This is a genomic window from Thalassospira sp. CH_XMU1448-2 (assembly GCF_037027285.1).
GTDB lineage: Bacteria > Pseudomonadota > Alphaproteobacteria > Rhodospirillales > Thalassospiraceae > Thalassospira > Thalassospira profundimaris_C.
Genome location: NZ_JAYMEA010000001.1, coordinates 1,036,593 through 1,267,278, shown reverse-complemented (window position 1 = coordinate 1,267,278; position 230,686 = coordinate 1,036,593). Strand labels below are relative to the sequence as shown.

General features: G+C 53.7%; 203 protein-coding genes and 3 tRNA genes (2 of these 206 only partly in view). 85 read left to right on the top strand and 121 right to left on the bottom strand.

The features are described from left to right. Positions 1–771: the 3' portion of an ABC transporter ATP-binding protein gene (locus WA318_RS05720; RefSeq protein WP_336080439.1), read on the top strand. The gene continues 33 nt to the left of window position 1, outside the view; the window shows 771 of its 804 coding nt (coding positions 34–804); the start codon falls outside the window, past its left edge; the stop codon is at positions 769–771. 19 nt (positions 772–790) lie between these two features. Here the strand turns inward: WA318_RS05720 and WA318_RS05715 are convergent, their stop codons facing one another. The 4 genes from WA318_RS05715 to WA318_RS05700 form a co-directional block, all read right to left on the bottom strand. After that, positions 791–1,873, bottom strand: a complete 1,083-nt coding sequence (locus tag WA318_RS05715; protein WP_336080249.1) for an isocitrate/isopropylmalate dehydrogenase family protein — start codon at positions 1,871–1,873, stop codon at positions 791–793. Further along, the gene (locus WA318_RS05710) at positions 1,873–2,991 is read right to left on the bottom strand and encodes a 4-oxalomesaconate tautomerase (protein WP_336080248.1); all 1,119 of its coding nucleotides are present in this window, start codon (positions 2,989–2,991) and stop codon (positions 1,873–1,875) included. The genes WA318_RS05715 and WA318_RS05710 overlap by 1 nt, the downstream gene beginning before the upstream one ends. Before the next feature lie 5 nt (positions 2,992–2,996). Continuing rightward, complete coding sequence (locus WA318_RS05705; RefSeq protein WP_336080247.1) at positions 2,997–4,976, bottom strand: tripartite tricarboxylate transporter permease; 1,980 nt, start codon at positions 4,974–4,976, stop codon at positions 2,997–2,999. Positions 4,977–5,100: 124 nt separating this feature from the next. After that, positions 5,101–6,201 carry a Bug family tripartite tricarboxylate transporter substrate binding protein gene (locus tag WA318_RS05700; RefSeq protein WP_336080246.1) on the bottom strand — a complete coding sequence of 367 codons (1,101 nt, stop codon included), beginning with the start codon at positions 6,199–6,201 and terminating at the stop codon, positions 5,101–5,103. A 242-nt stretch (positions 6,202–6,443) separates the two neighbouring features. Here WA318_RS05700 and WA318_RS05695 point away from each other — a divergent pair, with 242 nt between their 5' ends. Together WA318_RS05695 and WA318_RS05690 are read left to right on the top strand one after the other, a co-directional pair. Next, positions 6,444–7,106 (top strand): response regulator, encoded by a 663-nt coding sequence (locus WA318_RS05695; RefSeq protein ID WP_336080245.1) that lies wholly within the window; start codon positions 6,444–6,446, stop codon positions 7,104–7,106. Beyond that, positions 7,103–8,512: a sensor histidine kinase gene (locus WA318_RS05690; RefSeq protein ID WP_336080244.1), complete on the top strand. Its 1,410-nt coding sequence runs from the start codon at positions 7,103–7,105 to the stop codon at positions 8,510–8,512. Before WA318_RS05695 ends, WA318_RS05690 begins: the two co-directional genes overlap by 4 nt. A gap of 80 nt (positions 8,513–8,592) precedes the next feature. Here WA318_RS05690 and tcuB read toward each other — a convergent pair whose 3' ends face one another. Then, a complete protein-coding gene (gene tcuB / locus WA318_RS05685) occupies positions 8,593–9,723 on the bottom strand; it encodes a tricarballylate utilization 4Fe-4S protein TcuB (RefSeq protein ID WP_336080243.1) in 1,131 nt (376 codons plus the stop codon). Beyond that, positions 9,707–11,095: an FAD-dependent tricarballylate dehydrogenase TcuA gene (tcuA, locus tag WA318_RS05680; RefSeq protein ID WP_336080242.1), complete on the bottom strand. Its 1,389-nt coding sequence runs from the start codon at positions 11,093–11,095 to the stop codon at positions 9,707–9,709. Before tcuA ends, tcuB begins: the two co-directional genes overlap by 17 nt. Before the next feature lie 121 nt (positions 11,096–11,216). On the opposite strand from tcuA, the gene WA318_RS05675 reads away from it, so the two are divergent. Further along, positions 11,217–11,867, top strand: coding sequence for a GntR family transcriptional regulator (locus tag WA318_RS05675; protein ID WP_336080241.1), 651 nt, complete (start codon positions 11,217–11,219; stop codon positions 11,865–11,867). Positions 11,868–12,019: 152 nt separating this feature from the next. Here WA318_RS05675 and iolB read toward each other — a convergent pair whose 3' ends face one another. The 9 genes from iolB to WA318_RS05630 form a co-directional block, all read right to left on the bottom strand. After that, the gene (iolB, locus tag WA318_RS05670) at positions 12,020–12,823 is read right to left on the bottom strand and encodes a 5-deoxy-glucuronate isomerase (RefSeq protein ID WP_336080240.1); all 804 of its coding nucleotides are present in this window, start codon (positions 12,821–12,823) and stop codon (positions 12,020–12,022) included. Beyond that, a complete protein-coding gene (gene iolE / locus WA318_RS05665; RefSeq protein ID WP_336080239.1) occupies positions 12,823–13,728 on the bottom strand; it encodes a myo-inosose-2 dehydratase in 906 nt (301 codons plus the stop codon). The genes iolB and iolE overlap by 1 nt, the downstream gene beginning before the upstream one ends. Positions 13,729–13,732: 4 nt before the next feature. Continuing rightward, positions 13,733–15,562, bottom strand: coding sequence for a 3D-(3,5/4)-trihydroxycyclohexane-1,2-dione acylhydrolase (decyclizing) (gene iolD / locus WA318_RS05660; protein ID WP_336080238.1), 1,830 nt, complete (start codon positions 15,560–15,562; stop codon positions 13,733–13,735). Then, positions 15,559–17,472: a bifunctional 5-dehydro-2-deoxygluconokinase/5-dehydro-2-deoxyphosphogluconate aldolase gene (locus WA318_RS05655; protein ID WP_336080237.1), complete on the bottom strand. Its 1,914-nt coding sequence runs from the start codon at positions 17,470–17,472 to the stop codon at positions 15,559–15,561. The genes iolD and WA318_RS05655 overlap by 4 nt, the downstream gene beginning before the upstream one ends. After that, positions 17,472–18,251 (bottom strand): ATP-binding cassette domain-containing protein, encoded by a 780-nt coding sequence (locus tag WA318_RS05650; protein ID WP_114100095.1) that lies wholly within the window; start codon positions 18,249–18,251, stop codon positions 17,472–17,474. The genes WA318_RS05655 and WA318_RS05650 overlap by 1 nt, the downstream gene beginning before the upstream one ends. Beyond that, positions 18,251–19,348, bottom strand: coding sequence for an ABC transporter permease (locus WA318_RS05645; protein ID WP_114100096.1), 1,098 nt, complete (start codon positions 19,346–19,348; stop codon positions 18,251–18,253). The genes WA318_RS05650 and WA318_RS05645 overlap by 1 nt, the downstream gene beginning before the upstream one ends. A gap of 73 nt (positions 19,349–19,421) precedes the next feature. Further along, entirely contained in the window at positions 19,422–20,363 is a 942-nt protein-coding gene (locus tag WA318_RS05640) for a sugar ABC transporter substrate-binding protein (protein ID WP_114100097.1), read from the bottom strand. A gap of 436 nt (positions 20,364–20,799) precedes the next feature. Continuing rightward, positions 20,800–21,804 carry an inositol 2-dehydrogenase gene (gene iolG, locus WA318_RS05635; RefSeq protein WP_114100098.1) on the bottom strand — a complete coding sequence of 335 codons (1,005 nt, stop codon included), beginning with the start codon at positions 21,802–21,804 and terminating at the stop codon, positions 20,800–20,802. 216 nt (positions 21,805–22,020) lie between these two features. Further along, positions 22,021–22,851: a MurR/RpiR family transcriptional regulator gene (locus tag WA318_RS05630; RefSeq protein WP_336080236.1), complete on the bottom strand. Its 831-nt coding sequence runs from the start codon at positions 22,849–22,851 to the stop codon at positions 22,021–22,023. Positions 22,852–22,959: 108 nt separating this feature from the next. Here WA318_RS05630 and WA318_RS05625 point away from each other — a divergent pair, with 108 nt between their 5' ends. Further along, on the top strand, positions 22,960–24,087 hold the full coding sequence (locus tag WA318_RS05625; RefSeq protein WP_336080235.1) for a Gfo/Idh/MocA family protein: 1,128 nt from the start codon (positions 22,960–22,962) through the stop codon (positions 24,085–24,087). 137 nt (positions 24,088–24,224) lie between these two features. Here the strand turns inward: WA318_RS05625 and WA318_RS05620 are convergent, their stop codons facing one another. Then, positions 24,225–25,028, bottom strand: coding sequence for an IclR family transcriptional regulator domain-containing protein (locus WA318_RS05620; RefSeq protein ID WP_114100100.1), 804 nt, complete (start codon positions 25,026–25,028; stop codon positions 24,225–24,227). A gap of 216 nt (positions 25,029–25,244) precedes the next feature. Between WA318_RS05620 and WA318_RS05615 the strand changes: the two genes are divergently transcribed. From WA318_RS05615 to WA318_RS05575, 9 genes are all read left to right on the top strand, one after another. After that, entirely contained in the window at positions 25,245–26,054 is an 810-nt protein-coding gene (locus WA318_RS05615) for a citryl-CoA lyase (protein WP_336080234.1), read from the top strand. 1 nt (position 26,055) lies between these two features. Further along, complete coding sequence (locus tag WA318_RS05610; protein WP_336080233.1) at positions 26,056–27,192, top strand: CaiB/BaiF CoA transferase family protein; 1,137 nt, start codon at positions 26,056–26,058, stop codon at positions 27,190–27,192. Between the two features lie 56 nt (positions 27,193–27,248). Beyond that, positions 27,249–27,653, top strand: a complete 405-nt coding sequence (locus WA318_RS05605; protein WP_336080232.1) for a YciI family protein — start codon at positions 27,249–27,251, stop codon at positions 27,651–27,653. A gap of 81 nt (positions 27,654–27,734) precedes the next feature. After that, complete coding sequence (locus WA318_RS05600) at positions 27,735–28,829, top strand: C4-dicarboxylate TRAP transporter substrate-binding protein (protein WP_114100104.1); 1,095 nt, start codon at positions 27,735–27,737, stop codon at positions 28,827–28,829. A 75-nt stretch (positions 28,830–28,904) separates the two neighbouring features. Beyond that, complete coding sequence (locus WA318_RS05595; RefSeq protein ID WP_114100105.1) at positions 28,905–29,432, top strand: TRAP transporter small permease subunit; 528 nt, start codon at positions 28,905–28,907, stop codon at positions 29,430–29,432. Then, positions 29,429–30,751, top strand: a complete 1,323-nt coding sequence (locus tag WA318_RS05590) for a TRAP transporter large permease (RefSeq protein WP_336080231.1) — start codon at positions 29,429–29,431, stop codon at positions 30,749–30,751. The genes WA318_RS05595 and WA318_RS05590 overlap by 4 nt, the downstream gene beginning before the upstream one ends. 47 nt (positions 30,752–30,798) lie before the next feature. Further along, positions 30,799–31,338, top strand: a complete 540-nt coding sequence (locus WA318_RS05585) for an NADPH-dependent FMN reductase (RefSeq protein ID WP_114100107.1) — start codon at positions 30,799–30,801, stop codon at positions 31,336–31,338. Between the two features lie 207 nt (positions 31,339–31,545). Further along, entirely contained in the window at positions 31,546–32,415 is an 870-nt protein-coding gene (locus WA318_RS05580; protein ID WP_336080230.1) for a dioxygenase family protein, read from the top strand. Positions 32,416–32,532: 117 nt separating this feature from the next. Beyond that, positions 32,533–33,954, top strand: a complete 1,422-nt coding sequence (locus WA318_RS05575) for an amidohydrolase family protein (protein ID WP_336080229.1) — start codon at positions 32,533–32,535, stop codon at positions 33,952–33,954. Between the two features lie 485 nt (positions 33,955–34,439). On the opposite strand, the gene WA318_RS05570 is transcribed toward WA318_RS05575, so the two are convergent. The 7 genes from WA318_RS05570 to WA318_RS05540 all read right to left on the bottom strand — a co-directional run bounded on the left by WA318_RS05570 (position 34,440) and on the right by WA318_RS05540 (position 51,560). Further along, positions 34,440–41,729, bottom strand: a complete 7,290-nt coding sequence (locus WA318_RS05570) for a cadherin-like domain-containing protein (protein WP_336080228.1) — start codon at positions 41,727–41,729, stop codon at positions 34,440–34,442. A 1,124-nt stretch (positions 41,730–42,853) separates the two neighbouring features. Then, positions 42,854–44,176 carry an HlyD family type I secretion periplasmic adaptor subunit gene (locus tag WA318_RS05565; protein ID WP_336080227.1) on the bottom strand — a complete coding sequence of 441 codons (1,323 nt, stop codon included), beginning with the start codon at positions 44,174–44,176 and terminating at the stop codon, positions 42,854–42,856. Continuing rightward, complete coding sequence (locus WA318_RS05560) at positions 44,173–46,398, bottom strand: peptidase domain-containing ABC transporter (RefSeq protein ID WP_336080226.1); 2,226 nt, start codon at positions 46,396–46,398, stop codon at positions 44,173–44,175. The genes WA318_RS05565 and WA318_RS05560 overlap by 4 nt, the downstream gene beginning before the upstream one ends. A 270-nt stretch (positions 46,399–46,668) precedes the next feature. After that, positions 46,669–46,742: transfer RNA gene (locus WA318_RS05555), tRNA-Ile, on the bottom strand. Positions 46,743–46,848: 106 nt separating this feature from the next. Next, a complete protein-coding gene (gene rpoD / locus WA318_RS05550) occupies positions 46,849–48,921 on the bottom strand; it encodes an RNA polymerase sigma factor RpoD (RefSeq protein WP_114098035.1) in 2,073 nt (690 codons plus the stop codon). 114 nt (positions 48,922–49,035) lie between these two features. Next, a complete protein-coding gene (dnaG, locus tag WA318_RS05545; protein WP_336080225.1) occupies positions 49,036–50,925 on the bottom strand; it encodes a DNA primase in 1,890 nt (629 codons plus the stop codon). A 179-nt stretch (positions 50,926–51,104) separates the two neighbouring features. Further along, a complete protein-coding gene (locus WA318_RS05540; protein ID WP_114098033.1) occupies positions 51,105–51,560 on the bottom strand; it encodes a GatB/YqeY domain-containing protein in 456 nt (151 codons plus the stop codon). 366 nt (positions 51,561–51,926) lie between these two features. Between WA318_RS05540 and carA the strand changes: the two genes are divergently transcribed. From carA to greA, 3 genes are all read left to right on the top strand, one after another. Beyond that, positions 51,927–53,093, top strand: coding sequence for a glutamine-hydrolyzing carbamoyl-phosphate synthase small subunit (gene carA / locus WA318_RS05535; protein ID WP_336080224.1), 1,167 nt, complete (start codon positions 51,927–51,929; stop codon positions 53,091–53,093). Positions 53,094–53,189: 96 nt separating this feature from the next. After that, positions 53,190–56,432, top strand: a complete 3,243-nt coding sequence (gene carB, locus WA318_RS05530; RefSeq protein ID WP_336080223.1) for a carbamoyl-phosphate synthase large subunit — start codon at positions 53,190–53,192, stop codon at positions 56,430–56,432. Between the two features lie 105 nt (positions 56,433–56,537). Next, positions 56,538–57,011, top strand: coding sequence for a transcription elongation factor GreA (gene greA / locus WA318_RS05525; RefSeq protein ID WP_114098030.1), 474 nt, complete (start codon positions 56,538–56,540; stop codon positions 57,009–57,011). Positions 57,012–57,157: 146 nt separating this feature from the next. Here greA and WA318_RS05520 read toward each other — a convergent pair whose 3' ends face one another. The 3 genes from WA318_RS05520 to WA318_RS05510 form a co-directional block, all read right to left on the bottom strand. Beyond that, entirely contained in the window at positions 57,158–58,621 is a 1,464-nt protein-coding gene (locus WA318_RS05520) for a methyl-accepting chemotaxis protein (RefSeq protein WP_114098029.1), read from the bottom strand. 17 nt (positions 58,622–58,638) lie between these two features. Then, positions 58,639–58,935, bottom strand: a complete 297-nt coding sequence (locus WA318_RS05515) for a hypothetical protein (RefSeq protein WP_114098028.1) — start codon at positions 58,933–58,935, stop codon at positions 58,639–58,641. A 456-nt stretch (positions 58,936–59,391) separates the two neighbouring features. After that, positions 59,392–59,877 (bottom strand): Lrp/AsnC family transcriptional regulator, encoded by a 486-nt coding sequence (locus WA318_RS05510; protein WP_114098027.1) that lies wholly within the window; start codon positions 59,875–59,877, stop codon positions 59,392–59,394. Between the two features lie 345 nt (positions 59,878–60,222). Between WA318_RS05510 and trxB the strand changes: the two genes are divergently transcribed. The 5 genes from trxB to WA318_RS05485 all read left to right on the top strand — a co-directional run bounded on the left by trxB (position 60,223) and on the right by WA318_RS05485 (position 68,623). Beyond that, positions 60,223–61,173: a thioredoxin-disulfide reductase gene (gene trxB, locus WA318_RS05505; RefSeq protein WP_336080222.1), complete on the top strand. Its 951-nt coding sequence runs from the start codon at positions 60,223–60,225 to the stop codon at positions 61,171–61,173. Between the two features lie 355 nt (positions 61,174–61,528). Next, complete coding sequence (locus WA318_RS05500) at positions 61,529–62,458, top strand: LysR family transcriptional regulator (protein ID WP_114098026.1); 930 nt, start codon at positions 61,529–61,531, stop codon at positions 62,456–62,458. Between the two features lie 1,175 nt (positions 62,459–63,633). Beyond that, entirely contained in the window at positions 63,634–65,031 is a 1,398-nt protein-coding gene (locus tag WA318_RS05495; RefSeq protein ID WP_336080221.1) for an adenylate/guanylate cyclase domain-containing protein, read from the top strand. Positions 65,032–65,920: 889 nt separating this feature from the next. Continuing rightward, positions 65,921–67,981, top strand: coding sequence for an elongation factor G (locus WA318_RS05490; protein WP_336080220.1), 2,061 nt, complete (start codon positions 65,921–65,923; stop codon positions 67,979–67,981). 171 nt (positions 67,982–68,152) lie between these two features. Then, positions 68,153–68,623: a Dps family protein gene (locus tag WA318_RS05485; protein WP_336080219.1), complete on the top strand. Its 471-nt coding sequence runs from the start codon at positions 68,153–68,155 to the stop codon at positions 68,621–68,623. Between the two features lie 136 nt (positions 68,624–68,759). Here WA318_RS05485 and WA318_RS05480 read toward each other — a convergent pair whose 3' ends face one another. Together WA318_RS05480 and WA318_RS05475 are read right to left on the bottom strand one after the other, a co-directional pair. Further along, positions 68,760–69,800, bottom strand: a complete 1,041-nt coding sequence (locus tag WA318_RS05480; protein ID WP_114098060.1) for a TRAP transporter substrate-binding protein — start codon at positions 69,798–69,800, stop codon at positions 68,760–68,762. 141 nt (positions 69,801–69,941) lie between these two features. Continuing rightward, on the bottom strand, positions 69,942–70,955 hold the full coding sequence (locus WA318_RS05475; RefSeq protein ID WP_114098024.1) for an aromatic ring-hydroxylating dioxygenase subunit alpha: 1,014 nt from the start codon (positions 70,953–70,955) through the stop codon (positions 69,942–69,944). A gap of 173 nt (positions 70,956–71,128) precedes the next feature. On the opposite strand from WA318_RS05475, the gene WA318_RS05470 reads away from it, so the two are divergent. Continuing rightward, positions 71,129–71,845, top strand: a complete 717-nt coding sequence (locus WA318_RS05470; RefSeq protein WP_220150299.1) for a GntR family transcriptional regulator — start codon at positions 71,129–71,131, stop codon at positions 71,843–71,845. 140 nt (positions 71,846–71,985) lie between these two features. Beyond that, on the top strand, positions 71,986–72,954 hold the full coding sequence (locus tag WA318_RS05465) for a PDR/VanB family oxidoreductase (RefSeq protein WP_336080218.1): 969 nt from the start codon (positions 71,986–71,988) through the stop codon (positions 72,952–72,954). Between the two features lie 66 nt (positions 72,955–73,020). On the opposite strand, the gene WA318_RS05460 is transcribed toward WA318_RS05465, so the two are convergent. The 7 genes from WA318_RS05460 to WA318_RS05430 form a co-directional block, all read right to left on the bottom strand. Next, positions 73,021–74,289: an amidase gene (locus tag WA318_RS05460; protein ID WP_336080217.1), complete on the bottom strand. Its 1,269-nt coding sequence runs from the start codon at positions 74,287–74,289 to the stop codon at positions 73,021–73,023. Between the two features lie 49 nt (positions 74,290–74,338). Continuing rightward, a complete protein-coding gene (locus tag WA318_RS05455) occupies positions 74,339–75,022 on the bottom strand; it encodes a DUF2848 domain-containing protein (RefSeq protein WP_336080216.1) in 684 nt (227 codons plus the stop codon). Positions 75,023–75,159: 137 nt separating this feature from the next. Next, on the bottom strand, positions 75,160–76,440 hold the full coding sequence (locus WA318_RS05450) for a TRAP transporter large permease (RefSeq protein WP_336080215.1): 1,281 nt from the start codon (positions 76,438–76,440) through the stop codon (positions 75,160–75,162). Next, on the bottom strand, positions 76,437–76,985 hold the full coding sequence (locus WA318_RS05445; RefSeq protein WP_336080214.1) for a TRAP transporter small permease subunit: 549 nt from the start codon (positions 76,983–76,985) through the stop codon (positions 76,437–76,439). The genes WA318_RS05450 and WA318_RS05445 overlap by 4 nt, the downstream gene beginning before the upstream one ends. 28 nt (positions 76,986–77,013) lie before the next feature. Next, positions 77,014–78,066, bottom strand: a complete 1,053-nt coding sequence (locus WA318_RS05440) for a TRAP transporter substrate-binding protein (protein WP_336080213.1) — start codon at positions 78,064–78,066, stop codon at positions 77,014–77,016. Between the two features lie 24 nt (positions 78,067–78,090). Beyond that, positions 78,091–78,954, bottom strand: coding sequence for a putative hydro-lyase (locus WA318_RS05435; protein ID WP_336080212.1), 864 nt, complete (start codon positions 78,952–78,954; stop codon positions 78,091–78,093). An 89-nt stretch (positions 78,955–79,043) separates the two neighbouring features. Further along, on the bottom strand, positions 79,044–79,937 hold the full coding sequence (locus tag WA318_RS05430) for a LysR family transcriptional regulator (RefSeq protein ID WP_336080211.1): 894 nt from the start codon (positions 79,935–79,937) through the stop codon (positions 79,044–79,046). Between the two features lie 224 nt (positions 79,938–80,161). Between WA318_RS05430 and msrP the strand changes: the two genes are divergently transcribed. Continuing rightward, entirely contained in the window at positions 80,162–81,130 is a 969-nt protein-coding gene (msrP, locus tag WA318_RS05425) for a protein-methionine-sulfoxide reductase catalytic subunit MsrP (RefSeq protein WP_336080210.1), read from the top strand. A 133-nt stretch (positions 81,131–81,263) separates the two neighbouring features. Here msrP and WA318_RS05420 read toward each other — a convergent pair whose 3' ends face one another. Next, entirely contained in the window at positions 81,264–81,959 is a 696-nt protein-coding gene (locus WA318_RS05420; protein WP_181850222.1) for a substrate-binding periplasmic protein, read from the bottom strand. A gap of 232 nt (positions 81,960–82,191) precedes the next feature. Beyond that, complete coding sequence (uvrB, locus tag WA318_RS05415; protein WP_114098013.1) at positions 82,192–84,327, bottom strand: excinuclease ABC subunit UvrB; 2,136 nt, start codon at positions 84,325–84,327, stop codon at positions 82,192–82,194. A 319-nt stretch (positions 84,328–84,646) separates the two neighbouring features. Between uvrB and WA318_RS05410 the strand changes: the two genes are divergently transcribed. Then, complete coding sequence (locus WA318_RS05410; RefSeq protein ID WP_114098011.1) at positions 84,647–85,849, top strand: aspartate transaminase; 1,203 nt, start codon at positions 84,647–84,649, stop codon at positions 85,847–85,849. 127 nt (positions 85,850–85,976) lie between these two features. Continuing rightward, complete coding sequence (locus WA318_RS05405; RefSeq protein WP_114098010.1) at positions 85,977–86,783, top strand: alpha/beta fold hydrolase; 807 nt, start codon at positions 85,977–85,979, stop codon at positions 86,781–86,783. 85 nt (positions 86,784–86,868) lie between these two features. On the opposite strand, the gene WA318_RS05400 is transcribed toward WA318_RS05405, so the two are convergent. Together WA318_RS05400 and WA318_RS05395 are read right to left on the bottom strand one after the other, a co-directional pair. After that, positions 86,869–87,405 carry a carboxymuconolactone decarboxylase family protein gene (locus tag WA318_RS05400; protein ID WP_114098009.1) on the bottom strand — a complete coding sequence of 179 codons (537 nt, stop codon included), beginning with the start codon at positions 87,403–87,405 and terminating at the stop codon, positions 86,869–86,871. 161 nt (positions 87,406–87,566) lie between these two features. Next, a complete protein-coding gene (locus WA318_RS05395) occupies positions 87,567–88,094 on the bottom strand; it encodes a peroxiredoxin (RefSeq protein ID WP_114098008.1) in 528 nt (175 codons plus the stop codon). A 166-nt stretch (positions 88,095–88,260) separates the two neighbouring features. On the opposite strand from WA318_RS05395, the gene WA318_RS05390 reads away from it, so the two are divergent. From WA318_RS05390 to WA318_RS05345, 10 genes are all read left to right on the top strand, one after another. Continuing rightward, a complete protein-coding gene (locus WA318_RS05390) occupies positions 88,261–89,184 on the top strand; it encodes a LysR substrate-binding domain-containing protein (RefSeq protein ID WP_336080209.1) in 924 nt (307 codons plus the stop codon). 58 nt (positions 89,185–89,242) lie between these two features. Beyond that, entirely contained in the window at positions 89,243–90,214 is a 972-nt protein-coding gene (locus tag WA318_RS05385; RefSeq protein ID WP_336080208.1) for a rhomboid family intramembrane serine protease, read from the top strand. Positions 90,215–90,258: 44 nt separating this feature from the next. Beyond that, positions 90,259–91,299 carry a zinc-dependent alcohol dehydrogenase family protein gene (locus WA318_RS05380; protein WP_336080207.1) on the top strand — a complete coding sequence of 347 codons (1,041 nt, stop codon included), beginning with the start codon at positions 90,259–90,261 and terminating at the stop codon, positions 91,297–91,299. A gap of 240 nt (positions 91,300–91,539) precedes the next feature. After that, complete coding sequence (gene napE, locus WA318_RS05375) at positions 91,540–91,713, top strand: periplasmic nitrate reductase, NapE protein (protein ID WP_114098004.1); 174 nt, start codon at positions 91,540–91,542, stop codon at positions 91,711–91,713. A 16-nt stretch (positions 91,714–91,729) separates the two neighbouring features. After that, positions 91,730–92,254 (top strand): ferredoxin-type protein NapF, encoded by a 525-nt coding sequence (gene napF, locus WA318_RS05370; RefSeq protein WP_336080206.1) that lies wholly within the window; start codon positions 91,730–91,732, stop codon positions 92,252–92,254. Continuing rightward, on the top strand, positions 92,247–92,498 hold the full coding sequence (locus WA318_RS05365; protein ID WP_114098002.1) for a chaperone NapD: 252 nt from the start codon (positions 92,247–92,249) through the stop codon (positions 92,496–92,498). Before napF ends, WA318_RS05365 begins: the two co-directional genes overlap by 8 nt. 44 nt (positions 92,499–92,542) lie before the next feature. Next, entirely contained in the window at positions 92,543–95,047 is a 2,505-nt protein-coding gene (napA, locus tag WA318_RS05360; protein WP_336080205.1) for a periplasmic nitrate reductase subunit alpha, read from the top strand. A gap of 11 nt (positions 95,048–95,058) precedes the next feature. Next, the gene (locus WA318_RS05355; protein WP_443082633.1) at positions 95,059–95,523 is read left to right on the top strand and encodes a nitrate reductase cytochrome c-type subunit; all 465 of its coding nucleotides are present in this window, start codon (positions 95,059–95,061) and stop codon (positions 95,521–95,523) included. A gap of 12 nt (positions 95,524–95,535) precedes the next feature. After that, the gene (locus WA318_RS05350) at positions 95,536–96,126 is read left to right on the top strand and encodes a cytochrome c3 family protein (protein ID WP_114097999.1); all 591 of its coding nucleotides are present in this window, start codon (positions 95,536–95,538) and stop codon (positions 96,124–96,126) included. Between the two features lie 21 nt (positions 96,127–96,147). After that, entirely contained in the window at positions 96,148–96,675 is a 528-nt protein-coding gene (locus WA318_RS05345; protein ID WP_114097998.1) for a DUF2478 domain-containing protein, read from the top strand. 23 nt (positions 96,676–96,698) lie between these two features. Here WA318_RS05345 and WA318_RS05340 read toward each other — a convergent pair whose 3' ends face one another. The 10 genes from WA318_RS05340 to rfaD all read right to left on the bottom strand — a co-directional run bounded on the left by WA318_RS05340 (position 96,699) and on the right by rfaD (position 106,587). Beyond that, positions 96,699–97,436 (bottom strand): glutamine amidotransferase-related protein, encoded by a 738-nt coding sequence (locus tag WA318_RS05340; protein WP_336080204.1) that lies wholly within the window; start codon positions 97,434–97,436, stop codon positions 96,699–96,701. 144 nt (positions 97,437–97,580) lie between these two features. Continuing rightward, positions 97,581–98,684 carry a redox-regulated ATPase YchF gene (ychF, locus tag WA318_RS05335; RefSeq protein WP_336080203.1) on the bottom strand — a complete coding sequence of 368 codons (1,104 nt, stop codon included), beginning with the start codon at positions 98,682–98,684 and terminating at the stop codon, positions 97,581–97,583. A 67-nt stretch (positions 98,685–98,751) separates the two neighbouring features. Beyond that, a complete protein-coding gene (gene pth / locus WA318_RS05330) occupies positions 98,752–99,537 on the bottom strand; it encodes an aminoacyl-tRNA hydrolase (protein WP_336080202.1) in 786 nt (261 codons plus the stop codon). A gap of 15 nt (positions 99,538–99,552) precedes the next feature. Then, the gene (locus tag WA318_RS05325; RefSeq protein ID WP_114097994.1) at positions 99,553–100,173 is read right to left on the bottom strand and encodes a 50S ribosomal protein L25/general stress protein Ctc; all 621 of its coding nucleotides are present in this window, start codon (positions 100,171–100,173) and stop codon (positions 99,553–99,555) included. 123 nt (positions 100,174–100,296) lie between these two features. After that, positions 100,297–101,229, bottom strand: a complete 933-nt coding sequence (locus WA318_RS05320; protein ID WP_114097993.1) for a ribose-phosphate pyrophosphokinase — start codon at positions 101,227–101,229, stop codon at positions 100,297–100,299. 299 nt (positions 101,230–101,528) lie between these two features. Beyond that, entirely contained in the window at positions 101,529–102,542 is a 1,014-nt protein-coding gene (locus WA318_RS05315; RefSeq protein ID WP_336080201.1) for a hypothetical protein, read from the bottom strand. A 113-nt stretch (positions 102,543–102,655) separates the two neighbouring features. Next, positions 102,656–103,477 carry a peptidoglycan editing factor PgeF gene (gene pgeF, locus WA318_RS05310; protein WP_336080200.1) on the bottom strand — a complete coding sequence of 274 codons (822 nt, stop codon included), beginning with the start codon at positions 103,475–103,477 and terminating at the stop codon, positions 102,656–102,658. 35 nt (positions 103,478–103,512) lie between these two features. Beyond that, on the bottom strand, positions 103,513–104,646 hold the full coding sequence (locus WA318_RS05305) for a class I SAM-dependent methyltransferase (RefSeq protein ID WP_309471217.1): 1,134 nt from the start codon (positions 104,644–104,646) through the stop codon (positions 103,513–103,515). After that, positions 104,643–105,476 (bottom strand): prolipoprotein diacylglyceryl transferase, encoded by an 834-nt coding sequence (gene lgt, locus WA318_RS05300; protein ID WP_336080199.1) that lies wholly within the window; start codon positions 105,474–105,476, stop codon positions 104,643–104,645. The genes WA318_RS05305 and lgt overlap by 4 nt, the downstream gene beginning before the upstream one ends. Before the next feature lie 124 nt (positions 105,477–105,600). Continuing rightward, entirely contained in the window at positions 105,601–106,587 is a 987-nt protein-coding gene (gene rfaD / locus WA318_RS05295; RefSeq protein ID WP_336080198.1) for an ADP-glyceromanno-heptose 6-epimerase, read from the bottom strand. 209 nt (positions 106,588–106,796) lie between these two features. Between rfaD and WA318_RS05290 the strand changes: the two genes are divergently transcribed. Further along, positions 106,797–107,111, top strand: a complete 315-nt coding sequence (locus WA318_RS05290) for an accessory factor UbiK family protein (RefSeq protein WP_114097989.1) — start codon at positions 106,797–106,799, stop codon at positions 107,109–107,111. 201 nt (positions 107,112–107,312) lie between these two features. Then, positions 107,313–107,819, top strand: a complete 507-nt coding sequence (locus WA318_RS05285; protein WP_114097988.1) for a YbjN domain-containing protein — start codon at positions 107,313–107,315, stop codon at positions 107,817–107,819. Here WA318_RS05285 and WA318_RS05280 read toward each other — a convergent pair. Beyond that, the gene (locus tag WA318_RS05280) at positions 107,816–108,118 is read right to left on the bottom strand and encodes a hypothetical protein (RefSeq protein ID WP_336080197.1); all 303 of its coding nucleotides are present in this window, start codon (positions 108,116–108,118) and stop codon (positions 107,816–107,818) included. The genes WA318_RS05285 and WA318_RS05280 overlap by 4 nt on opposite strands. 86 nt (positions 108,119–108,204) lie before the next feature. On the opposite strand from WA318_RS05280, the gene proC reads away from it, so the two are divergent. From proC to WA318_RS05260, 4 genes are all read left to right on the top strand, one after another. After that, positions 108,205–109,020 (top strand): pyrroline-5-carboxylate reductase, encoded by an 816-nt coding sequence (proC, locus tag WA318_RS05275; protein WP_336080196.1) that lies wholly within the window; start codon positions 108,205–108,207, stop codon positions 109,018–109,020. A gap of 36 nt (positions 109,021–109,056) precedes the next feature. Continuing rightward, a complete protein-coding gene (locus tag WA318_RS05270) occupies positions 109,057–109,743 on the top strand; it encodes a TetR family transcriptional regulator (protein ID WP_336080195.1) in 687 nt (228 codons plus the stop codon). Positions 109,744–109,971: 228 nt separating this feature from the next. Next, positions 109,972–110,424, top strand: a complete 453-nt coding sequence (locus tag WA318_RS05265) for a phasin family protein (protein ID WP_114098056.1) — start codon at positions 109,972–109,974, stop codon at positions 110,422–110,424. A gap of 184 nt (positions 110,425–110,608) precedes the next feature. Continuing rightward, entirely contained in the window at positions 110,609–110,953 is a 345-nt protein-coding gene (locus WA318_RS05260) for a tRNA-binding protein (RefSeq protein WP_114097984.1), read from the top strand. Positions 110,954–111,039: 86 nt separating this feature from the next. On the opposite strand, the gene WA318_RS05255 is transcribed toward WA318_RS05260, so the two are convergent. Together WA318_RS05255 and WA318_RS05250 are read right to left on the bottom strand one after the other, a co-directional pair. Continuing rightward, on the bottom strand, positions 111,040–112,395 hold the full coding sequence (locus tag WA318_RS05255; protein WP_336080194.1) for a PAS domain-containing protein: 1,356 nt from the start codon (positions 112,393–112,395) through the stop codon (positions 111,040–111,042). A gap of 201 nt (positions 112,396–112,596) precedes the next feature. Continuing rightward, positions 112,597–113,373, bottom strand: a complete 777-nt coding sequence (locus tag WA318_RS05250; protein WP_114097981.1) for a ferredoxin--NADP reductase — start codon at positions 113,371–113,373, stop codon at positions 112,597–112,599. Positions 113,374–113,679: 306 nt separating this feature from the next. Between WA318_RS05250 and WA318_RS05245 the strand changes: the two genes are divergently transcribed. Both WA318_RS05245 and WA318_RS05240 read left to right on the top strand, forming a co-directional pair. After that, positions 113,680–114,363 (top strand): GntR family transcriptional regulator, encoded by a 684-nt coding sequence (locus WA318_RS05245; protein WP_336080193.1) that lies wholly within the window; start codon positions 113,680–113,682, stop codon positions 114,361–114,363. Between the two features lie 242 nt (positions 114,364–114,605). Next, positions 114,606–115,301, top strand: a complete 696-nt coding sequence (locus tag WA318_RS05240; protein ID WP_114097979.1) for a nitroreductase family protein — start codon at positions 114,606–114,608, stop codon at positions 115,299–115,301. Positions 115,302–115,398: 97 nt separating this feature from the next. On the opposite strand, the gene WA318_RS05235 is transcribed toward WA318_RS05240, so the two are convergent. From WA318_RS05235 to WA318_RS05225, 3 genes are all read right to left on the bottom strand, one after another. Then, a complete protein-coding gene (locus WA318_RS05235; protein WP_258548683.1) occupies positions 115,399–116,733 on the bottom strand; it encodes an ATP-binding protein in 1,335 nt (444 codons plus the stop codon). A gap of 50 nt (positions 116,734–116,783) precedes the next feature. Beyond that, entirely contained in the window at positions 116,784–117,512 is a 729-nt protein-coding gene (locus WA318_RS05230) for a response regulator (RefSeq protein WP_336080192.1), read from the bottom strand. 220 nt (positions 117,513–117,732) lie between these two features. Next, entirely contained in the window at positions 117,733–118,248 is a 516-nt protein-coding gene (locus tag WA318_RS05225) for a MarR family winged helix-turn-helix transcriptional regulator (protein WP_114097976.1), read from the bottom strand. 113 nt (positions 118,249–118,361) lie between these two features. On the opposite strand from WA318_RS05225, the gene WA318_RS05220 reads away from it, so the two are divergent. The 3 genes from WA318_RS05220 (at position 118,362) to WA318_RS05210 (ending at position 121,259) form a co-directional block, all read left to right on the top strand. Beyond that, positions 118,362–119,258 carry a branched-chain amino acid aminotransferase gene (locus WA318_RS05220; RefSeq protein WP_114097975.1) on the top strand — a complete coding sequence of 299 codons (897 nt, stop codon included), beginning with the start codon at positions 118,362–118,364 and terminating at the stop codon, positions 119,256–119,258. Positions 119,259–119,401: 143 nt separating this feature from the next. Further along, a complete protein-coding gene (locus WA318_RS05215) occupies positions 119,402–120,052 on the top strand; it encodes a glutathione S-transferase (RefSeq protein WP_336080191.1) in 651 nt (216 codons plus the stop codon). 286 nt (positions 120,053–120,338) lie between these two features. After that, entirely contained in the window at positions 120,339–121,259 is a 921-nt protein-coding gene (locus tag WA318_RS05210; protein ID WP_336080190.1) for a hypothetical protein, read from the top strand. 46 nt (positions 121,260–121,305) lie between these two features. Here WA318_RS05210 and hemF read toward each other — a convergent pair whose 3' ends face one another. Both hemF and WA318_RS05200 read right to left on the bottom strand, forming a co-directional pair. After that, positions 121,306–122,169: an oxygen-dependent coproporphyrinogen oxidase gene (hemF, locus tag WA318_RS05205; protein WP_336080189.1), complete on the bottom strand. Its 864-nt coding sequence runs from the start codon at positions 122,167–122,169 to the stop codon at positions 121,306–121,308. Beyond that, complete coding sequence (locus tag WA318_RS05200) at positions 122,166–122,639, bottom strand: tRNA (cytidine(34)-2'-O)-methyltransferase (protein WP_114097971.1); 474 nt, start codon at positions 122,637–122,639, stop codon at positions 122,166–122,168. Before WA318_RS05200 ends, hemF begins: the two co-directional genes overlap by 4 nt. A 335-nt stretch (positions 122,640–122,974) precedes the next feature. Here WA318_RS05200 and WA318_RS05195 point away from each other — a divergent pair, with 335 nt between their 5' ends. Continuing rightward, complete coding sequence (locus WA318_RS05195) at positions 122,975–123,877, top strand: LysR family transcriptional regulator (protein WP_181850220.1); 903 nt, start codon at positions 122,975–122,977, stop codon at positions 123,875–123,877. A 56-nt stretch (positions 123,878–123,933) separates the two neighbouring features. On the opposite strand, the gene WA318_RS05190 is transcribed toward WA318_RS05195, so the two are convergent. From WA318_RS05190 to WA318_RS05175, 4 genes are all read right to left on the bottom strand, one after another. After that, the gene (locus WA318_RS05190; protein WP_114097969.1) at positions 123,934–125,214 is read right to left on the bottom strand and encodes a TRAP transporter large permease; all 1,281 of its coding nucleotides are present in this window, start codon (positions 125,212–125,214) and stop codon (positions 123,934–123,936) included. Positions 125,215–125,264: 50 nt separating this feature from the next. Next, entirely contained in the window at positions 125,265–125,774 is a 510-nt protein-coding gene (locus WA318_RS05185; protein WP_114097968.1) for a TRAP transporter small permease, read from the bottom strand. A gap of 77 nt (positions 125,775–125,851) precedes the next feature. Then, positions 125,852–126,850, bottom strand: coding sequence for a TRAP transporter substrate-binding protein (locus WA318_RS05180; protein ID WP_336080188.1), 999 nt, complete (start codon positions 126,848–126,850; stop codon positions 125,852–125,854). Between the two features lie 20 nt (positions 126,851–126,870). Then, positions 126,871–127,758, bottom strand: a complete 888-nt coding sequence (locus tag WA318_RS05175; RefSeq protein ID WP_336080187.1) for a carbon-nitrogen hydrolase family protein — start codon at positions 127,756–127,758, stop codon at positions 126,871–126,873. 638 nt (positions 127,759–128,396) lie between these two features. Between WA318_RS05175 and petA the strand changes: the two genes are divergently transcribed. From petA to WA318_RS05155, 4 genes are all read left to right on the top strand, one after another. Beyond that, positions 128,397–128,948 carry a ubiquinol-cytochrome c reductase iron-sulfur subunit gene (gene petA, locus WA318_RS05170; RefSeq protein WP_114097965.1) on the top strand — a complete coding sequence of 184 codons (552 nt, stop codon included), beginning with the start codon at positions 128,397–128,399 and terminating at the stop codon, positions 128,946–128,948. Positions 128,949–128,956: 8 nt separating this feature from the next. After that, on the top strand, positions 128,957–130,228 hold the full coding sequence (locus tag WA318_RS05165; protein ID WP_181850219.1) for a cytochrome b: 1,272 nt from the start codon (positions 128,957–128,959) through the stop codon (positions 130,226–130,228). Next, a complete protein-coding gene (locus WA318_RS05160) occupies positions 130,221–130,997 on the top strand; it encodes a cytochrome c1 (RefSeq protein ID WP_114097963.1) in 777 nt (258 codons plus the stop codon). The genes WA318_RS05165 and WA318_RS05160 overlap by 8 nt, the downstream gene beginning before the upstream one ends. Positions 130,998–131,165: 168 nt before the next feature. Next, positions 131,166–131,795 (top strand): LysE family translocator, encoded by a 630-nt coding sequence (locus tag WA318_RS05155; protein ID WP_114097962.1) that lies wholly within the window; start codon positions 131,166–131,168, stop codon positions 131,793–131,795. A gap of 68 nt (positions 131,796–131,863) precedes the next feature. On the opposite strand, the gene WA318_RS05150 is transcribed toward WA318_RS05155, so the two are convergent. The 3 genes from WA318_RS05150 to WA318_RS05140 all read right to left on the bottom strand — a co-directional run bounded on the left by WA318_RS05150 (position 131,864) and on the right by WA318_RS05140 (position 134,623). Then, complete coding sequence (locus WA318_RS05150) at positions 131,864–132,715, bottom strand: substrate-binding periplasmic protein (protein WP_336080186.1); 852 nt, start codon at positions 132,713–132,715, stop codon at positions 131,864–131,866. A gap of 136 nt (positions 132,716–132,851) precedes the next feature. After that, on the bottom strand, positions 132,852–133,739 hold the full coding sequence (locus WA318_RS05145; protein WP_258548682.1) for a methyltransferase domain-containing protein: 888 nt from the start codon (positions 133,737–133,739) through the stop codon (positions 132,852–132,854). Positions 133,740–133,915: 176 nt separating this feature from the next. After that, a complete protein-coding gene (locus WA318_RS05140; RefSeq protein ID WP_114097960.1) occupies positions 133,916–134,623 on the bottom strand; it encodes a glutathione S-transferase N-terminal domain-containing protein in 708 nt (235 codons plus the stop codon). A gap of 125 nt (positions 134,624–134,748) precedes the next feature. On the opposite strand from WA318_RS05140, the gene WA318_RS05135 reads away from it, so the two are divergent. Further along, positions 134,749–135,669: a LysR substrate-binding domain-containing protein gene (locus WA318_RS05135; RefSeq protein WP_114097959.1), complete on the top strand. Its 921-nt coding sequence runs from the start codon at positions 134,749–134,751 to the stop codon at positions 135,667–135,669. A 162-nt stretch (positions 135,670–135,831) separates the two neighbouring features. After that, a complete protein-coding gene (gene gloB, locus WA318_RS05130) occupies positions 135,832–136,602 on the top strand; it encodes a hydroxyacylglutathione hydrolase (RefSeq protein ID WP_336080185.1) in 771 nt (256 codons plus the stop codon). Positions 136,603–136,612: 10 nt separating this feature from the next. Here the strand turns inward: gloB and WA318_RS05125 are convergent, their stop codons facing one another. Continuing rightward, positions 136,613–137,860 carry an ROK family transcriptional regulator gene (locus tag WA318_RS05125; RefSeq protein WP_336080184.1) on the bottom strand — a complete coding sequence of 416 codons (1,248 nt, stop codon included), beginning with the start codon at positions 137,858–137,860 and terminating at the stop codon, positions 136,613–136,615. A gap of 226 nt (positions 137,861–138,086) precedes the next feature. On the opposite strand from WA318_RS05125, the gene WA318_RS05120 reads away from it, so the two are divergent. The 4 genes from WA318_RS05120 (at position 138,087) to WA318_RS05105 (ending at position 141,846) form a co-directional block, all read left to right on the top strand. Continuing rightward, complete coding sequence (locus tag WA318_RS05120; RefSeq protein WP_336080183.1) at positions 138,087–139,115, top strand: sugar ABC transporter substrate-binding protein; 1,029 nt, start codon at positions 138,087–138,089, stop codon at positions 139,113–139,115. A gap of 173 nt (positions 139,116–139,288) precedes the next feature. Further along, the gene (locus WA318_RS05115) at positions 139,289–140,371 is read left to right on the top strand and encodes an ABC transporter permease (protein ID WP_114097955.1); all 1,083 of its coding nucleotides are present in this window, start codon (positions 139,289–139,291) and stop codon (positions 140,369–140,371) included. After that, positions 140,368–141,162 (top strand): ATP-binding cassette domain-containing protein, encoded by a 795-nt coding sequence (locus tag WA318_RS05110; RefSeq protein WP_181850215.1) that lies wholly within the window; start codon positions 140,368–140,370, stop codon positions 141,160–141,162. The genes WA318_RS05115 and WA318_RS05110 overlap by 4 nt, the downstream gene beginning before the upstream one ends. 54 nt (positions 141,163–141,216) lie before the next feature. Further along, entirely contained in the window at positions 141,217–141,846 is a 630-nt protein-coding gene (locus WA318_RS05105) for a nucleoside triphosphate hydrolase (protein WP_336080182.1), read from the top strand. On the opposite strand, the gene WA318_RS05100 is transcribed toward WA318_RS05105, so the two are convergent. Then, entirely contained in the window at positions 141,833–142,717 is an 885-nt protein-coding gene (locus WA318_RS05100) for a LysR family transcriptional regulator (RefSeq protein WP_114097953.1), read from the bottom strand. The two genes, WA318_RS05105 and WA318_RS05100, sit on opposite strands and share 14 nt — an antisense overlap. 125 nt (positions 142,718–142,842) lie before the next feature. Between WA318_RS05100 and WA318_RS05095 the strand changes: the two genes are divergently transcribed. Next, entirely contained in the window at positions 142,843–143,436 is a 594-nt protein-coding gene (locus WA318_RS05095; RefSeq protein ID WP_336080181.1) for a cysteine hydrolase family protein, read from the top strand. Between the two features lie 90 nt (positions 143,437–143,526). Here the strand turns inward: WA318_RS05095 and phbB are convergent, their stop codons facing one another. The 6 genes from phbB to WA318_RS05065 form a co-directional block, all read right to left on the bottom strand. Beyond that, positions 143,527–144,249: an acetoacetyl-CoA reductase gene (phbB, locus tag WA318_RS05090; protein WP_114097951.1), complete on the bottom strand. Its 723-nt coding sequence runs from the start codon at positions 144,247–144,249 to the stop codon at positions 143,527–143,529. Positions 144,250–144,500: 251 nt separating this feature from the next. After that, positions 144,501–145,673: an acetyl-CoA C-acetyltransferase gene (locus tag WA318_RS05085; RefSeq protein ID WP_336080180.1), complete on the bottom strand. Its 1,173-nt coding sequence runs from the start codon at positions 145,671–145,673 to the stop codon at positions 144,501–144,503. 305 nt (positions 145,674–145,978) lie between these two features. After that, a complete protein-coding gene (locus WA318_RS05080; protein ID WP_114097949.1) occupies positions 145,979–146,446 on the bottom strand; it encodes a DUF411 domain-containing protein in 468 nt (155 codons plus the stop codon). A 21-nt stretch (positions 146,447–146,467) separates the two neighbouring features. Beyond that, positions 146,468–148,015 (bottom strand): multicopper oxidase family protein, encoded by a 1,548-nt coding sequence (locus tag WA318_RS05075; RefSeq protein ID WP_336080179.1) that lies wholly within the window; start codon positions 148,013–148,015, stop codon positions 146,468–146,470. A gap of 108 nt (positions 148,016–148,123) precedes the next feature. Continuing rightward, complete coding sequence (locus WA318_RS05070) at positions 148,124–148,525, bottom strand: hypothetical protein (protein WP_336080178.1); 402 nt, start codon at positions 148,523–148,525, stop codon at positions 148,124–148,126. 47 nt (positions 148,526–148,572) lie between these two features. After that, a complete protein-coding gene (locus WA318_RS05065; RefSeq protein ID WP_336080177.1) occupies positions 148,573–149,034 on the bottom strand; it encodes an Lrp/AsnC family transcriptional regulator in 462 nt (153 codons plus the stop codon). Positions 149,035–149,316: 282 nt separating this feature from the next. Between WA318_RS05065 and WA318_RS05060 the strand changes: the two genes are divergently transcribed. Beyond that, the gene (locus WA318_RS05060; RefSeq protein WP_336080176.1) at positions 149,317–150,288 is read left to right on the top strand and encodes a nucleoside recognition domain-containing protein; all 972 of its coding nucleotides are present in this window, start codon (positions 149,317–149,319) and stop codon (positions 150,286–150,288) included. Positions 150,289–150,313: 25 nt separating this feature from the next. On the opposite strand, the gene WA318_RS05055 is transcribed toward WA318_RS05060, so the two are convergent. Both WA318_RS05055 and WA318_RS05050 read right to left on the bottom strand, forming a co-directional pair. After that, entirely contained in the window at positions 150,314–151,504 is a 1,191-nt protein-coding gene (locus WA318_RS05055) for an alpha/beta fold hydrolase (RefSeq protein WP_258548680.1), read from the bottom strand. Continuing rightward, positions 151,395–152,252, bottom strand: a complete 858-nt coding sequence (locus WA318_RS05050) for a hypothetical protein (protein ID WP_336080175.1) — start codon at positions 152,250–152,252, stop codon at positions 151,395–151,397. The genes WA318_RS05055 and WA318_RS05050 overlap by 110 nt, the downstream gene beginning before the upstream one ends. A 314-nt stretch (positions 152,253–152,566) precedes the next feature. Between WA318_RS05050 and phaR the strand changes: the two genes are divergently transcribed. Next, positions 152,567–153,187, top strand: a complete 621-nt coding sequence (gene phaR / locus WA318_RS05045; protein ID WP_114097939.1) for a polyhydroxyalkanoate synthesis repressor PhaR — start codon at positions 152,567–152,569, stop codon at positions 153,185–153,187. Positions 153,188–154,036: 849 nt separating this feature from the next. Continuing rightward, positions 154,037–154,432 (top strand): helix-turn-helix domain-containing protein, encoded by a 396-nt coding sequence (locus WA318_RS05040; RefSeq protein ID WP_114097937.1) that lies wholly within the window; start codon positions 154,037–154,039, stop codon positions 154,430–154,432. A 150-nt stretch (positions 154,433–154,582) separates the two neighbouring features. Here the strand turns inward: WA318_RS05040 and proB are convergent, their stop codons facing one another. The 4 genes from proB to rplU all read right to left on the bottom strand — a co-directional run bounded on the left by proB (position 154,583) and on the right by rplU (position 157,521). After that, positions 154,583–155,713 (bottom strand): glutamate 5-kinase, encoded by a 1,131-nt coding sequence (proB, locus tag WA318_RS05035; RefSeq protein WP_336080174.1) that lies wholly within the window; start codon positions 155,711–155,713, stop codon positions 154,583–154,585. Further along, positions 155,710–156,747: a GTPase ObgE gene (gene obgE / locus WA318_RS05030; RefSeq protein WP_114097935.1), complete on the bottom strand. Its 1,038-nt coding sequence runs from the start codon at positions 156,745–156,747 to the stop codon at positions 155,710–155,712. The genes proB and obgE overlap by 4 nt, the downstream gene beginning before the upstream one ends. A 166-nt stretch (positions 156,748–156,913) precedes the next feature. Then, positions 156,914–157,174, bottom strand: coding sequence for a 50S ribosomal protein L27 (rpmA, locus tag WA318_RS05025; protein ID WP_008889409.1), 261 nt, complete (start codon positions 157,172–157,174; stop codon positions 156,914–156,916). Between the two features lie 35 nt (positions 157,175–157,209). Beyond that, complete coding sequence (gene rplU / locus WA318_RS05020) at positions 157,210–157,521, bottom strand: 50S ribosomal protein L21 (protein WP_114097934.1); 312 nt, start codon at positions 157,519–157,521, stop codon at positions 157,210–157,212. A 459-nt stretch (positions 157,522–157,980) separates the two neighbouring features. On the opposite strand from rplU, the gene WA318_RS05015 reads away from it, so the two are divergent. Further along, positions 157,981–158,070 (top strand) — tRNA-Ser (locus WA318_RS05015). A 535-nt stretch (positions 158,071–158,605) separates the two neighbouring features. Here the strand turns inward: WA318_RS05015 and WA318_RS05010 are convergent. The 15 genes from WA318_RS05010 to mntR form a co-directional block, all read right to left on the bottom strand. Then, positions 158,606–159,751, bottom strand: coding sequence for a hypothetical protein (locus WA318_RS05010; protein ID WP_336080173.1), 1,146 nt, complete (start codon positions 159,749–159,751; stop codon positions 158,606–158,608). Continuing rightward, positions 159,738–161,576 (bottom strand): carbamoyltransferase family protein, encoded by a 1,839-nt coding sequence (locus tag WA318_RS05005; RefSeq protein ID WP_336080172.1) that lies wholly within the window; start codon positions 161,574–161,576, stop codon positions 159,738–159,740. The genes WA318_RS05010 and WA318_RS05005 overlap by 14 nt, the downstream gene beginning before the upstream one ends. A 13-nt stretch (positions 161,577–161,589) precedes the next feature. Beyond that, positions 161,590–161,727: a DUF5989 family protein gene (locus WA318_RS05000; protein ID WP_336080171.1), complete on the bottom strand. Its 138-nt coding sequence runs from the start codon at positions 161,725–161,727 to the stop codon at positions 161,590–161,592. 29 nt (positions 161,728–161,756) lie between these two features. Continuing rightward, the gene (locus tag WA318_RS04995; RefSeq protein WP_336080170.1) at positions 161,757–162,158 is read right to left on the bottom strand and encodes an SxtJ family membrane protein; all 402 of its coding nucleotides are present in this window, start codon (positions 162,156–162,158) and stop codon (positions 161,757–161,759) included. 333 nt (positions 162,159–162,491) lie between these two features. Continuing rightward, complete coding sequence (gene asnB, locus WA318_RS04990) at positions 162,492–164,426, bottom strand: asparagine synthase (glutamine-hydrolyzing) (protein ID WP_336080169.1); 1,935 nt, start codon at positions 164,424–164,426, stop codon at positions 162,492–162,494. 18 nt (positions 164,427–164,444) lie between these two features. Further along, complete coding sequence (locus tag WA318_RS04985; protein WP_336080168.1) at positions 164,445–166,361, bottom strand: class I SAM-dependent methyltransferase; 1,917 nt, start codon at positions 166,359–166,361, stop codon at positions 164,445–164,447. Positions 166,362–166,450: 89 nt separating this feature from the next. Beyond that, positions 166,451–167,239 carry an ABC transporter permease gene (locus WA318_RS04980; RefSeq protein WP_336080167.1) on the bottom strand — a complete coding sequence of 263 codons (789 nt, stop codon included), beginning with the start codon at positions 167,237–167,239 and terminating at the stop codon, positions 166,451–166,453. Then, positions 167,239–168,672, bottom strand: coding sequence for an ABC transporter ATP-binding protein (locus WA318_RS04975; RefSeq protein ID WP_336080166.1), 1,434 nt, complete (start codon positions 168,670–168,672; stop codon positions 167,239–167,241). The genes WA318_RS04980 and WA318_RS04975 overlap by 1 nt, the downstream gene beginning before the upstream one ends. A gap of 9 nt (positions 168,673–168,681) precedes the next feature. Beyond that, the gene (locus WA318_RS04970; protein ID WP_336080165.1) at positions 168,682–168,864 is read right to left on the bottom strand and encodes a hypothetical protein; all 183 of its coding nucleotides are present in this window, start codon (positions 168,862–168,864) and stop codon (positions 168,682–168,684) included. Continuing rightward, entirely contained in the window at positions 168,857–170,164 is a 1,308-nt protein-coding gene (locus WA318_RS04965) for an SGNH/GDSL hydrolase family protein (RefSeq protein ID WP_336080164.1), read from the bottom strand. Before WA318_RS04965 ends, WA318_RS04970 begins: the two co-directional genes overlap by 8 nt. A gap of 1 nt (position 170,165) precedes the next feature. Next, positions 170,166–171,980 carry a carbamoyltransferase family protein gene (locus WA318_RS04960; RefSeq protein WP_336080163.1) on the bottom strand — a complete coding sequence of 605 codons (1,815 nt, stop codon included), beginning with the start codon at positions 171,978–171,980 and terminating at the stop codon, positions 170,166–170,168. Continuing rightward, a complete protein-coding gene (locus WA318_RS04955; protein WP_336080162.1) occupies positions 171,977–173,809 on the bottom strand; it encodes a glycosyltransferase in 1,833 nt (610 codons plus the stop codon). Before WA318_RS04955 ends, WA318_RS04960 begins: the two co-directional genes overlap by 4 nt. A 3-nt stretch (positions 173,810–173,812) precedes the next feature. Beyond that, positions 173,813–175,324: an O-methyltransferase gene (locus WA318_RS04950; RefSeq protein WP_336080161.1), complete on the bottom strand. Its 1,512-nt coding sequence runs from the start codon at positions 175,322–175,324 to the stop codon at positions 173,813–173,815. Between the two features lie 12 nt (positions 175,325–175,336). Then, positions 175,337–176,464, bottom strand: coding sequence for a class I SAM-dependent methyltransferase (locus WA318_RS04945; protein WP_336080160.1), 1,128 nt, complete (start codon positions 176,462–176,464; stop codon positions 175,337–175,339). Between the two features lie 375 nt (positions 176,465–176,839). Beyond that, on the bottom strand, positions 176,840–177,262 hold the full coding sequence (gene mntR / locus WA318_RS04940; RefSeq protein WP_336080159.1) for a manganese-binding transcriptional regulator MntR: 423 nt from the start codon (positions 177,260–177,262) through the stop codon (positions 176,840–176,842). Positions 177,263–177,403: 141 nt separating this feature from the next. Between mntR and WA318_RS04935 the strand changes: the two genes are divergently transcribed. The 5 genes from WA318_RS04935 to WA318_RS04915 all read left to right on the top strand — a co-directional run bounded on the left by WA318_RS04935 (position 177,404) and on the right by WA318_RS04915 (position 182,498). Further along, on the top strand, positions 177,404–178,378 hold the full coding sequence (locus tag WA318_RS04935) for a metal ABC transporter solute-binding protein, Zn/Mn family (RefSeq protein ID WP_336080158.1): 975 nt from the start codon (positions 177,404–177,406) through the stop codon (positions 178,376–178,378). Between the two features lie 59 nt (positions 178,379–178,437). Beyond that, positions 178,438–179,238, top strand: a complete 801-nt coding sequence (locus tag WA318_RS04930; protein WP_114097931.1) for a metal ABC transporter ATP-binding protein — start codon at positions 178,438–178,440, stop codon at positions 179,236–179,238. A 49-nt stretch (positions 179,239–179,287) separates the two neighbouring features. Further along, positions 179,288–180,508, top strand: a complete 1,221-nt coding sequence (locus tag WA318_RS04925) for a metal ABC transporter permease (RefSeq protein ID WP_336080157.1) — start codon at positions 179,288–179,290, stop codon at positions 180,506–180,508. Then, positions 180,505–181,455, top strand: coding sequence for a metal ABC transporter permease (locus WA318_RS04920; protein ID WP_336080156.1), 951 nt, complete (start codon positions 180,505–180,507; stop codon positions 181,453–181,455). Before WA318_RS04925 ends, WA318_RS04920 begins: the two co-directional genes overlap by 4 nt. Positions 181,456–181,547: 92 nt before the next feature. Then, positions 181,548–182,498: a hypothetical protein gene (locus WA318_RS04915; protein ID WP_336080155.1), complete on the top strand. Its 951-nt coding sequence runs from the start codon at positions 181,548–181,550 to the stop codon at positions 182,496–182,498. Between the two features lie 4 nt (positions 182,499–182,502). On the opposite strand, the gene WA318_RS04910 is transcribed toward WA318_RS04915, so the two are convergent. Next, positions 182,503–183,570: a siderophore-interacting protein gene (locus WA318_RS04910; protein WP_336080154.1), complete on the bottom strand. Its 1,068-nt coding sequence runs from the start codon at positions 183,568–183,570 to the stop codon at positions 182,503–182,505. Positions 183,571–183,771: 201 nt separating this feature from the next. On the opposite strand from WA318_RS04910, the gene WA318_RS04905 reads away from it, so the two are divergent. The 4 genes from WA318_RS04905 (at position 183,772) to WA318_RS04890 (ending at position 188,372) form a co-directional block, all read left to right on the top strand. Beyond that, positions 183,772–184,626: a GNAT family N-acetyltransferase gene (locus WA318_RS04905; protein WP_114097926.1), complete on the top strand. Its 855-nt coding sequence runs from the start codon at positions 183,772–183,774 to the stop codon at positions 184,624–184,626. 487 nt (positions 184,627–185,113) lie between these two features. Further along, positions 185,114–185,881, top strand: a complete 768-nt coding sequence (locus WA318_RS04900; protein ID WP_114097925.1) for a motility protein A — start codon at positions 185,114–185,116, stop codon at positions 185,879–185,881. A gap of 39 nt (positions 185,882–185,920) precedes the next feature. Then, entirely contained in the window at positions 185,921–186,826 is a 906-nt protein-coding gene (locus tag WA318_RS04895; RefSeq protein ID WP_336080153.1) for an OmpA family protein, read from the top strand. A gap of 55 nt (positions 186,827–186,881) precedes the next feature. After that, positions 186,882–188,372, top strand: coding sequence for a pentapeptide repeat-containing protein (locus tag WA318_RS04890; RefSeq protein WP_336080152.1), 1,491 nt, complete (start codon positions 186,882–186,884; stop codon positions 188,370–188,372). On the opposite strand, the gene WA318_RS04885 is transcribed toward WA318_RS04890, so the two are convergent. The 9 genes from WA318_RS04885 to WA318_RS04845 form a co-directional block, all read right to left on the bottom strand. Continuing rightward, on the bottom strand, positions 188,369–188,884 hold the full coding sequence (locus WA318_RS04885; RefSeq protein WP_336080151.1) for a GNAT family N-acetyltransferase: 516 nt from the start codon (positions 188,882–188,884) through the stop codon (positions 188,369–188,371). The genes WA318_RS04890 and WA318_RS04885 overlap by 4 nt on opposite strands. Positions 188,885–188,892: 8 nt before the next feature. Then, a complete protein-coding gene (mutL, locus tag WA318_RS04880) occupies positions 188,893–190,854 on the bottom strand; it encodes a DNA mismatch repair endonuclease MutL (protein ID WP_336080150.1) in 1,962 nt (653 codons plus the stop codon). 119 nt (positions 190,855–190,973) lie between these two features. Then, positions 190,974–192,305: a M16 family metallopeptidase gene (locus WA318_RS04875; protein ID WP_114097921.1), complete on the bottom strand. Its 1,332-nt coding sequence runs from the start codon at positions 192,303–192,305 to the stop codon at positions 190,974–190,976. Position 192,306: 1 nt separating this feature from the next. Further along, a complete protein-coding gene (locus WA318_RS04870; protein ID WP_336080149.1) occupies positions 192,307–193,731 on the bottom strand; it encodes a M16 family metallopeptidase in 1,425 nt (474 codons plus the stop codon). Positions 193,732–193,869: 138 nt separating this feature from the next. Next, positions 193,870–194,451 (bottom strand): DUF3035 domain-containing protein, encoded by a 582-nt coding sequence (locus WA318_RS04865; protein ID WP_114097920.1) that lies wholly within the window; start codon positions 194,449–194,451, stop codon positions 193,870–193,872. Between the two features lie 51 nt (positions 194,452–194,502). Then, positions 194,503–194,976, bottom strand: coding sequence for a signal peptidase II (lspA, locus tag WA318_RS04860; RefSeq protein ID WP_114097919.1), 474 nt, complete (start codon positions 194,974–194,976; stop codon positions 194,503–194,505). Positions 194,977–195,044: 68 nt separating this feature from the next. After that, complete coding sequence (gene ileS / locus WA318_RS04855; RefSeq protein WP_336080148.1) at positions 195,045–197,885, bottom strand: isoleucine--tRNA ligase; 2,841 nt, start codon at positions 197,883–197,885, stop codon at positions 195,045–195,047. Between the two features lie 94 nt (positions 197,886–197,979). After that, a complete protein-coding gene (locus WA318_RS04850; RefSeq protein WP_336080147.1) occupies positions 197,980–198,936 on the bottom strand; it encodes a bifunctional riboflavin kinase/FAD synthetase in 957 nt (318 codons plus the stop codon). A gap of 230 nt (positions 198,937–199,166) precedes the next feature. Next, a complete protein-coding gene (locus WA318_RS04845; RefSeq protein WP_336080146.1) occupies positions 199,167–199,595 on the bottom strand; it encodes a MaoC family dehydratase in 429 nt (142 codons plus the stop codon). A gap of 265 nt (positions 199,596–199,860) precedes the next feature. On the opposite strand from WA318_RS04845, the gene WA318_RS04840 reads away from it, so the two are divergent. After that, a complete protein-coding gene (locus tag WA318_RS04840; RefSeq protein ID WP_336080145.1) occupies positions 199,861–200,652 on the top strand; it encodes a class I SAM-dependent methyltransferase in 792 nt (263 codons plus the stop codon). Here WA318_RS04840 and WA318_RS04835 read toward each other — a convergent pair whose 3' ends face one another. Continuing rightward, entirely contained in the window at positions 200,653–201,444 is a 792-nt protein-coding gene (locus WA318_RS04835) for a sterol desaturase family protein (protein WP_336080144.1), read from the bottom strand. Between the two features lie 186 nt (positions 201,445–201,630). Between WA318_RS04835 and WA318_RS04830 the strand changes: the two genes are divergently transcribed. The 5 genes from WA318_RS04830 (at position 201,631) to WA318_RS04810 (ending at position 207,177) form a co-directional block, all read left to right on the top strand. Beyond that, positions 201,631–202,659, top strand: a complete 1,029-nt coding sequence (locus WA318_RS04830; RefSeq protein ID WP_336080143.1) for a M23 family metallopeptidase — start codon at positions 201,631–201,633, stop codon at positions 202,657–202,659. Between the two features lie 273 nt (positions 202,660–202,932). Next, positions 202,933–205,383, top strand: coding sequence for an EAL domain-containing protein (locus WA318_RS04825; protein ID WP_336080142.1), 2,451 nt, complete (start codon positions 202,933–202,935; stop codon positions 205,381–205,383). Positions 205,384–205,603: 220 nt separating this feature from the next. Beyond that, entirely contained in the window at positions 205,604–205,726 is a 123-nt protein-coding gene (locus WA318_RS04820) for a hypothetical protein (RefSeq protein WP_336080141.1), read from the top strand. Positions 205,727–205,922: 196 nt separating this feature from the next. Further along, the gene (locus tag WA318_RS04815; protein ID WP_114097911.1) at positions 205,923–206,249 is read left to right on the top strand and encodes a hypothetical protein; all 327 of its coding nucleotides are present in this window, start codon (positions 205,923–205,925) and stop codon (positions 206,247–206,249) included. Between the two features lie 64 nt (positions 206,250–206,313). Beyond that, positions 206,314–207,177, top strand: a complete 864-nt coding sequence (locus WA318_RS04810; RefSeq protein WP_114097910.1) for an NUDIX hydrolase — start codon at positions 206,314–206,316, stop codon at positions 207,175–207,177. Between the two features lie 100 nt (positions 207,178–207,277). On the opposite strand, the gene WA318_RS04805 is transcribed toward WA318_RS04810, so the two are convergent. The 3 genes from WA318_RS04805 to WA318_RS04795 all read right to left on the bottom strand — a co-directional run bounded on the left by WA318_RS04805 (position 207,278) and on the right by WA318_RS04795 (position 209,117). After that, complete coding sequence (locus tag WA318_RS04805) at positions 207,278–207,757, bottom strand: hypothetical protein (RefSeq protein WP_336080140.1); 480 nt, start codon at positions 207,755–207,757, stop codon at positions 207,278–207,280. 104 nt (positions 207,758–207,861) lie between these two features. Then, positions 207,862–208,323 (bottom strand): methylmalonyl-CoA mutase, encoded by a 462-nt coding sequence (locus tag WA318_RS04800; protein WP_114098047.1) that lies wholly within the window; start codon positions 208,321–208,323, stop codon positions 207,862–207,864. A 131-nt stretch (positions 208,324–208,454) separates the two neighbouring features. Then, positions 208,455–209,117 carry an NnrU family protein gene (locus WA318_RS04795; protein ID WP_336080139.1) on the bottom strand — a complete coding sequence of 221 codons (663 nt, stop codon included), beginning with the start codon at positions 209,115–209,117 and terminating at the stop codon, positions 208,455–208,457. 202 nt (positions 209,118–209,319) lie between these two features. Between WA318_RS04795 and WA318_RS04790 the strand changes: the two genes are divergently transcribed. Further along, positions 209,320–209,757 (top strand): GcrA family cell cycle regulator, encoded by a 438-nt coding sequence (locus WA318_RS04790; protein WP_114097907.1) that lies wholly within the window; start codon positions 209,320–209,322, stop codon positions 209,755–209,757. A 95-nt stretch (positions 209,758–209,852) separates the two neighbouring features. On the opposite strand, the gene WA318_RS04785 is transcribed toward WA318_RS04790, so the two are convergent. Then, entirely contained in the window at positions 209,853–211,823 is a 1,971-nt protein-coding gene (locus tag WA318_RS04785; RefSeq protein WP_114097906.1) for a bifunctional 2',3'-cyclic-nucleotide 2'-phosphodiesterase/3'-nucleotidase, read from the bottom strand. A gap of 162 nt (positions 211,824–211,985) precedes the next feature. Beyond that, positions 211,986–213,263: an MFS transporter gene (locus tag WA318_RS04780; protein WP_336080138.1), complete on the bottom strand. Its 1,278-nt coding sequence runs from the start codon at positions 213,261–213,263 to the stop codon at positions 211,986–211,988. Positions 213,264–213,415: 152 nt separating this feature from the next. Here WA318_RS04780 and WA318_RS04775 point away from each other — a divergent pair, with 152 nt between their 5' ends. Next, the gene (locus tag WA318_RS04775; protein ID WP_114097904.1) at positions 213,416–214,204 is read left to right on the top strand and encodes an AraC family transcriptional regulator; all 789 of its coding nucleotides are present in this window, start codon (positions 213,416–213,418) and stop codon (positions 214,202–214,204) included. A gap of 22 nt (positions 214,205–214,226) precedes the next feature. On the opposite strand, the gene WA318_RS04770 is transcribed toward WA318_RS04775, so the two are convergent. Continuing rightward, positions 214,227–214,811, bottom strand: coding sequence for a hypothetical protein (locus tag WA318_RS04770; RefSeq protein WP_114097903.1), 585 nt, complete (start codon positions 214,809–214,811; stop codon positions 214,227–214,229). Between the two features lie 836 nt (positions 214,812–215,647). Here WA318_RS04770 and WA318_RS04765 point away from each other — a divergent pair. After that, complete coding sequence (locus tag WA318_RS04765) at positions 215,648–216,700, top strand: helix-turn-helix domain-containing protein (RefSeq protein WP_336080137.1); 1,053 nt, start codon at positions 215,648–215,650, stop codon at positions 216,698–216,700. A gap of 72 nt (positions 216,701–216,772) precedes the next feature. Here WA318_RS04765 and WA318_RS04760 read toward each other — a convergent pair whose 3' ends face one another. Then, positions 216,773–217,057 carry a hypothetical protein gene (locus tag WA318_RS04760; protein ID WP_114097900.1) on the bottom strand — a complete coding sequence of 95 codons (285 nt, stop codon included), beginning with the start codon at positions 217,055–217,057 and terminating at the stop codon, positions 216,773–216,775. Positions 217,058–217,357: 300 nt separating this feature from the next. Between WA318_RS04760 and WA318_RS04755 the strand changes: the two genes are divergently transcribed. After that, positions 217,358–218,296 (top strand): DMT family transporter, encoded by a 939-nt coding sequence (locus WA318_RS04755; protein WP_336080136.1) that lies wholly within the window; start codon positions 217,358–217,360, stop codon positions 218,294–218,296. Positions 218,297–218,323: 27 nt separating this feature from the next. On the opposite strand, the gene WA318_RS04750 is transcribed toward WA318_RS04755, so the two are convergent. The 3 genes from WA318_RS04750 to WA318_RS04740 form a co-directional block, all read right to left on the bottom strand. Next, positions 218,324–219,217 (bottom strand): ketopantoate reductase family protein, encoded by an 894-nt coding sequence (locus WA318_RS04750; RefSeq protein ID WP_336080135.1) that lies wholly within the window; start codon positions 219,215–219,217, stop codon positions 218,324–218,326. An 80-nt stretch (positions 219,218–219,297) separates the two neighbouring features. Beyond that, positions 219,298–220,521, bottom strand: a complete 1,224-nt coding sequence (locus WA318_RS04745; protein WP_336080134.1) for a CaiB/BaiF CoA transferase family protein — start codon at positions 220,519–220,521, stop codon at positions 219,298–219,300. An 86-nt stretch (positions 220,522–220,607) separates the two neighbouring features. Continuing rightward, on the bottom strand, positions 220,608–221,798 hold the full coding sequence (locus WA318_RS04740; protein WP_114097896.1) for an acyl-CoA dehydrogenase: 1,191 nt from the start codon (positions 221,796–221,798) through the stop codon (positions 220,608–220,610). Between the two features lie 199 nt (positions 221,799–221,997). On the opposite strand from WA318_RS04740, the gene gcvA reads away from it, so the two are divergent. Then, positions 221,998–222,924 (top strand): transcriptional regulator GcvA, encoded by a 927-nt coding sequence (gene gcvA / locus WA318_RS04735; protein ID WP_114097895.1) that lies wholly within the window; start codon positions 221,998–222,000, stop codon positions 222,922–222,924. A gap of 27 nt (positions 222,925–222,951) precedes the next feature. Here the strand turns inward: gcvA and WA318_RS04730 are convergent, their stop codons facing one another. The 7 genes from WA318_RS04730 to WA318_RS04700 form a co-directional block, all read right to left on the bottom strand. Then, positions 222,952–224,400, bottom strand: coding sequence for a hypothetical protein (locus tag WA318_RS04730; RefSeq protein ID WP_114097894.1), 1,449 nt, complete (start codon positions 224,398–224,400; stop codon positions 222,952–222,954). Further along, positions 224,397–225,563 (bottom strand): hypothetical protein, encoded by a 1,167-nt coding sequence (locus tag WA318_RS04725; RefSeq protein ID WP_336080133.1) that lies wholly within the window; start codon positions 225,561–225,563, stop codon positions 224,397–224,399. Before WA318_RS04725 ends, WA318_RS04730 begins: the two co-directional genes overlap by 4 nt. 243 nt (positions 225,564–225,806) lie before the next feature. Continuing rightward, positions 225,807–226,946, bottom strand: coding sequence for a homogentisate 1,2-dioxygenase (locus WA318_RS04720; protein ID WP_114098045.1), 1,140 nt, complete (start codon positions 226,944–226,946; stop codon positions 225,807–225,809). A 149-nt stretch (positions 226,947–227,095) separates the two neighbouring features. Further along, positions 227,096–227,172 (bottom strand) — tRNA-Arg (locus WA318_RS04715). 223 nt (positions 227,173–227,395) lie between these two features. After that, on the bottom strand, positions 227,396–227,920 hold the full coding sequence (locus WA318_RS04710; protein ID WP_114097893.1) for an acyloxyacyl hydrolase: 525 nt from the start codon (positions 227,918–227,920) through the stop codon (positions 227,396–227,398). An 89-nt stretch (positions 227,921–228,009) separates the two neighbouring features. Beyond that, a complete protein-coding gene (gene pip, locus WA318_RS04705) occupies positions 228,010–228,966 on the bottom strand; it encodes a prolyl aminopeptidase (RefSeq protein WP_336080132.1) in 957 nt (318 codons plus the stop codon). Between the two features lie 96 nt (positions 228,967–229,062). After that, the gene (locus tag WA318_RS04700; protein ID WP_181850211.1) at positions 229,063–229,833 is read right to left on the bottom strand and encodes a thermonuclease family protein; all 771 of its coding nucleotides are present in this window, start codon (positions 229,831–229,833) and stop codon (positions 229,063–229,065) included. Between the two features lie 273 nt (positions 229,834–230,106). Between WA318_RS04700 and WA318_RS04695 the strand changes: the two genes are divergently transcribed. Further along, on the top strand, positions 230,107–230,686 hold the 5' portion of the coding sequence (locus WA318_RS04695; RefSeq protein WP_336080131.1) for a M48 family metalloprotease. The gene runs 899 nt beyond the window's last position; 580 of the gene's 1,479 nt are visible here — the first part of the coding sequence; its start codon is at positions 230,107–230,109; the stop codon falls past the right edge of the window.

The window sequence follows — 230,686 nt, the reverse complement described above, 5'->3', positions numbered from 1 at the left end:
GTCATTAAAGGCATCGATCTGACCATCGAAGACGGCGAGTTCTGCGTTTTTGTTGGTCCTTCGGGCTGCGGAAAATCGACCTTGCTGCGCATGATTGCCGGGCTCGAGGACATTACCGACGGAACGTTTGCGATTGACGGCGCAATTGTTGGCCAACCTGAAACCTTCCTTTTCGATGAGCCATTATCGAACCTCGATGCCGAACTTCGGGTCCATATGCGCACCCAGATTTCGGAACTTCACAGTCGCCTGAAACGCACGATGATCTATGTCACCCATGATCAGGTCGAAGCCATGACATTGGCCGATAAAATTGTCCTGTTGCGGGGCGGAAAGATTGAACAAATCGGATCCCCGCGTGACCTTTATGAACGGCCACAGAACCTTTTTGCAGCACAGTTCATTGGTGCGCCGAAGATGAATATCTTCGAACTTGAGGGTGATTTTTCATCCTTGCGAGAACGCCTGCGTCTTCCGGCTGACGCACATTATTGCGGCATTCGGCCCGACAGCTTCGACATCGTTGCAGATGGTGACGGTATTCTGTCGGTCACCGTGCGACTGGTCGAATATCTGGGCAATGCATGCCTAGTTCATGCAGAGATCAAAGGGCATGACACGATCATTATCGAACAACCCGTTGGCACACACCTTAGCCCCGGCAACCGTATCTCGCTGTCATCGGGCCCCGACGCGGTTCACGTATTTTCAAAAGATGGATGCCGTATTGGCTATTCAATCGCGGGATCGAGCCTGACGCAAACACAATAGCAGCATGGGTTTCATGCTACTATTGTTTGATTGCCGCGGACGATGCCAAAAGCTTTTCGACCAAAATCGAACCAAAATCACTACATGACAGCGTCCCGGAAATGTCCGTTGTTCGCGTCTCCGGATTTTTCAGCATTTCCGCAATCGCCTTATCGAGACGGTTCGCAGCCTGCTGCAAATCGTTGCGGCCGGTTGCAACGCCTTTCCAATCCAGAAGCAAAGCGGTCGACAGCAAAAGCGATACGGGGTTGGCGATATTCTTGCCTGCAATATCCGGCGCGGAACCATGCGACGCCTGCGCAATCGCATTCTCATCCCCGACATTAAGCGACCCGGAAAGCCCAAGCCCGCCTGCCAGTTCGGCCGCCTCATTTGAAAGAATGTCACCAAACATGTTGGTGGTAACAATCACATCAAACGCACCAGGCGTTCTGACCAGAAGTGACGCCATGGCATCAATATGTTCTTCACGAACCTGAAGCCCGCCTTGCTCAGCGGCGGCTTTCTCTGCTTCGGATAGAAACAGACCGTCGCTGAGCTTTAAAACATTGGCCTTGTGCACAATCGTCAGGTGACCGCGACGCTCGGCAGCCAATTGCGCAGCATATGCCGCGACCCTGTAACTGCCCTGACGTGTCACCTTGCGCGTGGCAAGTGCAAGATCAGGGGTCGGCATAACTTCGCCCGTGCCAGCATACATTGTGCGATCTGCATAAAAACCTTCTGTGTTTTCACGCACAATCACCAAATCCATATTCCCGACTGCCGAAGGAAGGCCCTCAAACACCTTTGAAGGCCTTACATTTGCGTACAAATCCAGATTGATGCGCAGTGCCGCCGATGGGTTGATACCGCCCTGATCCGCCGGTGGGTAATGCGCGGTATCAACCGGTCCGAGAATAGCCAAATCGGCTTTCCGCACACGTTCGATTAGTTCTGGCGTAATGGTGGCGCCATGCTTTTCAAGCGACGTAAATCCGACGTCTTCACTGCTAAACTCAAGTCCCAGGGAAAACGAACGGTCCAAGGCCTCAAGCACATTGCGGGTAACAGCGGTAATTTCCGGTCCGATACCGTCACCCGGCAACAAGACAACATCCATCAATCCGGAACCTCCGTCAGAATGTTTTCGGGAACAAGAACCCGACCCTCAAACAACCGGCGTGCCGTGCGGATCACCCCGCCCGATATCACCGAGAGATTGGGCCCTGATCCTTCAATCGTCAGTTCCACAGCTATCATGCCACTTGGGTGCTCGATCTGGATCCATTGCTGCGGCTGAGCCTTAAGATTGATCATACCATCAACAATACTTCCGGAAAGGGACGCGCAACTGGCAACACAGATCGCACCCGTCACCGCATGGGTCGCATGGCAATTATGCGGAACAAAATAACGCGAGGTAATATCACCACCTTTTGTTGGTTCGGACAGAATAGCCATTTTGGGCACAACCTTGCCAGCACAGTCGCCCAGCCCCATAAGTTCCGATGCCTTGCGACGAACAGCTTCCATCCGCGCGATCAAATCTGCATTGCCGTCAAGCTGTGCCTTTGTTTCGTTACCCTTGAGCCCAAGATCGCGGGCACGAAACATCACCATCGGCACCGCCACATCAATACAGGTCACTTCAAGCCCGTCGATATAGTTGATCGGCTTGCCTGTGGGCAGGAGCCGGCCGGTTTTACTGCCCATGATATCCTTGAACCGCAATATCAGGGGAGATGCCGTACCAGGTACGCCATCAATCGCCGCATCACCACTATAGGTCACCTTCCCACCGGGCGTTGCGACCAATACATCAACCAATGCACCAACGTTTTTATTGTAAATCCGGACCAAAGTTTCATCGCCTGTAACAGGCACCAAACCGGCCTCGATCGCGAATGGTGCAACGGCGGCGGTCATGTTTCCGCAATTCGGATTAACATCGACCTCTGCCCTGTCGATGGCGACCTGGGCAAACAGGAATTCGACATCTGCATCCGGTCGACTGGATGGTGCAACAATGCATGATTTGCTGGTTAACGTATCGGCACCGCCAATACCGTCAATCTGACGTTTGTCCGGTGACCCCATCGCCGCAAGCAAAAGGCGATCACGTGTAGCGACATCTTCGGGCAAATCACTGGCCAGAAAGATCGGCCCCTTGGAAGTCCCGCCACGCATCATCACGCAGGGAACCGCATGTTGGTCATTAACAATCACAATGTTTTTCATGTCGATCACCCCAGCGGCCAAGGAAGTTCAATCAGGTTCTGAAGCATCCCTGCCGGGAAATCGAGAACCAGCGACCATGCGAGAATGCAAAGCCCAATTACTGCAAACCCGGTCAAAAGCAGCGTCCTGAGCCAAGATGCGTTGGCCTTGATCCGAAGGAAGGCAATAAAGAAGCCGGTAATTGCAATCAGGAACCCGAACACAGCGGTTCCAGCCACCAGCCCGGCGACCCACAACACGTAGTGCCAAAGCCCTGCAGTCGGTTTCAGGTCCTGATGATCAAGATCATATTCATGATCGAAATTGGCGGCGTGTGAGGCGGGTGATGACACCAACTGCCAAATCAGGATAGCCGAGGCGATCAACATCACAACCGACACAGCACCGGTAAAGACGCTGCCAAGGAAGGAATGCTGGGTTGCATCCCAAATACCAAAAGCAAAGAAAGCAAAAAGTCCGCCAGCAAACATGATTTGCGGCCAGCGTTTCGGATTATGGGAATGACTGCTTTCTTCTTCTTCAACCGGATTTGCCGGGTGCTTGCGCATGCCCATAAGAACGGAAATTATGGTCAGAGCCGCGATGATCAGTACACCTGGACGTGTCAAGAATTCCCAGTTGTAGAATTGCAGTGCTTGATAAAGATAAGTCTCGGTATTGGATGCCAGCACAAACCCGATCAGAAACGCCGGGCGCGGCCAACCAAAACGTTTCATGAGCACGCCAAGAACACCAAGCGCCAACAAGGCGATCATGTCCGAGAGGGAACGCGTTGCCTGAAAAGCTGCGAAACAGATTACCGTAATCATGAAGGGCGCAAGATAGCCGTACTTGATTGTCGTCAGACGTGAAACGAACGGCGAGATCAGCAGCGCACCACCGGCACCGACCACGTTGGCAATCGCAAGCGACCAGATAATCGTGTAGGTAATGTCAAGATCACGCCCCACCATTGCGGGACCGGCTTCAAGGCCAATCAGCACCATCCCGCCAAGGAAAACGGCCATGCTGCCAGATCCGGGAATGCCGAACAGCAAGGTTGGCACAAGCCCACCGCCCTCTTTGGCGTTGTTCGCACTTTCCGGTGCCAGAACACCGCGAATATCGCCCTTGCCAAACTGGGATTTGTCTTTTGCAGTCTGGACGACATGACCATAGGCGATCCAGTCGACGACGCTTCCGCCGAGACCAGGCAAAGCACCAACGATACTGCCAAGACCAGCACACCGCAGACACAGCCATTTGTGACGGATCATATCCCGAACGCCATCACGCCAGCCCGAACCAAGGGTACCCTTGTCCGAAATAGAGCGATTTTGACGGCAAAGATCGATGATTTCAGGAAAAGCAAACATGCCCAACCCGACAATCACGAGCGGCAAGCCATCCATCAGATAAACAGAGTCAAAGCTCATGCGGAGTTCGCCAGTGGCTGGTGCTGCACCAAGTGCCCCCAGCAACAGACCAAGACCTGCCGCGACAACACCCTTGGGCAAGCTTTTACCGGCCAGAACGCCAACCATCGACAAGCCCAGAACTGCCAGCATGAAGAGTTCGGCCGAACCAAATGCCAAAATCAGAGGCCGGGCAATCACGACGAAGCCGGTCAGAATAATGGCACCCACCAACCCACCAACCAAAGAGGCCGAAAATGCAGCTCCCAGCGCACGGGCACCATGGCCCTTTTTTGCCAGCGGGAACCCGTCAAGAACTGTTGCTTGTGATGCACTTGACCCCGGTATCCCCATCAGAACCGATGTAAAGGTGTCCGATGTTGGGATAACCGCAACAAGCCCGATCAACATGGCAAGGGCAGAAATCTGGTCCATGCCGTAAATGAAAGGCAAAAGAAGAGATAACCCGACAATTCCACCCAGACCGGGCAGAATGCCAACAACCATGCCCATTCCAACGCCCAGCAAAAGATAGATCAGATGGGTTGGCTGCGCGAAATGAGACAGTGCCGTCATCATTGCATCTAGCATTTGGAAACTCCGTCAAAAGACAAAGTTCGCCCGTTCCCTTAAAACGACCAGACAGTCGAAGGGTGAAAAAAGCGGGGTGGATAAAACCACCCCGATCAGGAAACGGGAGACTTCAGATTTTCAGTTAGAACTGAACCGAATATTTATCGGTCAGCCATTTTTGTACCCACTCACGGGCTTCATCAGGAACGTTCACGGCCTGACGGAAAATGCGTTCGGCAGGTTCGCCAACGATCTGTTTGTACTCGCCAAGAGTTGCCTGTCGATCTGCGACGAAGCTCTCGTCCTCAGTCGCAACCTGAGCGGCATGACGATAGGCCTGCACGATTTCTTCAGGCGTATCTTTGGGCAAGAAGACCATCTTCTGTGCCGGGAAACCGGCAATGAAAAATGCTTTGTAAGCTTCCCACGCAGGTCCTGAAGGCTTTTCACCCTTCATGATCTCGTATGCTTCAGGGAAGCTCGGAAGGTCAGGGAAGGAAGGATCGCGCACGATATTGCCATCGTCATCAATCGCCCCCCACGAGAACAGCGGAACAGCACTACCAATATCGACAAGCGGCGTGACGTTGTTGATAAACGCAGACGACGTCTGGTAGTCAATGTTGACTTCACCACGCTCAAAGGCAAGACGACCAGCCCCGCGACCTTTCATGCCAAACACCGCATCGACATCAAGTCCCAGCAGTTCGAATGCAAGCAAAGGAACAAGATCAAGGGATGTCGCGCCCTGACTGCCGTAACGCAACTTGACGTTTGCAAGTGCTTTCATGTCAGCGGCCGACTTGAGCCCAAGATCAGAATTCACGTAGACAACACCGCCGGTCGGCGAAGCCAGAACGACACGCCAGTCCCGCATTTCGTATTGCACGCGCTTGTCACGCAACAGATACGGAAACTGGGTTGAGCCAGACGTGCCAATTGCGGTTAAGCCGTCGGGCTCGGCCCGGGCCTGAAACTGATTGGCACCAGAGGTAGAGCCGCCACCGGGAATATTTTTGACGACAACAGTCGGATTTCCCGGCAGAAAGACACTGAAATACGGCGCCCAGAAACGCCCCCAGGTATCAGTACCACCGCCTTCGCCAAACGGAATGATCAGCTCGACGCGGTCTCCCTCGAAGTTGGCATCCTGTGCGGTTGCTGTGCCGGCAAAGCCAAAGACAATTGCCGCAGCCGCACATGCGCCTTTGAATGACAGATTAAAGTTTTTTCCCCATGACATGGGCGTTCCCTCCGTAACGGTTGTTTTCTCTCGAATGGAAGGAAAGGAACCTGTGACGCACATAGCGACATCAATTGTCTGTTTCCTCCCGTTCAGGCTTTCGGCTGTTGTTGTTTTGTGACCGGTCGTTGCCGGAAGTACCGTTTGCCTATGACGGAAAAACTAAACGAAAAAGCTGTCAGTTTGCTGTCGATGGGCAACTTTTTAATTTTCGAAGCTGTTTTCAATGTTATTTAAGGTAAATGCGCATTCTGATCGTAGAAGATAACCGTGTTCTGGCTGATAAAATCGCTGCCGCTCTTCGGCAGACCGATCATGCTGTCGATCTGGTTCACGACGGCGAAGACGCTCTGAACCTTGTTCTGCAAGAGACGTTCGATCTTCTGATTCTCGATTTATCGCTTCCGGGACTCGACGGAATTGAAATTCTGAAAGCCGTACGCGCCCGCCAAATCAATTTGCCGGTCATGATCCTGACCGCGCGCGGCAATCTGGATGAACGCGTTGCCGGTCTGGATGCCGGGGCCGATGACTATATGGTCAAACCGTTCGAGTTGTCGGAACTCGAAGCCCGGGCACGGGCCCTTTTGCGACGGAATATTGGAAAGCGTAATCCCTTCATCACAATTGGAAAGCTGACATTCAATTCGGTCGACAGATCCGTGATGATTGATGGACAACCTGTTTCGCTAACACCGCGCGAACGCGGAGTTCTTGAAATACTGCTTCTCAATATCAGCCAGGTGATCAGCAAGGAAAAAATCGCCCTGCATCTTTTTGGCTTTGACGATGAAGCCAGTGTAAAATCAATCGAACTTTACATCAGTAGACTACGCAAAAAAATTGCATCAGGTGATGTCGAAGTCCGGACTATTCGCGGACTTGGTTACATGATTGACGAATGACCGAAAACGCTACAGTTATATCGACATCTTTACGCGCAAGGCTTTTGCGCTGGCTTTTGCTGCCTGGCCTCATGCTGACATTCGGACTGCTGGCGAAAAACTACCTGACCGTCAGTGAAATGGCCAATCGCATTCAGGACAGGCTTCTGGTTGCACTGGCGGTAACGATATCCGAACACGCCATTAATTCCGGAGGCGACCTTTTATCACGTGATATCGAGTTGCTGCTGGAGCAATTCACACGCGAGAACACCTATTACCGGGTACAGGGTCCTGACGGGGCATTCGTAACAGGTGATTTCGGCCTGCCACGACTGCCTGAAGGTGTTACGCTGGAACCCGGAGTACCCCATTTTTACAATGCACATTACCGCAACGAGGACGTGCGTGCGGTGACCATGAAGTATCTGGTCGCAAATCCATCCTCGAACATTTACGGCTGGGTTACCATCGACGTCAGCCAAACGCGTCGCGAACGCGATAATCTGATTTATGACGAACTGCTGGGGTCGACCACCGATTTTATGGTTTTGATGTTTCTCGGTGGCGTTTTCGCATGGATCGGCGTGTCACGCGGCCTTGCCCCACTCAGACGGCTTCAACAGGCAATTCGGCGCAGATCAACTGACGATTTGCGTCCAATCCGCCACGCCATGCCCAAGGAAGTCACCGAAGTCGTCAAGTCTCTCAATGCCCTTCTGGCACGTCTGGAAAGCTCCATAACTGCTAATCAGCGTTTCATCGCCGACGCATCACACCAGCTACGCACCCCTCTTGCGACGGTGCAGGCCGAAGCCGAATGGGCTTTACGGAATGCCCGCAACCCGGAAGATCGAGAGGCGCTTGAACGTATCGTTGATCAAACCCGGCAAACGGCCCGGCTTGCCAGCCAGCTTCTCAATCTGGCGCGAGTATCGCCCGAAGGTCGAAAGGCCGTTCGCTACGAGAAGATCAATCTGTTGGCGCTTGCCGCCTCTGTTACATCTGGCATGGTTCGTCAGGCAATCCGCCACGATATTGATCTGGGCTTCGACGACCAGAGTGAAGGCATGAACTGTGAAATCGAAACCGGCAACGAGGTTCTGCTTCAGGAAATGCTGAGCAACCTGATCGACAATGCCATTGTATATGGCACACCCGGTACGATTGTGACGGTTCGTTTGATTGGTGCCGGTGTTGCTGTGGGGCCTGTTCTCGAAGTTGAAGACAACGGGCCGGGAATACCGGAAAAAGACCGAAATGCAGTTCTGGAACGTTTTGTCCGGCTTGATGAGCAAAATGGTCAAGGCTGCGGCCTTGGACTTGCTATTGTAAGGGAAGTCGCTGACGCACATCGGGCAACATTGACACTGGAAGACGGTAAGGACGGTGTCGGTCTGAAGGTCCGGATTGCGTTCCCGCTTTAACCGGTTTTATCTTTCTCCGCCCCAAAACTGCATGACAATGCGGCTGGCACACCATGCGCCAGCCTTTGAGAATGTGAAATTCAGGCAGCTTTACTATCCTGGCAAACACCAACCACCTGTTTGTGATCATTCTTCTCCACTGCAAATACAATCAGCGCAATCAGCCGGTAAAATCCGTGAATAAATTTGCCATATGGCATGGACAAAAACAGGGTCATCACAACACCAAGATGAAGACTTAGCATCACCCCGACATAGTGCGTATCGCGCAGAAACATCAGACAAAGTCCGGTAAAACTTGTCAAAAACAGCAAAACCAGAAAACTGACATCCATACCTTTGTTCATTTTTCCCATGGGCGCCGCATCTGCCTTGGTCTTGAGCATCAACAGACCCGCTGGTCCGACAATAAGACCAATCCCGCCAAGGATGCCCAAAAGCTTTGGCAGGCTCAAATATCCATAAGGTGCGGGAAGATCGAAGCCATAATGTAATATCGTGGCAGATGATGTTGCAGCGAAGCACAACATAAAGCCCCAGAACGTCATTTGATGGAACCAGCGTCTTGCCATCGATGGCGTTTCACCCGGATATGAACACCCCTGACCATTACCGCCATCAAGGTATTTAAGTGAAAGCGCATCCTTTATCCCTTGCATGATACGGGGATAGTCAAGCCGATGCGGACTTGGCAAGTTCATTGTCCGCCAGAACTTGACAACAGACCCCGCCAGCGCGAGCAATACCAACCCGCCAACGGTGCCAAACATTGTCGCCAGGACATTGTGTGAAATGACACCATAAAATGCATTCTCATGCGCTGCGAAGAAATCGGCCCCTGTCAAAATGGCGGTCGCGCCAAAAAACAGCGAGATTACGAAGACGGACAGAAGACTGACCCAAAGACCGTTATTGGCAAACAACTTGCCCATAAAGCCCGGCCAAGCATAAACCCCGTAATTCTCCTGCCGCAGTTCCGCCATCGCAGCCGGGACATTAAGCTGAAATTCGTGCGGCGGCGCATATTGGCAATTGTGGTAGCAGGCCCCACAGTTATGACAAAGGTTTGCAAGATAATCGAGTGTATCCGAATTGAATTCCAACCGCAGTTCCATGGCCTGGAAAACAGCGCAATGTCCCTCGCAATAGCGACAGGCATTGCAGATCGACATCACGCGGGCGGCTTCGGTTGTTTTATCGGTTGAGCGCATAATCGGCAGCCTCGCTTCCTGCAATTCGTCCAAATACATTTCCAATCGTCATGCCGATCCCGGCAAGGTACCCTTGGCCCAGAACATTTCCGGCCATGATTTCTCCCGCAGCAAAGATGTTTGGACTTTGGGTCCCGTCCGCCATCTGCATCTGTGCCTTTTCGCTGACCTCAACACCGAGATAAGTGAATGTGATGCCGGGTCGGAGTGAATAAGCGCTGTAAGGGGGATGATCGAGTGTGCGGGCCCAGTTGGTCTTGTTCACAGAAAGCCCGGTGGTGTGAACCCCATCCAGTTCGGTGTGATCAAATTCTCCCGGTTGAACCGCCGCGTTATAGTCAGCAACGGTTTTCTCCAGCGTTGAGGCATCCAGACCGATCTTTTGCGCCAATTCGCCAATCGTGTCGGCAATTACGGCCGGGAACACGGGGGGCATAAAGGCACCACGTGCCTTTTGGTCAATAATGACATGGGCGACCTGGTCAGGCTGATCGGCGACAAGGCGCCCCCAGATCGCGTATCGTTTTGGCCAGAAATCCTCGCCTTCATCGTAAAATCGCTCGGCATTCTTGTTCACCACAATGCCAAGCGACACGCAGTCAACCCGCGTGCAGATTCCGCCGTCAAACTTTGGCGCACGGCCATCAATTGCAACCGCATGGCACTGATTGGGCTCGCCGATTTGCCGGGCTCCGGCATCCAGCAGCATGCGCAACAGATCACCTCGATTATAGGGTGTTCCGCGGATCAGGAAGTTTTCGGCAATGTCCCCCCATGCCTCTTTCAACCACTCGATATTCGCTTCAAACCCACCAGCTGCAGCAACAAACGCGGTGGCCGAGATCGCATGTCCACCAACCTTGAGGCCTTTGAATTTTCCATCTGCAATATCGACAGACGAGACCATCGCATCGTAGTGGACTTCAATACCGAGCTTTTCGGCGTAGCGGTAAAGGGCATTCAACAGCTGCTTTCCCCCGCCCATAAAGAAGGCGTTGGTTCTGCCCAGATGCAGAGTCCCGCCAAGTGGCGGCTGAAACTGAACACCGCGCTGTTCAAGCCAGGCAACGGCCTCTGTCGAATTTCGCAAAGTCATACGCGCCAGCGTTTCGTTGGTCTTCCCCTTGGTCACGCGCATCAGGTCATCCCAGTATTCCGCCTCGTCATAGGTCCCGCTCAAAACCGACAGGGGGCCGACATGCATCGGACGCAAATTGCGGGTATGCCGAGTGTTCCCCCCGCGATGCGTTCTGGGCGCACCTTCCAGCAAGCACACATGAGCGCCCTTCTCCGCTGCGACAATTGCGGCAATAAGTCCTGCCTGCCCGCCACCCGCGACAAGAACATCGTAATGGTCAAATTCAGTTTTCACGACGTCTCCATCTTTCTTCGCATTTAAGTGGATACTCTTGTATACAATTGTCCGCAAACTTGAGATTTCTGAAAGCGTGTGTCAAGTTAAAACCCAAACCACACAAAACAGGTGCCTATCCATGAGCCCAGATTCCGCCAATCAGCAGCCGCGAGGCGAAGTTGCCTACCAAAAGCTTTTGGCGGCCATCCAGCATGGCGAACTCAAACCGGGAACCCGAATCCGTGAAGTGGAAGTTGCCGAAAGGTTCGGTATCAGCCGCACCCCGGTCCGTGATGCCATTCGCCGTCTGGAAAGTGATGGACTGCTAATCCACATGCCAAGACACGGGGCCGTGATCAAAGAACTCGATCATCGGGAAGTAATAGAGCTATACGAGATTCGAGAAGTCCTGGAGGGAACCGCAGCCCGCTACGCTGCGCGTCATGCGTCAGAGCTCGAAATTGCCGAACTTGAAGACCTTAACGAAATGATGCTGAAGAACGGGAAAGACCCGATAAAAGTCGCAGAGGCAAATCGACTGTTTCATCACGCGCTCTATAGAACAGCGAACAATCGCTATCTTATTGACGCACTTAATTCCTTATCGAACTCCATGGCGCTTTTGGGCGGCACAACACTCCAATATGAGGGCCGTCCCGAAAGCGCCTACGAAGAACATAAGGACATAATCGACAACATACGAATGGGCAACGCCGATCAGGCAGATGCTGCAGCACGCCATCATATCCGAAGCGCACAGAGACTAAGAATCAAACTGCTGCGTGAATAATAATACGCCCGGTTGCGCACGAAGAAGCCGGATAACTGGAAACGCTGGCAAGCATGCAAGGGAAGCCGCGACCATATGCATCGCAAGCCGTGTCGTGACACTTTTTGCATGTGCACTGTGCGACCTCTTTAGTCCGAACTTGAATAAGTTCCTTACTTGCTGTCGCGCTGGAATATCCAGTCATGATCCGGGTGGTTCTGGAAACGCCATTTGCGCATCGGACCTGCCATGACATTAAGGTAATACATCTCATATCCATACGGACTGCCACATGGGTGGTGGCCTTTGGGCACGAGGACGACATCCCCATCCGAAACCGCCATGGTTTCATCAAGTTCACCATCTTCGGTAAAGACCCGCTGGAAACCAAAACCCTGACTGGGATTCAGGCGATGGTAATAGGTTTCCTCAAGATAGGTCATGTCGGGATAATTATCCTCGTCATGGCGATGCGGCGGATAGCTTGACCAGTTACCTTGCGGGGTAAAGACCTCGGTCACCAGAAGGCTGTCGGCGATGTCTTTTTCTTCCATCGCAATCGGATGGATGTAACGGGTATTCGCCCCCTTTCCGCGTTCCACCAGCTCGATATTCTCGATCACACGTGCCGGGTAATTGCCCTTGCCCGGTGCGGTACAGACCCCGATTGTGCAATCGGTGGTCGCCACGGCTTTCCAGTTACTTTCATTCGGCGCGTAAACACAGGCTGGCGGTATGCGCTCAAACACGCTCATCCGTTTGCCAAGTTCACCGAAATCCTGATCATCGACCGAAATCTTTGCCTTGCCTTCAACCAGAACCAGAATGACTTCGCGATCACCGGTTACCTCGGCTGCGGTTTCCCCTGCCTTAAGGTGATACAGGCCAAATCCGACATAGTGCCAATTGGCACTTTCGGCTGTGATATCGTGGACCTTGCCCGTGGTGCCGTTGGGTTTTCTGAGCAGATCAGCCATCAGGCGTCTCCTTTATCCAGTCCGGTTTTCCGCGCCATATCCCGAAGCGATTTCAGACCCAATGACTGATATTCAAACGGATTGCGTATTTTGGGGTCCTGCTCAGCCTCGATCACCAGCCAACCGGAATATCCATGCTCGGCTGCGATTTTCAGGACCGGCTCAAACGCAACACCGCCCTCGGCATCGCCGGGCACGGTAAAGACACCACGACGCACGCCTTCAAGGAAACTAAGCCCCTGTTCGCGGACCTGTTTGCTAATCGCCGGACGCACGTTTTTGCAATGGATGTGACCAACGCGATCCATGTAACGCACAGCAAGTTCTTCGGGATCCGCCCCACCAAACCAGGCATGACCGGTATCGAGCAACAGCCTAGTTTTCGGACCGGTATTATTCATGAAGGCATGAATTTCATCAGCCGTTTCTACAATCGTGCCCATGTGGTGGTGATAGACCAGATCAATGCCCTGATCCGCACAATAAGCGGCGATTTCTTCGACATCGGCTCCAAATTTCGCCCACTGGTCATCGGCCAGAACCGGGCTGTCATTCAATGGCGCTTCGTCATTGCCATGAATGGCGTTTGACGTTTCGCAAACAATACAAACCTTGCAGCCCATGGCCTTAAGCAAATCCAGATGCGGCTGGATGGCTTTTTTCTCATCCTCGACCGAATGGGCCAGAAGATTAAGCGAATGCCAACCAGAAACAAATTTCAAACCATGAGGATCAAGGGCCGCTTTAAGAGCCGTCGGCTCGGTCGGCATTTTGTGGCCCTTTTCGATGCCATCAAAACCGATTTTGCCCGCTTCGGACAGGCAGGTTTCAAGGCTGATTTCTGCACCAAGGGTCTGGTCATCATCATTGGACCAAGCAATCGGGTTGGTACCGTAAAGGATCATATTCTTAATCTCCGGGGCGCTGGTTCTTCAGCGCAGCTTCGTAATTTTTGCGGGCTTCGTTCACAGACGGGCGAACCGATACTTCCGGCACCGCAACATCCCACCAATGGCCACCGGCCTCGGTACTTGGCAATGGATCGGTATCAATCACGATGGCGTATGACCGGTCTGCCTTGCGCGCACGCACCATGGCTTCTTCAAGTTCGGTAATTGAAGACACCTTTTCGGCAATCGCCCCCATCGCACCGGCATGTGCGGTGAAATCGATGGCCGACGGTACGGCGTGGCGTGCGGTATCCAGCAGGTTGTTAAAGCTTTCCCCACCGGTTGCCATCTGCAAACGGTTGATACAGCCAAAGCCGCGATTATCAAGGATCACAGTGATGATCTTGTGGCCGAGCATCACGCTGGTCGCCAGTTCGGAATTCATCATCATGTAGGACCCGTCGCCCACCATAACGACGACTTCGCGATCCGGGCACGCCATCTTGACGCCAAGACCACCGGCAATTTCGTAGCCCATGCAGGAAAAGCCGTATTCCACGTGATAGCCGTTCGGCCGGGCAGCTTTCCAAAGTTTGTGCAACTCGCCAGGAAGACCACCAGCAGCACAAACAATAATCGTATCCTCATCGCTGCTACGCTGGACGGCACCGATAACCTGCGCATCGGTTGGCAGGGCATTTCCTGTCGGCATGGCGGTCACGCCATCAACCGTATCTACCCAGCTTTGCTTAAGGGTGGGGTCAACGGCATCTGCGCGATGCTCACCCAGCGCCCCGGTCAATTCCGCCAAGGTTACCTTGGCATCACCAACGACCGAGATCGCACCGTGTTTACGCGCATCATATGCCGCGACGTTAATTGAAAGAATGCGACAGTTCGGTCTTTTAAACAGAGCCCAACTTCCGGTTGTGAAATCCTGAAGACGTGTACCAACCGCAATAATCAGATCGGCATTTTCGGCAATGGCATTGGCGCTGCTTGCCCCGGTCACACCGATCGACCCCAGATTAAGCTCATCATCCCACGGCAGGGCCGATTTCCCGGCCTGGGTTTCTGCCACCGGGATATTGTGACGATGGGCAAAATCACGCAGATCATCACACGCATCGGCATAATGCACACCACCGCCTGCAATGATCAGCGGATTTTTCGCCGATTTGATCGCCGCAATGGCATCTTCAATCTGATCAAGATCTGCGCGCGGACGTGACTGTTTCCAGGTTTTCGGCGCAAAGAAGCTTTCAGGCCAGTCATAGGCTTCTGCCTGCACATCCTGACAGAAGGCCAGCGTCACCGGACCGCATTCAGCCGGATCGGTCAGAACCGCCATTGCGCGGGGCAAGGCTGTCAAAAGGTGTTCCGGGCGGGTAATGCGATCAAAATACCGGCTGACCGGTTTGAAACAGTCATTGGCCGAAATCGAGCCATCCCCGAAGTCCTCAACCTGTTGCAAAACCGGATCCGGCGCACGATTGGCAAAAACGTCGCCCGGTATCAGAAGAACCGGTAACCGGTTGACATGGGCCAGTGCCGCAGCTGTCACCATATTGGTCGCACCCGGCCCGATAGAGGTCGTGACCGCCATGGCGCGTTTGCGATTTGATGCCTTGGCATAGGCAATCGCGGCAAGGGCCATGCCCTGTTCATTATGGCCTCGCCATGTCGGGAAGCTATCCCCCGCCCCATGCAGGGCCTCACCAATTCCGGCGACATTACCATGACCAAATATGGCCCAGCAGCCCCCGAAAAAGCCTTCGCCGTCATGATTGAGCTGTACGCTCAGATACCGCACCATGGCTTGGGCGGCGGTTAAACGAACAGTTTTCATGCCGCTCCTCCCGATTTCTTGCGCGCCGCGTCCCACGTTTCACAAAGGGCGCGATATTTTTGGACCATCGATGCAATGGCCTGATCATCATCGATCGTACCTTTAAACCAGTCGCGCGCAACATCGACAAAGATGGTCCGCCCGACGGCAAAGCCTTTGACCATGTTAAAGCGTGCTGCGACTTCGAAACTTTCCACAAGCTCTGCCTCGGGTGCGTCAAGACCCAGCACCACAATGCCCCGACAATAAGGATCATTTTGGGCAATGGCGTCACAGGCATTGCGCCATGCTACATCCGACTTCATCGGCTCAAGCTTCCACCAGTCGGGATAGACACCGATCTCATAGAAACGTTTGATTACCTTTGCCGTTGTCTGATCGTCACAGTCGCGTACTTTTGACGGAATAACTTCAAGCAGGAATTCCAGCCCGTTGCCACGTGCTGCATCGGCAAGACGGGTGATGGTTGCTTCCTGACTGGCCTTGGTCACATCGTCATCATCAGGATGATAGAAGCACAGAACCTTGACCACATGTTCGACCGGCCATTCTGCAAGCTTGCTGCCAAGATCCGGACCAATTTCAAGTTCAAGCGGGCGCGACCCCGGAAGTTCAACCGGTCGCCCGATCCAAAGCCCGGTGCCCGCCGCGGCATAAAGGGCATCCCGCCCCAATCTGCGATCACACAAAATGCCGTAACCTTCGCGCCCACCCGAAACGTCACGGGCCGCGCGCAGGCAAAGCTCCTTGAACGATCCGATACGGTCACGCGAAACGCTGAGCTCATCGGCAAGGTCTTCAAGCTGCATCCGGTGGTCAAAGGCAAAAACGCGCATTTCCGGCCAATGGCCTGTCCGGTTTGTCGACCAATGAATTTGTTCCAGTTCTGCATCGTTGCGCAGTTCCGGTGTTTTCATCCCGCGATCAAAGAAGAATTGCAGTTCTTCCCAGCTGGGATAAGCCGGAGTGCAGCCATGGCGTGACACCGCAAACGCCCCGCATGCATTGGCGTATTTAAGCGACGTTTCCCAATCCTCGTCACTCAGCCAGCCTTTCAACAGGCCTGACATGAAACCGTCACCAGCACCAAGCACGTTAAACACATCAACCGCAAATCCCGGACCGGAGATTCCGTCATCAAGGTTCGCGCCAATCCTGTCGGTAAATGCCACCGCCCCCATCGGACCACGCTTGCAAACAAGCGTCGCATCCGAGATCACCCGAACATTTTCCAATGCCTCGAGGGTATCGGTTGTCCCCCCGGCAATGTGGAATTCTTCCTCGGTGCCGACGATCAGATCAAACAGATGCAAGGTCGCCTGCAATTCCCTGGTCACCGCATCCGAGGCAATGAAACGGTTTTCACCATCCCCGTGCCCGGACAACCCCCAAAGATTAGGACGGTAATCAATATCAAGTGCGGTTTTGGCACCATGATCACGTGCCAGTCTCACCGCTTTAAGGACCGCAGCACGGGTTTTCGGATGCGACAGATGCGTACCAGTCACCGTCACACAGCGTGTACTTGCGATGAAATCGGGATCGATATCCTCCTCGCATAGCGCCATGTCAGCACAGTTTTCGCGATAGAAAATCAACGGAAACTGTTCCTGATCACGAACGCCCAGCAAGACAAGCGCGGTCAGACGTTCAGGGTCGGTAATGACGCCCTGCACATCAACGCCTTCGGCAACAAGCTTTTCACGGATAAAACGCCCCATATGCTCGTCACCGACCCGGGTGATCAGGGCTGATTTAAGCCCCAGCCGCGCTGTCCCGCAGGCCATATTGGTCGGGGACCCGCCGATATATTTATTGAACGACGCCATGTCCTCGAGGCGCCCGCCAATCTGCGCGCCATAAAGGTCAACCGACGATCGTCCGATCGTTATGACATCCAGCCGCTTCATTAAATCGTCCCCCCGAGAGACCCTTCTAGCTCGGCCAGTTCCTGACCACCTGCCATCAGGTCTTGCAACTCTTCCGGTTTGATTTCACCGCGCTTCGCCGTGCCGTGGGTCTGCCCACGGTTCAGGACCGTGAACCTGTCACCCACGGCCATCGCATGACGCACATTATGGGTAATAAAGATGACGCCAATCCCGGCCTTGCGTACCCGGTCGATGGTCGCCAGCACATTCGATGTCTGACGCACACCAAGGGCCGAGGTCGGTTCATCAAGGATCAGGACCTTGGCTCCGAAATAAACCGCACGCGCAATTGCCACCGTTTGGCGTTCACCGCCCGACAACGTACCCACCGCCTGTTCGGGTTCGCGCAGGTTAATCCCCATCGATGACATTTCATCCATGGTCACCTGATTGGCATGTTTGAAATCAATCCATTTGAACGGACCGAAACTTTTGCGCGGTTCACGTCCCATCCAGAAATTGCGGGTAACCGACATCAGCGGGATCATCGCCAGATCCTGATACACCGTTGCAATTCCGGCTTCCATCGCATCACGCGGACTGTCAAAAACGACATCCTGACCGCTTATCCGCATCACACCCTTGGTTGGTTTGTGAACCCCGGACATGGTTTTGATGAAGGTTGACTTACCCGCACCGTTGTCGCCCAGAAGACAGTGACATTCCCCTTCCATAACACTGAAGGAAACACCGCCAAGCGCGATGACAGGACCGAAATGCTTTTCGATATTGTCCATTTCAATCAGAGGCGTGCTCATCACCGTTCTCCCGTAATCATGCGGCGGATATATGTGTTCATGATGACAGCAAAGATCAGAATCCCGCCAAGGAAGACGCGGAAGAGCGAGCTTTCCGCACCGGCAAAGAACAGGCCCTGCTGAACCACACCAAAGATCAGCGCCCCAAGAGCAGCACCAATCACAGATCCATACCCACCGGTCAGCAATGCGCCACCAATGACCACGCAAATGATTGCTTCAAATTCTTTAAGCAATCCACGGTCTGCCGCCGCCGAACCAAATTCCATCACCTGACAGGTGGCAAACACGGTCGCGCAAAATGCGGTAAACATGAACATCAATATTTTAACGCGATTGACCGGAACACCGACATAACGTGCGGCCTGCGCATCACCACCGGATGCAAAAATCCAGTTTCCGAACCGCGTCTTGGTCAAAAGCCAGTGACCAAAAATAATCAGCGCGAACGCCCAGAGAACCAGCATCGGTACGCCTTCGACCACCGGCTGCCCCATGCGCGATCCACGGGTGAATGTATCAATGACGCCAATGTCACCCAACCACTGGAACAGATCTTTCAGGATCACGCCACCAAACAACCAGGCCAGCGGATCTCCTTGGGCCACTTCCTTGACGCCACCGATAATGGTCTGGCGCGTCGTCAGGATCGACAGCCAGATGGTCAGGCCGCGCAAAATGTAAAGAAATGCCAGGGTAACGATAAAACTCGGCAGACCGGTCTTGATAACAAGGAACCCGTTCAGCGCGCCAAGGGCGACACATATAATGAAGGCCGAAATGATCGAAAGCCAGACCGGCAAGCCCCACTGGACAGACAGGATGGCAATCACCACCCCGGCAAAACCGATCATGGAACCGACGGAAAGATCAAACTCGCCTGCAATCATCAACAGACAGGCCCCCACGGCAATGATTGCAAACTGGGCGGAAACCACCCCCCAGTTCTGAATCCCTTCCGGGGAAAACATGCCGCTGTCGCCAGCAATCATGAAGAAGAAAACAAAGACCAGGATCGTACCGCAGATCGCACCGAGTTCGGGCCTGATCATGGCACGGCGAATGGCTGAGACTTGCTTGAGCCGCTCGTCCGACATGGCATCACTCTTTTAGCTGATAGTTTGGGGTGCCAAGGGCGGCCGAGTTGCGCGCCCTTGGCAGGGAGGAAGATTAACGGTATTCGCCAGCGTATTTTTCGACCTGGGCGATATTCTCTTTGGTGATAAAGCCAGGACCTGAATTGATATGACCGGACGGCAGAACGCTGTAACGGGCATAGTTGGTCAGGATGACAACCGGCAGATACCCTTGAAGGTAAGGCTGCTGATCAATCGCGAAATTGATTTCACCGGCCTTGATTGCTTCGGCAATTTCTGACGACAGATCAAACGTGCCAAACATCATTTCACCGGCAAGACCGGCGTCACGAAGGGCAGCAAGGGTCGGATGGGCCGAGTTCGGACCAAGGGTCAGGATCGCATCAACATCCTGATGGGAGTTCAGATACGCACTGACCTTGTTTTTGACTTCCGACGGGTCCTGTCCGCTATCGATCATCTGGCTGCCCAGTTCGACACCAAGGGCGTCAGCAAAGCCACGGCAACGCTCAACAGATGCCGGGTTGGTGATGTAGTGGTTTACACAGACAAAGCTTTTTGCGCCTGCTGCTGCAGCACGTTTACCAGCACCGAAACCGGCATCATATTCCGGCTGCCCAACATGCATCAGCGCACCAAGTTCTTCGGACTGTTCCTGCGTACCGGAGTTAATCGTGATCACCGGGATGCCCTTGTCCACCGCATCGGTAATCGGACCTTTAAGAACGTTAAAGTCCGCGATAGTGACAATGATGCCATCCGGATTTGTTGCAGCGGCCTGTTCAACAATACGGGCCATATCGGCGAGATCGCCGGTCGGCGGGTTACGGTATTCGACTTCTGCACCCATCTGGCCACCCGCGACCTTGATCGCATTCTTGATCACGTTCCACCAGCTATCGGAATCCGGTGCATGGCTGATCAGAACGAATTTTTCATTTTCCGCAGATGCCACACCGGTCATGCCGGTCAATGCAAATGCTGCTGCCGCAATGGCAGTAAGCGCCTTTTTCATCAGTTGCCTCCCTAGTCGGCTGAGAATGTTGGGGTTGTCCCATTCGGATTATGTGATTTCCGGGCAATCGGTCGTCTTCATGCGGCCTTCTTGCCAAGTATGAGGGAACGTAGAACCGTCCCTTTGAAATCCTTGAATAGAATTTTTGTTCTATTTTCTGACAAAATCAACATTTTTTTTCTATTGCACTGCGAGATAGCCCTTTCTGGTACATCACTGAATCATCAGGACTCCCGTAAAACGGGCCCAGACAGCCTGCGAGACGCAAGGAAGCATCCTCTTGCAAAGCTCCCTTTAAAACCCGCAAAAAATCCGGTTTCATCAATCATGTGCACGACTCGCACAATCCCCTGACAGACCAACATTCCAAAACAAAACCGGCGCAGCCTTTTGACTGCGCCGGCGCAAACTCAACCCGCAAAGGTCGCTGATCCCGTCAGGACTTGATTTCCCTTGCGACATCCACTGTCCGCCCCTCGCGTGCGGACAGTGCTGCGGCCTCGGCAACCACAAGGGCATTGATCCCGTCTTTCAGGGGCACAGGAAGATCCCCTTTCCCTTGAACACCCTGAACAAAACTGTCCCATTCGATCTGATAGGCCTTGGCATAGCGTTCAAGGAAGAAATGTTCCGGCTTGGCTTTGGTTGCGCCTGCGCTCGTGATTTTCTCAACGGTATTTTCCAGAACGTTATGGGCAACAAGCAATCCTTCTGCGCCCAGAAACTCGATCCGCTGATCATAACCATAAGCCGCACGGCGGCTGTTCTTGATGACAGCCATGCGCCCGCCCGAAAATTCAAGCGTGGTGATCGCCGTATCAAAGTCACCGGCCTCGCCAATCGCCGGATCAACGATGCTTGATCCGATTGCCGTCACCTTTTCCGGCACAGAACCATAAATCCAGCACGCCATATCAAAATCATGGATCGCCATATCGCGGAAAATTCCACCCGATACCTTGACGTAGCTGACCGGTGGCGGGGCCGGATCGAAGGATGTGATCGACAGCAATTCACCCTTGCCGATTTCACCTTGATCAAATGCGGTCTTCAGGCTGGCAAAGTTCGGATCAAACCGACGGTTAAAGCCAACCATTACCGGCCTGCCATGCGGCTCGCATCTGGCAAGACAATCCACCGCGCGTTTAAGATCAAGATCAACCGGCTTTTCACAAAGAACCGCTTTGCCTGCTGCTGTTGCCGCCTCCATCAGGTCGGCATGGGTATCGGTCGAGGTTGCAATCAGGACCGCATCAATCGCAGGGTCAGCAATGATTTCCTCGGTCGTACGCGCGGCTGCACCATGAGCCTGCGCAAGACTCCGGGCTGCTTCCGGAAACTTGTCCGATACAGCAACCAGTTCACTTTGCGGATGAGCAACAATGTTGACCGCATGGACCTGGCCGATACGCCCTGCCCCCAGCAGACCAATTTTAAGCATTCCGATATTCCTTCCCTTTGGCTTTTTCGCCGTCCTTGCGACAACCATCCCTCACCATCATGCCATGCGCCAGCAAGGTGCCTGCAACCATTGAACATTTTTGGCGATTTCGGGCTGGTCCTGCGGATGTCTTGTGCATCCATTTGTGGTGACACGTGCGCCGTCCACAGACCGCACGAATAGAATATTTATTCCATTAATGTTATTTTTCAATAATTATTTTCCATTCCCCAGCTTGTCGCGCTTGGCCCCGACCGAAACGGCAAGCGCAATAGCCAGTGAAATGGTGGCAGACAATGCCCTGAAGGCTCCGACATCAACCTCGGAAACAGACAACATCAAGGCATCCGTCTTGCGCATCGGCCCGCTTGGTGCATCACTGATTGCGATCACCTTGTTGCCATTTGCATGGGCATAAGCAGCCAGATCGATCGTTTCCTGCGAATAGGGAGCAAAGGTAATCGCGATAACCACGTCCCCGTTGCGGATCGCATGACGGGGATTAAGATTTCCCACACCGTCATGCAGCACAGCGGCGATGTCCATTTTCTCAAAGGCATAGGACAGATAGCTTGCCACCGGGAAGGCACGACGAAATCCGACGACATGGATCATCGGGGCTGCGGCAAGAACATTTACCGCAGTTTCAAGCGTTTCAAGATCAACGGTTGTCGCCAAATTCTCAAGTGACAGGCGCCCGGCCTCGACAAACTCTGCCAGAAGGGCACTTGGGCTGTCGTCGCCAGTTGCCCGCAAATTTTCAAGGCGCGTCGCGTAGTCAGGCCATTTTTGCGCATAGGTTTCCCGAAACATTCTTTGCATGTCAGAGAAACCGGCAAACCCCATCAGCTGACAAAACCGCATAAACGCAGATGGTTGCACACCGGCCCCGGCAGAAAGCTCGGCCACGGTCGATACCGCAATCCGGTCAGTATTTTGCGCGACAAATTCGGCACATTGCCGCAGCCGTTTGGGCATGGTTTCCGATATTTCGGCCAAGCGATGATTGAATTCCTCAAGCGAAACAGGTGCGGTCTGATCACTCATGGCGTTTGTTCTTCCTTTTTTGTTTCTGCTTGACGCAATGTTCGTTCCATGATCATCCATATGAATAGAACAAAAATTCTATTTTGACTAGGCGAGGAGTTCCAATAAATGAAATCTCTTGGGATTGGCCTGATTGGTACGGGCTTCATGGGCAAGGCACACGCGCTGGCATTTGGCGCTGCCCGGGCGGTTATGGGCGATGTTCCGGAGTCTCACCTTGCGGTTTTATGCGACACTCCGAAAGAGAAAGCCAAACAGATGGCTGACCAGTTTGGTTTTGCCAAATGCACAGACGACTGGACGGCTTTGGTTTCAGACCCCGACGTTGATATCGTTTCGATTACCACACCAAACACGCTTCACTTCGACATGGCAATTGCTGCGATCAAGGCCGGCAAGCATGTCTATTGCGAGAAACCACTCGCTTTGACGCTTGATCAGGCGCGCGAGATGCGTGACACCGCCCGCAAAGCAGGCGTAAAGACCATGGTGGGCTATAACTATATTAAAAACCCTGCCTTCTCACATGCGTGTCGACTTGTCCAAAATGGCGAGATCGGTGATATCGTCCATTTCCGTGGTTGGGTAGACGAGGATTATCAGGCCGATCCGGCGTTACCTTGGACCTGGCGCGCCAAACTCGCCGATGCCGGGCTCGGGGCCCTGGGTGACATGGGATGTCATCTTGTTTCAATGGCATACGGCCTCGCCGGACCAATCGACAGCTTGATTGCCGATATGCAAACCATTCACACCACACGCCTGCTTGCAGATGGAACAGGCCGCGCAAAGGTTGAGAACGAGGATACCGCATCAGCATTGGTCAGGTTTACCAATGGCGCTCACGGCAGCCTCTCTACATCGCGTTCCGCTTGGGGACGCAAGAATCGGTTGGCTTGGGAAGTTCACGGCACCAAAGGCATGCTCTGTTTCGATCAGGAGCGCATGAACGAATTGCATCTCTATCGCAACTCCGGTGACAAGGCTCAGCAAGGCTTCACGACCATCCTGACCGGCCCCGCTCACCCGCCTTATGGAGAATTCTGTCCGGCACCAGGCCATCAGCTGGGCTTTAACGATCTTAAAGTGATCGAGGCCTCTGCATTGCTTCGTTCTATCCGGGATGACAGCACACCATACCCAGATTTTGAACATGCTTACGAATTTGAAAAAGCAATTCACGCAATCGCCATCTCTGCGAAAAGCGGCACCAGAGTCTCGCTCTCCGAGGGATGACCCAATATTACTTTAAACGTGTTTTGCTACTCGGGAATGAAAGGATATCGACACGTGCACCGGGCATGCTGGCGCATAACCGCACAATCGCAGTGCGGCCAAGCCGGGAAGCTTTGCCGATCCCTTCCCCTAAGTGCTCAAGCGCCAATAATTGCTTCGAAAATCGGGTTCTTGTACAGAGACTGCGAAATGCGCGATGCCGCCAGGCGCAATTCTTGAAGTCGCTCTTCGACAAGCTGGTCGGCAGTCACCATGCCAGAATATCCCGATGAATTAAGAGCCGCGATAGTACGCCCACTACTGCCCCGGATTGGAACTGACAAGGCAGTGATGCCGTAATCAAGCTGGTCTACAGTTGTCGACCAGGCTTGTTCGCGGACCTTCTCTATTGCATCGCGCAGCGCTTCCTTGTCGATAACTGTCTTGCTGGTCAAAGCCACGGGGGTCATTTCCGCAAGCCACGTCTCGAACTTGTCTGGCTCCATACCAGCCAGCAGCACCCTGCCCATTGAAGTTGCATGTGCCGGGTATCGTGCACCGACAACCGCAGAAGCCCGTCGCGCCCGCTGTGTCGAGAAATGAGCGATATAAATCACATCAAATCCATCAAGCGTGGCTACCGATGACGCATCGCCAAATGTCTCGACAATATGGCGCAATTCATGCTGCAGCATTTCGTCGATATGCGCCGAGAAATAGAAAGCGGAACCCAGGCTCATGACCTTGGGGCGCAGATGGAAGCGCTTGTTTGTCTGACCGACATAGCCAAGATGCGACAACGTGATCAGACTGCGCCGTGCTGCTGCCGGAGACAGGTCAACGCGTCGCGCGATTTCGCTGAGTGTCATCTCATTGTGGTTGGCATCAAAGCTCTCGAGAACAGCAAGTCCCTTTGCAAGAGCCTCGACAAACTCTGATGGCCGTTCGACTTCGTCAGTCATACAATTCTCCTGTTCCAACCTGAGCATATGTTGCCATCATTTCGGCGGGCCTGGCCTCTTGCGGGCCATGTCAGCGCACTCACGTATCTATCAAATTTTTCGGCTAGCGAAAACACATTGCAGTTGGTCTTGAGCTCTCGCTCTTGACTCTGAATTGTTTACCACGTTATCTTCGCTCTGAGAAATAATTTTCGCTATACGAAAAAGGCTACCAAAATGAGAATAGGTAAGCAAGACCAGCCATTCACAGCGATTGCCACCTCAGATGCAGACAGCATCACTGTTCGTGGCTTCGATCTGTGTGATGAGCTGATCGGGAACGTCGACCTCACAGAATATTTCTGGCTGCTGGTGACCGGTGAACAACCAAATCAGTTTCAAAAGGCGATGATGAATGCCTGCCTCATCGCGATCGCCGAACACGGACTGGTCCCGAGCGTTCAGGCGGCAAGAATGACATTGGCCGCTGCCCCGGAAGCATGGCAGGGCGCAATGGCCGCCGGAATTCTTGGTATGGGCAGTGTGGTTGCCGGAAGCTCCGAGATCGCGGGCAACTATATCGTTTCCGTTCTTGCAGACAGCAAAGAGCCGGGTCAGACAATCGAAACTGCTGCGACCTCGAGCCTGAATGAACTAAAGAGTGCACGCAAAAAAGTACCGGGCCTTGGCCATCCGCAGCACAGTTCTGGCGATCCACGCGCAAACAAATTGCTGGCACTTGCAGAAGAGTACGGTTTGGTTGGCGATCACATCAAAACACTCAGAACAATTGCAGCAATCGCGCCCGATGTGATGGGCCGTCCACTGCCGATCAACGTGTCCGGGGCCATTCCGGCCTGCATGCTTGACGCAGGCTGGCCAGCCGAGGCGATGAAGGCCGTGCCGTTGCTGGCGCGCACAGCAGGCCTCGCGGCTCATCTGTTTGAAGAATCCGCCCGGTCAATCGGCTTTGTAATGTCGCATCACGCCGACCTTGCCATTTCTTATGACGGCCCATCATCGGCAGCCAAGCAGGAGACAAAATAGCATGGCAAAGATGCTGGAACACATCCGTGTCGTCGAAATGGGAACCTATATCACCGGTCCGGCAGCAAGCATGCATCTTGCAGACCTAGGGGCTGATGTCATCAAGGTCGAAAGGCCGGAAACCGGCGATCCGTTCCGTGCCTTCAAGGGCGGGCTGTATTCACCACATTTCCAGACCTATAACCGCAACAAACGCTCAATCGCACTTGATACCAGAACACCAGATGATCTGGAGACATTCTATAAACTGATCGAAAGCGCGGATGTTTTCATTCAGAACTTCCGCCCGGGCGTTGCTGAAAAACTTGGTGCCGGTGAAGACGCTTTGCGCAAACGCAACCCGGGCCTGATCTATTGTGCGATTTCGGGGTTTGGGCAAGATGGCCCGGCACGCGACCGCCCTGCATTCGATACTGTTGCACAGGCTGCCAGTGGCTTTTTGCGTCTGGTAACACCGCCCAAAAACCCGCGCGTCATTGGTCCGGCGATTGCCGATGCCATCACGGGGCAATACGCGTCCCTGGGTATTCTCGCGGCACTTTTGGCCCGCAAGCCCGGTGTAGATGGTGCGCGCCTTGATATCTCGATGCTCGAAGCAATGAGCCATTTCAACCTTGATAGCTTCACCCACTACTTCAGTGAAGGCGAGGTTATGGGACCGCTGTCACGCCCGGTCGTCTCACAGTCCTACACCTTTGAATGTGCCGACGGGAAATGGGTTGCGATCCACCTGTCATCGCCAACCAAGTTCTGGGACGGGTTGCTTGCTGCAACCGGAATGGAACAGCTCAATGACGATCCACGCTTCAGCGAGCGAATGGCGCGCATTGCTCATCAGGATGACCTGATCGACGTCTTCACACCTGTATTCAGAGGCCGGGAACGTGATTTCTGGTGCGATCAGCTGCGTGACAATGAAGTTCCGCATTCACCAGCCTATGACGCAGACGAAGCCCTTGATGACCCGCAGGCCATTCATCTAAATCTGTCGGTCTCAGCCACCCATCCGACAATGGGCAACTTCACGACTGTCCGCGCGCCCTACAACTTCAATCGAACACCCGATCTTGATGTTCTGCCGCCCCCCGTCCTTGACGAGCACGGGGACGCAATTCGCGCTGAACTGAAAAACAGCTAATCCCGCACAGAACGGGAAAACGCAATAACAGAACGCCCAATCAGAGGAGGCAACACATGACTGAAGCAGCAGAGCAGGATGCCCTCCTGCGCGCAGATGTCGAGGCCGCAAGCAGCGCCATGCTGCAAAAACAGCTTTTTGTTGTTTTTACCGAACCGGTCAATGGCATGGGTCCGGTGATGGAAAATCTCGAAGACCATCTTGCATTTCAGATGTCCCTGGAAAATGAGGGCATCCTTTGGTCCGCGGGTCCGCTTTGGACGGATGATGAAACCAGGTGGGCCGGGGAAGGCATGGTCGTAATCCGCGCAGAGAACCTTAAACACGCAACCGAGATTGCAAAGCGTGATCCGATGCATCAGCGCGGCGCAAGACGTTTTCGCATTCGCCCCTGGATGATCAATGAAGGTCGCCTCACGGTGAAGCTGGACATGTCCAGCCAGACTTTTTCCCTCGTTTAATCGGGGGATGGGCAAACCTGTCATCTGTGACCGGCCTGCCGGAACTACATTGCCAGACATAACCATAAAGGGAGGAAAACTATGAAAGGCATGTTTAACGCACTGAAAGTGGCCGGGGCGATGACGCTCTCGTCCATCGTATTTACGACTGTCTCGAATGCGCAGGAAACCGTTCCGCTTACGGTGGCATCCAGTCACCCGACCGTAATCCCGTGGATTGGCATGATCCAGACCCATTTCATGAAGGAAACCGACCGTATCCTTGCTGAAAGCGGGAACTACAAAATCGACTGGAACGAAGCATTTGGCGGCCAGCTTTACAAAGCCAATGCGACGCTAACGTCGGTTGAACAGGGTATTACCGATATCGGCTGGGTATTTTCATACCTTGAAGGCGCGAAAATGCCGCTTAGTCAGGTGACCGGATATACGCCCTTCTCCACCAACAATGTCCCCGCCCAGCTCAATACGATGACCGACCTTTTTGACAAGGTTCCGGCATTCCGTGAAGAGTGGGAACAATACAATCTTGTATTCCTCGGTGCGACCGGTGCGGACAGCTATGACCTCTACACCAAAGAGCCGATCAATGATCTTGCGACCCTTGACGGGATGAAGATCTCTGCACCTGGCGTCCTTGGGACGTGGTTGCGCGGCGTCAATGCCAACGCAGTTGATGGCGCTCTCACCACGTTCTACACCGATATTCAGACCGGTGTATCAGACGGCGTTCTGTCCCTCGCACTCGGTGTTCTGCCGACAAAAATCTATGAAGTCGCGCCCTATATCACGCGTGTAAATGCAGGTGTGGTTTTCTCGGGTGGATTGGCAATTAACCGGGACAGCTGGGACGGACTGCCTGAGGAAGTTCAGAATGCCCTGCTTGCTGCCGGAGACTTCTATTCGAAAGCACATGCCCAGGACCTGATGGAACGTCACGAGCTTGCGCTCAACAAAATCATTGAATTGGGTGCAAACCAGACCCCGCCCGTCACGCTTACGGTCATGCCGGAAGACCAGCGCCAACAGTGGGTCGACAACCTTCCCGATATTGCCGGTGAATGGGTCGAAGCAGGTAAGGCGCGCGGATTGCCCGCCCGAGAAATGCTGTCCGCATACATGCAGGGCTTGCGCGATCGTGGCGAAGAACCGGCACGCGACTGGGACGCCCAATAAAAACAGAGAGACCGAATAATCCACAATGTCAGGGGCTGTTAAGACGCGGTCCCTGCATTGCTGGAGGAGGAAAATATGACAAACACGATAGCACGCCTCTGGACCCTTGTGGTGGATGGCATTGCCGTTCTGGGGACGATTATGATTGGTGTGCTGATGCTCATCATTTGTAGCGACGTTGTTGCGCGCAATCTGCTGGGGTCTTCACTGCCACTGGTATCAGAGCTCGGCGCTCTTACTCTGGTGATGATTGTGTTCCTGCAGCTTGGCACGACGGTGCGTCATGCGCGCCTTTCGCGTACAGAATTCATTGATCACATACTCAATATATTTCATCCGGGTGGAGCTGCATTGCTGATTGCGCTGTTCGACATCGTCGCAGGTGTAATGTGCTCTATCATGGCGATGTCAACATGGGACATCTTCATCAAGGATCTGTCCAAAGCCGAATTTATCGGCATTGTCGGTGTCGCAACCCTGCCGACCTGGCCGTTTCGCCTGCTGATCCTTGTCGGCATCTCTGTTGCTGCACTCCAGTTCTTTATTCAATCAGTAACAAATGTCCGAAACGGCCTTCAGGCCGGCAAAGGAGAAGCGTCATGACAGGCGTCGAGATCGGTCTTATTTCCATTGCTGCACTCATTTTTCTCATTTGCCTGGGCATGCCGATTGGCGTGGGAATGCTGCTTGTCTCCTTTGTCGGAGTCAGCTTTATCCGTAACGACATTGTCGCCTATCGAATGATAGGCTCCGTCGCCAATGACAGTTTGCGCGAATACCTGTTTGCGGTTGTACCGCTGTTTGTGCTGATGGGGTTACTGGTCACAGTTTCTGGTATCGGCAAAGATACATTCGACGTGTTTGAGAGGATGCTTAAAAGGGTTCTTGGCGGACTGGGAATTGCGACTGTATTTGCCAATGCGGTCTTTGCCTCTATCACGGGGGTATCTATCGCCTCGGCATCTGTTTTCTCCCGGGTTGCGGTGCCTGAAATGGCCCGTCACGGGTATACACGAAAGTTTGCAACTGGCGTGGTCGCCGGCAGCTCCGTTCTTGGCATGCTGATCCCGCCATCCCTGTTGTTGATCGTCTATGCGGTCCTTGCAGAAGAATCTGTCGGAAGGATGTTCCTTGCGGGCATCGGGCCGGGGCTTCTGCTGGCGGTTATGTTCTCCCTGACCATTCTGATCCTGGCTTTCACAAAGAAGTCGTTTGTCTTTGAGAATGCCGAAGGTTCCAGTTTCTCGGCGCAGGACACAGCCTGGGGTGCCAGCGGCATGGCAAAACGCATTTTGCCGATCCTGTGCCTGATGGTTCTTGTCCTTGGCGGATTATATGGCGGCTTCCTTAATCCGACCGAAGCCGGCGCTGTCGGGGCATGCGGCGCACTTGTCATTGCACTGCTGCGTCGTACCCTTTCGGGAAAAATCTTTTGGGATCTTCTGGTCGAGGCCGGGCAGATCACCGTCTCGGTTCTGTTCCTGATCATGGCAGCAACCTTCTTTAGCCGAATGCTGGCCATGTCGGGTCTGCCATCCCTGCTGGCAGACTGGATGTTGTCTGGGCCAATTGGTCCTTACGGCTTCCTTGCCCTGTTCCTTTTTCTGGTCATTCTGCTCGGCTGCCTGATTGATTCGATTTCGATCATGTTGATCGTTCTGCCAATCGCAATCCCGGTTGCAACCGAGGCAGGCTTTGACCTGATCTGGTTTGGCATTCTGACGGTTGTCGCCGTCGAGATCGGTTTGCTGACGCCACCATTTGGACTTTCGGTCTACACGATCAAAACCGCCCTGGGACAAAACGATTTGAAAGTTGGCGAGATATTCCGGGGCTCGACCCCGTTCTTTCTGGCGATGGTGGTATCACTGTTTGTACTTGCTGCCATTCCGGAAATCTCGACCTGGCTTGCACGCCTCTGACACCGGTTTGCTTTCGAGCAACTTCAACGACCACAGGATTACACACAATGACCCAACTGCTTTTTATTTCCGGAAGCTTGAGACAGGATTCCTCCTCTACTGCTTTGCTTCGCGCACTTGAGCAGAGGATAAAATCTGTCCCCGCTGTGACGGATGTGACCTATGCAGACATTGGGGCACTCCCACACTACAACGCCGACCGGGCAATGAACGAGGAGATCCGGAACCTTGTCGATGCAATTGCAACGGCCGATGGTGTGGTGATCGCAACACCGGAATATAATTTCAGTATCCCCGGGGTTTTAAAGAATGCCATCGACTGGGCTTCACGACCTGCCTACCAGTCCGTGTTCAAGGGTAAACCGGTTTTCGTTCTTTCCGTTTCCGGCGGCGCACTTGGCGGGGTACGGGCGCAAGGCCACCTGAAATACATCCTCAACGGGATGCTTGCGGAAGTATTTCCCTGGCAGGAAATTGTTGTGCCTGCGGCACCAAAGAAACTGATCGAGGGAACGTTTGAAGATCAGGCCGTCCTTGATTTTGCGACGGAAGGCCTGGTGGCCTTCCTTTCCCGGCTGAATTCGTAAACCAGTCACCCCTGTGCCTGTCAAAACACAGGCGGACTTTATCGTAAGAAATACCACCCGAAACAAATGGCAGCTTTTCGTAATGCGAAATTATTTTCCCTTGACGAAGAATTTGGGTGCCATATCGTTTCAGCAGAAACTCTGTAGAACAAATTATCGAAGGCCTTTGCATTCACAAGCAATGAGACGGCTTTCAGGGAGAGAAAAATGTCAGATGTGAACCAGTTCAATATCACCGAGGCCGTAAAGGACTCATTCAAGACCGAGCCGGGCAGTCGCTTTGAGCAATTGCTTCATGGTTTGATCGAACACCTGCATGACTACACACGCGAAATGAACATCACCCACGATGAGTGGATGAAAGTTCTTACGTTCCTGTATGACTGCGGGAAAATCTCAACGCCAGAACGCCAGGAATTCATTCTTCTGTCCGACGTGCTTGGCTTCTCGGCTTTGGTCGATATGCTCAATACCCGTGGCGGCGCAACCGAGGGCTCCAACCTTGGCCCGTTCTATCTTGATGATGCTGCAAACATGCCGCTTGGTTGTGATATTGCAGGCGATCGCAGCGGCGCCATCGTTCTGGTCCATGGCAAGGTCACTGACATTCTCCATCACCCCTTATCAGGGGCAGTCATCGACACCTGGCAGGCGGATGCATCCGGAACCTATCCGATTCAGGAGCAAGAACACGGTCAGGACAAATACGACCTGCGGGCCAAGCTGAAAACAGACTCAGAGGGCCGCTATTACTACACGACGGTTTTGCCAAAACCCTACACAGTTCCTTATGACGGTCCGGTTGGCGAGTTGCTCCGTGCGGGAAATCGTCACGCATGGCGCGCGGCACATCTCCACTACATTATCCGCCATCCGGGCATGCACACCGTGACCACCGAGGTCTTCTTCGAAAACACCGAATATCTTGGAAACGACGCGGTCTTCGGTGTCCGCAAATCCCTGATCGGCAAAGTGGTTCCGGCATCAAAGGTTGACCTTTCCAGTTTCGATCTTGCGCGCAAACCCGATGCCGTCATCGAGTATGACTTCGTAATGGCGCCAGACAATAACGCGTAACCAGGATGCTGCGCGCCAGCAGATCAGCCGGGGAAACTTCGACCAATACAAAAATATCGGGAAGGAAATGTTATGTGCAGACTGTGTGTGAATAAACCAGCCGCTGAACCATGCCCCTTGAATTTCGACTTTGACCGAAGTACGCCCCTGCTTGATCCGCTGCCACGCGGTGCCGGAGAAAAAGAACGTCAGGTTCTGATCAGGAACGCTGTTATCCTTAGTATGGATGAAGAGACCGGCAACTTTGTCTCCGGTTCGATTTTGATCGAAGGCTCCAAAATCATTGCCGTTGACAACGAGATTGATGCACCGGATGCAGAAGTCATTGATGCATCCGGAAAAATTGTCATGCCGGGATTTGTCGATACGCATCACCATCAATTTGAAACGGCTTTGCGCGGGCAGCTGGCCCACGCCGTACTGATGAATGACGGGCGGCCGGTCAACAAATCCAACTACTACGAAACCATTCTTCAAAACTTCTCGATGCATTACCAACCGGAAGATGTTTTCATCAATGAGTTGTTTGGTGGCCTCGCACAGCTTGATGCCGGTGTGACCACTGTAATGGATGTTAGCCAGATCCATCACAGCCCCGAACATTCCGATGCAGCAATCGAGGGCCTTCAGGCCGCGGGTCGACGGGGTGTTTTCGGATATTTCGAGGGGTGGGGTGATCGTGCACAATATCCCCGGGATGCCAAACGTATCAGGGATCAGTACTTCAATTCTGACGACCAGTTGACCACCATGGTGATGGGCGGCGAAATCTATCTGCCCGGTTACGAGGAAGCCTGGAAAATCGGCCGTGATCTTGGCCTTCCGATTGCCTTGCATGTTGTGGGCACTTTCGGCATGCAGGAAACCTTCGACACCCTTGCCAAAGATGGATGGTTCGGACCTGACAACATCTTCATTCATATGACAGGGATGTCCGATTATGCATGGAAGGTTGCTGCAGATGCCGGATCGCACGTCTCGTTGTCAGTGCCCATTGAAATGCATATGCGCCATGGAACGCCACCAATTCAGCAGGCGCTTGACCTTGGCATGGACATCTCGTTGTCGACCGATGTTGAATGCACCATGACAGCCGACTTCTTCACCCAGATGCGCTCGATGATTACGTTGCAGCGGATGTTTGCCAACGACATGGCGCTGTCTGGCAAAGAATATCCGGACCTTCTTCAGTGTATGGACACGCTCTATCACGCAACAATGGGCGGGGCAAAAGGGCTCAAACTTGATCACCGCATTGGCAGCCTGAAACCTGGCAAAGAGGCTGACATCATCATGCTTGATGCCAATGCCCTCAACGTTGCGCCACTGAACAACGCAGCCGGCGCCGTTGTTACATTGATGGAGCGCAGCAACGTCGACACCGTCATGGTTGCAGGCAAGATCCGGAAGTGGCAAGGCAAACTGGTTGGCGCTGATCTGGCAAGCCTTCGTAAAAACCTCGAAGCAAGCCGGGACAGATTGTTCTCCGCCGCAGGCATTGAGAAAAACATACTCGCAATCCAGGATTACGTTCAGTGATCGGAGTGAGACGTTTTAGCTGGCAAGAAGCAAAAGGCGAAGCCTGAAGCAGCATTGCTTCTCCAAAGAATTTGGTAATACACCCGCAAAACTGCGATCTGATCTTCACATCAGGTCGCAGTTTTTCTGCTCCGGCTCCGGCTTGATCAACCCAAAACACATTCGGACGAAATTGCACGCCCCAACCCCGAATTATGACAATGCGGGTAGCTGGTCCGTCAGGTTAATTTCGTGTGGGAAGAATGAGAGGCAATGGAGCAGTGAATACGCTCTGTAAACACTGCTCCATTGTCACGTGCCACAAAAGATGACATCCGACATACAGCGAAATCAACAACTTGACAGTTCCGATTGCCAGATAAATTGACATGGATTGACACATAAGCTGACAAAAATCTGCAGAATTGACAGAAAAGGGGACAATTTCCTCAAAGCGATGAAACGATCAGCTAATTCGCTATCGCTGAGGGGCTCATAGAAAGGCTTTATGCCGACCAGAGTTGCTCAACTTCATTTTCAAGCACATCCTGAGCAAGAATATCACTTACGAGTTCCTCATCACCTGAGCGGTCCAAACCAGCCATAATTGAGACAAGCTGATCCACTTCGTGCGCAACCAGTTCTTTCCCATCCGCAAAACTGATCTGGTCTATCTTGGCTGCTGCGCCATCACCATACCAGTCACGAACGCTGATAGATTGTTCACCGCTCAGAACTTCAATCAAAAGGTCGTTTCCTGATCTGGAGAACCAAAGTTTCTCAGCAGAGATGTCTGCTCCGAAGACAATCTTGTCATGATCAAAGGTTCCAGCAGATGTGTTATCAATCACATCGTCACCGAAACTTCCTGAATAGCTGTAGGTATCGTCGCCGGTCATCCCGACTAAAAGCTCTTCTTCCGCTGCGGAGACAAGGATGTCACCGCCAAGCGCACCTATACGAACAACAGCATCCTCATTCAAGAATACCGACTTGGGTAGTTGAACAATACCAGCGTCGCCCTGCAATCCAATTTCCGACAGACCATCTCCATCAAGGTCGCCCATATCAATGATATCAGTATAACCCTCAGCCAATTCGATCCTTGGCGCATTGTCGACGTCTTCTTGTGAGATATCTGGCGAGGGGGAAAGGCGTACGATTGTGCTAAGGCCAGTTTCATCCCCCAACGCCACAAGGATCATTTCACCTTTAATATCGTGAACCTTTGACAGCGATACAGATTTTAATGTCGCACCAAACTGAACACTTGGCTGTTCTGAGAGGATCAGATCAACACCTATTTCTGGCGGAGAGACGATATAAAGTTTATCACCGGCGGCAACGTAGGAAGCATGCTCGGAGGCATCCATCGAATTTCCGATGATCCCAGTTACATTCTCGCCAGTATCGTTAGAGAGATTGAATGCGTTTGACGTTGCAGCACCGAGTTCTGCATGTTCAAAAATGTATTTCCCTTGATTATAGTCATAGTAAGCAACATCAGAACGGCCATCACCGTTCAGATCACCGACACGATATACGTTGTTTGAAACGGTTAATCCCGTGTGCATCGTGCCTATGTCCATGAAACCACCGCCAAGCTGATAGCTACCGCGTCCGCTTACGCCGTCATGATAGTAATCAACACGAACTTCAACTGTCGCATCCATTGGCAGGACTGAGCCGAAGTTCATATGGTAGTTCCCCACAAAGTTGATCGTCTGCCATGCCCCTCCGTAGCTTCTAATAACGCCGCTGTAGTTCCAATTCGTCCAATCCCCGCTATCGTCCGACTGGTAACGGTAGTAGGCATGGAAACGCCCGCTAGTCCAATGGTAGCTATTGTAGATGTTGAAATGGTAATTGAAATCTATTGAAGCCGCACCGCCAGCTTCAATCTCACCGGACACCGATCCAACAACACGGTATAGCCCCACGGGATTATCGGTATCGACATACCCCGAATAGATTACACCAATTGATGTATTCTCACCATCTGCGTAGGTCTCTTTCAACTGTGTTTCACCCAGACCGTAGACGGACTGTTCCACCTGATTGTCAGTATTGCCCTGATCGACCAGATAGACAGTTGATGTCACGTCACTTAGCTCTATGGCAGGTTGCGATGTGGACGAAACCTGATTGACCGAAACGCCAAAGCTTTCTGTTCCTTCAATCAAGTTGTCTATGTCGGTTCCAATATTGACAGAACCTTTTGTTGTGCCTGCAGTTACGGTGATACTGCCGCCAGACGCCAAAAGATCACCGGCAACGCCCCCACTGCCATCAGTCAGCGAGAAATCAAAGACAACGTCTTCATCAACCGGCTTGGAAAGCTCGACGGCAACCATCATCTGACCGGTCTGCTCATCACTGATGGTCTCGGATGCAACGACGACCGGCGCATCAAGCATCTCGGCCGTAAGTGGCTCCCCCAGACCTTCAAAAATGACTTCTCTACCATTATCAAAGACAACCGATACATTGCCATCGGCATCCATTGTCTGATTTGCCAGCGCATTGGTCGCCGCAGCAATCAATGCGGCCCCACTTACACCCGACAGAGCAAATACATCCCCTCTGGACGGCGTAAAATCGCGAACGCGAACGGTTCCCGTTGCAGAAGCACCAATATTGACATCAAAGGTATCTGCGCCAGCACCGCCTGTAAGATCATCATTTCCCGACGAACTATAGAGGGAGTTGTCTTTGCTATCCCCAACGATGACATCATCGAACGCTGTGTCATTTACATTTTCGAAGCCGGAAATTGTATCTCCCTCTGCCGTTCCCCCTGAAACCGTGTTGGTTTCCAGATTAACATTCACGGCACTCATGGACTGACTATAGTCAAGCGTATCAGAACCATCACCGCCATTTAGTATGTCTGCACCAGCCCCGGCGACAACAGTATCATCACCACGACCCAATGAGACATTGCTGCCGCCTGCGGCAAGATCGGTAACCGTTTCCGATCCGCTGCCACCAACAACATTCTCAATATTGATGCCGGTCATATCAATGGTCATGTCAACACCATCAGATACAGTCAGGGTATCATTGCCCGATCCGCCGTCGATGTCGGCAAGGTTATCACCAAGGCCAACTTCTATGACGTCGTCACCGGCACCACCTTCGATCCGGTCCTTGCCTGCGCCACCAATCAGGGTGTCATTCCCCTCACCGCCCTGAAGAACATCATCCCCCGCGCCTGCATCGATATAGAGATCAATATCGGCAGATGAATAAAGGTAATCATTCCCAGAACCGGCAACGATTTCTTCAAGTTCGTAATCAGCAAGGTTAAGGGTCAGATCATTGAGGTTATGAATGATCAGGCGATCCCGGCCGGAACCGGCAAACAACCTGTCAAGATCACCAACATTAACAAGCTCAAGCGTGTCATCGCCATCACCGGCGAACAGGGTATTGTCACCTGAACCGCCAATCAGCGTGTCATCGCCATCACCGCCGTAAAGCGTGTCGTTACCATCGCCTCCATCAAGCGTGTCATTCCCCGCGCGACCAAGCAGAAGGTCATTTGCCATACCTCCCGTCAGGGTGTCATTCCCTTCGAACCCGTCAAGAATATCCCCAAGTCCTCCGGCAATCAGAACATCATCGCCGTCACTGCCAAGTTTTGTATTGTCAGCAGTAATCTCAAACGTTGCCCAATCGGAATAGAGTTCTCCGTCAAACGTCCGGGCAAACAGCGTTTCTGATGTATTAAGGTTCTGGGAAGGAACATAACGCACGCGATCAAGCTCGGTTGCCAGCACCCGGACCGTCGTTTCATCGGCGACCGGAACGCCATCAAGCTCGAAATACCCAAGACCCGATGCATCACGCAGATCGACATAGATGGCATCGCCATCCCGGTCACTGGCTGCAATCAAATCGGTCAGATCTATAACACTGGCGTAATGGGCCCGTGTATCCTGAACCGTAATTTCGGGTTGGTCATTCACCGCTGACAAATGGATATTAAGAACAGATTCAACACGGTTCCCAAACCCGTCATGGACGCGATAACGCACTGATGCCATCCCGTTATAATCAGCATCCGGGGTATAGATCATAAAACCGTCGCGGACCTGAACCGATCCATGGGAGCTTGAGATTATCCCATCCAGAATAAGCTGGTTACCCTCACGATCAAGATCATTACCAAGCAGGTCGGCAATTGAAATACGGATCACCTGATCCTCAAGGCCAAACACATAATCCGGAACCGTGACCGGTGCCGCATTGAAGAACTCAACGGCGTTATCAGCTGGCTCCAGACCGTCACCATCTGATCGGTCAACTTCCGGCTCGGAAACATCAGCATCAGAGTTATCCGCGTCTGCCTGAACCCCGTCTTCAGCGCTATCTCCTTGCGAAACATCAACGGCATCACCGCCCTGAGCGGCTTCAGCAGCCAACATTGCTTGAATTTGTTCCTCTGTCAGAACAGAGGCAACCGGTAAATCACCGTCATTTACCTCGCCTGAGACAAGGTTTGCCAAAAGCGCTTCACCCTCGGAAGTTTGAGCAAAGGCATCCGCAACATCTTGCGCGACAGCACCCTCTGTGCTCAGAACATCATCACCAGCCCCACCAGATACCGCATCCGAACTGTCCGCTTCGTTATCCTCCACAATTGGCGGCACCCACCAGACATCATCGGCATTGGCAGCATCCTCGTCTGCTGCTGCCTGCAAGAGTTCAGCAGCCTGTGCTGTATTGTCATAGCTGCTTGCCAGTCCTCCAAGGGCGGCCGCAGCGGCGACTGATGCAGCAAGGGATGTCTGATACATCTCATCGCGCCGCTGGCGAGAACTATCCGTCACGCTCGGCAAATCTTCGTCATCAAGCAAATCCTCGACGGCAAAGTCACCATCATCGAACCGGATGGTTTCAACATCTTCGACACGTGTTGTGCCGTCCTCCCCGGTGACAATAAGGGTGTCGCCATCCCGCGACAGCAGGTAATCATCGCGATCACCGGCAAACACGACCGTATCGTGACCTTCGCCGCCAAAGACAAGATCATCCCCGTGTCCGCCAAGCAGAATATCATCACCGCTACCACCACTCAGGATGTCATTCCCGCCCCCGCCCAGAAGCGTATCATTGCCCTGCTGGCCAAGGATCGTGTCATCGCCGGCATCACCCGACAAGGTATCGTTGCCCATGCGTCCGCTCAGGAGGTCATCACCCGATCCACCGGAAACGTCATCATTTTCACCACTTGCCGCCAGATCATCGTCTGCGCCGGAGCCGATAACATGCTCAACATTCTGCGCCCGATCTTCGGTGAAACCGGCCTGATATCCCGTTGTGTCGGACATATCGAGACGAACGCCATCTGCCGCACCATAGTCAAGCGTGTCATGACCCTCGCCACCGTCAATCACATCGCCATCGCCGGTCGCATTGATCAGATCATCCCCGCCTCCAGAATTGATCGTATCGCGCCCGTCGCCACCAATCAGGGTGTCGTCACCAAACCCGCCTTCAAGCGTATCGGCACCCGTACCACCATCAAGGACATCATCACCTTCACCGCCCAGCAACAGGTCATCGCCGCCTTCACTCGAAAGGCTGTCATTACCCGCCCCGGCATCCAGGGTATTGGCGGCGTCATCCCCGGCAATCACATCGTCATGGCTCGTTCCAACAACATTCTCGACACCATCAAAGCTGTCGCCAGACGCATCACCGCTGATGCCGCCGGTTTCAAGCGACAATTCAACACCTTCGTCACTGGCCGAATAATCAACAACATCCTCGCCCTCACCGCCGATCAGGTGGTCTGCCCCGGCATTCCCGACAAAGGTATCATTACCGGAACCACCGTCGAGAACATCGTCACCAGCACCACCATCAAGCACATCGTCGCCTGAACCGCCCAGCAAACTGTCGTTGCCGGTCCCGGACGTGATGGTGTCGCTGCCGGCACCACCATTGATGTAAATGGCATCTTCCAGACCAAGCGCGCTCAACTCATCATCGCCAAGCGAGCCCAGAACGTTCTCGACCTCGGCATCACTCAGATCAAACTGAACACCATCATCATTGAAGAATTTGACTGTATCGGTCCCGGTACCACCGCGCAGGGTGTCATCACCGTCCGACAACAGAACGTCATCACCCGCGCCACCATCAAGAAGGTCAGAACCCTCGCCGCCGTGGATGATATCGTTGCCATCTTGCCCATAAAGCTGATCATCACCATCACCACCGGTAACAAGGTCGTCCCCGCCACCTGCAGCAATAACGTCGTCACCATCGCCACCAGACAGGACTTCATCGACAGAAGCCCCGGCAAGTCCAATCCCGTCCTCGCCAACAGCGTCAGCCAAATCCCCCAGTTTCGCCGCCATCGCGGCCCCAACATCAAGAACTGTTCCGTCTGCGGCAAATCCCAAATTGCCAAGCATCGCATTCAGGTCAAGCGCGGTGCCGTTGGAAAATTCGATCCCTTCGATCCGATCACGGGCATCTTGCCAGTTCACAAGCCGCAACTGATCACCTAATTCATCAAAGGATGCATCGGGATTGTCAGGGTCTTTGAGTGCAATGATAATGTCCTGACCATCCGCCTTGATCATCAGATCATCGGGGTTGATATCCGCCCCAAACAGGATTGTGTCGTTGCCGGCATCTTCGTGAATATCGACCGTGCGGTAACGGACATTTCTTTTTGAACCGTCCGAGTAAAGATCATAGATGGTATCTGTTCGGGTGTTATGGGAAAAATCCCGGATGGTGTCCGCCCCATCGCCACGACCGAACAGATAGGTATCATCCCCATACCCACCCAAAAGACTGTCAGTGCCGTGCCCGCCACTTAACCAGTCATCGCCCCAGCCACCAAAGATGGTATCATTACCTTCGCCCCCATCAATGGCTGCTTCGTGGGTTTGGTCGGTACGAATGATGTCATCACCGCCCCCGGAATTGAAAATCTCAACTTCATAGTCGGTGATGTTGATATCAAGATCCGCATCGCCCATGAAAATGACGCGGTCTTCACCCGCACCGCCATTAAAATCGTCATTTTCATCGACAACAAGTGTGTCATTCCCGGCACCACCACGAAGGGTATCTGCCCCTTCACCGCCCGATAGCAAATCATTACCGGTGCCACCTATGACCTGATCATCACCGGCACCACCATCAATCGTTACATATTGGGCATTTCCGGCACGCAGATCATCATTACCTTTCGCACCATAAACGGCCTCGGTATTGGTCGCACCAAGATCAATGGAAAGATCATCTTCCCCTTGCCCCAGAACAACATCGAACCCGGCACCACCATCAATACTGTCGTCGGCATCAACAAACAGGATATCGTGCCCTGCACCAGCATTTATGGTGTCCGCGCCATCGCCGCCAGACAACCATTCGTCACCATCACCACCAAGCAGGGTATCATTCCCGGCACCAGATGACAGATAACCATCTTCGCCCGAACTGTTGGCAAGTGTATCGTCACCGGCACCCGTGATCAGGCCATCATAGTCGCTATCGGCAAGGTTCAGATTCTGGCTGCTACTGCTCTCGGCGAAGTAGGCATCGCCATAACCAAAAACAACTTCACCATCTTCAGAGACACGGGACCCATATTTTGAAGCCTTTAGTGCAACATCACCGACTTCACCGGTGCTGCCATCCTCCTTCTTGAATGTAGACCGTCCGTGGATGATGTTTCCCTCGATCTCTTCTTCGATATTGTCAGAAACCAGCCCGACCTCTAGTATATTGAGCTCTTCAAGGGTGCTAACTTCGCCTTCTTGAGACAAACCGTCGCCATTCCAATCCTGCCAAACACGAAATTGTCCCCATTGCTCATCCGACGCATCCAGTACTCCGTCATTGTTCGTGTCATACAGCTTTGCAAGCGCCTCAATATCTGTATCGTCTTCTAAAGTTTGATCGGCGAAAACAAACTCTTCTCCACCGTCGATGGCATTATTAGCATTCCCATCAAAACAAAGAATCCCATCGCCTTCATTGATCCAGCCCGAATTGAATCGAAAACCATTCGAATCAAATTCAACAAACGCACCGCTCTCCGATAAGCCTGTAAGGTCAAGCCCATCTTGATCCAAGTCGAGTACAACAGGTCTCCGAAAGATGTGAGGGTTTAAACCGAGATTTTCTAAAGCTTCATAAATTCCTTGCTCCGTGTACTTTTCTGTGTCGGAGCCAAACGGGGACCAACGATCCGGCACGCCATTTTTGCCCATATCGTTCCATCTATCGAAATTTCTTTCGACAGATAGCTGATCCCTCCAAGTATTGTTGTCATTGACGTCGATGACCCTCTCTTTGATCGTTTGTAAATCGGTGTATGTTCTCGTTACTTGTTGGCCGTACTCTATTCCAACACGAGTAAATGTTGTTTGATGGGTCGCCGATCCTTCAGAGCCTTTATCTCCACCACTTGAGCGACTGTCACGGGAAGCATGAGCTCCCTCGTTGCCTTTTTCGTCGCCAGCACCAGGCCCTCCGTAGCCACCGGTATGGAAAACTGCTCTGTCACCTAAAAATACTTGCGGCTTAAACCACATAGTCATTTCTCCTCAATCAAGTTGAAATTTTAGGCGATTGAATATCAGCCGAAAAACTACCGAAGAGAAAATTTGAACAAAAATCGCGAGCAACAAGAATTTTAAAATATGCCACGAAATGATGAACCCAAAAGCTGCAAAAACCATAACCACAAGAACAAGATCTATTGCAACAATAGCCATTAAGCTTTCTGCAAAAATCCTGAATAGAATCAAGTAGTAAAATAAAGATATTACAACAAAAATCCCTCCAAAAAACAGACCTCCCAGAAGACTTTCAAATCCAATGTAAAAGTAAAAAAACACCAGCAAGCTCAAAGGTATCGACTTCACAATATGGAAAATATAAATCTTCATCTTTCCCTCAAACTCTCATCCCGGTACCGCAACATCGGACCGAGGACATATTCCAATAATCGACGCTCACCAGTCTGAATATCGGCCGTAACCGTCATACCAGGCTGCAAAGGCGCTTTACGCCCGCGTACCGTCAGGTATTGCTGCGCCAACTCGACCTTGGCAAGGTATACCGGCCCTAGCTTCTCATCCACAACCGCATCCGGCGACACATCGATCACGGTACCGTCAATAGCGCCGAACTTGGTGAACTCGAAGGTTTCCACCTTGATCCGGGTCTTCTGACCGATATCGACGAAACCGGCATCCCGGTTGGCAAGCTTGACCTCGGCCACCAGTTTGCTGTCATCAGGGACGATCTTCATCAGGGTTTGGGCCGCTTCAACCACCCCACCGACAGTATTGACTGCGAGTTCCTGCACTACACCATCAATCGGTGCGCGCAGGACCTGCTGATCGCGGCGACGTTCTGCCTTGATGCGTTCCTGCACCAGTGATCCGAATTCCTGGTCCAACCGCGCACGTTCGTCAAACAGGCTTTCTTCAAAATCGGCCACCGTACTTTGCAGCCGTTCCTGCGCCATGGCGATATCAGCATTGGCCTTTTGCAGATCAAACTGCAGTTGACGGCGTTCCTGCTGGCGTTCGACAAATTCCTGCTCAAGCTCAAGCAGCGACGTTCGGGTTGCGTAGCCATCGGATGCCAGTGACCGACGACCTTCGACACGTTCTGTGATCAACGGCAGGATGGCATTAACCCGGTCAATCGACACAGCAATGCCGTCACGTACGGCGCGGAGTTGCAGGACTTCCTGATTGATCGTTTCAACGCGCTGCTGTTGTGCACGGGCTTGTCCAATCATGGCATCGAATTCGGCGATAGCCTGACGCTCCGATGCCTCCGCCGGAGGCAGAAAATGGCTGGCCGGATCGTTGAAGTCGTTTACAAGCGCATTAAGACGGGCAAGCTTAAGCCCGGTGCTTGCAAGGTCTTGCTCGATCCTTGTCAGATCCGCCGTGCTATCGGTGCCATCAAGTACAATCAGCTGATCGCCCGCCTTGACTTGTTGCCCGTCACGGACATTGATTTCACGCACGACGCCGATCTCAAACGGCTGGATAACCTTGACCTTGCCGGTCGGGACCAGTGTTCCTTGGGTCGGGCTGACAATGGCGACTTCCGACATCCATGCCCACAACCCCGCAACCAGAAACAGCACCATCAGAACAATGGGCAAAATCCAGGCCACCGGGTTGGGGGCACGCTCGGTCACCTCGAGGATGCCGGGCATGAAGGCGCTATGATCCTGCTTCATCATTCTGCGGCCTCCTGCGATTTCTTGGTTGTTGATTTGGCTGGTGTCGCACTTTGATCGGTATTGCCACTTAGACCGGCCTGAATCGTATGCAAACGCGCATAAGCCCCGCCAAGCTTCAGAAGATCCGAATGCGTTCCACTTTCAACAAGACGACCGTTATCAAGCACAAGAATACGGTCCGCGTGATGCAGGGTCGAAAGGCGGTGTGCGGCAACAAATACCGTCCGCCCCTTGGTGATGGTCTGCATCTGGCTCTGGATTGCGCGTTCCGATGCGCTATCGAGCGAACTGGTCGCCTCGTCAAGGAGCAGGATTGCGGGATTGGTCACAAGCGCGCGCGCCACTGCAATCCGCTGCTTTTGCCCGCCCGACAGAATACCACCCCGTTCACCAATCACCGTGTCATAGGCTTGTGGCAATTGAGTGATGAATTCATGGGCATTGGCAAGTTTGGCGGCGGCGATTACGCGCTCCATCGGCATACCGGGCATGGCTATGGCGATGTTCTCACGCACGGTGCGGTTAAACAGGAAATTGTCCTGCAGTACCGCCCCGATCTGCCGACGCAGCCAGGCTGGATCAGTTGCCGCGATATCCATCCCGTCAATCAGGATACGCCCACCCTCGACCGGATAGAACCGCTGGATCAGTCGCAAAAGCGATGTTTTGCCCGCACCCGATACACCAACCAGACCAATCACCTGTCCCGGCTTGATCTCGAAACTGACATCATCAAGGATTTTCGGCCCATCGGGGACATAGCGGAACGTGACATGCTCGAACTTCACGCCACCCGAAATACGCGGCATTTGGGACCGCTTGGCATTGCGACCAGGCTCTGGTACAGCATCGAGAATATCTGCAACACGGCGGAGCGCAACTTTGGTCTGGGCCAGTTGTTGAAGCAACTGGGCAATGCGCATAACCGGCGCGGTTACCCGCCCGACCAGCATGTTAAAGGCGATCAACTGCCCGGCAGTCAGGCCGCCATCCATGACCATGCGCGCGCCGAGCCACAACGTAAGGGCAATGAGAACCTTGTTGAGGAATCCGGCGGCCTGCTGCGTCGCCGAGCTTACCTTGTCCGCACCATAGGCAGAATCTGTGCGTGCTGCGACCTGATCTTCCCATTGGCGCTGCATTTGCGGTTCGATCCCCAGCGCCTTGACAGTTTCCATCCCGGAAACCGCCTCGACCAGAAGCGACTGGGAGTCCGCATTATCCTTGAACCGTTCCTGGAGCTTGTCCTTGATGAATGGCCCGATCAGGCCATAGATAATCAGGATGGCCGCGACAAATCCGACAACAATGGTCGCCAGGATCGGCGCAAAACCGAACATCACGATCAGGAAGATCGCGGTAAATCCAAAATCGACAAAGACGGTCAATGCCGATCCGGTCAGGAAGGCTCGAACAGATTCCAGCTCCTTGATCCGCGCGACCGTATCGCCCGTCCGCTTGCCAGAAAAATACGCCATCGGCAGACGGGTTAGATGCCGGAAAACAGTTGCACCCAGTTCGGCATCAATCTTGTTGGTGGTAAGCGAAAACACATATCGCCGTAACCCGCCAATAACGAGGTCAAACACCGCAATCGCCACCAGCCCGATTATCAGAACATCAAGGGTCGACATATTGCCCGAGCTCAGAACCTTGTCGATGATCACCATGACAAAGAGCGGCGTGATCAGTGCAAAAATCTGAATAAACAGGGACGCCGCCATTGCATGCGACAATGCCGCGCGATGCTTTTTCAAAAGTGGAAGGAACCACTTGAACCCGAATGGCTGCACGGGGCCGTGCGATGCCCCATCTTCAGTCGCCCGTTTTCCCCGCGCGATCAAAAGTGCAGCCCCGGAAAACTCCGAGATGAATGTTTCTTCTTCTACAAGAACCGGTTTGCTCTGCTTTGGATCACGCACGAGCAATCGGCCATCGCTGGCGCGCCGCGCAACAACCACATAGCAACCATCATTCATCCGGGCAATTAACGGGAATGCTATATCGGAGAAATGCTTTGGCAGAAGCGTAATCTTCTTTGCCTTCGCGCCATAGCGTTTGGCAATACGCAGGATTTCCGCATCATCAAATGCGGCTTCCCCAAGCCCTGCGTCATATTTGATTTGGTCAGGATCAGCGCCGAAGCCATGCATCGCCAGCACCAAGGCAAGCGAAGACAAACCCGTGTCCAGATCCCGGTCAAGAACCTCTGGTTCTTTCATTCTGTGCGGAGCCCTCAACTAAGCGTTTTCGGCTCCCCCAAGACTTTTTATCTTTATTGCCACATATAATAGCGAGCTAAAGTCAGAGCACAACCTACCCAAACGAACAGGCAGCCCCATGACAAATTTATTCACGGATCAAGACAGAGAATAGCTTGCCATAACCACAAATTATGACAATTCGGGTGGCTGGTCCGTCAGGTTAATTTCATTTGGGAAGAATGAGAGGCAATGGAGCAGTGAATACGCTCTGTAAACACTGCTCCATAGTAGACCCGGAGGGACTTGAACCCCCAACCAGACCGTTATGAGCGGTCGGCTCTAACCAATTGAGCTACGGGTCCCCAAGACAAAAGTCCGGGTAAAGAAAAGACCGCACCAGATGACTGGTGCGGTCCCGAAAACTAGCGATTTTCGGGCCAAGGTCAAGCCCGAACGTCGTCTGAATTCTTAATAATCGAGGAACGAACGCAGTTTGCGCGAGCGCGACGGATGTTTGAGCTTGCGCAGCGCTTTTGCTTCGATCTGACGGATACGTTCACGGGTCACGGAGAACTGCTGACCAACCTCTTCGAGGGTGTGGTCAGTGTTCATGCCGATCCCAAAACGCATACGCAGAACACGTTCTTCACGCGGGGTGAGCGATGCCAGAACCCGTGTGGTGGTTTCACGCAGGTTGGCCTGGATCGCAGCATCAAGCGGCTGAACGGCGTTCTTGTCTTCGATGAAGTCGCCAAGATGGCTGTCTTCCTCGTCCCCGATCGGGGTTTCGAGCGAGATCGGCTCCTTGGCGATTTTCAGAACCTTGCGAACCTTTTCAAGCGGCATCTGAAGCTTTTCTGCCAGCTCTTCCGGGGTCGGCTCACGACCGATTTCATGCAGCATCTGACGCGAGGTACGCACCAGCTTGTTGATGGTTTCGATCATGTGAACCGGAATACGGATCGTACGGGCCTGATCGGCGATAGAACGCGTAATGGCCTGACGGATCCACCAGGTCGCATAGGTCGAGAATTTGTACCCGCGGCGGTATTCGAATTTGTCCACCGCCTTCATCAGGCCGATATTGCCTTCCTGAATCAGGTCAAGGAACTGAAGACCACGGTTGGTGTATTTTTTGGCAATCGAGATCACAAGGCGCAGGTTGGCCTCGATCATCTCTTTTTTCGCACGACCGGCTTCGCGTTCGCCCCTGTTCACAACACTGTAAACGCGGCGGAATTCGCTGATCGGAAGGCCGACCTCGGCCGAAACACCACCAACATCTTCGCGCAGTTTGGCGATTTCTTCGGGATAGCGTTCGATAAAGGCTTTCCAGCCCTTGCCCGGAAGACCGGCAACGCGTTCCATCCAGTTCGGGTCAAGTTCATGACCCTGATACTGTTTGACGAAATCCGGACGCTTGATCTTGCAACGATCGGCAAAGCGAAGAAGCTTGCCTTCAAGGCCGAGCAAACGGTTGTTAAGACCCGTCAGGTGGTCAAGAAGCTCTTCGATACGGAAGTTGTTCAGGTGAACGTCTTCCATCAGCTCGACCATCTCGTTCTTGAGCTTGGCATAGCGCTTCTCGGTCGCAGCCGGAACCGCTTCACCCTTGTTAAGGGCAACCAGTCGCTGTTCCTGGGCCTTATGGAGCTTTTCATAGGTCTTGGCGATGAGTTCGAATTTCTCAAGAACCTGCTCGGTCAGTTCTTCTTCCATCTTGGAAAGAGAAACGTTGACCTGTTCGTTCTCGTCTTCGTCGTCATCATCATCGCCGTCGCCGCCCTCTTCGCCGTCGGAATCCCCGGACTCTTCGTCGTCCTCGTCTTCCTCTTCTTCTTCGGCGTCATCGCCACCGATCGGCTCGGGGGTTTCGGTTTCGGCTTCTTCGTCCTCGTCGTCATTGGCAGAATCGAAGCTTTCGACATCCGCCTCTGCATCAACTTCTTCTTCCTCGCCTTCCTCGGCAGCGATTTCGGCATCCGGGCCGCCGCCATAGGTGGTTTCAAGGTCGATAACATCACGAAGCAAAAGTTCACCAGCCTGAAGCTGATCATGCCAGTTCACGATGGCACGAATGGTCAGCGGGGATTCACAAATCCCGCCAATCATCATGTCACGGCCGGCCTCGATACGCTTGGCAATGGCGATTTCGCCTTCGCGCGACAGCAGCTCAACACTGCCCATCTCGCGCAGATACATGCGCACCGGATCATCGGTACGGCCAACATCTTCTTCCGAAATATTGCCGCGCGGATCCGAATCCGAATCATCATTGTCGTCGTCATTGTCATCTGCGTCGTCGCCATCGATGACATTGATGCCCATCTCGTTGAGATTGCTCATCACGTCTTCGATCTGCTCTGACGAGAAATGTTCCGACGGCAGAGCCGCGTTCAACTCATCGACCGAGATGTGGCCTTTCTCCTTGCCCTTGGCAATGAGCTTCTTGATGGCCGCTTTATATGTATCGAGAAGAGGTCCGTCTGCGTTTTCAGAAGAGTTCTTTTTCTCTTCAGCGTTCGAAGTCTTAGACGACATCTATTCCCCGTTTCCCGCTGGGTACATTCGTACCGTTGTTGTCCCACGCGCTGTCTTGTCAGCGCAAATCACAAATAGCCCGATCGCCGATCCTGAATGCAGAACACTCAAAGATCAGTCGTCGAGCTTGAACACTTTTTCCCGGCGACGGGCGAGATCCTCACGCCTGTGAGAAAATCTCTCCCATTCTTCCTGACTGGTATCTGCTGCCAACTGTCGGACGGCGTATTTTGCCTCTTCGTCCTCCAGGGAGCTTACAGCCATGGAAAAAACCTGTTTCCAACCCGTTCTGGCCCGTTCGAGCGGCGTTTCGGGCTTGGCGAAAGCGGCGTGCGCAATTACATCCGCACTGACCACCCGCAAAACTGTCTCTGACAGCCCGTCGCGCTCCAAATGGGTCCTGATTGAATCGGAATCAAGTCCAGGATCGTCATCAAGCAGCTTTAAGACGGCCCGACGAAGATTGTCAAGCGCGGAGTCTGCACAACTATAGATTCCAAGCTGTTCACCGATCTCGTCATGCAGGGCAGGATGATTGATCAGTGTCAGCAAAAGAATGGAGTCCTGCAGATCGCGCTTCTTCTGCATCGGAGGTCGCGACATGCCCGGCACTGCTTTCCCGGCCGGACCCAAGAAATGGTCATTTTTCCCGCGTTTGCCACCCCGTGGCAGCTTTTTATTTTGATATCCACCGCCCGAAGCAGCGCGCCCGACGGGCCTGTTTCCGCGCTCACCCTTGAACAGTTTCCAGATCCGGTCATTGAACATCGACTTGTACTGGCCGCGTACGGCCTCATCGGCAATCACCGAAATACGCTGATTGATATCAGCTTCAAGGGCCGCACGCCGTTCCGGGGTATCGATCTTGTGCGCCCCGACATCCATCCGCCAGACCAGCTCGGCCAGCGGAACCGCCTGATCAATGATCTTCTTGAAGCTTTCAAAGCCACCGGGACCTGCCATCAGACTATCGGGATCCTCGCCCTCAGGCAGGATGGAAAACAGCAATGACTTGCCCGGGCGCAGGATCGGAAGGGCGCGCTCGGCTGCACGCACCGCCGCACGTTTCCCGGCTGCATCGCCATCGAGACACAGGACCGGCTCGTTGGTCATTTTCCAAAGCTCGCCGATCTGCTCCTCGGTCACAGCCGTTCCAAGCGGCGCGACAGCCCCCCGGAAACCGGCGCGATGCAGGGCGATCACATCCATATAGCCTTCGGTAACGATGATGGGGGCATCATGGCGCGCCGCCTCGCGCGCCTGCGGCAACCCGTAAAGCAAGCGGCCCTTGTGAAATAGCGGTGTGTCCGGGCTATTAAGGTATTTCGGCTTGGTATCGCCCATCACGCGCCCGCCAAAGGCCACCACCCGGCCACGCCGGTCAAGGATCGGGAACATCACCCGGCCACGGAACCGGTCATAACTTTGCCGACTGTTGTCTTCAGGCTCGATCAGAAGGCCTGCTTCGATCATCAGCCTTTCGTCGATATCCTCGCGCTTGAGCGCTGCTTTCAGGGCCGCACGGTTATCGGGCGCAAAGCCAAGGCGGAAATCGGTAATGGTTTTGTCGTCAAGGCCGCGACGATGAAAGTAATCAAGCCCTTCCTTGCCCTCGGGCATGCGCAACATGCGCTCAAAAAACACACAGGCCGCCTCCATCACCTCATAAAGGGTTTTGGCCTTCTGTTCGCGTTCCTGGGCTTCACGTGACGGTTTGGGCACCTCCATGCCGACCTGATTGGCAAGGACCTCGACCGCCTCGACAAAGGTCAGACCACGGGTATTCATCATGAAACTGATGACATCGCCATGCGCCCCACAGCCAAAGCAGTGATAGAAACCCTTTTGCTCATTGACCGTAAACGACGGGGATTTTTCGGAATGGAACGGACACAGACCGGAATATTCGCGGCCGCGTTTGATCAGCTTCACCGATGAACCGACAATATCTGCCAGTCCTACCCGTGCCCGCAGGTCGTCCAGAAACGACTGGGGAAAGCTCATGATGTCCCGATCCCGTTTATGGTTACGCGTGTGCGCAACCCTGTTGATGGTCTTTGCCCCAACCCTGCCTTTTACGGGTGCGCCATTATAAATCATGTGCGCGCATGGCAGGCTTTAGGGACGACGAAAGCCGGACGATTTTACACGCCCGGCTTCCAAATTAAATAGGACTGTCTGGATTAACCCAGAAGTTTTTTGGCAACGCCACCTGCTTTGCCGAAATCCATGGTGCCGCTATATTTGTCGCGCAGGGCTGCCATGGTGCGTCCCATGTCTTTCAGACAGGTCGCGCCGATTTCGGTAACAGTTCCACGCACGGCTTCCTCGATTTCAGCATCAGAAAGCTGTGCGGGCAGGAACTTTTCGATCACGCCGATTTCTGCGGCTTCCTGATCAGCAAGTTCCGGGCGGTTGCCCTTGGTGTACATCTCGATGCTTTCACGGCGCTGTTTCACCATTGCCTGAAGCAGATTGATGATGTCGTCATCCGTGATGCCGTCGGTATTGCCCTCGCCCCGTGCAGCGATATCGCGTTCTTTAAGTGCTGCCAGAATAAGGCGCACGGTGGTAACGGAGCAGGCATCCTTGGCAAGGACAGCCTTTTTCAAAGCGTCGTTAAGCTGCGATCGCAGCATGGCTCATCTCTGATTCTGTGGAAGAAAGGACCGAACATACCCCATTACGGCATTCGACGCAAAGAAAACCTTCCCCCGCAAACCGTTGATTTTCCTTGGAAAATAAAAGTTTCGATGGGTTCTTGACAGGACCGGACGACTCCCGTAGACATCCGCCAATTTGCCTACCGGGATTACGATTTGCTTCGCTTCCAGCACGGCCCGCTGTGAAATCACAGATGCACAGTCCAACATGCTGGGATCGACTTGGCACGTCCGCATGCCCGGTATGCAGTCAGATTGCAGTCGTTTTTGTCGGCTTGCCTGTATTTATTATATATAAAGACTCCGTGTCTCACCGTGGAAAGATCGAAAGGACATTTGCCAATGTCAGCGCCCACGCACACCCCGCCTCCTGGTGCTTCTGCCGTTCTGGTTCTCGCAGATGGTTCAGTATTTTGGGGACGCGGCGTCGGTGCCCGAGGAGAGGTCGTCGGTGAAGTCTGCTTCAACACCTCTATCACGGGCTATCAGGAAATCATGACCGACCCATCCTACGCGGGTCAGATGATTACCTTTACCTTCCCGCATATCGGCAACGTCGGCACCAACGACGAAGATATTGAAAATGCCAAACCGGTCGCCCTTGGCTGCATCTTGCGCCAGGACATCACCGAGCCTTCCAACTATCGTGCCCGGAAACATTTCAACGAATGGCTTGCCGAACATGGCCGTATCGGGATCGCAGGTGTCGATACCCGTCGCCTGACCAAGCGCATCCGTACCGAAGGTGCTCCCAATGGCGTGATCTGCCATAACCCGGATGGCGTCTTTGATATTCCGGCCCTGATTGCCAAGGCAAATGAATGGCCGGGCCTCGAGGGCATGGATCTTGCCAAGGATAACAGCTGCACGACCGGCTATGACTGGGAAGAAACCCTGTGGTCGCGTGAAGGCGGTTACGGCAAGCTTGGCAATGCCAAACACCATGTCGTCGCCATCGATTACGGCGTAAAGCGCAACATCCTGCGCAATCTCGCAAGCCTTGATTGCAAGGTCTCGGTTGTTCCGGCCACCACCTCGGCTGAAGAAATCCTGGCGATGAGCCCGGATGGCATCTTCCTCTCAAACGGTCCTGGTGATCCTGCTGCAACTGGCGAATATGCGGTTCCGACCATTCGCAAGCTGATTGATAGCGGCAAACCGGTCTTTGGCATCTGCCTTGGTCATCAGATGATGGCGCTCGCCCTTGGGGCGAAGACCAAGAAAATGGATGTCGGCCATCGCGGTGCCAACCACCCGGTCAAGGACACCACCACCGGTGTCGTCGAGATCACCTCGCAGAACCACGGCTTTGTCGTTGACAAGGACAGCCTGCCTGACGATGTCGAAGCAACCCACTTCTCGCTGTTTGACGGGTCGCTTGCGGGTCTGCGCGCCAAAGACAAACCGGCCTTTGCGGTTCAGTACCACCCGGAAGCTTCCCCGGGGCCGCATGACAGCCACTACCTGTTCAAACGTTTCGTTGGTCTGATCGAGGAAGCCAAATCCTGATCTCCGGGTCAGGACACGCTCCAAAGATACGCGATTAACGGACTTAAACGAGGCGGTGCAGCACGTGCGCCCGCCCTGCGAAAAGCGGAAAACGACATGCCGAAACGTACAGATATCAAATCAATCCTCATCATCGGTGCCGGTCCGATTGTCATTGGTCAGGCTTGCGAGTTTGACTATTCCGGTGCCCAGGCCTGCAAGGCCCTTAAGGAAGAGGGCTACCGTGTCATTCTGGTCAACTCGAACCCTGCGACCATCATGACCGACCCCAACCTGGCCGATGCGACCTATATCGAGCCGATCAAACCGGCGATGGTTGCCAAAATCATCGAAAAGGAACGCCCGGACGCGCTTCTGCCGACTATGGGTGGCCAGACCGCATTGAACACGGCACTTGCCCTGTTTAATGACGGCACGCTTGAAAAATACGGCGTCGAGATGATCGGTGCGAAAAAGCACGTCATCGAAAAGGCCGAAGACCGTCAGCTGTTCCGCGATGCCATGGACAAGATTGGTCTTGAAAGTGCGCGCTCTGCAATGGTTCGCACCTTCGAAGACGCGGTCAAGGCGCTCGAGATCACCGGCCTTCCGGCCATCATCCGCCCAAGCTTCACCCTTGGTGGTGAAGGTGGCGGTATTGCCTATAACCGTGAAGAATTCGAACAGATCGTCCGCAACGGTCTGGCGATTTCGCCGACCCACGAAGTTCTGATCGAAGAATCCATTCTGGGCTGGAAAGAATATGAGATGGAAGTTGTTCGCGACAACGCGGATAACTGCATCATCATTTGTTCGATCGAAAACGTCGATCCGATGGGCATCCATACCGGTGACTCGATCACCGTCGCCCCGGCGCTGACCCTGACCGATAAAGAATACCAGATCATGCGCGATGCCTCGCTGGCAGTTCTGCGCGAGATCGGTGTTGATACCGGTGGCTCGAACGTTCAGTTCGCCGTAAACCCGGAAGACGGTCGCCTGATCGTTATTGAAATGAACCCGCGCGTGTCGCGTTCCTCCGCACTGGCATCCAAGGCGACCGGTTTCCCGATTGCCAAGATCGCTGCCAAGCTTGCGGTTGGTTACACGCTTGATGAACTTGATAACGACATCACCGGTGTCACCCCGGCATCGTTCGAACCGACCATTGACTATGTCGTCACCAAGATCCCGCGCTTTACCTTTGAAAAGTTCCCGGGTGCGAAGCCGCTTCTCGGTACGGCGATGAAGTCGGTCGGCGAAGCCATGTCAATTGGTGGCAGCTTTGCCGAAAGCCTTCAGAAAGGCCTGCGTTCAATGGAAACCGGCTTGACCGGCCTGAACGAAGTCAAAATCGAAGGTGCCCCGGACAAGGCGGCAATCCGCGCTCAGCTGACCCAGCCGATCCCGTTCCGCATTCTTTATGCAGCACAGGCGTTCCGTCATGGCATGACGCTTGAAGAAATCCAGTCGGCAACCAAGTTCGACCCTTGGTATCTCAAGCAGCTTGAAATGCTGGTCGCCGAAGAAGAAAAAGTCCGCGCCAACGGCATTCCAAGCGACAAGCAGGAATTGCTGCGTCTCAAGAAACTCGGTTTCTCTGACGCCCGTCTGGCCGAGCTGGCAGGCAAGGAAGAATACGCGGTTCGCGCCGACCGTCAGGCTCTTGGCCTGCGTCCGGTTTACAAGCGCATCGACACCTGTGCTGCCGAATTCCCGTCACGTACCTCGTACATGTATTCCATGTATGAAGGTGACGGCTTCTTCGAACCCGAAAACGAAGCCGAGGTTACTGATCGCAAGAAAGTCATCATTCTTGGTGGCGGCCCGAACCGTATCGGTCAGGGCATCGAATTCGATTACTGCTGTGTGCACGCGGCCTATGCGCTGCGCGAAGCCGGTATCGAAGCGATCATGGTCAACTGCAACCCGGAAACGGTTTCAACCGACTATGACACCTCGGATCGTCTGTATTTCGAACCGCTGACCGCCGAAGACGTGATCGAGCTCTGCCAGCTTGAACAGTCCAATGGCGAGCTGCTTGGCGTGATCGTTCAGTATGGTGGTCAGACCCCGCTGAAACTTTCGGCTGCTCTGGAAAAGGCCGGTATTCCGATCCTCGGCACCAGCCCCGACAGTATCGACCTTGCCGAAGACCGTGACCGGTTCCAGGCCCTGATCCACAAGCTTGGCCTCAAGCAGCCGGCAAACGGCATTGCCCGTTCGGTTGACGAAGCTGTCAAGATCGCCGAAAGCATCGGTTACCCGATCGTGATCCGCCCGTCCTATGTTCTGGGCGGCCGTGCGATGGAAATCGTTCACACCACCGAAGACCTTCTGCGCTACATGCAGGAAGCCGTCCAGGTTTCAGGCAAAAGCCCGGTTCTGATCGACAGCTTCCTTCAGGATGCGATCGAGATCGACGCTGATGCTGTTTCTGACGGCGAAAACGTCTTTGTCGCAGGCATCATGCAACATATCGAAGAAGCCGGTATCCATTCGGGTGATTCTGCCTGCTCGCTGCCGCCTTACTCGCTTGACGACGCAATGATCGAACGCCTCAAGGCCCAGACGGTTCAGCTTGCCAAGGCACTGAATGTTGTCGGTCTGATGAACGTTCAGTTCGCGATCAAGGATGACACGATCTATCTGATCGAAGTTAACCCGCGTGCTTCGCGTACGGTTCCGTTCGTCGCCAAGGCAACCGGCAACCCGATTGCCAAGATCGGCGCACGCATCATGGCTGGCGAAAAGCTTGGTGATTTTGAAATTGATCACGGTCCGTTCAAACATGTCGCAGTCAAGGAAGCGGTCCTTCCGTTCAACCGCTTCCCGGGCGTTGATACCCTGCTTGGCCCGGAAATGCGTTCGACCGGCGAAGTCATGGGTCTTGATACCGATTTCGGTCGTGCCTTTGCCAAGGCACAGATGGCTGCCGGCCATACGCTGCCGCTCGGTGGCAAGGTCTTCATTTCGGTTAAAAACCATGACAAACCGGCCGCTGTTCAACTCGCACGCGACGCGATTGCCCTTGGCTTTGGTGTGGTTGCGACCCATGGCACAGCAGAAGCTCTTGAAAAAGAAGGGCTGGACGTCACCCCGGTCAATAAGGTACAGGAAGGACGTCCCCATATCGTGGACATGATGAAGAACGGCGATATCAACCTGGTATTCAATACCACCGAGAGCAAACAGGCTGTGGTCGACAGTTTCTCGATCCGTCGTACTGCCCTTACCGATGATATTCCGTACTACACCACTGTCGCCGGTGCCCGCGCAACATTGCGCGCCATCGACAACCTGAAACGCGGCGCACTTGAAGTTCGCGCGGTTCAGGAATATCTTGGGGACAAGTACTGAGGTTCTTCACCGAACCCGACTGAACAGTTTAAACCGCCCGGCGGTAAAATGCCGGGCGGTTGATTTTGTAGTATCGACCTCTAATAAGAATAGGCTGTGAGCGCGATGGAAAAAGTACCAATGACCCCGCAAGGGCATCAGCGCCTCGAAGAAGAACTGAAGCATCGCAAGTCCGTCGAACGTCTTGAAATCATCAAGGCAATCGCGGAAGCCCGCGAACATGGTGATCTTTCGGAAAATGCCGAATACCATGCCGCACGCGAACGCCAAAGTTTCTGCGAAGGTCGTATTGCCGAGCTCGAAGATGTCCTGAGCCGTTCCGAAGTTATCGACGTTCCGTCCCTGGCGGGCAGCGTTGTCAAGTTCGGCGCAAAGGTTGATCTTGTCGACGAAGATACCGACGAAGAAACCACCTATCAGGTTGTTGGCCCGATTGAGGCTGACATCAATGCTGGCCGCATTTCAACGACCTCGCCGATTGGGCGTGCGTTGATTGGCAAGTCCGTTGGTGACTCCGTCGAAGTAACCGTCCCGGGCGGCATCAAAAGCTATGAAATTCTGAAGGTCGATTTCTCGTAAATCGGAAACCACCCAGATCAGGAAAACGGTCCGATGCATTTCGGGCCGTTTTTTTATACCGCCAGATCGGCATGAACCGATATCAAACAAAAGGCCGGGCAAATTACTGCCCGGCCTTTGCACGTTGGGACGTCTATCGTAATTGATTATCCGGCTTTTGCCAGACGTTCGAGAACCGCTTCGATATTGCGGTTAAGGTCGGTTGCCTCTGAACCAAGATGATCGGCACTGCCAAGCATTTCGGTTGCGGTCGCACCGGTTTCTTCGGCGATCTGCGACAACTGATGGATCAGATCCGAAAGATCGCGGGTAGCTTCAACCGTAATGCCAAGGCTTTGCGCAATCTCGCGGGTTGCTGACTGCTGCTGTTCCATGGTCGAGGAAATCGTTGCGGCCACTTCGACCATATCACCGATGGTTTCCGATACCCCCTTGACCGCAGACACCGAATCCCCGGTTGCAGCCTGGATTTCGGCAATCTGCTGGGCGATCTCGTCGGTCGCACGCGCAGTCTGGTTAGCGAGGTTTTTGACCTCATTGGCAACAACAGCAAAGCCTTTGCCTGCTTCGCCAGCGCGCGCGGCCTCAATGGTTGCGTTCAATGCCAGAAGGTTGGTCTGCGATGCGATATCGGTAATCAGATTGACGACTTCGCCAATCTTTTCTGCCGCATTCGACAGCCATTCAATCCGTTCACTTGCCGTTGTCGAACGATCCACCGCATTGTTGGTGATTTCGCGCGCACGCCCGATCTGACGCGAGATTTCCTCGGCCGATGCATTGATTTCATCGACTGCGGATGCAGCAGACTCAACGTTCTGAGAGGTTTCTTCAGACGCATGAACCGCACCCTTGGATGCTTCACGACCAACACGGGCACGCTCATTCATCACCTGCGCCCGATCTTGCAATTGAACAGACTCCGCGTCCACCGCACTGGCCGATTTTCCGATCATCGCTGAAATCTGGTCAGCCAGTTCGCGCTTGAACTGGTCACGTTCGATCTGGCGCTGTTTGCGAAGTTGCTCATTCTGGGCCAGCAGATCTTCTGCTGCTTTTGCCGCTTCGACCGCCTCGGTACGTGCAGTTTCCGCATTGGCCAGCGTGTTATAAAGGCTTTTGCACGACCAGATCAGAACACCTGCCTCGACAATCACAATCACCGCATGCAGGACAACACGCCAGAACTGCGCCCCCTCGGGGAAAACCCAATAGGGAACCGCAAAGTTCAAAATCAGGTGATGAAGCGCAATGACCCCCGACACGACAACGATTGTCTTCCAGCACACAAGCGCACCAAGTACGGCAAGGGCAGCAAAGAAATACATATGTATGTCAATCTGCCAGGGATGCCCGCGGAATGCATAGACCAGCACCCCGACTTGCAAGATCATGGCAGACGATACGATAAAGCGTGAAATCTGGGCCTGTTCACCTGCGATGCGATAGATCACAAAAGCGATGACAGCAAACACTGCACTGGCAATGGCCGGAGACACGGCATCGTTGCTGGCAATGTAACCTGCAATACCGCTTAGCGGGATATGCAGTGCCAGAATCACAAACAATGCCCTGAGCGCGTTCGCCCGAATTTCAAGTAACTTTTCCATAAACACATACCCAAACGTCAAAAAGGGTTACTGGTTTCGCCAGAGTCAAAACATACCGAAGCAACCAGCGGAGACAGGGCAAACATCGCGCCGAAATCGTCGGCCTTGGGCACCATGCCATCATCACGAACGACAACAGCCATATGCCCGAAACCACCAAACCTGACCACACGACCACCCGCCGCACCGACCTGTGAAAGGATTTCATCCTCAGACAGGGACAGCGGGAAAACCATACCGACACCTGCCATCCCGTCCGACGGACGGTATGACAGCAACACCAGCAACAATACCCCCGCCAGGGCGAACATCATTGTTGGCACAATTCCCGACCATCCGGGTTCTGTTGTGGTCGCTATGTCTCTGGTTTTGTGGAGAGTTTTGAACGCTTCCAACTATTACCCTTATATATAATAACTATCCCATTAGTATAGGCACAAAGGTATGTATGGTTAAACGACAGCCTTTACAAGGATTTTCATCCTTACGTTTAGTGGGGTTATTCTGACAGAATTTAGACCAGATTCCTGCCGAATTTTGAATTAAACATTTTATTTCAAATACTTAATCGACAGCCAAAACCAGCTACCGAAGAACCCCAACGCCCCTCCTCTGACGCATGCCACCCTTGATGTGAGCGAATGGCATAAACCGCAAACAGGTGGCCTCGGACCTCGTCTGCAGGAAGTGGCCACGGCACGAACTCCGGGCACAAAAAAACCGGTGTCTGATCGACACCGGTTCATGAAGCTTCGCGAGACCGTCGGGGCTCAGTCTTCGGCATCTATATCAATCGGAACACCGGGCATGTTTTTCGCAGTTCGGATCGACAGGGCCGACTTCACGTGATTGACGTTTTCAGCAACGGTCAGTTCCGTGGTCAGGAACTTTTGATACTCGTCCCAGCTGTGTGAAACGATCTTGAGCAGAAAATCCATCTCGCCTGCCACCATGTGGCATTCGCGAACTTCCGGCCAGTTCGCGGCACGGGATTCAAATGCGCGAAGGTCATGTTCGGCCTGGCTTGCAAGACCGACCATCGCAAACACGGTCACATTGTAACCAAGCGCCTGCGCGTCAACATCGGCATGATAGCCCTGAATAAAGCCGGTTTCTTCGAGTGCGCGCACACGACGCAAACAGGGTGGGGCCGAGATACCTGCACGTCGTGCAAGTTCCACATTGGTCATGCGGCCATCTTCCTGTAGATCGCGCAAAATTCTGCGGTCGATCTTGTCGAGTTTGACCCGTTGCATTTATTCCTCGATTCTGTGCGCGAAAGTTACCCCGATTGAAACAATATTACAGCGAGGCAAGTTGCTGGCAATAATATATTCCGATCAGGAATGCAATCTTGTGCTTGGATGCCGTAACTGAAAATGCAGTAGAATCCGCTTTTTGGCCCCCCTGACCGCCACGAAAACCGGCCTTGTCCGTGTCCTTCAAGGCCATAGCAAAACTACCTGTTTCGACCGTAAAATTTCACCATTCAAAAAACGCCATTTTGCGCAGGCAAAGTTTACGTGAAGCGGTTGCGTCTTGTTCAGACTGCCCATATGTTCGACGGCAGCTTTTATCAATCTCGGACAGATACAAAGAACATGGCCCAGGAACATCAGACCAAAGTCCTTATCATCGGCTCCGGCCCTGCTGGCTACACAGCGGCAATCTATGCCGCACGTGCCAACCTTGAACCCATGATGGTCATGGGCCTTCAGCCGGGTGGGCAGCTGACGATCACCACCGATGTCGAAAACTTCCCGGGCTTTGCCGATGTCATTCAGGGTCCATGGCTGATGGATCAGATGAAGGCACAGGCCGAACATGTCGGCACCAAAATGGTGCATGACCTGATTACCGAAGTCGATTTTTCCAAACGTCCGTTTGTCTGCAAAGGCGACTCCGGCGATACCTACATTGCGCAAACCGTGATCATTTCGACCGGCGCACAGGCGCGCTGGCTTGGTCTTCCGGGCGAAGAGAAATTCAACGGTCGCGGTGTTTCGGCATGTGCAACCTGTGACGGGTTCTTCTATCGCAACAAACCGGTCACGGTTGTTGGCGGCGGCAACACCGCCGTTGAAGAAGCACTCTATCTTGCCGGGATCTGCTCGAAGGTGACCCTGATCCACCGCCGCGATGAACTGCGCGCCGAAAAGATGCTTCAGGAACGTCTTCTGAAACACGAAAAGATTGATGTTGTCTGGGACAGTGTTGTTGACGACATTCTGGGCGGTGACGGCCCGATGGATGGCGTCGAGGCGGTACGTGTCCGCAACATTAAAACCGACGAAGTCACCGACATTCCGGCGGATGGTTTCTTTGTTGCGATTGGTCACGATCCGGCAACCGCAGTTTTCAAAGGCCAGGTCGACATGGATGACGAAAACTATGTTCTGGTAAAGCCGGGCAGTACGGTTACCAACGTACCGGGCGTGTTTGCCGCAGGCGACGTGACCGACAAGGTTTACCGTCAGGCCGTGACCGCGGCTGGCATGGGCTGCATGGCCGCCCTTGAAGCTGAAAAGTTCATCTCTGAACACGAAGCATGATCGGGACGTGAAGCGCGCCCTGACAAATCCGGGACACGCATACGATCCATGACAAGTGGCTCGAACCGAGATTGGGGGATGCATTTTTGCATCCCCTTTTTTCATGGTTCCAAATTGCTTTGATCCGGCCAATTGCCTGACATTTCACAAAAAACGCCCATATTTGAAAATGAATAATGGGAAAATGCCTGCTTGCAGAAAATGCTGCAGGCCTCATATTGGTTATTAATTGTGCGGTTGGGTCGTTTGTGTGACGCGCTTAACAGTGTTGAAACCAAATTACCCATAAAAGAAGAGAAGTATTATCAGGGGACTGGCGCAGAACCGTGCGGCAGTGACATCTAGGAGCGGGTCTATGGACTGGGACAAGCTGCGTGTATTTCACGCTGTTGCGGAAGCCGGAAGCTTCACTCACGCAGGGGAAAACCTTAATCTGAGCCAGTCGGCTGTAAGCCGGCAGATCAGTGCACTTGAAGAAAGTGTGAAGGTTCCGCTCTTTCATCGTCACGCCCGTGGCCTGATCCTGACCGAACAGGGTGAACTTCTCTATCGTACTGCGCATGACGTCTTTGCCAAACTATCGATGGCCGAGGCCCGCATTCGGGAATCCAAGGAACGTCCAAGCGGCCCGCTGAAAGTCACCACCACGGTTGCCTTTGGTTCGACCTGGCTGACCCCGCGCATCAATGAATTCCTGGAACGCTACCCGGAAATCGAACTGTCGCTGGTGCTTAATGACGAAGAACTCGATCTTGCCATGCGCGAGGCCGATGTAGCCATCCGTATGCAGCCGCCCCGTCAGGCCGACCTGGTCCAGCGTCAGCTCATGACACTGCGCTATCACGTCTTTGCATCGCCGGAATATATCAAGCAGTACGGCATGCCCAAGACGCCCGAAGATCTCAAGGATCACCGTCTGATCATCTATGGTGCCGATGCGCGCCCGCCAGTTTCAAACGTCAACTGGATGATGGCCACCGCACAGCAATTCAAACCGGACATGCGCCCGATCCTGAAGCTGAACAATATCTACGGGATCTTCCGTGCGACCGAGTCCGGTCTTGGCATTTCGGCCCTGCCAGACTACCTGCTGCCGACCAACAGCAATCTGGTCCGCATTCTGCCGGAACTCGAAGGACCAAGTTTTGACGCCTATTTCGTTTATCCTGAAGAATTGCGTCATTCAAAACGCATTGCCGTATTCCGCGATTTCCTGATCGAGGAAATCTCGAAGGTCAAGGCAAAGGCAGCCGCCGCCGCAACATCGGCCAGCACTGACAAATAACCTGCCCCACTGCCATATGACATTACCAACGGCCCGGTTTTCCGGGCCGTTTTGTCTTGCGGATGACGCAAACAACTGACGACTCCCCCAAAGGACAGCCAATTGCATGGCACCTGAAGCCTGACACAAGCCGAAACGCGCCCGCTTAAGCTGTTTATTCAGTTCACAGTCCTGCATTACCTGATCCGGCGGGTTCATATAGCCCCCGAGCCCCACAACTTTTAGGCATCATTGCCCAACAAGTCGCAACCCCTAGGCAACCTCAATCAAGAGTTTCATCCAAAAATGCTCGGATAAGCGGTAACAGTCGCGCCCGCATTCACCTGTTTGATGATGCGTCAGACGCGGGGCACGTCATAATTGCTTAAAATTACTGACATTTTTCTGCCATGCGCTACATGCATGGTTGGTCTGATATTATTCTATTTTAAATTAGAGATAAGCATTCGTATATTTGCATCATAAGTTGTGAGCAAGCGCGAAAGCGAAACCGCTTCAGCTTCCCTGATCTCCGCATGATCCGTCCGTTGGAACGATATCCAACATCGGAATCTTCCCCAAGATTCCCTACGTCTCCCAGACGTAAGCCTCCCTGTTGATCTTTGCCGGTAGCTCCCCCCCTGCTACCGGCTTTTTTTTTGCTCCTGCACAACAAAATCTCCCGGTTCCTGCTCATTTCTCAAGCAAGCGACACGATCAAATCAAATATTTCTGTTTTTTATCAATATGTTAAATGACAACAACGCCTCGCCCAACATTTATGCAGATTTTGCATGGCTGAAAGAGCAATTTGGCAGTGGTCTTTCCCGGCAAAAACGCTATCTTTCCTCTCGAACCGCAGCGGTACACACCGCACCGCGGTACAGAGTTTTCTCCCTGACCGAATTTTCGGTCTTAGCCGGACGCCCTGTCCGGCTTACCCAGGGCCCTGCGAAGGGTCCTACGTCTCCCAGACGTGAAGCCTCCCTGATAAACTTGCCGGGCACATTTGTTGCCCGGCTTTTTTTTGCCTTTTTCAGGCTTCCCAAAAAATTACTTGCTGCACCAAGATGCAGGCAAACGTATCCCCCGATCACCGGAAGATGACGCCCTTTGGCAAGATCGCTGGTTCAAGAGCCATGCGAAGTGATACGGTGGAATGCAAACCAGCCACCGAAACCGGGAACCCACGCACAATGAGAAGCACACTTGGCGCATTCCTGTTTGGCAAGAAAACCCACAGCCACCTGCCCGAACGTGTTCAGGCCGCAATCGACAAGCAACAGCATGAAAGCGAAAAACTGATCGGCTGGGTTCAGTTGCTACTCGTGACCATCTTTGCCAGTCTCTATGCCATCTCGCCAAGTGCCACCATGAGCAACGGCATTCACCCCGTTCCCTGGGCTTTGGGTCTTTATTATCTGTTCACGCTTAAACGGCTTGCCCTGGCCTATCGCAATGCCCTGACCGACTGGTTCCTGACTTTATCGGTGATTGCCGATATCGGGCTTTTGATGGTCCTGATCTGGAGTTTCCATATCCAGTACATGCAGCCCGCGAGCTTCTATCTCAAAGCACCGACGATGATGTATGTCTTTATCTTCATCTCGTTGCGCAGTTTGCGCTTTGATCCGCGCTACATTCTGATTGCCGGTGCAACTGCGGCAATTGGGTGGCTTGCTCTTGCCACCTATGCGGTCTGGAGCGAAGGCGGCAAAGCCATGATCACCCGTGACTATGTGATGTATCTGACGTCAAACTCGATCCTGATCGGGGCCGAGATCGACAAGATCATCGCAATCCTTCTGGTGTCCCTTGTGCTGGCAATTGCCGTGATGCGCGCCAAACGCTCCTTTATCCGGGCCGTCACCGATGAAATCGCCGCACGCGATCTGTCACGCTTTGTCTCCCCCGAAATTGCGGATCGCATCACCCATGCGGATCAGCAAATCAAGCCCGGCGACGGTGAAGCCGTTACCGCCACGGTGATGTTTACCGATATTGAGGGATTCTCGTCGATAGCCGAAAAGCTGACGCCAAAAGAACTGGCAACCATGCTCAACGAATATTTCACCGAGATTAATGCGGTGATCTCCCATTTTGGCGGCGTCATCACCCAGTTTGAAGGCGACGCCATGCTGATCACCTTCAACGCCGTCACGCCCGACCCCGATCACGCCCTTAATGCCGTGCGCACAGCATTGGCCATTCAGGACATATCCGAAAGCCGGGTCTATTCATTCGGCGGCAAGATCAAAACCCGGTGCGGGATTAATACCGGCGAAATCATTATTGGTGCGGTCGGTTCGGAAAGCCGCCTGACGTTCACCGTGCATGGCGATGCCGTCAATGTGGCATCGCGCCTTGAAAACATGAACAAGCAGTATGGAAGCTACATCCTTGCGACCGAGACGACCATGCACACATGTGGCGATCATGCCGACATTCCGGAATGGATTTATCGGGGCGAGGCCACTTTGCGTGGACGCGAAAAGCCAACCCGCCTGTTTGGCATCGCTCCTCCCGGTCCTTTGCCCTCCCTTGCGTCCGATACGTCCAATACACGCGATGGGCAAAGTACCCGCAGCGCCTGAGCAAATTGCGCGCAGCACAAAGGTTTAATGCCTTCGACATCCTGTCTCGGACAAGGCGATGTCCAAATGTCCGTATCCGAACAAAAAAAACCCGGGGAGCTTGGAGCTCACCCGGGCTTTGGGGACAGATGGTCTTGGGGAGACCGATCGGAAGCGTTGCCTTGCCCGTGGGGTCAGAACGTTACGGGGGAAGAAACGTTCAACCGGGCCCCGATGCGTCGTGAGGGAGTGCACTGCATCGATGTTTGCGCTTCCGATAATTAGAAATTTGCCATGTAATTGGGGCCGAAAAATCCGTGCTTGATGACCATTTGCGGGCAAATTGGGGCAATTACGGCAACCCCCATTGCCCTGATCCCGAAACAAAAAAAAGGGGCGGGATATACCCGCCCCAACTTATTCGGGGTCATTACGGTCTTGGGGAGACCATGTCAGTCGCGGCATTTCAGGTGGGGGAACGAACCTGAAAACAACCGGCCGAGCCTTGTGAGGGGGGACAGATTTGACTGGCCATATCCTCGACTGACAATGAAGAATATGACTTGTAAACAAGGCGGGAAAACAGGCCTGATTAGGCCATTTCGGGGCGAATTGTGTTTAAACCAAGGCACATTCACACCAACCCCTTGATACTATTGACCCCAGCCCTGATCTATTTATGGGGTGTACCGGGCAACCATCATCGCGCCAATCTGTTCCGCATGGCGCTGGCCCGTTTGAAACAGCCTTGTTCCAGGGCACAGTCGCATCCCGTCACAGAATGACAACCCGGACAAAACCGGGCATCCGAAACGTCCAGACCGGCGGCCCGACGCCGCAGCAACGTGGAACCGATGCCAGCTTCATCCGGCTCCATGGGATATCGGTCTTCTTGATCAAGGAGATATCAATGCCCGATACTGCCCGTTCGACATCATCATCCCACCCGCATCCGCCGCGCGTGGCCGCATTGATCGGCCCCTATTCCAGCGGCAAGACATCCTTGCTTGAAAGTTTGCTCTGCGCCACCGGGCGCATCCACCGCAAGGGAACCATTCGTGATCACAACACTGTTGGCGACAACAATCCGCAATCCCGAACCCGCGAAATGAGCACCGAACTGACCTGCATACAGACAAGCTATCTGGGCGAGGAATGGCATTTCATCGATTGTCCCGGTTCGGTTGATTTTGCCCAGGATGCCCGCGAAGCCGCCATGATCTGCGATGTTGCCATTGTGGTGATCGATTGCGACCCCGGCCGGGTCATGACGGTGGCCCCGATCCTGAAATTTCTTGATCGCAACCGCATTCCACATCTGGTTTTCATCAACAAAACCGATCATGCAGGCATCCGCCTGCGCGACAATATTGACGCCCTGCAATCGATCTCTGAACGTCCGCTGGTCCTGCGCGAAATCCCGATCCGCGAAGCAGATGGAAATGATGAAACCATCACCGGCTTTGTCGATATTGTTTCCGAACGCGCCTATCAATATCTCGAAGGTCAGCCATCCAAGCTGATCACCATGCCTTCTAACCTCAAATCCCGCGAAGGCGAAGCCCGCGAGGGACTGCTGGAAACACTGGCCGATTTTGATGACAACCTGCTTGAACAAATTCTCGAAGATCAGACACCGGCGCCGGACACCATCTATGACAATCTCCAACAGGATCTGGCCAAGGATCTGATCGTACCGGTCTTTTTTGGATCTGCCGAACAGGATCACGGTATTGTCCGCCTTCTCAAGGCACTCCGTCACGAGGCCCCGTCATCAGACGTATGCGCCCATCGCCTGGGCATTGATCCCGAAGATAGCCAGACTGTTCTGCAAGTCTTCAAAACCGTCCACCTGTCACATGCCGGACGGTTTTGTTTTGCCCGTGTTCTTTCGGGACAGGTTAAAAACGGTGATGTCTTTGGCGGCGACAAGGTCTCTGGCCTCTGTTCTGTCATTGCTGACAAACACGAAAAGCTTGAACGTGGTGTCACGGGCGCAATTGTCGGCCTGCCACGGACCGAACATTTGCGGACCGGAACCCTGATCGGTACCGATGGCCTTATGGATAACCTGTGGCCCGATCCCCTGCCCCCGCTTTATGAAACCGGGCTTGAAGTCACCAAGCCCGGCGATGATGTCAAACTGACCGAGGCCCTTCGCCATCTTTGCGAACAGGACCGATCCCTTGGCTTTGGCCATCATGAAAGCACCGGTCAGTTGATCCTGTCCGGACAGGGCGACATCCACCTGCAATGTGCCCTGGCCCAGTTGCGCGATCACTATCATCTGGAAATTGCCACAACCCCGGTTCTGACCGGGTATCAGGAAACCATCCGCAGACCGTCATCTGCACGCGGGCGCTATAAAAAGCAAACCGGCGGCCATGGACAATTCGGTGATGCGGCTATTGAATTGCGACCACAAGGCCGCGGGGACGGTTTTGAATTTTCCGAACATATCGTCGGCGGTGCCATTCCCCGACAATATATCTCGGCCGTTGAAAAAGGTGTCCGCGACGGATTGCGGTCAGGTTCACTTGGCTTCCCGGTCGTCGATGTCGCCGTCAAGCTGGTCGACGGGTCCTTCCATGCGGTCGACAGTTCCGATCAGGCCTTCCAGATGGCTGGTCGCATCGCCATTACCGAGGCCCTTAAAGTTGCCGGTCCGGTCCTGCTGGAACCGGTCGATCATTGTACGATTTCAATCCCGTCTGATTTCACCTCCAAGGCCCAGCGTCTGGTCAGTACCCGGCGCGGGCAAATACTGGGCTTTAACGCCAAGGATGGCTGGCAGGGCTGGGACGAAATCGAGGTGCAAATGCCAACCTCGGAAACCGCCGATATGGTGACGGAATTACGGTCCCTGACACAGGGAACCGGTTTCTTCACACGCCGTTATTCCCATATGCAGGAACTGACCGGAAAACAGGCTGACATGGTCGTATCCCAACATGCGATTGACGGGAAATAGGAGGCATCATCGGCAAATGCGATAACCACAGTTCTTGTAATAGAATTGATCTATTGCAAATCATTAAACTATTGATTGGCGTAAATTTTCGTCGTGTTTCATAGTCTTTCCAAACAGAGAGACACAGTAAACCTTCGGGGGCTCCCCACCCCTGACGAAAGGAGCTACCAAATGCAGATTGATATCGGAATTAACGAAGCGAACCGCACTGCGATCGCCGACGGCCTTGGCCGCGTTCTGGCTGATTCCTATGCGCTGTATCTCAAGACGCATAACTTCCACTGGAATGTCACCGGCCCGATGTTCCAGACCCTGCACACCATGTTCGAAGAACAATATACCGAGCTTTCCACCGCAATTGACGAAATCGCCGAACGTATCCGTTCGCTTGGTGCCTTTGCCCCGGCCAGTTTCTCGGCCTATGCCGAACTTTCCTCGATCGAGGAAGAAAAAGGCGTCCCGGCAGCCAAGGACATGATCCGTCAACTGGTGACCGGGCATGAAACCGTAATCAAAACTGCCCGTTCGCTTTATCCGATCTGCGACAGTTCCGACGATGATGCCACCGCAGACCTTCTGACCACGCGCATCCAGGTCCACGAAAAAACCGCATGGATGCTGCGCTCCCTGCTTGAAGGCTGATCATCGCGATCATCACGATATCGATCAAAAAAAAAACGGCCCGGAAGTCCCGGGCCGTTTTGCGTGCAAAGACATCATGTCGTCACGCACAAAGAGGTAACCGGCAAAGGAGCTAACCGGTTACCTGGATCTGTTCCTAGTTCTGATTGCTGTATTTGGCGATTGCCTTGCGGGCGGCTTCCACGATGGCTGCACCATCGACACCCTTGTCGTTCATTTCGGCAACCCAGCGATCAATGACTTCGTCTGATTTGCCTTCGAACTTCGCGGTTTCTTCCGCTGACAGCCGGATGACTTCACCCGACTTGGCAAAGATATCAGCCCCGCGCGGTTCAATCGCGTCCCATGCATCACCAATTTCCTTGGCGATATGCGTCCCCGAATTGTCATCAATGACTTTCTTCAGATCGTCGGGAAGAGCTTCATAGCGATCCTTGTTCATGGCAAACATGAAGACAAGGGTTCCGAAACGCACACCGTCTGTACCCTCAATCGAATATTTCGTCATATCCTGAATTTTGAAAGGAATGGCGACCTCATAAGGGATCAGCGCACCGTCGACCACCCCAAGCGACAAGGCTTGCGGCAAATCGGGTACTGGCATGCTGACAGGCTGCGCACCCCAGCTTTCAAGCATCCATGCGCCTGTACGCGACGGCGCACGAAGCTTCATGCCCTTTACATCGGCAAGGCTCTGGATGTTTTTCTCGGTGGTAAAGATCGCCTGCCCGGTGTGTGTGTGAATCAACAACGGTTTGATATCCGCGAAATCCTGGGACAGGTAGTCCTGATAGATTTCCTGGATAGCCATATTGGTGACCGCGGCACTACCGGTATGCACAAATGGCAGCTCAAAAACTTCGCTGCGGGGATAAACACCCGGCGTATAGCCAAGTGCACTCCAGCCAAGATCGACAGCACCGTCGCGAATATGACTGTAAAGTTCGGTCGGCTTGCCACCCAGTGACATGGCCGGATAGATCTCGATCTTGATCCGGCCATCGGATTGTTCTTCGATCCGTTTTGCCCATGGCTCAAGGAACTGGGTTTGTGCCGTTGATTTCGGCCCCAGCACATGTTCAAGGACAAAGGTGAATTCCGGTTCAGCCTGTGCAGATAGCGCACTGGCCAGACAGCCGGCAGCAACAGCTGCCGAAACAAACAGGCGTTTTAACATGATCAACCTCAGACGTTTTCCCTGAAAATCACCCAGCATCCCGCCCGCTTGACACGGTTTTGGTGCGATAAAAATGATGCTGGGCTACTTCTCTCTTGTTTGAACAGGCGCATTCGAGACCTGTTCCTCTTTCTTTAGCAGCTAGGCATTGGCAGCAAGTGCCCGCTCGATCAGGCGCCGCGCACGCACGCCACCTGCATCGATGTTAAAGTTCAAAAGCTTGCGCTCCGGGTGGCGCAACAGATTGGCCTGCTGACCTTCCACCACTTCAAGATCCTCATAAAAGACCTTTGCCTGCGCATCCTTGATGTTTTCCGTCAGACCATGGTCGTGCGTGTCGAAATTGCGCACCATGCCCCAATAGTAACGGCACGTGGTCTCGGTTTCCGGGGTCATGCAGTTGACAACAATCCCGGTAACCCCCTTTGACCGGTCTCCCTGCTGCGCGCCGGTCCCGGCAAGCGCAACCCCGACATCGATCATGACGTTCGATGGCAGCGTAAAGTTACAGATCTGCCAGCGATCACAGATTTCCTTGGATTTGAGATTGTTTGCCCAGAAGGGCGGCGGCACGATGTTTTCCATCCAGCGTTCGACCGTCACACTGGTATCATCCGAGCGCGTGGTCGGCAGACTTTCGGTGATTTCCAGCTGACCGATGCTTGACGGATGCACATATGTCTCGTGGCTAAGATCCATCAGGTTGTCGACCAGCAGCTCGTACCCGCATTTGACGTCATAGGTGCCGCCGTCAAACACCCATCCTTCTTCGGAAGCATGCGGAATTTCCGGCACAAGTGCTTCGTCAGCTTTTTCCTTGTCACCGATCCAGACCCAGACGAACCGGTCCTTCTCAACAACGGGATAGGCGCGCACACAAGCTTCCGGATGAATGCTCTGCTGGTTGGGCATGTGAACACATGCACCTTCGCCATCAAATTCAAGCCCGTGATAACGGCAGACAAGCCGGTCACCTTCGACATAGCCCTGGCTCAGCGGCAACAACCGATGCGGACAGCTGTCTTCAAGCGCGACCAGTGAACGGTCGGCACGGCGATACAGGACGATATTTTCATTGCAGATCGTACGCGCGACAGGCTTGCGACCGATTTCGCCATCCCATCCCGCCACGTACCAGAAGTTACGCAGGAACATTTTTCTCTCCCTTGGCATAAAGCCGGATCGACTACTCTCAGGTAGATTTTTATCCACCCGTCATTTTGTTATAGTTCCAAAAGTAATCAAATTGGATCCAATTTGGCAAGACGCTTTTTTGCCAAACCGATCTGAACTATGATCGTCGACCAATCACAAAGATGGAAAGCGGCATGACCAAACACGGCCAGAGAGTCCTGATCACATTGCGAAAAATGATCGCCAACGGGGAACTCCCTCCGGGTGAACGCGTCGCGGAAATTCCGATTGCCGAACGTCTTGGCGTATCCCGAACACCGGTCCGGATCGCCTTTCGAACCCTCGAACAGGAAGGCCTTCTGCGCAAGGGTGACCGGCGCGGATACACCGTGCGAGCCATCACCCCGACCGAGATCGCAGACGCCATCGAGGTTCGCGGCGTACTGGAAGGACTGGCCGCCCGACTTGCGACCGAACGCGGGATATCCCCACAGGCACGCAACTGCCTTCTCGACTGCCTGACAACCGGAGACGCCCTGTTTTCCAAGGGATATCTGACTGATGAAGACATGGAAAACTACCATGACTTCAATATGCGCTTTCACAACACCATCATCGAATCAAGCCGCAACAACGCCATTGAGGATGCCCTTTCGCGCAACGATCACCTGCCCTTTGCATCAGTATCATCCATCGCATTCAACCGTGATGACATGACTGGTGAATTCCGCCGTTTCAATTTCAGCCACATGCAACATCACATCATCTTTGATGCAATCGACAACGGTCAGGGCGCACGCGCCGAATCCCTGATGCGGGAACATGCGAACGCGGCCCTGCGCTATACAAACATTCTCGGCCCGACCCAGGGCATGCCAGAAAATTTCACCGTGATCGAGCGTGAAGACTGAAGGCCGCCCCGGACGATTTTCATCCACCTGCCGCACAGCATTTGACAAAATTGGATCCAATTGGTCTAATCTGGATCCAATGACATCTGCCAACAATCACACCCGAAACAGAATTCGGGGATCAGGGAAGGAAAATCGCCATGCCAAAAGCCGTCATTCAACAGATCCATGACCTGACAAACCGCATACGCGGCTTTGATCTTGTCCCTGCGGATAACTCTGTAACCTTGCCTCCCTGTTCTCCGGGTGCACATATCAAGGTCAGCGTTACTGACGAAACTGGCAAACAAGCCAAACGGTCCTATTCCGTCATCAATCCCGGTCAAAGCGATCTTTATCGCATTGCCGTCCTTCGCGAGGATAATGGCGAAGGCGGATCGCGTTTCATGCATGAAACACTCGAAGTCGGCAACATCATCGAAATAGACGAACCGCAAAATGACTTCCCGCTTGATCCGGATGCGACCGAAACAATCCTGATTGCAGGCGGTATCGGCATCACACCCATTCTGTCGATGGCCAAACAGCTGCAACAGGACGGGGCGAATTTCACCCTTCATTACAGCAGCCGAAACCATCATGACATGGCACTCATGTCGGAGGTACTCGACTGCGCCGAGGGTCGTTGCAGCCTTTATTTCGATGGCGGGGACGCGACGCGTGGCATGCCACTTTCCGCCCTTCTGGGGACCCCGGGGGCAAACAGGCATGTCTATGTTTGTGGTCCAGGCGGATTGATTGATGCAGTCCTTGAAACAGCCCGCCGCAATCGCTGGGCCCCGGATAACGTCCATTACGAACGTTTCACCACTCCGTCAGCACAGCTTGACGATACCGGATTCGAAGTGCACCTCGCCCAAAGCGGCAAAGTCTTTGACGTCCCGGTTGGGAAATCCATTCTGGACGTTCTGATCGACGAGGGGATCGATCCGCTTTACGACTGTAAAAAAGGCAATTGCGGTATCTGCACCTCGGTGGTGTTGTCCCATGATGGTGATCTGTCCCATCGTGACGCCTATCTGAGTGACAGCCAGAAAACACAGAACGATCAGATGTGCATTTGCGTGTCCCGCATGCAAAGCAGCGGACGTCTCAGTCTTGATCTCTGACCTCTGATACATGCTATCTGCAACAAAAAAGGCCCGGCAATGCCGGGCCTTTTTGCATGGCTTGACCTAGCCAAACAAAGGATCAATCTGACGCGCAGCATTCAGTACCTGCTTGTCATGACCATGTGGGGCTGCAACCATCAAGGCAGCCGGGACTGTTTCACCGTCAATATGGACCGGGATCGAAATTGCGCAGGCATCGACAAGATTGAGATAGCCGGTATTGCGCAACATCAGGGCATTAAGATTGTCAAAATCGGCTTCAACCTCGGCAATCTTTGGTGCCATCATCGGCAAGGTCGGTGCAATCATCACATCAACATCGGCCATCGCCGCATTGAACATCGAAACCACATCTACCCGTTTGGCATAGGCCGCAATCATATCGTCCTTTGACAGGGTATCGGCAAATTTCAGACGGGCCAGAACGCGCGGATCACCGACCGTTTCAAGTTTGTCAAAATCGCCGGAATAGATCGCGTGCGCCTCAAATGACACCAGCATCTTGTTTAAGATGGCGTTTTCGGCAATGAAACCAAGCTCAATCTCGACCAGTTCATGCCCGGCTGCTTTCAACTGCGCGCAGATGGTTGCAAAATCGGCCTTCACCCGATCATCCAGCCCGTCGACAAAACCGCTGGTCGGCACACCAATGCGAAGTGGTGACGGATCAACATGCTCAAGCGCCTCACCCGTCATGACCTCGAACACGGCAATCGCGGTATCAAGATCACGGGCAAGCGGGCCCGGGGTATCAAAGCTTTTGGCAAGCGGATGAATGCCCTTGCCCGAAACACCAAGACGGCTTGGCTTGAAGCCATAAAGGCCATTGATCGCAGACGGAATGCGGATTGATCCGCCGGTATCGGTGCCAAGGGCAAAATCAACCAGACCATGGGCCACAGTCAAACCACCCCCGGATGTCGAACCACCGGGAATACCATCGGCATCAAAGATATTGCCCGGCGTCCCGTAATGCGGGTTAAGCCCCACACCGGAATAGGCAAATTCGCTAAGCGTCGTGCGACCAAACGGGATCGCACCGGCTTCCTTTACCAGACGCACAATGTCGCAATCTGCATCTGCCGGGGTGCGATCCAAAAGAAGCTTTGACGCCGCTGTAGTGGCTAAGCCTGCTTCATCATACAGGTCCTTGATCGAAACCAGCATCCCGGCAAGCGGCAAGCCCGGATTGGCAGCAGACAGTTCTTCAGCCTTTGCCGCAGCGGCCAGAATCCGGTCCGGGTCAAATTCCGTAAAGATTTGCCCCTTCAGATCACCAAGCTCATTGACCTTGTCGATTGCTGCTTGTGCCTTGTCGATCATCGCGCCCATCTGGCTGCCTCATCCTTCTTTTATCGTTTTGTTTCAGGCGGAAACTGGCTCAGGCAATTTCCGGAAGTTCATTAATGGCATAAGAATGCTCGATCGTGCGACCAAGAACCGGATCATGCAATGCCATTTTGAAACACTTTGCCGGACGTACGCCGCCTTTGGCACCAAGCGTGCCGCACAGCATCACCGATGCCTTGCCTGCCGGGGCGGATGACATCAGGCCGGAACCGTCAATCAGGTCGCTTAGCGGGCGGATCGAGGCAATTGTTCCTTCCTGATAAAGCACCCAGTCATCGTCATCCTGCTCGGAAATCCAGGACCGCATCTCGATCTGTTCGATGTGATCGGCGACCTCGTCAAAACGCCAGATTTCTTTTGCCACCGGCTTTTCACAAATCTGTTTGGACAGGGCAACCGAGTGTGCCTCAAGTTCACGGTCGGTATGGTCGGATGCCAATCCAAGATAAAGCACGCCATCGCTTGCAATCAGGAACGGCTCGATCTCGCCCGATGTGCCTTTGCCGACAACTTCGATACGGTCTTGCTGGGTCACCATGCCCGATGCCGTGCGGTAGTAAAGCGGCACGCTTGACGGCGGCTTCACACCGATTGCTGCAAGTTCATCAATATGATGCTGAATGGCATGAGCATCGCGACCGGTCCATCCGGCAACGGTGCAATGGGCGATATCAAAGGCGATCTCTTTGCCCGAAAGGGTAAAATTCATCTGCATTTTTGTAATCCGGGTTCATTTGTTTGGGGTCATCCGCCGGGCTGGGGAAGCCGGGACCGGACGTGGAGCAGGAATACGAACCGGCTTTCCCGGCTCGTATTCCGCCTCAATCATTCGTGGAACTAAGACCTGCCTGCTCAGAGATATTCAGGCAGGAAAAGCGCAAGGTCGGGCAGGAAAATCAGACCAATGATCATCGCCACCATCACCAGAACAAACGGGATGGTTCCAAGCATGACCTCGGACAGGCGTCCGTTCTTGCGTGCACCCTGCACGACATACAGGTTCAATCCGACAGGCGGGGTGATCAGAGCCATCTCGATCAGAACAATCAGCAAGATGCCAAACCAGACCTTGTCGAACCCCATGCCAACCATGATCGGCACAATAATCGGAATGGTCGCCACCATCAGCGACAGGGTTTCAATGAAGAAGCCCAGCACGATGTAAAGTGCGATCACCACCAAAAGCGTTCCCATCGGGCTCAGATTGAGACCAACCAGAAGCTCCTTGAGCTCGCGGCCCATACCGGCTGCAGTCAGGGTGAAGTTCAGGAAATAGGCCCCGATAATCACCAGCATGATCATCGCGGTAATCCGCACCGTGCCAAGCAGGCACAGCTTGATCATGTCGTTGGAAACACCCTTGTTGAAACCGGCAATCAGAAGCGCAATTGCAACACCGACCGCTGCGGATTCCGTAGGGGTCGCCCAACCGGCATAGATCGATCCGATCACCACAAAGAACAGCACCAGAATAGGCAGCAAATGCTTCAGGCTGACGATCCGTTCCGACCAAGTAAAGGACCGGCTCTGCCCGCCAAGCGACGGTTTGACTTTGCAAAGGGCCGCTGTCACCAGCATGAAGGCCACGGCCATCACAAGCCCCGGGACCAGACCGGCAAGGAACAGTTGCGGGATCGATGTTTCGGTCAAAAATCCATAGACGATAAGATTGATCGACGGCGGGATCATGATGCCCAATGTACCGCCCGCTGCGATCGCACCGGAAAACAGTTTGGGATCATATCCAAGCTTTTCGGCCTGTGGCATCGCCACCGTGGCAACGGTCGCCGCCGTTGCGACCGACGATCCCGACGTTGCCGAGAACATGGTCGCCGTTCCGATATTGGCATGGATCAGACCACCGGGCAGCCATGAGAACCACTTATCAAGGGCCTCATAGGTCTTCGTGGCAATTCCGCCGCGCACCAGAATTTCACCCAGCAACACAAAGAACGGAATGGCAATCAGGGTCGATGAATTGGACGACGACCAGACAACCTGCCCAAGCCCGCGCAACAGCGGGAACGGGGTAAAGAACTGATCAACACCGATCCCCAGAAGGAACAAAACAATCCCGACCGGGATCGAAAGGGCCAAAAGCCCCAGCAAGGATGCTGTAACAGCGAAAATCATGCTTCCAGCTCCAGTTCAGAGCGGGCACCAACAAGCGTATCAGCCTGTTCAAGATCGCGTCGCATCAAAAGAATAAGGGTCAGGACCACCAGCGCACAGGAACAGACGGCAAACCACAACCAGCCCGAAAACCAGATGGCTTGCGGAATCCACAGCGGCGTCTCAAGCGGGGTATTGGCAGTCGAACCACGCTGGATGGTTTTCGACAATACCGGCCAGCATTGAATGGCGACAACAGACGCCACACCAGCCAGGGCAACAATCGACAAAAGATCCAGAAACGCTTTGCCACGTTCCTGCAATTTCAGTCGAATAAGGTCAATCCTGACATGGGCCAGCTCGGTCAGGGCAAATGACAGCCCCCAGCTGGCAACACCCGCCATGACGTAACCAGAAATTTCTTCCGATCCGCCAAGGGAAATGCCGACTTCACGCAGCAAAATCTCGGCGATGATCAGGGCCACGCTGCCCATCAGAACAAGTCCGACGAGCAGCGCGATAATGCGGTTCGTGCGGCGGATGGCCGCAATCAGTTTTTGGGTCACGATCTTGGTCTCCGCCATACACTACTGATTAGTTAAGCGGTACGGTAACACCGACGGTCGCACCGACGCTATCGTTCCAGCGTTTGACCCAGTCATTGCCAGCGCGCTCTGCCCACTCCGGAAGAACGGTGGTGGTCAGGATTTCCTTGGCTTTGGCAACATCAGCTTCGGAAACTTCGACCAGCTTCATATTCGCTGGTTCACCTGCCGGGCAGGTGCCATTGCCGGTCAGGCAGGCAACATCGTTTTTAAGCGCATCTGCCGCAGATGCCCAAGCCGGTGCTTCGAACTTGGTTTTGACTTCATCCATGATGAATTTCTGCTGATCGGCACTCAGGCTGTTCCACTTGTCCATGTTCATCGCGGTCACAACCGGATCCCAGCCACCGAGCGGAATGGTCATCAGGTGATCGGAAACTTCCCACCAGCCTGCGCTATAGCCCGAACCGGCGCCGGTAACGGCACAATCAATCACGCCGCGCTCCAGACCACCCGGAACTTCCGAGAAAGCAACGTTAACACCGGTCGCACCCAGTGCTTCAAGGAACTTGGTGGTCATACGGCCCGAACCACGGACTTTCTTGCCTTCAAGATCGGCAAGTGTGTTGACTTCACCAGCACAGAAAACGACCTGCGGCGGGTACGGTGCAACGGCCAGAACCTTGGCATTGAAACGTTCCGCAAAGATATCATCAACCATCGGACGGGCTGCTTCGACCATTGCCTTTGCCTCGGCTGCGGTGTTTGCGACCAGCGGCACGTCAAGGCCTTCAAGTTCCGGTGCATCGCCAACCGCATAATCGCCAACGGTCATGGCAACATCAAAAACGCCATCGCTGAGGATACGGAAAACGTCACCGCCACCGATACCCATCTGATCGTGGGTGGTCATCTCGACATTGAATTCACCCTTGGAATCCGCCGGGAAAGTTTCGGTCCAGAACGGGCTTTCATACTGTTTATACAGCGGCAGGCTGCTCCAGCTGCCAACGACCGAGAGATCTTCGGCAAATGCCGGGGTTGCGGCAAAGCCCGCACCAAGGGCAGAAGCTGCCAGAAGCGAAGAAACCATCTTTTTCATAAGAAAACTCCTCTGATGTAACGTTTATGATTGGTTTGTTTCAGATTTGGTCTGAAGGGAAAATTCCGCGGCTTCTGCCAGGACATCGGTCACAAGCATCAGGCCGGGTTCGTGCGTAATGGCGAATTCGGGCAAGGCGTTACGAATTGCCATCTGCGGCGTGACTCCACACGCCCAGAAAACCGGAATGTCCCCTTCATGAATGACGGGGTCATCTCCAAAGTCCGGTTTCATGATATCGGCGATACCAATTTGCGACGGGTCACCAATATGTACCGGTGCCCCGTGGGCCAAACGATATCGATCAGAATACAGGATCGCCCGGATCGCATCGCCGGGCGTAAAGGACCGCATCGACACCACAAGCGGACCATGGAAACGACCGGCAGGCGACGTTTCGATATTGGTCACATACATCGGCACGTTGCGGTTCGCATCCATATGACGCACCGGCACACCGCCCCGGGTTATGGCCGCTTCAAAGGAAAACGAACATCCCAGAACAAAGGTCACGAGATCATCGCGCCAGACATCTGTCAGGTCGGTGCTGCTGGTGAATTCGGTGCTGCCACGGAAAATACGATAGCCCGGAAGATCTGTGCGGATATCAAGATCCTCACCCAATGCCGGGATGTGGGGCGATCCCGGCTCAGACATACCGATCAGCGGGCAAGATTTCGGGTTCTTGGCACAAAACTGCAGAAACTCGTCTGCATAGTCAGCCGGCAGGATCGCCAGGTTCCCCTGAAGGTAACCCGATGAATAACCGGTGGTCGTCCCTGTATGTTCGCCGCTACGGATCGCCTTGCGCAACGCCAGTGGCGTTACATCTGCGATGGCTGCCTTCGCGGTGTCAACGGAACGGGTGGCGCTTTTTGACGCGTTCATTTTTCAGTCCCATTCTCTGCCTCTTTATAAAGATTGTGAAACAGGACCGATCTTGTCAAGAAATCATTTTATCTGTTTTTTGATCGTTTTTAGCGATCAGCTTGATCAAACAATCTTGCTGCTTCCTGAACAGCATCGCCAATTTCGCGGTTCCGTTCCGGGTAATAGGTGATGACAAAGTGAAGCGCTGTCAGCGATGCTTCCTCGCACACCGGAATCTGCTTAATGTGTTCATCCCAAACGGAATTTTTGACCATCAGGCTTGGCAAAACACCAATACCGAAGCCCCCCGCCACCAGATGTTTGACGGTTGAAAGCGATGCCGATCCGTGGAGTGCCGGTTGCGAAATATCAGGGGCGGCAAAGATACTTTCTATCTCGCGAAACGGCGGTGTGCCCTTCGGGAAAGTCACGATCGCATGGCCTGCCAGTTCGCTTAACGATAATGGTTTGTCACCCAGCTCCATCGTTTCGACGCAATACCAGCCCAGTTCGACCGGTTTAAGCGGGGCTGCTACCGCACCCTGTGGAACGGATTCGCGCAGCATGATCGCGACATCCATCTCGTCGTCTTCAAGTGCCTTGCCAAGCTGCCCGGACGTATCGACCGACAATTCAAAGCGGACCTTGGGAAAATCGTTCTTCAGCTTGTTGAGCATGTCGGTCAGAAGCGTATGGACGATGGTTTCCGCCACCCCGATGCGCACCGTCCCGCTCAGTTCGCCGGGATGGGTCAGCTCCTGCCAGATGCGATCACGTGCGCGTGAAAGCCGCTGGGCTTCCTCGACAAAGCGCAAACCGGCCGCGGTCAGACGCACCTGTCGGTTACTGCGATCAAACAGCATGATGCCCAGTTTTTTCTCAAGCCCGGACACACGCGCAGAAATCGCAGATTGCGACAGATTGTATTTCTGGGCCGCGGCCCTGAAACCGCCAGCCTTGATGATATCCTGAAGAATTTCGATATCCTTGAACTCAAACACGTAAACCACCCTGATTGATGTTGTTTGCGATCATTCTATCCGCCATCCGATCACTTCGCACGATCAATTGATCATTGCTTTGATCAGCTCGCCTGCTTTCCACGTAGGAAGAAATGCTTAAGCAGGTGAATTCAACAGGATTTCACTAACCGATCACCGAGGCGTGACTTGCCCAAAGCGACTTTTGCACGGACATTGGTTCAAGTGCGCAATTGGAGGACGACATGCTGATACGCCGCAAGAAGGGCTGGGAAATCCCTGAACGTGATACAACACCGCAATCGGTTTACCAAAACCGCCGACAGTTTCTTAAGGGTATCGCTGCCGGATCCATCGGCGCAACCGCCGCATCCCTGCCAATCAGCAGTGCGCTGGCACAGGGGGCTGCCGCCACCGCAGACCTGTATCCGGTATCACGCAATCCCGCCTATACGGTTGATCGCGAACTGACCGAAAAGGCCAAGGCGCTGACCTATAACAACTTCTATGAATTCGGCTCCCACAAATCGATCTCGCAGGCAGCCCAGGCCATGAATGTCCGTCCCTGGACGGTCAAGATTGACGGTCTGGTGGAAAACCCGATCGAGATTGATTTTGAAGACCTTGTCCGAAAAATGCCGCTTGAAGAACGCGTTTATCGGTTCCGCTGTGTCGAGGCATGGGCGATGACCGTTCCCTGGTCGGGTTTCCCGATGAAGGCACTGGTCGATTTTGCCAAGCCATTATCGGGGGCCAAATATGTCGAAATGGAAACCGCCAGCCAGAAAGACACCATGCCGGGCCTGCGTCAGTTCTGGTATCCGTGGCCCTATATCGAAGGCCTGACCATGGCCGAGGCCACCAATGAACTGACCATGATTGCCACCGGTATCTATGGCGAAGAACTGCCCAAGCAGAATGGCGCGCCTTTACGTCTGGTCACGCCCTGGAAATACGGCTTCAAGAATATCAAATCCATCGTCCGCTTTACCTTTACCGACCAGCGTCCAAAAAGCTTCTGGGAAGACATCAACAGCGACGAATATGGCTTCTGGGCCAATGTGAATCCCGAAGTTCCGCATCCGCGCTGGTCACAGGCCCATGAACGCCTGCTCAATAACGGCGAAAGCGTCCCGACCCGTATCTATAACGGTTACGGTGACTATGTTGCCGATATGTATAAGGGCATGGAAAACGAAAAGCTGTTCATGTGATTGGTCGTTGCCTTGACCAAAAACTGTTCAGGCATACCTGAAACCGAAACGCTGGCAGATCATTCCAGATCGCCAGCGTTTTTGATTTCAATGACATTCCCCGCCATAGCGGAACCGGCGCGTTCATTCGGACCTAGTCCACGGGCTGGGCATAGTGGTCGTAAATCGCATCAAACGTCCCGTCCTGACGCATCTTGACCAGGACCTGCTCAAGCTCGGTGAAGCTGCCATCAATGTAGTAATCAGACAGGCGCGACAACCCGATAAAGGATGGTTGTCCCTGCAAAACCAGACTGGCCTTGCGGATATTAAATGGTCCGCCTTGCCGGATTTGCTCAACACCCTGAAGTTCGGGGACGATCAATGCATCAATGCGACCAAGATCAAGCATCCTGAACAACGCAGCATAATCGACAGCCTCGACCAGACGCACATCCTTGGCATCCTCAAGTTGCCAGCCATAATTGGCCCCGCGCAGAACGCCGACCGATTTCTGGCCCAGATCTGTGATACTCACCACATCGGCATCGGATGCCTCCAGATAAACCGCCTTTGGTTCATTGGGTAATGCCGCACCGAAATAATACATGTATTTCTGGCGTTCATCGGTCCGGTTCGGACCAAGCATCAGATCTGCCTTGCCTTTTTCGATCAGATGCAGCGCCCGCTTGAAGGGGACGACCTCGAATTCAAGATCAATCCCGGCCCGGCTTGCGGCCTCGCGGACAACATCAATGTAAATGCCGGAATAGGACATACCCGAAGCCGTATCTTTGATGATGCGATAAGGCGGCGCATTGTTCAATGCGACAACAAGTGTCCTTGCCACCACTGGTTGACCAGCAGTGACCGTGCTGATCATTACAATGACAGAGCATATCCACCAAGACACCAAACGCGGCACCAAGATATTCTCCCACCCGGCGTAAACCAACCTTTTGAACTGGCGATAAAATACCCGCCCATCCTTAGATGGGGTTGCAGCCCGCCGATTGCCAAGGCTTATATTCTCTCAGGCGAATATTCTTCAACCGACAATCGTACAGGTGTGCCATGTGATGTTATGGGCCCTTGCGACGACGCCCTTTGTATTTGGGGTTGTTGGCCGATTTTGACCCCGGCCCGACGGTTCCGATGCTGCGCGCCATCGGGCCTGCTTCGGCCAGTCCAAGTTCCTGGTCTTCAAGACGCTTGATCTCGTCACGCAAGCGCGCGGCTTCTTCGAATTCAAGGTTCCCGGCCGCTTCACGCATGCGTTTTTCAAGATCCTCGATATGCGCACGCAGGTTATGGCCAATAAGGGTATCGCCCGAAACGCCGGTATCGACTGTGACATAATCCTGCTCGGCCACACTTTGCAGAACATCATTGATCTTGCTGCGCACGGTTTCGGGCGTGATGCCATGTTCCTCGTTATAGGCCATCTGCTTTTCACGGCGACGGTTGGTTTCACCGATGGCATATTCAAGGCTGTCAGTCATCTTGTCGGCATAAAGCAATACCCGGCCGTCAACGTTACGTGCCGCACGGCCAATCGTTTGCACAAGCGATGTTTTGGAGCGCAGGAACCCTTCCTTGTCGGCATCAAGGATCGCGACCAGCGCGCATTCCGGGATATCCAGACCTTCACGCAAAAGGTTGATCCCCACCAGAACGTCAAACACGCCCAGTCGCAAGTCACGGATAATTTCGATGCGTTCAAGCGTATCGATATCGGAATGCAGATACCGAACGCGAATGCCATGTTCATGCAGATATTCGGTCAGGTCCTCGGCCATGCGCTTGGTCAGTGTCGTGACCAGAACACGCTGTCCCTTGGCCGCACATGCCTTGGCCTCGCCCAGCAAATCATCGACCTGGGTTTCGACCGGACGAATAATGCAAACCGGATCAATAAGCCCGGTGGGACGAATTACCTGTTCGGCAAAGACACCGCCTGTGCGTTCCATTTCCCAATTGCCCGGTGTTGCCGAAACAAACACACTTTGCGGACGCATGGCTTCCCATTCCTCGAATTTCAGCGGACGGTTATCAACGCAGCTTGGCAGGCGGAAACCATGCTCGGCCAGCGTGAATTTGCGATTATAGTCCCCTCTGAACATGCCGCCGATCTGCGGCACGGCGACGTGGCTTTCATCGACAAACAGCAATGCGTTTTCCGGCAAATATTCAAACAGGGTCGGGGGCGGTTCCCCCGGATTACGGCCCGAAAGCCAGCGGGAATAGTTTTCGATCCCTTTGCAGTGCCCGACGGTTTCCATCATTTCCAGATCAAAGGTCGTGCGCTGCTCGATCCGCTCAGCCGCCAGCAACTTGCCCTCAGCCTGGAACTGCGCCAGACGGTCTTTCAGTTCCTGCTTGATGCCTGCCATCGCCTGCACAAGGGTCGGGCGCGGGGTGACATGGTGCGAGTTTGCATAGACCGTGACCGAATCCATGGTGGCAAATTTATGCCCGGTCAGCGGGTCAAACTCGGCAAGTTCTTCGATCTCGTCACCAAACATCGAAACGCGCCATGCGCGGTCTTCGGCGTGGGCCGGGAAGATTTCCAGAACATCGCCACGCACCCGGAAGGTCCCGCGCGAAAAGGCCGCGTCATTACGGGTATACTGCAACTCCACCAGACGCTTCATGATGTCGTTGCGATCAATCTCGTCCCCGACCGAAATGCGCTGGGTCATCTCAAGATAGGTTTCCACCGCCCCGATACCGTAAATGCACGACACCGATGCCACGATGATACAGTCGTTGCGTTCAAGGATGGCGCGCGTTGCCGCATGGCGCATCCGGTCGATCTGCTCATTAATCGAACTGTCTTTTTCGATATAGGTGTCCGAACGCGGGATATAGGCTTCGGGCTGGTAATAGTCGTAATAGGAAACGAAATACTCGACCGCATTATCCGGAAAGAAGTGCTTCATTTCGGCATAAAGCTGGGCGGCCAGCGTCTTGTTTGGTGCCAGAACCAGTGCCGGACGTTGGGTCTTGGCGATGATATTGGCCATCGTAAAGGTCTTGCCCGACCCGGTTACCCCCAAAAGAACCTGATCACGCTCGTTGCTTTCGATCCCGGCCATCAATTCGGCAATGGCCGATGGCTGATCACCAGCGGGCTGGTAATCTGTCACCAGTTTGAATTCGCGCGATCCTTCAACAGGCGGGCGACGTTTGGTCAGAAATTCCGGCAACGCATTCATTCGGACAGGTCCCTTTTAATTCCAACCCTAGTTATAGGTGAGATACGCCGGACCGCAAGCCCCGCACCTGACAGTTCCTGTCAGGATATGTCAGGAGACGTCAGGGGTAATAATGTCGGAACAAGATCGATATTGCAGCGTTACATATCCCGTTGTGTTCAATCTGACATCCTATGGGCCGCAAAATTGGATAAAATCATCCCAAAGAACCCGCAAATGGCGAGAATCTGCCTTGAATTGAATTTAAGGCAGGCGTAGGGTCCGATCCGAAAGAACGCGATTCTTTTCACTTCTTTTTTCATTCCAGGGAAACAGACCAATGGCGTTTATTGCCGACCGTTTGAGCCGTATCAAACCATCTCCCACCATTGCCGTAACCACCAAGGCCGCTGAACTCAAGGCAGCAGGCGTTGACGTTATCGGCCTTGGCGCAGGTGAGCCGGATTTTGATACCCCCGACAACATCAAAGAAGCTGCCAAGGCGGCACTCGATGCTGGCAAGACCAAATACACTCCGGTCGCCGGCACTCCCGAGCTGCGCAAGGCAATTGTCGAGAAGTTCAAGCGCGAAAATGACCTGGAATACACTATCGACGAGATCACCGTTGGTTGTGGTGGCAAACAGACCCTGTTCAACGCGTTCTTCGCAACGCTGAACCCGGGCGACGAAGTCATCATCCCGGCACCGTACTGGGTTTCCTACCCGGACATGACCCTGATGGCCGAGGGCACCCCGGTCGTGGTCGAATGCCAGGAAGAAAACGACTTCAAAATCACCGCTGCCGAGCTTGAAGCCGCAATCACGCCGAAAACCAAGTGGGTTGTTCTGAACTCGCCGTCGAACCCGACCGGTGCTGCTTATTCGCGCGCCGAACTGCGTGCGATTGCCGACGTTCTTCTGAAACATGAAAACGTCTATGTCATGTCTGACGACATGTATGAGCACCTCGTCTATGACGGTTTCGAATTCACCACCATCGCCCAGATCGAGCCGAAGCTCAAAGAGCGTACGCTGACCTGTAACGGTGTGTCGAAATCCTATGCGATGACCGGCTGGCGTCTGGGTTATGCTGCTGGCCCGAAAGACCTGATCAAAGCGATCAACAAGGTCCAGTCGCAGTCGAGCACACATACCTCCTCGATCAGTCAGGCTGCTTCGGTCGAAGCCCTGAACGGTCCGCAGGACTTCCTCAAAGAACGTGCAGAAGTCTTCAAAAAACGTCGTGACCTTGTTGTCGCAGCGCTGAACGAATGTGAAGGCCTGTCGTGCAAAACCCCGGAAGGTGCGTTCTACGTGTATCCGTCTTGCGCGGGCGCCATCGGTAAAACCACCCCGGACGGCAAAAAAATCGAAACCGATACCGACTTCGTCACCTACCTGCTCGAAGCAGAAGGCGTCGCAGCCGTTCAGGGTTCGGCATTCGGTCTGGCACCGTATTTCCGCATTTCCTATGCGACTTCGGATGCGGCCCTTACCGAAGCTTGCGCACGTATCAAACGTGCTTGCGCAGCTCTGAAATAAGGTTTGTGACCCCGGTTATCGGGATCATGACCATCCAAACAGGGTCCGGCACTTGCCGGGCCCTGTTTTTTTGTCCATTATCGAATTCAACAATTACGCACTGAATTACCGATAAATCGGACAAAGCATGATAACCGAGAATTTCTATGCCACCGTCAACGGGATAAGCCTGTCCTGTCAGCGGATCGAACCAGCCGATATGCGCGAAGACGCCCCGACCATCATCTTCCTGCATGAAGCATTGGGCACCATCCGTATGTGGCGGGACTTTCCCGCCAAGCTTGCCACCGCAACCCGCCATCCGGTGATTGTCTATGAACGGCGCGGCCACGGCCGGTCCGACCCGCATGAAGATGGGGACATTCCCCGCGCGGTCGATTTCCATAACACCGAAAGCGATATCTATCTGCATGGCCTGATCACGGAACTGGGGCTAAGCAAACCGATCCTGTTTGGACATAGTGACGGGGCGACCATCGCGCTTAAATATGCCGCACGTTTCCCAGACAATGTCACCGCTGTCATTTCCGAAGCCGCCCACGTCTATGTCGAAGATGTCACCATTGCCGGGATCAATGATGCGGCGGGCATCTATGCCAATACCGACTGGAAGACCAGGCTGGAACGCCATCACTTCTTCCAGACCGATGCCGTCTTTAGCGCGTGGGTCGATACATGGCGTCAACCGGCCTTCCGCGACTGGAACATGGTGGATGAGCTTGCCAGCATCACCTGCCCGCTTCTGGTCATTCAGGGCGATGATGACCAATTTGGCAGTGATGATCAGGTCCACACCATCTGTGCAAATGTCAGTGGTCCGTCCACCAAACTGCTGATCCGGGAATGCGGACATATCCCGCATTTCGATCAGCCCGATCAGGTGATTGATGCCAGCCTGAAGCATCTTGGCCTTGCCGAACTTGTGGATGGCTAAGCCCGATTTCCAAACAACAAAAAGCCCCGGCTGCATCATGCAACCGGGGCTTTTTCCTTTGGGCAATCGCCCGAATTCTTTTGGCTTAGTCGGCCAGTGCGTCTTCGGCATCAATCACAACGGCGACCGCATGGATGACCGATGCGATGCGGATCGCATTCTGAATGGTTTCCTTTTTGACGCCAGCACCTTTAAGGACCTTGTCATGGGAATCAATACACATGCCACAACCATTGATCGCCGAAACCGCGATCGAAAACAGTTCGAAATCGGCTTTATCAATGCCCGGCTTGCCGATGATGTTCATGCGCAAACGTGCAGGCATCGTGCCATATTCGGCATCCGAGACCAGATGGACGAAACGGTAATAGATATTGTTCATACCCATGATTGCCGCCGCACCCTTGGCCGCTTCAATTGCTTCTTCCGACAGCTTTTCTTTTGCTTCTGCTGCAACTGCCTTGATTAGCTTGGCGTTGCGCGATGCAAAGGCACAAGCCAATGCGGTGCCGTAAACCTGCTGGTCCGTCATGCCCGGATTGTTGGCCATGCTCGACAGGTTCAGTTTGAGATCCTTGGCATAGGCCGGCATTGCGTCCTTGATTTCGGTAATCGAACTCATTGGTAATCCTCTGATACAAAATGCAAAAACGAAAAACAGATCATCCATCGCCTGCACCGGTCGGGCAAAGCAAGAAACACAGAATGGATATGTTTTGGCTAAAACGGGATCGGGCGGATACCCGATCCCAATATCGTCTGGACTAAATCGCCAATGGCAACTTAGAGGGTTGCGTCACCCTGGTTCCAGTTGCACGGGCAAAGCTCGTCGGTCTGCAGTGCATCAAGAATACGAAGTGCTTCCTGCGGGTTACGACCAACGCTAAGGTCGTTAACCTGGACGTGACGGATGATGTTGTCCGGATCGATGATGAAGGTCGCACGCAGCGCAACACCGGCGTCTTTGGCCAGAACACCCAGAGCCGTCGAGAGTTCTTTTTTCTCGTCAGCCAGCCATACGAACGGGCTGTCACCCAGATCTTCGTGGTGGGTGCGCCATGCAGCATGGACGAAGTCGGTGTCGGTCGAGCAACCCAGAAGAACTGCGTCACGGTCTTCGAATTCACCATTCAGTTCGCCGTAGCCGACAATCTCGGTCGGGCAGACAAAGGTGAAGTCTTTCGGCCAGAAGAACAGGATCTTCCATTTGCCTTCATAGGACTTGTCGGTCACCGGTGCAAAGCTGTCCGGGGTTTTGCCCGAAACACCAGTCAGATTAAATTCAGGAAGCGTATCACCAACGGTAAGCATTTGTTTGGTTACTCCATAACCCAGTTAAAAATCCCGATTAACGGCCCCGACAGACCGAGAAATCTTGTGTGCAAGTGCAAAAAACACACTCACTGCTAGCGATTTGTAGTGAAATGGACTAACTAAGACAAATAGATAAATCCTCAGTTGTTGATAGGAAAAATTTATGGCTGCCCAACCAAGTATCAAGCAGCTCAAGTACTTAGTTGCGTTGGCGGAATGTGGCCATTTTGGCCGCGCGGCTGAGGCCTGCTTTATCACGCAGCCAAGCCTGTCTGCGGCGATCAACGAACTTGAGAACCTTCTTGGTGCGCAGCTGGTTGAACGCAACAAGCGTCAGGTCCTGATCACACCGCTGGGCGAAGAAGTTGTTTCGCGGGCGCGAAGCATTCTGCAGGAAGTCGATGAACTGACCACCATGGCACAGGCGGCCACCGAACCACTGTCGGGTCCTATTCATATCGGTGTCATCCCGACCATCGGCCCGTATCTTTTGCCCGATGTGATGACCCAGATTAAATCCGGTTTTCCGAAATTGCAGCCTTTCCTGCGTGAAGACCAGACAGGCAATCTGATAAAGCTGCTGTCTGCTGGCAAGCTTGACCTAGCCCTGATTGCCTTGCCGATCGAGGAAAACTGGCTTGAGGAATTCGATCTGTTTGAAGACCATTTCGTCTTTGCATGCAGCCCGGATAATCCGCTGACCCAAAAGAACCATCTCGAAATCGCCGATATCAAGGATGAAAAGCTTCTGTTGCTTGAGGACGGCCATTGTCTTCGCGATCAGGCCCTTGAAGTTTGTCAGAAAGCCGGATGGAGCAAATCCGCCGACTTTCAGGCAAACAGTCTGTCGACCCTGGTTCAGATGGTTGCAGCTGGCGTCGGATCGACCCTGCTTCCGGAAATGTCGCTTGAAGTCGAGGCCCGCCGTCCGGACCTTCTGAAAATCCTGCCCTTTGAAAATCCGGTACCGGTCCGTCGCATCGGTATGGTCTGGCGCAGAAGTTCGGCGCGCAAACGCGAATATCGTCAACTTGCGACTCATCTGCGCGACCGGCTGTCACCGGTCCGGCAGGCCGATGTTGCCTGACGGCGGGCAGGCTTCATCATCCATTTCTTTGTAAAGGCAAGGAACAGGCAATTCGTCGATGTTACCGATCAAGGATAACAATCCGACCACCATCACACCGTGGGTTACCTACGCCATTATCGCGCTTAATGTTGCGGTGTTTCTGGTCACTGTAAGTCTCGACCCCCGCTCCGCGCAGCTGGTCAATCTGCAATATGGCGCTGTTCCGGCCATTTTGTTTGGCCATGCCAATCTGCCGCCGGAATTTTCGCCCTTCCCGTCCGGCTTCGGTTTTTTGTCGATCTTCTCGGCCATGTTCATGCATGGCGGCTGGATGCATCTTGGCGGCAATATGCTGTATCTCTGGATCTTCGGAAACAATGTCGAAGATTCCATGGGGCATTTCCGGTTTCTGATGTTCTATCTGATCTGTGGTGTCGCCGCCGCCCTTGGTCACGGTCTCCTTGATACCCAGTCGCAAATCCCGATGATCGGTGCATCCGGTGCGCTGGCCGGGGTTCTGGGCGCCTATTTCCTGTTATTCCCCAAGGCGCGCATTCTTGTCTGGTTCTTCTGGGTGTTCATTTTCTATGTACCGGCCGTCTTTGTGCTCGGTTTCTGGTTCATCACGCAGATCATCAATTTCGGAAGCGGTGCCGGGGGCAACATTGCCTGGGTCGCCCATATTGCAGGCTTTATTGCCGGCATGGCCCTGATCCCGTTCTTCAAGCATCGCAACGTGCCACTCTGGCATGATGGGTCACCCGCACCGGCCTTTGGTATTTATCGCCCGGGTCGCAAAACACGCGGAACGGGTCGCGGGTCGAACATCCCGCCATGGGCGGCTGCCTATGAGGCGGAACGCGCTGCCAGGCATGCGAGCATGCGCAACGATCAGCGCGGCCCGTGGGGCAAGGAGGGCGAAAGTACCGATAAATCCCCGTGGGGTCGCTATCAGCCAAACCCGCCGCAGCAGCCAAAATCCAAACCGTCTGTTGGCGTTCCCAAAGTTGTCCGCTTGCATCCGGACAGCAACAGGGACGATACTTGACCAAACCTTGATAAAGCCCATCCTTCACGTCCCGGAGAAACACCATGCGCGCTGCCTATTTCACCGAATATCAGGGCCCGATCGAAGTCCAGAAACTTGACGATCCGACCCCGGCCAATGGCGGCGTTGTCATCAAGGTTGGCGCAACGGGACTGTGTCGCAGTGACTGGCATGGCTGGATGGGACATGACTCCGACGTTCAGCTTCCCCACGTTCCGGGCCACGAATTTGCCGGAACTGTGGTTGCGGTTGGCAAGGACATCAAACGCTGGAAGGAAGGCGACCGGGTCACCGTACCGTTTGTTTCCGGATGCGGTCATTGCCCGGAATGTCACAGCGGCAATCATCAGGTCTGCGACCATCAGTTCCAGCCGGGCTTTACACATTGGGGCAGCTTTGCCGAATATGTTGCCATTGACTATGCCGACACCAATCTGGTGCGCCTGCCCGATGAAATGGATTTCGCCACGGCAGCAAGCCTTGGCTGCCGCTTTGCTACCAGTTTTCGCGGCGTGATTGATCAGGGCAAGGTAAGTGCCGGTCAGATGGTTGCCGTCCATGGCGCTGGCGGGGTCGGGCTTTCGGCCATCATGATTGCGGCAGCAGCCGGTGCCTTTGTCGTTGCTGTTGATATTGATGACACCAAGCTTGAATTCGCCAAAGAACTTGGTGCCAACGCGGTTCTCAATGCGCGTGCCATTGATGACATTCCCGCCGCGATCAAGGATCTGACCCGTGGCGGTGCACATGTATCAGTCGATGCCCTGGGAAGCGCGGCTACCTGCTTTAACTCGGTTTCATGCTTGCGCAAACGCGGCAAGCATATCCAGATCGGACTGATGACCGGCGACCACGCCCATGCCAAAGTCCCGATGGACCGGGTTGTTGCCCATGAACTTGAAATTCTGGGCAGCCACGGCATGCAGGCATTTCGCTATGACGCGATGATCGACATGATCGAGACTGGCAAACTCGCCCCGCAAAAGCTGATCGGGGATCGAGTCACCCTGGCCGAAGGTGCCACCGCGCTGATGAGCATGAATCACTTTGCCGGAACCGGTGTCACGATCATTGACAGGTTTTAGACAAAATCTGCCAATTCCGCGCATGGCCTGAGACACAGCCACTTTTTATTATCGTTCTAATTATATTAATATATGACTTGTTATACTTAAGATTGCTATGACCGTCTAAATCCCCTTACACTCTGTCCGGGTATTCCCCATATGAAAACGGAATACCTTAAAGAGAATGCCGATTTTCGCACCGACCGCTGGCGAAAATAAGGTTTCCACCTCAGAAATGAGACAGAGAGAGACGAAACCATGACGGACCAAATCACTCTTGAAAGTGCCGACCGGCGCAAGAAAGAGCTTAGAAGCTTTCTGTTTCTGGCAGTTGTTCTGGCACCAGCGCTTGCGATTGCAATCGTTGGCGGGCTTGGTTTTTCAATCTGGATTTATCAAATGTTTGCAGGGCCGCCCGGACCACCGGTCTGACGGCGGAGGCTGAAAAATGCCTGAAACTCTCAAACAACCCAGCCGCAGGAATTTTCTGAACCGCTTGCGTCCGACGCAGGATCGCCGTGTGCATCCTGATGCGCATGCAATCCGCCCCCCCTGGGCTGTTAACTTTCACGCCAACTGCATCGCTTGTGGTGACTGTGTGCCTGCTTGTACGGAAGGGATCATCTCCCTTGATGACAAGCAGTTCCCGACGATTGATTTCAACAAGGGTGAATGCACCTTTTGCGGGGCCTGTGCTGATGCCTGTGCTGAGGATGTATTTGATCGCACAGCAAATCCGGCATGGCAGCTTGACATCACTGTTGCCAAAAACTGCTTTGCAGAACAGGGCATCTATTGCCGGTCTTGCGGCGATATCTGCCCGGAAAGAGCCATTCGTATTCCCCCGCAACTGGGCGGACGGGCGCGCGTCGTCATTGATGAAAGCACCTGCACCAGATGCGGTGCCTGTCAGACCGCCTGTCCGGCCGATGCCATCATGATCACACCGCAAAAGGAATACGCCCATGAATGAAGATATCGGGGTGATCTCCAGCATGATCGTTCAGGCAAGGCCCGAACAGATCACCATCATCAAAACCCGGCTCGAAGAGCTTGATGGCGCAGAAGTCACTGCAGAAGACGCAAATGGCAAGCTCGTCGTCGTGCTTGAAGCCGATACCGACCGCCAGCTTGCCGACACCATGCAAAAGATTGGCGAAATTCCCGGCGTTCTGGGCGTCAATCTGGTGTTCCATCACAGCGAAAAAGCCAACTGACGATTTCAATAGAATTTCCGACCTCTGGATCAAGGAACAATACGATGTTCAAGGCAAAGATATCCCGCCGAGATGCCCTCAAGGCCAAGGCCGCAGCCGTTGCTGCCGCTGCCGCTGGCATCAGCTTGCCGGCATCAGCCCAGAATCTGGTAACTGAGACCGAACACACCCAGCTCAAATGGTCCAAGGCCCCCTGCCGGTTCTGCGGCACGGGCTGTTCGGTGATGGTCGCAACCAAGGACAATCATGTCGTTGCGACCCACGGGGATGTTCTGTCCCCGGTCAATCGCGGTCTGAACTGCGTTAAGGGCTATTTCCTGTCCAAGATCATGTATGGCAAGGACCGCCTGACCCAACCGCTGCTGCGCAAAAAGAACGGTGTTTTTGACAAGAATGGCGACTTCGAACCGGTATCCTGGGACGAGGCATTCGATGTCATGGCCGAAAAATGGAAGGCCGCCCTCAAGGCCAAGGGACCAACCTCAGTTGGTATGTTCGGGTCTGGCCAGTGGACGGTGTGGGAAGGCTACGCTGCCTCCAAACTGATGAAGGCCGGTTTCCGTTCCAACAACCTTGATCCCAATGCCCGCCACTGTATGGCTTCTGCCGTTGTCGGCTTCATGCGCACCTTTGGCATGGATGAACCGATGGGCTGCTATGACGACATGGAAGCCGCCGACGCCTTTGTGCTTTGGGGCTCCAACATGGCGGAAATGCACCCGATCCTCTGGACCCGCGTCACCGACCGGCGTCTTTCGGCCCCGCATGTCAAGGTTGCCGTGCTTTCGACCTACGAGCATCGCTGCTTTGATCTGGCCGACATCCCGATGGTGTTTGAACCGCAAACCGATCTGGCGATCCTCAACTATATCGCCAACCACATCATTTCGACCAACCGGGTCAATACCGACTTTGTCAACAAGCACACCATTTTCCGCCGTGGCAACACCGATATCGGTTATGGTCTGCGCCCGGAAGATCCGCGCGAACAGTCGGCCAAACATGCCGCCGATGCCGGCGGATCAACCGACATGACATTCGACGAATATGCCGAATTCGTCTCGGAATATACCCTTGATAAAGTCCATGAGCTTTCCGGTGTTCCCAAGGAACGCCTCGAAGCACTGGCCGAACTTTATGCCGATCCGAACACCAAGGTCACATCGTTCTGGACCATGGGCTTTAACCAGCATACCCGCGGGGTCTGGGCCAATAACCTTGTTTATAACATCCATCTTCTGACCGGCAAGATTGCCGAGCCGGGCAACTCGCCCTTCTCGCTGACCGGGCAACCATCTGCCTGTGGCACGGCGCGTGAAGTCGGTACGTTCTCTCACCGCCTGCCTGCCGACATGGTGGTGACAAATCCCGAGCATCGCAAACATGCTGAGGAAATCTGGAAACTGCCGGATGGCACCATTCCCGACAAGGTCGGCTACCATGCGGTCCTTCAGAACCGCATGCTGCGCGATGGCAAGCTCAACGCCTATTGGGTTCAGTGCAACAATAACATGCAGGCCGCAGCCAACATGAACGAGGAAGGCTGGCCAGGCTATCGCAACCCGGAAAACTTCATCACGGTATCGGATGCCTATCCCACAGTTACGTGCGAAGCCGCCGATCTGGTTCTGCCGACGGCCATGTGGGTGGAAAAGGAAGGCTGCTATGGCAATGCCGAACGCCGCACGCATATGTGGCATCAGCTTGTTGACGCACCGGGCGAAGCCAAGTCCGACCTGTGGCAGCTGATGGAATTCTCCAAGCGCTTCACCATGGAAGATGTCTGGCCGGAAGAACTTCTGGCCAAGGCACCGGAAATGCGCGGCAAGACCCTGTTTGACGTGCTCTATCGCAATGGCAATGTCGACAAGTTCCCGCTTGAACAAACCGCCCCGGATTATAACAACCAGGAATCACAGGAATTCGGCTTCTATGTCCAGAAAGGCCTGTTTGAGGAATATGCCACCTTTGGCCGGGGTCATGCACATGACCTTGCACCCTTCGACGTCTATCACGAAGTCCGTGGCTTGCGCTGGCCGGTGGTCGATGGCAAGGAAACGCTTTGGCGTTATCGCGAAGGATACGATCCCTATGTCACACCGGGTGCCGGGGTCGAGTTTTATGGACACAAGGATGGCAAGGCCCGCATCTTTGCGCTGCCCTATGAACCTGCTGCCGAAAGTCCGGATGAAGAATATCCGCTCTGGCTATGCACCGGGCGCGTGATCGAGCACTGGCATTCCGGGTCGATGACCCAGCGTGTGCCGGAACTTTATCGTGCCTTCCCTGATGCCGTCTGTTTCATGCATCCTGATGATGCTGCCGAGCTCGGCTTGCGCCGTGGCGACGAGATCAAGGTAACCTCCCGACGCGGAAACATGCGCACCCGGGTTGAAACCCGAGGCCGTAACAAGCCGCCACGTGGACTGGTCTTTGTCCCCTGGTTTGATGCCAGCGAACTGATCAACAAGGTCACCCTGGATGCCACCGATCCGCTGTCAAAGCAGACCGACTTCAAGAAATGCGCCATCCGCATTGAAAAAGTGTGAGGGAGGAAACCATGAAACTCACCCCCAAATGGCTGCTTGCCCTTGCGATTATCGGCATCACAAGCATGGCGATGGCTGCGGAACCGATTACGACCCTGCGCAATGCCGCGCCCGATCAGGACTCCCCGGCACCACGCATCTCGAATTTCGAGGATAATAGCGAAAAACGTCCACGCAATTACCCCGAACAGCCGCCAACCATCCCCCATGATATCGAGGGATATCAGATTGATCGCAACGCCAATAAATGTCTGTCCTGTCATGCCCGTTCGCGTACGGGTGACAGCGGGGCACCAATGGTCTCGATCACCCACTTCATGGACCGCGACAGCCAGTTTCTTGCGGCAGTCAGTCCGCGTCGTTATTTCTGCACGCAATGTCACGTGTCACAAAAAGACGTCAAACCGCTGGTTGACAACACCTTTGTCGATATTGACCAACTCCTGCCAAACAACAGCACCCGCATCGCGGAATAAGGAGATTGGCTGATGATGAACTTTTTAAAACGGTACTGGACGGTTCTGACGACCCCCAGCGTGCATTACAGTCTTGCCTTCCTGACGGTCGGCGGCTTCATCGCCGGGATCATGTTCTGGGGTGGCTTTAACACCGCACTTGAAGCCACCAACACAGAACAATTCTGCATCAGCTGTCACGAGATGAAGGACAATGTCTACGAGGAACTGAAAACCACGATCCATTACAGCAACCGTTCAGGTGTTCGGGCGACCTGCCCGGATTGCCATGTTCCGCATGAATGGACCGACAAGATCGCGCGCAAGATGCAGGCATCCAAGGAAGTCTGGGGCAAGATCTTTGGCACCATCAGCACGCGTGACAAGTTCCTTGAAAAGCGGCTTGAACTTGCCCAGCACGAATGGGCACGTCTGTCGGCCAACAATTCCCTTGAATGCCGTAACTGTCATTCATCGGAATCGATGGATATCACCCGCCAAAGCCCGCGTGCATCCGAGGCCCATCAGAAATTTTTGTTCACCGGTGAAAAGACTTGTATCGACTGTCACAAGGGGATCGCGCATCATCTTCCCGATATGTCGGGTATTCCCGAATGGCAGTAAGTTAAAGATGGACCAAACCGCGTGACACAAAGCCAAGGCTTCCTTTTGGCCGGGATTCCATTCCGGCCAAAAGACCCGATTGACGACGTGCTGGGCGAAATCGCCGCAAGCATTGATGCCAACCGCATCGCAGGATATGTGCAAAAGCGCCGCAAGGACCGCGATTGCGGAACGCTTGTCTATGTGCGCAACCTGCGCAGCGGCGCAGAAATGCCGATCACCAAAAACCGTGGCGCAATGGCAAAGGGCTGCAAACTTGATGGCGATGCATTGTCATCGCTGTCCGAACAGCTCGAACGTGACGTGGAAACCCGGTGTGATCTGCTGATTGTTGCGCGCTTTGGCCGCAGCGAAGCTGATGGCAGGGGATTGCGTGATGTGATCTCGCGCGCTCTTGATCTTGATATTCCGGTTCTGGTCGGCGTGCGCGATGAATATGCCCCGGCCTGGGAGGAATTTCACGGCGGCATCGCCGATGATCTGCCCCTTGATGCCACGACCATCAGAAACTGGCTGGCAGACCATCTGAGCATTCCTGAAAACGCCTGAGACAGCCTGGCGTTTCTTCCCGATCAGTCGCAACACCCGAAATCGACCGGTGCACGGTCACGCGCCAGCACCCTGGCGGCAAAGCGTTCGAACCATTCCCCGAACGCCGCGTCATATTTGGCACGTCCCGCCCGTTGAATATCCGGTCCCTGACCGTTTGGTCGATCCGTCTTGGCCGCCGAATTTGACAGCCAGCGTTCATGGGTTTCATCATCGACTTCGGGATGGAACTGAATGCCCCAGATGCGCTCGTCAATGTGATAGGCCTGATGGGGGAATGTTGCCCCCGTCGCAATCAGTTCCGCCCCTTCGGGCAGACTAAATCCCTCGCTGTGCCAGTGATAGACCATCATCTCGTCGGGAAACAGATCACGCCCCGCCTCGGTCGCCTGCACCGGGTAATAGCCGATCTCGGTCAGGCCATCGGGATGGGCTTGCACCTCCGCACCAAGATGGCGTGCCATCAGCTGCGCGCCAAGGCAAATACCAAGATAAAGCGCATCACTGGCAACCACGCAGGGCAGGAAATCCATGATCGCGCGCACATTGCCCAGATCATCGTCATTGGCACTCATCGGGCCGCCAAACACTACAACCAGATGATAGCCCGTCAGGTCTTCGGGCAATGTATCGCCCTCGCCCGGGCGGCGAATATCGAACTCATAGCCATACTTGCGCAACACCGTTCCCAACCGTCCCGGCTGCCCGGTGGCGGAATTGAAAATCAGAAGAATGCGGTTGGCGGGGCTCAGTTCGTTCATCGGGACCTCATTGCTGCAAGAGCGAAGGGTGACGTTTTAGGCACAGTTTGACAAGTCCCCTGCCGTCAAAAAGGTTTTGCCACAACGGAAAAAGCCGCCACACAGGGTGCGGCGGCCTTTGATCCGAAACGAAAAAGCGATGGCTTAGACGTTGAATTTAAAGTGGAAGATATCGCCATCCTTGACGATATAGGTCTTGCCTTCCTGACGGAGCTTGCCGTTATCACGCGCACCGGATTCACCGTTAAATTCGATGAAATCGTCATAGGCAATGGTTTCGGCCTTAATGAAGCCGCGCTCGAAATCGGTGTGAATGACACCCGCCGCATTCGGCGCGGTCGCACCGTTATAAACCGTCCATGCGCGGGCTTCTTTCGGACCAACCGTAAAGAAGGTCAAAAGGTTCAAAAGCTTGTAGCCTTCGCGAATGACGCGCGCCAGACCGGTTTCTTCAAGACCAAGACCTTCAAGGAACTCTTTCTTGTCTTCTGCACTTTCCAGAAGGGCAACTTCCGACTCAATAGCCGCTGAAATCACCACCGAACGAGCACCCTGGGCTGCTGCCATTTCGGCAACCTTGGCCGAAAGCGCATTGCCATCCGCAGCACTGTCTTCATCAACATTGCATGCATAAAGGACCGGCTTGCTGGTCAGAAGCTGCAACATGCGGAACGCCTTGGCTTCGTCTTCGTTGTTCACTTCAACAACACGGGCCGGCTTGCCTTCGCGCAGAACTTCAAGGGTACGTTCAACCAGTTCCAGCGTCAGCTTGGCATCCTTGTCATTCCCTTTTGCACGTTTCTGCAAACCGGTAACGCGTTTCTCAAGGCTGTCCATATCGGCCAGCATCAGCTCGGTCTCGATGGTCTCGGCATCGCGAACCGGGTCAACCGACCCTTCGACATGGGTGATGTCGCCATCTTCAAAGCAGCGCAGAACATGCACAATCGCATCCGTTTCGCGAATATTGGCAAGGAACTGGTTGCCAAGGCCCTCGCCTTTGGATGCACCACGGACCAGACCGGCAATATCAACGAATTCGAGCTGGGTCGGAATGATGGTCGCCGATTTGCTAATGGCGGCAATCTTGTCAAGGCGATCATCAGGAACGCTGACACGACCGGTATTCGGCTCGATGGTACAGAACGGGAAGTTTGCTGCCTCGGCAGCAGCCGTCTGGGTCAGGGCGTTAAAAAGGGTCGATTTGCCAACGTTGGGCAGACCAACGATACCGCATTTGAATCCCATCTTTCCGGGCTCCGTAACTTGAATTTCTGTTCATCAGGATCGATCCGGGTATTGCCAGACCGAAAGACTATTTCTTTTTGCCAAATGCCCTGGCAAGGGCTTCGGCCATGGCCGAAGCTGCATTGCTGACCGGTGTGTCTGCGCGTTCCACGCGGACCTTTGCTGCACCGGACAATTCGTCCAATCCTTCGCCAGCCTGCCTTTGCAGACCCGCATCGGTGTCGCCATCATTCCCGGCCGGTTTGGTAGCCGGTTTGTCTTTCTTCGGCGCCTTGGGCTTGGGCGGGTTCACAATGGCCGAGACCTTGCTCATAAAGCCGCCATCATCGCCCTTGACCAGTCGCGCGAATTCCGCCGCAACCCCGTCCAGAAGCGCCATCAGCCAGCCTTCACTCTCGGCCTTGGAGAAATCCCCAAGAACATGGCCATGCACACGGGATTTTTCCCCCGGATGACCAATGCCAAGACGGACCCGGCGATATTCCTTGCCACAATGGGCATCAATGGATCGCAATCCGTTATGGCCGCCATGGCCGCCGCCGCGTTTGACGCGCAGCTTGCCCGGTGGCAGGTCCAGCTCATCATGCAGGACAATAACGTCTTCGACCGGAATCTTGTAGAAGCGCAGCACTTCGCCAACGCTTTGTCCCGAAAGGTTCATGAAGGTTTCCGGTTTCAGAACCAGAATCTTTTGACCGTTCAGTTCACCTTCGGAAATCTGACCCTGAAACTTTTTACGCCAGGGCCCAAAAGAATAGCGGCGGACGAGTTCGTCCGCCGCCATGAAGCCAATGTTGTGGCGATTGGCGGCATAGCCCGATCCCGGGTTTCCCAATCCAACCACCAAAAACATCGTAAGACCTCGATCTTATTCTTCGGTCGCTTCTGCGTCTTCGTCCGAAGCGGCATTTTCTTCCGACTTCAGAGCGGACGGAGCAGCAACGGTCGCAACGGTGAAGTCACGGTCGGTAATCGCAAGCTCAACACCTTTCGGCAGTTTGATTGCCGAGATGTGGATCGAGTCACCAACTTCAACACCCGAAAGGTCAAAGACCAGCTCTTCCGGAATTGCATTCGGAGCGCAGATAACTTCGACATCGTGACGGACAACGTTAAGAACGCCGCCTTTTTTCAGGCCCGGCGATTTCTCTTCGTTTTCGAAGCGAACCGGAACTTCAACATGGATGGTCTGGCCTTTTGCAAAGCGCAGAAGATCGATGTGAAGAATCTGATCGGTAACTTTGTCGAACTGAACGTCGCGCGGCAGAACTTCATATTTCTCTTTTCCGACTTCAACGGTCAGAACATGAGAATAGAAGCCCGGCTTATGCAGAAGTTTCCAAAGCGGACGCGGGTCGATCTGGAACAGAACAGCTTCCTGTTTTGCACCATAAATGACACCAGGGACCATACCGGCACGACGCACGGCACGGGCGGCCCCCTTTCCGGCCCGTTCACGGATTTCCGCAGTGATAACAGTGTTTGCCATCGGAAAATCTCCTTGAACTATAAAAATATTGTTCTCGCAGGTTGGTGAAAATCACCGCTGAAAGCCCACGAAAACAAGCGCGGTGGCCTCCAGGGGTGCCACCGCGACGAGGGCCTTATACCCTCAATCGAAAAGAACGGAAACAGATTTTTCTTCCGAGATACGGCGGATGGCTTCAGCCATCAGCGGCGCAATCGGAAGCTGTCGGATTTTAGTGCAGTCACGAACCGCATCCGATGCACGGATGGAATCGGTAGTGACAACTTCGGTCATCGGGGAATTGGCGATACGCTCAACCGCCGGGCCCGACAGGACACCGTGGGAAACATATGCCGCAACCGACGATGCGCCGCGTTCTTTAAGGGCACCGGCTGCATTGCAAAGGGTGCCTGCCGAATCAACGATATCGTCGACCAGAATGCAGGCTGCGTCTTTGACATCACCGATAACATGCATGACTTCGGAAACACCGGCCTGCGGACGACGTTTGTCGATGATCGCAAGTTCAGCATCCAGACGTTTTGCAACGGAACGCGCACGGGCAACACCGCCGACATCCGGGCTGACGATGACCAGTTTCTGGCCTTCGAACTTGTTGCGGATGTCGCTGGTCAGAACCGGCGATGCAAACAGGTTATCAAGCGGAATGTCGAAGAAGCCCTGAATCTGACCGGCATGGAGATCCATGGTCAGAACGCGGTCAGCACCGGCAACCGTAATCAGGTTGGCAACCAGCTTTGCCGAAATCGGGGTACGGGGACCGGATTTACGATCCTGACGGGCATAGCCGAAATACGGAATGACAGCCGTGATGCGACGTGCAGACCCACGACGCAGCGCGTCGAGTATCACCAGAAGTTCCATCAGGTTGTCGTTTGCGGGGAAAGAGGTGCTCTGAATGACAAAAACGTCCTCACCGCGGACGTTTTCCTGAATTTCACACCAGATTTCCTCATCGGAGAAACGCTTAACATCTGCGCGGGTAAGCGGCAGATTCAGATGGTCAGCAATTGCCTCAGCCAACGGGCGGTTACTGTTACCAGCGAGGATCTTCATAGCGGGGCCTCGGTTAATGGGTGCCGGGAAAGCGAAAAATCTTTTTGCGACTCCATCAACACAGATCAGCCAGGAGCGGTCCCGCTTGCCCCTGTCGCCCAAATGCCCGGAAACCGGGGAAACCCCGCCCGAACTGACGACATGTTCACGACACTCAAAGACCATTCATGGGCAAATCTGCACCATGGCAGTTCGCGGCGGCTTTATAACCAGCCGTTAACAGTCTGTAAATGGGGCCAATGACGAATAACGACAAGGCTGTCATGCATCAGGCGGCCATTCGCCACCTTAACGGAACCCTATCGGGCAGAAAGCGTCTTTCTATCTGCCCGCAACTGAAGCTTTTTGCGCGTGGCAATCTGGCCCAGAACACCTTCAAGTGTTTCGACCGCCGCCTGTGCCGCAAGCGATGCCACCGGCCCCCAGTATTTATCAAGACTGCCATGGGGCACGACATTGTTCTGGTTCATCTGACCAAGCTCGCTGCCGTTGGTTTCCATGATGATCCATTCAATGGATACCTTGTCGACTGGCGGGTTCTTGCTGTTTTCAACCGGTGTCACGGCAATGGTCGCGGACAGGATCACGCTGTTTTCATCGATTTCCCTGTTATCAACAAGAATGCCCTTGGATTGCAGCAACGCCCCGGCCGAGCGTGAAAGTGCCGTATTGCCATCGCCAGGTGCGCCGGAAAAATCGATCAGCGCAATCTTCATAAACGGCGCTGCCTTGAATGCCGACCGGTCACCGGTGATCATAAAGGCAATCTCGTCTGCCGGGGTCGCCACCAGACCGTCATAGGTCCTGATCATCGGGTCTTCCTTGATGCCGTCAAGTTCCCGGACCTTTTCAGCCAGATCCTGCGGGACCAGCAGACCGTTTTCTTCGGGACCGCCCGGTCTGTCGGCAAACCATTGTTCGGCAGAAAGTTCACCACTCGATCGTACCGTATCAATCGCCAGACCATCCGGGCGCATCAGAACCCAGGTCAGATCAAGCTTGGCACCGTCTTCGACAAGACTTGTTTCCACATTCGGACGCAGGATGTAACTGCCGCCTTCGGAACTGTCGCTATAGGCCGGGATATCACGGTTGCGCAAGGCACGTGCCATGGCGCGCGCCAGATGTGCCGACGCACCTTCGGGCAAGTCATCACCGCCTTCGACCCGCACCGTTCCGGTATCACGCAATTCCAGAAGTGACGGATCACCTTCACGTCCGGCCCCCTCGAACGGGCGCGGCAAATCACCACAGGCCGCAAGCGGGGCAATTGTCAGAACAAACAGAACAAGGGAACGGAGGATTGATGTCATAAGGCCACTTACATATTCACATCAAAACGCAACCAACCATGGTTGCGATGATCATAAAGAAAAACAACATAATCATATGCGGCATGACGTCTCCCCCTGAGCCGTGTTTGGCCCTACGCCTCTGTCAACATGATTGCGGAAAGTTGCCTACCGTAATCGGGCTCCTTGCGAAGCGTCGTGCGGCGGTAACTGTAAAAAAGATGTTCTTCGGCCAAGGTATCGCGCGCCACCAGCTCGACCGATGCAATCCCGGTCGCAATGGTCCGGCGCCGCACATATTCCGGCAGATCAAACATGAAATGTCCGTCCCGCACCGATGCGTCAAACAAATCATCATTGCCTTCGGGTCCGCCCAGAATGGTGTCGCGAAACGCGCCATCCACCTCATAGGATTTTCGCGCAATGCATGGCCCGACTGCGGCAGTGATGTTTTCGCGCTTCGCACCAAGCTTTTCCATCGCCGCAACCGTGCTGGCCGAAATGCCGCCATATGATCCGCGCCAGCCGGAATGGCAGGCCCCGATCACACCGGCAACCGGATCATGAAACAGCACCGGCGTACAATCGGCCGTCAGAATGCCCAGCATGATGCCCGGACGGTCAGTAACCATCGCGTCGGCCCTGGGTGCCTCGTCACGTGAAAGCGGCTTGTTAAGAACGGCAACATCGGTGCCATGCACCTGATAGACCGTGGTCAGATTTTCGGAAATTGTCGCAAAGGCCGATGCGGCACGCGCGCGGTTCTCGGCAACCCGGTCCTTGTCATCATCGGACCCGAAACCGACATTGAGTCCGCCATGAATACCGTCACTGACCCCGCCCTTGCGACTAAGGAACCCGTGGCGCAACCCGTGTTTGCCCGACAGGCGTTCGGCTTCAAACCATGTCAGCCCGTTTGACGAACGTTCGATACCGTCAGTAATCGGATGGGTCATGGATCGGTGGCTCCGTCGTTCTGGTTGATCGGTATTTAGCCCGCAACGCCACTTACACAAGGTGGCGGGGTTGTATTGCGACCATATCCGATCAGAACTTTAAAAAGCGTTCCCATCTGGTCGGCATCAATCAGCCGTGCCAATGCCTGATCAATGGCAACGGCCTGTTGTTCATCGGCACTGGTTTTCAAAAGCTCGGCACGCTGTTCAATGCCCAGCATTTTAAGGAATGTACCCTGCGTCAAAACCGCACCTGTGCGTCCGCCTGCTTCATTCATCGTCCGTGCAATGGCTGCAAAATCCACATGTGCGGTCAGATCGGCATCGCCCGGATCGCTCAGGACCGGATGATATTCATGGCCCTTTAGTGCCTGCAACGTATCGCCAAAGGCACTGCTCGGATGCCCGTAATCAATAAACAGTGCCGCGCCCTCTGTTTCATTCAGACGCCGCGCAATCTGATCAGCAATGGCGATTGCCGGGGCGCAACTTTCAAAGATGTCACCCTTTTTGGCTGTCCCGCGCAATGTGGCCGGGATCAGTGCGTCGGTCACCGGGGTTTCGCGTCCACGGACAAATCCAAGTTCGCCACTATTGGCATCAACACCAACCAGCCGCTCGGCCCAGCCATGATCGCCCCGTTCGAACTGACGGATCGGAAGGGCGTCAAAGAATTCATTGCCAATCACAATTGCGGGCACGCCCGCACGTGTCGGGATATCGTCAAACGCTTCGTGCCAGGTTGCCGGAATGCCATATGCCATGATGGCAGTTTGCTGATGGGTGCGCAGAACCGGGCTGGTTTCGACAAACCGCACCGTCAAGGCGTCACCAATACCCGGCACATTGCGCACAGCCCGCAAGGCATCGGACATCAGCGTCCCGCGTCCCGGTCCCAGTTCAATCAGATCGATCTTGGGCGGACAGCCCAGTTGCTGCCAGGTCACGGCGGCCCAAAGACCGATCAGTTCCCCGAACATCTGGCTGACTTCGGGTGCGGTAATAAAATCACCGGCACGCCCGAACGGATCCTGTTTGCGGTAATAGCCATATTCCGGATGGGCCAGCGCCTCATTCATGAAATCGGCAATGCTGATCGGCCCGGAAAGCGCAATCCGGCGCTTGATATGATCCAGAAGCGGGCTATCGGTTTCAGGCAGCTGGCTCACGCGGCTTCTGCCTCTTTGGGATGCTGACGGGTTTCAATCGGCTTGGATTTCATTGCATAGACAATGCAACCGACCCCGAACAGCACCATCGGGATCGACAGAAGCTGCCCCATCGTCGCCCCACCGGCAAGGAAGCCAAGCTGTGCATCGGGCTGGCGGAAGAATTCGACAATGATCCGCGAAATGCCATATCCGGCAACGAATGTTCCGCCAAGAATGCCCGGACGATGACGCACAAAGGCACTGCGCGACAAGGCAAACAACACAACAAACAGGATCAGACCTTCAAGGGCTGCTTCATAAAGCTGGCTCGGATGGCGCGGTTCCGGTCCGCCATTGGGGAATACAATGCCCCAGGCCACGTCGGTGGTGCGCCCGAACAGCTCGCCATTGATGAAGTTGGCAATGCGCCCGAAAAACAGACCAATCGGGGTTGCGACAGCCGCGGCATCAAGTACGGCAAGGATCGAAATCCCGCGTTTGCGCGCAAACAGGATGATCGCGACGATGACCCCCATGAACCCGCCATGGAATGCCATGCCGCCCTGCCAGACCTTAAGGATATTGGCCGGATTTTCGAGATAATATTCCAGATTGTAAAACAGGATATATCCCAGCCGCCCGCCAAGGATCACACCAAGTGTGGCCCAGAACAGCAAATCATCAACGTCCCGTTTGCTCATGATGTTGGGCGACTTGGTGCAGTAATAAACCACATACTTCCACCCCAGAAGCAGCCCCGCGATATAGGCCAGCGCATACCAGCGAATGGCAATCGGGCCGATGGAAATCGCAATCGGGTCTATCGCCGGAAAGGCAAGGCTCAGCATCGGGGAAACTCCGGTTGGCAGAAGCAGTTAAATCGAACGATCATGTTCGGGTGATGATCCTGATGTCCCAAAGGATATGGGCAGCATCATGGCAAACAGACCGATGCTGCGGATCCACATCCTGTTAACGGAACGGATCTTCGGTCGCGAGATAATCCTGAATATAAAGACGCACCCCTTCTTCAAGGGATGTCATGTCACGATCATAGCCCGCCGCACGCAGCTTGTTCATATTGGCTTCGGTGAAATACTGGTACTTGTCACGGATGGATTCCGGGGTCGGTATATAATTGATGACCGGCTCCTTGCCCATGGCATCAAAGACGGCAAGGGCAAGGTCCTTGAAACTGCGCGCCTTGCCGGTCCCGATATTGAACAGATCGCTGACCTGTGGATTGTCATAAAGCCACATGATGATACTGACCACATCACCGACCCAGACAAAGTCACGCAGCTGTCCGCCATCCTCGTAATCGGGATGATGGGATTTGAAAAGTGTTGCGGTTTCACCAGCCGACAGCTTGTCAAACATCTGCGAAACCACCGAACGCATACCGCCCTTGTGATATTCATTCGGGCCATAGACGTTAAAGAATTTCAGGCCGGCCCACTGTTTCGGGCGGAAGCCGTTCTGATCGAGAATACGGCGGAAACGACGGTCGGTCGCATGCTTGGACCAGCCATAGGCATTGAGCGGTGCCAGCTTGGCAAGATCAGCTTCTTCAAAGCTGTCATCAAAGCCCTGCTTGCCATCGCCATAGGTCGCGGCCGAGGATGCATAGATCAGTCGTGCCGAATGGCGCGCACACCAGTCCCAAAGCCAGGTCGTCAGTTTCAGGTTGTTGTTCAGGATCTTGTCGGCATCGGTTTCCGTGGTCGCGGAAATTGCACCCATATGGAAAATCGCATCGACATTGCCCGAATGCTGTTCAAGAAAAGCAGGCAGTTCGTCGGGATGGACAATGTCGCGCAGATTGCGCTTGGCAATGTTTTTCCACTTGATGCCGTCGCGCAGGCGATCAACGACAACAATGTCGGTTTCCCCGCGTTCTTCAAGGGCAGCAACAATATTGGAACCGATAAAGCCGGCACCACCGGTGACGATAAGCATTGCATTCTCCTGGCGGGCAAAACCCATTGATCGAACTTTCTGGTCACTTTATAGGACCGCCCCTGATCTGGAGCAAGAAAAGCCAGTCAAAATCACGATATCGTCACAGCAAGTTCGCCAGATTGCCCTTTGCTGACGATCAGCTTGCTCTATGACAGCGAACACCCATATTATGCGCAACACATTGATCCCAAAAGCCGGAGACCATCATGCAGATCAACAACCGCATTCTCGACGACATTACCCGCGTGACCAATTCTGCACTGGGCACCATGACGGGCGTCAAAGGCGAAGTTGATGCCCTTGTCCGTCAGCAATTCGAAAAAATCCTGATGGGCATGGATATGGTCACCCGCGAAGAATTCGACGTCGTCCATGATGTCGCGATCAAGGCCGCCGAACGCATTGACGCGCTTGAAGCCCGCATCGTCGAACTTGAAAAGCGTCTCGAAGCAGCTGAAGCCCCTGCCAAACCGGCGGCAAAACGCGCGGCCTCGAAACCGGCTGCAAAAAAAGACGCCTGATCGCCGTTTAAATCCCCACATAAATGGATGTGGGCCGTCTATCAGGATCGCTGAAAGGTCGATCAGGACGGATAAAACGGACCGGGCTTAAGCCGAGTTCCAAAATTCATTGCGCTCCTGCGTCGCAGGACGGTTGAAAGACGGCGGGCACCGGCATATAGTGCGCGCCCTTTCGCACATGCTTATACAGGCTGGGTATATATGAACGACCAACTCGACGATATTGGCGATCTGGGCGACGAAAATCCGTTGCTCCTTGTCGAAGATATCGCTCGCACGAACCAATGGCATCTGGAACGACGCAGCACCGACGAGGTGGTGGTCGAGATTCCGGCCCATTGGTGTACTTATCTGGTCTATTTCACCTGGCGCGACGATGCCGAGGCGCTGCATATCGCATGTTGCTTTGACCTGTTTGTGCCCGAACCCCTGCGTCCGCGCATGTACGAGCTGGTTGCCAAATGCAACGAACAGCTCTGGATCGGGCATTTCGGGCTGTGGCTTGAAGAAAACATGCCGCTGTTCCGCCACACGCTGTTGTTTGGAGGAGACGTTCCCCCGATGGTCGAACAGTTCGAGGAACTGATCGATATCGCGATTTCGGAATGCGAACGCTTCTTCCCGGCCTTCAACTTTGTTCTCGGCCAGGGTCAATCCCCGGACGATGCCCTGACCCATGCAATGCTCGAACCGGCAGGTCAGGCCTAGGACCACACCAGACCATCACAAACCATCCCGGCAATGTGCCCGGTGGTTTGACTGATCTGACGTATCAGGACGGCATGATTGCCGTCCTTTTTCGTTGCAATGCAGTTTTTTTTTCGCAAGCAGCCGCTTTTTTGCCAAACAAAACAAATCGCGCAAAGCTGCATCTTGGGCATGGCCTGACAAAACAAAATCCCGCAAAGCCCGGCCTTGTCAGGCAAAGCCACCTTCAATGTGGATAAACACGCTTTTTCAAAGCTCTCCTGCCATGGGCCCTTGTCCTTTGCACTGACTTGACCCACCTTGAGAAGATCGCTACGGCATTACATCAAGACTGTTGATAGCCTCATCATCAACAGAACCCGATGGATAAAGCGGAGCAGATTTTATGAATACGCGTCTTTTGCTGGTCGGCTGTGGCAAGATGGGCAGTGCCATGCTTGAAGGCTGGCTGGCCCAGGGCCTCAAGGCTGACAATGTCTATATCGTTGAACAGGCCGAAGCCGCCGAAAAGCTTGAAGCAAGCTATGGCATTCATGGGGTTACCGACGTTGCCGGCATTCCGCAGGACTTTATCCCGCAGGTCATCCTGTTCGCCGTCAAGCCGCAGGTCCTGCCAGATGTGATTGACGCTTACAAACCGCTTGTCCGTGCAGAAACCGTCTTCCTGTCGGTTGCGGCGGGCAAGACCATTGAATTCTTTGCAAGCCATCTGGGCAAACTGGCCCGCATCGTACGCGCCATGCCCAACACCCCGGCGGCTGTATCGCGCGGCATGACCGTCATGTGCCCGACCGAAAATGTCAGCATCGCCCAGCGCGACATGTGTGAAACCCTGCTGTCCACGGTCGGACTGGTTTCCTGGGTCGAGGATGAAAGCCTGATGGATGCGGTTACCGCCCTTTCGGGCAGTGGCCCTGCCTATATCTTCCATCTGGTCGAAGCCATGGCACAGGCTGGCGAAACTGCGGGCCTTCCCGCCGATCAGGCCATGCTGCTTGCCCGCCAGACCGTGATTGGTGCCGGCTTCCTTCTTGATGCCAGCGAAGAAACCGCCGCCACCCTGCGTCAGAATGTCACAAGCCCCGGCGGCACCACGGCCGCGGCATTGAATGTTCTGATGGATCAGGAAAACGGTCTGCCGGAACTGATGACCCGTGCTATCGAAGCCGCCCGCAAACGTTCGGTCGAGCTGGCAAGCTGATCGACATTTCGTAATCTGACCTGACAGGAGACGCTCATGCCCGCCAAAAAGGATATCCCAAATATCCTGATCGATGCCGCCCTTAAACTGGCTGCCGAGAAAAGCTGGCATGACGTCACCATGATCGATATCGCCCGGTCTGCTGGCCTCAGTCTGGCCGACTGCCATGCGCACTGCAACGGCAAGGGCGATCTCCTTCGTCGCTTCATCCGCAAGATTGATCACGAAGTTCTGGCCGATCTTGATGCCGATGATTTCAACGAACCCGGCCATGATCGCCTGATTGCCGTGATCATGGCGCGGTTTGATGCGCTGGCTGATTATCGCCCTGCCCTGCGTTCGATCATTGCTGCACGCGGTGATCTTGGCCCGGCGGACTCGATCCGGGCAATCAAAAGTCATTTTGGTTCGATGCGCTGGATGCTGGATGCTTCGGGTTTTCGGACATCCGGCCTTCACGGGTCGCTGCGCGTTACCGGACTGACGGCAATCTATGCCCGCACCTTCCGTCAGTGGCTTGATGATGACAGCACCGACTTTGGTCCGACGATGGCCTATCTTGATCGCGAACTGTCGCGTGCCGCCGATTGGGACGGGCAGGTTGAAAAAGGTTTGGGCAAGGCCGCAAAACTGTGTCGCAAGCTTTCCGAAAATTGCCGCCGATTCTCGTCGGAAAAATCATCGGACACGACCGACACAACGGCCCCAGATCTGCGTCAGTAAAGACAATCAGGTCGCGCTTGATATCTAACCCCCTGATCTGACGCAGCAATTCTCAAAACCCAACCCAAGGGATTTTGCAGACACAAAACATTAACCCTAAAGTTATTGTGCAGTGCAAAATAATCCTTGACGCATCCGGCTCATTCCGGCATATTGCAGTTGAATTTGTGCGGCGCACAATAGCGCCTCATTCCACACCTGTTGCAAATGTTGATGGAGTGCAAAACCATGACCGCCGCAAAAAAGGCAACCAACCCGTTCTTTGACCTCGACTTCACCAAATACACTGCGGACTTCAAACTTCCGGGTGTTGACGTGAATGAAATGATGGCTTTCCAGCGTAAAAACGTGGAAGCCCTCACCAAAGCCAACAAGGTAGCCTTCGACGGTTTCCAGGCTGTTGCTCAGCGTCAGAGCGAAATTTTCAAAGCGCTGCTGGATAAAGTTCAAACCCAGGGCAAAGATTTCGCTGCTACTACCGCTGACGACCCGATGGCTACGGCTGCCAAGCAGACCGAAGCCGCGAAAGCTGCATACGAAGACGCACTTTCGACCGCCAAGGAACTGTCTGGTCTGGTAACCAAGTCCCAGGAAGAAGCTCTTGCTCTTCTGCAGGCTCGCTTTACCGAATCCCTTGATGAATTCAAGGCAGCGATCGAAAAGACCGCTGCTGCGAAGTAACAGCTTTCCGCTGATAACTTCCCGTAATCTACTTGATGGCAGGACTGCAAGGTCCTGCCATTTTCTTTTGTCTGCTCCGCGGATTTTGCTCAAACTCCGGAATTTGCCCACCCGCGATGCTTTGGACTTATCAGCCTGATTTCCGAACAGTAAGCTGTCTTCATAACAAGGAGGCCCTTACCCAATGAACGAAATCAGTTTTGATGATTTTCTGAAAGTCGATATCCGTGTCGGCACAGTGATCGACGCACAGGAATTCCCCGAAGCCCGCCGTCCCGCCCTTAAGCTGTGGGTGGATTTCGGCCCCGAGATCGGCACCAGAAAAACATCCGCCCAGATCACCAAATATTACAGCCCGGAAAAACTGATCGGCCGTCAGGTTGCCGGTGTCATCAATTTCCCCAAAAAACAGGTCGGTCCCTTCATGTCCGAATTCCTGTGTCTTGGTTTCCCCGATGGTGCCGATGACAAGGGCATCGTCCTGATCCGCCCGGACGAGGATGTGCCCAATGGCGCACGCCTGTTCTGATCGCGGAACCTGTTCCCCCCAAAAAAACAGAGGGACAGGCACCAAAGATGCCTGTCCCCGCTCGTGCCGCGCTATCTTTTTACAGATTAGCGCGCCAAAACTACCGATGCCTCGCGCGTGCGACCGACCGCCACCGCCATTTCTTCCGACACCATCTGCAATCCCGAAAGCAACCCTTGCGAAGTCGCAAGCGACGTCTGAACACCATGCATCTCGCTGGTGACCTGCGATATGACATCGCCTTGCTTCTCGACAGCCACCGAGACAACAGCCACACGGTTCAGCATCGCTTTCATGTCCAGACGCAGGGCGGTCAATATGCGCACATTCTCGCTGACGCATTCATCAAGATTGTCGATCCGTGCCTTGAGTTCGGGCGTATCCCTTGCGCCGGCACGCACCGCATCCAGTGCATTTTCCATCGCGACGGCGGCAACATCGCCTTCGATCACCGTATCGAAAACATGATCGGCCACAGATTGCAATTCCGTCATCCGTTGGGCGCTTTCCTCGACGCATGACACCAACCGTCCGGCGATCATGCTGCTGGCTTCAAGATGAACCTGTGCCAGACGACATGCCTTGGCGACCCTTTCGTAATTCTGATCGAACTTGCACAAACTGCGGTCAATATCAATGAAGCTTGAATCAAGGGTCGTTTTCAAATCACCCAGCGAATGGACTTCGCCCGTGATATCGACAGCAAATTTGACAATTTTACGAACCGTGCCATCCGGGGCAAAGACCGGGTTATAGGTTGCCTCAAACCAGACCTCATCACCGTCCTTTCCGACCCGTCTGAATTGCCGGGCGCTGTATTTTCCGTTGGCAAGAGATCGCCAGAATGCGCGGTAGTCGGCACTTTGAGCATAATCGGGTTCGACAAACATGCTGTGATGCAGGCCGACAATTTCTGCAAGTTCATATCCCATGATCGAAAGGAAATGGTGATTGGCTGTCAGAATATTGCCTTTCACATCGAACTCGACCACCGCATGGCTATGCTCAATCGCATCGACCTTGCCCTGCAGGTCAATAAGCTTTTCATGACGTTCGGTAACATCAACACCAAGCCGCATGATTGCGCTTACCGCTCCCTTGCAATCACGTATCGGGCCATAGGTCTCCTCGACCCAGATAAGATCACCCTGTTTGGTCACACAGGGCAGAACAACCCGCTTGCTCTTTCCGGCGCGCAACTCGATCCAGCACAGATCATAGTCCGGTCCGTTGACCACCTCGGCAGGCAGAAACATGGAATGATGTTGCCCGACAACTTCGCTTTCGTCATATCCGGTCATCGCCAGAAATCGCTCATTGACCCTGATGATCCTGCCATTCAGGTCAAATTCAGCCACGGCGAATGACACATCAACAGCAGCATGCAGGTCATATGACAGATCATTGCGATCTTGCCCGATAGACGAAACAACGGAATTCATGACGGCTCTCCCGGATTGTTGCCTGGCGCAACGCTAAACATATTCGTTATCGTGAATATATTACCGGGATCGCGTCCCCACTATCCTCATATGGGGAGGACATAATACACTCGTATAGGGTGCAGATCCTTCGATGCCCAAAACAAAAAGGCATGGCGATTATCTGCCATGCCTCTTTTAATGGATCGCCGGAAAGAAGTTTTATTTCTCGACGAAAGCTTTCTCGATCACGAAGTGACCGGGTTCGTTCATATTGCCTTCCTTGCCGCCCCACTCGACCAGCATCTGGCGGGTATCAGCAATCATTTCCGGGTTGCCGCACAGCATGAAGCGATCATTTTCAAGGGTCGGCTTGGGCAGACCAAGATCATCATAAAGTTTGCCCGACTTCATGAGTTCGGTAATACGGCCCTGGTTCTTGAACTCTTCACGCGTGACGGTCGGATAATACAGAAGCTTGTTCTGCACATCTTCGCCGAAGAACTCGTTGTTCGGGAGTTCGCTATGGATGAATTCCTGATAGGCCAGTTCGCGAACTTCGCGGCAACCATGCACAAGAATTACCTTCTCATAGCGCTCATAGGTTTCGTAATCGCGGATGACGCTCATGAACGGGGCCAGACCGGTACCGGTCGACAGCAACCACAAATTCTTGCCCGGCAGCAGGTTGTCATGGATCAGGGTTCCGGTCGGCTTCCGCCCGACAAGGATCTTGTCCCCAACCTTGATATGCTGCAAGCGCGAGGTCAGCGGACCGTTCGGCACCTTGATCGAGAAGAATTCAAGCTCTTCATCATAGTTCGCGCTGACCATCGAATAGGCGCGCAGAAGCGGCTTGCCTTCTACTTCGAGTCCGATCATCGCGAACTGACCATTGATGAATCGGAATCCCGGATCGCGGGTGGTTTTGAACGTGAACAGAGTGTCAGTCCAGTGATGGACGTAAGTGACTGTTTCTTCGTTAAAATTGCTGGCCATAACGCTACATCAATCCGTTTCGTCTGTCTGTGTGTGGAACCGTGGCGGGAAACACGGAGTTTTATCCCGGCACGCATTCCATGCCAAGTTGGCGCGATTTAACATCAACTAACCGTATATCGCAACAAAACAATCCATATTTCTTGTCATTTTGTGTAATTTATATAAAACAATAAAAATTAAGTGTAGAATATTGTCTGACAATCAGGCACATTAGGCAGAACAGACCCGATTGACAAGCTTTTGGTCAGGTTAGATATACCCTGGCTTGCCTCGATACAATGACACATCTCAATGCGGTGACAGATGACTCGATCAACCGGCGAAATGTCTGATGCTCTGACCGTTCAGCAGATTGCAGATGCAATCACCAACGCCATCCGCGAAGGACGTCTGGCCCCCGGACAGAGACTGACGGAAATTGACTTTGCCAAAAAACTTGATGTCAGTCGCCCGTCGGTTCGCGAGGCCTTTCGTCAACTGACCTCTGACGGATTGCTGCATTCCCAACCCTATCGCGGGGTCAGTGTCCGGCACATGACACGGCGCGAAGTCGATGATCTTTTCACAGTTCGCGGCGCACTCGAAGGTTTGGCTGTTCGTCTGGCAACCCCTGCACTTGCCGGGACGATATCCCCGCTTGAAGACATCCAGACCGCGCTTGACGCCGCCGAGGCCAGCCGTGACCTGAATGCCATGTCCCAGCATAACCTTGCCTTCCATATGCTGTTTGCCGATGTCAGCAAGAATGAACTGCTGCGCGAACAGCTGCGCCGGATTGCCAATAACGTCTATTGGCTGCAATTCCGGGTTCTGGTGGCCGACGAAAAGGTTCTTGCCACCAACGCCACCCATCGCGACCTGCTTGAAGCGGTGCGCGCCAATGATCCCAAACACGCCGAAGCCATCATGATTGCCCATGTCGACCAGTCACGGCAACTGGTTCAGGCGCTGTCTGACGATCACTTTGCCAACCCGCAAGCCGACTGATCGCCAATAGTCGGTGTCAAATACCGTCATCCCGGCACAACACGCAGGTGCAGCTTCCCGCGATCTGACTTGCACGAACAGAAGTCGGCACTGGCGTGATCAGTAACAGGCTTCATGGCTAACGCGGGCTGCTCGCAACACACCAAGTTTGACCGCCGGATGATATTTTGCACCTTGCTCCGGGCCTTCTTCATCTTTAATATTGTCTGACAATTTAAACTAACAATATTTCAGGAAGCGTCATGTCTGCCACCAAACACCTCACCACCGAATTTCAGCCCATCCCGCTGCCTGATTATCAGGAATACGACCTTGCCGAAATGCGTGCCCGCGCGCAGGCCTTTTATGATGAGATCAAAACCCGCCATACCGTGCGCGAATTTTCAGACCGTGCCGTGCCGCGCGATATCATCGAAACCTGTATTCGTGCGGCGGGTACTGCCCCCAACGGGGCCAACCATCAGCCATGGCACTTCTCGGTAATCGGCGATCCGGCAATGAAAAAGAAAATCCGCGCTGCCGCCGAAGAAGAAGAACGCGCCTTTTACGAAGGCCGCGCCGGTGAAGAATGGCTCGAAGCGCTCAAGCCGCTTGGCACCGATGACAGCAAGCCGTTTCTGGAAACCGCCCCTTGGCTGATCTGCATCTTTGGTGAACGCAAAAGTACCTCGGCCGATGGCAAGTTGCGCAAGAACTATTACGTGCCGGAATCGGTTTCCATCGCAACCGGCTTTCTGATCGCAGCCCTGCATCGCGCAGGCCTTGCAACCCTGACCCACACGCCGAACCCGATGAGCTTCCTGACCGAGATTTGCGGCCGCCCCGATCACAACAAGCCCTATATCCTGCTTGTCACCGGCTACCCGGCACCGGACGCCACCATCCCGGCCCATGCGACCGAGAAAAAGGACCTTTCGGAAATCGCGACATTCTTCTGATCATGATCCGGCCCGGCTTCACCCCTCGTCGCACCACCCTACAGACAAAAAGCCCCGCAGAAATTGCGGGGCTTTTTGTCTGTAAGTTCCAGTTTGACTAGTGACCGATTGGCAGGACCAGACGCACCCGCAAACCACCACCCGGCGCATCTTCAAGATGAACTTCGCCGCCATGACCGCGTGCGGAATCACGTGCGATTGTCATGCCAAGACCAACACCGCCGGTCGCCTGGTTTCGGGATTCCTCAAGACGGAAAAACGGTTTGAACACTTCTTCGCGCTTATCAGCCGGAATACCGGGGCCATCATCGTCAAACACGATTTCATAATCCTGTCCGCGACGACCGGCCCGCACCGACAGATTGTTCGCATACCGACCGGCATTGGACATAATGTTGGAAACACAACGACGCAATGACTGCGGGCGCAGGTCCATTTCCAGACTGTCTTCGATGTGAAGATCAATCTGTTGCCCGTCACGCAATGCCTCGCCGACCTGATCGGTCAGAAGTTTACCGATATCGGTCAGTTCCGCCTTCTCGCCTTCTTCACCGCGCGCGAATGCCAGATAGGCATCGACCATGCGCTCCATATCGATCACGTCCTGTTTAAGTGCGTCGATACCCGGCGATGATTGCTGCATGGCAAGTTCAAGTTTCATCCGCGTCAGCGGTGTGCGCAGATCGTGTGAAACACCGGCCAGAAGTGCTGTTCTTTGCGACAGGTGACGGACGATACGGTCACGCATCGACATGAACGAACTTGCTGCCATGCGGACTTCAGCAGCACCTTCGGGCTTGAAGTCACCGACATTGACACCACGACCGAACTGATCGGCTGCCTTTGCCAGACGCCGGATCGGGCGGACCTGATTGCGCATGAAGATCACCGCAACCCCATACAGGATCAATGCCGACCCCGCGATCCACATAAAGAAGATATAGGTCGTCGAACTGTAAAGACGCTTGCGCGGGGCGACGATTGAAATCACGCCCTCCTTGAACTGCACGCGAATTTCCAGCCTGCGGTTATCAAGATCAAGATTGAAATAGAACGGACGCTGCACACGCTCGGTCAGGGCAACAAACAATTCTTCTGACACCAGGCCAAGTGGCGGTTCGGTTGTTTGTTCCTCAAGGATTTCATCTGGTTCGAAGGCGATATCAAGTTGCATATGCGCGCGCGCAGAATGCTGCAGCCAGACATAATGTTCCTTGTCGGGATATTCGCCGAGATAATCGATCACATAGGCAACGTCACCGGCAAGACCACGGCTCAGTTGACGGGCGACCGTGTCCCAGTGACGCTCGAAGAAAATCAGAACAGTGACGATTTGCAGCAGCAGCATCGGCGTCATCAGGATCAGCAACGACCGTCCCAGAAGGCCCGTCGGCATCAATGACTTGATCCGGCTATTTTGTTCACTACCCAACGTGCAATTCCCTGTTCAATTCATCGCTACTGACAAGACAGATGTCCTGATCAATCGGCATAAAGGACATAGCCCCGACCGCGTACGGTCTGCAAGTATCTTGGTTGTTTCGGATCTTCTTCGAATTTACGGCGCAAGCGCGTGACTTGTACATCAATACTGCGCGAGGCAGCAGGATCAATCGCATTGCCGCTGATCATTTCATGAAGCTGTTCACGTGATGTCGTTTGCCCGCGGCGCTTGATCAGGGCGGCAAGCAAGGCCTGCTCGGCCGATGTCAGATAGACATGCTCCCCGTCGCGTTGCAGGTTCATCTTGGCGGGATCGAAACTGAAGCGACCAAAACACACAATCTCTGAGCCCGCAATCTCTGTGACTTCTTCGGCTGGTTCGGGCATTTCGCCGTACCGACGCAGGATGGCCTCGATGCGCAGAACAAGCTCGCGCGGCTCGAACGGTTTGGCAAGGTAATCATCCACCCCGGCTTCAAGTCCGGCGATCCGGTCTTCGGTTTCCGAAAGAGCCGTCAGCAAAAGAATGGGAACCCTGGACCCGGACTCACGCAGGCTGCGCGCCAGATCAACACCCTTCTCACCGGGCATCAGAACATCAAGAACAATCAGATCAAATTGCAACCCGGCCAGACTGGCACGTGCCTGTGCCGCATCGCGCGCAGCCGACACCGAGAACCCGTTTTCACCAAGATAGCGGCTTAACAGATCCCGCAGGCGATCATCATCATCGACCACCAGAATATGCGGCTGATCAACACCAGTCATTGCACGTCCCCAAAGACCGAAACCATTCTGATTAAATGACGAATAACTTGGCGATAAAGTGTTTCAAAAGCGTAAGGATCAAGACATCGGTACCTTGCAGACAAAAATAAAGTGCCCGGCATTTCGACCGCAAGGCACTTTATCTGATCTGGTCACTTAATCACTTATATCGCGATTGCCTGCCCCACGTCGGCAACAGCAGGCACAGACAGGCTGCGAACTAACCGGCGCGCTGACGCAGCCCCGTGGGACCTTCATCAGCGAAGCGCTTGCGATCCTCTTCGCCCAGCATGCCAAGCATGACCTTGCGGAATCCCTCGACGGCTTCGGCACCGGCTTCGCGATAGGCCGCAGCAATCAGGGCGCGCTGCTTTTCGGTGAGCTCGCGTTCAAGCGCCTCACCCTTTTCGGTCAGGGTCAAAAGCCGCTGGCGGCGATCCTGCAAACCGGTTCGCTGTTCAATGAACCCTTCGCGCACCAGCTGGCTGAGCACACGTGACAGCGACTGCTTGGTGATTTTCAAAATCGACAACAGGTCGCTGACCGTAATTCCGGGATTCCGGCTGACGAAATAGATGACCCGATGATGGGCCCGCCCGAAATTATATTGCTCAAGCATCTGGTCCGCGACCGCGGTGAAATCGCGATAGGCATAAAAAAGCAATTCAATGCCCTGCCTAAGCTCTTCTTCCCGCAGAAAAAGCGGATTGACTTTACGTGTAGAGATATCTGCCATGCTTATCCGTTATGTCAGTTATATTGACATATTAATCTATGAATGTTACTTCGACCAGACAAATAAGGACATAAAGTTACGTCCAGGAACGATTTTGAATTGGAATTTGGCAAATGACGACTCCGACCTTTGATAACCGTGATGGTTTTATCTGGTATAATGGTGAACTTAAACCCTGGCGTGAAAGCACTTTGCATGTGCTGAGCCACGCTGTCCATTATGGTAGTGCGGTTTTCGAAGGCGAACGTTGCTACAACGGCAAGGTTTTCAAGCTGGCCGAACATGGCGAACGTCTGATCAAGTCCGGCGAAATTCTGGATATGAAAATCCCCTATGGCGCCAAGGAACTTGATGACGCGGTTATCGAAACCCTTGCAGCCAACAACATTACCGAAGGCTATATCCGTCGTATTGCATGGCGCGGCAGTGAGATGATGGGTGTTTCCGCCCAGACCACGCGCATCAATGTCGCGATTGCCTGCTGGGAATGGCCAAGCTATTTCAAGCCGGAAGAACGCCTGAAAGGTATTCGTCTTGATCTGTCAAAATGGGCACGTCCGGCACCGAACACCGCACCGACCAACGCCAAGGCAGCCGGTCTTTACATGATCTGTACCCTGTCCAAACACGAAGCCGAGCGCAAAGGCTATGCCGATGCCCTGATGCTTGATTATCGCGGTCAGGTGGCAGAAGCGACCGGTGCCAACGTGTTCTTCATCAAGGATGGCAAGATCCATACGCCAAAGCCCGATTGCTTCCTGGATGGCATTACCCGTCGCACCGTCATCGGCCTTGCGAAAGCACGCGGATATGAAGTCATCGAACGCGCCATCATGCCTGAAGAAATGGCAGATTTCGAAGAATGCTTCCTGACCGGCACGGCTGCCGAAGTCACGCCGGTGGCTGAAATCGGCCAGTACAAATTCACCCCGGCAACGGTCTGCAAGACCCTGATGGAAGACTATATGGCGCTGGTCCGTGGCGACAAGGCTGCGGTTGCTGCTGAGTGATTTATTTTTAATAATCACATCGATTATTAGATTTTGCCAAATAATCAACCCGGTCCACTGGACCGGGTTTTTTATTGCCTGCGTGCAAACCGCATGGCTAAGTCACTTTCAACCGCCCTGCGCACCGTCCAAGGTCGAAATCGATGCCCCAAAAGTCTGATGATTTAAAACCCGACCATCAATTGCTCTATCAGACCCATTCGCCCTTTGCCCGCAAAGTGCTGGTCTTTGCCATCGAGGCGGACCTGCAACAGCGCATCGAGGTCATCCATCACGAAACCAGCCCGACCAACCGCAATGATGCGATCTTTGCCGCCAATCCGCTGGGCAAGGTGCCGGTTCTGGTGCTGCCCGATGGCATGACACTTTATGATTCACTGGTGATTTGCGACTATCTTGATCGCCTGCATAAGGGTCGAAAACTGATCCCGCACAAGGCACCAAAACGGCTGCATGCCTTGCGTTTGCATGCTTTGGCGCAAGGCATGTGCGATGCAGGTGTGCTCCTTCGCTGGGAAACCGCACGCCGCCCCGAAGCCCTGCGCTATCCCCCGCTGGCAGAGGGGCAGAAGACCAAACTGATTGAAACATTCGATTATCTTGAAGCCAGTCTTGATCCCAAGCACCCGATCACCATCGGTCATATTGCGCTCGCCACCGGGCTGGAATGGATCGAATTTCGCGCGTTGGCCGATTTCAAAACCGGCCGCCCGAAGCTTTCGCAATGGTATGAGGAATTCGGCACCCGTCCCTCGATGGTTCAAACCCGCTATAGCGGCCAGACCCATGACTAGGGTATTTCGCCGATAAATATCTGCAAAATAAAACCTTTTAAATCCTCATACAATATAGCCCGCTATCGAAGTGATCAGACCAGATCATAAAGATGCGGGCCACAATGGCGACAGGATCGTATGGTCAAAAACCGCAAGATCCGCATTTGAACTGCCCTGAAATGACACAAGCGCAGCAAATCCGGCCCGCGTCCTCATTACAAGGATTGATGCTCTTTTGTAGTAATCATCCTTTATTTGAGATAAAACCCTGAACTACATAATAAGAAATGTATATGAGGGAGCCATGCGGTTCAGGCTGTTCTTCGGGATCATTGCCGCATTGTTTTTCGTCGATGGTTTCGGTGCAGATGCCCGATCATCGGAGCAAAAACGCACCATCAGGATTCCAGTCCAGCAGGCAGATCTGGATGGCCTGAATGACTGTATCCTCAGTCGTTCCGACGATTGCCGCAAATGCCGGCAACCAAACCAGTCGAACCTGTCACTTATGAACTATACGCTGCTTCGCGAAGCGCTGTCAGAAGGCGGCTTCGAGGCAGAGGTCCAACCGGTGCACTCCCCGAATTCAGAGCGCAGCCGCAAAATGATCCTGTCGGGTCAGGCGGATATCAAGACCGACTGGATATTCAACATCTCGGTCGATGAAGGCGCCCTTCAAACCGAACCGGTTTTTCTGTCCGGTGAAATTGAAAAGGGCCTTTATGCCCGCCGCAATTTGCTTACCCCGGATCGCCAGTTGAACATTCAGGACATCCGAAACTTGCGTGCTGTGGGCATTCGCAGCTGGCGACTGGACTGGCAGGTTCTTGAAAGCCTGTCGCTGGCAAGCCTGAGCACTGCGGCAACCACCAAACAGATGTTTGCGCTTATTGATGCGGGACGTGCCGATTTTACGTTGCTTGAATTCTCGTCACAGGAAGACATGGGACGGCAGGTTGACGGCATCTGGCTTTACCCGATCCAAGGCGTCAAAATATCGCTGCCCGCGACACAGCATTTCATGGTCTCGGCCAGCCTGAGGGATTCAGGCATGGTCGTCGACGCATTGAACCGGGGCATCAAGAGACTGCGCGAAAGCGGCTTTATCCAGCGCTGTCTGGTCAATAGCGGCGTCATCAATCCGGCAGTTGCTTACTGGCAGACGCTGAACGCAACAGCATCAGAAGCGATCACAAAACAGGCCCCGACCGTTTCAACACAGTAAGCCCCTTCACCATATCCGATCTTATCGCGTGAAAGCGGTGAACCGGTTACGGCCACTTTGCTTCGGGCGGAAGCGACATCAGAATGGCTTCGGTGTTGCCACCGGTCATCAGGCCGAAGCGTGTACCGCGATCATGGAGCAGGTTGAACTCGACATAGCGGCCGCGTTTGACCAGCTGGGCCTGACGTTCCTCGTCGGTCCAGGATTTGTTGTAATGGCGTGCGACCAGTTTCGGATAGATATCGCGAAACGCCTTGCCGACATCCCGGGTAAAGGCAAAGTCCGCGTCCCAGTCGGCATCAAGATAATCATAGAAAATCCCGCCGACACCGCGCGGTTCATTGCGGTGCGGCAGCCAGAAATATTCATCGCACCACTTTTTGAAACGGTCGTAATAGTCATCGCCATGGGCATCACAGGCAGCTTTGAGCGCCCCGTGGAAATCGGCGGTATCGGTTTCTTGCGGGAAGACCGGTGTCAGGTCAGCCCCACCGCCAAACCATGCCTTGGTGGTGACGATATGGCGGGTATTCATGTGCACGGCTGGCACATGCGGCGAACAGGGATGGGCGACCAGTGATATGCCCGCAGCCCAGAAATTGGGGTTTTCCGCCGCACCGGGAATTTCGGCCCGGAATTTTTCGGAAAACTCGCCATGCACGGTCGAAATATTGACCCCGACCTTTTCAAACACCCGGCCCTTCATGACCGACATTTCGCCGCCGCCCTCATTGGTGCCGCGTTCCCAGACCGTGCGTTCAAACCGACCAGCCGGTCGATCAGAGAGCGGCCCGGTATAGCTGTCTTCCAACGCCTCGAAGCTTGCGCAGATGTCATCGCGCAACTGACGGAACCATGTCTGTGCGGCTTTCTTGCGCGTTTCAATCAGGGTTGCGTCTGTGCTGCTCATTGCGTCCTCTTTGGAAAACTGTTGGTCTGACGGAGCGCCTCGCCCAGCGTCATCGCGGTTGCCATCGCCACATTGAGCGACCGCATTTCGGGCTTCATCGGGATCACCACGCGGGCATCGACATAATCATGCACCGGATCAGGCACCCCCTTGCTTTCGGAACCCAGCATCAGAATATCGTCAGCGCGAAATTCAAAATCGCAATAGGGTTCCGCCCCCTTGGTGGTCAGCAAAACCAGGCGACCGGGAACCGTGCCGTTGTCGCGTGCTTCAGCGAAGCTGCGCCAGTCGGCATGGCGTATATAATCGGCCTTGTCGAGATAATCCATCCCGGCGCGTTTGAGTGCCGCCGAGGTCAGCAAGAACCCGCAAGGCTCAATGATATCGACGGGCAACCCGAAACAGGCTGCCATCCGCAGAATGGTGCCAGTATTTTGCGGTATGTCGGGTTCAAATAAACAGATTCTCATGGTGCCTGTCGTTATCGGAAAGTGGTCCGGCCGGTTCGGACCATTATCGTATGAATGATCACGACCTTTTACCCCAATTAGACAGGAAGTCGCCAGAAATTGACGGCAATTAATCGCAACCATGCCCGCAGCCCGACTTTCCGGAAGCCTTTGGTCCAGCAGCAGCTGAAAGCATTGGGGTGAATGGACAGCCCCGCGCCGGTAAAACTTTATAATCCGGTTCAATGGTGTTTCAAACCCGATGTATTTTCGGTATCTTCGGGGATGAATTTCAAAGACGGGTCGAACCGTTTTTTTCAAGTATCCCGCCTTGCCGTATTCAGGATGTCATATCTGTGCAGGAACCCCACTTTGACCTTAACTGGGATGATTTGAAGCATCTTCTGGTGCTGTCGCGTGAAGGAACCTTGTCGGCAGCGGCACGGGTTCTTGATACATCGCGTGTGACGGTCAAGGCCCGGATTTCAAATCTTGAAAACAGCATGGGTGTTCGACTGTTTTCCCAGGACAAGTCGGGCTATAAACTGACCCGCGACGGGCGCGATCTGGCCAGCTATGCCGAGGAATGCGAACGTCAGTTGCGTCTTGCCTTTGCCAAGCAAAACAGCCCCTCTGCGCCGCGTCTTAAAATCCGTGTCGGGGTGGTTGAGGGTATTGGGAACGGCTATCTGGCGGAAAAACTTTCCTGGTGGCTGCGTGGCCAGAATATTGATTTCGAACTGGTTTCATTGCCCAAACAGGCCCGGATCACCAACCGTGAAGCCGATATCTGTGTAACCCTTGAAGAACCCGAAGGCGAAAATACGATCAAGAAGGTTCTGACCCCCTACACATTGGGGATCTATGCCAGTGAAGGTTATATCGCCGAACACGGGCCGCTTAAGGGATCGCAGGATGTGCTTGATCACATGTGGGTCGGCTATGTCCGCGACCATATTTTTTCCCAGACCCTGAATTACCACGAAGAACTTTCACCAAACCTGAAATATGCGTTTCGCGGCACAAGCATGGTGTCGCAGCTGTTTGCAACTTCGGCCGGGCTCGGACTGGGGATTTTCCCGATTTACCTGATTTCGGAATTCAATCTGATCCGGGTCTGCCCGGAAATAGCGTTTGCACGCAAATACTGGATTTCGTCGTCAAGCGACTTGCACCGTTTCCCGGGTCTGATGTCGGTCTGGAAGTTTCTGCTTGAGACCTGCCAGAAAGACCGGCGGCTGTTTTACGAAGAAAACTAGCGGGGCCGGATTGCTCCGGCCCCGCCTGTTTTTCACATCAACACGTCTTGGCAGTCCTATTGCGCGTAGATCAGATCGGGTAGCCACAAGGTGATCCATGGCACATAGGTGATCAGGATCAGGGCAACGATCATGATTGCGATGAAGGGCAGGCAGCCCCGCAAGACATCGCGCAACGACATCTTTGAAACACCCATCGCCACAAACAGGTTCAACCCGACCGGCGGGGTGAGCATACCCACCGAGAAGTTCACAACCGTGATCAGGCCGAAATGCACCGGGTCAATGCCAACCTGGGCTGCAATCGGCTGAAGCAGCGGCGCGAGAACGATGATGGCGGATGCACTATCAAGGAAGAAGCCGGTCACCAGCATGACAATATTGAACAGCGCAGCAACGGTGAAGGGATCACTTGTGTTGCTCAGAACCTGTGAGGACAGGCTGCCCGGTGCGCCGGTAATCGTCAGAAGCCAAGAGAATGCCGATGCACCCGCCGTAATCAGAAGCAGGGTGGCGGCAATCGCACCTGATGATTTCAGGATGCTTTTAAGTTCGGCAAGACCGATCTGCTTATAGATTACCGCACCGACGAACCAGCCATACATGCAGGCAACAGCCGCGGATTCAGTCGGGGTAAAGACACCGGAATAAATGCCGCCCAGAAGCAGGAAGGGCAAACCAAGGCCCCATGCCGAACGTTTGACGGCAAGAAGGAAGGCCGCACGGGTCGGGAAATCCTGACGGGGATAGCCGCGCCGGATGGCAAAAATCACGCAAGCCGCAATCAGAAGAGCCCCAATCAACAGAGCCGGGCCGACACCACCGGCAAACAGCTTGCCGACCGACGCCCCGGTGACGGACCCATAAATGATCAGACCGATGCTGGGCGGAACAATCGGGCCCAGCGTCCCTGCCACAGTGATCAGACCGATGGCAAAGAAGCGATCATAGCCCGCGGCAACCAGTGCCGGGAACATGATGCTGCCAATCGCAATCACGGTTGCCGGGCTTGATCCCGAAATCGCCCCGAAGAACAGGCATGACAGGACAGTTGCCGCAGCAATCCCACCCGGGATCCAGCCAACCAGTACGGTTGCCAGGTCGACCAGACGCTGGGACAAGCCACCAATACGCATCAGTTCGGATGCGAGAATGAAGAACGGGATGGCCATCAGCGAGAAATTGTTCATGCCTGCGAACATGCGCATCGGAACAATCACCGGATCAAATGGCCCCCAGAAACCGACGGCGACAACAACGGCAAAGGCCAGTGCCGCGAAGATCGGAAGGCCAAATAGCAGAAGGCCCCCGAATGAAAGCAAGAGTCCTGATAACATTATTCTTTTGCCCTGATAGAAACCGGAATTCAGCTGTTTGCGGGTGCAACCTACATGGCGCGCAGGTTTTCTTCGGATGCCGCGATCTGTTTGCCTTGCAGTAATTGTGCAAGCGCATAGCCATAGCGAAACAGCGACAGGAAACCGGAAACGGGAATGATTGCGTAAACGGCTGAAACGGGGATGCGCAGTGCGGGGGACAACTGACCACGTTCAAGCGTGTTCAGGAAAAGTTTGCCGCCGAAATAGACCAGAGCGAGTGCAAACAAAATCCCCAAGGCAATGGCGATGATCCGAAGGACAGGGATATATCGCGCCGGAACGATGGCATCGAGAAGATCAACCGAGATATGGCTGCCAAGACGGATGCCGATGCTGATGCCGACAAAGCTCATGACGATGATCGCATAGAGCACAACTTCCTCGGCCCAGTAAAGCGGGGCACTGAAGACATAGCGCATGACCACCTGAAGAAATGTCAGGCAAATTGCGACAGCCATCAGAAAGATCATGGATCCGTCTTCGAGGCGGGCAAGGGCCTTGTCAAATTTTTCGAACATTTTGCCGTCCCATTGTCAAAAACCGACTTGCAAGATTGCAGTCTTGCAAGTCGGCCCATCATTTCGAAATGTGCAGATTACTTGGGACCTGCGCCGGTAACTGCATAAATGGAATTGATCAGTTCCGGTGTAACTACATCGGCAAAGGCCTTATGGACAGCGAAACTGCCTTTGATGAAGGCATCCTTTTCAGCATCCGTCAGGCGATGGACTGCGATGTCCGAGCTGATTTTGGAAAGCTGTTCTGCCTCATACTCGTTGGTGAGCTGACGAGCAAGGTCGCGGGCATTGTCGAAGGCGGTCACAACGACGGCACGCAGATCATCAGGAAGCGAGTTCCATGCGTTCTCGCTCATGACTGCGGCATAGCCGTGATAGGCATGTGACGACAGGGTCATGTATTTCTGAACTTCATAGAATTTCATCGCGACGATATTGGCGATCGGGTTTTCCTGACCATCAACAACGCCAGCCTGAAGACCGCCGTAAACTTCGGCAAAGGCCATTGCCGTCGGGTTTGCACCCCATTCGTTGTACTGGGTCAGGATGACCGGTGCCTGCATGGTGCGCATCTTGATGCCGGCAAGGTCTTCGACCGCAGTGATTTCGCGAACATTGTTGGTGATGTTACGGAAACCGGCACCCCAGAAGTTCACGCCATGCATGCCGTGCTGATCAAGGGTATCAAGGATCGAACGACCGACTTCGCCATCAAGAACCTTGACCATCATTTCTTCGCTCGGAAGGATGAAAGGCAGGTCAAGAACCTGAAGTTTCGGTTCGAAGTTGCCCAGGGTCGCGGTCGGCGGAATTGCGATCTGGACCAGATCATTTTGCAGCTGTTCGATGATGTCGACATCGCCACCGAGGCCACCAGCCGGGATCACATTGATCTCGATGCGGCCATTGGATTTTTCTTCGACTTCTTTTTCGAATGCGCGTGCGGCCTTACCGTTCGGGGTATCTTCCATAAGAACATGACCGAAGGTAAAGGTGAATTCCTGAGCCATGGCCTGGCTACCGAAACCGGCCATTGCGATTGCAGCAAATGCCGCAAATTTGAACTTGCTGTTCATTGGTGCCTCCGTTCTGATAATTATCTGGTTGGTACAGGTTGTTCGACAAGTTTTCGACCCCGAAGACGATCTGCCATCAGGGGATAATTGGCGCGTGCCTCGATGAGATCGCTCTCAAGCAGTTCGGCCCGAATGGTTTCGGCGGCGAACTGTCCGGCCTGTGCGAGAATGCCACTGTTGGGGGAGACGATCTGGCTCAGGCCAAGGCGTTCCCAGGTCCCGACTTTCTTGCCGAGATCGAGGAAGCCGCAGACATTGCACGAAACCACAAATGCCTGGTTCTGAATGGCGGTAACGGTCGGAACCGTTTCCCAGAATTTCTTTTTGGTGACCGGATCCCCTGCGCCGCCTTTGGCGCCGCCCGACCAGAAGGAAGAGGTGACTGCAAGAATTTCTACACCCTGTCTGAAATGTTCCAGTGCAACTTCAGGGAACAGGGTTTCATAGCAGATCACGATCCCGATCTTGCCCAGCGCACAGTCAAAGGTCGTGCGGTTGTAATCCGGGGTGTAATACAGCTTTTCAATGCCGGGGAAGAAACATTTGCGGGTGACACCGACGATGCCTTCCGGTCCGATCAGGGCGGCACTGTTATAAATGGTGCCGACGATCGAAGAACGTTCATTGAAGCCAACGACCGTATAGATGCCAAGGGTCTTTGCGGCCTCGGCAACTGCCTTGAGCTCCGGACCATCAACGTCAACGGAACCCTCGTTCCAGAGCCGTTTCAGACCGCCTTCTTCATGTTTGAAAAAGCTGGTCAGGTTGGCTTCGGGAAACACGACAAGATCGCTACCGTTTGATGCCTCGACCTGCATCTGGTTGAGAATGAAAGCAAGATTCTCGGCTATACCACCCAGTTCGACGGGCTGGTGTTGCACCGCGCTTGCTACGACCTTGCTTTGCATGAAGTTCTTACCCTTTGCCTGACAGTTTCCTCGAGGGAGCACTTTGCTCCTGCTTGTTGCGGAAACATTACGAGGCGACAGGAAGGGCGCATAGGTGGGCCAGGCTTGCGCTATATGTAAGAAAACTTACACCATTGCGACATCCGCCGGAATCAAGGCCTGTGACGCATCCTGACAGTCAACATCGACCGACACGTCGCCTTGAATTTCCGGAAACAAAAACATCGCATTCGCATGACCGGAAAGTTCCGGGAGGATTCGAGCGGTCGCAGGATGACGAATCAGATCGGGAAGGACAGATAATTACCCTTTAACCGCCCTATTAGACTTTTTTGGAATAAGAAAAACCAAAGCAGTAAACCATTGGTTCGTAAAAGGCAGGATACCCGCATTTACGCTAGGTTTTACAGATTTGTGCACTGCAAAACCATATGATCTTATTGAATGCAAACAAATTGCAACTCCAAGTTCTCCTTAACAAACCCGATTTTTGTTAGTATGACGGACCAGAAACAGGGCTAGAGGCTTTTAGCGACTTCATTGTTTGATTTTCATCAAGGGAAATCAGGCAGGGATGTCCTAAGTCTTGCTTTTGGCAATCCACATGCCTGTTTTGGGGGCAGAAAGAGGGATAAATTATGTCGCAAACGGTGCATTCTTCCGGCGATCACCAGCCGGACGAGAACCGCAGGGATTTCCTGACCTTGGCGACCACAGCTGTCGGTGTCGTTGGCACCGGCGTCGCGTTGTGGCCGTTCGTGGACAGCATGAACCCGTCCAAAGATGTTCTCGCACTTGCCTCGGTCGAGGTTAATTTGGCCAACATCGCGGTTGGTCAGGCAGTCAAGGTTATGTGGCGAGGCAAACCGGTCTTTATCCGCCATCGTACCGAACGCGAAATCAATGAAGCCAACGAGGTTGCATTGAACGAGCTCGTCGATCCACAAGCCGACGATGCACGTGTCGAAAAGAAGGAATGGCTGATTGTTGTCGGCGTATGCACCCATCTGGGCTGCATCCCGATGGGCACCGCCACCGGGGAAGCCCGAGGCGATTATGATGGTTGGTACTGTCCGTGCCATGGCTCGCACTATGATACGTCGGGCCGTATCCGCCGTGGTCCTGCGCCGAAGAATCTCGAGGTGCCGACCTACACCTTCCTCACCGACACATCCGTCCGTATCGGCTAAGGAGCTGTATGATGAGCGCACCTCAATGGAATAACAAAGTGGTGAAATGGGTTGATGACCGTCTTCCGGTAATCTCCATGTTGCACCATTCCGCCTATGAATATCCGACCCCGAAAAACCTGTCCTATATGTGGAACTTTGGTTCACTGGCAGGCTTTGTTCTGGTGACCATGATCCTTACCGGGATTTTCCTGGTGATGAACTATACCCCCCATACCAGCATGGCGTTTGAGTCTGTCGAACGTATCATGCGCGATGTGAACCATGGCTGGCTGATCCGCTATATTCACATGAATGGCGCATCGATGTTCTTCATCTGCGTCTTTATCCATATTTTCCGTGGCCTGTATTACGGGTCATACAAAGCACCGCGTGAAATGCTGTGGTGGATCGGTATCCTGATCCTTCTGGCAATGATGGCGACTGCCTTCATGGGCTATGTCCTGCCGTGGGGCCAGATGTCGTTCTGGGGTGCGACGGTTATTACCAACCTGTTCTCTGCCTTCCCGATCATTGGCGATCCGCTGGTGACCTGGCTCTGGGGCGGTTTCTCGGTTGATAACCCGACACTGAACCGGTTCTTCTCGCTGCACTATCTGATGCCGTTCGTCATTCTGGGCCTTGTTGTCCTGCATGTCTGGGCACTGCATAGCGTGCGTTCGAACAACCCGACCGGCGTTGAAATCAAAACCCCGCAGGACAGCATTCCGTTCCATCCGTACTACACGATCAAGGATCTGTTCGGACTGGGCGTGTTCCTGATCTTCTTCTGTGCGTTTGTGTTCTTTGCACCGGATTACCTTGGCCACCCGGATAACTACATCCCGGCCAACCCGCTGGTAACCCCGCCGCACATCGTGCCGGAATGGTACTTCCTGCCGTTCTATGCGATCCTGCGCTCGATTGACTTCACCATCCTTGGCATCCCGGCAAAACTGCTTGGCGTTCTTGCGATGTTTGCGTCAATCGTCATCCTGTTCGTTATTCCGTGGCTTGATACCTCGAAGGTTCGCAGCTCGAAATTCCGTCCGGTTTACAAATGGTTCTTCTGGCTGTTTGTGATTGATACCTTCATCCTCGGCTATTGCGGGGCGAAGGCACCGGATGACTATTTCATGGGAATTCCGGGTCTTAAGGTGATCGTGATGGGCCAGCTTTCGACGCTGTACTACTTCGTGCATTTCCTTGTGGTGATGCCATTGGTCGGGAAGCTTGAACGAACCAAACCGCTTCCGGCAAGCATCAGTGAGTCTGTTTTGAAGGAGGGTGCAAATGCGTAAGTTCGCACTGACCGCAATTGCTGCCGCCTTCGCGGTAACCGCATTCACCGGAACTGCAGCCAGGGCTGCCGGGGATACCCCGGTACCTGCGGCACAGGACTGGAGCTGGCAGGGTCTGTTTGGCACCTATGACCGTGCCCAGCTGCAACGCGGTTTCCAGGTCTATAAAAACGTTTGTGCGGGCTGTCACAGTCTGCGGTTCATTGCCTTCCGTAACCTTGAAGGCATTGGATTTAACGAAGACCAGATCAAGGCGATCGCAGCGGAATATGACATTGAAGACGGTCCGAATGACGATGGTGACATGTTCACCCGTCCGGGCAAGCCGTCCGACTATTTCCCGTCCCCGTTCCCGAACGAAAAGGCTGCTGCTGCTTCGAACGGCGGGGCAATTCCGCCCGATCTTTCCCTGATGACCAAAGCCCGTGTGGCAGGCCCGGATTATGTGTTCGCCCTGCTGACCGGCTATGAGGAAGAAGCCCCTGAAGGCTTCGACCTGTCAGACGGGAAGTCTTACAACCATTATTTCCCGGGCCACCAGATTTCCATGGCGCCGCCGCTTTATGACGAAGCGGTCGAATATAGCGATGGAACACCGGCGACCCTGGAACAGCATTCGCGCGACGTTGTTGCCTTCCTGAACTGGACGGCACAGCCGGAACTTGAAGCACGCAAGGAACTTGGCCTGCAGGTCATCCTGTTCCTGATCGTTCTGACAGCGATGCTTTATGCGCTGAAACGCAAAATCTGGCGCGATATCGAACATTAAGTTCGATCATCACTGCGACGCTTAAAAACAGGCCACCTGATTTCAGGTGGCCTGTTTGTTTTTGCGTATCTGATCCGCGTTCATCAGGATTGACCCATTCACACGCTTCGCATTGAATAGCTGCAATATTCATTCCCGTTACCGGCTTGATCAGGAACCCGCACCGCCATGACCATTGATCAGTTTGCCCTGTATTTCCTTGCCGTTTTTATTGCCACCCTGACGCCTGGCCCTGCGATCATGCTGGGGATCACCAACAGCATCCGCCATGGCGTGCGCGCATCTGTCATCGGGGCATTTGGCTGTGTGACAGGTACGGGACTGATGGGGCTTTTATCGGCCCTTGGTCTTGGCGCCCTGATCATGACGTCGGGCACGCTGTTCATGATCATTCACTATGTCGGGGCGGCCTATCTGATCTGGCTTGGCATCAAGTTCTGGCGTGAAAGCCGCCTGCCCGCCGTAGAGAATGCCATCACCAATAGCCCGAAACGGACACCAGGGGCACTTCGCCTTTATGTACAGGGCTTCATTGTTTCGGCCAGCAACCCGAAGGCCATTGCGTTCTTTACCGCCCTGTTCCCCCTTTTCATCGATCATGATGCACCATTGGCATCGCAGTTTGCGATCATGGACACGACCTTTGTCGTCATGTCGTTTTCATCGATTGTCGGATATTCGATGTTTGCCGCGCGGTCGCGCAAATTCCTGACCGGAAATGGCAAGAAATGGTTCCAGCGCATTTCGGGCAGCATCTTTGTCAGCTTCGGGATCGGGCTTGCGGCCTCGGCACGCTAGGTCGGACATACCGGGTCGAACATATTGGGTCGGGCACGCTTCGCACTGGTCAGCCCCTTGCCTTTGGCCTAATAGGCGAAATAGTCAACGACCAGCCGGTCGATTTCGCCGCTGTCGCGCATTTCAGCCAGAACCGTATCAAGGGCATCGGCAAAGGCATCGCGATATGGCCAGCGATTTTGCGGGTCCGGTCCATAGGCGACAAAGCCGAATTCCTGGCCGATGATCGCGGTTTCGTTAAACAGACGGGCCAGGTCGCGATCCACATCAAGCTCGCGCATCCCCGCCAGAATGGCCATGCGTTCATTGACATAACAATCGACCCGCCCGGCCATCAGAAAGCGCAGATTGCTGGCTGTGGTGTTGGCTTCTTCCAGCGTGATGTCGCCAGCATCAACCATGGCAAAGAAGTCGTCCCCCGCCAGTCGATAACCGGCATTATTGGCAAAGCTTGCGCCTTTGAAATCATCGGGGAAGATGCCCAGTTCGTGGCTGCGCGCATAATCGTTGCTGCAAAGTGCCACCACGGTTTCTGACAGGATCGGGATCGAATAGCGTTCGATCCAGTCGCGTTCCTGACGCTGATAGGGCGGGAAGAACGCCATGATTTCCCCGTTTTCAAGCAGGTCCATCCCCCGGCGAAACGGCACATTGACGATTTCAAGTTCATATTGCGGAAGACGCGCGACGGCCTCGCTCAGAATACGGGTATAGATGCCAGCGGGTCTGGCACCGTCCAGAAAGGCATAGGGGATATTGTTGTCTTCGCTATAGAGCGTGATCTGCAATTTGTCCTGGGCATGAACAATCGAGGCAGACAAAACTGTCAGCGACAGGATCAATGCATATGAGACCCCGCCGATAAACCGTTGATGCGGTTTGCGGATGTGCAAAAGATGACAAAAGCGACCTAAATCCATTCCGGTATTCTCAGCGTTTTTTGGAAATCCTTCCGGGGGAATAAATTAGAACAAATGAAACTACTGTGTTCACCGTCACTTTTTGCGCGTTTTTTTGTGCGATGCGTCCATGAAAGTCACATCGCAGGCGGCGGGACTAGGCGCGGTCCTTTTCGGCGGCACTGCCATCACGCCAGCCATCACGTCTGTCATGCCCCCTGTCATGGCCCCTGACATCGCTGCGGTCATCAGTGGCAGCACCCGACGGATCACAGCTTAGCCTGGCGGTTTCATCGGTGCGATGCTGATGATTGCCTTCGGCCGGGCGGAGCGGCGGCACGGTCACGGGGATATGCACCAGACGGCGTTTGCGCGATGGCGTGCCGCTGCTGGCGTAAAGCTGTTTGCCGGCCTCGACAATCGAGACCCCGGCAAAGGCCTTGAACAGGCGTGATCCGATATTTTCAAACAGCTGCGACCAGCGCAGGAACAGACGGCGCTGGGTCGGCGGCAGGAACAGCGCGCGGCTGTGCTGTATGGGCAGGAACATGTTCTCGCGCATCAGGTTTTGCAATTGTGACACGCTATAGGGATGACCATAGCCAAAGGGCGTCTTTTCCGACCAGGACCAGAGCGAGCTTCGGTTCGGGGTCACCACAATAATCCGGCCATTGGGGGTCAATACGCGCCAGCATTCGCGCATCAGGCGGCGCATGGAATCGGAATGTTCGACCAGATGAACCAGAAGGATGCGATCAACCGAACTGTCGGGCAGCGGCAACATGGTTTCTTCGGTCAGTGCGACCCGGTTTTCTTCGTCGACCGGCCAATGCACGCAGCCCTGACGGCCGGGCATGAAGGCCATGACGCGTTCGGCCTCGCCAATGAAGGGGCGCAGATAGGGTGTTGCATAGCCAAAACCAAGGACGCGCATGCCGCGCACATCTGACCACATGACGCGCAAACGCCTGCGGATCAGTCGCCGGGCGGCTTGCCCGGTACTGCTGGCATAAAAGCGGTGAAGATCAACGACATCCTGAGGCATGACTGGACTTTAGCACCCTATCGCCCCCGACGGAAACAGCTTTGAAACGCAGATCTTCTTAGACTGTCAGAAAGTTTGCGCGTTGCGTGATGTCGAAAATAGGTGAAATTGGTACGACGTCAATTGACCTTTTTGTTATCATCGCTGGGGCGCGCCGAAGGGGACGTTTTGCACCCTCAGGCTAAACGGGAACGAAGTGCGTCCAAGGTGATATGCCCCTTAAAGGCACCACTGCCCGCCGGTTCTTCGCCTTTCTCTATTGCCGTTGCGAAAATAACCGCCGGATCATTGGCCAGTTTTTGTAGATAACAGGCAAGGTGCGGATATTCCTGCTCCAGATCAAACAATTGATGGTATTGAATCCAACGCCCAATACCAGAGAGATAGGCATCCGCGATACTGCGCTGTCCCCCACCCAACAACCATTCCCGGTCGGCAAGCAGTCCATTCAAATAAGTACAGCCCTTGACGACACCCTTTTGCCCGATGGTTCTCAGCAATGCTTTTTGCGCATCATCCAGATCTTCCATTTCGTAGGCCACCCATAACGGGCTGAATGCCGAGAAAAAGTCGGTATTCAAATAGGCCAACATTTCGGTCAGGCGATCATCCTGCATACTGCCGCCCGCTGCCCCTAAGTTAGCTGACGCGTTACGGGCCGCGAGATGTTTCAAAATAGCCATACTCTCGGTCAGGGTCTCTCCTGATTCGAGCAACAGCGCAGGTGTCTGAAATTGTGGGTTTATTTTGGCATAGAGCGGATTCCAAGGATGCTCCATCATTTCCACGCGAGACAGGCGATAGGGTTTCCCCAACCACTCTAGCGCCACGATTGATCCAAATGAGCAACCCGCGGGCACGCCGTAAAAAAGCACGAGTTCCATAATCCATTCCTCGGTTGTGTTTATCAAAATTCACGTCGACTACGAGAAATGAAGTATATTTTTGTGGACGATATATCGGTAGACTGAGATATGTAGACATATCGTCCACAAATGAAGACTATGAAATGCTGAACCTCAATGATCTGTATGTTTTTGTACATGTTGTGGACCATGGAGGGTTTGCCGCTGCCGCGCGTCAGATTGACTTACCCAAGTCGACGCTCAGCAAGCGGGTGGCGGAACTTGAAAAGACCTTGGGTGTACGTTTAATTCACCGTACTTCGAGAAGCTTTGTGCCTACCGAGATCGGGCGAGATTTTTACCGGCATGCCGCCGCTATGCTTATCGAAGCTGAAGCAGCCGAGAATTTGGTCAAGGGTCGCCTTGCCGAACCCAGCGGCTTGGTACGCATTACTTGTTCAGTGCCCACAGCACAAATTTCGCTGGCGAACCTTCTTCCGACGGTGGCTCAAACTTATCCGAAGGTTGAACTGGAATTACACACTACTGACCGATTCGTCGATATCATACAGGAAGGGTTTGATATCGCGGTGCGTGATCACTTCCGACCGCTACCAGACTCTGATTTGGTACAGAGAACGATTGGGTCCGACCCCGTTTATCTGGTCGCGGCACCAAGCTACCTGGAAGAGTATGGTGTTCCTGCAAATCCAGAAGACATCTCTGATCACAAGGGTTTGCTGATATCGCGTACGGCCGAAAAATGGACGCTGGCAAACGAAAAGGGGGACGTCGTCGAAGTCCAACCAATAAGAAACTTTGCTGCTGATGAATCAACCGTGCTGTTGCGAACCGCCAGTGCCGGATTGGGCATCACCTGTTTGCCGCAAAAAGTTTGCCAGAAAGAGCTGGACCGAGGCGAACTGATACGGATACTCCCCGAGTGGAACGCAGGAAAAGTACTTACAACCTTACTGATCCCTCATCGTCGGGGCCAACTACCGTCTGTGCGTGCCGTGTGCGATATACTCGCCGAGCAGGTTAATTTGAGGTCACTTCGGCCAACCTCCCCATTGCCTTTCTGATGTCGGCTTCTTTGGCGCATTGAGTATCGTCATCGCAATGCCGTTCATGTTTTGCCCCGCAGCGTAAGCAATTGCGCGTTTCTAATCGTTCGATGATTGTTTCAGGACAGTGGTTGCTGCTAGTCTTGATCCAACACAGCAATTCCAGTTTCGAGGTACGCCATGGCCGCGGGCGAAGTGATCGTCATTCCGTGTCTTTCAGACAATTACACCTATCTTGTGCGCTGTCATTACAGCGAAGTGACCGCCGTGATTGATCCGGGCGAAGCAGCGCCGGTGATTGCTGCCCTTGAGGAAAAGGGATGGAACCTTGATCTGGTGATCAACACCCATCACCACCACGACCATATTGGCGGCAATGCCGAACTGATTGAAAAATATGGTGCCAAGCTTTTGGGACCGGCGGCGGAAACCGCACGCATCCCCAATATGGATGAAACCTGTGCCGAAGGTGATCAGGTCCTGATTGGCGATCTTGAAGGTCGGGTCTTTGATGTACCGGGTCATACCAGCGGACATATCGCGTTCTATTTCCCGGCGGTCACCGCCCTGTTTTCCGGTGACAGTCTTTTTGCACTTGGATGCGGACGGTTGTTTGAAGGAACGCCTGCGCAGATGTGGGAATCGCTTTGCAAGTTCCGCAATCTTCCGGCCAGCACGCAGATCTATTGCGGACATGAATATACCCAGTCCAATGCGCGCTTTGCCAAAACTATTGAGCCCGACAACCCGATCCTGATTGCACGCTGTCAGGATATTGATGGGCTTCGCGCGCGTAATTTGCCGACCATTCCGTCGCGACTGGATGTCGAACTTGCGACCAACCCGTTCCTGCGCGCTGACGAGCCGACCGTTGCCGAAAATCTTGGCATGAGCGGCCAGAGCCCGGTGGAAATCTTTGCCGAGATTCGCAAGCGCAAGGATAATTTCTAGGGATCAGGCCTTATTGCATCTGTTTGAACAGAACATTCTGATCAAGCAGATAGCGCGAGAACAAAGGCAGGCTTGCCGCCCCGATGGCGCGGGCGGCACTGCCGACCTGGCCCTGTTCGATATGGGGGCGTTCGATCCCCTGAAGATCAAGGTCATTGGTTGCAGCCCGCGTCGCAGCCACAATGCGCGCGCACACGTCGGCGGGGAAACCGCCATCGACAATGACGGCTTCGAAATCAATTACCGAACAGACCGAGGTAATGGCAATCGCCAGACTGCGCGCAGTATGATTGATCCAGATATCAAGCGTGTCGCCAAGCGTGTTCCAGTAGTCGGGATCACGCCACAGCATGGCCGGGTCACGACCATCACGGGTCAGCATTTCTTCAAGTACAAAGATCGATGCCTGATCGATCAGCTGGCTTGGATGGCCGCTGCGTGATGAGACCGGCATCGAGCCAAAGGCCCCCGCATTCCCGGTCCGCCCGGCATAAAGCGCCTGATTAAGCACCACACCACCGCCGATGAATGACCCGATGAAGAAATAGGCGAAATCGGAATAGTTCGGGCCAAGGCCAAAGACCAGTTCCGCACCGCAGGCCGCAGTTGCATCATTTTGCTGAAAGACCGGAAATGGCAGGATGGCACCGATGGTTTCGATCAGATCGACCTCGCGCCAGGCATTCATATCCTCGACCGGGGCACCGACTTCATCCACCCAGTTCCACAGCTCAAAGGGTGCGGCAATGCCGATTCCGGCAATACGGTTGTGCTGATCGGCGCTGAGACCGGCGGCAATCTGATTGACCGAGTCCCGGACGAACTGGCGAATACCGTCGGGTGTCGGGTATTTATAGGCTTCGTTGAGCGATGCGCGCACCGTGCCAACAAAATCAAGCAGGATCAGTTCCGCACTGCGTCGCCCGATTTTCAAACCATAGGAAAAGACGCCATCGGGATTAAGGGCCATCGGCACTTTGGGTTTACCGACCTTTCCACGCACCGGGATGCCGCGTTTGAGCAAACCGTCCTTTTCAAGGGCGCGCATGATCACGGAAACCGTTTGCGCCGAAAGCCCCGAAAGCCTTGCGATATCGGCCTTTGACAGACCGGCATTCCGGCGCACCAGCGACAGCACAAGGCGTTCGTTATAGGCGCGCACACGCAACTGATTGGCCCCGCCGCCCGGATGCAACGGTCGGGCCGCCTGATCTTCCGCCCCTGTTTGGTCGGGGCTGGTCGATATGGTGTCCGTCATTTATTCCTCCCACTCGGACCATTTAATGCCCGATTGCAATCAAGAGTGACAGGAATAATTAATAAATCAATCGGATTTATTAATTGACAGCCCATCGCGTTTGGTGTGTGCTTAGCCCCAGACAGGTTGAAGGCCCCGACCCAGAATGCGCGCCACGATCTGTTGGAAAACAAATATTGCTGGTCAAAATGACCGATTAGTCAGGTTAATCCCTGGGAGGAAACACATGAAAAAAGCACTTCTTGGCGCAACCCTTGGTGCGCTTGCACTTGGCCTTGCGGCAGCACCGAATGCGGCAAAAGCAGATGAAATCGGCGCCTGCCTGATCACCAAAACCGATATCAACCCGTTCTTTGTGAAGATGAAAGAAGGGGCATCGGCCAAGGCCAAGGAACTTGGTATCAATCTTTCGACCTATGCCGGGAAAATTGACGGCGACCATGAAACCCAGGTGCAGGCCATCGAGTCCTGCATTGCATCGGGCGCCAAGGGCATTCTTCTGACGGCATCCGATACCAAGGCAATTGTTCCGGTTGTCAAAAAGGCCCGCGATGCGGGGCTTATCGTGATCGCACTGGATACCCCGCTTGAGCCGATTGATGCCGCTGACGCGACATTTGCCACCGACAACTTCAAGGCGGGCGAACTGATTGGTCAGTGGGCTGCTGCCAAGCTCGGCGACAAGGCGGCTGACGCCAAGATCGCCCTTCTTGATCTTACGCCGAGTGCACCGTCGGTTGACGTTTTGCGCGATCAGGGCTTCATGAAAGGCTTCGGGATCGACATCAAGGACCCCAACAAGATTGGGGACGAGGATGACGACCGGATTGTCGGACATGATGTCACCAACGGCAACGAGGAAGGTGGTCGCAAGGCGATGGAAAACCTGATGCAGCGCGATTCCGAGATCAATGTTGTCTATACCATCAACGAACCGGCGGCCGCTGGTGCCTATGAGGCGCTCAAGGCATTTGGCATGGAAGAAGGTGTTCTGATCGTGTCGGTCGATGGCGGTTGCCCGGGTGTGGCCAACGTCAAGGATGGCGTGATTGGCGCGACTTCGCAGCAATATCCGCTTTTGATGGCGTCCAAAGGCATCGAGGCCATCAAGGCCTGGGCTGACAGCGGTGAAAAACCGAAAAACACCGAAGGCCTGAACTTCTATGACACCGGCGTGAACCTTGTAACCGATCAGCCTGCGAACGGCGTTCCGTCGATCAGTGTTGCCGAAGGTACCGATCGCTGCTGGGGCTAGGCCCTTTGATGTCGAAGGAGGGCGGCAAGAAACCCGCCCTCCTTGTCCCACTTTAGATTACACTTGGTATGCATCCACGACCAACCGGTCACCAGAACCGGGCGGGTGAGCTTTGAAGATCGTCAGGTTCAATTTGAACACCGGACCTGTTCATACCAAGTCGGGAGGAAGCAATGAGCGACACAGCTCAAACGTCACGCAGTAAACAGGATTTCGAGCATACGCTTGATTCCAGTGACAGTTCTGTAGCCAACTTCGAACATAAACCCCGCAGCCTGTTTGACAATGTGCAGCATTTCCTGCACGGCAATCCGACCATGATCCCGGTGATCGTCCTGATTGCGTCGATCGTGATTTTCGGCTTTGTCGCTGGCAGCAAGTTCTTTTCGCCCTTTAACCTGTCGCTGATCATGCAGCAGGTCTCGATCATCGGCATTCTTGCCGCCGCCCAGAGCCTTGTCATCCTGACAGCGGGCATCGATCTTTCGGTCGGGGCGATCATGGTGCTGATGTCGGTGATTATGGGACAGCTTGCCATTACGCTTGGGGTCCCTGCACCAATCGCCATCATTCTGGGCTGCATCGGGGGAATTCTGGCAGGGGGCCTTAACGGTTTCCTTGTGACCCGGATCAAGCTTCCGCCCTTTATCGTGACCCTTGGCACCTGGAACATTTTCTTTGCGCTCAACCTTTGGCTTTCGGGCGCGCAATCAATCCGCAGCCAGACGCTTGATGAAGTCGCACCACTGTTGAAATTCTTTGGTGAAAGCATCGCACTTGGCGGAGCGCGAATTACCTATGGATCGATCCTGATGCTGGTGATTTTCGGGGTGCTTTGGTACATCCTTAATCACACCAGCTGGGGACGTCATGTCTATGCGATTGGCGATGACAAGGAGGCTGCCGAGCTTTCGGGCATCCGCACCAACCGTACCCTGATCATGGTTTATGGCCTGGCCGGGCTTGTGTGCGGGATCGGGGCATGGGCATCGATCGGTCGTGTTGGTTCTGTCTCGCCGCAAAGTTTCCAGGAAGCCAATCTTCAATCGATTACCGCCGTGGTGATCGGCGGCATCTCGCTGTTTGGCGGGCGCGGATCGATCATCGGCCCGCTGATCGGGGCGCTGATTGTTGGTGTCTTTAACTCCGGCCTGCGTCTGGCAGGTGTGGATGTTCTGTGGCAGGTCTTTGCCATTGGCTGGCTTACGATCATTGCTGTGGCAATTGATCAGTGGATCAGAAAGGTGTCGTCATGAGCAACATGCAAAAACCGGTTCTTAAGGCGCGCGGAATCGTCAAACGTTATGGCCGGGTCACCGCCCTTGATCACGCCGATTTCGATCTTTATCCCGGCGAGATCCTTGCGGTCATCGGGGATAACGGGGCCGGGAAATCATCGCTGATCAAGGCACTGTCCGGGGCAATCACAATTGACGAGGGCAGCATCGAGCTTGATGGCGAACCGATTGGTTTTACATCGCCGATGGAGGCCCGCGAGGCTGGTATCGAGACGGTGTATCAGAACCTTGCGCTGTCCCCTGCCCTGTCGATTGCCGACAATATGTTCATGGGCCGCGAGCTTCGCAAAAAGGGTTTTATGGGCAAGTATTTCGGTGCGCTTGACCACAAGGAAATGCAGCGACTGGCACGTGAAAAGCTTTCCGAACTGGGACTTATGACCATTCAGAATATCAATCAGGCGGTCGAGACCCTTTCGGGTGGGCAGCGTCAGGGGGTTGCGGTTGCCCGTGCGGCGGCGTTCGGATCGCGTGTGGTGATCATGGATGAACCGACCGCGGCCCTTGGGGTCAAGGAAAGCCGCCGTGTGCTTGATCTGATTGCCGATGTGAAGGCACGCGGCATGCCGATTGTCCTGATTTCGCACAACATGCCCCATGTGTTTGAAGTGGCGGACCGCATTCATGTTCATCGTCTGGGCAAGCGGCTTTGCACCATCAAACCTGATGATTACAGCATGTCCGATGCCGTGGCCTTCATGACCGGGGCCAAGGAACCACCCGGGGTCGACACCGAGGCAGCGGCGTAATATCGCTGCCTTTTCCCTGCAAACGTGTTTACCAGACCGAGATCAAAACCCCGGATGACACCCGATATCGACGCACTCGCGGCACAAATCCGCGCTCAACAAACCGGTGACCGGCGCATTCTCGTTGCCATCATCGGGGCACCAGCATCGGGCAAGTCACACTTGTCCGACCGGCTTTATCACCATCTGGGGGGTGATAAAGCCGGTGCTGTTGTCGTGCCGATGGACGGATTTCATTTCGACGATGCGATCCTCAAAGATCGGGGACTTCTGGCGCGTAAAGGTGCCCCCGATACCTTTGATGTCGGGGGATTGAAACGCGTCCTTCTGGCCCTTCGCGACCAGGAAGATGAAGAAATCTATGTTCCGGTCTTTGATCGGGAACTGGAAATCTCGCGCGGGTCGGCACGGGTCATTTCACAACACCACCGCATCATTCTGGTTGAGGGCAATTATCTTTTGCTTGATCAGGCACCGTGGGATCAGTTGGGCCCGCTTTTTGATCTGTCGATCTATCTTGATGTGCCCGAAAGCACCTTGCGCGAACGCCTGATTGGGCGCTGGCAGGGATTTGGCTTTGAAATGGATGCGGCCATCACCAAGGCCGAAACCAATGATCTTCCCAATGCGCGGACAGTGATCACCTCAAGCAAAGCAGCCGATATCACCCTTACAAACGGGTAATAAACTGCCCGTCAAGCAGGACACCGCCCAGCCAGTCGGCCACCGTGCGCACATGGGGCAGATGGCGTTTGTCCTGATGGGTGAGAAGCCAGACCTCGCGACCGGTCGGGTGATAGCCATCAAGACGGATCAGCCCGTCAATCCGGTCCCCCACACATCTTGGCAGCAACGCACAACAGGCATGACCGGTCATCATTGACACCATGATCGATCCGCGGTTGGCAAAACCCAGCGTGATGCGGTTCGGGAAATGATCGGCAAGCCATTTCTGTTCGGGCTTGTCAGAGAAAAACTCGTCAAGGTCAATCCATGGCAATGCACCCGGATCGAGACCATCAGACGGCAACCCGTCCGGATTGCAATAGATGCCATATTCAAGATGGCCCAGCCTGCGGATATGAAAGGCGCCGCTATCGGGGCGCGCCAGACGGATCGCAATATCGGTTTCACGTTGCGGCAGGCTGAGATTACGGTTTGCACCAATCAGCTCCAGCGCGATACCCGGAAAACGGTGATGCAAATCGGCGATATGCGGGGCGACGCAATCTTGCAAGATCGCATCAACCCCGGTCACCCGAACAATCCCGGCAATCAATTGCGGGTCGTTTTCGGTGGCGGGTTCGCGTTTCAGCAAATCCGAGACGGTGTCTTGCATCTGCCGGGCGGTTTGCAACAGGCCTTGCGCCCGCGCGGTCGGCGTAAGCACACGGCCATCGCGGTGCAGAACCGCATAACCCACCCATTCTTCAAGCCGGGCGATCCGGCGCGCCACCGTTGTCTGGTTCACACCAAGTTCGCGGGCAGCGGCACTCATATTCCCGGTCTGACAGACATGGGCAAAGGTCCGCAATCCTTCCCAGTCAAGTGACATCACATGGCCCCGCCAATACTCATTACCTGCATTTTTGCAGATTATAATCGAATTAATGCCGATGGATAATGCAAATTCGCAGGACCATGATGGGGCATCACAGTTTTTGACAAAGGATCTGACCGATGACAGCCCAATCAATTTTTGACATTGCCGGTGCGCAGCTTCCGACCGGATCACCGAAGGATGCCGCCCTGATCGTGATTGATGCCCAGGAAGAATATCGCGATGGCAAATTGAAGCTTTCGGCACTTGCCGGGGCCCTTGCCAATATTCAGGAAATTTTGGCCCATTGGCGTGCTCGGGGTGGCACCGTCATTCACGTTCAGCATCATGCAACCGGTCTGTTTGATCCAAGCGGGCCTTATGCCGCGATCATGCCCGAAGTTGCCCCGCAAGACGGCGAAACCATCCTGACCAAATCGGTGCCAAGCTCGTTTGGCGGCACCGAACTTGATGCGTTGCTTCAGGATGGCGGTTTCAAGCAGGTGGTGATCACGGGCTTCATGACCCATGTCTGTGTCTCGACCACGGCCCGGGTGGCCGACGAAAAGGGATATGCGGTTACGGTGGTATCAGACGCCACCGCCACCCGCGACCTTCCCGATGCGATCAGCGGCAAGACCGTTCTGGCAGCAGACCTTCATCGTCATGAACTGACAATGCTTGCCGATACCTTTGCCAAGATCGTCTCGACCAAGGATGTGCTGGGCGCATAAACCCGTCGCGGAATTTTCCGGCCTTGATGCCTAAAAGAAAACGCCCCGCAGATGCTGCGGGGCGTTTTTGACCGGTGATCGGAAAACCGGTCAGAACATATGCTGTCCGCCATTGATCGACAGGCAGGAGCCGGTAATGAAGCCGGAATTGGGGCCGCACAGATACAGAATGGCTTGTGCGATTTCATCGGCCTCGCCCAGTCGTCCGACCGGGATTTTGGCGATGATGCTTTCAAGAACCTTTTCGGGCACCGCTGCGACCATGTCGGTATTGATATAGCCCGGCGCGATGGTATTGACCGTGATGCCCTTGCGCGCGACTTCCTGGGCGAGCGCCTTGGTAAAGCCGTGCACACCGGCCTTGGCCGCCGAATAGTTGGTCTGACCCAGTTGACCGGCCTGACCGTTGATCGAGGAAATATTGATCACCCGGCCAAAGCCACGCGCCCGCATGCCTTCCAGAACCGGCTTGGTCATGTAGAACAGCGAGCTGAGATTGGTGTCGATCACCGCCGCCCATTGTTCGGTTTCCATTTTATGCATGAAACCGTCGCGGGTGATGCCGGCATTATTGATCAGGATATCAATCGGGCCGACTTCGGCTTCGACCCTGGCGATGCCAGCCGCACAGCCATCGGGGTCCGCGACACTCCATTTATAAGCCGCAATACCGGTTTCTTCGGTAAAGACCTTTGCGGCCTCCTCGTTGCCAGCATAGTTCGCAACAACGGTATAGCCCGCATCCTTGAGCGACAGGCTGATTGCCTTGCCAATTCCGCGTGTTCCACCGGTTACCAGTGCTGTTTTTGTCATGGTCGCCTCCCTAAACTTCGTTCATCAAGCCTGTCTTCATAACGAGGTCCGTAGTTTGCCCTTCTACGACGCACGTAACTTTAATCCATAAATGACCTTATATATGTAATTTTATTACTTCTCCATGATCTAAATCAGCCAGTTGTTTTAGTCTTTCGTCGCAGTGCAAAATGACCTGCGCATATGCAAACGGGGCCTTCCACATTCAAGTGGACGCCCCGCGCAGTAGAAAATTCAGTCAGAAGCTTGCATTAGCGCTCGACGCACAATGCAACCCCCATACCGCCACCGATGCAGAGCGTCGCGAGACCTTTTTTCGCATCGCGTTTCTGCATTTCATAAAGCAGCGTGGTGAAGACGCGTGCGCCCGATGCACCGATCGGATGGCCCAGCGCAATCGCGCCGCCATTAACGTTGACCTTGCTGGTATCCCAGCCCATGTCGCGGTTGACGGCAATTGCCTGGGCGGCAAAGGCTTCGTTGGCTTCGATCAGATCAAGATCGGCTGCCGACCAGCCCGCTTTTTCAAGCGCCTTTTTCGACGCCGGAATCGGACCCGAGCCCATGATTGCCGGATCGACACCGACCGTTGCCCAGCTTTTGATCGTCGCAAGCGGGGTCAGGCCACGCTTGGCGGCTTCTGCTGCGGACATGACGACAAGGGCAGCAGCCCCGTCATTGATGCCCGATGCGTTGCCAGCAGTTACCGTGCCTTCCTTGTCAAAGGCCGGGCGGAGTTTTGCCATGCCTTCGAGCGAGGCACCGTGACGCGGATATTCGTCAGCATCAAAGACGATATCGCCCTTGCGGCTGGCAATGGTCACGGCAGCGATTTCGTCGTTGAAGCGACCGGATTTCTGGGCGGCTTCGGCCTTGTTCTGGGAAGCAGTGGCGAATTCATCCTGTTCCTCGCGGGAGATGCCCCACTTGGCAGCAATATTTTCGGCCGTGTTGCCCATGTGATAGCCGTTAAAGGCGCACCACAGACCGTCCTTGATCATGCTGTCGATGAATTTGACATCGCCCATTTTGTGACCGGCACGCAGATGTGCGACATGGGTCGAAAGCGACATGTTTTCCTGACCACCGGCGACGACGATATTGGCATCCCCTGTCATGATCTGCTGGGCGGCAAGTGCGACCGTGCGCAGGCCCGACCCGCAAACCTGATTGATCAGGAAAGCCGTGGCGCGGTCGGAAATTCCGGCACCGATGGCTGCCTGACGGGCGGGGTTCTGCCCCTGGCCACCTGTAAGAACCTGACCCAGGATGACTTCGTCAACCGCGTCCCCTTCAACGCCTGCGCGTTCCAGTGCAGCCTTGATGGCAACAGCACCCAGATCATGCGCCGGCGTCCCCGCCAGCGTGCCACTGAATGCGCCGATTGGTGTACGTGCTGCACCCACAATTACGACGTCGGTCATGAAACCCTCCGATTATTCCTGATTACGTTTCCCCGGACCGGGCAACGATCTTTTTGCTGTGCCCAGACATGGTCCTTGGAAGGATACTATCGCACTGCAACAATTTTCCAAGCTTTGATGCTTACCACTTTCGGACAGTCATCACCGACCGCCACCCAAAGATGACATAGCCCATGCCCTTTGCATAACCTGTGATTAAGAGTGTGTGCCTAATACCTGAAATTCGCAAGGGGGTGGCGGGTATTTGTCACAATTTGGCAAGGCCGGGTTCGCTATGCTTTCCCGGCCCTGCATCGGTCAGGATGTTATCTTAGCTCATAGATTTCGGCCTTGCCGTTCTTCAGACTGTAAATTTCAAACGGGGCTTCTTTGGCACCGCCCATGCCAGGCGATCCCATCGGCATGCCCGGCAGGGTAAGTGCGGTAATCGCCGGGCGTTCTTCGAGCATCCGCAAAATGGATTCCACCGGAACATGGCCGCTTACGGCATAGCCATCAATCATTGTCAGATGACAGCCCTGCATGTCTTCGGGGATGCCGATCATGGTCGCCATGTCATAGACATTTTCATCGTTGGTGATCGTGACATCAAAGCCATGTTCGCGAAGATATTCGCCATGCATGGTGCAACAGCCGCAATTGGGGTTCTTGATAATTCTGGCCTCGATGCCTTCTGCATGGGCGGAAAAGGATGGCAGGGCCACCGCACTTGCGAGTGCCACGGCGAATGCACCAAGCGTGCGGACCATGTGATTTTTCATAGATTTCTGCATTTTATCTCTCCTCGGAGATGATCAAAGAACGCGGATGACACCGGACATGCCACCGACCTTGTGTTCGAGAATGTGACAATGGATCAGCCAGTCACCGGGATTATCGGCGACAAAGGCAATCTCGACCCGGTCGCCCGGTTCGATCAGCACGGTATCAAGCCATGGCTGATGGCGTACCGGCGCGTCATTGCGCGCAAGCAGCCGGAAGGCATGACCATGCAAGTGGATCGGATGAAGCCATGCGGTTGCATTCATCAGGGTAAGATGGCAGGTCTGACCGCGCGTGAGCGTCACAAGCGGTCCGTTGCCATCACGGTCGGGATCGCGCCCGTTCACCGCCCAGATATTGCCCGCCCCGAACATCGAACGCATCATGTTGGCCATGCCGCCCATGCCGGACCCGGCAGCAGACTCCATGCCCATCGCACTGAGCTTTTCCGGGGTGATGTGACCGGATCTGATCATTTGGCTCAGGATCATATCGCCCATCATGCCGCCACTATAGATCAGGTCATGTTTGACGGCATGACCAAGATCGGGCTCGGGCAAGGAATTGGGCTTAAGCGCCAGATCCCCGTCCGGGGCGTGATCGCGCAGTGGCGTACCGGAAGGCACAAGACGGGCGATCGCGTTTTCCATCCCGTCATAAAAACGGTCCGTGACCGCAAAGGATGGCTTGCCCGAAACCGGAATATCGATCACCAGATCAAACCGCATGCCCGGCCCCAGCAACAGCAACGGCGTGTCGTTGCGATGCGGGGTCACTGGATGGCCATCCATGGCAATCACTATCGGGGCCAGTTCATCAAAATCCAGCGCAAAGATACGGCCATTTGCCGCATTCAACAGACGCAGACGGATGCGTTCTCCCGGTCGTACCGGCACATCTCCGGCCGTACCCATTGGCGCCACACCATTGACGGTCACCACATTGCCGATCCGCCCGGCATGACCGACATCATGCATGGCATTAAAACCGTCATCGATTGCAGCGCTTTCGTTCAGTCGCCAGTCATCCAGCATCCAGACAAGTTCCCGATCCACAGGCAGCGGGTCGGCCTCCTCGACGATCAGGGCACCGTAAAGACCACGGCCAAGCTGTTCGGTCGTGTTGGCATGCGGGTGATACCAATAGGTGCCCGCATCAGGCAGATCGAAAACATAGTCAAAGCTGTCGCCGGGTTTGACGGCGGCTTGTGTCAGGCCGGGCACACCATCCATGGCGTTGGGAACCCTGATCCCGTGCCAGTGAATGGTGGTTTCTTGCGCAAGGGCATTTTCCAGCCGGGCATGAAGGCGCTGCCCCTGACGCACACGGATTTCCGGACCGGGCACGATGCCGTTATAGGCCCAGACAGCGGTCTGGTAGGCCGGGTCGGGCACAAGGCTTGCCTGTGCGGCACCGGGACGCAGCAGCATATTGACCGCCCCACCCGCATTTTCAGATGCGCCCGCACGGCCAATCACGGATGCCATGGACAGACCACCGGCCGCAACAACCCCAAGGGTCGCCGCCCCGCCCAACAGGAAATCCCGCCGGGTGGCAGAGAAGGAAGATTTGAAAGTCATCAGACAATCTTTCCAAAATCAGATTTATTGACTGCCGATCCGCCCATGTTCCGGGGCAGTATACGGCACCAAATTACGCCTGCTGCCCGTCAGGGCAGGCAGGTAAAATCAGGAAAGATATCTGGGAGGCGACGGGTCGGGTACATGCGACAGGCCGGTCGCGCTATCAAGGGCAGGCAAAATCACCCGTGTGCTCGCAGGCAGCACAATCGCGTCCACCCCGACCGTATGAGGCATCACAACAATCGCGCACAGAAACTGGCAGGATGCAATCGCCCCTGACATGTTGCTACAATCGGTGCACTCATTTGCGGCGCGCATCCCTTTTTCATTCCGGGTGTCATGTCGCGGATCAAGAGTGTCCGGGGCCACAGAGGCGATATCAAAGGAAGCCGCAGCCCCGGTCATATTCCCGGTCATTGCCACCGCCATATCCCCAACGCGCAAAACCGCACTGCTGGTGAAAACCAGCAGGGATAAGGTTATGATGATGCGCAAAAGGTTTTTCATGATCCCCAAGCAGTAGCCACTTGATCGCCGCACGTCCATGATTTTGATCAAGGCGCGATGGTAACATCATCCTTGAGCGTTTCGGTGACGATATAGGTGCGATACCAGACGATATTGTCATCAGCGTCAAAAAGCGTTTCACAGAGTGCTGTATATTCGGCCATGTCGCGCATATGCAAAACCAGAACGCCCGTGACTTCCCCGGTGACCAGATAGCATTGCTGGACAGCGGCAAGGCTTTTGACCTTGGTGATGAAGTCCTTGCGGTAGTGGTTCCCGTGCCGGTGAAATTCAAGATTGATCACCGCGGTCAGGGGACGCCCGATATGGGCCGGATCGACCACAGCCACGGTTTTACGGATCACCCCGTTTTCGCGCAGCTTGGCGACGCGGCGCAAAGCAGCCGAGGGGGAAAGGCCGATCTTTTCGGCCAGTTCCGTATTGGGGATATCTGCATTTTCCTGCAACTGGCGCAGGATTTTCAGATCAATCTGGTCCAGTTCGGCCATCGCCACACAACTCCAAAGCGTCATTTCATGAAACAACGCTGCCACATTGCGCCTGTTTGCGCAAATTCGCCGTCCGCAAACGAATGGGAAATGGCATGATCACGCTGATCGAACCACCCTCGCCCACCAGCGAAATGTCGACAAGCCGATAGACACAAGCCAATAGACAATCGGGTTCATTTGCCCCACAGATGCCCGATGTCTTTTGACCGCCCCACCGCGCCAATGCCAAAGGCACTGGTGCCAATTGCCTGATGGATAGACCACCCGATGACACGCGCCATGCAACGTTATGTTTTTGATCTGATCAATCGCAGCCAGCAGCTTTTTGTCACCCTGGTGAAGGTCATGCTGCCGGTGATGATCATTGTCCGCATTGCCGAGGAATTTGGCGCGATTGAAGTGGCGTCCGATCTTTTGACCCCGGTCATGGCGTTGATCGGACTGCCGCCAGAAGCCGGGATCATCTGGGCGACCTGTGCGCTGGTCAGTATGTATGGGGCGGTTGGCGCATTCATCGGGCTTTCGGCCCATCTTGATATGACCGCCGCACAGCTGAGCGCACTTTGCGCCATGATGCTGTTTGCCCACGGGCTTCCGGTCGAACAGGCGATTGTCAAACGTGCCGGTGCCAGCCTGATTGCCACCACCGCCCTTCGGGTCGGGGCGGCCATCGGGTATGGCGCGCTGGTGACATGGGTCAGCAATATGACTGGCTGGCTGTCCGAACCGGTTGATTTTTCATGGATGGCAGGCAGCGACGTGGCCCAAGCCGCTACCGGCCTTGCTGGATGGGGTGACTGGGTCGTTCAGACCATCAAATCACTGATTGTCAGCTTTGTGGTGATTACCGGGCTTCTGGTTGTGCTTGATGTCATGAAGGTCACCGGCCTGACCGACAAATTCACCCTTGCCCTGTCGCCGATCCTTCGCGTTTCGGGCCTGTCGCGTGAAGTTGCACCGGTCACGACCATTGGCGTGTTGCTGGGGCTGACATTTGGCGGGGCGCTGATCATTGATGATGCGCGCAAGAACAATTACCCGCCGCGCACACTTTTCCTGTCGCTGAGCTGGTTGTCGCTGTCGCATTCCCTGATCGAGGATACGGCGATCATGCTGGCCCTTGGCGCGGACATCTGGGTGGTGCTGGTCGGGCGGGTGATCCTGACATTGATCATCATCGCCCTTCTGGCCCGCCTGACCATCCGGTGGGATCGCAAATCCGATGAACTGGTGACAGATACACCGGGGTGATTGTGTCCCCGGGTTGAGGCAGCGATCATGGCCCGGCGAGCCATTTTGTCACCGGTTCCCATGTTGATTTTTCCGCGCGCGAGCCGACCATCATGCCGATGTGACCGGCCGATGGATGAAGCTCGGTCCGCAATTCTTCCGGGAAGACATCAAACAGCGCCTGCGCACTTTCGGGCGGAACGATGCGGTCATTTTCCGGAATGACTGCCAGCACCGGACAGGACAAATCCGCCGGGTTAATATCGATCCCGTCAATCTGCCATTCGCCCTTGGCCGGTTTGTTTTCCACATACCAGCCGATCAGGCAATCAATCGACACCCGGCGTGTTAAGGGCACGCCATCATTCAGCCAGTCTTCAAGGGCGACGAAGTCTTGAGCCTTGGCCGAAGCGGATGCCATTTTTTCGAAGCGGCGGAACTTTTCGCCAATCATGAAGGGATCAAGGCTGGCAAACAGGCTTTGCAGCACATCGACCGGCAGGGTGTCGTGAATGGCCAGCATATGGGGAAGCGACGGCGCAAAGGCCGCAGCAATACGCGACTGGGTCGGCCCGGCGGCCATGAAGTCCCATGGTGTTGCCAGCAGGACAAGTTTTGACACCTGTGCCGGGTCCAGAAGCGTTGCTGCCAATGCCAGAACCCCGCCCATGCAATAGCCGACCAGCGGCACCGGGCCGCCATTCATGTCAGCGACATCCTGAAGGATGGTGACCAGACGGGCGGCGATATAATCATCAAGGCCAAAATTGGCCTCGTCCATGCCGGGATAGCCCCACTCGACCAGAAGCGGCCGATAGCCACATTTGGCAAGATAGCGGGCAAAGCTGCGCTTTTCATTGAGATCAAGGATATAGCCGCGATTAACCAGCGACGGGACCAGAAGGACAATCTTGCCCGGTTTCTGATCCTTTTTCGGGGTCAGCCCGCCATAATCATAAACGCAGGTCGATCCGTCTTCCCAGATGACGGGGATGTCCTTGCGCACGTCATCCCGCGGCCGTTGATAGGGATGGCGTTGATAGGCCCGCACGCCGTCATGAAACCCGGCATGCCGGTCAAAGGCGACACGATCAAGCGCCTGGGCAATGTCATCGGGATGGAAGGCCTCAATCTCGTTCAGGAGGCTTTCCGCCTGTTCCTTCAGTTCCGGCTTCCAGGGCAGCAATTGTTTCAGAAAGATCGGCAATGCGGCGCGCGAGCTGAGCCAGCTCGTCATCTCGACTGCCATGTGCATCGGAAGCGGCCTTGGCCCCGCCCGCTTCTTGCTTTGTCTTTTTGGTGGAAGCGGCTTTTGTCTCAGTGGACTGATCATTCTTCCCCTGCCCCTTTGCAGCATTTTTTGCAGCGCGCGTCTTTTTCGCGCCTTTGGTCGATGGCGCTTCACCGGCACTGTCAGCATCTGTACTGGCAGCGTTCGCTGGCGGTGTTGCGGACGGTGTTGCAGACGGGGCATTGCCCTTATCGCTTCCTGCCCCGGTCATGCCTTTCATACCGGTCATGCCTGCCATCGCTGCCATATTGGGCGGGAACGGCATGGCACCCGGGAACGGTTGGGTTGGCAGGTCGCGCGCAGCCTTTGCCATCTGATCCATCATCGCCATCAGCGGATTGGCATTGCCCATCGCCCCGGCAAACGGATTGTCAGCCCCCATCGCGCCCATACCAGCATTCGCCGCACCAGCGTTGAACGTACCGGCATTGACCGGCTGGCCCATGGCCATCTGCCCGATCAGCTTGCCCCAGGCTTCGAACCCTTCGCCCATGCGCGTGGTATCGGCACCGAGCGATGCATAAAGACGCCCGATGGCACTTGCCGCATCGGCGCCATCGGCGGTCGCGGCGACCTGTTCACGCCACAGGGCGAGAAAACGGGTGGCGAGCTGTTCGAGTATTTCATCATCGGGTGATGATGGCGGCCCGTCACTTCGGTCCGGGCTGTCGGGGTGATCCGGGTCGGTGGTCATTGGCGACACCTTTTTTGTTCCCTGATGAGAAGCCTTTGTATCAGGAAATACTATAGATCGTTACCCGGCGGGGGAAAGGAAATCCCGTGCTGCGCAGCAACAAACCGTATCGCAAGTTGTTTTTCGCACCGCACTTCGCGTTGAATACTGGACACATTGGAAAAATCGCGGCACTCTTGTCGTCTTCTGAGCGAATGCAAAATCGAAAATGCTGCGCAACATCGTAAATTGTGCACACGCAAATCAGGCGAAATACATCGCCAAACAAGTTCGCCAGACGAACGTCCGGGAAACAGGGAAGCAGGAAAAACGCCATGACCACCAAGAAATCAGATGATCAGGACCGCATCGTAATCAAGAAATATGCGAACCGTCGCCTCTATAACACCGCGACCAGTTCCTATGTGACGCTTGATCACCTTTCCCAGATGGTCAAGGACAATACCGACTTTGTGGTTTATGACGCCAAATCGGGCGAGGACATTACCCGTCCGGTTCTGACCCAGATCATCGTCGAGGAAGAGAACAAGGGGCAGAACCTTTTGCCGATCAGCTTCCTGCGTCAATTGATCGGGTTCTATGGCGACAGCCTTCAGGGGCTTGTGCCAAGCTATCTTGAACAGGCGATGCGCGCCTTTGGCCACAATCAGGAACAGATGCGCGAATATATGCAGGGCACCATGCAGGGCATTTTCCCGTTTGGCCAGTTCGAGGAAATGAACAAGCAGAACATCGCGCTGTTTGAACAGACCATGAAGATGTTCTCGCCGTTCCTGCAGGAAAATGAAAATGGCGGCCAGCCAGGTGCGACACCGACCAAGCCGGCAGCCCCGGCAAGCGCGCAGTCCGATGCATCGCTCAATGAGCTGAAAAGCCAGCTTGAAGCCATGCAGGCGCAGCTTAACAGCCTGGCGGGTGGCAAAACCGACAAATAAGATCTGATCAGACCGATCACGGAATTTCCAAGGGCGGGGTTGCCAAAGGCACCTCGCCTTTTTTGTTGCCTGCATCCCGATATCAAGGGGCGTTGCCAACGCCCCTGATCGCGCGGTTGTTCTTCACGCTGTGCCAACCGCAGGGTCGCCAGGATGTGACTCGACCCAACCGCCAATACGGCACCAATCCTGCATAAACTTTTTGTTAACCCTTTTAACCCGCCCGGCAGCGCCGCAAGGCGGCAATTTTTGCCGGGTATAGACCGGAAACGCATGGAGTCCCGAACAAGACAGGCAGTTTTTAACCCCGAACGCTAAAATGACATGACCGCGATCACTCCGATACCCATGCAACCGGCCCGCAGGAATCCGTCTGCGAGTACCGGAACGGATGGTCCTGCCGGGATCGGACACCAACAACTTGCGCGCATTTCGCCTGTCAGGGAAATCACGCAGAATGGTGGCGCGTGGCTGCAACCCCATGATCTTGTGGGCAGTGCAGCATTCTGGACCCAGCTTTTGGGGCAACTTTTACCTCAGGAAAACCTTTTGCAACCGCCGGTCATTCAGGAAATGCATGCCAGCTATGCACGGCACTCCAAACCATACAGCGTAGAAACCAACGTCTTTTTTTCGCCTTCTGCACTAGACAAAGACAGCTCAATTGACCTATATAGCTAGCTTCTGGCGGATTGCTGTAAAGATTATCTGACCAAAGTTCAGATACGGGTCATCAAATCGCAGTGCTAATTTGGTGCTGCGACGGGGTGGTCATTGGGCATAAATCAAACAAGCTCAACAGCATCCAAAGTGGGGATCTATAACTGGCGGTTGATAACGGATTATAAAATGACTGAGATTGCTGAACTCGAAGAACCGAAGCGCGCAAACCGTGCTACTGACACTGATCGTTATGTTGGTCAGCGTATTCGTGAACGTCGCATCATGCTGGGCCTTTCCCAGCAGCAGATGGCCGACCTGATCGGCGTCACCTACCAGCAGGCCCACAAGTATGAGCGCGGTATCAACCGTATCTCTGCCGGTCGTCTGTATGAAATCTCCCAGGTCCTGGGTGTTCCGGTCAGCTACTTCTACGAAGGCCTTGATGGCAATCAGGAAACCGAGCTTAACGCACGTCAGCGCATGTGCCTTGAGCTGGCGCGCAACTTCGCGAGCATCAAGCATGAAAAACATCAGGAAGCCCTGAGCCAGATGGCTCGTGCTCTTGCTGATCAGGCTGCCTGAGTTCGTTCCGAACTTCAGTGCCACCGTTAAAAAGGCTGCCCCTGTAAAAGCGGGCGGCCTTTTTTTATGGCTGCCTGACCAAGACAAACCCGGGCATAAAAAAAGGGGACGCAAACGCATCCCCTTTTGATCATCAGATAACGATATGGCCTAGTTTCCGAGCATCACCAGATCATCGGAATGGATCACGGCATTGCCACGGGTAAAGCCAAGGGTGGCTTCGATATCGCCCGATGCATGGCCCATCAGAAGACGGGTTTCTTCCGCGCCATAGGATGTGATGCCGCGCGCAATCTCTGCACCATCGGCATCAAGGACGCGCACCGCATCCCCATGCTTGAAGCGGCCATCAACACCGGTAATCCCGGCTGCCAGAAGGTTCTTGCCTGCGGCCATTGCCTTGGCCGCACCGGCATCGACAATGATCGCGCCTGTGGCCTTGAGCGAGGTCGCAATCCAGTGACGGCGTGCCGCAAGCGGGCTTTCGCTTGGCAGGAAGACGGTATTGGGTGCGCCGTCAAGCTGGGCTTTCAGCGGATGATAGATGGTGCCACGTGCGATAAACATGCGGCACCCGGCCTTCATGGCAATTTCAGCGGCCTGAAGCTTGGTGACCATCCCGCCGGAGCTGTACATGGTCGGTGCGACACCGGCCATATCAAAGATTTCCGGGGTCAGTTCGCGGACTTCAGGGATCAGGGTCGCATCCGGGTTCTTGCGCGGATCAGCGGTATAAAGACCGTCGATGTCAGACAGCAACACCAGCGTATCGGCCGAGATCATATGGGCAACCTTGGCGCCAAGACGATCATTATCGCCAAAGCGGATTTCCTCGGTCGCGACCGTATCGTTTTCATTGATCAGCGGCACCGCACCACGGGCCAGAAGTGCATTGAGCGTGCCGCGCGCATTGAGGTAACGCCGACGGCCTTCCATGTCCTCAAGGGTCACCAGCACCTGCGCCATGGTCAGGCCGTTGCGGCCCAAGGCTTCCTGCCAGACCTGTGACAGGCTGATCTGGCCGGTGGCGGCGGCGGCCTGCTTGTCGGCAAGGCTGATCGTACGGTGATCAAGGCCGAGCAAACGACGCCCAAGGGCAATCGCACCGCTGGAGACCACAATCACCTCGACCCCGCGTTCACGGAGATGGGCGATATCGTCTGCCAGTGCCTCGAGCCAGGCACGGCGCAGCTTGCCGGTATTTTCATCGACCAGAAGGGCCGAGCCGACCTTGATGATCAGGCGTTTTGCATCACTTAACGAAGCGTGCTGGGTGCTCACGGCTGGAACCCCTCATCCTCGCGACCTTCCATGATGCGGCGTTCGCGTTCGCCATCAATATAGGCACGAATTTGACGGTGGATATCCTTGATGCCCTGCTGGGTCACACCGGAAACCACATAGACCTTTTTGCCGATGCCCTTTTCAAGGATCTGGCGCTGTTCCTCGACCATTTCCGGCAGGAGCTGATCGGCCTTGGACAGAACAACGATCTCGGGCTTGTCGATCAGGATATCGGCATAGCTTTCAAGCTCTTCGCGCACGGTCTGATAGGTTGCGACCGGGTCTTCCTCGGCACAGTCGATCAGATGGACCAGAACTTCGCAGCGTTCGATATGACCAAGGAAACGGGTCCCGATGCCCTTGCCTTCGGAAGCCCCTTCGATCAGGCCGGGAATATCGGCCAGAACGAATTCCTTGTCATCGATACTGACGACGCCAAGCTGCGGATGCAGGGTGGTGAAGGGATAATCGGCGATTTTCGGACGCGCATGCGAGGATGCGGCAAGGAAGGTCGATTTCCCGGCATTTGGCAGACCGACCAGACCGGCATCGGCGATCAGCTTCAGACGCAACCAGACCCACATTTCCTCGGCCGGCCAACCTTCTTCGGCACGGCGCGGCGCCTGGTTGGTGGAGGATTTGAAATGGGTGTTGCCACGACCACCATCCCCACCACGGCAGAGCATATAGGTCTGCCCCGGCTCGATCATGTCTACAATCAGGGTTTCACGGTCTTCGGCAAGGACCTGTGTGCCGACCGGGACCTTGATCGTGATGGATTTGCCTGAACGACCGGTGCGCTGACGGCCCATGCCATGCATGCCGACTTCGGCCTTGAAATGCTGCTGATAACGGAAATCGATCAGGGTGTTGAGGTTTTCGACCGCCTCAAGAACGATGTCGCCCCCGCGACCGCCATCGCCGCCATCCGGGCCACCATACTCGATAAATTTTTCACGGCGGAAGCTGACCGAACCGGCACCGCCGCGGCCACTGCGCACATAAATCTTGGCTTCATCGAGAAACTTCATAACCGGTCCTTTGGGCTGCGCCCGCTTTTTGGATATTGGCACCCCGGCGCGCGGTGATCGCGCATCAACAGGGCGTAAAATTCATATAACACATAAAACAAGGGAGGAATGATTGCTCATTCCTCCCTCGAAAATCTTGCTACGTATGGCGTAGCCGACGGGAGGCTTACGCCTCTGCCGGAACGACGGTAACGTAGGTACGACCCTTGAAGCCCGACTTGAACTGGACAGAACCGTTCACAGTCGCAAACAGGGTGTGGTCTTTGGCGAGGCCAACATTGTCACCGGCATGGAACTTGGTGCCACGCTGACGAACGAGGATGTTGCCTGCTACAACTGCCTGACCACCGAATTTTTTAACGCCGAGACGGCGACCTTCGGAGTCACGACCGTTGCGCGAACTACCACCAGCTTTCTTATGAGCCATGAAACTCTCCTAAAACTGCATCTCAACCTGATAAATCAGGCGTTGATGTCCTTGATGCGCAGAACAGTCAGGTTCTGGCGATGACCATTTTTACGACGGTAGTTATGCCGGCGCTTTTTCTTGAAAACGATCACCTTGTCGCCCTTGGCCTGCTCGAGAACTTCTGCAGTGACAGAAGCACCTTTGACCAACGGAGCACCAACTTTCGGCGCACCGTCGCCAGCAACCATGAGAACTTCTTCAAGTTTCACGGTGTCACCAGCCTGGGCAGCGATCTTTTCGACTTTGATAACGTCGTTGGCAGCAACTTTATACTGTTTGCCGCCAGTTTTGATGATTGCGTACATCTAAAAGTTCCTGAAAAACATTCTGGAAACACAAACGCGCAGCTCGGTGCCGCTGCTAACAGATACCGAACCGCTGCGAAGAACGGGTGAATTACCTTTTTTGGCCCCCTGAGTCAACTGCAAAGCGACGCAAACCCGCAAGTTCCCCGGCAATTGGCCCCCAATTAGCAGGGAGCGTGCCCTGTATAAAATGCATGGCTTGGCGCAAGCCCCCACCATTCATTACCGCCAACATAAAACCCGGCTTTCCGGTAAAGCGAACCAACGCAGCCCCAAACCGCAGCCAAACGCCCCGCGACAATCGACAAGATCGTTTTCAACCGCGCCTGTTGGCAGAGGCGCCGCCAGATCAGGGCAACATGCGAAAAGCGCAAAAGAGTCACCGAATTTGCGTTTTCCCTCTTGCAATATCGCCCGAGGACCGTTAAACACCGCGTCGAACGCCAAGACCACACATGCGGAGAGGTGCCGGAGTGGTCGAACGGGGCGGTCTCGAAAACCGTTGTACTAGCAATAGTACCGTGGGTTCGAATCCCACCCTCTCCGCCATTTTCTTTTAGAAATTTGGAATACTGTCAATTATAATGAATCGTGGAAGCTTCTCTAAGTTTTCATACTTTTCTATAAGGCGTACAGTTAGTACAAAACTTTAAGTGATAGAAAATTCAGCACTGATTAATTCACGCCCGAAGCGATTGACGCGGACTATCGCAACTAGATGCAATCGGTCAAACGAGACCATTGGGGTATCTCGACATCGCCGAAGCAATGAACCGAACTGATGGTTACGTGCTCGGACTGGATCAGTTAATACAAGATATCCCTAAAATCGTTATGAAACCCCAGGCTCCCCAAAAGCCTCTGCCAGCCAACGACCATAAATCTGTTTTACCCTCTTAATAAAAACTCGTGCATCTTATTTAGCACGAAAAAGGAAGCTCTGGGCAACCAGCGCTTCCTTTTTTCTGAACTTGTTGAGCTGTCAAAGGCTCTGAAGACGGAAACAAGCATTACCAACAGTCCAAACTCGGTCCCCTATTGATCTGATGCTACAATTACGAATTCATGCCTGCAGCCTCACAAGCTACCCCTTCAGCAGACCAAAAATAACTTCTGCAGCGTCCTGAGTACCTTTTGGGTTCCAATGACCATCATTTTCCCAATGAAATTCGGGATCAAAGAACTGAGTATCATGCCGAATCTGATGCTTATCCAAAATCTCGACAAATCGATGTCTTAGCTCAGAGAAAATCGGCATACTGAACTGATAATTGAACACAGCATGCAGACGACAGCCATTACACACCTCTTTTATATCCTTGATCGACTGTTCTGTTGCCTCCCAAGCGAATCTAACTGCTTTCGGCTCGTTCTCTGTTGAGGCAAACATCGCGTCGTACTGCTTTGGAATATAATTTATAGATTCATAGTATTCGTTACCAGGATACATCTCTTTCAATTCATTCAATCTATGAAGATGAACCAACTGTGTTGGAAGCTGATTGCCAAAGATACCTTCATAACGCTCAAGAATTGCCAAAACAAACTCAAGGGTCCATGGATTTCTTTTTGAAAAGTATCCTCCCTCAGCTAAGACAGGCTTATTAAAGACCATGCCTTTAGTATTGCTCGACGGAATATAATAAGGCCGAGGAGAAGCCTCTGGAGCATAGTCGTTTACAATTGAGCTCAGATGTATGCTGTTATCTCTAACGTCATTAGGAACAACCAACAAGACGACATCTGAGGGACGAACTCCAGACTGCATAACTTCCTTCAACATCTGCGATTGAGCAGTTTGTCCGGTACCGCTGTAACCAACAGCAACTATATTTGGCACAGCAATGTTATCTGCCACATAAAGTTCCGCTAGCTTTTGCTGCACTTTTTCTTTCTTTGAAAGAGACAACTGCGCCTGCTCGATAAACGAGTCACCGAGCAAGACAATTGCATCACCCAATTGAGGTTCTTGATCCGGATAACCAAGTGAGTTGATCAAGCTCACCCCACAAAAGTCTTTGTAGTTACTCCACACTAGAGTCGTCTCAGGCACAAATGAAGAATAGCCTGATCCTTCTGTGAATCTGGATGGCCAATAAACGTCCTCACACTCAACCTCAGCATCAGCCGTTTGGTCGGTGTTCAGTGTTAGTCGCCACACCTCAAGTACTGCAAAAAGAAGAATTAATGAGAACAGCACCGTGAATACTAAATTTTTAATCCAGCTCATACATACTCTCATAATTTTCTTTCAGGTTTCTATCCTGCTCTTCTTTAATAAGGAAATAGTTCCCCACTGCCAATGCATCCAGTTCTGTTCCCATGAAGCATCTAAAGGCATCAGTCGGGTCGCAAATAATAGGCTCACCTCGTACGTTAAACGACGTGTTAACGACAAGTGGGCAGCCTGTTTTTTCCTTAAATTTTGAAATTACAGCGTGATATCGAGGGTTTGTATCTGCATGTACTGTCTGGATACGAGCAGAGTAATCGACATGCGTCACAGCAGGAACAGAAGACCTTGGTACATTAAGTTTATCAATACCAAACAACTCTTCTTCTGCTGCTGTCATTGCAAGACGTTTCTCTTTTCTGACATCTGCAACCAACAACATATATGGGCTGTCTATTTCGTGCTCAAACCACTCTGCAACATTCTCTCGCAGCACACTTGGAGCAAACGGTCGAAAGCTTTCTCTGTATTTTACTTTCAGGTTAAGCTGCTTTTGCATCGCTGGCGAACGTGGATCAGCGATAATACTGCGCCCTCCCAGAGCACGGGGTCCGAATTCCATTCGTCCCTGCATCCAGCCGATAGCTTTACCTTCTGCCAAACAACTAGCTGCACGATCAATAAGCTCATGTTCTGGCAGTTTATGGAACGTCGCTCCACAGGCTTTAAGCTGGCTCTCAATTTCTGAGTCGCCAAACTCCGGGCCTAGATAGGCCCCTTTCATCGCGTCTCTTTCCGGCGACAGTGTTCGCTTCTTGTTATGGTGCAAATACCACGCCGACAAAGCAGCACCAAGAGCCCCACCAGCATCACCTGCGGCCGGTTGAATCCATACGTTATCAAAAATCTGTTCTCGTAAGAGTATTCCATTTGCAACGCAATTGAGCGCAACGCCACCGGCCAGACAAAGGTTTCTGTCACCGGTTTCTTTCGCTATCCCTCGCGCTATCTTTAAGACGACTTCTTCCGTTACCTTTTGCACGGACGCTGCAAGGTCCATCTCTCGCTGCGTCAGATCCGTTTCCGAAGTACGAGGTGGCCCCCCAAACAAATCGTGAAACTTCTTACTGGTCATTGTCAAACCAGTCGCGTAGTCGAAGTAACTCATATCCAACTGGAAACTACCGTCATCGGCAACCTTGATGAGATGTTCTTTTATCAGATCCACATACTTTGGCTGCCCGTAGGGCGCCAGACCCATGACCTTGTACTCACCAGAGTTCACTTTAAAGCCGGTATAGTATGTAAAGGCGGAGTACAGAAGCCCAAGCGAATGAGGGAAATGAATTTCTTTTACAACCTTCAGATCATTTCCGTTGCCAATTGCGACCGAAGTTGTAGTCCATTCACCAACGCCATCAAGTGTTAAGACTGCTGCTTTCTCAAAAGGAGAGGGAAAAAAAGCACTAGCCGCATGAGAAAGATGATGCTCAGAAAACAGGATCCTTTCCTGCCAGTTGACATCAGCCCCTAACACGTCTTTGAGCTCTTTAACGATTGCCGTTTTTTGGAACAGTTTCTCTTTGATCCAAACGGGCATAGACTTCACAAAGCTTTTGATACCTTTTGGTGCAAAGGCCAAATATGTCTCAAGCAATCTCTCGAACTTGACGAATGGCTTTTCGTAAAAGACAACATTATCGATATTCGAGGGCTCAACTCCAGCCTCACGCAAGCAATATTCAATTGCTTCACGCGGAAAACCAGCGTCGTGCTTTTTTCTGGTGAAGCGCTCCTCCTGAGCTGCTGCAACAATCTCTCCGTCTTTTAAAAGACAGGCTGCGCTATCATGATAGAATGCCGAGATACCAAGGATATACATTAGTTCACTCCCCTCAGAACAGCGTGTATATGAACGGAGCGACAACAGATCCCTGTGCGAGGATCAAAAGCCCACCCAACGTCAGCATCACAACAATTATTGGTGCCAACCATAGTTTCTTCTTGGCTCGAAGAAATGCCAACAGTTCCAAGAGAAATCCCAAAACCCCCTCCCTTAAAATTAGAATTGATGCTTAAAAGTCTCAGCTTTCGCAGAATCAGAACTGCGCTCAATCCAATGAGATTTTTTCTCAACTAGCTTCAGCCGGAGTTCATCTCGACCGAACAACCTCATTAACAAGGCGATAGGCGAAATCAATCCAAAGAACATTATCCCCAAAACAATTGGGCTAACAATCATCCCGAGAAGTAACCCGAAACGCATCCAAAGCTTATTTAGTGGCTCAAGTAAATCCGGTTTAAGTAGCGACACCACGACAAAAAGGGGCGATAACGACAAAAAGATATAAGATAGCCATTGCGTTTCTTTTCCCCAAAAATAGTACCCGGCAATCAGGAAAACTACAGAGAAGAACAAGCCAAACTTTCGGTTTGACGGAAGTTCAATATCTGGTGCTGTCATTTTTCTACCCATTTCATCTTAAACTTACGCGTCCATTTCAGTTAAAAGCTGTCTTCACTGAGCTAGCAAAATCAAAACGTCAAGCAACCATCCACGTATGATCCAGTCATATTTTTGCTTTAAAACAGACAATTTGAAGCAGCGATATTTGTTAAAGCCTCTCAAACACCTTGAGCAAAAACACTCTTTTTGGATTGACCTTTCATACTACTCGATCAGTCAAGTACACGACTCTATTTAGCCTAACCTGTTATATGGCCTACAAGCCAAAACGGTTTGAACACAAAACTCGAAACAATGAGAGATAAAAGGAACGCTAGATCTTGTCAGGCGCTATAACCAATGTCTTCTCCAAGCCTCAAACATCAATACCGGCCACAGAGAATACTGCCAGTTCAGGTCACCTGCTAAGTGCTCTCTCCACCTGCGAAGAACTAACTCAGTGTCTAACAGACCGGTTTCATTCAGTCCATCCTCAGACAAAAGGTCCTCTGCCCATTCTCTAAGAGGCCCACGCAGCCAAGTCCCGACTGGCACACCAAACCCCATCTTTGGGCGATCAACAATTTCTTGGGGGACAAAACGGTAAAGAACTTCCTTTAGAGCCCACTTTCCAATATCTCCCCTCACTTTTTGATGAGGCGCCAGTGACCAAGCATAAGAAACGACCCGATGATCCAGTAAGGGAACCCGGCTCTCCAAAGAAACAGCCATACTGGCTCGATCTACTTTGGTTAGGATGTCCTCTTGCATGTAGCACAATGTATCGATGTACTGCATACGTTCAATCGGATCCGGAATAGCTTTGATGAGTTGTCGATTCCACCAAATACCATGCCTTTCAATATCACCAGCACGGCATCCTTCCATGTCCCCCCAATGGCTCATCAACATCCTATAGAGCTTGAGTGGGTCCTTCTGCTCGAGAAACAGGGCTGCTTTATTCAACTTGGAGCCCAAATGATTAATTTTGGTTCCGGATGGCAGCCGACAAGTCAATTTGTCCAATGCAGTGGAAGGTAAGAATCTGTTTATTCTAACAAACGCATCACAAAGGAATGGCGGTATTTTCGTGGCCTTACTAAGTAAATCATGTCCATAGAAATAACGCCCATAACCACCGAAAAGTTCATCCCCCCCGTCTCCCGATAGGGCAACCGTCACGTGCTCCCGGGTCAATGCGCTCACAAGATAAGTAGGAATCTGTGAGTTATCCCCGAACGGTTCATCATACAGTTCCGGCATTTGGGGAAGTAGATGAATTGCTTGCTCCGGGTTTACATACAATTCCGTATGATCTGTTCCTAAGTGGTTTGCGACTTCTGCCGCGTGGTGCGCCTCATTGTACTCGGCCTCGTCAAATCCAATTGCAAAACTTTTAACTGGCTTTGAGCTCGCTTCCTGCGCTAGTGCCGCGACGATGGATGAGTCCACACCTCCTGACAAAAGTACTCCGAGAGGAACGTCAGAAATCATCTGCCGTCTAACAGAGTCCCTTAATAGCTCCTCCAGCCCATTTACTGCGTCGATATCACTGACGGAAGTCCGCGATTTGACTGCCTTCTTGGCCATATCATCAAACGACCAAAAAGGTCGAATCTCAGGATCTGAAAAGGCTGAGATGCAAAGCATACTTCCCGGTGTCAGTCGCTTGACATCTTGATAAATAGCATGCTCGCCCGAAACATACCCAAACCTGAGCATGCTTGCAGCAGCAGCTTCATCGAGCCGAGCATCAAAACCTGGATGTCTCCGCACTGCCTTCAACTCAGAAGCAAAGAACAAAACACCATTCTGCACAGACCAATAGAGAGGTTTGATACCCATGTGATCTCTGACAAGCCACAATCTTCTGAGGCTTTTATCCCACAGAGCAAATGCGAACATGCCGTTGCACTTTCTTGACGCTTCCTCCACTCCCCAGGCTGCGCAAGCTTCGAGCAAGACTTCTGTGTCTGAAGTTGTTCGGAAAACCACACCCAGAGATTGAAGTTCGGACTTGAGCTCAAGGTAGTTGTATATTTCCCCATTGAAAACAATGACCAAGTTGTTGTCGTTAGAAATCATCGGCTGCTGAGCGCCAGATGAAAGATCAATAATCGACAACCGTCGGTGCGCGAGCCCCAGCCCCGCTTGTTCATCGACCCAACAACCGCCGGCGTCCGGGCCGCGATGAATGATCGCATCACTCATTTGACCACAGAAGTCGCGCAACTTGCCTTCGGGTATATCAGCCCTAAAATCCCAGAAACCAGCTATTCCACACATGTTTTCAGCCTTCTAGGATTATTGCTTTCGACGATAAAGGACGTGATGAGCTCCTTTGTGAGGCTCATTACGGTTCAAGAATACTGGCGTTTCAAAACCGAACCTTTCGGCCCACCCCACAAGAGTATGCTCGTCGATTGTCCAGTTGTACTCAGTATTCAACATATCCAAGTAATTAATGGCGTTGTCACTATCGTCCTTTGTGAGTTCCTTTAAAAACTCTGTCCGCTCTCTTGGTGACCGTAGTTCTCGGTGGTAATGCTCGCGGTTTGAGACTACGAATTCCGATGCATGATAAGTTGGTGCATAAACCATAATGTACAGTTCACCACCTGGCTTAACAGTAGAAGCCACATTTTCAAATGCGACTAGGGGATCGTGCGTGCACATCACCACGCCCCAACAAAGCACAAAATCGAACTTTCCGTGCAGGTCGGAACGCTTTGACTTTAGGTCAAACAAGTTACATTGCTCGACATCGGCATTGAAACGACGAGTTGATTTAACACCACTTTCTGATGCATCCAATGATTTTACTTTCCCTCCTAGAGAAAGCATCGTTTTGGTCCATCGCCCAGCACCGCATCCAATGTCCAGGCACCTTTTCCCTTTGAAATAATCAATCGGGAACTTCGGTTCGAGAAAAAGTCGCCCTCCGACACCTCTTCTCTCAGCTCTTTCCAACGCACCATTGGCGCAAAGTATCGAATGGGATAGTTGTCCCCATTTTTCTTTGTGCAGAAAATGAGAAACCCCTGTGAGCTCATGAATTCTGTCATCAATGTATTCGTCTGAGGTATCAACGCCGGTATGTTTGACAAACCCTGGGGCTTCCTCCAGGAACAACTTCCATTGCCCATCAAACTGCTTGCTCCAGACAGCTGGTTGATAAATTTTTGTCAGAGCGTCATCCCAAACAACCATCTTGTGCTCGAAATGCGGATTATGGCGTCCGGTAAATTGTAGGCTCTCCGACCCTAACCGAATTTCATATACCGTATCTACATCACACGGATTTTCCACAAAGGCAGCTGAAAACCACAATCGGTTTGCTCGGTGACAGTAAGCCCCACCACCTTGCTCAGCTATAGTCTTATAATCGCTATGAGCTGGGCCAATCAGTTCACCGTTCTCAAAGACAAGAACAGGAGAACTGCCTCCAGTTGAATCATCGCTGTAAACTTCCCAACTAGCAGGCAAATCAACAGCAAACAACTTCTCTAGTGACGTCAAGCTATCGAGCTCTTTAGCAATCGTTCGTCTATCAACCAAGGCTTTGATATCAACAGAGAGGACATCTTTCGAGGCGGGGAATTGACCTCCCCATTGCCCAAGCCACGCCCCAGAGCCTAAACTCCCCCAAGAATGCAGGGCTCTTTCGTCAAAAAGTTCTCTAGACATAGAGCCTTCTGCTAAAGGAGAACCTCCCCCGACATACAAAAGCACTTGATCGGCGAGATATTTGCCATAAGAACGAAACACCTGTTCAAGCTCTTCTGCTGACTGGGTCAAGATTGCAGAAATACGTTGACCGCATAGACTTTCTTCAATTTTTGCAACGTCAGTGCTCCCAAGGAGGTGCAATGGTCGCTTAGCTTTTTCTGCACATTCCGTCAGTTCCGGCAGCAACTGCGCTTCCAGCTTTTTTGATGCGATGACCGCTTTGTTATCACATTCCACTATTGATCGGATCGCTGCGCTGTGTTCATCACCGCGTACTGCCAAATTTGACAGTGATGGGGCATTCTGCCCTGCGAGTTCAACAAGAGCACTCGAATAAAACCGGAAGAAAGAACCCCATATGCTTTCCGTATGAGAGTTGTCTCTTTCAGCAGTTTTTTCCTCTCCCGATACGTTTTCACCACTAGGCCGCGGAGCTGAACCTGTGAAAGCTCGGGCATTGGATAAGAGTCGTTTTAGAGGCCAGCGAGACATGTGAGAATCCTTGAAGCTAAACTTTCGATATATTAAATAACTCAGCAGTGCAATCGGTCCTTGCCTTGTCGCTTTACACGATAAAAGAGCTACAGGACATCCGCAAAACTATGCTTTAAAGCTTTAAAAAGCTTGGCGCCAATTAGCAAACTAAGCACAGCAATTGTTGCAGCACCGATCCATGCCCATGGGCGGTCAATTGCCCCGGAGCTGAGTGCATCTTGGTGAATCCATGCAAACCAACTGAATGGATTTAGATAAAAGGCGGTTTGGATTTTTGGTCCAAACCTCTCGGCTTGATAAAGAATTGGCGTTAAGAAAAGGCCCAGCCTCGCAAAAACCCCAACTACTTCGTTCAAGTCTGGCAAAAATGGTGTGGCAGCACCCAAAATCAGCGCGGTACCCATCATAAATACCGACTGCACGCACATTGCTAGCAACCACAACAAGCCAGTTTCGACATCAAGACCGGCTCCAAGCAAGCCGATAAGCAACAGCAACCCCAAAGTCATAACGATCTGAATAAAAAGGCCAATCACAACCGTCTTGGCAAACAGTGTTTCAAGAGGAAAGTTTATCTGCCGAACTAGGTTCATGTGGCCTCGCAGAACTGTACATGATCGTACGATCATATCAGATAAAACAATCCACTGAATTAGGCCTGCAAGCAGGAACACGTCAGAAGATCCTCCCTTCGGTAGTCGAGAAGGGAATATGAAATGAAAGACGATATAGTAGCTTAAGACCATGAGCAGCGGATTGACGAACACCCAGACTCCGCCAAGCAGATGACCTCCGTGCCCACCAAACAATTCGCGGCGACTCATTTCCAGAACGAGCTCTCTTTTGCGCCATACTGAACTGATTATATCGATCATTATGACTTACCTTCCGGTAGGGAGTATTTACCTGCAACTGGCAGCACTGTTACATCTGGCTGCAAGAACGCGCGAGAGTTCGTGTGCTGAATAGATGGTCCAAGAACTCTGAACTCGAAACTATCGAACCACATGTCCGATTGCTTCCCTTCTTCGACTGTCAACGCCCCTCCAAGGAAATATGTGCCCGGAGCCAGCCAGACCTTTATGCCTGTTACGACCCGAAAGGACTGACCAGCCTTGACGTTTTCAAGCACAGCTGCGTTATGTGGCTGACCAAGACTAGTATCCGTTCCAAATGCAATTTCTCCTTTAGGATCGCGGATAAGAACCCCGACAAAAAGCTTCGGGGCATCAACGTTTGTCGTAACATCAATAACGCATTGCACATGGTCACCAACAACTACATCTCTTCTAGCAGATAAGGCACTACTGTCGACTAAGGCGATTCCCGAAATAGTAGCTCGTTGATCGCCGTATCGATATCCTTTGCGAGCCTGATCCTCAATCAAATCCGAGTCTGAATGCGCAAACGGGAAAATTTCCGGAGTTGCCAGTTCAAAAGTCTCGTCGCAAGGGCTGTGAGAGTTCGCATCAGTTACCGAGATTAATTCGACTTTTTCGCCGAGTTTTTCTTCATTTTTGGCGTTATTTTCTTTTTTTCTATCGAAGCTCTTTTCTTCGACAGTCCCAAACTGAAGATTGTGATATAGTGAGGTAACCCAAGCAGGATCCCCATCCGCTAGCATCTTCCCTTTGTCGATGAGAATTGCGCGATCACAAAATGAAGTCACTGAGTCCATACTGTGGGTAACGAGAAGGATTGTTTTCCCTTCATCCCGAAACTGCCGAATACGATTGAATGACTTAAGTTGGAACCGGTTATCCCCAACAGAAAGCGCCTCATCAATAATAAGAACATCAGGATTGACAGTAACGGCTGTTGCAAACGTCAGTCGTGCCTGCATCCCGCTAGAATAGGTTCCGAAAGGCTCATCAATCACATCTTCGAGCTCAGAAAAATCAATGATCCTTTGCATTTCCTTTTCAATATGTTTGCGGCTCATGCCTAAACATAGCCCGCCCATAATAACGTTTTCACGTCCGGAAATATCAGGATGGAAACCTGTCCCCAACTCTAGTATTGCCGCTACATTACCTTTTACTGCGATGGAACCGGATGTAGGTTGAAGTACACCAGCAATCATTTTGAGCAAAGTAGATTTACCAGCACCATTTTTACCAATGATGCCGACAACCTCACCTTTGGCTATTTCAAAAGAGATATCCCTGACGGAATAACGATTGACGCCATAGTCTCTTCGCGTAATCCACTCCCGTAAACGATCAACTTGCCGATGATAGGAACGAAATGATTTGGTCACATCACGCGCGCTGACCGCTATGTTCTCAGGGATTTTTTTTATGATCATCTCAAAACATTATTGCATTGCATAAATGAACGCTGAACGGTCTTCTATCTTATCGAGAGACGCTTGATATGCCTGCTCGAAATGCTCCGCACATTGCTCGAAGTAGAAGGAAGCGTAGGGCAAATCTGCTGCGACCGCCTGCTCGGAAAGTTTCTTCCGTAGATTGTCAATGTCAGGTTTATCATTACTCATCAGAGCCTCCTACACCCAAAAGGATTAAAATTTTGTCCGCGTATAGCTCTGCAATTAGCTGTTCACCGTCCGCGTCCAGATGCACCAAATCATTAAACAAAGTATGATCGGCACCAAACTTTCCAAACTCTTTGTGGAAGTTGATGCTTTCATCATCACCTAATGTTGGCCTTTCACGGCTGAACAGCTCATATAGCCCATAGATATTCTCGAATTCAGTTTGATAGATATTAGGCGTACCATAACGTCGATCTATGCGATCTTTTTCCAGAGAAGAAAGAGCAAGCTTACTTGTTGCAAGAGGTTGCAGACCACTTACAACCCGTGCACCAAATGCTTTACACATTTTGATGCATTCTCGCTTTCGTCTCAGCCACGCCCGCAAAATATCAACTGGCACGACGTCTTTCACGTCGCTAGTAGGCCCACCCGCGTGGACATTTTGCTGATCAGTACTCTGCCCGTGAAGGAATTTTGCCCAATGCTCAAAGTTCTGCTGATAAACAATAGAATGTTCTGACGTTAACCAGACGTCACTTGTGGCCCCGTAAAATAGATCATTCGTCCCGTCATGCAAAACAACGACATCTGGCTCCAAATCAGCCACAAACATCATATAGCGCTGAATAACATTCAGCATTACTGCACCTGGAATGCCAAAGTTTAGAACGATACACTCTTCGTGCTCAACCTCCAGCCGCTCGTTCAATATCTTTTCAAGTTGTGAGGGAAAGCAATCGTCAAATAAGGTTGCTGTACCCCAAACGGCAGACCCCCCCAGACAGACAATCAAACGCTTTTCGCCGCGAACCCTCTTTGTATACTTTTTGAAGTCATCAGAAATACGGTGTCCGAATGCGTCTGTGGGACCGAGCCCAACCAGTCGAAACAAATAGCCGTATGGAAAATAATGAAAACAATAGTAATCAACATCCCCCCAACCTGATGGGGCAAGCTCAGAAAAGATATGCCGCTTCAATTCTGGCAACTCGGCTGGTGTCAGCGTGGTACCCACGACAGGAACGACACGACCGATAGAAGAAACTCGATGCGTTGCACCAACCTCAGCTGCCATATCACTAGCTTCTTCAAATATCACGACATGCGCAGAGAGATTACCTCTGTATCGAACAAGTTCGCACTGATCGCCTTCTAACCGATCTGGAAGAACGCTATCTTTCATGGCAACAAGTTGAACCCGGGCTTCAGAACCAAACCGCAACTTCAGGCCACGACAACGCTGGGTAATTTGCCACTCAGGCGGCTTTCGTCTCGGCAGAACGAGTGAAATATACTCCACGTTACAGACCCTGCGCCAAAGTCTTCGATACAATTACACCTTCCATACAAAGATAATCCAACCCGCTCAGAGAAAACGTTCTCAGAGCATCTTCTGGGGTATCGACGATGGGCTCACCGTTCAAATTAAACGATGTGTTGAGTAAAACAGGAACGCCGGTGATATCTCCAAACGCCTTAATCAAGCCATAGAATGTTGGAGATTCATCTGCATGGACGAGTTGCACGCGTGCGGTACCATCGGCATGTGTCACAGCAGGAATGATGCTTTTTGCCGCTGTTTTCACAGGATGAACAGCAAGCATGAACACTTCGGGAACCCATGGTTGACCACGCCATCCGTCCAAATCCTCACCAAAATCAAAGAATTGTTCTGCTTGTTCAACGGGAACTGCTGGAGCGAACGGCCTGAAGGGTTCTCTATACTTGATTTTTTCGTTCACAATAGCTTGTGTAGCCGCGTTTCTTGGATCAGCGAGAATACTACGATGACCTAATGCTCTGGGCCCCCACTCAGACGCACCATCTAACCATCCAATGACGCTTCCTTCTGAAAGGAGAGCCGCAACCTTTTTCAGGTATTCATCCCGGCTCTCCAGTACATCAACAATGGCGAAACCTGATCTTTTCGCTGCCTTCAGGGCATCCTTTTGGTCGAAGGCTCGTCCAAAAGCAGACTTTGTCTGATGCCACCGGGGAATCATCCCGCCTTTATTCTGATGAGAATGGTTTAAAGCTGCCCCCAGAGCACATCCAGAATCACCGGCCGCCGGCTGCACGAATAACTTCACACCTTCTTCGCGCAAAAGGCGTCCATTAGCCAACGAATTCAAAGCGACCCCGCCAGCCATGACCACATTTTTGAGCCCGGTCAGATCGGTAGCTTTACGAACAAGTTTGATAATTAGCTCTTCGGTGCAAGCCTGCACACTTGCGGCAATGTTGGCGTAATGCTTAGAAGCAGCTAACAGACTTTCTTCCTGCTCCGCCGACAACCCTTCTGGTAAGTGTTCTCTTACGGTAGCGAAAGAGCTCCCATATTCTCGAGGAGGTCCAAAACGGTCTATCATTGCTTGCGTGTAGGGCAGACTAAACATCTTGTTGAATGAAAAGAGTGTCTGATCTAATTCAAACAAACTATCCGTGTTGGTATTGAAAAGGCCTAGGAGCTCGTCCTTGTATAGGGGCTTCCCAAAGGCCGACATACCCATAACTTTATACTCACCTTCATTAACCTTAAATCCAAGAAATGAAGTGAATGCACTATAAAACAAACCCAACGAATGAGGTAATTCTGCTGCTTTTAGCTGTCGAATGTCAGAAGACTTACCAATACTCACAGAGGTCGTTTCAACTTCACCTACACCATCAATTGTTAGAACCGCTGCTTCTTCGAACGGAGATGCAAAATACGCTGATGCAGCATGCGACAGGTGGTGTGACGAAAGAAAGACTTTGTTGATATCTATTCCAAGCGTCTCTGAAATTAACTCAGGAACATCGAAGCGCCTATCTTTAAGCCATCTAGCGACCGTCTGATCAAATTGTTTACTAGAAGCAGGATATCCACGAAGCCAGTTCTCAACAATACGATTGAACTTAACCATTGGCTGCTCATGATAGACAACCGCATCCAAGTCTTCAATTCCAAGACCTGATACCGCCAAGCAATGCTGTACAGCTTCGACAGGGAATGCATCGTCATTCTTTTTGCGGCTAAAACGCTCTTCCTGTGCTGCTGCCAACGGAATCCCATCACTCACCAGAGCCGCTGCAGAGTCATGAAAGCCGAAGGATAGCCCTAAAACTCGCATCATTCTTCTCCAAATTCATTTGGTTCACTATCGTCGGGCACATCAACCCCATATGCTTTCAATGTTTCGAAAACCATCCGATCAACAGCGAACTTTTCAGCTACAAAGCGAGGCCCTTCTGCAAGGGCTGTTTCAGTCAATTCTTTGTTCTCAAGCAATTTAATCACTGATTGAGAAATACTCTCTGGCAAATCATCATTAACTATCCAACCCGAAATTCCTTGGCAAACTGCCTCGGGAGCACCACCTGCGTTAGTCGAAACTACTGCGGTACCGACACTCTGGGCCTCTATCAAAACATTCGGCAAGCCTTCGCCATGAGATGTCAGTAAAAACACCTCCATCATAGACATGACTTCCAAAGGGTTAGAAGTGACGCCTGCTAGAATCGTAACTTTGTCAAGCCTAAGCTCCTTAATTTTGGCTTTCATTGAAGCTTCCATGCTTCCTTGCCCATAAATTAGAAAGCGAGCTTCCGGAATCTTCTTGGCTATAAGCGCTGCAGTTTCGAGCCATAAGATCGGACGTTTCTCTTCGGCGAAACGAAACACCCCCCCCACAACCACATGTTCCGAACCAAAACCAAATTCGCTCCGTTTCTGAGAGCGATCGGAACCACTTAGCCTTGAGTTAGAACTGAAACTCAGACCGTTATATATTACACCTACATCAGAACGCTTCACGCGTATCCAATCTGCATAGCTATTAGCGCCAGCTCTACTATTGTTACTTAGCTGTACACTCGGGTGTTTAACTAAAGCACGATACGCAGGAAGCATATATGACTGGTGAAGCTCAAAATGGTACGGTGCAAGATTTCGACCAGACAGTATTATTTTTGGCACACCTGCCAAAACGGCGGCAATACCAGCCCTTACATTATCCCAGTCCAGCCAAGCGTGAACCACATCAGGACGCATTTGCTCGAATTGGAGGGTCAAATTGGCGATGTCTACAAGAAGACTTCTGGGTAATGCCCTGCGCAATCGCATTAGAGCCGCCGGCACCCTGGAATCTGCCAAGTCTTCAATTTCTCGCGAGACTTTTAGCACCTCACATCCGGCTCCTTGTAACCTGGGCAAATGGAAATCAAGTTTATGGGGGCCAGATTGCAATTCATGAACAAGAAGAGTCGCGTCAACAAGCTTAGTGTTTTTAAGGCCAATTGTGGTATTGGCCACCTGACGCTCCGCTCCTCCCGGCCCCAAGCTGCCACAAACAAGAACCACCTTAGGAACAGAGCGAGGAAACTGTTGAGCCCCCTGAGCGTCTTCTAAAAGAACTCGGAATGCATCTTTCTGGGAAATAAAAATTGGAACTCGTGTGCTATGATTCAAGAACCTCAACCCTAGAGCACGATCAATCGCATAGATTTTTTCAACGACGTACGCTAGCGGCAAACGCAAAGAGTCAACTGTGAAAGCTAATTTACGTTCGGTTTTGCGGGCAATATTTGCCAAGCTGTACAGTTTCTCTACGGGAATGCAGACCCAAATGCCCACAATACAAATATAGAACCGCTTGACTCCTGCGTGCCAAGCTCCTGCCAGTTGGTTCTTTCTAATCCGCCCGGCACTGCCGATGTAAAATAAGTCTTCCAATTGCCTAGGAAGGACATAATCTCTTTGCCCATCCCAACTCCCAACACGATCCTGGTGACTATTGCCACCAACACCGAGTTGCTTTGAGCGAACAATCAAAGCGTTGATTCGAGCATCGCTTATCAGCTTCTCAATCTCTTCAGCAGCAACAACACTCCCCAAAAGCAGGCCTGGTGAACTTACTCCCACCTTCCTAGCACGTTTTATCGCACTTTCTATTAGCCACTTCATTTTTCAAACACTCAAATTTGGGAGCTTACGGCGTAACAAAACCCTTGCTATTGCTGATTGAGAAATTGCGCATAGCAACTCATCACGCTCCCCTTTTAGCCTTTCGATCTCACTCGCAGCCCCTTCGTGCTCTGATAATAGCTTATCAAACGCCGCTGCGTAGTGCACATCGAGCAACCATTGTTCCTCAACACGTTCAGCATTGTATCTGTCAATAATGGGAAACAGCAGGTCAATCTCCCTAGAGCGATCCGCCGTCAAAAACAGTGGGGCAGACAAAGCAGAACTTTGAGGCTCGCTAGCCCCCCTTCGTATAAAGGAAAACCGTGAAGGCGCGATACTTAATGTATCCGCATTTCGAATATCCAATCCTGCTTCATTGGCTAGCTCAATCCACCTAGGCAGGGATCGACTATGAGTACAGGCAATATCGTTTTCACCGGGGAATGTACAGAACATCAACATATTGCTGTTGGTTCGATTTACAGCCTCAAACACAGCACAAACTTTTGCATCATCAATGCAATCGAGTGCACCGACGGACACAAGAATACTGCCCTTTGTCAAATTCAGAAGATTGACGTTCAAATCGTTCGGGGACGCTACGCCGAGTTTTATCCCCTCAAACTCAAGGTTCTTGAACTTTATCGCTCCCAGGACACTGTGGTCGAGGAAAAGCTCTGTTGTTCCATTTGGCTGCAACAAGTTAATGACGTTCGATACCAAGGGAAACAACCATGGCTTCACAGTTGCAGGCACGAGAGGGGCTGCTCTCATATTGACTTTAACTGGCGGCTGGTCACGTCTGAATAATGTCCCAAACGACCGATAAACATCCGCATACGGTTTGTGAGTGAAGCCCCATTCGGGATTCTTCAAGAGGAACCTTTTTACACCGGTGCGAACATTGGTACCCCACATACCAATACAGTCATGCGCCAACATAATTCCAGATTGTGCCATTGCGGAAGCCGCCAAATTCAGGTCTTCCTCCACGGCATCTGCATAATGCAAGCCATCAACAAGAACAAAATCGAAAGGCCCGTAGTTCTTGCATATTTCCGCACCGACTACCGAGATATCCGACGCTTCATCCGTTCTTCTGGATGCGAAACTGGAATCAACGGCAAATCCACCTGAAACAAATGTGATCTTTTCATCAACACCAAGACGTTGCGCGACCGCCTTTGCAATTTCTTGAGTGCGGCGCTCATGGGCGACTTCACCAATACTGGACCCCATCGACAACATTTCTCGACTGATGGGATAGTTCGGGTCGACAGAAACGATGTGGGCATCATCATCAGATGCCAATGCCAGAAGCATCGTCGACATGCCAACGAATGTCCCCACCTCTAAGAGACGCTTTGGTCTCTTAGACAAGAGAGCATCAAGCATATCCTCAACATCATTCTCAGGGAGAGTCCATTGACCAATAATGTTGTGAGGATAGCCTTCTTCCTCAAAGGCAGAAACAATCCGCTGAAATAGCGACCGGTAATCCGACCTATCCATATCCACCCCCACTCAAAAATGCTCGCAGAATGTATAACTGCGCCCATTTTCGATAGGATCCGTTCCATCGGAGGTCGAAAAGTAAAGGCGATCACCCCAATGGCTGAATCTCCCACCACCGTAGACCGCGATATGATCATGCAGACTGTGCGCCAAACCAAGCATAACGCCGTCTTCGTACAGCATAAGCTTTGATCGGCGAGGGTTTTCGTCACCATCACCTTTGTCCGCGAGCTCAGGCATGGAAACCACCCAACGCTTGCCTGTGCTGTGTTTAATATCGCCCTTAAGCGGAATTTGAACACGATTGGACAGGATATCCTTCCAGTGAGCATTCAATTCTGGGTTTGCAAAGACGTATTCGGTACAGCCCTCGCCTGTAATTACGTTGCAAAGCTGCAGATCAAACTCTTTTTTACAAAAGTCCTGCGTCTCAGAGAGGCTTGCAAAGTCCATCGGCCAACCACCGAGCCAATCCTTTACGTCCGTCCAATAAGTCATACCTCGCAACCCATAATCACGGATCACCTTGATCGGATTGCGCCCCGCGAGCAACTCAGGAATAAAATGGAACCGAAGCATGTAGCGCCATTCAGCCAATCTTTTCCCAAGTGCCCCAGCCTTGTTGTAATTATACTTGACCTTCATCCAGTACGAAGGTGGAGGGCTCACGTAATTATCAGAAGAATAGAGCGCAATATAGAACACGCCCCCCTCTTTCAGAGGTATACCGGCATTCTTCACAGCACTCCACATGTCGCCAGTATGATGCAAAACCCCCCAAGAATAGACTACATCAAACTTCGGCAGAGATTTCATCAAACTTTGATCAAGCACTGACCCTTGCATAACTTCCCAGTTAGAAGGACTGCCCGACATTTCCCGAATTTTTTTAGTGGTAGTTACTGAGTCTAAATCGTAGTCGAAAGACAAGACCTTTTCAGCACCCAACTGAAGCGCTGCCAAGGAATGAATCCCCGACCCACAACCAATATCCAAGAATGTTTGGCCCTTAAGGTTTTCAACCCTCAACGTTTCGGCTAAATGTGCCTTTGCCTCGGCAATAACTTCTTCACTGAAACGACGCTCGACAAATTCAGCCCAGTTTTTGCCGAAACCAAATCGCATTTCCTCTGACATTAAATCGAGCCCCCAACTGTATTCGACACACTAGCCGTTGTACGTATATAAATAGCTACACAAATTTGTTTCAGCTTCTTAGGACAAGCATACCGCTCTTGCAATAGGCAATCTGAAATCTTGTAACCACGAGCGTTATTGGTCTTTCAGCTCTATACTCAGCTCCACCGAAAGTTTCACAATGAAGTCACAAACGTAACAATCGCCTTACGCCTAAAACAACTTTCCGGAACAAGCCGGAAATCTGCTCGCAATTATTGCCTTTCGAGAAATTGCACGATAACGCGTTGAATATTGCGCCATCGCTGCAGATCAGAGCTATGCCTTACATCGGGAACGCCCCACATCCTGAATGAAGCATAGCAGCAGCCTGTCTCAATCAAAACTTGCAAACACCCTCAACGTCTCTTCGCTGACATGGTGCTCGATCCCTTCGGCGTCGAATTCCGCGATTTCGGGGTCGATGCCAATCGAGACGAGGAAGTTATAGACGATCCGGTGGCGTTCGCGACATTTTTTGGCGAGGGTTTCGCCTTTTTCTGTCAGGAAAATTGACCGGTACGGACGGGACGTGACAAAGCCGTCGCGCTCCAGGCGCTTGATGGTGTTATTGACCGTGGCCGCCGTCACGCCAAAGCGTTCGGCAAGGGCGACAGAGCGGGCCTCGCCTTCCTCGGCGATCAGGTCACCGATCATTTCAACATAATCCTCGGTCACTTCGCGGGCATGCGCATCACGCAAACGGGCAAAGACTTCGGCCTTGTTGTGACGCGGGTTAACCGCCGTATCGTCGCCCATTGATCTCTCCAAAATCTGTCCCGAAACCCTTCATAACAACTAAGATTGCAAAAATCAATTTAGCCTTGACTAACTTTAAAAGTCCGCACATAAATAGTGGATATTTGCTGGAGTGATTTCAATTTGCTTTCAGGACCGTCAATGAGCCTTTTCCGACCCGCCCGCACCCTGTTCCTGACCGCAGGCCTCCTTGTTTTCGGAGCGCTGAGCACCCTTGGTCATGCGAAAGCCAAACCGATCAATGTGGTTGCCACCACCTCGATGATTGCCGATGCCGCCCGCCAGGTCGCTGGCGATCGCGCCGAGGTCAAGGCGCTGATGGGTCCCGGTGTCGATCCGCATTCCTATCGCCAGACCCGAAGCGATATTGCCGCCATGGCGCGTGCCGATCTGGTTCTGTGGCACGGACTGTATCTTGAAGCGCAGCTTGAAGAATTCTTCCTTGATCTGGAAAAGCGCCGCAATGTCGTCGCGGTTGGCGAAGCCGTCGACAAATCAAAACGTCTGAGCCATGCCGAATATGAGGGGCGCTATGACCCGCATGTCTGGATGGATCCGCAATTGTGGGAAACCGTTGTGTATGCTGTGCGCGATGCCCTGATCAAGACCGATCCGGAAGGCGAAGCCACCTATCGCGCCAATGCGGACAAGCATGTTGCCGATATCGAAAAGCTGATCGATTACATGAAGACCGTGACCGTCACCGTGCCGGAAAAAAGTCGGGTTCTTCTGACCGCGCATGATGCATTCAGCTATTTCGGGCGCGGCTATGATTTCGAAGTTCTGGGTATTCAGGGCATCTCAACAGAATCCGAAGCAGGCCTTCGCCGGGTCGAGGAACTGGTCAACACCATTGTCGATCGCAAGATTTCCGCCGTATTTGTCGAAAGCTCGGTCCCGGAACGCAATGTGCGTGCCCTGATCGAAGGGGCCGAAGCCCGCGACCAGAAGGTCGGGATTGGCGGCACGTTATTTTCCGATGCAATGGGTGAACCCGGTACGTATGAGGGTACCTATATCGGCATGATTGATCACAACGTCACCCTGATCACCCGCGCCCTTGGTGGTAATGCCCCTGAAGGCGGTTTTCAGGGCAAGCTGGCCGCAGCATCGTGAGACAATGATATTCTAGCGTCCCCGAAACCACGCACGCACACGGAAACAAGGAAGCCCCCATGAGCAATGCAAAACTGGTTGCAGAGTCCGGCAAGATACTTGATGTCGCGCCCAAGGATGCACCGCTTACCGTGCGCGGGCTGACGGTTTCCTATGGCAACAAGCCGGCGGTTTTTTCGGTGGATGCCTCGATCCCGGCCGGATCCATGACCGCGATCATCGGTCCGAACGGTGCGGGCAAATCCACATTCCTTAAAGGTGCGCTTGGTGTTGTGCCGCGCCTGTCTGGTGAAGTCCGGATATTTGGCAAACTGTTTGCCGAGGCCCGCGACCGGGTGGCCTATGTACCCCAGCGCGCCAGCGTTGACTGGGATTTCCCTGCCCGCGTCATTGATGTTGTCCTGATGGGGCTTTACGGATCGGTCGGGCTGTTTCGTTTGTGGCAATCGCGCCACCGCGAACAGGCGATGGAATGCCTGGAACGCGTTGGTATGGCAGATTTCGCTGACCGCCAGATCGGCCAGCTTTCCGGCGGTCAGCAGCAGCGCGTGTTTCTTGCGCGCGCCCTGGCACAAAATGCCGAGTTTTATCTGCTTGATGAACCTTTTGCCGGGGTCGATGCCGCCACCGAACGCGCGATTGTTTCCGTACTTAAGGAATTAAAGACCGAAGGGCGCACCGTTGTCTGCGTGCATCACGATCTTTCGACCGTGCCTGAATATTTTGACCGCGTGCTTCTGATCAATGTCCGACGCATTGCCGAAGGTCCGGTCGAAACCACCTTTACGGCCGAAAACCTTCAGGAAACCTATGGCGGACGTCTGGCCGCCACCCATATCGACGAATTGCATCTGGCCTGAGACACGCCACGAAAAACCGAGACGCCAGACAGATCCCCGGGACCCCGACATGAGTTTTCTGGATTATTTCATAAGCGCCCTGTTCCTTCAGGCCGGATATAACAGCGCCCTTGTCGCCATCGGTGCCGGGTTGCTTGGCCTGTCTGCCGGCAGTGCCGGGGCATTTATCTTTCTGCGCAAACGCGCCCTTGTTTCCGATGCCATCAGCCATGCCACCCTTCCCGGGGTCGGGATTGCCTTCATGATCATGGTGGCGTTCGGCAGTGATGGCAGGTGGCTTCCGGGGCTCATCATCGGATCCGCCATTTCATCCGCCATCGGGCTTTTGATGGTCGAATGGATCACCCGCAAAACCCGCCTGACCGAGGATGCAGCCATTGGCGCGGTGCTTTCGGTGTTTTTCGGATTTGGCATTGTCCTTTTGACAGTAATCCAGACCATGTCATCGGGCCGTCAGGCCGGGCTTGAAAACTTCCTTCTTGGCTCAACCGCCGGGATGCTGATTTCCGAGGCAACAACCATTGCCGTTGCCGGTGCGCTGGCCGCGGGTTTTGTATTCCTGTTACGCCGTCCGATGACGCTTGTGGCGTTTGATCCGGAATATGCCGCGACCACGGGCGTTAATGTGCGCAACATTGATCTGGCGATGATGGGGCTTGCCCTGATTGTGACCGTGATCGGGCTTAAGATTGTCGGTCTTATCCTGATTGTTGCGCTTCTGATCATTCCGCCGGTAACCGCGCGGTTCTGGACCAATCAGGTCGGGCTGATGATCGGGATTGCGGCAATCGTTGGCGGACTTTCGGGATATATCGGTGCTGTTCTGTCGGCGGCAGAGGCATCGCTTCCGACCGGGCCGATCATTGTTCTGATTGCGTTTGGTTTCTTCCTGTTTTCAGCGCTGTTTTCACCCTTGCGCGGCGGGCTTGCATCCGCCCTTCGTCATCAACGCTTTCAGCGCCGGGTCCATCGCCGCCAGGGATTGCTGTCGCTTGCCCGTCGCGAGCCGATCTATGACGGGCTAACCCTTCGCATCCTGCGCCGGTCGGGCATGATCCGTCGTGACGGCGTTGCCACCGCACGCGGCCGGATTGCTGCCCAGAAGGCCGCCCGTGACGAAGCGCGCTGGGCAATTGCACGCCGCATGCTGCCCGATGATTCCGCCATTGAACGCTATGACGGCCTGACGCCGATTGAACAGATGATGACACCCGACCAGATCGCCGAGATTGATCGCATGATCGCAGCCCAGCAAGGAGCTAGGGCATGATTGATGATCTGATCACGGCCCTTGGCGCGGAATTCGTTCAGCTGAGCCTGACCCCGATTGTCATCGGCATTCTGGCCGCTGTAGCCTGCGCGCTTCCGGGCAATTTCCTGTTGCTGCGCCGTCAGGCCCTGATTGGCGATGCCATCAGCCATGTGGTTTTGCCCGGTATTGTCGGGGCCTTTCTGATAACCGGAACAATCACCGCCGTTCCGATGATGATGGGAGCTGGTGTTGCCGCGATTGTTGCGGTCGTGATGATCGAGATCGTCAAACGTCTTGGCCGGGTCGAGCCGGGGGCAGCGATGGGGCTGGTCTTTACCACCCTGTTTGCCGCTGGTGTTCTGTTTCTGGAAATCACCGATACCAGTTCGGTACATATCGATGTGCAGCACGCACTTCTGGGCAATCTCGAAAGCCTGATCTGGTTTGATGCCGAAGGCTGGGGATCGCTTCTTGATCCTGTTGCCCTTTCGACTTTGCCGCCGCAATTGCCACGCCTTGCCATCGTTCTGGTCGGGATCGGGCTGTTCATTCTGCTGTTCTGGAAAGAGCTTAAAATCTCGACCTTTGATGCGGCCTTTGCCGAGGCAATCGGCATTCGCACCAGACTTTTAAGCTTTGCACTGGTTGTGGCCACCGCGATTGCCGCCGTGGCGGCCTTTGATGCGGTCGGATCGATCATTGTGATTGCGATGTTTGTCTGCCCGCCAGCCAGTGCGCGTCTGATGACCAATCAGCTTGGCCGTCAGGTGGGCTGGTCGGTCATCTTTGCTACCATTTCGGCCATTCTGGGATATGTCTTTGCCGGATACGGCCCGGGCTGGTTCGGGTCCCCCTTTGCAGTCAGTGCCGCGGGCATGATTGCCACCATTTCAGGGATCATCCTGATCCTGACCTGCCTGTTCGGGCCAGAGCGCAAACGCACCGGTCAACGCGCCGAGGCCTGATCTCGATCCGGATCATCCGGGCTACCCATACCAAATGGCCTTGCCCGTGGTTTACTATCGTCTCCGGGCGTGATCGCAGCCATAATCACGGCATGAACAGATTTCATCTTTCCCTGATCACAATCCTGATGACGGCAAGTTTGGCGTGCGCGGTCACCGTATCCGCGCAGGCACAGGCACAAGCACGCTTAACTGTCAGCGACAGCACAACGGACAGCATCGCCACGGAACTTTTGCAGTTTGGCGATATTGATCTGTTTGTCTTTGCCAATCGGGCGGCGTTTCTGGCACGCATGGATGAAACGCTTGGCCTTGGCAATATCAGGGATCCGGACGCCACCTTTGCCAGCCTGCCACGATCCCCCTTTACCGTAACCGGGCGCAAGAATGGCAAACCGATTGCGTCCTGCCAGATTTTTGTTCCGGCCAATATCACCCCTGAAAGCGGCAATGAGATTTTTGCCCAATTAATGCGTGGCTGGTTCGGGCCGCATCTGTCCTATGAAACCAGCGCCGGACTGACATATCGCTGGCTGATCTATCATGAAGTGCGCCACTGCAAGCCTGATCATTTTGGGGATGAGGATGTCAAAAGCCACAACGACGAGCTCAACGCCGATCTGTTTGCCTTTGACCAATTGGCAACCCCGGAAAATCGCGCCGCACTGGCCAGAGACATTATCGGCTTTCGCATCATCACATCAGCCCTGTTTGCCGATAAATCGCATATGACCGGGCTGTCCCTTAAACATGCGCTTGATCCCGAAGGCCGTGACCAAAACCCGGATAAGGCGGAGGAAATCGCTGCATTTGTGAACACACGCCAGATGATAGGCAATCAGGCCAGGGCGATTGCAGCACAGGCCACGCCAACCAGTCTGGAACTGATCCGGGCGATTACCGAGCTTCGGGAAAAATCAGAAGCCGGAACGCTACAATCCAATGATCCGCGTATGGGTGAAATCCTGATTGAACTCGACGATGCCATTGCCCGGTTTGCCCCCCGCCTTCATGCATCGGTCGCAACCAGACGCCCCAATTGATCAATCAGGCCCCGGTTCTACGCCAGAAGGTCATCGCGACACAGTCATCGCGCGACAGACCAAGTTCCTTGCGCCAGTAAGTATGGATCGGCCTGTAGTCCCCCTGCTCCACCCCGGCCCAGCAATAGACCTTGCAGTTGTCCTTGGGGACAGGAATGGCGCGGATCGCATCCTGGATCAGGCTGTGGGTGATTTCCGCGACACTGTCACGCAAAAGCCAGGTGACTTTGATCCGGCTTCTGGTGGCAACCGGGATGATGTCATCCTTGCTCCCGACCTCGATCAGGGCGTGCCCCGTCACATGTTCCGGCATTTCATTCAGATAGCGACCAATGGCCGGAAGTGCTGTTTCATCACCGGCAAACAGGAACCAGTCGGCGTCAGGCAATTCATTACCAAGCGGTCCGGTCATGGCGACAAGATCGCCCTCGGATGCATGAAGGGCAAAGGACGACCCCGGGCCGTTATCACCATGCATGACGAAATCGACATCGATCCAGCCGGCATCCGCATCTATGCCGCGAATGGTATAGACGCGCTGTTCCACGGTGTCCTCGCCACTTGGCCAGACCGGCAGACCGTTTTCGGCAAGGGTCGGCCATTTCGGATCGGTTTTGCCGCGTGGCGGGATCATCAGACGCACATGAATGCCATCCTGATCATAAGCGCCCAGATCAACACCATGCAAACGCAGACGGCGCATATGCGGGGACAAATCCGTGATCTTGCCCACCGTCAGTTCACGAAAGTTCGGAAGCTTGCCATTGCCTTGCCCCGCACCTTTCCAGCGACAATCGATATTGGTGCCCGGTGCCGCCCCCTGAAGCAGGGAAAGGATCGCGGCCTTCATCTGCACCACGCCGACTTCGGTCGTCGCACCGACTTCTATATCAAGCCCGTCCTTGTCGCTTCGCAATTCGATATGCCCGATTGAAACCGAAATGCGTGTCGCGGTGTCATCACCCTGCACATCGCAATCATGACTTTTGTAATAATCTGCGGTCTGCCGGATCAGGGCGGCGCATTCAGGCAGCGCAATGCGCGTTGTCGCAGTCAGGATAGGCGAAGGCATATGGGCCTCGAGGAAGTTGATATGGTGGGGAACTGTCGATGGCTATTGATAATAAAAATGATAGGCATTCTCAATAAAATTTATCAGGAATTTTGCCCGACCATGCTAGATGTGTATCGAAATCAACATTGTGCAGAACAGGATCAGGATCCTGACCGCGCTCACCGACCTATCTGATTCCGGAAGATTGAAGATATCGACATGACAGACAAGATCCGCCGCCTGAAATCCTTTGAGTTTCCGCTTGCTGTTGAGTGGGCTGCCAATGAAGGCTGGAACCCCGGACTTTCCGACGCCGAGGTATTTTTCAATACCGATCCTGACGGTTTCTGGGCCGCCTTTGACAAACAGGGCATGGCTGCGGTGATTTCGGCCGTCCAATACAGTTCGGATTACGGCTTTGTCGGTTTTTATATCTGTCGCGAAGATCGTCGCGGATCGGGACTTGGTTACAAACTGTGGCAGACGGCACTGGAAAACAGTGTGATGAAAACCATCGGACTGGATGGCGTTGTCGATCAACAGGATAATTACCGCAAGTCGGGCTTTGAGCTTGCCCATCGCAATATCCGTTACGCAGGTATCATCACGGCCACAGAAACCGCCCTGCCGGAAGATATTTTCACGCTGAAGATTGATGATATTGCGGTTGTTGATGCCTTTGAGCAGACCTGCAATCTGTTTGGCGAAAGCCGCATCGAATTTCTGCGTGGCTGGCTGGGCAATGAAAATCACACCGCCCTTGCACTTAAGGGCCCGATGGGCCTTCGCGGTTACGGAGTCATTCGTCCCTGTAAACAAGGTCACAAGGTCGGGCCGCTTTTTGCCGCCAATCTTGAAGATGCCAGAACCCTGTTTGACGCTCTTTTGCAAAGCCGCAAAGATCAGAGTGACAAGGTCTATCTCGATATCCCCGAACCCAACCAGGCAGCCCGTGAACTGGTCGATGCCCATCAGATGGTTGCCGAGTTCGAAACCGCACGCATGTATAAGGGACCTGCGCCAACCCTTGACCTTGATATGACATTTGGCATTTCGTCATTCGAACTGGGATGATCGGGGATACGTAACGGGCCTGTCTTTAAGGATGGGCCCTTTGTGTATCTGCGGCCTGTCTAACCCCTGATCCGGTGCCGGTGTTGACCGTATCAAGGACATCCTCCTTCGTCTCCAGATCAAGTTCGATTATCCTTACGACTGGGTTGAGCCCGATGCGTATTTCTGGCAACAAACATTTAATGCCAAAGGTATAGCGCCTCCTAACCTGATGCCGTAATTTTACAATCGGGTGCTTCTTTTTGTTCGGGTGATTACGCGCGCGGATGCAGGAAGTTGTTACCCGGTTCTGGAAAACAGGTGATGGAAACCCAATTTTGTGGAGTGTAACAAACCTGAATTCCAATTCGGTGCGGTGCCGCCCAGATCATTTTGCTGGCGGGCCTCGTATGACAGTTCATTATTTCAATCACCATCGCGCGATGTCAGACCCTTTTTCAGACACGCTTCGAGCCAAAAGTTTTAACGCCGGATACAAAAAACCGACATGGATATAGCGACACTCATTGGGATCATCGCCGGGGCTGGCGTTATTTTTGGCGCCATCTTGATGGGCGGGAGCCTTGATTCATTTGTTGATGTGCCATCCATTATGGTTGTGTTTGGCGGAACCGCTGCGGCAACCCTGATCAAATTCCCGATGCGCGACGTGGTCAAGTCGCTCAAGATCGGGGTGGGGATCGCTTTCAAGAACCCCAAGGAAGACCCGCTTTCGATCTACGAAAAGGCGATTGAGCTGGCCGCTCTGGTACGCAAGAACGGCCTGCTTGGTCTCGAGAATGTCGAGGTCGAAAACGAGATCATGGCGCGCGGCATCCGCATGTGTGTCGATGGCCATAGCGGCGAAGTGATCCGAAGCTCGATCTCGAGCGAAGTCGAAAAATCGATCCAGAATGACGAGCTGGGTGAATTGATGTTCCGTGGCATTGGTGACACGGCCCCGGCCTTCGGGATGATCGGGACACTGGTCGGTCTGGTGCAGATGCTTGCCAACCTGTCCGATCCCGATGCCATTGGTCCGGCCATGGCGATTGCGATGCTGACCACATTCTATGGTGCGGTTCTGGCCAACCTGATTGCATTGCCGATTGCCGACAAGCTGGCCCTTAAGGTCGACCGGCTCCGCAATACCAAGCAGCTGATCATTGAATCGGTCGTTCAGATCCAGGCCAGCCAGAGCCCGATGGTCATGAAGGAAATTCTCGGTCCCTATCTTCCGGGCGGTGTCCCCGCCGACGAGGATGCAGGAGCATGATGATGGGTTCATCTGCGACACAGGTAACGGTCTAGGGCAATGGCAAAGAAACCCGCAGCAGGCGCACCGGCATGGATGGCGACATTCGCCGATCTTATGTCATTGCTGCTTGTGCTGTTCGTGCTGTTGCTGACCTTTGCCGAGATGGATGTTATTCGCTACAAGCAGATCGCAGGATCGGTAAAGGCTGCATTCGGCTTTTCCAAACAGGATCAGCTTGCCGGCGTGATCGAACTTGACGGATCGATCATGGGCAAGGCGCTTAAGGCCCCCACCCCGGACAGCCCGCGCGTTGTTTCCCAGATCCCGCAACCCGAAACGCCAAAAATCGAGATAGAGCAAACCGACACCAAGGAACAAAAGGCCGAAGCGCTTGAAGAAACGCTTGCCGGGGTTCTTAAAAATATGAGCCTTGATGATCAGGTCGGTCTGGAACGGATTGATGGCGAGGTCGTTATTCGCTTCCCGAACGAACTGGCCTTTCCATCGGGTTCTTCGGGCATGACCGAGGAATTCGCCGCCATCCTTAACCGTCTGGCACCCGTGATCAACCAGACCGAGGGCGAAGTCCTTGTCGCCGGGCATACCGATAACATCCCGGTTTCATCGTCATCACCCTATATTTCGAACTGGGACCTGTCAGCAGCCCGTGCGACATCGGTTCTGCATTTCCTGATTGACCAGAACCGCACTGATCCGCGACGCATGGTTATTCAGGGTTATGGCGATAGCCGCCCGATTGCCAATAACGACACGCCCGAAGGTCGTTCTGAAAACCGTCGTGTGGAAATCACGATCCAGATGGTTGAAACGAATGCCCCGGGCGGCACAACAAATGGCGGCAATGGCGTAAAAGGGGCTGACGAAAGCAGCGCGAACAGCCAGAATAGTGGGTCTGGCTCTGCATTGCCGCGCCGTTCATTCAGTATTCCGTCCGCACAGTAATATCTGAATGTTTGCCTGCAACGGGGCGCGTTGCGAATAAAGGAAGTCGCGCATTATGGCGATCAAGGACAACAAGAAAAAAGCGATCCTGTATGCCGATTACAGTGAACGTAACATGCTTGCTGCCAAGGCCGCGATAGACCCGCTTGGCTTTGGGGAATTCCTTCATTGCGATGACCGCCAAAAGACTGCCGACCTTGTAGAGGAACGCCGTCCGGATCTGATTCTGGTCGGGCTGTATCTTGACGGGATGCGGGGTATATCAACCATCCGGGCCATTCGTGATACGGCAACCGATGATGATCCTTATGGGCGCACAGTACCCGTCCTTTTGGGCGCCCCCAAACTTGATCGGCGCGGAATGCGCGACGCGGTCGAAGCCGGGATCGAAGGTATTTTTCGTCAACCGGTTGATCCCCAGCGCCTGCGCAAGATCATCGAAACGGTGATGAAACTGCCTCGACGCTTTGTGCTTAAGGACAATTATTTCGGCCCGGCACGCCCAGAAGACCTTGCCGAAATGGGCATGGCAGCCCCTGCAGCCGGTTCATCGGCAATATCGCAAGGCACGGATGTCCCTGACACCCCGGACGACGATACGCCTGAAAACCCCGGCCGTCGCAAACGCGACCGCATCAAGGCGGCGCTGGCAGAATTACCGCCCCGGACCAATCCGGGCAAGCCAGCAGCGGTTGAGCCAAGGGAAGTGCCAAGGGAAGCGCCAACGGCAAAGGCACATTCCGCCAAACCAGCCGGGTTGCCCGAGGCCCCCAAATCCCCGATCACCGGCGTTGCCGGCAATCTTGAGCTTGCCGATCTCAAGCCACGCCTGAACGGGGCGGGTCAAAGTTTTGATGAAAGCGAACTCGTAGGCGGTAAACCAACCGCACGCGACAAGGATACCCATGCACGAAACATCAAGGCCGTGCAATCGGCCCGCGATGTGCTGGCACCTGCCACGCCCAAACCCGAAGAAACCACCGACGACGTCGCAGAAGAACCGCTGGACGCGGATCACGGTGACGATCCCGAAGAGCTGGTTGAAATTGACCTGCATGAAGCCCTGCGCAGTCACAAGCTTTGGGTCGATACGGGCGGCAAGGAAGGCGATGTCATGTCGATTGAACATGCCGATCTGCGTGAAGCCGAACTCGAAGGCATCGATCTTAGCCGTTGTGGCCTGCCCTTTGCCTGCTTCAAGCGTGCCAATTGCAAGGATGCGGTTTTCCGTCGCTGTAACCTGACGGCGGCCGACTTTGTACAAAGCAATCTCGACAATGCCAATCTGGCAGCTAGCCGCCTTTCCGGCGCAAAATTCAATGATGCGATGCTGCGCAATACGGTATTTCTGGGCTCCGACCTGTCAAATGCCAGTTTCCGGGGTCAGCAATTGCTAAATTGTGATCTGAGCGGCACCAACCTGGCCGGAACCGATTTCCGTGATGCCGATCTGACCGGGACACGCGGCCTGTTTGCCGAACAGATCCAACGCGCGCGCGTCAATGCCAATACCCGCCTGCCCCGTAACCTGAAACTGCGTGATTAATCAAGGTCGCAAACCATATGCAGGCTCGGAAAGGTGAAATCCGGGGCAAAGGGTGCTGCGAAATCGCCAATCACCCGAAAACCTCGCGATTCATAAAACCGTCTGGCCGAAAGTGTGGAATAGCATTCAAAACGTGTGACATTCTCAGACGCCTTGGCATCACGCACGCACCGATCAAACAGCATACTGGCGATACCCTTGCGGGCATATGCCGGATCGACCGCGAAATGCCGAACATGGGCCAGCCCTGATTGAACATCACCGTCCTTGCTGCCCGGTCGCACTGCCGTCCAGCCCCCGGCTCCAACGACATCGCCGGTTTCGGTCTTAGCCAGATAATAGGTCCCAGACGCCAGAAGATCCGGGTTGGCCTTTGCCAGAAAGGTCATCCCGCGTTCAAGGACTTCCGGCGCATAATCATCGACCAGAAGCGCCGAATAGGAGCGCGCAAACAAGGCGCTCACTGCGGGTGCATCGCCGGGGGTGGCAATATGAAGCGTGACACCAGCCATCCGCTTCCCTACCTGCGCCCGAACATCTTTTCGATGTCATTTAGTTTCAGTTCGACATAGGTCGGCCGACCATGGTTGCACTGACCGGAATGCGGGGTGGCTTCCATCTGACGCAGAAGGGCATTCATTTCATCGGCATTCAGCTTGCGGCCCGAACGCACCGACCCATGACAGGCCATTGTCGCGCAGACATACATCAGCCGGTCCTTAAGCGCCATGCCCTGACCAAGCTCGGCAATCTCGTCGGCCATATCGCGGATCAGGGCACCAACATCCACCTTGCCCAGCATGGCGGGAACTTCGCGCACAACAATCGCGCCGGGTCCAAACGGTTCGATGACAAGACCCAGCTCTTCGAATTCTTCGGCGCGATCTGCGATGCGATCGGCAGATGCCTCGTCCAGTTCGACGACCTCGGGCAACAATAATCCCTGACGCTTGACCCCGCTGGCGGCAAGATCGGCCTTCATGCGTTCATAGACGATGCGTTCATGTGCTGCATGCTGATCGACAATGACAAGACCGTCTCGGGTCTGGGCGATGATATAGTTGGCGTGAACCTGCCCGCGTGCCGCCCCCAGCGGATGATCAACAAACTTGCCTTCATCAGCGATATTATCAATCCGTGCCGACGGTGCCGCCGCATCATAGCCACCTGACAGGGCCGCAGCCGCCGCAGCGGCAAAGCCGCCATCCCCGGATGGGCCAGATGTGCCTGAAGGCGTCCCGGCAAAGTCACGCCCGCGATCAAACAGACCGCCATAGCCCGACTGCGATCCCATCGGGGCCTGTGCGGCATAATTGCGTTCAATTGCCGCGTGACCCGGGATACTTGGCTGATACTGGCCAATGTTAAAACCACTGCCGCCGCCACTGCGCGGGCCCCCACCATACGGAAGTGAGGGTCCCTCACCTTCGCGGCGAACAGCGCCGAGTGCCATATCGGCAACCGTGGTTGAGGCCCGGTGCCCGGCACCCGCCAATGCATGTTTCAGCGCCCCGACAATCAGCCCACGCACCAGCCCCGGATCGCGGAACCGCACCTCGGTCTTGCCGGGATGGACGTTGACATCGACATCGCGTGGCGACAGTTCAAAGAACAGGGCAAGCAACGGGTGACGATCACGTGCCAGGAAATCCTGATAGGCGCCACGCACCGCACCTTGCAACAGCCGATCCTTGACCGGGCGTCCATTGACAAACATGAACTGCATCTGGGCATTGCCGCGATTGAGTGTCGGCACCCCGGCATAGCCGGTCAGGCGGATGCCTTCACGTTCGGCTTCGATCTGAAGGGCGTTTTCCTGAAACTCGCGGCCCATCACCGCACCCAGACGTTTGAGGCGCGCATCAAACAGATCGCCTTCACAGGCCGGGTAATTCAGGATCGACTTGTTGCCATCCCCGGTCAGGGTAAAACCGACATCGGGCCGCGCCATGGCAAGCCGGTCCATGATTTCACGCGCATACATCTGTTCGGTGCGCGCGGTTTTAAGGAACTTCAACCGAGCCGGGGTGGCATAGAAAAGATCGCGGACTTCTACCCGGGTTCCGAACGGATGGGCCGCCGGTTCCGGTTCGCCCTTCGCCCCGCCTTCAATCGTCAATGACCATGCATTTTCCGCCCCGCGCACCCGGCTGGTCAGACGCATGCGCGACACCGACCCGATGGACGGCAATGCTTCGCCGCGAAAACCCATGAAACCGATATTGAACAGATCGTCGTCAGGCAGCTTGGAGGTCGCATGCCGTTCCACCGCAAGCGACAGTTCCTCGGGTGTCATGCCCTTGCCGTCATCAGTGATCGACAAAAGCGTCCGCCCGCCATCGCGCAGATTGACGTCAACCCGTGTCGCCCCGGCATCCAGCGCGTTTTCAACCAGCTCCTTGAGCGCCGCAGCCGGGCGTTCGACCACCTCACCGGCGGCTATCTGGTTGATCAGGTTCTGGGGCAGGACGCGCAGGGTCATGAAGGCAATGCTCGCGATGTTCGGATGGGTTGTCTTGGTTCGGATGAACCTATCAAAGCACAAAGCGCGGCGAAATGTCTTTCACCGCGCTTTGTAATTTTTAATCCGGCCAAACAAGATCAGAAGGCCAGCTTGCCTTCCGGCTTGCCGACCACCGTGACCGTCACATTGGCCGGATCCATCAGTTCGGCGGCAACGCGGTTGACGTCATCAAGGGTAACGGCATCCACAAGGCTGTTGCGGCGATCCAGGAAATCCATGCCAAGGTCTTCTTTCTGCATGCCGACCAGCATGCCCGAAAGATTGCCAAGACTGGTAAAGCGCAGCGGGAAGGCCCCGGTCAGATAGGATTTGGCGTTGTCGAGTTCTTCCTGCGACACACCCTTTTCCTTCATCTTGGTCCATTCGGCACTGATCAGAGACAGGCTTTGACCAATCGCGTCATTACGCGTGGCAACCCCGCCCATCATCATTTGCGCATGATCCAGATCGGCAAGGTAGCTATAGACACCATAGGCCAGACCACGCTTTTCACGAACTTCCTCGGTCAGGCGCGATGAAAAACCGCCACCGCCAAGAATATAGTTCATCACATAGGCGGCATAGAAATCAGGATCCTTGCGCGCAATGCCTTTCTGGCCCCAGACCGCCTGACTTTGCGGGATATCCTGATCAATGACGTCAACAGCACCGAACTTCGGCGTCACATCGGCAATCTTCGGAAGATCGCTATGGTCGGGTAGGCTGCCAAATGCCTCATCAAGAAGCGGACCAAGTTCCTCCGCGGTAATATCACCGGCAACACCAATGATCAGATTGTCCTTGGCAAAGGCACGCCCGACAAAGGAACGGAAATCATTGGCATTCAGACCGGCAACCGTTTCAAAGGTTCCCGATACCGGACGGGCATAGGGATGATCGCCAAAGATCGATTTGAAAAAGGTCCGGCTGGCAATATCACCCGGATCATTTTCCGCCCGTTTAAGGCCCGCGATAATCTGGGACCGGATGCGTTCGACCGCCTCATCATCAAAGCGCGGCTCGGACAGAGCCAGACGCAGAAGATCAATCGCCGTATCGCGTTCTCGGGTCAATGTGGTCAGCGAACCGGCAAAATCATCGCGACCGGCATCAAAGGACAAGCTGATTGACCGGTTTTCCATTTCACCGCGGAAGGTCTGGCTGTCCATGGCACCCGCACCTTCATCAATCAGACCCGATACCATATTGGCAAGACCAAGCTTGTTGATCGGATCGGTCGCAGCCCCTGCACCGGTAAAGGCGATATCCATGGTCATCAGCGGGTTCATGTGATCTTCGATCAGCCAGGCCCGAATGCCACCATCCGAAATCACTTCCTTGACCTCGACCGCCTGCGCGGCCGTGCTCATGCCAAATACGGCTATCGAGGCAAAGGCAATCCCGGCAACCTGTTTCATAAGCTGGTTCATATCAATGTACTCCCGCGCCGGAATCAATGGGCAGTGCCGGACCACGGCCTGTTACCGGACCGTCTTTTGGCGGCATCAGCCAGCCGGTCACAGATTTCTTGTCATTAAAGACGCGCTTGGCAGCTTCGTTGACCTGTTCAACCGTCACCGCCGAAACCCGATCCGGCCAGCTTTCGACCTGATCCACGGTCAATCCAACCGCAAGCGACTTGCCAAGTACACGCGCCCCTGCCGACAGGGAATCACGGGCGAAGACCGCACTATCCAGAAGCTTCTGCTTGGCACGTTCAAGTTCGTCCTCGGTCACGCCATTGGCGACGACATCGGCGATCTGGTCATCAATCGCCTTTTCAAGATCAGCCAGTTGCACATCGTCGCGCGGCACGCCATAGACACCGAAACTTGCCAGATCAACCGCGACCGGGTCATAGAATGTCCCGACACTGGTCGCGATGCCCTGATCGACCACAAGCGATTTAAAGAAGCGGCTGGTGGTGCCTGATCCGATAATCTCGCTCAGCACTTCAAGCGGGACGGCATCAGCGGCATTTTCACTGTGATAGGACGGGGCCAGATAATAGCGCGACATGGAGGCCTGCCCGACACGCGGGTCATGCATGGTGACCTTGCGCGGGGCATGCTGCACCGGTTCCTTGACCCGGTTGCGCGTCAGAACATCACCGCGCGGAATGACGCCGTAATATTTTTGGGCCATCGGCAGAAGTTCATCCATCGTAATGTCGCCAGCCACCACCAGAATGGCGTTATTGGGCGCGTACCATTTGCGATAGAAATCAAGCGCGTCTTCGGTCGAAAGTTGCTCCATTTCATGCATCCAGCCAATGATCGACCGGCCATAGGGATGGGCCATATAGAGGCTTGCGCGCATCTGTTCCCCCAGAAGCGCACCGGGATTGTTTTCAATCCTTGATCTGCGTTCTTCGATGATGACGTCGCGTTCGGGCAGAACCACATCGTCAGACAGCTGAAGATTGGTCATGCGGTCGGCTTCCATCTTCATCACCAGGTCAAGACGGTCGCGGGCGATATTCTGGAAATAGCCGGTATAGTCCCAGGTGGTGAAGGCATTGTCATTACCGCCATTGCGCGCAACGATCTTGGAAAAGTCACCCGGTGCAATATCCCTGGTCCCCTTGAACATCAGATGTTCAAGAAAATGGGCAATCCCGGAAACACCGGCCGGTTCGTCAGCCGAGCCGACCTTGTACCAGACCATCTGGGTAACAACCGGCGCACGGTGATTTTCCACCAGCACCACCTGCATCCCGTTATCAAGGGTTGCTGTCTGCGGGCTGAAAACCGCCGCAAAGGAAATGTTCGGGATCAATGCCACCATGACCATCGCCAGCAAACTGGCAACAGTGCGTTCACGCATCGAGATTACAGAAAGTCTTGGAATTCTCATTACGTCATCCCATTCCATATCAGGCGTTCATCCCGGATTTCTTAAGTAGCGAATATGACAGAACAAGGGCGCGAAATATCCGCGCCCTTGTCTTTCGTCATCACATTGTCGTGTATCGCATCAAAGCGTGCTGTCAGATCAGAAAATGTCTTCGAGCCAGCCTTTCTGTTTGCGTTCGATAACCGGGGTGTTGCCACCGCCCGAAACACTGTCGCCAAGAGCCTGCTGATCGCGAATACGCTTGGCCTCGGCCGTCGGATCAACGACGGAGTTCGGATCCTGTTTTTCCTGCCAGAACAGCAGATCATCAACGATGCTTTCGCTTTCACTGATGAAGATCGATGTTTCACGATCCACCGTCGAACGGATTTCCGGATCGGCATATTGCGCACCGGATGCGGAAAGAAGGGCGACCTGCCCCTTGCTTGCCGTGCCGCTGGTGATGTCACGTTTGACCTTGGTCGGGTCATCGCCAACCAGAATGCGGCGCGCCTGATCGGTGGTCGAACCGGTCTGCGGACGCGGTGCACCCGGGTCGGGCACACGCATGGTGAAATCAGGCGGCAGGCTGAGCGGCGCACGCGAGACCACGGCAAACTCGTCCGGGGACTGCTTGTTCAAACCAAAGGTCTCACGGGTTGATTCACAACCGGAAACCCCAAGTGCAAGTCCGCCAAGCAGCGCAATTCTGAAAATACTGGTCGTAAGCTTCCGGGCCATTTGTGCCTCTTTACCACTCCGCAACCGGGATCATGTCACCCGGCCAAAAATTCATCTGGCAGATTTTTTACCGCCAAAAAGGGAATCGATCAACAGTAGCGCGGCACCAACCGTAATTGCACTGTCTGCAATATTGAATACCGGCCAGTGATAACCCGCGACATGAAGATCAATAAAGTCGGTCACAGCCCCGTGACGCAGGCGATCAACAAGGTTGCCAATTGCCCCCCCGACAATCAGCGCCAGCGCAAGACGCAACATGGAATCGCGCGTCCGCCACATCCAGACGCCAAAGCCGATGGTAATCGCAGCCGTCACCGCGATCATCACCCACGGTGCCTGCCCCTGAAACAGGCCAAAGGACACGCCGGGATTCCAGGCCAGAACAAAGTTCATGAACGGTGTGACTTCAATCACCCGAAACGGATTGGACAAGCCGTCAATCGCAAGGGCCTTGGTCCACTGGTCGACACCAAAAACGATTGCAATGACGATCAGACCAAACACAAAGGCGCGATGTTTCATCGATACTCTTTCTGACTTGCCGGTATCAGCCCTGCAAGATCGCAGGTCTGATACCGCAACCGCATGCCTTATTCGGCTGCGGCAATTCCCATTTCATCAACGGCATCTGCACAACGGTTGCAGACGGTTTTATGCGCGGCATGGCTGCCGACTTCCGGCAGGGTCTGCCAGCAACGTTCGCATTTTTCACCCTCTGCCAGTGCCGATACCACACCAACACCTGCAACATCATCAAGGGTATAGGCACCATCCGGCGCATCACCCGTGATCAGTTCGATGTCAGATGTAATGGCGATTTCGGCAAGATTAAGGCCATCAAGCGCTTCGACATATTCAGCCGTGGCATAAACCTTTGGTGCGGCATCAAGGCTTGCGCCAATGCGTTTTTCCGCACGTTCAAGTTCAAGCGCACCGGTTACAACGCGACGCAGCTTGCGGATTTTCGCCCATTTCGCTGCCAGTGCCTCGTCTTTCCAGCCGTCCGATACCGTGTTGAAGGTTTCGGTATGGACCGAACTTTCCGCACCATAGCGCGAACGCCATGCTTCATCGGCGGTAAAGCAGAGAACCGGTGCCAGCCAGCGCACCAGACAATCAAACACGCGATCCATAACAGTGCGGGCCGCGCGGCGGCGCAGGCTGCTTGGCGCGTCGCAATAAAGCGCGTCCTTGCGGATATCGAGATAGAAGGCCGACATGTCGAGCGCACAGAAGTTGTGCAGTTCAATGAACATGGTGTGGAAGTCGAAATCAGCAGTCGTCTTGCGCACCATATCATCAAGGTGGCTCAGACGGTGCAGGACCCAGCGTTCCAGTTCCGGCAATTCGTTATCCGCAACCCTTTCGGCATCATCAAAACCATCAAGGTTGCCCAGCAGGAAGCGGAGCGTATTGCGCAGGCGACGATAGATGTCGGAATGACGTTCGATGATTTCATGGCTGATGCGCAGATCATCATGATAGTCGGAACTGACCACCCAAAGACGCAGGATATCGGCACCAAGCTTGTTGATGATGTCATTCGGCGCAATGACGTTGCCAAGTGACTTCGACATCTTGCGGCCTTCACCATCAAGCACAAAGCCATGGGTCAGGACGGCTTCGTATGGTGCACGTCCACGGGTGCCACAGGATTCCAGAAGCGAGCTGTGGAACCAGCCACGATGCTGGTCCGATCCTTCAAGATAAAGGTCGGCCGGCCATTTCAGATCCTGACGTTCTTCAAGCACGAAGGCATGGGTCGAACCGGAATCAAACCAGACGTCAAGAACATCGGTGACCTGTTCATAATTCGCCGCATCATATTTATCGCCAAGGAATTCCTGCGGATCACGAGTGAACCATGCATCGGCACCCTCGGCACAGAAGGCCTCGTAGACGCGATCAAGAACGCCCTGATCGCGAAGCGGCTGACGGGTGTTCTTGTCGATGAACACCGTGATAGGAACGCCCCATGCGCGCTGACGCGAGACGCACCAGTCCGGACGGTTGGCGATCATGGAATGCAGACGGTTACGGCCTGCTTCGGGCACGAAGCGGGTTTCATCAATCGCCTTGAGCGCCTTTTCACGCAGGTCATTATCCTGCATGGAAATGAACCACTGCGGCGTGGTGCGATAAATGATCGGCGCCTTGGAACGCCAGGAGCACGGATAGGAATGCTTGAGACGCCCACGCGACAGCAATGCGCCAACTTCGATCAGCTTGGCGATAACCGCTTCGTTAGCATCGGCTTCCTTGCCGTTTTCATCATAGATGCGCTTGCCGGCAAACATCGGAACTGTCGGGTAATAGGCGCCGTCACCATCCACCATTTCCGGGATTTCAAGACCGTATTTCAGACCGGTCTGGTAATCGTCCGGGCCATGGGTCGGCGCGGTATGGACAAAACCGGTACCGGTATCGGTCGTGACATAGTCAGCCGCCAGAAGCGGCACATCAAAGTCATAGCCCTGACCACGGAACGGATGCGCCGAAAGCGCGCCTTCAAGCTCCGAACCCTTGAAGGTCGCGACAACCTTGTGACCGGTGATACGACCGTTCTTGCACAGGTCTTCAAGAAGATCGGTACAAACCGCCATCTTCTCGCCAACGGTGGCCCATGCTTCCTCGGCGGTTTCGGTAACCTCGATCACCGCATATTCGATTTCCGCACCATAGGAAATTGCACGGTTGCCCGGAATGGTCCAAGGCGTCGTGGTCCAGATGACGATGGTTGCGTCTTTGAGCGCTTCGATGCTGGTCGCGGTGACCGGGAAACGCACATAAATGGTTTTGGACGTATGGTCGTGATATTCGACCTCGGCCTCGGCAAGGGCAGTTTTTTCAACCACTGACCACATGACCGGCTTCGAGCCCATATAGAGCGAACCGTTCATCAGGAATTTGCCAAGTTCACGGGCGATGGAGGCTTCTGCCTTGTAATCCATGGTGACATAGGGATTATCCCAGTCACCCATCACGCCAAGACGTTTGAACTCCTCGCGCTGGACATCCAGCCATTTCTGGGCGAATTCGCGGCATTCCTTGCGGAATTCGGCGATTGGCACATCGTCCTTGTTCTTGCCCTTGGCGCGATATTGTTCCTCGATCTTCCATTCAATCGGAAGGCCGTGGCAATCCCAACCCGGAACATAAACAGCGTTCTTGCCCAGCATTTGCTGGGAACGGGTGATGACATCTTTCAGGATTTTGTTCAGCGCATGACCGATATGCAGATGCCCGTTCGCATAGGGAGGACCATCATGCAGGACGAACATTTCGCGATCTGCCGAAATACCGCGAATTTTGCCATAGAGGTCCTCGTCCTTCCACTGCGCAAGCAGGGTCGGCTCCATCTTTGGCAAACCCGCCCGCATCGGGAAATCGGTCTGGGGCAGGATAACGGTTTTCTTGTATTCGACACTCATCGTGACGGTCCTGTCGTCTTGAACAAATTAAAAGGGCGAACCCCCGGTGAATTCCGCAAAAAGCGCGCGGATCATAGCGGGTTCGTCGACAAATTCAAATCTTGCCGAGAATCTCTTTGGCAGCAATCACATCCGCCGCGATCTGGGCCTTTAGGGCATCAAGCCCGTCGAACTTCTGTTCGCCCCGGATAAAGCCGTGCAAACGTACCCGGACGCGGCGATCATAGATGTCCTGGTCAAAGTCAAACAGATGGGCTTCAAGCCCGGCATCATCATCACCGCCAAAGCTTGGCCGCACGCCAATATTGGCGACTCCGGGCACCCAGCGCTCAACCGTTTGGCCATCTTTCTCGGAAATCAGGCCAAGCTCGACGGCATAAACACCGAATTTCGGACGCAGATGATCGCCCAGTGCAACATTGGCCGTCGGAAAGCCGATTGTGCGGCCGCGCGCATCGCCATGGGCGACAATCCCGGCAATTTCCCACGGGCGTCCCAAAAGATGGGTGGCATCTTGCGGGCGACCTTCGCGCAGAGCCTGACGGATGGCGGTTGATGAATAGATCACGCCGTTATCGTGGGTGACGGCCTCGACCGCAGTAACGCCAAAACCGGACTTTTCGCCAATGGCACGCAGCAAATCAACATTGCCTGCACGGCCCTTGCCAAAACAGAAATCCCAGCCAACCACAACATGTTTGACACCAAGTCCCTTGACGAGAACCCTTTCAATGAATTCTTCGGCCGTCATCGCCGCGAAGTCACGATTGAATTCGACCTCAAAGAACAGATCGATATCAATGCTGCCGGCAGCCGTTTCGCGATCCTCGGCCGAGGTCAGGCGAAATGGCGGGTCATCGGCACGGAACAACATGCGCGGATGCGGCTCAAAGGTCAGGATCGCAAGCGGCACACCGAGATCGCGGGCAATCAGACGTGCCTGATCGAGAAGCGTCTGATGCCCCAGATGCAAACCGTCAAAATTGCCGATCGCCACAACAGCGCCGCGCGCCTCATCGGTCAGGTTTTCAAAAGATCGAAAAACGCGCATCCGCGCCGGTCTCTCTTTGCTGCTTAATCCATGTCAGCCGATCGCGTATCGGCAAATCCAGCAGGCAGCTATAAAGGGCCCGCCCCCGGAGCGTAAAGACTTTTCCGTCAAAAAAGCATGCCCGATCCTGCATGGCAGATCAGATCAGGACCCAAACCATGCCGATATGGTCCAGACTTTACCGGCACAAGCGGTGTCTGATCCCATACAGGAATTTGGCAAACCGGGAGTCAGGCGCGACTTGGAACCATCACAACGGCCTCACCGGAAATCACGCAGCGATCGCCGACATAGCAATTGGTTTCAAGGATGGCGCGTTTCTTGGCGGGGATGATTTCACGCACAATGACCTTGGCGGTTACGGTGTCGCCAATACGTACCGGCGCCTTGAATTGCAGGTTCTGCGACAGATAAATCGTACCCGGTCCGGGCAGGCGGGTGCCAAGCACGGTTGAAATGAAACCGGCCGAAAGCATGCCATGGGCAATGCGCCCCTCAAACATCGTGGTTTTGGCATAGTCTTCGTTCAGATGGACCGGGTTGGTATCCCCGGAAAGCCCGGCAAACATCACGATATCGGTTTCAGTGACAGTTTTGCCATAGCTTGCAGACTGACCGACCTCAAGATCTTCGAGATACAGCCCCTCCAATCCGTTCATTTCTTTCATTTCCTGTGGTTCCCTTGCCTGTTCTGGCCGAAACGACCGTCGCATTTTCGCGTTTATGGTTAATTTTGCATCGCAGCATTTGTAATTTTATTGCGCATTTTGAAATTTGAGCAATCCCTATTTCGTCGAATAGCCAAACCATCCGGCCTTGCAATAAATGAAATTGGTGACACATCAGATACTTGGCTGCTGTGTGGCCCATGCGCAAAAATTCAATAAGGCTGTGAAACAGCCGTTATCGAGGAAACCTGATCCGATGAATATGACAATCGCCGACACCTATGAAATCGCAATGGGCCGATGGAGCCGCCGCTTGTCACGCAGTTTCCTTGATTTTGTTGCCGCCCCGTCTTGCGGGGCACTGGTTGATATCGGCTGTGGCACCGGAAGCCTGACACTGGCCGCTGCCACCCGTTACCCCAAGGCCGAGATCGTCGGCATTGATCTGATGTCTGATTATATGACCGATGCCCTGCGCAGTTCCGCACCCAATGTGCGTTTTGAAACCGGCGATGCATCCGCCCTGCCCTTTGCCGATGACAGCTTTGACACGGCCTTCTCACAATTGCTGTTAAACGATCTGGATGGCCCGGCCGGTGCGGTTGGCGAAATGGTGCGTGTTACGCGCGCCAATGGCCGGATTGCAGCCACGGTCTGGGATCGTATCGGCGGACTGACCTTTATCCGGCTGTTTCTTGATGTTGCCGCCCTGATTGCCGAGGGCGAAGGCGAAGAACTGCGTGCCAGGGTCTTTGACGTTCCCTATCAGAACGAGGATGACCTGTTTGATCTTTGGTCCGATGCCGGGCTGGAAGATGTGGCGACCACCACACTTGCCGTGCGCATGGATTTCATCGATTTTGATGATTACTGGCAATCATTGATGGGCGCGCACAGCCTGATCCGCGACTTTTTCGCCCGTCAGCCCGCCGAGATTGCCCATGAAATACAACAAGCCACCATGCGGGCCTATCTTGGTGGCAAGCCCGATGGACGCCGGTCACTGGTGGCGTCCGCGCTTGCTGTGCGCGGGATGGTTCCGGCCTGATCACGGCTGGCGAAATGGCAGCCAAAGCACCCCAAGAAGGCTTTGGCTGTTTTTATCGCGGAATTCTTCAAGACCGATCTGCATGTCATGATCGTTTGTTCTTGTATGATCGACATAGCTGACAAACAACCGATCCCAAACCGACAGGATATTCCCATAATTGCTGTTGGTTTCGCCCATGACGCTGGAATGATGGACCCGATGCATATCAGGCGTCACGATCAACATCCTCAGCGCCCGATCAAGGCCCTTGGGCAGATGCACATTGCCGTGATTAAACAGGGCAAAGCCGCTAAGCATGCTTTCATAAATCACCACCGCCCAGGGATCTGCCCCGATCAGCAGGACAAAGAACGACTTATACAGGGCTGATGCCACAATCTCGAACGGGTGAAAGCGCACAGCCGTCGAGACATCAAATTCCACATCACAGTGATGTACCCGATGAAACCGCCACAGCAGCGGGATCATGTGGGTAAAGCGATGCTGCCAGTAAATTGCGCAATCCAGAGTGATGACCGTGACAAGTCCCGCCAGAACAGCGGGCAGCCCGACCAGATTATTAAGCCCCACCCCCTGATCTCGTGCCCAGATTGCCGTTGCAATCATTGCCGCCCCAACGGTAAAGCGCGCAAGGGCGGCACTGGTCAGCAACAATCCGAAATTGGTCAGCCAGCGCATCGGACGGCGCACGGCTTCCTTTGGGCGATAGGGTGCAATGGCCTCCCACAATGCCATGACGGCAAGAATGGCGGCAAAGATTCCCAGTCGCAGCAATCCGTTCTGATCCATTCCAGTGTGCCTTTGTCGGGTTAAACGATCTGCGATGAGGTGATCACCAGCAATCCAAGTGATAGCGATACCTGCCCTTACGAACAATATCTTGCGCGTCGCAGTGGCTTCACCTTTGTGTTAGATAATAAGTGTTTCGTGATAAAATACACCTTTGTATAGAGTGATCAGGACCAAGGAGGCCCCATGCCACAGCCATCAGGACGTTTTCGGACACTTGCTCTTTCCGTGTTCGCAACCCTGACCCTTGGTGGCATTGCAAAGGCCGATGGCCCACCCTTTGATCTACCGGTCGATTGCCCGAACAATACGTGCAGCATCGTGCATTATGTCGATCATGACCCGGGTCCCGAAATTCGTGATTTCGCCTGTGGCACAACCACATATGACGGCCATCGCGGCACTGATTTTTCAGTTCCCGACGAAGCCACCATGCTCGGTGGCGTTGCCGTGCGCTCGGTTGCCGATGGCACGGTCGTTGCCCTGCGCGAAGGGGTCGAGGATATTGATTCAGGCCGTCTTTCGAAAAACAGCCTTGATGGCATCGAGTGCGGAAATGGCGTTCTGATTGATCACGCCGATGGCTGGCAAAGCCAGTATTGCCATCTGCGCCGCGGGTCAGTCGCGGTCAAAAAAGGGGATCGCGTGACACGCGGACAGATGATTGCCGAAATCGGCATGTCGGGTCAGGCAACTTTCCCGCATCTGCATTTCAATCTGCGCAAGGATGATCAGCTTGTTGATCCATTTAGCGGCACGGCCATGGGGGCCAGCGACCAAAATGCCTGTTCCACCAATCAGGCCGCGCTTTGGTCATCAGAGGCCCGCGCGCAACTGACCTATCACGACATCACCCTATACGGGCACGGCTTTTCGATGGCGCGGCCCAATGCATCTGATCTGAAGCGCGGCTATGGCAAGCAAACCGAACTGCCGCGCACAAGCCCCGGGCTTTATTTCTGGGCCTATCTGATCGGGGCCAATAATGGTGATGTCATCCGGCTGAGCTTGCAGACCCCGAATGGCAAAGGCGGTCATCGCGATTTTGTCATTGATCAGCCCGATGATCAGGGACCACGTGCCAAATGGTTCTTTATCAATATGGACCGCCCTGGTGCCGCATGGCCGGCCGGGAACTATTCCGGTGAAGTCACCTTCACCCGGCCCGGGCAACAGGCCCGGATGATTGGGCAGACCAACCTGACCATCCGCTAGGCGCCCAAAACGCTATATCTGCAAAGTAAAAGCGGCCCTGTCCCTGCCATTCAAACTGATCCGGAAACGGATGCAGATCGTAAAGCAACATCATAAGCCATGTTCTTTTTGCCATGGCGTGACCGATTTCCTGTGCCGGGCGCTACCTATGTCACGACCTATGTATAGACATGGTATTATTAATTGCCTTGGCCGTTCCACAGGAATTAAAATCACATTAGAAAACTGCATTATGCCTTGAATGCGTTCAAAAATGAAATACACGGCACCTGAATGTACAGAATATATGACTGCCTTGCGACCCAGCACGATATCGTACTGGTTCTGATCGCGATTGCGATCGGATTGGGCGGGATCCATACGGCCTTTAATCTTTATGCACGGGCCTGCATGGGCCGTTTGCAGCAAAGACTGGCATGGCTGTTTCTGACAGGTGTGGTGACGGGTGGCGGCATCTGGGCGACGCATTTTATTGCGATGCTGGCCTATGATCCGATTGTACCGGTCGGTTATGAACCCGCACTGACCGCAACGTCACTGATCATTGCGATTGCCTCGACAATGCTTGGCTTTGCCATCGCATCCATGACCGGACCGCATTTGTTGCTGTCGCGTCTGGTCGGCGGCCTTGTTGTCGGGCTTGGCATTTCGGCGATGCATTTCACCGGCATGGAAGCAATGCGTGTCCCCGGCATCATCAGCTGGCATATGGATATCGTGGTTGCCGCGATCCTGATGGGCGCCATTTTCGGGATGGTTTCGCTTTGGCTTGCCGGGCAGGCGCGCACATCGCGTCAGAAACTTCTGGGCAAGGCCAATCTGACGGTGGCGGTTGCTGCCATGCATTTCAGCGCCATGGGGGCCCTGATCATCACCCCCGACCCGACAGTTCCGGTCCCTGCACAGCTGATTTCCCAGCATTATCTGGCGATCGGTGTCGCAATTGTCGCGGCCCTTCTGATTGCAATCGGGTTTGTTACCGCACTGGTTGATCGCCAGATGCGCGACCATGTCAGCAACCGGATGCGTATTCTTGGTGATTCCGCCATCGAGGCACTGGTCCTGACCCAGAACGGGCGGATCGTTGATACCAATGAAAGCTTCCTGCGCCTGACCGACAGCAAACCCCATGAAGTGATTGATCAGGACTTTCTAACTCGCTGGCTACCAGATACGCCGCCTGCGTTCCAGACCGGGAACCTTAACTATATCGAAACGGCCCTGCGTCTGGGCGAGCAGAAAGAATTGCCGGTCGAGGTCATCCGTCGCGAAATTCCCGCCGACGATATTGCCGACGATACGGTCATTTATGGTCTCCGCGATCTGCGTGAACGTTATGCCGCGGAAAAACATATTCGTTTTCTGGCCGAACATGACTCGCTTACACAACTATTGAACCGAACGACCTTTAACGACCGGCTGGCCGAGGCACTGATTGAGGCTGATGAAACCGGTGTTCCGGTCACAGTCATGTGTGTCGATTTCGACCACTTCAAAGAGCTCAATGACAGTTTCGGTCACATTGCAGGCGATCACGCCTTGCGCGAACTGGGAACGCGGCTTGGCCGACTGGTGACCGATGAAGTCACCATTGCGCGTGTTGGCGGCGACGAATTTGTCGTGTTGCTCCATCATCAGAACCGCAGCGGTGCCAGCAGCATCATGACCCACACCCGCGAAGTCGCGCAGCAGATCCTTGATTGCATTGCATTGCCGATCTTCATCAATCAGGAGAACCGCGCGAAACTGTCGGCCAGCATCGGTGTTGCCAATTACCCTGCAGACGGGGCCGATGCCGAAAGCATCCTGTTCCACGCCGATCTTGCGATGTATCGGGTCAAACAGTCGGGCGGCAATGATGTGGTGTTCTATTCTTCCGAAATGGACGAGGAATACCGGTTCAAACGGCAGCTGGCCTCGAACCTGCGGCTTGCACTGGAAAACGGGCAGCTTGAACTTCATTACCAGCCGCAATGTCACGTCGATGATCAGGAAATCCGGTCCTTTGAGGCCCTGTTGCGCTGGAACGATCCGGAGCTTGGCCAAGTTTCGCCCGGCCGCTTCATTCCGATTGCCGAAGAAACCGGCTTGATCATCCCGCTTGGTGAATGGGTGTTGCGCACCGCCTGTTTTGAGGCCGCCAGCTGGAAAAATCCGCTTGGCATCGGAGTGAACCTTTCGGCAGTACAGCTTCAAAAGCACGAATTGCCCGACGTCGTTGCCAGCATCCTTCAAGAAAGCGGCCTTGATCCCAACCGTCTTGAGCTTGAAGTCACCGAAACCGCACTTATTCACAATCCGGCGCGCTCGATGAAGATACTGTCGGATATCAAGAAACTTGGTGTGCGGATTGCGATGGATGATTTCGGTACCGGCTACTCGTCGCTTGCAACCTTGCAGAATTTCCCGGTTGACCGCATCAAGATTGACCAGTCTTTTGTCAATAAACTGGTCGGCAATGCGCAGGCCGGGGCGATTGTGCGCGCCGTGATCAATCTGAGTCGCGATCTGGCGCTTGATGTGATTGCCGAAGGGGTTGAAACCGACGAACAGGAAACCTTCCTGACCGATCATGATTGTCGCGCGGTCCAGGGATACAAATATGGTTACCCTCGTCCGATCACCGACTACCGACACATTGTGCATCCGCAAGATGACAATGCCGATGCGGCAGAATCCCCGAAAACCGGGGCGAATCGACACCGGGGCATTGAAACGGTTTAAAACCGGTTAGTACAGTTTCCCCCGCCCCTCAGGGGGATCACGTAGGTAAAGCGCCATTTGTGACAAATTCGACGAGAAAAAAGCGACCTTTTCCACGCAGTTGAAAGTTTTTTGACGTTTTTTGAGTCAGAAGCCTTGTATCGCGGCCACTGCCCTGCATATATTTGGTGAGTGCCCTGTCAGGGCATCTGGAAGCTACCTGTCATAAGACGGAGTGAATATGATGAATAAGCGCAAAGCCGTTGCTATCGCCGTTGCCCGTGAGCAGCAAATTGCCCGTTCGATGGAAATCCTGTTCGCAGGCACCATTGTGGCTTTGATTGCATCGCTACTGGTTCTCTGATCCAGTTATTGCCTTCATCATTTCCGGGATATTTTCAAACCACACGGTTCTGAATATACACACCCACAAGTTAGCTTTATGACCAATCGCCACATTTTCATTGCCATCATTACGCGAATTATTTGCCCGGTTGTCTAAGGACACCGGGACGTACCTGTTCGCCTGTTTGATGCATTGAAAATCCGTGAGCATTGTCATGACCAATCATGCTTTTGCTGCGTCCCAAGATGACGCGCAGACTGCCAAATCCGTTTATTGTTTCTCTGTCCATGCTGCTGCAGAACCCGATGTTATGCCGCGTGTTCTTGAACTGTTTGCCAAACGCAATCTGGTTCCAGCCAGCTGGCATTCCACCGTTGCCGAAGGCAATCGCGGGTTTGAGGAACTCCAGATCGACATCCAGGTCCAACAGCTTGAAACCAAGGTTGCCGAACATATCGCGCGCTGCCTGCGTCAGGTCATCCATGTAAATACGGTCCTGACGTCGGAAAAAGGCTATTCAAACTCGGCGCTTAGTGCGTAACCTGTCGATGTCGTGGCGCTGTCGGGAAACCTGACAGCCCAGACCACCCGACAGGAGTGCTCAATTGGCCTATATTGACCATATCATTGCCTGCAATAACGCCAATCTTTCGCGTTATGCGCGTTTCCGCATTGATGATCAGCCGGTCGGGGCAATCCGGTCCGATTTTGCATCGGCCCTGATTGCGCTTGGCACCGATTTCATCCGCGACGAGAACGGCGAATATGGCTTTTCCGCGCATATCAAAACCCCTGAACAGCGCAATGAGGTTCTGGGTGCTGCAACCCGCCGCCTGACCGAACAGGGTGTGATCCGGCAATTGCACGGCGAGAAGTTTGATATTCGCAAACGTCTTTCCGACGAACCGCTGTGCCAGCTTGACCGGTTTGCCATGCCCTATTTCGGCTGCCGGTCCTGGGGGGTGCATATGAACGGTTTCGTGCGCAAACCCGACGGCATCCATATGTGGATCGCTCATCGGTCCAAGGACAAGCCGACCTATCCCGGAATGCTTGACAATATGGTGGCCGGCGGTCAGCCCACCGGCCTTGGATTTCGTGAAAACATGATGAAGGAATGCGCCGAAGAAGCCGGCATTCCCGAAGATCTGTCACGCCATGTTCAGCCGATCGGGGCGATATCGTATCTTTACGAAACCACCGAGGGGCTCAAACCCGATGTGATGGTCAATTTCGATCTGGAATTGCCCGAGGACTTTGTTCCCCGATGTGTTGATGGCGAAGTCGACCGGTTTCAATTGCTACCTCTGGCCGATGTCGCCAACATCGTTCGCACCGGCTTTGACTTCAAGTTCAACTGCGCGCTGGTCGTCATCGATTTTCTGATCCGCCACGGGTTTCTAACCGCAGATAATGAACCAAGCTACGGTGAGCTGCTCACTGGTCTTCATCGACAGCTCAATTCATAAGCGCGCACGTCTGCTTGCACCCGCAACACCAAGAGCCCCTTCGAAACATCGAACGGGTGCTTTTGTGTTTGACCAGATATCTCTTTGATTGCGGGCAGATTTACTGACGCGTATTAGGCCCGCCCATCAGGGCACCAACAGCCATCACCGTCAGCTTTGCGCGCAGATCGGGATCAAGCTTGTCGAGATCACTTTGCTTACTGCGCAGGGTCTTGACCGCCTCATTGATCAGTTCCTGTCTGCGATCATCGGCCTCGGTCGGCATTCTGCTTTTCTTTTTGCCAAGCTTGGCATCGGCGGCATTCAACGCCTTCAGAATTTCGTTATGGGGGTTATCAGCCTGCTCGGTCAGGGTTTCGGCCAAGGCAAGAGCGCGCGCTTCTTCAAGGGACATGCCTTCGTCCTGATGGGCAAGAGCACGGTCTTCAATACGGCGCGCCTGTCTTGCCTGAGCAGCGGTTTGTTCGGCGGTTGCGGCGTCGCGCATCTGAAGGGATTGCGCATCACTATATGCACGAATGGCATCCCGGCCTTTCTTGCCGACAAACACGCGCATCAGTGTTTCCTTGAGCAGTCCCATCAACTGATCCTTTGATTATTTTTCCCGCCTCGGGATTCAACCATTATGCACTTAAAGGGTTTCTAAATCATTTCCCCCGCGCCTTTGCGGAATCTTTGAATGATTTAAATATGTTGTGCCACACGGCCTTCTTCAATTGCCAGAATATAGGCAATCAGGGCTTCGCAATCGGCAGTCTGAAGATGTTCAAGGTCACAGACGAAATCGACATTCCCGCGGGCCGGATCATCCGCATGCCCGACAATACCGACTTTGACATATTCCGCATCCAGCCCGTCTAGTGCCGAAATCAGATCGGCAACACTCACACGGTCCTGTGCCGTCAGCGATGTGCGGATCAACACCAACATATCGGCATCACAATCAATTGCCTGCATGGCAATGGACTGGGCATCGGAATGCTGGGGGGCAACATCCACATCGAACCCGCCATCGGCAAACAGGGTAGCGACATGTTTGTGATAGGCCTGCTCTTCGTCCGAGGCGGTCGCCAAAAGAAGCCGGGGATGGCGGCCTTCCATTTCGGCAAACCTGGCAAGATTGGTCGCGAGTTGCGGAGATGTCATGATACCTCGCTTGAATTTGCGCCCGACAAACCAAAATGGTGCGGCGGGTTTTCGCATGTTTTGCAACATGCCTTGGGGAAACAGTATCCCTTTCAAAACTTGGGCTGACAAGCTCCGGCGTCAAGTCCCTACTACCAGCCAGCCATTTCAAGCGGGTTGATGCCAATCACATGACCATGCCCCATCAGGATCACGACATAGATGATCCCGCCCAGCAGAAAGTCCTGCCAGCCAAAAGCCCCCTTGAACAATCCCGACAGTGAGAAGCGCCGAGTCCCTGCCAGAACTGCCTCCTGTTCGGCTACGCTCATGTCACGCAAACGGATTTTCTCCATCCGCCAGAACCCGATCAGCGCAAAAAGCGCACTGCCGCCGAAAAAGACCAGAGAGACAAAATCGCCATTGGCAACCACATGACCGATCCCCCAAAGGAAAGCCCCCAGCAACAGGGGATGACGGCAGAAACGGTTGATGCCGGGCCGATCCGGATCAAAGCCGGATTTGCGCCCGATGGATAACGGACAGGGTTGAAGAATGGCGCTGGCCCACAAGATACAGGCGGGTAGCATGACAATAATCAGCGCCTTTGCCTGCCATATCTGGAAGTCCCACAGCCAAAACGACTCCGAGACGATAACTTCGTGGATAACCCATGCAAATAACAGGGTGGAAAGAACCGAGAAACCAACAACATAAGCTCGATAGCCGATCAGGCCGACAATCCTGTTTCGAAGCAGCCCCGGAATAACGTGTGCCCCAAGGAAAACCGCGACCGAGATGAAAAACCAGACCAAAGTACGATCCCCTCTTTACATTGCTGCTTCAACATGCAAATTGCGCTGTTCCCGCACACGGGTCGGGACGCGAATCTCCAAGACCCTTGCGTTACGAGATATTAGCGGATACCTCTGTATCCCTGTTTGACATCGGACAATAAGCAACTGCCTGCGGCAAGAAAACCGTCAGGCGGGCAACGGAACACGGAATATACTCGAAATGAGCTGGACGCCGGAAAAGATTGAATTGCTGACCTCGCTCTGGAATCAGGGCTGGACCACGGCACGCATCGGTGAAGAACTGGGTGTTGGCAAGAATGCCGTCGTAGGCAAGGCACATCGCCTTGGCCTGCCCAAACGCCCGTCCCCGATTCAGCGTCGTGCTGAGGAAGCGGAACAGAAGAAAGCCCCGGCCCCCAAGCAACAGACCAAAGGCATTTCGATCTTTGATCTTGGGGCTGGCATGTGCCGTTGGCCGTTCGGTGACCCGGGCGATGAAGATTTCCACTTCTGTGGCAAGAAGATCGTGCCGAGCAAACCCTATTGCGACGAGCATTGCGCACAGGCTTACCTGAACGGCAAAAACCCGCGTGAGGATAATCCCCCTGCGCATCAGGGTGCCGGTGGCAAGGGCCCGCAGGCCGCTGCCAAAAAATAAGTTCCGGCCTGGTGCCCAGTGCACAGCCAGAAATCAAAAAGCCGCCCTTTTTACAGGGCGGCTTTTTTAATGGCTAGATTGGTTGAGCAAACGTTCTATTTGCTTTGCAGGACATATTTGGCAAACCCGTCCTGATCCTCGCCGATGAAGCTGATATTGTCCGGGGCATTGGCCGCAGCCGATGCTTTCGGGCTGGTGACAAACGTGACCTTGTTGGCATCACCAATCGGTGCAAAGGTCCAGTTGCCGTCTGCCTTCGGATCAATTTCCTTTTCGGTCAGGATATAGTTGGCAAGAACCGTGCGGTTTTCATCGGGTGCCTCGACAATGATGGTCGATCCGTCAAGACCGGGGAAATGTCCGCCGCCGCTGGCGCGATAGTTATTGGTAGCAACAACAAACTGTTGGTCCGCCGTGACCGGTTTGCCCTCAAAAGTCAGGTTGACGATACGATGACTGTCAGCGTTGACCAATTCACCAGCCTTGTTGTACCGGGCCGGTTTGGTGACATCAATCTGATAGGTCACCCCGTCAATCACGTCATAGTTATAGGTCGGGAAATCCGGATTGATCAGCGGCTGTTCATCACGGCTGGCGGGGTCAATCTGGTTGAACTGGCCTGCCGACATTTCAAGCCACTCGCGAACCTGGTCGCCATCAAGCAAAACCGCGCGCACCGTGTTCGGATAGATATAAAGATCCGCGACGTTTTTAAGTGCAATCTTGCCTTCGGGGATATCGGTGAAATAGTCCGGTCCGCCACGACCACCCGCCTTGAAAGGTGCACCGGCAGACAGGATTGGAATGCCATCATATTCCGAGCCGTTCAGGATCTTTTCGAGATACCATTTCTGGGCATTGGTCACGATCTGGATCGACGGATCATCGGCGACAAGCGCAAAGAAGCTGTTGATCGGGGCCGAGGTCGTGCCGACACCTTCGCGCATATAGGCGATGGTTGCTTCGTGCTCTTCCTTGACTGCGGCAATGATTTCCGGATCAGCTTCGACCAGCGGGGTGATGGTCCGACCTTCGCGCTGATAGATCGGGCGCGCATCCGACAGGCTGTCGACAACTGTCCATTCACCCGCGTCCGAGACATTGAGCTTGAGATCAATCACGCCAAGATGGCTGCCCCAGAAGCCCGGCATGACCGCAGCAACACCGTTGATCGTCCCCTTGGCAAGATCAACGCCTTCAAGATCGGCGAAGGCCTCGGACGGGAAGACGGTATGGGCGTGCCCGAACAGGATCGCGTCAATGCCATCAACCTTTGAAAGGTAATAGGTCGCGTTTTCTTCCATGCCATGGCGTTCCATGGTCGAAAGTCCCGAATGCGGAACGGCAATGACGATATCGGCCCCCTTTGCCCGCATTTCCGGTACATATTTCTCGGCCATTTCGACGATGTCTTTGGTAAATACCTTGCCTTCAAGATTGGCCTTGTCCCACTGCATGATCTGTGGCGGAACGAAACCGATCACACCAACCTTCGCCTTGTGCGACTTGCCTTCATCATCGACAAATTCCCTGTCAAGAAGGACATAGGGTTCGAAATAGGGTTTGTCATTTTCGGCATTGCCATCGCCATCATCGACAAAGATATTTGCACTGACATAAGGGAAATTCGCACCGGCAATCGAGTTCCCCAGAAACTCAAGACCATAGTTGAATTCATGGTTACCAAGGTTGGCAGCATCATAATCAAGAAGGTTCATCGCCTTGTAGACCGGGTGAATTTCACCCTTTTTCAGACCGCGCTCCTTGGCCATGTAATCGCCAAGCGGGTTACCCTGAATAAGGTCGCCGTTATCAACAAAAACAACGTTCCTGGCTTCACCACGTGCGGTTTTGAGCAAGGTCGCGACCTTTGCCAGACCAACCGTGTCAGATTCCCCATCCCGGTAATAGTCGTAATTGACCAGATGAGTGTGAATGTCGGTGGTCTCGAGAATACGCAGCGAAACTGAACTGTCGGCAAGTGCTGTACCGCTTAACAGTGCCAGCGACAGTCCGATTGCAGTTGCGCCTGTCTTGCGCATGCGCGCTTTGAGGATGGATGTCATGTGTCTTTTCCCTGTTCGAGTGCTCGGTCGCTTTACTTTATTCTTGTTCAGATGGTCAGGTTTTGAAGATTTTGCGAAAAAGATGGGGCAAATACAAATAGAAACGCCCGCGCGATCTGCACGGGCGTTTCCTGATTGAAGTTATCCGCCAAAACGGCTTGTTCAGGCTGGCAAGGCTTCAGGGGATTTATAGCCCCGTATCACTTCGTTACCCGGTTCAGGGTCACTCGGGACATTAAGGGCAAGGACCAGTGACACAAATGCCATTGCTGCCCCTGCAAGGAAGACTGCACTTGGTGAAATCAGCCAGAGCAGCCCGAATGCAGCCGGGATAAAGACCGCAGCAATATGGTTGATTGTAAAGCTCACCCCCGCCGTTGACGAAATATCAGCCGGATCGGCGATCTTCTGGAAATAGGTCTTGATGGCGATTGCCATGGCAAAGAACAGATGATCAATGACATAAAGACCACCGGCAATCACATGGTTCTCGACAAAAGCATAAGAGACGAACACGATAAACAGACCGATATATTCAAAGGTCAATGCGCGGCGTTCGCCCCATTTGCTGATCAGTTTGCCGATCTTGGGCGCCAGGAACATGTTGATCGCGTGGTTTAAAAGATACAGCAACGTGATGGTTGCCGCGTCATAGCCGAACTTCTCGACCATCAGAAAGCCCGCAAACACCGTGAAAATCTGACGCCGCGCACCGCTCATGAAGGTCAGGGCATAATAAAGCCAATAGCGTTTGCGCAGGATCAGCTTCTTGGTCTGCGGATGGGCGTCGGCAAATTTCGGGAACGCTCCCCAGACGAACAGTGCCGCGATGATCGTCAATGCACCACCAAACAGATAGACATAGCGATATTCAATTGCGAAGACTTCCAGCATCAGCCAGACAACGCCAAACATCACCAGTGACGAGATCGACTTCGCCGAAAGCTGTTTTCCCATCACGATGGCGGTGCGTTCCTTTTTGACCCATTGCAACGAAAGGGCCTGTTGCATGGTTTCAAAATAATGGAAGCCGATCGACATCAGCACCGTCGTGCAATAAAGCCCGACCACCGTCGGGAAATATCCCGAGATCGCAACACCGATGCCCAGAACAAGCAGCGACAACAGGGCAAAGGTCTGTTCACGCAGTACCAGCAATACAAAGATTGCGGTAAAGGCAAGGAAACCCGGAATTTCGCGCAGGGACTGCAAAATACCGATCTCGCGCCCGGTAAAATCGGCCATCTCGACCGAAAAGTTGTTCAAAAGCGCCATCCAGGTCGAAAAGGATAGCGGCATCGCCGCAGCCATCAGAATCAGGAGCACTTCGGGGTTACGCCATCCCTTATAGACAGGGATGCTTGCCGCATGCTCACCCGTCACCTCGCCAATCGGGGCGGCGTGATTACTGGCCTCTGGTATCAGTTCTTCCTTGGACATTTTTTCTCCCCGGACAGGGCCGCGTTGGTGGCGGGACCATCGTCACAACTGTTGTTCGTTTGGAATGCGACCAAATTAAACCTGTTGCGGGCCGTCTGTCTTACGATAATCTGCCATCATATATCGCAAACCAGACACAACGGTGGTTGTAGATGCATCGCCCGACCCCGACCGACGAAGCACGTCATATTCGCCCCCGCCCGGCAGAGCTTCCTCGCCCGATTTATGTCCGCATGAGCGACGTTCCCGCCGGATACAGTATCGGCGCACACAGCCATGACTGGTGCCAGCTGATCTATGCATCAGAAGGAACGATGAAAGTCATGACCGAAGCCGGTATCTGGATCGTGCCGCCCCAACGTGCCGTCTGGGTGCCGCCGCATCTTGAACATGCAGTAAGTCATGCGACCTTTACCCGGGCTCGTCACATCTATATCGACCGCCATGCACCAGTCGACCTTCCGGATCGTTGCATGGTTCTTGATGTCAGCCCGCTTTTGCGTGAGTTGATCCGTGCGGCGACAGAAATTCCTGTCGAATATGATGAAGAAGGTGCCGAGGGGCGTCTGATGCGGGTGCTGCTTGACCAGTTACGCGCCCCTGATCAGGAAAACCTGCATCTGCCTGCCCCCAAGGACCTGCGCCTTGCAAAGATTTGCGACGAGTTGCTGGCCGATCCGGCAGATAACAGGACGCTTGATGACTGGTCACGGATTTGCGGTGCGTCGTCGCGTACATTGGCACGTTTGTTCCTGCGCGAAACCGGCATGCCGTTTCGCGACTGGCGACAAAAACTGCGGCTGCTTTATGCATTGGAAAAATTGGCAAATGATCGACCGGTTACCGAGATCGCCCTTGATCTTGGCTACGAAACGCCATCGGCATTCATTGCGATGTTTCGCAAGGCAACGGGTCGCACGCCCGGCGGATATTTCCGTTAAACAGTCGGCCCGTCACGGACGCCTATTTGTCGGTAAAATATCGAAGCGGCGGCAGGATGTCATTTTCCGGTTCGGGATCGGTACCATAACGGCGGATGGCTTTGGCGTGTGCGGGTCCAGACTGGCGGTTCTGGGCACAAAGATTGTGGATTTCGACCATGACGTCAGATGACCAGCACCGGGTGGAATCTTCACTCTGTGTATGCCCGCAATCTGACAGGGTTTGCGGATCGGGACGATGGGCCTCTTCATGAATGCCTTCGCCGTCACGTCCTGCCAGCATTCTTTCGAGCACCGGCATGATATCGGCAATACTTTTAAGGACGGTGACGCTGTCGCCGATCGTCTTGACCATTGCCATTGCCATTTCCTCGTAGGCATCAGATGGCGGCGTGGCTTCCAGACTTTCCTTGTGGCTTTTCCGGATCAGATCAAATCCGGCACGAGATCGTGCAAGCAGCGCGACCGGACTGTGCCAGGCCTGATAGTTCGGTTCGTTGATCCTTCGGCCGGGCACAATATGGCTGGCCGGCCCCCAGTCGCGCCCCGGATCCGAGAAATTGGTTTCTCCTTTTCGACGCGCCGGGTGTTTTTCGACTGAATACATGTTCTCCCCCAGAGAGAAATATCAGCGTTGCCCTGAATGCCCTGCCGGATTGACGATCAACCGCAGAGCTATGTGTTGTAATTTTGTTGTATTATGTCTAGCACGATCCCGTTTTTTCCAATGCCCATTGCGTCCAAATCGTTTTGCAATCAGTCCAGAAATTCATCAAAAAATGGCAGTTTTCGTAGGGTCTACACCTTTGGCTACCCACTTTAGGATAGTAACCACAAGGATAACTATACCAAAGCATCTTTGCGCAAAAGATGAATTCAAAGTAATTAAATTAGACAAATTGATACCCGGAACCGCGGCAGAAAAATCATAAAAACGCGCACAAATACGGACCGGAAAACTGTCTTTCGGGGGTAACATGACTACGGATCAATTATCCGGCGGGTCAACCAGTTCGTATTATATGACCGACAACCTGCCTGTGGATGCACATAGCGGCATCCGGAACAAGCCAATCGGCACGCAGTCCATCAACAAGAACGAAAAGTCCGGACGCGAGGCTGTTTTTACGGCAAACATCATTTTTCATCCCCTCCGATCGCGGGTTGTGAGAGCAACCTTTGCGAAAACCGGGCTCGGACAGCTTCAGGCAACAGATTGTCTGCAGCGTCAGCGATCATTGCGTGATCAGCATGTCCGACAGGAAATGGCGTGACAGGTTATTACATCAGAATGATTTAATTTAATCATTTTGAATAAAACCTCTTTACGAGATTCACCAACTTACATAACCTAGACGTGTGGATAGGCATGTAAGCCTGACCCGATCCACACCGCATACATTAGTTGTAAGTGTCCGCCACGTAGGCAATTGGGGTAGCAAGATGCAACCTGATCATGATTCAGCTGGGGCCACCAGCACATTCTTTACTGTCGACAATCTGCCGATGCATGAAAGATACGACGTCTGGAAACAGGCGATCTCATGCCTTTTTGATGTCGATGCCGATAAAAATGTTCGGGAAAATGACTTCCGGACAACCATTCAATCGCACATTTTCGGCTCGCTAATGCTGATGGAAGTCACTTCCCGGCAACAACAATGGAGCCGTGGCTACAAGCAGATTGCCGGAAATGGCATGGATCACTACGGTGTTGCCGTATATCAGAACGGCAGCATTGAATGTGAAACGTCACGGGGACAGGGGCGCCTCAAACCGGGCGGGCTTCTGATTTATGATCTTACCCAGCCCTTTAATGCCCGCACGACCGATCACCAGACACTTAACCTTGTGATCCCGCGTGCATTGCTCGAAGATCAGCTGCAGCACCCTGACGACCATTGCATGCGTATTCTTGAGCCCGGCGATCCAATGGTTCAGATCATCCGAGATATGATCATTTCCCTGCAACGTAACGTCCGCGACCTTAAACACCCCCAGTCGCAAACACTTGAGAAAATGTTCCCGACACTTCTTGCCAACTGCCTGAATGCGCTGAGTGGAGAAACCAGCGAGATCAGCCATGAACGTCAGAACATCATGAGCATGGTCAGAATGCGGCGCTATTTCCGTGAAAACCTTTGTTCACCAGACCTCAACCCCCGTCGTGCGGCACAGGATCTTGGGGTATCGCGATCAAAGCTCTACAACTACTTCGCACCTTATGGCGGAGTTTATAACTATGTTCGCGACATGCGGCTGCGCAAAGCGATCTCACTGTTAAATGACCCGCTTCATGCGCGTTCGTCAATCTATGACATTGCCCTGGAATGCGGGTTTTCCAGTGATGCCAGCTTTATTCGTGCCTTTCGGGACAAATATGATGCAACCCCTGGCGAGGTACGCAATGGCGCATCGATCCATGCGCGCAAAACCCAGTGCATCATTGGTGCGGCCGATACACAGTTCGAGAAATGGATACATGGACTGGGCTAGGAAGGCGTCAGACCGGTTCGGCAGAAAACCGGACTTTAGATAATATCGCCACGGCCTGACGGCATCCGGCGGCTAATCCGACCAGATGCGGGCGATATTGCCTTCCTGTCTTGAGCTGGCATAGCCCAGCAATCCCTCGATTGCGAGAATTTCCACATCTTCGGACCTGAAGAGATTGATCATCCGCACGCCGACATAGGCGTTGGGCACAAGGATGATGTCGGCCAATCCAAGATACAGTCCGATCAACTGACCCAGATCTTCCTGATTCTGCTCGATAATCACGACCGGCCGCTGATTGATGGCACGACAGCAAATCGCCGTATCATCAGCATGAATGTCGGGCTCAATTTGCATTTCTGTCGGTCTTCCCTACCTGGTTGACGACCTTCACCAATGCCTCTGAAACCGATTTTCAATGCATTGGGCTTATCCCTGATAACTTGACCTGAAGTGTGACCCATTCGAAAAACGTCCACTATCCCGTTCGTCCAGATTTTTATGCAATTCGTCCAGAACTTGCCAATCGAACCCGCAAAAACATAGACAGTTCAGTCCACTGCGAATTTTTCTCAGCCCAGACCTGAAAAATTGTCATTCAACAAAACCGGCAAAACTCCGGTATTGATAGAAGTAACGCCCCCGGAGTTATCAACGATGAACAATGTTTGGACTGGAATAGGATTGCGTCTGGCCGCAACCGGCCTGTTTGCCATTATGAGCCTTTTTGTCCGAATGGCATCGCTTGAGGCGCCGGTTGGCCAGATCATGTTCTGGCGCAGTGCTGTCGCAATATTGCCAATTGTTCTTTATCTGATGTGGCGCAAGGAATTCCCGCGTGCCTTGCGGACAAAGCGCCCATGGGGACATCTTAAACGCAGCACATTTGGTGGCGTGTCGATGTTTCTGTCTTTTGTCTCGCTGGCCTATCTGCCGCTTGCACTTGCGACCGCCCTTGGCTTTTTGGCGCCGCTTGTCGTCATTCCGATTGCCATGGTGTTCCTGCGTGAAAATCCGGGTTGGCTGGTCACCGGTGCGACACTGGCCGGTTTTGCCGGTGTATTTCTGATCCTGTGGCCGATGATCTCGACACCGGGACTGGACCACGAAACCATGATCGGGATCGGGGCCGGGATCGCCTTTGCCATCACCACCGCCTTTGCCAAGACCCAGATCAAGGCCCTGACCACGACCGAGCCATCGGGCACCATTGCCTTTTACTTTGCCGTGGTCTGTTCGATTGGCGGATTACTGACCATTCCGTTTGGCTGGGCGCCGATTTCTGCGGGCAACCTGATCTGGCTGGTAAGTGCGGGTCTGACTGGTGGCCTTGCCCATATCGCCATGACCGAAGCACTGGCGCGTGCCCCGGTTTCAACCCTGTCTGCGTTTGAATATACCGCGATGATCTGGGCCATTGCCCTTGATCTTCTGGTCTTTGGCGTGCTTCCTGCCCCGGTCAGCCTGATTGGCGGGGTGGTTATTGTTGCCGCCGCCGCCCTTGTCGGCTTCAACGATCAGATCTTGGCCTTTGCCAAACGCCAGACAGCCAAACCGGCCATCTGCACCGACCAAACTGGAACACCGGCAGAATAGGTTACAATCACCGCAAAGCCATCTGGCTCAGGAAGCCTTGCCTTCCTGAAGTTTGGTCAGAGCAAACAATGTCAGATTGGTCGGGGTCGGAATGCCGAATTCCGTCCCCTTGCGCACAATGTAACCGTTGAGGTAATCAATCTCGCTGGGCTTTCCACGCGCAAGATCCTGTGCCGTTGATGAAAACTGCGTCGGCATGGTTTGGGCGATTTTTTCAATTGCCTCCCACACATGATCAGGGACAGTAACGCCATCCTTTCTGGCAACAGCAAGGCATTCCTCGACCGCGTTGCGCATCACGTTGCCGACGCCTTCACCTTCGACCAACTTGCCATAAGGAAGCTGCGTGATCGCCGACAGCGCATTATAGGCGCAGTTCAGGATCATCTTGGCCCAAAGCGCACCTGCGGCATTCTCCGAGATTTCGATCGGAATACCTGCCGGTCGCAGGGTATCGGCAATCACCTGACTTTGATCGGATGGCCCGATCACGAGTTCACCACGGCCATGATGTTTGACGTGACCTGCGCCCCCCATGCTGGTGGCGACATAGACCACTACGGGGATCACCGGCTGTCCCAATACCACGCTCAGGCGTTCGGCATTATCCACGCCGTTCTGCAAGCTTAGAATGATGGTGTCTTTGGATATGAACGGTTTGATCTGTTCACCTGCCGATTGGGTATCGGTCGATTTGACGCAAAACAGAACAAGCTCTGCACCGGAAATTGCCACAGCATCCGTTGACGCAGTGACCGAGACAAATTCCTGTGTCGCCCCGAAATCAAGCAACAGACCATCACGGTTCATTGCCTCAACATGACCGGGACGGCCGATCAGTGTCACGTCATGACCGGCACGTGCAAGCATTGCCCCGTAATAACAACCAACGGCGCCCGCGCCCATTACCGCGATCTTCATGATGCAAACCCTGTTTGAAATTTCACTGTTGGGTCTAGTTTATCCACATCACGACGCGTCGAGACAAGAGATTGCTCTGGTTAAACAATCCCGGCTTCACGCAATTTCGCGATCTGATCGTCGCTGAGATCGGCGACTTTACGCAGAATTTCGTCGCTATGCTGCCCCAGCATTGGCGGGGCCTTTTCATCCGTGATTGGCGTTTTGGAAAACTTGATCGGATTGGCAACTGTCGGAACAGTTCCGGCAGTCGGGTGATCAAGCTGCTTGACCATGCCACGATGTTTGACCTGCGGATTGTCAAAGACACGATCAAGGGTGTTGATCGGACCACAGGGCACATTGGCCTTTTCAAGGGCAACAATCCATTCATCGGTGGTTTTGGTCACCATGGCCTGACGGATCAGCGGCACCAATGTCTCGCGATTGGCCACCCGTTTGCGGTTGGTCGCGTAACGTTCATCAGAAGGCAGATCATCAAGCCCTGCGACCGAGCAGAAACTTTTGAACTGGCTGTCATTGCCGACGGCCAGGATCAGATAACCATCGGCACTCGGAAAGGCTTCATAGGGCACGATATTGGGATGCGCATTACCAAGACGGCCCGGTGCCTTGCCGGTTGTCAGGTAATTCATTGCCTGATTGGCAAGGATTGCGGTCTGAACATCAAGTAATGCCAGATCGATATATTGACCCTCGCCGGTTGCATCACGATGGCGCAGGGCGGCAAGAATACCGATTGTTGCATAAAGCCCGGTAAAGATATCGGCAACGGCGACCCCAACTTTCATCGGCTGCCCACCCGACACCGTATCGGGCGCACCGGTAATGCTCATCAAGCCACCCATGCCCTGGATCATGAAGTCATAGCCCGGGCGGTCCTTATAGGGGCCGTCCTGACCAAATCCGGTGATCGAGCAATAGACAAGCTTGGGATTGATGGCAGACAGGGTTGCGTAATCAAGGCCATATTTGGCAAGACCGCCAACCTTGAAGTTTTCGAGCACCACGTCGCTTTGAGCCGCAATATCGCGAACGATTTTCTGACCTTCCGGTTTGGTAATGTCGATGGTCAGTGATTTCTTGCCGCGATTGGCCGTCAGGTAATAGGCAGCCTCGGTGGTGTCATCGCCATTGCCATCCCTGGCAAAGGGCGGGCCCCAGCCGCGCGTATCATCACCGGCACCGGGACGTTCAATCTTGATGACTTCGGCCCCCATATCAGCAAGGGTCTGGCTGGCCCATGGCCCGGCCAAAACGCGCGAAAGGTCAAGAACACGAAGCCCGGAAAGTGCACCAGTCATCTGAATATCCCGAAAGTCGAGGTGGAAATACGCGGCAGAATCAAAGCGGGCGGCAACATGACTGCTGCCGCCCGGTCAGAAAGTCATCAGCCTTCGGCAGAGAAGGCCTGAATTCCGGTCTGTGCACGGCCCAAGATCAGGGCATGAACATCATGGGTCCCTTCATAGGTATTGACCGCTTCGAGGTTCATCGAATGACGGATGACGTGGAATTCGTCAGCAATACCGTTACCGCCATGCATGTCACGTGCAACGCGGGCAATGTCGAGCGCCTTGCCACAGTTGTTACGCTTCATCAGCGAAATGGCTTCGGGTGCGCCCTTGCCTGCATCAAGCAGACGACCAAGCTGAAGCGCCCCCTGAAGGCCCAGGGTGATTTCGGTCTGCATGTTTGCCAGTTTCAGCTGGATCAGCTGATTGGCAGCAAGCGGACGACCAAACTGTTTGCGATCAAGGGTATATTGACGTGCCGCGTGCCAGCAGAATTCAGCAGCCCCCATTGCCCCCCAAGCGATACCGTAACGGGCCTTGTTCAGGCAACCGAACGGACCGCCAAGACCCTTGGCATTCGGCAGCATGTTTTCTTCGGGCACGAAAACATTGTCCATGACGATTTCGCCGGTGATCGAGGCACGCAGCGAAAACTTGCCTTCAATTTTCGGCGCTGACAGACCGTTCATATCCTTTTCAAGGATGAAACCGCGAATGACACCTTCGTCATCCTTGGCCCAGACGACAAAGACGTCTGCGATCGGGCTGTTGGTGATCCACATTTTCGAACCGGTAAGGGTGAAGCCACCCTCGGTTTTACGTGCACGGGTTTTCATCCCACCCGGATCGGAACCGTGATCCGGCTCGGTCAGACCAAAGCAGCCAACAAATTCACCGGTTGCCAGTTTCGGAAGGTATTTCTTGCGCTGTTCTTCACTGCCATAGGCAAAGATCGGATGCATAACGAGCGAGCTTTGCACCGACATTGCCGAACGGTAACCGGAATCAACGCGTTCAACTTCGCGTGCGACCAGACCATAGGCAACGTGGTTGACACCCGGTCCGCCATATTCCTCGGGGATCGTCGGGCCAAGCAGGCCAAGTTCACCCATTTCGGTCATGATTTCACGATGGAAAATCTCATGACGGTTGGCTTCAAGAACGCGGGTTTGCAGGTTTTCCTGACAATATGCACGGGCCGCATCGCGGATCATGCGTTCCTCTTCGCTCAACTGCTCGTCAAGCAGGAGCGGATCTTCCCAGTGAAACGGTGCGCGGCTTGCCATTTGCCTGATCCTTTTATGAATTTTTCGATAGAAAGCAGGGGCAGCGCCATAGAAGGGCGAGATGACGCTACCCCTGAAAGCTTATTTGCTTATGCCGTTAAGCTAGGAATTGGCAGACAAAGTTGCAAATGATAAAAGCGACATAGTTTATGCAAAAAACTCATGAACTATGTCGCACGTGACAGACCAGAGGTGATGATTGAGCCGACGCATCCCTAGCCTTAAGGCACTAAGCTGTTTTGAACAAACGGCCCGTTTTGGCAGCGCGTCGCGCGCGGCTGATGAATTGTATCTGACCCAAAGCGCAGTCAGCCGACAAATTCAGGGGCTTGAAAACTGGCTTGGATGCAAGCTTTTTAACCGTGAGAAGCAGCGTCTGGTTCTGACCCCCGAAGGCGAAAGTTACCTGCAATCTATCAGGCCTGCCCTTGATCAGCTCGAAAGTGCGACCCTGACCATGTTATCTGGCGGGTCGGAAAGCGGTGTTCTGACGGTCGCGGCTCCACCAACATTCGGATCACGGTGTCTTATTCCGCTTTTGCCGCAATTCAGGTCCAAGCATCCGGAAATTGCCATCAACTTTATTTCCCGGATCGGGATGCCGGACTTTGATCGCGAACAGATTGATATCGCTGTTCTGTTTGGTCAGGGCACATGGTCCGATCTTGATGCCCATATCCTGCATGGCGAGGAAATGGTGCCGATCTGCGGACCGCAACTGATCGCAAATCTGGATCGCGCCCCCGTTGCCGACGATCTGCGTCATTTCCCGTTACTGCATATCGCTACCCGACCGCGTGGCTGGGCCGATTGGCTCGCGGCAAGCGGACTTCATGATATTGACGGGGATAATGGCCCGAAATTTGAACATTTCACCATGGCAATGCAGGCCGCCGCCGCCGGACTTGGTGTTGCCTTGCTGCCAACCTTTGCCATTGAGGACGAGCTTAAATCCGGACGCATTGTCGCGCCCTTTGGCCCCCCGAAGGCAAGCCCGTTTCACTATTATGCCTGCTGCCCGACATCGCGCGCACGCCTGCCAAAAATCCGCGCTTTCATGAGCTGGCTTGATCAGCTTGAAACGGCCGCCCAGCTTACTGCGAAGATCATGCGCGAAGACCGGTAATTTACCGACGATTGGCCGTCGTGGAAATCAGCTGGCTTTCTGGCTGGTCAATGCGCGGATGGCTGACATACCGCGACGACGCAGAACGTCTGCATCTTCGGGGCCGTCGACAATCTCGAGCAAACGTACCGTTGCCATCAGATTGCGCTGCGCATTGGGGATTTCTTCGGGCGCAAGACGCCCCATGCCATCAACACCGGCGCGACCAATCTGATTGAGCTTTTTCTTAAGCTCGACCACGGCCTTGGCGGCCGAGCTTTGGGCAGCAAGAACGTCTGAAATACGCGCGGTTTCAGCAATTGCCTCTGCCGATTTTTCTGCTGCCAGAACTTTCTCATAGTCAAAGTCCTGGGAAAATAGCGGCCGGGCAAGCCCCTTGGCGCCCGATCCCGGCCCCTGACGAACTTCCATTTTAGGCAGTGCGTCAATCACGCGTTCCGGTGTTGCACCAAACATCGTATCGGCCAAGGCACGCGAAACCCGGCGGCGCGTTTCAAGCAGTTTTTCGCCCCAGCGCCCATCCTTGCGGATTTTAAATTCGCGGGTGATTCGGGTGAATTCGGATGCGTACCAGCGCGCCAGTGACAGGATATGGGCTTCATCCTTGCCGGTTCCGACACCCTGTTCGATCTCGCTCACGGTTTCGGCCAGAAGATCAATGATCAGATCACCTGTTTCGGCAAGGTTGGTCTTCTCGATGGTGCGGTCATCGGCCTTGTTTGACAGAACACGGATCAGCTTGAACAGCTCGCTCGGCCGCAACAGGCGTGCCAGAACTGCAAGCAGGAACATCGGTTCGAACCCGGGTTTTGATTGCGAAATTTCCACAAACCGGTCACGAAGCCAGGTCACATCATTGCCATCCAGCCCCCTGATCGGGGCAGACGGGAAGCGGGCACGGACCTGACCGATCTCTTCGCCGACATTCAGGATACGACCGACCTCGCCAAAGGCCTTAAGATGGATACGCGACCCAAGACGCGTTGCAAGAGCACGCTCTTCCTTGACCCCTTCTTGGGAGCGGGCAATCTGGTCTTCGATGATCCGTGCGCCAGCTTTCCAGAGTTTGCTTTCCGCGATTGCCAACTTTGCCGAATCCCTGACAGCGGCGGCAGCCTCGATTTCTTTCATTGCTTCGCTGAAATGAGGATCGTTTACACCTGTCACGACACCCCAGATCGGCATCAAGGATGACCGGCTGATGCGAATGCTTTTGTCACTGGGCTCGGCCGAGGTCAGAAGATCTTCAAACGGATCGCAGAATTGACGCATCGGCGTCGGGTAGCGTTCCGGCTTGAGAGAGGCCAGACGCGGACGCAGGATTTGCAGAATGGCTTCGTGCGGCAAAGGTAATTTCGGATCGACACGGTCGCTTTCGATTGCACGTGTAAAACGCGCAATTTCCGAACCGCTAAGCGACTCAAACAGCTGCCCGAGTTGAGAAACACCAAGTTTTCCTGCATCTTCAACCTTCATGCAGACTGTCTCCTGAAGCGTTCGAGACGATCCACCATATCCGCATCAATTTCCCCACTACCCAACTTGCGCAATTCGCCTGCCCACAGCATCTGGTTGACGCGAATATCGACCCAGAATTGCTGCTCGTCCTTGGTGATTTCCTCTATCGGAAGGACCGGCGTAAAACTGGCAACTTCTTCGATAATCTCGCGCTGCTTGGCGCGATCAGTTACCGGCCTTCTTTGCCACAGATCGATCATTTCCTGCCAGCCATCCAACAGCCACCAAAGCTTTTCGATGGTTTTGCCAATATTCTGCTTGGCACCTTCCCAGTCGGTCAGGACCTTGCCCAACTCGCCATTCCAGCTATCGACTTCCTCGACGCAAAGCAGTGCGTGCTTATAGGTCGCCTTGGTTGCGCTTGAAACACGTCCTGCCATAAACCGGAAGTCAGACTGTTCGGAGTTTGCCCATTCCTCGATATCGGTGGCAAACTTTCTCAGACTGCGAGTCAAAACGCGCAATGCCCCCTGACATCCGTCAAGCTCAAGCCCGACCGGCGCGATCATCTTGCTCCATTCACCAAGACTGTCGATGATCGTATCATTGGCCACCTTGTGTTCGGAAGCGAACCGGTTAAGGGCCTTTCGTGCGCGAACCTGCCCCTCCATGGTCATCAGCTCTTCGCGCTGCATATCCTGAACTGCACTGCCGCCAAGCTGAAGCAAGGCCTGATGCAAAACAGCAAGCTGGCCCAACTCGCGGGACGACTTTTCGTAAGCGTCACGTTCAATCGCGGTCCGCGCCAGTTCAACGCCCCCCACACCGGTCACCGCGACAGCCCGCGCGTGCTCCAGAACTGTTCCCGGGCGAATATTTTCAAGTTCAAGCAGACGATCAAACAGCATACGGTCATGCACCGAAAGATCGAACACGTCGCGCAGCGTATCGAGCGGCAATTCATATGTTCCAAGTCCGCCTGCAAGCCCCGGCAACATGATCATCGAGCGGCCACTTTTCCCGATTGCGACGCGCGCATAACGCAGCGTTTTCGTCGTAAAGGGTGTTCTCACACCGCGGGTCGCGAATGAAACCGGCAAACATGCCAAAGCATCTTCTGACGCTTTTTGCGGCTCAGGAGTTTTGTGACTGACGGATTTGACGATCTTCTGCTTGGTCATTATGGGCTTTGGTCAACCTGTACAGGCGATATTGATTTGCAGCCATCTGATTGCCTGATTACAGCCAAATGGCAGTGTTGAATGCAGTGCAGTATGACCTTCTAATCTACTAAAACCATACTTTAAAGACACAGCATAAATTAACCAGACAAGTTGACAATACCGTTAACAGCCTTTGTCAGGCTTTCCGGCCTTTATTTGCCTGCCGCAGATTGCCATTTCCCTACCGCATGGAGCAAGTCCTTATAAAGTTTCCTGCGCCTTTTCCCAGGTTTTTACATAGGCCTTCCATTCCGCGCCATCAGGAATGGACTCATCGACGCTCAAAACGTCCCGACTGTCGATCATCACAGCGATCTCGTCGGTTTCAACCGGGGCCTTGATCATTTTTTCCTGATAGGATTTCGGGTGCGGTCCATGCGGGAAACCGCTTGGATGGAAGGTCGCCATACCCGCCCTGATCTCGCCGCGGCTGAAGAACTCGCCACGATGATAGAAGACGAATTCATCGACATCCTCGTTGGAATGATAAAATGGCACACGCAGGATGCCCGACACACCCTCGCCGACTTTGGGGATAAAGGTACTGACCGAAAAGGTCTTGGCGACAAAAGTACAATAGGCCGCTGGTGGTACCTTTTGCCCCGCATTTCGCTGTTGGGACAGGTCGCGCCAATTGACTTTGGCAACGCACAAATCCCCCTCCCACCCGGTCGCATCAAGCGGGTTATAGGGATAGGTCAGCGTTGATACCTGCCCTTTGCGTTTGATGTGGATTTCCCAGAATGCCTCATCCTGCTGGGCGCGAAAGGCATCATCAATACGCGGCAAGGTAAACAGCATCGGATCAATCGTAGCACCACCGGCAACAGTTTTGGGGTCCGGCAATCCAAAGGCATCGGCCGTTGCCTCGATCAGCAAGAATTCGCACGGGGCAGAGGGTTCGACACGCCAGGCCGTACCGCGCGGCAACAGGATGTAATCACCGTCGCGATAGGGTAGATGCCCATAATCACAGAATAATGAACCTTCGCCATGATGGACAAACAGCAATGTATCTCCATCTGCATTACGCGCCAGCGCATGCATCTTTGCATCGGTTTTCCAGTAACGGACTTCCATTGTGTTACTGAACAAAAAACGCCGCGCTTGCAACGGACAAGCCGGACCGGGGGCAAGCTTGGCAAGATCGAATGCACGCGGCCTTAACGGTCCTTCAAAAACGGCCCAGCCGACCGGAGGATGACGGTGGAAAATCTGTGCGGATGGCCCCTGAAACCCGGCGCGCCCGACATGACGCTGATAGGTAGGTCGCTCTCCCCCTGTGGCGGATGCCCCGACACAGTCGCCTTCACTGTTGGGAAGCCTGATCCAGTTCGTCATTGTATCCTCCCGATCCATTTTTTGGTGCGCTTTTCCATGAAAAATCACGGCATTTGCACATAGTAAGGATATGAGAAGAACACTGATTGCTTTCAAGCTGTGAGAGCAATACGCAACAGCTTGAATTCGGTGGAAACAATCTGGAAGGATGGTGCGCCCGACAGGATTCGAACCTGTGGCCCCCAGATTAGGAATCTGGTGCTCTATCCTGCTGAGCTACGGGCGCACACCGCAAAGAGAAGCATCAATTAGCAGCTAAACGAATTGCAATCAATCCGGGAGCTTGAATGAAACGCCGGCCAAACATCCCGGCCAACAGACCGGCATAGGAAAATCGGGTTCCAGACCAAAAGAAAAGAGCCTTCGGGAAGGGTTTCCTCAAAGACTCTTTTGATCTTCTGATCTGCGTTCGGGCGCGTGGCCCGATGACATCAACGCCGTTGGGTGTTTTAGTCAAACAGACGGTCAATCGGGAAGGAATAGGTCAGAGACAGGATTTCAGTCCCCGGGTTTTCATCGCCGATACTTGCGTTGGAAATATGCGAGATACCAAGGCTGAGGCGTTCATGGCTGTCAAAGCGGAAGCCAAGTTCAAGACCTGAACGGAATTCGATCCAGTGACCGAGATCCTCACCATTGCCCTGATGATAGGCGCCAACCGAGGTATAAATGCTCGATACGAAGTGATCGCCCCAAAGGACGTCCATCGCAAGGCCGCCATAGCCGTGAACGGCACCTTCTGATGTGACCATGACACCACCGATCGGGCGGGCCACATCAAACATGGCATGTTGTGCACGATAATTGAGACGGAATTCTGCAGCTTCTTCATCTTGCGTGATATCGACCATACCGGTCGAAAATTCGAGAAGCCCTGAATCCTTGTTATTGCCGAGAATTTCTTGCGCAGAAGCTGCGTTTACGAAGCCGAAAAAGACACAAACTGCAAGCAGTTTCCCCAAAGTCACTTTCATTAATCAAGTCCCCACGAGATCAATACGTGCGACATACTTACCCAAGCATGTCGGAAACTCAACCACACATTGGTGTAGTTTAGTAATTTTCACTTAAACTTTTTACCGTCGAACTGATCCATCGCCCGAACAAGTTCACGGACGATGCCAGGCTCGCTTGCCGCATGTCCGGCATCGTCAACAATCACCAAGTTTGCTTCAGGCCAGGCATCCTTTAATGCAAATGCCGATGTCGGCGGACAAACGACATCATAGCGCCCCTGAACAATCACAACCGGCAGGTGGTTAATCCGGCTTACATTCTCAAGCAGCTGATTTGGCTCGAAAAAGCAGCGATGGACAAAGTAATGATGTTCAAGCTTTGCCAGTGCCAGTGCAACTTCATCGCTTTCGAAATCTTCGACCAGACCTTCATCAGGCAGCAGGGTGCAGCAGGTCGCCTCGTAGGCCGACCAAACGCGCGCGGCTTCGATTGCGGCGTCCTCGCCATCGTTGCCTGCAAAAATCTCGGTATAGCGATCCAGCATCTTCTGCCAGCCGGGATTGCGATCAAAACCGGCAACATCGAGGAATTTACGCTCTGCCTCCGGGAAGAAACGGCCCATGCCATCCATAAACCATGCGATCTCGGTTTCACGTCCCAGGAAAATGCCCCGCAAGACAAAGGCAAGAACCCGTTCGGGATGTGCCTGTCCATAGGCCAGCGAAAGCGTGGATCCCCACGACCCGCCAAATACGACCCATTTTTCAATGCCGCGCTCTTCCCGCAGGGCTTCTATATCGCCGATCAAATGGTCGGTCGTGTTGTTTTCGAGGCTTCCGAATGGTCTGGATTTCCCCGCACCGCGCTGATCAAGCAAAATGACGCGGTATTTTTCCGGATCAAAGAACCGGCGACTGTTTTGTGAAAGTCCTGCGCCTGGCCCCCCGTGCAGGAAAACAACCGGAATGCCAGCCGGGTTACCGACTTCTTCCCAATAAATTTCGTGACCGTCATCGCGTGACAGATAACCGGTCGTGTGGGGCGTAATTTCGGGATAAAGCACGTCGGACCTCATGACTTTGGCAGAATGTGATTTTACAGATTGCTGGTGGCAATATCCGACAAGCAATCTCACAACTTATGGAATAAACACAAGTCTCTAATCGGTCATGAGGCATAGCCGGTCAGGGTTATCGACCGCGATATAGGGACCACCGCGATTTTCAACGATGCCACGTACCCGGACTTTCTGCCCGATCCAGCCGGAAAATGCATCATCGGGGGACTGATCTTTGGCAAGCCTCCGACGCACGTCATCCTCAAGCGCGATGGTAAAATCGCGCCGCCAATCCGACCCGAAATTAAGGTAAGTCCGCCATTCCTGATGCTCGACCGCACGCAGGATACCCTCAACCAGAACAAACCGCCCGATAGCATCATGAACACGCGACAAATCGGCATTCCCCTGATCGGCTGCAACAAAATAGGCGCGCCCCGGCGAGCGATCCGACCAGATGCCTGATCTCTGACTGATCGCGTGATTCTCGGCTGCAATCAGTTTCGTCAAATCCGTCCGCCCCTGGGGCAACAACATGGCGAGCCCCTGTGACAGAAGTTGTTCCGACCATGACGTCATCTTTGGCGCACCACTTTCACCCCCGGAAAGGCTTTGAACATATGCCCGATGTCGTCCCAGATAATCGGCGTGCTCCGATGCAATGGCGATTTCCACTCCGGCGCGACTGGCAGATCTCATCCAGCTTAAGGCTGCGTTTTCATATTCCGGAACAAACGCCAAGTCGGAAAGACGCAGTTTTGTCTCTTTGAATTCAGGTGCGTTGAGGTCATCGATGGCTGCGACCCCCAATTCAGACACCTTGCGCCAGACGAGATCATTATTCTGTGGTGCCCGGGACTCAAGGGAACGCATATTTATGCCCACCCCGCACAGCCAGTTGTCCGCCCGGGCTCCTGGACTAAATGCCATAGATAACAGAATGCAAATCTGGACAATCGGCAGGTAAAACAGGCGGCCCAATACCCTGACAAATACCTTGGCCGCAAAATTTCCCCAATTGGAATGCCAGATTAATACAAGCGAATCTGTTGAATGATGTTTGAACACGCGCTACCAATTCCCACTTGGTTTCGCCGGGTAAGAACCGGTAGCTTACGCGGCAGAGCGACATGAGGAAAGGTATCAATGAGCTGGTTGAAATTCGGTCATAAGAAACACCTGATCGCAATTCTGGCTGCGGTAACGCTGAGCACATCCCTTGCAGGATGTTCAACCAACCGGGCAACCGGCGAAGACAGCTTTACAGCCTTTATGTCGCCTGAAGAGGAAAAGAAAATCGGGTCGCAGGAGCACCCGAAAATGGTCAAGGAATTCGGTGGAAATTACACCGAAAAAGACCTTGCCGCCTATGTCACCGAGATTGGTGAAAAGCTTGTTGCGGTGTCAGAAACCCCGGACGAGAAATTCACCTTTACCATTCTGGATTCTCCGGTCGTTAACGCCTTTGCGCTTCCCGGCGGGTATGTTTACATCACGCGCGGTCTGGCGACACTTGCCTCGAACGAGGCGGAACTGGCCGGTGTGATTGCCCATGAAATCGGTCACGTCGTTGCCCGCCATTCCGCTCAACGTTATAGCCGCAGTGTCCTGACCCAGATCCTTGCCGGCGGGCTTTCAATGGCCATTGGCAACGGCGCAGGTGAAATCATCAATACCGGTGCCAGCGCATACCTTAAGTCGTTTTCGCGCGAACATGAATTCGAGG

Bases quoted from the DNA above. Each gene is read 5' to 3' on its own strand.
- WA318_RS05715 (WP_336080249.1), bottom strand. From the start codon at position 1,873: ATGGATGTTGTCTTGTTGCCGGGTGACGGTATCGGACCGGAAATTACC.
- WA318_RS05710 (WP_336080248.1), bottom strand. From the start codon at position 2,991: ATGAAAAACATTGTGATTGTTAATGACCAACATGCGGTTCCCTGCGTG.
- WA318_RS05705 (WP_336080247.1), bottom strand. From the start codon at position 4,976: ATGCTAGATGCAATGATGACGGCACTGTCTCATTTCGCGCAGCCAACC.
- WA318_RS05700 (WP_336080246.1), bottom strand. From the start codon at position 6,201: ATGTCATGGGGAAAAAACTTTAATCTGTCATTCAAAGGCGCATGTGCG.
- WA318_RS05695 (WP_336080245.1), top strand. From the start codon at position 6,444: ATGCGCATTCTGATCGTAGAAGATAACCGTGTTCTGGCTGATAAAATC.
- WA318_RS05690 (WP_336080244.1), top strand. From the start codon at position 7,103: ATGACCGAAAACGCTACAGTTATATCGACATCTTTACGCGCAAGGCTT.
- tcuB (WP_336080243.1), bottom strand. From the start codon at position 9,723: ATGCGCTCAACCGATAAAACAACCGAAGCCGCCCGCGTGATGTCGATC.
- WA318_RS05675 (WP_336080241.1), top strand. From the start codon at position 11,217: ATGAGCCCAGATTCCGCCAATCAGCAGCCGCGAGGCGAAGTTGCCTAC.
- iolB (WP_336080240.1), bottom strand. From the start codon at position 12,823: ATGGCTGATCTGCTCAGAAAACCCAACGGCACCACGGGCAAGGTCCAC.
- iolE (WP_336080239.1), bottom strand. From the start codon at position 13,728: ATGATCCTTTACGGTACCAACCCGATTGCTTGGTCCAATGATGATGAC.
- iolD (WP_336080238.1), bottom strand. From the start codon at position 15,562: ATGAAAACTGTTCGTTTAACCGCCGCCCAAGCCATGGTGCGGTATCTG.
- WA318_RS05655 (WP_336080237.1), bottom strand. From the start codon at position 17,472: ATGAAGCGGCTGGATGTCATAACGATCGGACGATCGTCGGTTGACCTT.
- WA318_RS05650 (WP_114100095.1), bottom strand. From the start codon at position 18,251: ATGAGCACGCCTCTGATTGAAATGGACAATATCGAAAAGCATTTCGGT.
- WA318_RS05645 (WP_114100096.1), bottom strand. From the start codon at position 19,348: ATGTCGGACGAGCGGCTCAAGCAAGTCTCAGCCATTCGCCGTGCCATG.
- WA318_RS05640 (WP_114100097.1), bottom strand. From the start codon at position 20,363: ATGAAAAAGGCGCTTACTGCCATTGCGGCAGCAGCATTTGCATTGACC.
- iolG (WP_114100098.1), bottom strand. From the start codon at position 21,804: ATGCTTAAAATTGGTCTGCTGGGGGCAGGGCGTATCGGCCAGGTCCAT.
- WA318_RS05630 (WP_336080236.1), bottom strand. From the start codon at position 22,851: ATGAGTGATCAGACCGCACCTGTTTCGCTTGAGGAATTCAATCATCGC.
- WA318_RS05625 (WP_336080235.1), top strand. From the start codon at position 22,960: ATGAAATCTCTTGGGATTGGCCTGATTGGTACGGGCTTCATGGGCAAG.
- WA318_RS05620 (WP_114100100.1), bottom strand. From the start codon at position 25,028: ATGACTGACGAAGTCGAACGGCCATCAGAGTTTGTCGAGGCTCTTGCA.
- WA318_RS05615 (WP_336080234.1), top strand. From the start codon at position 25,245: ATGAGAATAGGTAAGCAAGACCAGCCATTCACAGCGATTGCCACCTCA.
- WA318_RS05610 (WP_336080233.1), top strand. From the start codon at position 26,056: ATGGCAAAGATGCTGGAACACATCCGTGTCGTCGAAATGGGAACCTAT.
- WA318_RS05605 (WP_336080232.1), top strand. From the start codon at position 27,249: ATGACTGAAGCAGCAGAGCAGGATGCCCTCCTGCGCGCAGATGTCGAG.
- WA318_RS05600 (WP_114100104.1), top strand. From the start codon at position 27,735: ATGAAAGGCATGTTTAACGCACTGAAAGTGGCCGGGGCGATGACGCTC.
- WA318_RS05595 (WP_114100105.1), top strand. From the start codon at position 28,905: ATGACAAACACGATAGCACGCCTCTGGACCCTTGTGGTGGATGGCATT.
- WA318_RS05590 (WP_336080231.1), top strand. From the start codon at position 29,429: ATGACAGGCGTCGAGATCGGTCTTATTTCCATTGCTGCACTCATTTTT.
- WA318_RS05585 (WP_114100107.1), top strand. From the start codon at position 30,799: ATGACCCAACTGCTTTTTATTTCCGGAAGCTTGAGACAGGATTCCTCC.
- WA318_RS05580 (WP_336080230.1), top strand. From the start codon at position 31,546: ATGTCAGATGTGAACCAGTTCAATATCACCGAGGCCGTAAAGGACTCA.
- WA318_RS05565 (WP_336080227.1), bottom strand. From the start codon at position 44,176: ATGATGAAGCAGGATCATAGCGCCTTCATGCCCGGCATCCTCGAGGTG.
- WA318_RS05560 (WP_336080226.1), bottom strand. From the start codon at position 46,398: ATGAAAGAACCAGAGGTTCTTGACCGGGATCTGGACACGGGTTTGTCT.
- rpoD (WP_114098035.1), bottom strand. From the start codon at position 48,921: ATGTCGTCTAAGACTTCGAACGCTGAAGAGAAAAAGAACTCTTCTGAA.
- dnaG (WP_336080225.1), bottom strand. From the start codon at position 50,925: ATGAGCTTTCCCCAGTCGTTTCTGGACGACCTGCGGGCACGGGTAGGA.
- WA318_RS05540 (WP_114098033.1), bottom strand. From the start codon at position 51,560: ATGCTGCGATCGCAGCTTAACGACGCTTTGAAAAAGGCTGTCCTTGCC.
- carA (WP_336080224.1), top strand. From the start codon at position 51,927: ATGTCAGCGCCCACGCACACCCCGCCTCCTGGTGCTTCTGCCGTTCTG.
- carB (WP_336080223.1), top strand. From the start codon at position 53,190: ATGCCGAAACGTACAGATATCAAATCAATCCTCATCATCGGTGCCGGT.
- greA (WP_114098030.1), top strand. From the start codon at position 56,538: ATGGAAAAAGTACCAATGACCCCGCAAGGGCATCAGCGCCTCGAAGAA.
- WA318_RS05520 (WP_114098029.1), bottom strand. From the start codon at position 58,621: ATGGAAAAGTTACTTGAAATTCGGGCGAACGCGCTCAGGGCATTGTTT.
- WA318_RS05515 (WP_114098028.1), bottom strand. From the start codon at position 58,935: ATGATGTTCGCCCTGGCGGGGGTATTGTTGCTGGTGTTGCTGTCATAC.
- WA318_RS05510 (WP_114098027.1), bottom strand. From the start codon at position 59,877: ATGCAACGGGTCAAACTCGACAAGATCGACCGCAGAATTTTGCGCGAT.
- trxB (WP_336080222.1), top strand. From the start codon at position 60,223: ATGGCCCAGGAACATCAGACCAAAGTCCTTATCATCGGCTCCGGCCCT.
- WA318_RS05500 (WP_114098026.1), top strand. From the start codon at position 61,529: ATGGACTGGGACAAGCTGCGTGTATTTCACGCTGTTGCGGAAGCCGGA.
- WA318_RS05495 (WP_336080221.1), top strand. From the start codon at position 63,634: ATGAGAAGCACACTTGGCGCATTCCTGTTTGGCAAGAAAACCCACAGC.
- WA318_RS05490 (WP_336080220.1), top strand. From the start codon at position 65,921: ATGCCCGATACTGCCCGTTCGACATCATCATCCCACCCGCATCCGCCG.
- WA318_RS05485 (WP_336080219.1), top strand. From the start codon at position 68,153: ATGCAGATTGATATCGGAATTAACGAAGCGAACCGCACTGCGATCGCC.
- WA318_RS05480 (WP_114098060.1), bottom strand. From the start codon at position 69,800: ATGTTAAAACGCCTGTTTGTTTCGGCAGCTGTTGCTGCCGGCTGTCTG.
- WA318_RS05475 (WP_114098024.1), bottom strand. From the start codon at position 70,955: ATGTTCCTGCGTAACTTCTGGTACGTGGCGGGATGGGATGGCGAAATC.
- WA318_RS05470 (WP_220150299.1), top strand. From the start codon at position 71,129: ATGACCAAACACGGCCAGAGAGTCCTGATCACATTGCGAAAAATGATC.
- WA318_RS05465 (WP_336080218.1), top strand. From the start codon at position 71,986: ATGCCAAAAGCCGTCATTCAACAGATCCATGACCTGACAAACCGCATA.
- WA318_RS05460 (WP_336080217.1), bottom strand. From the start codon at position 74,289: ATGGGCGCGATGATCGACAAGGCACAAGCAGCAATCGACAAGGTCAAT.
- WA318_RS05455 (WP_336080216.1), bottom strand. From the start codon at position 75,022: ATGCAGATGAATTTTACCCTTTCGGGCAAAGAGATCGCCTTTGATATC.
- WA318_RS05450 (WP_336080215.1), bottom strand. From the start codon at position 76,440: ATGATTTTCGCTGTTACAGCATCCTTGCTGGGGCTTTTGGCCCTTTCG.
- WA318_RS05440 (WP_336080213.1), bottom strand. From the start codon at position 78,066: ATGAAAAAGATGGTTTCTTCGCTTCTGGCAGCTTCTGCCCTTGGTGCG.
- WA318_RS05435 (WP_336080212.1), bottom strand. From the start codon at position 78,954: ATGAACGCGTCAAAAAGCGCCACCCGTTCCGTTGACACCGCGAAGGCA.
- msrP (WP_336080210.1), top strand. From the start codon at position 80,162: ATGCTGATACGCCGCAAGAAGGGCTGGGAAATCCCTGAACGTGATACA.
- uvrB (WP_114098013.1), bottom strand. From the start codon at position 84,327: ATGAATGCGTTGCCGGAATTTCTGACCAAACGTCGCCCGCCTGTTGAA.
- WA318_RS05410 (WP_114098011.1), top strand. From the start codon at position 84,647: ATGGCGTTTATTGCCGACCGTTTGAGCCGTATCAAACCATCTCCCACC.
- WA318_RS05405 (WP_114098010.1), top strand. From the start codon at position 85,977: ATGATAACCGAGAATTTCTATGCCACCGTCAACGGGATAAGCCTGTCC.
- WA318_RS05400 (WP_114098009.1), bottom strand. From the start codon at position 87,405: ATGAGTTCGATTACCGAAATCAAGGACGCAATGCCGGCCTATGCCAAG.
- WA318_RS05395 (WP_114098008.1), bottom strand. From the start codon at position 88,094: ATGCTTACCGTTGGTGATACGCTTCCTGAATTTAATCTGACTGGTGTT.
- WA318_RS05390 (WP_336080209.1), top strand. From the start codon at position 88,261: ATGGCTGCCCAACCAAGTATCAAGCAGCTCAAGTACTTAGTTGCGTTG.
- WA318_RS05385 (WP_336080208.1), top strand. From the start codon at position 89,243: ATGTTACCGATCAAGGATAACAATCCGACCACCATCACACCGTGGGTT.
- WA318_RS05380 (WP_336080207.1), top strand. From the start codon at position 90,259: ATGCGCGCTGCCTATTTCACCGAATATCAGGGCCCGATCGAAGTCCAG.
- napE (WP_114098004.1), top strand. From the start codon at position 91,540: ATGACGGACCAAATCACTCTTGAAAGTGCCGACCGGCGCAAGAAAGAG.
- napF (WP_336080206.1), top strand. From the start codon at position 91,730: ATGCCTGAAACTCTCAAACAACCCAGCCGCAGGAATTTTCTGAACCGC.
- WA318_RS05365 (WP_114098002.1), top strand. From the start codon at position 92,247: ATGAATGAAGATATCGGGGTGATCTCCAGCATGATCGTTCAGGCAAGG.
- napA (WP_336080205.1), top strand. From the start codon at position 92,543: ATGTTCAAGGCAAAGATATCCCGCCGAGATGCCCTCAAGGCCAAGGCC.
- WA318_RS05355 (WP_443082633.1), top strand. From the start codon at position 95,059: ATGAAACTCACCCCCAAATGGCTGCTTGCCCTTGCGATTATCGGCATC.
- WA318_RS05350 (WP_114097999.1), top strand. From the start codon at position 95,536: ATGATGAACTTTTTAAAACGGTACTGGACGGTTCTGACGACCCCCAGC.
- WA318_RS05340 (WP_336080204.1), bottom strand. From the start codon at position 97,436: ATGAACGAACTGAGCCCCGCCAACCGCATTCTTCTGATTTTCAATTCC.
- ychF (WP_336080203.1), bottom strand. From the start codon at position 98,684: ATGGGATTCAAATGCGGTATCGTTGGTCTGCCCAACGTTGGCAAATCG.
- pth (WP_336080202.1), bottom strand. From the start codon at position 99,537: ATGTTTTTGGTGGTTGGATTGGGAAACCCGGGATCGGGCTATGCCGCC.
- WA318_RS05325 (WP_114097994.1), bottom strand. From the start codon at position 100,173: ATGGCAAACACTGTTATCACTGCGGAAATCCGTGAACGGGCCGGAAAG.
- WA318_RS05320 (WP_114097993.1), bottom strand. From the start codon at position 101,229: ATGAAGATCCTCGCTGGTAACAGTAACCGCCCGTTGGCTGAGGCAATT.
- WA318_RS05315 (WP_336080201.1), bottom strand. From the start codon at position 102,542: ATGACATCAATCCTCCGTTCCCTTGTTCTGTTTGTTCTGACAATTGCC.
- pgeF (WP_336080200.1), bottom strand. From the start codon at position 103,477: ATGACCCATCCGATTACTGACGGTATCGAACGTTCGTCAAACGGGCTG.
- lgt (WP_336080199.1), bottom strand. From the start codon at position 105,476: ATGCTGAGCCTTGCCTTTCCGGCGATAGACCCGATTGCGATTTCCATC.
- rfaD (WP_336080198.1), bottom strand. From the start codon at position 106,587: ATGCTTATCGTCACCGGTGGTGCCGGCTTTATCGGTTCCAATATTGTT.
- WA318_RS05290 (WP_114097989.1), top strand. From the start codon at position 106,797: ATGCAGATCAACAACCGCATTCTCGACGACATTACCCGCGTGACCAAT.
- WA318_RS05285 (WP_114097988.1), top strand. From the start codon at position 107,313: ATGAACGACCAACTCGACGATATTGGCGATCTGGGCGACGAAAATCCG.
- proC (WP_336080196.1), top strand. From the start codon at position 108,205: ATGAATACGCGTCTTTTGCTGGTCGGCTGTGGCAAGATGGGCAGTGCC.
- WA318_RS05270 (WP_336080195.1), top strand. From the start codon at position 109,057: ATGCCCGCCAAAAAGGATATCCCAAATATCCTGATCGATGCCGCCCTT.
- WA318_RS05265 (WP_114098056.1), top strand. From the start codon at position 109,972: ATGACCGCCGCAAAAAAGGCAACCAACCCGTTCTTTGACCTCGACTTC.
- WA318_RS05260 (WP_114097984.1), top strand. From the start codon at position 110,609: ATGAACGAAATCAGTTTTGATGATTTTCTGAAAGTCGATATCCGTGTC.
- WA318_RS05255 (WP_336080194.1), bottom strand. From the start codon at position 112,395: ATGAATTCCGTTGTTTCGTCTATCGGGCAAGATCGCAATGATCTGTCA.
- WA318_RS05250 (WP_114097981.1), bottom strand. From the start codon at position 113,373: ATGGCCAGCAATTTTAACGAAGAAACAGTCACTTACGTCCATCACTGG.
- WA318_RS05245 (WP_336080193.1), top strand. From the start codon at position 113,680: ATGACTCGATCAACCGGCGAAATGTCTGATGCTCTGACCGTTCAGCAG.
- WA318_RS05240 (WP_114097979.1), top strand. From the start codon at position 114,606: ATGTCTGCCACCAAACACCTCACCACCGAATTTCAGCCCATCCCGCTG.
- WA318_RS05230 (WP_336080192.1), bottom strand. From the start codon at position 117,512: ATGACTGGTGTTGATCAGCCGCATATTCTGGTGGTCGATGATGATGAT.
- WA318_RS05225 (WP_114097976.1), bottom strand. From the start codon at position 118,248: ATGGCAGATATCTCTACACGTAAAGTCAATCCGCTTTTTCTGCGGGAA.
- WA318_RS05220 (WP_114097975.1), top strand. From the start codon at position 118,362: ATGACGACTCCGACCTTTGATAACCGTGATGGTTTTATCTGGTATAAT.
- WA318_RS05215 (WP_336080191.1), top strand. From the start codon at position 119,402: ATGCCCCAAAAGTCTGATGATTTAAAACCCGACCATCAATTGCTCTAT.
- WA318_RS05210 (WP_336080190.1), top strand. From the start codon at position 120,339: ATGCGGTTCAGGCTGTTCTTCGGGATCATTGCCGCATTGTTTTTCGTC.
- hemF (WP_336080189.1), bottom strand. From the start codon at position 122,169: ATGAGCAGCACAGACGCAACCCTGATTGAAACGCGCAAGAAAGCCGCA.
- WA318_RS05200 (WP_114097971.1), bottom strand. From the start codon at position 122,639: ATGAGAATCTGTTTATTTGAACCCGACATACCGCAAAATACTGGCACC.
- WA318_RS05190 (WP_114097969.1), bottom strand. From the start codon at position 125,214: ATGTTATCAGGACTCTTGCTTTCATTCGGGGGCCTTCTGCTATTTGGC.
- WA318_RS05185 (WP_114097968.1), bottom strand. From the start codon at position 125,774: ATGTTCGAAAAATTTGACAAGGCCCTTGCCCGCCTCGAAGACGGATCC.
- WA318_RS05180 (WP_336080188.1), bottom strand. From the start codon at position 126,850: ATGAACAGCAAGTTCAAATTTGCGGCATTTGCTGCAATCGCAATGGCC.
- WA318_RS05175 (WP_336080187.1), bottom strand. From the start codon at position 127,758: ATGCAAAGCAAGGTCGTAGCAAGCGCGGTGCAACACCAGCCCGTCGAA.
- petA (WP_114097965.1), top strand. From the start codon at position 128,397: ATGTCGCAAACGGTGCATTCTTCCGGCGATCACCAGCCGGACGAGAAC.
- WA318_RS05165 (WP_181850219.1), top strand. From the start codon at position 128,957: ATGATGAGCGCACCTCAATGGAATAACAAAGTGGTGAAATGGGTTGAT.
- WA318_RS05160 (WP_114097963.1), top strand. From the start codon at position 130,221: ATGCGTAAGTTCGCACTGACCGCAATTGCTGCCGCCTTCGCGGTAACC.
- WA318_RS05155 (WP_114097962.1), top strand. From the start codon at position 131,166: ATGACCATTGATCAGTTTGCCCTGTATTTCCTTGCCGTTTTTATTGCC.
- WA318_RS05150 (WP_336080186.1), bottom strand. From the start codon at position 132,715: ATGGATTTAGGTCGCTTTTGTCATCTTTTGCACATCCGCAAACCGCAT.
- WA318_RS05145 (WP_258548682.1), bottom strand. From the start codon at position 133,739: ATGCCTCAGGATGTCGTTGATCTTCACCGCTTTTATGCCAGCAGTACC.
- WA318_RS05140 (WP_114097960.1), bottom strand. From the start codon at position 134,623: ATGGAACTCGTGCTTTTTTACGGCGTGCCCGCGGGTTGCTCATTTGGA.
- WA318_RS05135 (WP_114097959.1), top strand. From the start codon at position 134,749: ATGCTGAACCTCAATGATCTGTATGTTTTTGTACATGTTGTGGACCAT.
- gloB (WP_336080185.1), top strand. From the start codon at position 135,832: ATGGCCGCGGGCGAAGTGATCGTCATTCCGTGTCTTTCAGACAATTAC.
- WA318_RS05125 (WP_336080184.1), bottom strand. From the start codon at position 137,860: ATGACGGACACCATATCGACCAGCCCCGACCAAACAGGGGCGGAAGAT.
- WA318_RS05120 (WP_336080183.1), top strand. From the start codon at position 138,087: ATGAAAAAAGCACTTCTTGGCGCAACCCTTGGTGCGCTTGCACTTGGC.
- WA318_RS05115 (WP_114097955.1), top strand. From the start codon at position 139,289: ATGAGCGACACAGCTCAAACGTCACGCAGTAAACAGGATTTCGAGCAT.
- WA318_RS05110 (WP_181850215.1), top strand. From the start codon at position 140,368: ATGAGCAACATGCAAAAACCGGTTCTTAAGGCGCGCGGAATCGTCAAA.
- WA318_RS05105 (WP_336080182.1), top strand. From the start codon at position 141,217: ATGACACCCGATATCGACGCACTCGCGGCACAAATCCGCGCTCAACAA.
- WA318_RS05100 (WP_114097953.1), bottom strand. From the start codon at position 142,717: ATGTCACTTGACTGGGAAGGATTGCGGACCTTTGCCCATGTCTGTCAG.
- WA318_RS05095 (WP_336080181.1), top strand. From the start codon at position 142,843: ATGACAGCCCAATCAATTTTTGACATTGCCGGTGCGCAGCTTCCGACC.
- phbB (WP_114097951.1), bottom strand. From the start codon at position 144,249: ATGACAAAAACAGCACTGGTAACCGGTGGAACACGCGGAATTGGCAAG.
- WA318_RS05085 (WP_336080180.1), bottom strand. From the start codon at position 145,673: ATGACCGACGTCGTAATTGTGGGTGCAGCACGTACACCAATCGGCGCA.
- WA318_RS05080 (WP_114097949.1), bottom strand. From the start codon at position 146,446: ATGCAGAAATCTATGAAAAATCACATGGTCCGCACGCTTGGTGCATTC.
- WA318_RS05075 (WP_336080179.1), bottom strand. From the start codon at position 148,015: ATGACTTTCAAATCTTCCTTCTCTGCCACCCGGCGGGATTTCCTGTTG.
- WA318_RS05070 (WP_336080178.1), bottom strand. From the start codon at position 148,525: ATGAAAAACCTTTTGCGCATCATCATAACCTTATCCCTGCTGGTTTTC.
- WA318_RS05065 (WP_336080177.1), bottom strand. From the start codon at position 149,034: ATGGCCGAACTGGACCAGATTGATCTGAAAATCCTGCGCCAGTTGCAG.
- WA318_RS05060 (WP_336080176.1), top strand. From the start codon at position 149,317: ATGCAACGTTATGTTTTTGATCTGATCAATCGCAGCCAGCAGCTTTTT.
- WA318_RS05055 (WP_258548680.1), bottom strand. From the start codon at position 151,504: ATGACGAGCTGGCTCAGCTCGCGCGCCGCATTGCCGATCTTTCTGAAA.
- WA318_RS05050 (WP_336080175.1), bottom strand. From the start codon at position 152,252: ATGACCACCGACCCGGATCACCCCGACAGCCCGGACCGAAGTGACGGG.
- phaR (WP_114097939.1), top strand. From the start codon at position 152,567: ATGACCACCAAGAAATCAGATGATCAGGACCGCATCGTAATCAAGAAA.
- WA318_RS05040 (WP_114097937.1), top strand. From the start codon at position 154,037: ATGACTGAGATTGCTGAACTCGAAGAACCGAAGCGCGCAAACCGTGCT.
- obgE (WP_114097935.1), bottom strand. From the start codon at position 156,747: ATGAAGTTTCTCGATGAAGCCAAGATTTATGTGCGCAGTGGCCGCGGC.
- rpmA (WP_008889409.1), bottom strand. From the start codon at position 157,174: ATGGCTCATAAGAAAGCTGGTGGTAGTTCGCGCAACGGTCGTGACTCC.
- rplU (WP_114097934.1), bottom strand. From the start codon at position 157,521: ATGTACGCAATCATCAAAACTGGCGGCAAACAGTATAAAGTTGCTGCC.
- WA318_RS05010 (WP_336080173.1), bottom strand. From the start codon at position 159,751: ATGAGCTGGATTAAAAATTTAGTATTCACGGTGCTGTTCTCATTAATT.
- WA318_RS05005 (WP_336080172.1), bottom strand. From the start codon at position 161,576: ATGTATATCCTTGGTATCTCGGCATTCTATCATGATAGCGCAGCCTGT.
- WA318_RS04995 (WP_336080170.1), bottom strand. From the start codon at position 162,158: ATGACAGCACCAGATATTGAACTTCCGTCAAACCGAAAGTTTGGCTTG.
- asnB (WP_336080169.1), bottom strand. From the start codon at position 164,426: ATGTGTGGAATAGCTGGTTTCTGGGATTTTAGGGCTGATATACCCGAA.
- WA318_RS04985 (WP_336080168.1), bottom strand. From the start codon at position 166,361: ATGTCTCGCTGGCCTCTAAAACGACTCTTATCCAATGCCCGAGCTTTC.
- WA318_RS04980 (WP_336080167.1), bottom strand. From the start codon at position 167,239: ATGATCGATATAATCAGTTCAGTATGGCGCAAAAGAGAGCTCGTTCTG.
- WA318_RS04975 (WP_336080166.1), bottom strand. From the start codon at position 168,672: ATGATCATAAAAAAAATCCCTGAGAACATAGCGGTCAGCGCGCGTGAT.
- WA318_RS04970 (WP_336080165.1), bottom strand. From the start codon at position 168,864: ATGAGTAATGATAAACCTGACATTGACAATCTACGGAAGAAACTTTCC.
- WA318_RS04960 (WP_336080163.1), bottom strand. From the start codon at position 171,980: ATGATGCGAGTTTTAGGGCTATCCTTCGGCTTTCATGACTCTGCAGCG.
- WA318_RS04955 (WP_336080162.1), bottom strand. From the start codon at position 173,809: ATGAAGTGGCTAATAGAAAGTGCGATAAAACGTGCTAGGAAGGTGGGA.
- WA318_RS04950 (WP_336080161.1), bottom strand. From the start codon at position 175,324: ATGGATAGGTCGGATTACCGGTCGCTATTTCAGCGGATTGTTTCTGCC.
- WA318_RS04945 (WP_336080160.1), bottom strand. From the start codon at position 176,464: ATGTCAGAGGAAATGCGATTTGGTTTCGGCAAAAACTGGGCTGAATTT.
- mntR (WP_336080159.1), bottom strand. From the start codon at position 177,262: ATGGGCGACGATACGGCGGTTAACCCGCGTCACAACAAGGCCGAAGTC.
- WA318_RS04935 (WP_336080158.1), top strand. From the start codon at position 177,404: ATGAGCCTTTTCCGACCCGCCCGCACCCTGTTCCTGACCGCAGGCCTC.
- WA318_RS04930 (WP_114097931.1), top strand. From the start codon at position 178,438: ATGAGCAATGCAAAACTGGTTGCAGAGTCCGGCAAGATACTTGATGTC.
- WA318_RS04925 (WP_336080157.1), top strand. From the start codon at position 179,288: ATGAGTTTTCTGGATTATTTCATAAGCGCCCTGTTCCTTCAGGCCGGA.
- WA318_RS04920 (WP_336080156.1), top strand. From the start codon at position 180,505: ATGATTGATGATCTGATCACGGCCCTTGGCGCGGAATTCGTTCAGCTG.
- WA318_RS04915 (WP_336080155.1), top strand. From the start codon at position 181,548: ATGAACAGATTTCATCTTTCCCTGATCACAATCCTGATGACGGCAAGT.
- WA318_RS04910 (WP_336080154.1), bottom strand. From the start codon at position 183,570: ATGCCTTCGCCTATCCTGACTGCGACAACGCGCATTGCGCTGCCTGAA.
- WA318_RS04905 (WP_114097926.1), top strand. From the start codon at position 183,772: ATGACAGACAAGATCCGCCGCCTGAAATCCTTTGAGTTTCCGCTTGCT.
- WA318_RS04900 (WP_114097925.1), top strand. From the start codon at position 185,114: ATGGATATAGCGACACTCATTGGGATCATCGCCGGGGCTGGCGTTATT.
- WA318_RS04895 (WP_336080153.1), top strand. From the start codon at position 185,921: ATGGCAAAGAAACCCGCAGCAGGCGCACCGGCATGGATGGCGACATTC.
- WA318_RS04890 (WP_336080152.1), top strand. From the start codon at position 186,882: ATGGCGATCAAGGACAACAAGAAAAAAGCGATCCTGTATGCCGATTAC.
- WA318_RS04885 (WP_336080151.1), bottom strand. From the start codon at position 188,884: ATGGCTGGTGTCACGCTTCATATTGCCACCCCCGGCGATGCACCCGCA.
- mutL (WP_336080150.1), bottom strand. From the start codon at position 190,854: ATGACCCTGCGCGTCCTGCCCCAGAACCTGATCAACCAGATAGCCGCC.
- WA318_RS04875 (WP_114097921.1), bottom strand. From the start codon at position 192,305: ATGAACCAGCTTATGAAACAGGTTGCCGGGATTGCCTTTGCCTCGATA.
- WA318_RS04870 (WP_336080149.1), bottom strand. From the start codon at position 193,731: ATGAGAATTCCAAGACTTTCTGTAATCTCGATGCGTGAACGCACTGTT.
- WA318_RS04865 (WP_114097920.1), bottom strand. From the start codon at position 194,451: ATGGCCCGGAAGCTTACGACCAGTATTTTCAGAATTGCGCTGCTTGGC.
- lspA (WP_114097919.1), bottom strand. From the start codon at position 194,976: ATGAAACATCGCGCCTTTGTGTTTGGTCTGATCGTCATTGCAATCGTT.
- ileS (WP_336080148.1), bottom strand. From the start codon at position 197,885: ATGAGTGTCGAATACAAGAAAACCGTTATCCTGCCCCAGACCGATTTC.
- WA318_RS04850 (WP_336080147.1), bottom strand. From the start codon at position 198,936: ATGCGCGTTTTTCGATCTTTTGAAAACCTGACCGATGAGGCGCGCGGC.
- WA318_RS04845 (WP_336080146.1), bottom strand. From the start codon at position 199,595: ATGAACGGATTGGAGGGGCTGTATCTCGAAGATCTTGAGGTCGGTCAG.
- WA318_RS04840 (WP_336080145.1), top strand. From the start codon at position 199,861: ATGAATATGACAATCGCCGACACCTATGAAATCGCAATGGGCCGATGG.
- WA318_RS04835 (WP_336080144.1), bottom strand. From the start codon at position 201,444: ATGGATCAGAACGGATTGCTGCGACTGGGAATCTTTGCCGCCATTCTT.
- WA318_RS04830 (WP_336080143.1), top strand. From the start codon at position 201,631: ATGCCACAGCCATCAGGACGTTTTCGGACACTTGCTCTTTCCGTGTTC.
- WA318_RS04825 (WP_336080142.1), top strand. From the start codon at position 202,933: ATGTACAGAATATATGACTGCCTTGCGACCCAGCACGATATCGTACTG.
- WA318_RS04820 (WP_336080141.1), top strand. From the start codon at position 205,604: ATGATGAATAAGCGCAAAGCCGTTGCTATCGCCGTTGCCCGTGAGCAG.
- WA318_RS04815 (WP_114097911.1), top strand. From the start codon at position 205,923: ATGACCAATCATGCTTTTGCTGCGTCCCAAGATGACGCGCAGACTGCC.
- WA318_RS04805 (WP_336080140.1), bottom strand. From the start codon at position 207,757: ATGGGACTGCTCAAGGAAACACTGATGCGCGTGTTTGTCGGCAAGAAA.
- WA318_RS04800 (WP_114098047.1), bottom strand. From the start codon at position 208,323: ATGACATCTCCGCAACTCGCGACCAATCTTGCCAGGTTTGCCGAAATG.
- WA318_RS04790 (WP_114097907.1), top strand. From the start codon at position 209,320: ATGAGCTGGACGCCGGAAAAGATTGAATTGCTGACCTCGCTCTGGAAT.
- WA318_RS04785 (WP_114097906.1), bottom strand. From the start codon at position 211,823: ATGACATCCATCCTCAAAGCGCGCATGCGCAAGACAGGCGCAACTGCA.
- WA318_RS04780 (WP_336080138.1), bottom strand. From the start codon at position 213,263: ATGTCCAAGGAAGAACTGATACCAGAGGCCAGTAATCACGCCGCCCCG.
- WA318_RS04775 (WP_114097904.1), top strand. From the start codon at position 213,416: ATGCATCGCCCGACCCCGACCGACGAAGCACGTCATATTCGCCCCCGC.
- WA318_RS04770 (WP_114097903.1), bottom strand. From the start codon at position 214,811: ATGTATTCAGTCGAAAAACACCCGGCGCGTCGAAAAGGAGAAACCAAT.
- WA318_RS04765 (WP_336080137.1), top strand. From the start codon at position 215,648: ATGCAACCTGATCATGATTCAGCTGGGGCCACCAGCACATTCTTTACT.
- WA318_RS04760 (WP_114097900.1), bottom strand. From the start codon at position 217,057: ATGCAAATTGAGCCCGACATTCATGCTGATGATACGGCGATTTGCTGT.
- WA318_RS04755 (WP_336080136.1), top strand. From the start codon at position 217,358: ATGAACAATGTTTGGACTGGAATAGGATTGCGTCTGGCCGCAACCGGC.
- WA318_RS04750 (WP_336080135.1), bottom strand. From the start codon at position 219,217: ATGAAGATCGCGGTAATGGGCGCGGGCGCCGTTGGTTGTTATTACGGG.
- WA318_RS04745 (WP_336080134.1), bottom strand. From the start codon at position 220,521: ATGACTGGTGCACTTTCCGGGCTTCGTGTTCTTGACCTTTCGCGCGTT.
- WA318_RS04740 (WP_114097896.1), bottom strand. From the start codon at position 221,798: ATGGCAAGCCGCGCACCGTTTCACTGGGAAGATCCGCTCCTGCTTGAC.
- WA318_RS04730 (WP_114097894.1), bottom strand. From the start codon at position 224,400: ATGAAGGTTGAAGATGCAGGAAAACTTGGTGTTTCTCAACTCGGGCAG.
- WA318_RS04725 (WP_336080133.1), bottom strand. From the start codon at position 225,563: ATGACCAAGCAGAAGATCGTCAAATCCGTCAGTCACAAAACTCCTGAG.
- WA318_RS04720 (WP_114098045.1), bottom strand. From the start codon at position 226,946: ATGACGAACTGGATCAGGCTTCCCAACAGTGAAGGCGACTGTGTCGGG.
- WA318_RS04710 (WP_114097893.1), bottom strand. From the start codon at position 227,920: ATGAAAGTGACTTTGGGGAAACTGCTTGCAGTTTGTGTCTTTTTCGGC.
- WA318_RS04700 (WP_181850211.1), bottom strand. From the start codon at position 229,833: ATGCGTTCCCTTGAGTCCCGGGCACCACAGAATAATGATCTCGTCTGG.